General features: G+C 61.4%; 228 protein-coding genes, 7 pseudogenes and 1 CRISPR repeat array (1 of these 236 running past the window's edge). Of the genes and pseudogenes, 146 read left to right on the top strand and 89 right to left on the bottom strand.

Annotation, left to right across the window (positions count from 1 at the left end):
- From bamA to V1289_RS47540, 15 genes and pseudogenes are all read left to right on the top strand, one after another.
- Positions 1-789, top strand: the final stretch of a protein-coding gene (gene bamA / locus V1289_RS47610; protein ID WP_334406653.1) for an outer membrane protein assembly factor BamA. It extends 1791 nt beyond the left edge of the window; the window shows 789 of its 2580 coding nt (coding positions 1792-2580); its start codon lies off the left edge, out of view; the stop codon is at positions 787-789.
- Positions 790-930: 141 nt separating this feature from the next.
- Positions 931-1998 (top strand): UDP-3-O-(3-hydroxymyristoyl)glucosamine N-acyltransferase, encoded by a 1068-nt coding sequence (lpxD, locus tag V1289_RS47605; RefSeq protein WP_334406651.1) that lies wholly within the window; start codon positions 931-933, stop codon positions 1996-1998.
- Entirely contained in the window at positions 1998-2456 is a 459-nt protein-coding gene (gene fabZ, locus V1289_RS47600; protein ID WP_334406649.1) for a 3-hydroxyacyl-ACP dehydratase FabZ, read from the top strand. Before lpxD ends, fabZ begins: the two co-directional genes overlap by 1 nt.
- A gap of 195 nt (positions 2457-2651) precedes the next feature.
- A complete protein-coding gene (locus tag V1289_RS47595; protein ID WP_334406648.1) occupies positions 2652-3005 on the top strand; it encodes a hypothetical protein in 354 nt (117 codons plus the stop codon).
- Between the two features lie 263 nt (positions 3006-3268).
- Positions 3269-4072 carry an acyl-ACP--UDP-N-acetylglucosamine O-acyltransferase gene (gene lpxA / locus V1289_RS47590; RefSeq protein WP_334406647.1) on the top strand — a complete coding sequence of 268 codons (804 nt, stop codon included), beginning with the start codon at positions 3269-3271 and terminating at the stop codon, positions 4070-4072.
- 19 nt (positions 4073-4091) lie between these two features.
- Entirely contained in the window at positions 4092-4949 is an 858-nt protein-coding gene (locus V1289_RS47585; RefSeq protein ID WP_334406646.1) for an LpxI family protein, read from the top strand.
- Positions 4946-6139, top strand: coding sequence for a lipid-A-disaccharide synthase (gene lpxB / locus V1289_RS47580; protein ID WP_334406645.1), 1194 nt, complete (start codon positions 4946-4948; stop codon positions 6137-6139). The genes V1289_RS47585 and lpxB overlap by 4 nt, the downstream gene beginning before the upstream one ends.
- A 360-nt stretch (positions 6140-6499) precedes the next feature.
- Entirely contained in the window at positions 6500-7237 is a 738-nt protein-coding gene (locus V1289_RS47575) for a sulfurtransferase/chromate resistance protein (protein ID WP_334407952.1), read from the top strand.
- Positions 7238-7260: 23 nt separating this feature from the next.
- Positions 7261-7941 (top strand): hypothetical protein, encoded by a 681-nt coding sequence (locus tag V1289_RS47570; RefSeq protein WP_334406644.1) that lies wholly within the window; start codon positions 7261-7263, stop codon positions 7939-7941.
- The gene (locus tag V1289_RS47565) at positions 7941-8531 is read left to right on the top strand and encodes a superoxide dismutase (protein WP_334406643.1); all 591 of its coding nucleotides are present in this window, start codon (positions 7941-7943) and stop codon (positions 8529-8531) included. Before V1289_RS47570 ends, V1289_RS47565 begins: the two co-directional genes overlap by 1 nt.
- Entirely contained in the window at positions 8528-8908 is a 381-nt protein-coding gene (locus V1289_RS47560) for a hypothetical protein (protein WP_334406642.1), read from the top strand. Before V1289_RS47565 ends, V1289_RS47560 begins: the two co-directional genes overlap by 4 nt.
- A gap of 65 nt (positions 8909-8973) precedes the next feature.
- Positions 8974-9864, top strand: coding sequence for a DUF1259 domain-containing protein (locus V1289_RS47555; RefSeq protein ID WP_334406641.1), 891 nt, complete (start codon positions 8974-8976; stop codon positions 9862-9864).
- Between the two features lie 254 nt (positions 9865-10118).
- Positions 10119-10490: a hypothetical protein gene (locus V1289_RS47550; RefSeq protein ID WP_334406639.1), complete on the top strand. Its 372-nt coding sequence runs from the start codon at positions 10119-10121 to the stop codon at positions 10488-10490.
- 112 nt (positions 10491-10602) lie between these two features.
- Positions 10603-11762, top strand: a pseudogene (gene chrA / locus V1289_RS47545) (chromate efflux transporter).
- A gap of 49 nt (positions 11763-11811) precedes the next feature.
- Entirely contained in the window at positions 11812-12354 is a 543-nt protein-coding gene (locus V1289_RS47540) for a hypothetical protein (RefSeq protein ID WP_334406637.1), read from the top strand.
- A gap of 142 nt (positions 12355-12496) precedes the next feature.
- Here the strand turns inward: V1289_RS47540 and V1289_RS47535 are convergent, their stop codons facing one another.
- On the bottom strand, positions 12497-12844 hold the full coding sequence (locus V1289_RS47535; RefSeq protein ID WP_334406635.1) for a hypothetical protein: 348 nt from the start codon (positions 12842-12844) through the stop codon (positions 12497-12499).
- A gap of 602 nt (positions 12845-13446) precedes the next feature.
- Between V1289_RS47535 and V1289_RS47530 the strand changes: the two genes are divergently transcribed.
- Entirely contained in the window at positions 13447-14244 is a 798-nt protein-coding gene (locus tag V1289_RS47530; RefSeq protein ID WP_334406633.1) for a hypothetical protein, read from the top strand.
- Positions 14245-14425: 181 nt separating this feature from the next.
- Here the strand turns inward: V1289_RS47530 and gltA are convergent, their stop codons facing one another.
- Positions 14426-15730, bottom strand: a complete 1305-nt coding sequence (gene gltA / locus V1289_RS47525; protein ID WP_334406631.1) for a citrate synthase — start codon at positions 15728-15730, stop codon at positions 14426-14428.
- A gap of 161 nt (positions 15731-15891) precedes the next feature.
- Entirely contained in the window at positions 15892-17316 is a 1425-nt protein-coding gene (gene gltX / locus V1289_RS47520; protein WP_334406629.1) for a glutamate--tRNA ligase, read from the bottom strand.
- A gap of 170 nt (positions 17317-17486) precedes the next feature.
- Here gltX and V1289_RS47515 point away from each other — a divergent pair, with 170 nt between their 5' ends.
- Both V1289_RS47515 and V1289_RS47510 read left to right on the top strand, forming a co-directional pair.
- Positions 17487-19169 (top strand): glutamine--tRNA ligase/YqeY domain fusion protein, encoded by a 1683-nt coding sequence (locus V1289_RS47515; RefSeq protein WP_334406627.1) that lies wholly within the window; start codon positions 17487-17489, stop codon positions 19167-19169.
- A gap of 8 nt (positions 19170-19177) precedes the next feature.
- Positions 19178-19570 (top strand): YybH family protein, encoded by a 393-nt coding sequence (locus V1289_RS47510; protein ID WP_334406626.1) that lies wholly within the window; start codon positions 19178-19180, stop codon positions 19568-19570.
- Between the two features lie 31 nt (positions 19571-19601).
- Here V1289_RS47510 and glnA read toward each other — a convergent pair whose 3' ends face one another.
- Both glnA and V1289_RS47500 read right to left on the bottom strand, forming a co-directional pair.
- Positions 19602-21032, bottom strand: coding sequence for a type I glutamate--ammonia ligase (gene glnA, locus V1289_RS47505; protein WP_334406625.1), 1431 nt, complete (start codon positions 21030-21032; stop codon positions 19602-19604).
- Positions 21033-21183: 151 nt separating this feature from the next.
- Positions 21184-21366 (bottom strand): hypothetical protein, encoded by a 183-nt coding sequence (locus V1289_RS47500; protein ID WP_334406624.1) that lies wholly within the window; start codon positions 21364-21366, stop codon positions 21184-21186.
- A 211-nt stretch (positions 21367-21577) separates the two neighbouring features.
- Here V1289_RS47500 and V1289_RS47495 point away from each other — a divergent pair, with 211 nt between their 5' ends.
- Positions 21578-21940: an SPW repeat protein gene (locus tag V1289_RS47495; RefSeq protein ID WP_334407950.1), complete on the top strand. Its 363-nt coding sequence runs from the start codon at positions 21578-21580 to the stop codon at positions 21938-21940.
- Between the two features lie 247 nt (positions 21941-22187).
- Here the strand turns inward: V1289_RS47495 and V1289_RS47490 are convergent, their stop codons facing one another.
- Complete coding sequence (locus tag V1289_RS47490; RefSeq protein WP_334406623.1) at positions 22188-23516, bottom strand: MFS transporter; 1329 nt, start codon at positions 23514-23516, stop codon at positions 22188-22190.
- A gap of 399 nt (positions 23517-23915) precedes the next feature.
- Between V1289_RS47490 and V1289_RS47485 the strand changes: the two are divergent.
- The 7 genes and pseudogenes from V1289_RS47485 to V1289_RS47455 all read left to right on the top strand — a co-directional run.
- Positions 23916-24841, top strand: a pseudogene (locus V1289_RS47485) (DUF4131 domain-containing protein); the annotation flags it as partial.
- 150 nt (positions 24842-24991) lie between these two features.
- Positions 24992-26209: a tyrosine-type recombinase/integrase gene (locus tag V1289_RS47480; protein ID WP_334406621.1), complete on the top strand. Its 1218-nt coding sequence runs from the start codon at positions 24992-24994 to the stop codon at positions 26207-26209.
- A 44-nt stretch (positions 26210-26253) separates the two neighbouring features.
- Positions 26254-26817 (top strand): hypothetical protein, encoded by a 564-nt coding sequence (locus tag V1289_RS47475; protein WP_334406618.1) that lies wholly within the window; start codon positions 26254-26256, stop codon positions 26815-26817.
- A gap of 102 nt (positions 26818-26919) precedes the next feature.
- Positions 26920-27162, top strand: a complete 243-nt coding sequence (locus tag V1289_RS47470) for a helix-turn-helix transcriptional regulator (RefSeq protein ID WP_334406617.1) — start codon at positions 26920-26922, stop codon at positions 27160-27162.
- Between the two features lie 152 nt (positions 27163-27314).
- Positions 27315-27596, top strand: a complete 282-nt coding sequence (locus V1289_RS47465) for a transcriptional coactivator p15/PC4 family protein (RefSeq protein WP_334406616.1) — start codon at positions 27315-27317, stop codon at positions 27594-27596.
- Entirely contained in the window at positions 27593-28483 is an 891-nt protein-coding gene (locus tag V1289_RS47460; protein ID WP_334406615.1) for a toprim domain-containing protein, read from the top strand. Before V1289_RS47465 ends, V1289_RS47460 begins: the two co-directional genes overlap by 4 nt.
- Positions 28480-29673 (top strand): AAA family ATPase, encoded by a 1194-nt coding sequence (locus V1289_RS47455; RefSeq protein WP_334406613.1) that lies wholly within the window; start codon positions 28480-28482, stop codon positions 29671-29673. Before V1289_RS47460 ends, V1289_RS47455 begins: the two co-directional genes overlap by 4 nt.
- A gap of 221 nt (positions 29674-29894) precedes the next feature.
- Here V1289_RS47455 and V1289_RS47450 read toward each other — a convergent pair whose 3' ends face one another.
- Positions 29895-30029 (bottom strand): hypothetical protein, encoded by a 135-nt coding sequence (locus V1289_RS47450; protein ID WP_334406611.1) that lies wholly within the window; start codon positions 30027-30029, stop codon positions 29895-29897.
- 349 nt (positions 30030-30378) lie between these two features.
- Here V1289_RS47450 and V1289_RS47445 point away from each other — a divergent pair, with 349 nt between their 5' ends.
- The 13 genes from V1289_RS47445 to V1289_RS47385 all read left to right on the top strand — a co-directional run bounded on the left by V1289_RS47445 (position 30379) and on the right by V1289_RS47385 (position 36102).
- Positions 30379-30597 carry a helix-turn-helix domain-containing protein gene (locus V1289_RS47445; RefSeq protein WP_334406609.1) on the top strand — a complete coding sequence of 73 codons (219 nt, stop codon included), beginning with the start codon at positions 30379-30381 and terminating at the stop codon, positions 30595-30597.
- Positions 30598-30679: 82 nt separating this feature from the next.
- A complete protein-coding gene (locus V1289_RS47440) occupies positions 30680-30832 on the top strand; it encodes a hypothetical protein (RefSeq protein ID WP_334406607.1) in 153 nt (50 codons plus the stop codon).
- A complete protein-coding gene (locus tag V1289_RS47435; RefSeq protein ID WP_334406606.1) occupies positions 30829-31176 on the top strand; it encodes a hypothetical protein in 348 nt (115 codons plus the stop codon). Before V1289_RS47440 ends, V1289_RS47435 begins: the two co-directional genes overlap by 4 nt.
- A gap of 153 nt (positions 31177-31329) precedes the next feature.
- On the top strand, positions 31330-31836 hold the full coding sequence (locus V1289_RS47430; protein WP_334406605.1) for a hypothetical protein: 507 nt from the start codon (positions 31330-31332) through the stop codon (positions 31834-31836).
- Positions 31837-32074: 238 nt separating this feature from the next.
- Complete coding sequence (locus V1289_RS47425; protein ID WP_334406604.1) at positions 32075-32320, top strand: hypothetical protein; 246 nt, start codon at positions 32075-32077, stop codon at positions 32318-32320.
- Between the two features lie 72 nt (positions 32321-32392).
- Complete coding sequence (locus V1289_RS47420) at positions 32393-32695, top strand: hypothetical protein (protein WP_334406603.1); 303 nt, start codon at positions 32393-32395, stop codon at positions 32693-32695.
- Positions 32696-32720: 25 nt separating this feature from the next.
- The gene (locus V1289_RS47415) at positions 32721-32945 is read left to right on the top strand and encodes a hypothetical protein (protein WP_334406602.1); all 225 of its coding nucleotides are present in this window, start codon (positions 32721-32723) and stop codon (positions 32943-32945) included.
- 12 nt (positions 32946-32957) lie between these two features.
- Positions 32958-33197, top strand: coding sequence for a hypothetical protein (locus V1289_RS47410; protein WP_334406601.1), 240 nt, complete (start codon positions 32958-32960; stop codon positions 33195-33197).
- A 71-nt stretch (positions 33198-33268) separates the two neighbouring features.
- Complete coding sequence (locus V1289_RS47405; protein ID WP_334406599.1) at positions 33269-33835, top strand: hypothetical protein; 567 nt, start codon at positions 33269-33271, stop codon at positions 33833-33835.
- On the top strand, positions 33832-34230 hold the full coding sequence (locus V1289_RS47400; protein WP_334406597.1) for a hypothetical protein: 399 nt from the start codon (positions 33832-33834) through the stop codon (positions 34228-34230). Before V1289_RS47405 ends, V1289_RS47400 begins: the two co-directional genes overlap by 4 nt.
- 4 nt (positions 34231-34234) lie before the next feature.
- On the top strand, positions 34235-34426 hold the full coding sequence (locus tag V1289_RS47395) for a hypothetical protein (RefSeq protein WP_334406596.1): 192 nt from the start codon (positions 34235-34237) through the stop codon (positions 34424-34426).
- A gap of 159 nt (positions 34427-34585) precedes the next feature.
- On the top strand, positions 34586-34879 hold the full coding sequence (locus V1289_RS47390; protein ID WP_334406594.1) for a hypothetical protein: 294 nt from the start codon (positions 34586-34588) through the stop codon (positions 34877-34879).
- Positions 34876-36102: a hypothetical protein gene (locus tag V1289_RS47385; RefSeq protein WP_334406592.1), complete on the top strand. Its 1227-nt coding sequence runs from the start codon at positions 34876-34878 to the stop codon at positions 36100-36102. Before V1289_RS47390 ends, V1289_RS47385 begins: the two co-directional genes overlap by 4 nt.
- A gap of 350 nt (positions 36103-36452) precedes the next feature.
- On the opposite strand, the gene V1289_RS47380 is transcribed toward V1289_RS47385, so the two are convergent.
- The 3 genes from V1289_RS47380 to V1289_RS47370 all read right to left on the bottom strand — a co-directional run bounded on the left by V1289_RS47380 (position 36453) and on the right by V1289_RS47370 (position 38541).
- Positions 36453-36752: a hypothetical protein gene (locus V1289_RS47380; protein ID WP_334406591.1), complete on the bottom strand. Its 300-nt coding sequence runs from the start codon at positions 36750-36752 to the stop codon at positions 36453-36455.
- Positions 36753-37245: 493 nt separating this feature from the next.
- Complete coding sequence (locus V1289_RS47375) at positions 37246-37500, bottom strand: hypothetical protein (RefSeq protein WP_334406590.1); 255 nt, start codon at positions 37498-37500, stop codon at positions 37246-37248.
- Between the two features lie 90 nt (positions 37501-37590).
- On the bottom strand, positions 37591-38541 hold the full coding sequence (locus V1289_RS47370; protein ID WP_334406588.1) for a hypothetical protein: 951 nt from the start codon (positions 38539-38541) through the stop codon (positions 37591-37593).
- A 512-nt stretch (positions 38542-39053) separates the two neighbouring features.
- On the opposite strand from V1289_RS47370, the gene V1289_RS47365 reads away from it, so the two are divergent.
- The gene (locus V1289_RS47365) at positions 39054-39503 is read left to right on the top strand and encodes a hypothetical protein (RefSeq protein WP_334406586.1); all 450 of its coding nucleotides are present in this window, start codon (positions 39054-39056) and stop codon (positions 39501-39503) included.
- Entirely contained in the window at positions 39500-40339 is an 840-nt protein-coding gene (locus V1289_RS47360; RefSeq protein WP_334406584.1) for a hypothetical protein, read from the top strand. The genes V1289_RS47365 and V1289_RS47360 overlap by 4 nt, the downstream gene beginning before the upstream one ends.
- 133 nt (positions 40340-40472) lie before the next feature.
- Here V1289_RS47360 and V1289_RS47355 read toward each other — a convergent pair whose 3' ends face one another.
- The 3 genes from V1289_RS47355 to V1289_RS47345 form a co-directional block, all read right to left on the bottom strand.
- Complete coding sequence (locus V1289_RS47355; protein ID WP_334406582.1) at positions 40473-40661, bottom strand: hypothetical protein; 189 nt, start codon at positions 40659-40661, stop codon at positions 40473-40475.
- A 52-nt stretch (positions 40662-40713) separates the two neighbouring features.
- Positions 40714-40848, bottom strand: coding sequence for a hypothetical protein (locus V1289_RS47350; protein WP_334406580.1), 135 nt, complete (start codon positions 40846-40848; stop codon positions 40714-40716).
- A gap of 206 nt (positions 40849-41054) precedes the next feature.
- Complete coding sequence (locus V1289_RS47345) at positions 41055-41201, bottom strand: hypothetical protein (protein ID WP_334406579.1); 147 nt, start codon at positions 41199-41201, stop codon at positions 41055-41057.
- Between the two features lie 173 nt (positions 41202-41374).
- On the opposite strand from V1289_RS47345, the pseudogene V1289_RS47340 reads away from it, so the two are divergent.
- A pseudogene (locus V1289_RS47340) lies at positions 41375-42754 on the top strand (ComEC/Rec2 family competence protein); the annotation flags it as partial.
- An 85-nt stretch (positions 42755-42839) separates the two neighbouring features.
- Here V1289_RS47340 and V1289_RS47335 read toward each other — a convergent pair.
- From V1289_RS47335 to V1289_RS47310, 6 genes are all read right to left on the bottom strand, one after another.
- Positions 42840-43070, bottom strand: coding sequence for a hypothetical protein (locus V1289_RS47335; RefSeq protein ID WP_334406577.1), 231 nt, complete (start codon positions 43068-43070; stop codon positions 42840-42842).
- A 136-nt stretch (positions 43071-43206) separates the two neighbouring features.
- Entirely contained in the window at positions 43207-43635 is a 429-nt protein-coding gene (locus V1289_RS47330) for a hypothetical protein (RefSeq protein ID WP_334406575.1), read from the bottom strand.
- A gap of 221 nt (positions 43636-43856) precedes the next feature.
- A complete protein-coding gene (locus V1289_RS47325) occupies positions 43857-44063 on the bottom strand; it encodes a hypothetical protein (RefSeq protein WP_334406573.1) in 207 nt (68 codons plus the stop codon).
- A 193-nt stretch (positions 44064-44256) separates the two neighbouring features.
- Positions 44257-44967 (bottom strand): transcriptional repressor LexA, encoded by a 711-nt coding sequence (gene lexA / locus V1289_RS47320; protein ID WP_334406571.1) that lies wholly within the window; start codon positions 44965-44967, stop codon positions 44257-44259.
- A gap of 213 nt (positions 44968-45180) precedes the next feature.
- Positions 45181-46407 carry a molybdopterin molybdotransferase MoeA gene (locus V1289_RS47315; RefSeq protein WP_334406570.1) on the bottom strand — a complete coding sequence of 409 codons (1227 nt, stop codon included), beginning with the start codon at positions 46405-46407 and terminating at the stop codon, positions 45181-45183.
- 11 nt (positions 46408-46418) lie between these two features.
- The gene (locus V1289_RS47310; protein WP_334406568.1) at positions 46419-47045 is read right to left on the bottom strand and encodes an HAD family hydrolase; all 627 of its coding nucleotides are present in this window, start codon (positions 47043-47045) and stop codon (positions 46419-46421) included.
- Between the two features lie 170 nt (positions 47046-47215).
- Between V1289_RS47310 and V1289_RS47305 the strand changes: the two genes are divergently transcribed.
- The 8 genes and pseudogenes from V1289_RS47305 to V1289_RS47270 all read left to right on the top strand — a co-directional run bounded on the left by V1289_RS47305 (position 47216) and on the right by V1289_RS47270 (position 53196).
- Positions 47216-47500 carry a hypothetical protein gene (locus tag V1289_RS47305; RefSeq protein ID WP_334406566.1) on the top strand — a complete coding sequence of 95 codons (285 nt, stop codon included), beginning with the start codon at positions 47216-47218 and terminating at the stop codon, positions 47498-47500.
- Between the two features lie 69 nt (positions 47501-47569).
- Positions 47570-48742, top strand: coding sequence for an NADH:flavin oxidoreductase/NADH oxidase (locus V1289_RS47300; protein WP_334406564.1), 1173 nt, complete (start codon positions 47570-47572; stop codon positions 48740-48742).
- Between the two features lie 581 nt (positions 48743-49323).
- Positions 49324-49536 (top strand): hypothetical protein, encoded by a 213-nt coding sequence (locus V1289_RS47295; protein WP_334406562.1) that lies wholly within the window; start codon positions 49324-49326, stop codon positions 49534-49536.
- Positions 49537-49639: 103 nt separating this feature from the next.
- The gene (locus tag V1289_RS47290) at positions 49640-50359 is read left to right on the top strand and encodes a hypothetical protein (RefSeq protein WP_334406560.1); all 720 of its coding nucleotides are present in this window, start codon (positions 49640-49642) and stop codon (positions 50357-50359) included.
- 160 nt (positions 50360-50519) lie between these two features.
- Positions 50520-51459, top strand: a protein-coding gene (locus V1289_RS47285; protein WP_334397836.1) for an IS630 family transposase whose coding sequence is annotated in 2 segments (ribosomal slippage) — positions 50520-50858 and positions 50860-51459 — 939 coding nt in all. Because the reading frame shifts where the segments join, the coding sequence is not laid out codon by codon here.
- Between the two features lie 97 nt (positions 51460-51556).
- A pseudogene (locus tag V1289_RS50115) lies at positions 51557-51946 on the top strand (phytanoyl-CoA dioxygenase family protein); the annotation flags it as partial.
- 109 nt (positions 51947-52055) lie between these two features.
- Positions 52056-52343, top strand: coding sequence for a hypothetical protein (locus tag V1289_RS47275; RefSeq protein WP_334406557.1), 288 nt, complete (start codon positions 52056-52058; stop codon positions 52341-52343).
- Between the two features lie 250 nt (positions 52344-52593).
- Positions 52594-53196 (top strand): hypothetical protein, encoded by a 603-nt coding sequence (locus V1289_RS47270; protein WP_334406556.1) that lies wholly within the window; start codon positions 52594-52596, stop codon positions 53194-53196.
- Between the two features lie 140 nt (positions 53197-53336).
- On the opposite strand, the gene V1289_RS47265 is transcribed toward V1289_RS47270, so the two are convergent.
- The 6 genes from V1289_RS47265 to V1289_RS47240 form a co-directional block, all read right to left on the bottom strand.
- Positions 53337-54059, bottom strand: a complete 723-nt coding sequence (locus V1289_RS47265) for an ABC transporter ATP-binding protein (RefSeq protein ID WP_334406555.1) — start codon at positions 54057-54059, stop codon at positions 53337-53339.
- The gene (locus V1289_RS47260) at positions 54056-54805 is read right to left on the bottom strand and encodes an ABC transporter ATP-binding protein (RefSeq protein ID WP_334406554.1); all 750 of its coding nucleotides are present in this window, start codon (positions 54803-54805) and stop codon (positions 54056-54058) included. Before V1289_RS47260 ends, V1289_RS47265 begins: the two co-directional genes overlap by 4 nt.
- Entirely contained in the window at positions 54802-55755 is a 954-nt protein-coding gene (locus tag V1289_RS47255; protein WP_334406553.1) for a branched-chain amino acid ABC transporter permease, read from the bottom strand. Before V1289_RS47255 ends, V1289_RS47260 begins: the two co-directional genes overlap by 4 nt.
- Complete coding sequence (locus tag V1289_RS47250; protein WP_334406551.1) at positions 55752-56642, bottom strand: branched-chain amino acid ABC transporter permease; 891 nt, start codon at positions 56640-56642, stop codon at positions 55752-55754. Before V1289_RS47250 ends, V1289_RS47255 begins: the two co-directional genes overlap by 4 nt.
- Before the next feature lie 54 nt (positions 56643-56696).
- Positions 56697-57953 (bottom strand): ABC transporter substrate-binding protein, encoded by a 1257-nt coding sequence (locus V1289_RS47245; RefSeq protein ID WP_334406549.1) that lies wholly within the window; start codon positions 57951-57953, stop codon positions 56697-56699.
- 88 nt (positions 57954-58041) lie between these two features.
- A complete protein-coding gene (locus V1289_RS47240; RefSeq protein WP_334406547.1) occupies positions 58042-59295 on the bottom strand; it encodes an ABC transporter substrate-binding protein in 1254 nt (417 codons plus the stop codon).
- 208 nt (positions 59296-59503) lie between these two features.
- On the opposite strand from V1289_RS47240, the gene V1289_RS47235 reads away from it, so the two are divergent.
- Entirely contained in the window at positions 59504-60391 is an 888-nt protein-coding gene (locus tag V1289_RS47235; protein WP_334406545.1) for an NAD-dependent epimerase/dehydratase family protein, read from the top strand.
- Between the two features lie 419 nt (positions 60392-60810).
- Here the strand turns inward: V1289_RS47235 and V1289_RS47230 are convergent, their stop codons facing one another.
- A complete protein-coding gene (locus V1289_RS47230; protein ID WP_309177184.1) occupies positions 60811-61107 on the bottom strand; it encodes an HU family DNA-binding protein in 297 nt (98 codons plus the stop codon).
- Positions 61108-61909: 802 nt separating this feature from the next.
- Positions 61910-62302 (bottom strand): hypothetical protein, encoded by a 393-nt coding sequence (locus tag V1289_RS47225; RefSeq protein ID WP_334406543.1) that lies wholly within the window; start codon positions 62300-62302, stop codon positions 61910-61912.
- A gap of 304 nt (positions 62303-62606) precedes the next feature.
- On the opposite strand from V1289_RS47225, the gene V1289_RS47220 reads away from it, so the two are divergent.
- Positions 62607-62762, top strand: a complete 156-nt coding sequence (locus tag V1289_RS47220) for a hypothetical protein (RefSeq protein ID WP_334406541.1) — start codon at positions 62607-62609, stop codon at positions 62760-62762.
- A 44-nt stretch (positions 62763-62806) separates the two neighbouring features.
- On the opposite strand, the gene V1289_RS47215 is transcribed toward V1289_RS47220, so the two are convergent.
- Together V1289_RS47215 and V1289_RS47210 are read right to left on the bottom strand one after the other, a co-directional pair.
- On the bottom strand, positions 62807-63193 hold the full coding sequence (locus tag V1289_RS47215) for an ABC transporter substrate binding protein (RefSeq protein WP_334406539.1): 387 nt from the start codon (positions 63191-63193) through the stop codon (positions 62807-62809).
- Positions 63194-63210: 17 nt separating this feature from the next.
- Positions 63211-64482, bottom strand: coding sequence for an ATP-binding protein (locus V1289_RS47210; RefSeq protein ID WP_334406537.1), 1272 nt, complete (start codon positions 64480-64482; stop codon positions 63211-63213).
- A gap of 259 nt (positions 64483-64741) precedes the next feature.
- On the opposite strand from V1289_RS47210, the gene V1289_RS47205 reads away from it, so the two are divergent.
- From V1289_RS47205 to V1289_RS47195, 3 genes are all read left to right on the top strand, one after another.
- Positions 64742-65596 carry a hypothetical protein gene (locus V1289_RS47205; protein ID WP_334406535.1) on the top strand — a complete coding sequence of 285 codons (855 nt, stop codon included), beginning with the start codon at positions 64742-64744 and terminating at the stop codon, positions 65594-65596.
- Positions 65597-65768: 172 nt separating this feature from the next.
- Positions 65769-66986, top strand: coding sequence for an IS256 family transposase (locus V1289_RS47200; RefSeq protein ID WP_334407198.1), 1218 nt, complete (start codon positions 65769-65771; stop codon positions 66984-66986).
- A 71-nt stretch (positions 66987-67057) separates the two neighbouring features.
- Positions 67058-67546: a sensor histidine kinase gene (locus V1289_RS47195; RefSeq protein WP_334406533.1), complete on the top strand. Its 489-nt coding sequence runs from the start codon at positions 67058-67060 to the stop codon at positions 67544-67546.
- A 129-nt stretch (positions 67547-67675) separates the two neighbouring features.
- On the opposite strand, the gene V1289_RS47190 is transcribed toward V1289_RS47195, so the two are convergent.
- Positions 67676-67930 (bottom strand): hypothetical protein, encoded by a 255-nt coding sequence (locus V1289_RS47190; RefSeq protein WP_334406531.1) that lies wholly within the window; start codon positions 67928-67930, stop codon positions 67676-67678.
- A gap of 47 nt (positions 67931-67977) precedes the next feature.
- Between V1289_RS47190 and V1289_RS47185 the strand changes: the two genes are divergently transcribed.
- Complete coding sequence (locus V1289_RS47185) at positions 67978-69318, top strand: S41 family peptidase (protein WP_334406529.1); 1341 nt, start codon at positions 67978-67980, stop codon at positions 69316-69318.
- 257 nt (positions 69319-69575) lie between these two features.
- On the opposite strand, the gene V1289_RS47180 is transcribed toward V1289_RS47185, so the two are convergent.
- Positions 69576-72308 (bottom strand): bifunctional diguanylate cyclase/phosphodiesterase, encoded by a 2733-nt coding sequence (locus V1289_RS47180; RefSeq protein WP_334406527.1) that lies wholly within the window; start codon positions 72306-72308, stop codon positions 69576-69578.
- Between the two features lie 132 nt (positions 72309-72440).
- Between V1289_RS47180 and V1289_RS47175 the strand changes: the two genes are divergently transcribed.
- A complete protein-coding gene (locus tag V1289_RS47175) occupies positions 72441-72929 on the top strand; it encodes a CGNR zinc finger domain-containing protein (RefSeq protein ID WP_334407948.1) in 489 nt (162 codons plus the stop codon).
- A 128-nt stretch (positions 72930-73057) separates the two neighbouring features.
- Here the strand turns inward: V1289_RS47175 and V1289_RS47170 are convergent, their stop codons facing one another.
- The 5 genes from V1289_RS47170 to V1289_RS47150 form a co-directional block, all read right to left on the bottom strand.
- Positions 73058-73333: a hypothetical protein gene (locus V1289_RS47170; RefSeq protein WP_334406525.1), complete on the bottom strand. Its 276-nt coding sequence runs from the start codon at positions 73331-73333 to the stop codon at positions 73058-73060.
- A gap of 93 nt (positions 73334-73426) precedes the next feature.
- A complete protein-coding gene (gene moaC / locus V1289_RS47165) occupies positions 73427-73924 on the bottom strand; it encodes a cyclic pyranopterin monophosphate synthase MoaC (RefSeq protein ID WP_309177176.1) in 498 nt (165 codons plus the stop codon).
- A 6-nt stretch (positions 73925-73930) separates the two neighbouring features.
- Complete coding sequence (gene trpC / locus V1289_RS47160) at positions 73931-74752, bottom strand: indole-3-glycerol phosphate synthase TrpC (protein WP_334406523.1); 822 nt, start codon at positions 74750-74752, stop codon at positions 73931-73933.
- A gap of 17 nt (positions 74753-74769) precedes the next feature.
- A complete protein-coding gene (gene trpD, locus V1289_RS47155; RefSeq protein ID WP_334406521.1) occupies positions 74770-75783 on the bottom strand; it encodes an anthranilate phosphoribosyltransferase in 1014 nt (337 codons plus the stop codon).
- Between the two features lie 47 nt (positions 75784-75830).
- Positions 75831-77732, bottom strand: coding sequence for a peptidylprolyl isomerase (locus V1289_RS47150; RefSeq protein WP_334406519.1), 1902 nt, complete (start codon positions 77730-77732; stop codon positions 75831-75833).
- A 243-nt stretch (positions 77733-77975) separates the two neighbouring features.
- Here V1289_RS47150 and tpiA point away from each other — a divergent pair, with 243 nt between their 5' ends.
- The 10 genes from tpiA (at position 77976) to V1289_RS47100 (ending at position 87856) form a co-directional block, all read left to right on the top strand.
- A complete protein-coding gene (gene tpiA, locus V1289_RS47145) occupies positions 77976-78731 on the top strand; it encodes a triose-phosphate isomerase (RefSeq protein ID WP_334406517.1) in 756 nt (251 codons plus the stop codon).
- 187 nt (positions 78732-78918) lie between these two features.
- Positions 78919-79311: a preprotein translocase subunit SecG gene (gene secG / locus V1289_RS47140; protein WP_334406515.1), complete on the top strand. Its 393-nt coding sequence runs from the start codon at positions 78919-78921 to the stop codon at positions 79309-79311.
- Between the two features lie 166 nt (positions 79312-79477).
- The gene (locus V1289_RS47135) at positions 79478-81109 is read left to right on the top strand and encodes a CTP synthase (protein WP_074276578.1); all 1632 of its coding nucleotides are present in this window, start codon (positions 79478-79480) and stop codon (positions 81107-81109) included.
- A 175-nt stretch (positions 81110-81284) separates the two neighbouring features.
- The gene (locus tag V1289_RS47130) at positions 81285-81611 is read left to right on the top strand and encodes an NIPSNAP family protein (protein ID WP_334406513.1); all 327 of its coding nucleotides are present in this window, start codon (positions 81285-81287) and stop codon (positions 81609-81611) included.
- Positions 81612-81794: 183 nt separating this feature from the next.
- Positions 81795-82658 carry a 3-deoxy-8-phosphooctulonate synthase gene (kdsA, locus tag V1289_RS47125; protein WP_334406511.1) on the top strand — a complete coding sequence of 288 codons (864 nt, stop codon included), beginning with the start codon at positions 81795-81797 and terminating at the stop codon, positions 82656-82658.
- Between the two features lie 16 nt (positions 82659-82674).
- Positions 82675-83868 carry an MFS transporter gene (locus V1289_RS47120; RefSeq protein WP_334406510.1) on the top strand — a complete coding sequence of 398 codons (1194 nt, stop codon included), beginning with the start codon at positions 82675-82677 and terminating at the stop codon, positions 83866-83868.
- A 194-nt stretch (positions 83869-84062) separates the two neighbouring features.
- A complete protein-coding gene (locus V1289_RS47115) occupies positions 84063-84323 on the top strand; it encodes a hypothetical protein (RefSeq protein WP_334406508.1) in 261 nt (86 codons plus the stop codon).
- Positions 84320-85792, top strand: coding sequence for a type II and III secretion system protein family protein (locus tag V1289_RS47110; RefSeq protein ID WP_334406506.1), 1473 nt, complete (start codon positions 84320-84322; stop codon positions 85790-85792). Before V1289_RS47115 ends, V1289_RS47110 begins: the two co-directional genes overlap by 4 nt.
- A 40-nt stretch (positions 85793-85832) precedes the next feature.
- Positions 85833-86573 (top strand): CpaD family pilus assembly protein, encoded by a 741-nt coding sequence (locus V1289_RS47105; RefSeq protein WP_334406504.1) that lies wholly within the window; start codon positions 85833-85835, stop codon positions 86571-86573.
- Positions 86570-87856 carry an AAA family ATPase gene (locus V1289_RS47100; RefSeq protein WP_334406502.1) on the top strand — a complete coding sequence of 429 codons (1287 nt, stop codon included), beginning with the start codon at positions 86570-86572 and terminating at the stop codon, positions 87854-87856. Before V1289_RS47105 ends, V1289_RS47100 begins: the two co-directional genes overlap by 4 nt.
- Before the next feature lie 183 nt (positions 87857-88039).
- On the opposite strand, the gene V1289_RS47095 is transcribed toward V1289_RS47100, so the two are convergent.
- Both V1289_RS47095 and V1289_RS47090 read right to left on the bottom strand, forming a co-directional pair.
- Complete coding sequence (locus V1289_RS47095; RefSeq protein ID WP_334406500.1) at positions 88040-88864, bottom strand: tetratricopeptide repeat protein; 825 nt, start codon at positions 88862-88864, stop codon at positions 88040-88042.
- 179 nt (positions 88865-89043) lie between these two features.
- A complete protein-coding gene (locus V1289_RS47090; RefSeq protein WP_074278617.1) occupies positions 89044-89289 on the bottom strand; it encodes a PilZ domain-containing protein in 246 nt (81 codons plus the stop codon).
- Between the two features lie 284 nt (positions 89290-89573).
- Between V1289_RS47090 and V1289_RS47085 the strand changes: the two genes are divergently transcribed.
- From V1289_RS47085 to V1289_RS47075, 3 genes are all read left to right on the top strand, one after another.
- A complete protein-coding gene (locus V1289_RS47085) occupies positions 89574-90395 on the top strand; it encodes a patatin-like phospholipase family protein (protein WP_334406498.1) in 822 nt (273 codons plus the stop codon).
- Positions 90396-90470: 75 nt separating this feature from the next.
- The gene (locus V1289_RS47080; RefSeq protein ID WP_442895986.1) at positions 90471-91898 is read left to right on the top strand and encodes an IS701 family transposase; all 1428 of its coding nucleotides are present in this window, start codon (positions 90471-90473) and stop codon (positions 91896-91898) included.
- Between the two features lie 63 nt (positions 91899-91961).
- Positions 91962-93314, top strand: coding sequence for an IS1182 family transposase (locus tag V1289_RS47075; RefSeq protein ID WP_334406294.1), 1353 nt, complete (start codon positions 91962-91964; stop codon positions 93312-93314).
- A 119-nt stretch (positions 93315-93433) separates the two neighbouring features.
- On the opposite strand, the gene queF is transcribed toward V1289_RS47075, so the two are convergent.
- Positions 93434-93886, bottom strand: coding sequence for a preQ(1) synthase (queF, locus tag V1289_RS47070; protein ID WP_334406496.1), 453 nt, complete (start codon positions 93884-93886; stop codon positions 93434-93436).
- Positions 93887-93979: 93 nt separating this feature from the next.
- Positions 93980-94972 (bottom strand): Vgb family protein, encoded by a 993-nt coding sequence (locus tag V1289_RS47065; RefSeq protein WP_334406495.1) that lies wholly within the window; start codon positions 94970-94972, stop codon positions 93980-93982.
- Positions 94973-95147: 175 nt separating this feature from the next.
- Between V1289_RS47065 and eno the strand changes: the two genes are divergently transcribed.
- The 14 genes from eno (at position 95148) to V1289_RS46995 (ending at position 110391) form a co-directional block, all read left to right on the top strand.
- Positions 95148-96431, top strand: coding sequence for a phosphopyruvate hydratase (gene eno / locus V1289_RS47060; RefSeq protein WP_334406493.1), 1284 nt, complete (start codon positions 95148-95150; stop codon positions 96429-96431).
- A gap of 46 nt (positions 96432-96477) precedes the next feature.
- Positions 96478-97614: a zinc-binding dehydrogenase gene (locus V1289_RS47055; RefSeq protein ID WP_334406491.1), complete on the top strand. Its 1137-nt coding sequence runs from the start codon at positions 96478-96480 to the stop codon at positions 97612-97614.
- Between the two features lie 104 nt (positions 97615-97718).
- The gene (locus tag V1289_RS47050) at positions 97719-98714 is read left to right on the top strand and encodes an MBL fold metallo-hydrolase (RefSeq protein ID WP_334406490.1); all 996 of its coding nucleotides are present in this window, start codon (positions 97719-97721) and stop codon (positions 98712-98714) included.
- Positions 98715-98888: 174 nt separating this feature from the next.
- Positions 98889-99443: an NADPH-dependent FMN reductase gene (locus V1289_RS47045; RefSeq protein WP_334406488.1), complete on the top strand. Its 555-nt coding sequence runs from the start codon at positions 98889-98891 to the stop codon at positions 99441-99443.
- Between the two features lie 54 nt (positions 99444-99497).
- Entirely contained in the window at positions 99498-99815 is a 318-nt protein-coding gene (locus V1289_RS47040; RefSeq protein ID WP_309177149.1) for an FtsB family cell division protein, read from the top strand.
- A gap of 288 nt (positions 99816-100103) precedes the next feature.
- On the top strand, positions 100104-101126 hold the full coding sequence (pdhA, locus tag V1289_RS47035) for a pyruvate dehydrogenase (acetyl-transferring) E1 component subunit alpha (protein ID WP_309177148.1): 1023 nt from the start codon (positions 100104-100106) through the stop codon (positions 101124-101126).
- Positions 101127-101155: 29 nt separating this feature from the next.
- On the top strand, positions 101156-102538 hold the full coding sequence (locus V1289_RS47030) for a pyruvate dehydrogenase complex E1 component subunit beta (protein WP_334406485.1): 1383 nt from the start codon (positions 101156-101158) through the stop codon (positions 102536-102538).
- Between the two features lie 3 nt (positions 102539-102541).
- Positions 102542-102841, top strand: a complete 300-nt coding sequence (locus V1289_RS47025; RefSeq protein ID WP_334406483.1) for a DUF5076 domain-containing protein — start codon at positions 102542-102544, stop codon at positions 102839-102841.
- A 17-nt stretch (positions 102842-102858) separates the two neighbouring features.
- A complete protein-coding gene (locus V1289_RS47020; RefSeq protein WP_334406481.1) occupies positions 102859-103311 on the top strand; it encodes a nucleoside deaminase in 453 nt (150 codons plus the stop codon).
- A 93-nt stretch (positions 103312-103404) separates the two neighbouring features.
- Positions 103405-104730: a pyruvate dehydrogenase complex dihydrolipoamide acetyltransferase gene (locus V1289_RS47015; protein WP_334406479.1), complete on the top strand. Its 1326-nt coding sequence runs from the start codon at positions 103405-103407 to the stop codon at positions 104728-104730.
- A 143-nt stretch (positions 104731-104873) separates the two neighbouring features.
- Positions 104874-106295 carry a dihydrolipoyl dehydrogenase gene (lpdA, locus tag V1289_RS47010; RefSeq protein ID WP_334406478.1) on the top strand — a complete coding sequence of 474 codons (1422 nt, stop codon included), beginning with the start codon at positions 104874-104876 and terminating at the stop codon, positions 106293-106295.
- 176 nt (positions 106296-106471) lie between these two features.
- Complete coding sequence (locus V1289_RS47005; protein ID WP_334406477.1) at positions 106472-107713, top strand: threonine synthase; 1242 nt, start codon at positions 106472-106474, stop codon at positions 107711-107713.
- A gap of 237 nt (positions 107714-107950) precedes the next feature.
- Positions 107951-108922: a tripartite tricarboxylate transporter substrate binding protein BugD gene (locus V1289_RS47000; protein ID WP_334406475.1), complete on the top strand. Its 972-nt coding sequence runs from the start codon at positions 107951-107953 to the stop codon at positions 108920-108922.
- A gap of 209 nt (positions 108923-109131) precedes the next feature.
- The gene (locus tag V1289_RS46995) at positions 109132-110391 is read left to right on the top strand and encodes a cytochrome P450 (RefSeq protein ID WP_334406473.1); all 1260 of its coding nucleotides are present in this window, start codon (positions 109132-109134) and stop codon (positions 110389-110391) included.
- Between the two features lie 126 nt (positions 110392-110517).
- Here the strand turns inward: V1289_RS46995 and V1289_RS46990 are convergent, their stop codons facing one another.
- The 3 genes from V1289_RS46990 to V1289_RS46980 all read right to left on the bottom strand — a co-directional run bounded on the left by V1289_RS46990 (position 110518) and on the right by V1289_RS46980 (position 114662).
- Positions 110518-110943: a hypothetical protein gene (locus V1289_RS46990; RefSeq protein WP_334406472.1), complete on the bottom strand. Its 426-nt coding sequence runs from the start codon at positions 110941-110943 to the stop codon at positions 110518-110520.
- On the bottom strand, positions 110940-112250 hold the full coding sequence (locus tag V1289_RS46985) for an adenylate/guanylate cyclase domain-containing protein (protein WP_334406470.1): 1311 nt from the start codon (positions 112248-112250) through the stop codon (positions 110940-110942). The genes V1289_RS46990 and V1289_RS46985 overlap by 4 nt, the downstream gene beginning before the upstream one ends.
- 216 nt (positions 112251-112466) lie before the next feature.
- Entirely contained in the window at positions 112467-114662 is a 2196-nt protein-coding gene (locus tag V1289_RS46980) for a lytic transglycosylase domain-containing protein (RefSeq protein WP_334406468.1), read from the bottom strand.
- 458 nt (positions 114663-115120) lie between these two features.
- On the opposite strand from V1289_RS46980, the gene V1289_RS46975 reads away from it, so the two are divergent.
- Positions 115121-115408, top strand: a complete 288-nt coding sequence (locus V1289_RS46975) for a hypothetical protein (RefSeq protein WP_334406466.1) — start codon at positions 115121-115123, stop codon at positions 115406-115408.
- Positions 115409-115723: 315 nt separating this feature from the next.
- Here the strand turns inward: V1289_RS46975 and V1289_RS46965 are convergent, their stop codons facing one another.
- The 3 genes from V1289_RS46965 to V1289_RS46955 form a co-directional block, all read right to left on the bottom strand.
- Positions 115724-117355, bottom strand: coding sequence for a GMC family oxidoreductase (locus tag V1289_RS46965; RefSeq protein ID WP_334406465.1), 1632 nt, complete (start codon positions 117353-117355; stop codon positions 115724-115726).
- A gap of 54 nt (positions 117356-117409) precedes the next feature.
- On the bottom strand, positions 117410-118189 hold the full coding sequence (locus tag V1289_RS46960) for a glutathione S-transferase family protein (protein ID WP_334406464.1): 780 nt from the start codon (positions 118187-118189) through the stop codon (positions 117410-117412).
- Positions 118190-118375: 186 nt separating this feature from the next.
- Positions 118376-119257, bottom strand: a complete 882-nt coding sequence (locus V1289_RS46955; RefSeq protein WP_334406463.1) for a LysR family transcriptional regulator — start codon at positions 119255-119257, stop codon at positions 118376-118378.
- A gap of 93 nt (positions 119258-119350) precedes the next feature.
- Between V1289_RS46955 and V1289_RS46950 the strand changes: the two genes are divergently transcribed.
- The 5 genes from V1289_RS46950 to V1289_RS46930 all read left to right on the top strand — a co-directional run bounded on the left by V1289_RS46950 (position 119351) and on the right by V1289_RS46930 (position 126049).
- Positions 119351-120490: a Gfo/Idh/MocA family protein gene (locus tag V1289_RS46950; RefSeq protein WP_334406462.1), complete on the top strand. Its 1140-nt coding sequence runs from the start codon at positions 119351-119353 to the stop codon at positions 120488-120490.
- Between the two features lie 98 nt (positions 120491-120588).
- Positions 120589-121590 (top strand): quinone oxidoreductase family protein, encoded by a 1002-nt coding sequence (locus V1289_RS46945; protein WP_334406460.1) that lies wholly within the window; start codon positions 120589-120591, stop codon positions 121588-121590.
- An 80-nt stretch (positions 121591-121670) separates the two neighbouring features.
- Positions 121671-122288 carry a nitroreductase family protein gene (locus tag V1289_RS46940; RefSeq protein ID WP_334406458.1) on the top strand — a complete coding sequence of 206 codons (618 nt, stop codon included), beginning with the start codon at positions 121671-121673 and terminating at the stop codon, positions 122286-122288.
- A 1165-nt stretch (positions 122289-123453) separates the two neighbouring features.
- Entirely contained in the window at positions 123454-125178 is a 1725-nt protein-coding gene (gene ilvD / locus V1289_RS46935) for a dihydroxy-acid dehydratase (protein ID WP_334406456.1), read from the top strand.
- Positions 125165-126049 (top strand): tetratricopeptide repeat protein, encoded by an 885-nt coding sequence (locus V1289_RS46930; RefSeq protein ID WP_334406454.1) that lies wholly within the window; start codon positions 125165-125167, stop codon positions 126047-126049. The genes ilvD and V1289_RS46930 overlap by 14 nt, the downstream gene beginning before the upstream one ends.
- 17 nt (positions 126050-126066) lie before the next feature.
- Here V1289_RS46930 and xth read toward each other — a convergent pair whose 3' ends face one another.
- The gene (xth, locus tag V1289_RS46925; protein ID WP_334406452.1) at positions 126067-126858 is read right to left on the bottom strand and encodes an exodeoxyribonuclease III; all 792 of its coding nucleotides are present in this window, start codon (positions 126856-126858) and stop codon (positions 126067-126069) included.
- 155 nt (positions 126859-127013) lie between these two features.
- Here xth and V1289_RS46920 point away from each other — a divergent pair, with 155 nt between their 5' ends.
- Positions 127014-128144 carry an efflux RND transporter periplasmic adaptor subunit gene (locus tag V1289_RS46920; RefSeq protein WP_334407946.1) on the top strand — a complete coding sequence of 377 codons (1131 nt, stop codon included), beginning with the start codon at positions 127014-127016 and terminating at the stop codon, positions 128142-128144.
- Between the two features lie 4 nt (positions 128145-128148).
- Positions 128149-131274 carry an efflux RND transporter permease subunit gene (locus V1289_RS46915; RefSeq protein ID WP_334406450.1) on the top strand — a complete coding sequence of 1042 codons (3126 nt, stop codon included), beginning with the start codon at positions 128149-128151 and terminating at the stop codon, positions 131272-131274.
- Between the two features lie 26 nt (positions 131275-131300).
- Here V1289_RS46915 and erpA read toward each other — a convergent pair whose 3' ends face one another.
- Complete coding sequence (gene erpA / locus V1289_RS46910; RefSeq protein WP_074276616.1) at positions 131301-131630, bottom strand: iron-sulfur cluster insertion protein ErpA; 330 nt, start codon at positions 131628-131630, stop codon at positions 131301-131303.
- 106 nt (positions 131631-131736) lie between these two features.
- Between erpA and V1289_RS46905 the strand changes: the two genes are divergently transcribed.
- The 11 genes from V1289_RS46905 (at position 131737) to V1289_RS50110 (ending at position 142815) form a co-directional block, all read left to right on the top strand.
- Positions 131737-132945 carry a deoxyguanosinetriphosphate triphosphohydrolase gene (locus V1289_RS46905; protein ID WP_334406448.1) on the top strand — a complete coding sequence of 403 codons (1209 nt, stop codon included), beginning with the start codon at positions 131737-131739 and terminating at the stop codon, positions 132943-132945.
- Between the two features lie 23 nt (positions 132946-132968).
- Positions 132969-134762: an arginine--tRNA ligase gene (argS, locus tag V1289_RS46900; protein WP_334406446.1), complete on the top strand. Its 1794-nt coding sequence runs from the start codon at positions 132969-132971 to the stop codon at positions 134760-134762.
- A 108-nt stretch (positions 134763-134870) separates the two neighbouring features.
- Positions 134871-136301 carry an SPOR domain-containing protein gene (locus V1289_RS46895; protein WP_334406444.1) on the top strand — a complete coding sequence of 477 codons (1431 nt, stop codon included), beginning with the start codon at positions 134871-134873 and terminating at the stop codon, positions 136299-136301.
- Positions 136302-136347: 46 nt separating this feature from the next.
- Complete coding sequence (gene nagZ / locus V1289_RS46890; RefSeq protein WP_334406442.1) at positions 136348-137370, top strand: beta-N-acetylhexosaminidase; 1023 nt, start codon at positions 136348-136350, stop codon at positions 137368-137370.
- Positions 137367-138194, top strand: a complete 828-nt coding sequence (locus tag V1289_RS46885; RefSeq protein WP_334406440.1) for a segregation and condensation protein A — start codon at positions 137367-137369, stop codon at positions 138192-138194. The genes nagZ and V1289_RS46885 overlap by 4 nt, the downstream gene beginning before the upstream one ends.
- A 21-nt stretch (positions 138195-138215) precedes the next feature.
- On the top strand, positions 138216-138941 hold the full coding sequence (gene scpB, locus V1289_RS46880; RefSeq protein WP_309177118.1) for an SMC-Scp complex subunit ScpB: 726 nt from the start codon (positions 138216-138218) through the stop codon (positions 138939-138941).
- Between the two features lie 263 nt (positions 138942-139204).
- Positions 139205-139441, top strand: a complete 237-nt coding sequence (locus V1289_RS46875; protein ID WP_074276623.1) for a twin-arginine translocase TatA/TatE family subunit — start codon at positions 139205-139207, stop codon at positions 139439-139441.
- Positions 139442-139529: 88 nt separating this feature from the next.
- Positions 139530-140075 carry a Sec-independent protein translocase protein TatB gene (gene tatB, locus V1289_RS46870; protein WP_334406438.1) on the top strand — a complete coding sequence of 182 codons (546 nt, stop codon included), beginning with the start codon at positions 139530-139532 and terminating at the stop codon, positions 140073-140075.
- Complete coding sequence (gene tatC / locus V1289_RS46865) at positions 140072-140878, top strand: twin-arginine translocase subunit TatC (RefSeq protein ID WP_334406436.1); 807 nt, start codon at positions 140072-140074, stop codon at positions 140876-140878. The genes tatB and tatC overlap by 4 nt, the downstream gene beginning before the upstream one ends.
- Positions 140879-140961: 83 nt before the next feature.
- Complete coding sequence (gene serS / locus V1289_RS46860; protein ID WP_334406435.1) at positions 140962-142308, top strand: serine--tRNA ligase; 1347 nt, start codon at positions 140962-140964, stop codon at positions 142306-142308.
- Positions 142309-142320: 12 nt separating this feature from the next.
- Positions 142321-142815, top strand: coding sequence for a hypothetical protein (locus tag V1289_RS50110; RefSeq protein WP_442896153.1), 495 nt, complete (start codon positions 142321-142323; stop codon positions 142813-142815).
- A 234-nt stretch (positions 142816-143049) separates the two neighbouring features.
- Here the strand turns inward: V1289_RS50110 and V1289_RS46850 are convergent, their stop codons facing one another.
- The 9 genes from V1289_RS46850 to V1289_RS46810 form a co-directional block, all read right to left on the bottom strand.
- A complete protein-coding gene (locus V1289_RS46850; RefSeq protein WP_334406433.1) occupies positions 143050-143310 on the bottom strand; it encodes a helix-turn-helix transcriptional regulator in 261 nt (86 codons plus the stop codon).
- Positions 143307-143840 (bottom strand): hypothetical protein, encoded by a 534-nt coding sequence (locus V1289_RS46845; RefSeq protein WP_334406431.1) that lies wholly within the window; start codon positions 143838-143840, stop codon positions 143307-143309. The genes V1289_RS46850 and V1289_RS46845 overlap by 4 nt, the downstream gene beginning before the upstream one ends.
- Positions 143837-144004, bottom strand: coding sequence for a hypothetical protein (locus V1289_RS46840; RefSeq protein WP_334406429.1), 168 nt, complete (start codon positions 144002-144004; stop codon positions 143837-143839). The genes V1289_RS46845 and V1289_RS46840 overlap by 4 nt, the downstream gene beginning before the upstream one ends.
- Positions 144005-144080: 76 nt before the next feature.
- Positions 144081-144932, bottom strand: coding sequence for a DUF3102 domain-containing protein (locus V1289_RS46835; RefSeq protein WP_334406427.1), 852 nt, complete (start codon positions 144930-144932; stop codon positions 144081-144083).
- Positions 144929-145135, bottom strand: coding sequence for a hypothetical protein (locus V1289_RS46830; protein ID WP_334406426.1), 207 nt, complete (start codon positions 145133-145135; stop codon positions 144929-144931). The genes V1289_RS46835 and V1289_RS46830 overlap by 4 nt, the downstream gene beginning before the upstream one ends.
- Positions 145136-145416: 281 nt before the next feature.
- Positions 145417-145992: a hypothetical protein gene (locus V1289_RS46825; RefSeq protein WP_334406425.1), complete on the bottom strand. Its 576-nt coding sequence runs from the start codon at positions 145990-145992 to the stop codon at positions 145417-145419.
- 83 nt (positions 145993-146075) lie between these two features.
- Entirely contained in the window at positions 146076-146336 is a 261-nt protein-coding gene (locus V1289_RS46820) for a hypothetical protein (RefSeq protein WP_334406423.1), read from the bottom strand.
- Between the two features lie 672 nt (positions 146337-147008).
- On the bottom strand, positions 147009-147221 hold the full coding sequence (locus tag V1289_RS46815) for a hypothetical protein (RefSeq protein ID WP_334406421.1): 213 nt from the start codon (positions 147219-147221) through the stop codon (positions 147009-147011).
- Positions 147222-147322: 101 nt separating this feature from the next.
- Positions 147323-147832 carry a hypothetical protein gene (locus V1289_RS46810; RefSeq protein WP_334406419.1) on the bottom strand — a complete coding sequence of 170 codons (510 nt, stop codon included), beginning with the start codon at positions 147830-147832 and terminating at the stop codon, positions 147323-147325.
- 450 nt (positions 147833-148282) lie between these two features.
- Here V1289_RS46810 and V1289_RS46805 point away from each other — a divergent pair, with 450 nt between their 5' ends.
- The 3 genes from V1289_RS46805 to V1289_RS46795 all read left to right on the top strand — a co-directional run bounded on the left by V1289_RS46805 (position 148283) and on the right by V1289_RS46795 (position 151235).
- Positions 148283-148684, top strand: a complete 402-nt coding sequence (locus V1289_RS46805) for a hypothetical protein (RefSeq protein WP_334406417.1) — start codon at positions 148283-148285, stop codon at positions 148682-148684.
- A gap of 200 nt (positions 148685-148884) precedes the next feature.
- On the top strand, positions 148885-149499 hold the full coding sequence (locus tag V1289_RS46800) for a recombinase family protein (RefSeq protein WP_334406415.1): 615 nt from the start codon (positions 148885-148887) through the stop codon (positions 149497-149499).
- Positions 149500-150431: 932 nt separating this feature from the next.
- Entirely contained in the window at positions 150432-151235 is an 804-nt protein-coding gene (locus V1289_RS46795) for a hypothetical protein (protein ID WP_334406413.1), read from the top strand.
- Between the two features lie 490 nt (positions 151236-151725).
- Here V1289_RS46795 and V1289_RS46790 read toward each other — a convergent pair whose 3' ends face one another.
- Together V1289_RS46790 and V1289_RS46785 are read right to left on the bottom strand one after the other, a co-directional pair.
- Positions 151726-152760: a sulfite exporter TauE/SafE family protein gene (locus V1289_RS46790; protein WP_334406410.1), complete on the bottom strand. Its 1035-nt coding sequence runs from the start codon at positions 152758-152760 to the stop codon at positions 151726-151728.
- Positions 152761-153095: 335 nt separating this feature from the next.
- On the bottom strand, positions 153096-153263 hold the full coding sequence (locus V1289_RS46785; protein WP_334406408.1) for a hypothetical protein: 168 nt from the start codon (positions 153261-153263) through the stop codon (positions 153096-153098).
- A 240-nt stretch (positions 153264-153503) separates the two neighbouring features.
- Between V1289_RS46785 and V1289_RS46780 the strand changes: the two genes are divergently transcribed.
- Both V1289_RS46780 and V1289_RS46775 read left to right on the top strand, forming a co-directional pair.
- Positions 153504-153821: a hypothetical protein gene (locus V1289_RS46780; protein WP_334406406.1), complete on the top strand. Its 318-nt coding sequence runs from the start codon at positions 153504-153506 to the stop codon at positions 153819-153821.
- A 388-nt stretch (positions 153822-154209) separates the two neighbouring features.
- Positions 154210-155136 carry an ABC transporter substrate-binding protein gene (locus V1289_RS46775; protein WP_334406404.1) on the top strand — a complete coding sequence of 309 codons (927 nt, stop codon included), beginning with the start codon at positions 154210-154212 and terminating at the stop codon, positions 155134-155136.
- Between the two features lie 569 nt (positions 155137-155705).
- Here V1289_RS46775 and V1289_RS46770 read toward each other — a convergent pair.
- The 3 genes from V1289_RS46770 to V1289_RS46760 all read right to left on the bottom strand — a co-directional run bounded on the left by V1289_RS46770 (position 155706) and on the right by V1289_RS46760 (position 159318).
- The gene (locus V1289_RS46770; RefSeq protein WP_334406402.1) at positions 155706-156770 is read right to left on the bottom strand and encodes an IS110 family transposase; all 1065 of its coding nucleotides are present in this window, start codon (positions 156768-156770) and stop codon (positions 155706-155708) included.
- 104 nt (positions 156771-156874) lie between these two features.
- The gene (locus tag V1289_RS46765; protein ID WP_334406400.1) at positions 156875-157444 is read right to left on the bottom strand and encodes a lipocalin-like domain-containing protein; all 570 of its coding nucleotides are present in this window, start codon (positions 157442-157444) and stop codon (positions 156875-156877) included.
- A 1196-nt stretch (positions 157445-158640) separates the two neighbouring features.
- Positions 158641-159318, bottom strand: coding sequence for a molybdate ABC transporter substrate-binding protein (locus tag V1289_RS46760; RefSeq protein WP_334406398.1), 678 nt, complete (start codon positions 159316-159318; stop codon positions 158641-158643).
- Positions 159319-159931: 613 nt separating this feature from the next.
- Here V1289_RS46760 and V1289_RS46755 point away from each other — a divergent pair.
- The 4 genes from V1289_RS46755 to V1289_RS46740 all read left to right on the top strand — a co-directional run bounded on the left by V1289_RS46755 (position 159932) and on the right by V1289_RS46740 (position 166326).
- Entirely contained in the window at positions 159932-160879 is a 948-nt protein-coding gene (locus tag V1289_RS46755) for a catalase family peroxidase (protein ID WP_154073426.1), read from the top strand.
- Positions 160880-161050: 171 nt separating this feature from the next.
- Complete coding sequence (locus tag V1289_RS46750) at positions 161051-161458, top strand: DUF2237 family protein (protein WP_334406394.1); 408 nt, start codon at positions 161051-161053, stop codon at positions 161456-161458.
- A 647-nt stretch (positions 161459-162105) separates the two neighbouring features.
- On the top strand, positions 162106-164325 hold the full coding sequence (locus V1289_RS46745; RefSeq protein ID WP_334406392.1) for an ABC transporter substrate-binding protein: 2220 nt from the start codon (positions 162106-162108) through the stop codon (positions 164323-164325).
- Between the two features lie 396 nt (positions 164326-164721).
- Positions 164722-166326, top strand: a complete 1605-nt coding sequence (locus V1289_RS46740; RefSeq protein ID WP_334406390.1) for a PAS domain-containing sensor histidine kinase — start codon at positions 164722-164724, stop codon at positions 166324-166326.
- 208 nt (positions 166327-166534) lie between these two features.
- Here V1289_RS46740 and V1289_RS46735 read toward each other — a convergent pair whose 3' ends face one another.
- Positions 166535-166813: a winged helix-turn-helix transcriptional regulator gene (locus V1289_RS46735; RefSeq protein WP_334407944.1), complete on the bottom strand. Its 279-nt coding sequence runs from the start codon at positions 166811-166813 to the stop codon at positions 166535-166537.
- Between the two features lie 229 nt (positions 166814-167042).
- Between V1289_RS46735 and V1289_RS46730 the strand changes: the two genes are divergently transcribed.
- From V1289_RS46730 to V1289_RS46720, 3 genes are all read left to right on the top strand, one after another.
- Positions 167043-167882: an SDR family NAD(P)-dependent oxidoreductase gene (locus V1289_RS46730; protein ID WP_334406388.1), complete on the top strand. Its 840-nt coding sequence runs from the start codon at positions 167043-167045 to the stop codon at positions 167880-167882.
- 201 nt (positions 167883-168083) lie between these two features.
- Positions 168084-168968 (top strand): helix-turn-helix domain-containing protein, encoded by an 885-nt coding sequence (locus V1289_RS46725; RefSeq protein ID WP_334406386.1) that lies wholly within the window; start codon positions 168084-168086, stop codon positions 168966-168968.
- 131 nt (positions 168969-169099) lie between these two features.
- A complete protein-coding gene (locus V1289_RS46720) occupies positions 169100-169534 on the top strand; it encodes a winged helix-turn-helix domain-containing protein (RefSeq protein WP_334406384.1) in 435 nt (144 codons plus the stop codon).
- A 761-nt stretch (positions 169535-170295) separates the two neighbouring features.
- Here V1289_RS46720 and V1289_RS46715 read toward each other — a convergent pair.
- Entirely contained in the window at positions 170296-171531 is a 1236-nt protein-coding gene (locus V1289_RS46715; protein ID WP_334395308.1) for an IS701 family transposase, read from the bottom strand.
- A 100-nt stretch (positions 171532-171631) separates the two neighbouring features.
- Here V1289_RS46715 and V1289_RS46710 point away from each other — a divergent pair, with 100 nt between their 5' ends.
- A complete protein-coding gene (locus V1289_RS46710) occupies positions 171632-173542 on the top strand; it encodes a S9 family peptidase (protein WP_334406382.1) in 1911 nt (636 codons plus the stop codon).
- A 242-nt stretch (positions 173543-173784) separates the two neighbouring features.
- Here the strand turns inward: V1289_RS46710 and V1289_RS46705 are convergent, their stop codons facing one another.
- The gene (locus V1289_RS46705; RefSeq protein ID WP_334406380.1) at positions 173785-174036 is read right to left on the bottom strand and encodes a hypothetical protein; all 252 of its coding nucleotides are present in this window, start codon (positions 174034-174036) and stop codon (positions 173785-173787) included.
- Positions 174037-174112: 76 nt separating this feature from the next.
- Positions 174113-175747, bottom strand: coding sequence for an ABC transporter substrate-binding protein (locus V1289_RS46700; protein WP_334406378.1), 1635 nt, complete (start codon positions 175745-175747; stop codon positions 174113-174115).
- A gap of 826 nt (positions 175748-176573) precedes the next feature.
- On the opposite strand from V1289_RS46700, the gene rclC reads away from it, so the two are divergent.
- Complete coding sequence (gene rclC, locus V1289_RS46690; protein WP_334406376.1) at positions 176574-177200, top strand: reactive chlorine resistance membrane protein RclC; 627 nt, start codon at positions 176574-176576, stop codon at positions 177198-177200.
- Between the two features lie 328 nt (positions 177201-177528).
- Here the strand turns inward: rclC and V1289_RS46685 are convergent, their stop codons facing one another.
- Positions 177529-177966 (bottom strand): PaaI family thioesterase, encoded by a 438-nt coding sequence (locus V1289_RS46685; RefSeq protein ID WP_334407942.1) that lies wholly within the window; start codon positions 177964-177966, stop codon positions 177529-177531.
- 390 nt (positions 177967-178356) lie between these two features.
- Here V1289_RS46685 and V1289_RS46680 point away from each other — a divergent pair, with 390 nt between their 5' ends.
- Positions 178357-178650: a GYD domain-containing protein gene (locus V1289_RS46680; RefSeq protein WP_027548304.1), complete on the top strand. Its 294-nt coding sequence runs from the start codon at positions 178357-178359 to the stop codon at positions 178648-178650.
- 242 nt (positions 178651-178892) lie between these two features.
- Positions 178893-179948, top strand: a complete 1056-nt coding sequence (locus tag V1289_RS46675; protein ID WP_334406374.1) for a class I SAM-dependent methyltransferase — start codon at positions 178893-178895, stop codon at positions 179946-179948.
- Between the two features lie 193 nt (positions 179949-180141).
- On the opposite strand, the gene V1289_RS46670 is transcribed toward V1289_RS46675, so the two are convergent.
- Positions 180142-181074 (bottom strand): ornithine cyclodeaminase family protein, encoded by a 933-nt coding sequence (locus V1289_RS46670; protein ID WP_334406372.1) that lies wholly within the window; start codon positions 181072-181074, stop codon positions 180142-180144.
- A gap of 310 nt (positions 181075-181384) precedes the next feature.
- On the opposite strand from V1289_RS46670, the gene V1289_RS46665 reads away from it, so the two are divergent.
- On the top strand, positions 181385-182227 hold the full coding sequence (locus V1289_RS46665) for a DUF1194 domain-containing protein (protein ID WP_334406370.1): 843 nt from the start codon (positions 181385-181387) through the stop codon (positions 182225-182227).
- Between the two features lie 219 nt (positions 182228-182446).
- Here the strand turns inward: V1289_RS46665 and V1289_RS46660 are convergent.
- Positions 182447-184238: pseudogene (locus V1289_RS46660) on the bottom strand (adenylate/guanylate cyclase domain-containing protein).
- Between the two features lie 622 nt (positions 184239-184860).
- On the opposite strand from V1289_RS46660, the gene V1289_RS46655 reads away from it, so the two are divergent.
- The 11 genes from V1289_RS46655 (at position 184861) to cas2 (ending at position 194228) form a co-directional block, all read left to right on the top strand.
- Positions 184861-185070 (top strand): hypothetical protein, encoded by a 210-nt coding sequence (locus V1289_RS46655; protein ID WP_334406369.1) that lies wholly within the window; start codon positions 184861-184863, stop codon positions 185068-185070.
- A 1-nt stretch (position 185071) separates the two neighbouring features.
- Positions 185072-185431: a hypothetical protein gene (locus V1289_RS46650; RefSeq protein ID WP_334406367.1), complete on the top strand. Its 360-nt coding sequence runs from the start codon at positions 185072-185074 to the stop codon at positions 185429-185431.
- A gap of 86 nt (positions 185432-185517) precedes the next feature.
- Positions 185518-185742, top strand: a complete 225-nt coding sequence (locus V1289_RS46645; RefSeq protein WP_334406365.1) for a hypothetical protein — start codon at positions 185518-185520, stop codon at positions 185740-185742.
- Positions 185743-187179: 1437 nt separating this feature from the next.
- The gene (locus V1289_RS46640; RefSeq protein WP_334406364.1) at positions 187180-187395 is read left to right on the top strand and encodes a hypothetical protein; all 216 of its coding nucleotides are present in this window, start codon (positions 187180-187182) and stop codon (positions 187393-187395) included.
- Positions 187396-187417: 22 nt separating this feature from the next.
- Entirely contained in the window at positions 187418-189391 is a 1974-nt protein-coding gene (gene cas3, locus V1289_RS46635) for a CRISPR-associated helicase Cas3' (protein ID WP_334406362.1), read from the top strand.
- A 114-nt stretch (positions 189392-189505) separates the two neighbouring features.
- The gene (gene cas5c, locus V1289_RS46630) at positions 189506-190195 is read left to right on the top strand and encodes a type I-C CRISPR-associated protein Cas5c (protein ID WP_334406360.1); all 690 of its coding nucleotides are present in this window, start codon (positions 189506-189508) and stop codon (positions 190193-190195) included.
- Positions 190192-191946 carry a type I-C CRISPR-associated protein Cas8c/Csd1 gene (gene cas8c, locus V1289_RS46625; RefSeq protein WP_334406358.1) on the top strand — a complete coding sequence of 585 codons (1755 nt, stop codon included), beginning with the start codon at positions 190192-190194 and terminating at the stop codon, positions 191944-191946. Before cas5c ends, cas8c begins: the two co-directional genes overlap by 4 nt.
- Positions 191946-192899 (top strand): type I-C CRISPR-associated protein Cas7/Csd2, encoded by a 954-nt coding sequence (gene cas7c / locus V1289_RS46620; protein ID WP_334406356.1) that lies wholly within the window; start codon positions 191946-191948, stop codon positions 192897-192899. Before cas8c ends, cas7c begins: the two co-directional genes overlap by 1 nt.
- A 15-nt stretch (positions 192900-192914) precedes the next feature.
- Positions 192915-193406 carry a CRISPR-associated protein Cas4 gene (gene cas4 / locus V1289_RS46615; RefSeq protein ID WP_334406354.1) on the top strand — a complete coding sequence of 164 codons (492 nt, stop codon included), beginning with the start codon at positions 192915-192917 and terminating at the stop codon, positions 193404-193406.
- Positions 193403-193897 (top strand): CRISPR-associated endonuclease Cas1, encoded by a 495-nt coding sequence (cas1, locus tag V1289_RS46610; RefSeq protein ID WP_334407940.1) that lies wholly within the window; start codon positions 193403-193405, stop codon positions 193895-193897. Before cas4 ends, cas1 begins: the two co-directional genes overlap by 4 nt.
- Positions 193898-193937: 40 nt before the next feature.
- Positions 193938-194228, top strand: coding sequence for a CRISPR-associated endonuclease Cas2 (cas2, locus tag V1289_RS46605; protein ID WP_334406352.1), 291 nt, complete (start codon positions 193938-193940; stop codon positions 194226-194228).
- A 189-nt stretch (positions 194229-194417) separates the two neighbouring features.
- Positions 194418-195321: a CRISPR direct-repeat array (repeat unit 32 nt; unit sequence GTCGCCTCCTTCACGGGGGCGTGGATCGAAAC).
- 304 nt (positions 195322-195625) lie between these two features.
- Here cas2 and V1289_RS46600 read toward each other — a convergent pair.
- From V1289_RS46600 to V1289_RS46580, 5 genes and pseudogenes are all read right to left on the bottom strand, one after another.
- A complete protein-coding gene (locus tag V1289_RS46600; protein WP_334406350.1) occupies positions 195626-195919 on the bottom strand; it encodes a hypothetical protein in 294 nt (97 codons plus the stop codon).
- Positions 195919-196542: a hypothetical protein gene (locus V1289_RS46595; RefSeq protein WP_334406348.1), complete on the bottom strand. Its 624-nt coding sequence runs from the start codon at positions 196540-196542 to the stop codon at positions 195919-195921. Before V1289_RS46595 ends, V1289_RS46600 begins: the two co-directional genes overlap by 1 nt.
- Positions 196539-197203, bottom strand: a pseudogene (locus V1289_RS46590) (SOS response-associated peptidase). The gene V1289_RS46595 and the pseudogene V1289_RS46590 overlap by 4 nt, the downstream one beginning before the upstream one ends.
- 1 nt (position 197204) lies before the next feature.
- Positions 197205-197654 (bottom strand): hypothetical protein, encoded by a 450-nt coding sequence (locus V1289_RS46585; RefSeq protein ID WP_334406346.1) that lies wholly within the window; start codon positions 197652-197654, stop codon positions 197205-197207.
- Between the two features lie 46 nt (positions 197655-197700).
- Positions 197701-198447: an SDR family oxidoreductase gene (locus tag V1289_RS46580; RefSeq protein ID WP_334406344.1), complete on the bottom strand. Its 747-nt coding sequence runs from the start codon at positions 198445-198447 to the stop codon at positions 197701-197703.
- 2456 nt (positions 198448-200903) lie between these two features.
- Here V1289_RS46580 and V1289_RS46575 point away from each other — a divergent pair.
- Positions 200904-201107, top strand: a complete 204-nt coding sequence (locus V1289_RS46575; protein ID WP_309176723.1) for a cold-shock protein — start codon at positions 200904-200906, stop codon at positions 201105-201107.
- A gap of 56 nt (positions 201108-201163) precedes the next feature.
- Here the strand turns inward: V1289_RS46575 and V1289_RS46570 are convergent, their stop codons facing one another.
- Together V1289_RS46570 and V1289_RS46565 are read right to left on the bottom strand one after the other, a co-directional pair.
- The gene (locus V1289_RS46570; protein WP_334406341.1) at positions 201164-201415 is read right to left on the bottom strand and encodes a hypothetical protein; all 252 of its coding nucleotides are present in this window, start codon (positions 201413-201415) and stop codon (positions 201164-201166) included.
- A 356-nt stretch (positions 201416-201771) separates the two neighbouring features.
- The gene (locus V1289_RS46565; RefSeq protein WP_334406340.1) at positions 201772-202128 is read right to left on the bottom strand and encodes a hypothetical protein; all 357 of its coding nucleotides are present in this window, start codon (positions 202126-202128) and stop codon (positions 201772-201774) included.
- Positions 202129-202291: 163 nt separating this feature from the next.
- Here V1289_RS46565 and V1289_RS46560 point away from each other — a divergent pair, with 163 nt between their 5' ends.
- The 3 genes from V1289_RS46560 (at position 202292) to V1289_RS46550 (ending at position 204164) form a co-directional block, all read left to right on the top strand.
- Complete coding sequence (locus tag V1289_RS46560) at positions 202292-202522, top strand: hypothetical protein (RefSeq protein WP_334406337.1); 231 nt, start codon at positions 202292-202294, stop codon at positions 202520-202522.
- A 160-nt stretch (positions 202523-202682) separates the two neighbouring features.
- Positions 202683-202895 carry a hypothetical protein gene (locus tag V1289_RS46555; RefSeq protein ID WP_309178530.1) on the top strand — a complete coding sequence of 71 codons (213 nt, stop codon included), beginning with the start codon at positions 202683-202685 and terminating at the stop codon, positions 202893-202895.
- 1074 nt (positions 202896-203969) lie between these two features.
- Positions 203970-204164: a hypothetical protein gene (locus V1289_RS46550; protein WP_334406335.1), complete on the top strand. Its 195-nt coding sequence runs from the start codon at positions 203970-203972 to the stop codon at positions 204162-204164.
- A 130-nt stretch (positions 204165-204294) separates the two neighbouring features.
- On the opposite strand, the gene V1289_RS46545 is transcribed toward V1289_RS46550, so the two are convergent.
- The gene (locus V1289_RS46545) at positions 204295-204462 is read right to left on the bottom strand and encodes a hypothetical protein (protein WP_334406334.1); all 168 of its coding nucleotides are present in this window, start codon (positions 204460-204462) and stop codon (positions 204295-204297) included.
- 327 nt (positions 204463-204789) lie between these two features.
- On the opposite strand from V1289_RS46545, the gene V1289_RS46540 reads away from it, so the two are divergent.
- Complete coding sequence (locus tag V1289_RS46540) at positions 204790-205026, top strand: hypothetical protein (protein WP_334406332.1); 237 nt, start codon at positions 204790-204792, stop codon at positions 205024-205026.
- Positions 205027-205182: 156 nt separating this feature from the next.
- Positions 205183-205386, top strand: coding sequence for a hypothetical protein (locus V1289_RS46535; RefSeq protein ID WP_334406331.1), 204 nt, complete (start codon positions 205183-205185; stop codon positions 205384-205386).
- Positions 205387-205912: 526 nt separating this feature from the next.
- Here the strand turns inward: V1289_RS46535 and V1289_RS46530 are convergent.
- From V1289_RS46530 to V1289_RS46520, 3 genes and pseudogenes are all read right to left on the bottom strand, one after another.
- The gene (locus V1289_RS46530) at positions 205913-206707 is read right to left on the bottom strand and encodes a hypothetical protein (protein ID WP_334406329.1); all 795 of its coding nucleotides are present in this window, start codon (positions 206705-206707) and stop codon (positions 205913-205915) included.
- 545 nt (positions 206708-207252) lie between these two features.
- Positions 207253-207531, bottom strand: a complete 279-nt coding sequence (locus V1289_RS46525) for a hypothetical protein (RefSeq protein WP_334406327.1) — start codon at positions 207529-207531, stop codon at positions 207253-207255.
- Between the two features lie 184 nt (positions 207532-207715).
- A pseudogene (locus tag V1289_RS46520) lies at positions 207716-208557 on the bottom strand (IS5 family transposase).
- 126 nt (positions 208558-208683) lie between these two features.
- Here V1289_RS46520 and V1289_RS46515 point away from each other — a divergent pair.
- Positions 208684-209919: an IS701 family transposase gene (locus V1289_RS46515; RefSeq protein WP_334406325.1), complete on the top strand. Its 1236-nt coding sequence runs from the start codon at positions 208684-208686 to the stop codon at positions 209917-209919.
- Positions 209920-210660: 741 nt separating this feature from the next.
- Here the strand turns inward: V1289_RS46515 and V1289_RS46510 are convergent.
- Both V1289_RS46510 and V1289_RS46505 read right to left on the bottom strand, forming a co-directional pair.
- A complete protein-coding gene (locus V1289_RS46510) occupies positions 210661-210900 on the bottom strand; it encodes a hypothetical protein (protein ID WP_334406324.1) in 240 nt (79 codons plus the stop codon).
- 117 nt (positions 210901-211017) lie between these two features.
- Positions 211018-212382 carry a tyrosine-type recombinase/integrase gene (locus V1289_RS46505; protein WP_334406323.1) on the bottom strand — a complete coding sequence of 455 codons (1365 nt, stop codon included), beginning with the start codon at positions 212380-212382 and terminating at the stop codon, positions 211018-211020.
- A 151-nt stretch (positions 212383-212533) separates the two neighbouring features.
- On the opposite strand from V1289_RS46505, the gene surE reads away from it, so the two are divergent.
- Positions 212534-213307 carry a 5'/3'-nucleotidase SurE gene (gene surE, locus V1289_RS46500; RefSeq protein ID WP_334406322.1) on the top strand — a complete coding sequence of 258 codons (774 nt, stop codon included), beginning with the start codon at positions 212534-212536 and terminating at the stop codon, positions 213305-213307.
- A gap of 153 nt (positions 213308-213460) precedes the next feature.
- Here surE and V1289_RS46495 read toward each other — a convergent pair whose 3' ends face one another.
- The gene (locus tag V1289_RS46495) at positions 213461-213838 is read right to left on the bottom strand and encodes a response regulator (RefSeq protein WP_334406321.1); all 378 of its coding nucleotides are present in this window, start codon (positions 213836-213838) and stop codon (positions 213461-213463) included.
- Positions 213839-214120: 282 nt separating this feature from the next.
- Here V1289_RS46495 and V1289_RS46490 point away from each other — a divergent pair, with 282 nt between their 5' ends.
- A complete protein-coding gene (locus V1289_RS46490; protein WP_334406320.1) occupies positions 214121-214771 on the top strand; it encodes a protein-L-isoaspartate(D-aspartate) O-methyltransferase in 651 nt (216 codons plus the stop codon).
- A gap of 109 nt (positions 214772-214880) precedes the next feature.
- On the top strand, positions 214881-216239 hold the full coding sequence (locus V1289_RS46485; RefSeq protein ID WP_334406318.1) for a peptidoglycan DD-metalloendopeptidase family protein: 1359 nt from the start codon (positions 214881-214883) through the stop codon (positions 216237-216239).
- A 189-nt stretch (positions 216240-216428) separates the two neighbouring features.
- Here V1289_RS46485 and V1289_RS46480 read toward each other — a convergent pair whose 3' ends face one another.
- Positions 216429-217418: an ABC transporter substrate-binding protein gene (locus tag V1289_RS46480; RefSeq protein ID WP_334406316.1), complete on the bottom strand. Its 990-nt coding sequence runs from the start codon at positions 217416-217418 to the stop codon at positions 216429-216431.
- 29 nt (positions 217419-217447) lie between these two features.
- Positions 217448-218419 (bottom strand): ATP-binding protein, encoded by a 972-nt coding sequence (locus tag V1289_RS46475; RefSeq protein WP_334406314.1) that lies wholly within the window; start codon positions 218417-218419, stop codon positions 217448-217450.
- Between the two features lie 180 nt (positions 218420-218599).
- On the opposite strand from V1289_RS46475, the gene yajC reads away from it, so the two are divergent.
- The 5 genes from yajC (at position 218600) to V1289_RS46450 (ending at position 222965) form a co-directional block, all read left to right on the top strand.
- Positions 218600-218965, top strand: coding sequence for a preprotein translocase subunit YajC (yajC, locus tag V1289_RS46470; RefSeq protein ID WP_309177026.1), 366 nt, complete (start codon positions 218600-218602; stop codon positions 218963-218965).
- Between the two features lie 55 nt (positions 218966-219020).
- Positions 219021-220628 carry a protein translocase subunit SecD gene (gene secD, locus V1289_RS46465; protein ID WP_334406312.1) on the top strand — a complete coding sequence of 536 codons (1608 nt, stop codon included), beginning with the start codon at positions 219021-219023 and terminating at the stop codon, positions 220626-220628.
- Between the two features lie 12 nt (positions 220629-220640).
- Positions 220641-221645 (top strand): protein translocase subunit SecF, encoded by a 1005-nt coding sequence (secF, locus tag V1289_RS46460; protein WP_309177024.1) that lies wholly within the window; start codon positions 220641-220643, stop codon positions 221643-221645.
- Between the two features lie 67 nt (positions 221646-221712).
- The gene (locus V1289_RS46455) at positions 221713-222108 is read left to right on the top strand and encodes an Mth938-like domain-containing protein (protein ID WP_334406310.1); all 396 of its coding nucleotides are present in this window, start codon (positions 221713-221715) and stop codon (positions 222106-222108) included.
- Positions 222105-222965, top strand: a complete 861-nt coding sequence (locus V1289_RS46450) for a phytoene/squalene synthase family protein (protein ID WP_334406308.1) — start codon at positions 222105-222107, stop codon at positions 222963-222965. The genes V1289_RS46455 and V1289_RS46450 overlap by 4 nt, the downstream gene beginning before the upstream one ends.
- A gap of 14 nt (positions 222966-222979) precedes the next feature.
- Here V1289_RS46450 and V1289_RS46445 read toward each other — a convergent pair whose 3' ends face one another.
- From V1289_RS46445 to V1289_RS46430, 4 genes are all read right to left on the bottom strand, one after another.
- Entirely contained in the window at positions 222980-223261 is a 282-nt protein-coding gene (locus tag V1289_RS46445) for a DUF1488 family protein (protein ID WP_309177021.1), read from the bottom strand.
- A 163-nt stretch (positions 223262-223424) separates the two neighbouring features.
- Entirely contained in the window at positions 223425-224561 is a 1137-nt protein-coding gene (locus V1289_RS46440) for a serine/threonine protein kinase (protein WP_334406306.1), read from the bottom strand.
- 4 nt (positions 224562-224565) lie between these two features.
- A complete protein-coding gene (trmFO, locus tag V1289_RS46435; RefSeq protein ID WP_334406304.1) occupies positions 224566-225999 on the bottom strand; it encodes a methylenetetrahydrofolate--tRNA-(uracil(54)-C(5))-methyltransferase (FADH(2)-oxidizing) TrmFO in 1434 nt (477 codons plus the stop codon).
- A 199-nt stretch (positions 226000-226198) separates the two neighbouring features.
- Positions 226199-226351 (bottom strand): DUF1127 domain-containing protein, encoded by a 153-nt coding sequence (locus tag V1289_RS46430; RefSeq protein ID WP_074278622.1) that lies wholly within the window; start codon positions 226349-226351, stop codon positions 226199-226201.
- Between the last annotated feature and the right edge of the window lie 750 nt (positions 226352-227101).

The following is a 227101-nucleotide window of genomic DNA, read 5'->3' as shown; positions in this document are numbered from 1 at the left end:
CTGTGGTGCTACAGCGACGGCGAAGCTTCGCTGCCGGTCCGCAAGGAGCTGCAGAGCGGCCAGACGCTGACCTCGTCGCTCGGCTATTCGCTGAACTACAACACGCTCGACAACAACAAGAACCCGACCGATGGCTTGATCGTCGACTGGAAGCAGGATTTCGCGGGCGTCGGCGGCGACGTCAGCTACATCAAGTCCGCCATCGACGCGAAATACTACACGCCGCTGGTTTCCGACATCGTTGGGGTGATTCACGCCCAGGCCGGCATCCTGAACCAGATGGGCAACAACGAACTGCGCATGCTCGACCACTTCCAGATGGGCCCGAACCTGGTGCGCGGCTTTGCGCCGAACGGCATCGGTCCGCGCGACATCAATCCCTACGGCACGGGCGATGCGCTCGGCGGCACCAAGTACTGGGGCGTGTCGGCGGAGTTGCAGATGCCGTTCTGGTTCCTGCCGAAGGAAGTCGGGCTCAAGGGCGCGGTCTATGCCGACGCCGGCGGCCTCTACGATTACAAGGGGCCGACGTCGTGGGCGCAGACGGGCGAAGTCAATCTGCCTGGCTGTATCAAGCCGACGCAGGTCACTGCGACGACCTCGGCCAATCCCGGAACCTGCCTCGGATTGCAGTTCGACGACAGCAAGGTCGTCCGCACCTCGGTAGGTGTCGGCTTGATCTGGGCGTCGCCGTTCGGTCCGCTGCGCTTCGATTATGCGATTCCGCTGACCAAAGGCCAGTTTGACCGCGTCCAGCAGTTCAAGTTTGGCGGCGGAACATCGTTCTAAGGCAATATGATCTAAGCGTTTTCGAGCGAAGTGGGTGCCGGTTCGCGTGAAGAAAACGCGTCAACGCAAAGCAAGGCTCCGGTTCTGATCGATCGGAGCCGAAGCTCTGGTCCGATCACCGGCCGGACTGCGACGGATGGAATGGCGCAGCCGAACTTCTTCAAGCAACCCCCTTCGTCGACGCTGGCCGATATCGCCGCGCTGACGAAGGCAGAGTTGGTCGACCCCGCGCGGGGCGGCCTCAAGATCAGGGGGCTGGCGTCGCTCGACGAAGCCGGCCCCATGCATCTGACGTTTTTCGACAACCTCAAATACGCCGATCAACTCGCGTCGACCAAGGCCGGCGCGTGCCTGGTCAGCCCGCGTTTCGAAGCCAGGGTGCCCGCTCATGTCACCGTGCTGCGGGCGGCCCAGCCGTTCCGCGCCTTCGTCACGCTCGCCCGCGAATGGCACAGCGACGCGCTCCGCCCGCAATCCTGGTGCGACAATGACGGCATCGCGCCGTCGGCGATCATTGACCCAACGGCCCATCTGGAGGACGGCGTGATCGTCGATCCGCTCGCGGTAATCGGCCCGAGGGTCGAAATCGGCGCCGGCACCGTGATCGGCGCCGGTGCCGTGATCGGCGCCGATGTCAGGATTGGCCGCGACTGCAATGTCGGCGCGCGCTGCGCCATCCAGTTTGCCCTGATCGGCAACAACGTGCTGATCCATCCCGGCTGCAGCATCGGGCAGGATGGCTACGGCTTCATTTTCTTCGGGCCCGAAGGCCATCTGAAGGTGCCGCAGACCGGCCGCGTCCTGATCCAGAACAATGTCGAGGTCGGCGCCGGCACCACGATCGACCGCGGCAGCCTGCGCGACACCGTGATCGGCGAGGGCAGCAAAATCGACAATCAGGTCCAGATCGGCCACAATGTCATTATCGGCAGGGACTGCCTGCTCGCGGCCCAGATCGGGCTCGCGGGCAGCCTGACGATCGGCGACAATGTGGCGCTGGGCGCCAAGGTGGGCATCAACAACCATCTCAGGATCGGCGACGGCGCCCAGGTCACGGCGATGAGCGGGGTGAAGGATGACATCCCGCCCAACGGCCGCTGGGGCGGTTTTTTTGCAAAGCCGACCAAGCAATGGTTCAGGGAGATTATTGCAGTGGAGCGTCTGGTGCAGGGCGGTGCGGCCGATCCGAAGGGCGAGGGGCGGGAGTGATGGAGGAGGCACCGGTCAGATTTGAGCTCGTGGATATCAACGAGATCCTCAAGACGCTCCCGCACCGCTATCCGATGCTGTTGATCGACCGGGTGATGAAGATCCGGACCGATTACAGCGGCATCGGCGTCAAGAACGTCACCTTCAACGAGCCGCCGTTTCTCGGGCATTTTCCGGATCGCCCGGTCTATCCCGGCGTGATGATGATCGAAGCCATGGCGCAGACCGCCGGCGTCATCGGCATCAAGTCGGTCGAAGGCACCGAGAAGCCGCGCGCGGTTTACTTTTTGACCATCGACAAATGCAAGTTCCGCAAGCCGGTGATGCCCGGCGACACCATCGAGTACCACATGCGCTCGATCGGCCGCCGCAAGACGATGTGGTGGTTTCACGGCGACGCCAAGGTCAACGGCCAGACCGTCGCCGAAGCCGATGTCGGCGCCATGCTGACGGATTGAGGCGGGACCGGTCGGCAAGATCGGTAATCGAATCTGCCACGTTGATTTCGCCGCGGTTTGGATTGTACCGCTTTGCTCAACGGAGTATTTTGCACGGTCAAGGGATCGCCGTCTGCAGGCGGAACTTCAGCTCGGCTTGCGGTTTGTCAGTCTGGCGTTGACGGCCTTCTCGGCGCTTGCGCGCGAGACCGGTTGATGAGTTTTATCAAGGTGTCGATGGCGGTGATGGCTTTGGCTGCCGTTCTGGCAGGAAACGCAACCGCGCGCGACGATGGCCGGTACTCCGGGTCCCCGTTGAAGCCGTGGTTCGACACGCTGAGGAGCGCAAAGGGATTGTGTTGCTCCGTTGCGGACGGTTTTGTCGTCGCGGATCCGGACTGGGAATCCAAGGATGGGCACTTCCGCGTTCGTCTTGAGGGCGAGTGGATCATGGTTCCGGATGATGCCGTCGTTACGGAGCCAAACCGCGCCGGTCGAACCATGGTGTGGCCCGTCAAGGGCCCGTCCGGGATTTCAATCCGCTGCTTCATGCCCGGCAGCATGACGTGATGTCTGCGGATCCGGGATGTCTGAATACCCGGGCGAACGATCATTCCAATTTCAAGTGCGCCTTTTCCAGCGCCTCATTATCAATGCGCGCTCGCCGCCGGCTGCGAGATATTGCTGCCGGGATGCGGACCCCGATCATGGGTGCAGCGCCGAAATACGCCGTAACGATACGTCACTAGACAGCATCAGCATGTCGCGGTAACCACCGGAAAACCCGACGTTTTAACCTCCCTTCTCGTTAACGAATTAGCGGACCTGTCTGGATGAGCATGATCGATCCCACCGCGCGGATTGAAGACGGCGCGGTGATCGGCGAGGGCACCTCGATCGGTCCCTACTGCATCATCGGCCCCCACGTCGTCATCGGCGACAACTGCAAGCTGATCGCGCATGTCCATATCACCGCGAAAACCACCATAGGCGCCGGCTGCACGATCTATCCGTTCGTCTCGCTCGGCACCCCGCCGCAATCGCTAAGCTATCGCGGCGAACTCACCCGGCTCGAGATCGGCGCGGGCTGCACGATCAGAGAATCCGTCACCATGAACGCCGGTACGGTCGCGGGCGGCGGCGTCACGCGGGTCGGCGAGCGCGGCTATTTCATGAACTGCAGCCATGTCGGGCATGATTGCCGGGTCGGCAATGACGTGATCTTCGCGACCTCGGCAACCCTCGGCGGCCATTGCGAGATCGGCGATTTCGTCTTCATCGGCGGGCTGTCGGCCGTGCACCAGTTCACGCGAATCGGTCCGCAGGTGATGGTCGGCGGGGTGTGCGGCGTGCGCGGCGATGTGATCCCGTTCGGCCTCGTCAACGGCCAGTATGCAAGCCTCGAAGGGTTGAACATCATCGGCATGAAGCGGCGCAAGTTCACCAAGGACCGGCTGGCGACGGTGCGGTCGTTCTATCAAAAGCTGTTTCGCGGACCGGGTATCTTTGCCGAGCGGCTGACCGCGGTGCAGCCGATGGCCGCGCAGGATCCGGCGATTGCGGAAATCCTCGCCTTCATCGGCGACGGCAAGCACCGCGCGCTGTGCCTTCCGGCCGACGACGGCAACAAGCACTGATGACGGGATCGCCGCAACCATGATGTCGGCGGCTTCAGGGATTTCCTCGCCGGTGGGCGTGATTGCAGGTGGCGGCGCCATGCCGTTCGCGGTTGCGGATTCGCTCACCGCACGCGGCATCGCGCCCGTGATCTTCGCGCTTCGAGGCGCCTGCGATCCGGTCGCGGTGGAACGCTTCCGCCATCACTGGATTTCGGTCGGCCAGCTCGGCCGCGCGACAAAGCTGTTTCGCAGCGAAGGCTGCCGCGACCTGATCTTCATCGGCACGCTGCTGCGGCCGGCACTGTCAGAGATCAGGCTGGACTGGGGTACGATCCGCGTGATCGGCAAGGTGATGACGTCGTTTCGCGGCGGCGACGATCATCTGCTGTCGGGGATCGGCCGTATTCTCGAACAGGATGGTTTCCGCATGGTCGGAATCAGGGATGTCGCTCCTGACGTCCTGATGCCCGAGGGGCGCATTGCCCGCGCAGCGCCGGATCCCGCCGCGACCGCCGATATCGCCAGGGGGCAGGAGGTGCTCCGCGCGCTCGGGCCCTTCGATATCGGTCAGGCCGTGGTCGTGATCGACGGTCATGTGGTGGCGGTGGAAGATATCGAGGGCACCGATGGCCTGCTGGCGCGCGTGGCGCGGCTGCGCGCCGATGGCCGCATCCGCGCCATGGCCGGCCGTGGCGTGCTGGTCAAGGCGCCGAAGAGCGGCCAGGATCTGCGCTTCGACCTGCCGACGGTCGGGGCCAAAACCATCGAAGGTGCGGCCAAGGCAGGGCTCGCCGGCATTGCCATCATCGCCGGTCACACCATCGCCGCTGAATCGCAGGCGATGATCGAAGCGGCCGACAAGGCCGGCCTCTTCATCCAGGGCCTGCCCGCGTGACGGCGGCGCGCTCAACCGCCGATCGGGGGCGGAAAATCTTTCTGATCGCGACCGAGGAATCCGGGGACCGGCTCGGCGCCAATCTGATGAAGGTTTTGCGCCAGCGCCTTGGCGACGCGGTGCGGTTCGAAGGCGTCGGTGGCCGCTCGATGGCGCGCGAGGGGCTGGTGTCGCGGTTTCCGATCGAGGAACTGTCGATCATCGGCCTTGCCGCGGTCGTCAAACACCTGCCGAAAATCCTGCGGCTGATCCGGGAAACCGCAGCCGCCGTGACGGAAGCCAAGCCGGATATTCTCGTCATCATCGACAGCCCCGATTTCACCCACCGCGTCGCCAGGCGCGTTCGCGCCGCCGACCCCCAGATCCCGATCGTGGATTATGTCTCGCCCTCGGTCTGGGCGTGGCGCCCGGGCCGGGCGCGCGCGATGCTCTCTTATGTCGATCATGTCCTGGCCCTGCTGCCGTTCGAGCCGGCGGCCTATCAGCGGCTTCGCGGTCCACCCTGCAGCTATGTCGGCCATCCCCTGACCGAGCAGCTCGCCGCGCTGCGGCCCGGCGCCGATGAACAGAAGCGGCGCGATCTGGCGCCGCCGGTGCTGCTGGTGCTGCCGGGAAGCCGCCGCAGCGAAATCCGCCACCACATGGCCGTGTTCGGCCAGGCGCTGGGCCGGCTGCGCGACGACGGTGTGGCGTTCGAACTGGTGTTGCCGACCATGCCGCATCTGCAGGAGGCGATCGCCGAAGCGTTGGCGGGCTGGCCGGTGCAGCCCCGCATCGTGGTCGGCGAGCAGGAGAAGCGGGCGGCGTTCCGGATCGGGCACGCGGCCCTGGCGAAATCCGGCACCGTCACGCTCGAACTCGCGCTCTCGGGCGTGCCGATGGTGACGGCCTACCGGACCGGCTCGGCGGAAGCCTGGATTTTGCGCAAGGCCATCAAGGTCAATTCGGTGATCCTCGCCAACCTCGTGATCGGCGAGAATGTCGTTCCGGAATTTCTGCAGGAAGACTGCACGCCGGAAAAACTGTCGCAGGCGCTGCGCGAGGTGCTCGGCGATTCAGCGCTGCGGCGAAAACAGCTCGAGGCTTTCGCAAAGATCGATCGGATCATGTCGACCGGCAACCAGCCGCCGAGCGCCCGCGCCGCCGACATCGTGCTGGCGACGATGCGGAAGGCGCGAAGGACGAATTAGCGGACGGTTGCAAGGTTCCGGCGTGCCCCAACACAAACTTCACCCGGGAAGGCGCTAACCCGATCCGCACAAATTTGTGATGCGCAGTTCGAGGGGCGCTTGAAGGTGTGAGTTTGTTGCGGAAAACAGACGCGAGTGCTCCGAGAAAGGCGGCTTCAAACGTGCTCGGTAGCAGTTCCTATTGCGTTTGCGATCGGGCCAAATTAATAATCCCGAAGGGGAAGAAGCAGTCTCCCCTTGAGACTCCGGTCCAATGACTGCGCAACACTCGACTTGTCGAGGAGATTTGCGCATGGATCGAAGCAAACACTCAATTTCCCCGAATGACCTTACGCACGGCTCGGCTCCGATGCGGCGCCGATCATCGTTGACGTGCGTCGCGACGCTGACTTTGCCGGGGCCGAAACGCTTGTGGCCGATGCGTTTCATCGCTCTCCGGATCTTGTCGAACAATGGCAAACCGATTTGCCGAGCGGACGCCAAATCGTCACCTACTGCATTCACGGACGCGAAGTCAGCCAGGGCGTGGCCGCTGCGTTGCGCCTCATGGGCGTGGAGGCGAATTTCCTGGAAGGCGGCATTGCTGACTGGACCGAGCAAGGATTGCCGACGCGACGCAACATTGGCCCTACTCCGAGCAAGTGGGTCACGCGAGAACACCCAAAGATCGACCGAATTGCCTGCCCTTGGCTGATCCGCCGCTTCATCGATCCGAATGCGGAGTTCGTCTACGTCCCGAAGGATCAGGTCCTTGCCGTTGCCCAACAAACGGGTGGGATTCCGTACGACATCGATGGCGTGGAATTTACGCATGAGGGTGAACGCTGCTCGTTCGATACCATCCTGCGCATCTACGAGATCAAGGATCCGGCGCTCGATCATCTGGCGACGATTGTCCGGGGCGCCGACACGTCGCGGCACGATCTCAGCCCTCAATGCGGCGGCCTTTTCGCGATCTCGCTTGGCCTCTCCGCCAACTTCCCGGATGACCACGAGATGCTGAAGCACGGCATGGTCATGTATGACGCGCTCTACACCTGGTGCCGCTCTCTGCAAGCCGAGACGCACAATTGGCCGGCGCGGGCGGTGGGAGCCTGAAGGTGAGACCTCGAAGCGAACCTATGTGGAGGCGGGCACGCATTTTTGGCGTGCTTTTGGCTATCGCGTGCGTGACGTGCCCGGAAGTGAGCGTAAGCGCGTCAGACACCGCAACGAAAATCGAGATCGGAAAAAGCGCAATTGGTGCTCCGCCGGCCGAATTCGAATTTTTACCGTTGAGCGAAGCCAAACAAGGATCGTGGACAGTCGTCCGCGACGCAACGGCCAAAGCCGGAATTGCTATCGAGCGGGTCGGCGCACAGTCCGCCCAAGGCCGCCCCCCGCTCGCAATCTACAAGCCTACGTCACTGAAGAATGCGGAGATCAGCCTTCGCCTCAACGCCGCAGGCGGCAAGTTAAATCAGGGCGGCGGGGTCGCGGTCCGCCTTAGCAGTCCACAAGACTACTACCTCGTCCAACTGGATGCGCTGAGGGATACAGTTCTTCTGTCGCTTGTCGAAAATGGCCTATCCAAAGAGATCGTTACCGTCGATGCAGATATCTCTTCGCGTACCTGGCATACGCTGACAGTTCGGGCCAAGGACGACCAATTCATCGTCTCGCTCGACGGGACCTGGGTATTCACCGGCTTCGACAAAACTCTGTCGCAACCAGGCCGCATTGCACTTTGGACCGAAGGCGACAGCATCACGCGATTCGATGGCATCGTAATCACCCCTCTCCCCAAGTCCGAGGAATACTGATGACCTACAAGATGAAGCCGCTGTCATGCGATCCGGTGCGAATCAAGGGAATGTCCGAACGGCTGATTATCAGCCACTATGAAAACAACTACGGCGGGGCCGTGAAGCGGCTCAACCTCATTGGAGAGAAGCTCGCCGAACTCGATTTTGCCAGCGCTCCCGGGTTCCTGATCAACGGCCTCAAACGCGAAGAACTGATCGCGATGAACTCGATGATCCTTCATGAGCATTTCTTTGACAGCCTCGGCGATCGGAGTGAACCCGATGGTGTCCTGCAGGAAGCCTTGGGTCGCGATTTCGGCTCGGTTGACCGATGGCGCGCGGAATTCACAGCGATGGGCAAAGCGCTTGGCGGAGGCTCCGGTTGGGTGCTGTTGTCGTGGTCCCAACGCGACCAGAAGCTCGTCAATCAATGGGCTTCCGATCACTGCCACACCCTTGCCGGCGGCACTCCGATCCTTGCGCTCGATATGTACGAGCACTCCTACCACATCGACTTCGGCGCTAAGGCTGCGGATTACGTCGGCATCTTCATGGCGGCCGTTAATTGGCCGGCAGTGCGCCGCGCCTACGACGGAATTCGGTCATGAACCGCCGAGCGCTACAAATCCTTGCGCTGGCAATCCTGCTGCCCGCGACAACTTGTGGACCGATGGCATACACACAGGAGATGTTCAAATTGCTCGGCGAAAAGGAAATCCGCGCCAGGGTCATTGGCAAAGATATTACCGATAGCACCCACTGGGGGAGCTATCTCCGACCCGACGGCGTGCTCCTCAGCGATGAAATGGGCCGAAAGTGGACCGGGACCTGGAAAATCCAGAACAACAAACTCTGTATGTCGAATCCAAATCTGGAGACACCGGATTGCAACGAAGTCTGGATGTCGGGCGCTAACATCAGGATGCGCGCGAACAAGGATCAAGAAACTTTCGACGCGGTCGTCGAGAAGCATAGAGCGAACTGACTACTAGCATCACGCTGACAAGAGCAAGAACCGGGCGATCAACCCAACCAAGGAGGACCGAACAAATGCGTAAGATGCTTTGGATGATGGTTTCATTTCTCGCAACCGCGTTTGCCGCCAGTGCGAGCGCGCAGGAAATCGACTGGCAAAAGGTTGACGACGCGTTCGGGCGGAAGCCCGCCGTGTCGGGCGACGTGCATCGGTATGGCTTTCCTCGCACCGATCTCGCCGTGACGCTCGATGGTGTCACTATCAAGCCCGCGTTGGCTCTCGGCGGCTGGGTCGCATTTAAGCCGATGCATGGGGAAACCATGATCATGGGCGACCTCGTGCTGCTGGAGAGCGAGATCAATCCAGTGATGCTCAAGTTGATCGAAGGCGGACTTGAGATCACTGCTGTGCACAACCACCTGCTGCGCGCCAGCCCCGCGACGTTCTACATGCATGTCGGCGGGCACGGCGACCCGGCCAAGATGGCGGCCGTAATCCGAGATGCGCTCGGCGCAAGTAAGACCCCACTAGCAACTCCGGTTGCGGCGGCTCCTGCGCCGGCTGTTGACCTGGACACGGTGCAGCTCGATCAAATCATTGGCGTCAAGGGACAGGCGAACGGCGGCGTCTACCAGTTTGCGGTGCCACGGCGCGACCCGGTCACGGAATCCGGAATGCCAATTACGCCTGTCGGACCCATGGGAGTTGCGATCGCCATTGGCTTCCAGCCGACCGGTGGCGGCAAGGCCGCCATCACCGGCGATTTCGTTCTGACCAATGACGAAGTGAATCCCGTGATCAAGGCGTTGCGGTCGAACGGCATCGACGTGACTGCGGTCCACAGCCACATGCTGAACGAACAACCGCGACTCTTCTTCCTGCATTTCTGGGCCAATGACGATGCATTGAAGCTTGCCAAGGGATTGCGCGCCGCACTGGACAAGACGGCGAGCACGAAGAGCTAGGTCTCCCTGTTTTCAAACACCGAAAGGAACTCTCATCATGAAAATCTTTGCGACGGCGTTGCTGATTCTTACTTGCCTTTGTACCGCTAATGAAGCGGCACAGGCTCAATCCAGCTGCAAGGTGTGCAGCGAACAGCAGGCAGCGTGCATGAAGAATTATGCCGGGCCGACCTGCAAGTCCGAGTATAAAATGTGCATGAAATCTTGCGGGAAGAAGTCGTGAACCGCCGATTTGCTTGGGATTTGGCGCAACCATGAAGAAATTGTCTGTATTCGCTGCCGTAACAATAGGCTCGCTCTCGTCCACGATCGGGCCCGTCGCGGCAGAGAACGTACAAAAACTTTCGGGCAATCAAATCCGTGCAAAAATCGCCGGAATGCAATTCACTGACGAAGTGCATTGGCGCGACGTCTACGACCGTGACGGCTCGTTGAGAAGCTATGCAGACGGAAAGAAAAGAGTCGGTAAATGGGTAATCGAGAAGGACGAGCTCTGTTTTTATTTCGAGGAACCGGAAGATGGTTGTTACGAAGTGTCGCTCTCGGGGAATCGCATTGAGATGAAGCCTTCCGGGTTGGGTTTGACCATCGAAGGTATTCTCCAGAAGCCAACTGATCGTAACTGAGTGGAAGTGTAAATGACGATGCAAGACAGCCCGACCAGCATCAGCCGGCCGGTCCTGCGACGATCCGACGGCAAGGGCGAAATTCGGGATATCACAACGGGCGGGGCATGACATGACGACGACTACAACGACAATTCCGAGCGGCCGGATCAGCGAGTTGGTGCGGTACTTCCTGCGCCTCGGCTTTCTCGGCTTCGGCGGTCCGGTCGCGCTCGTCGGTCAAATGGAGCGCGAGCTTGTCGATGAGCGCAAATGGCTCACGAAGGAGCAGATGCGGGAGTCAATCGCGATCTGCCAGTCGCTTCCCGGTCCTCTCGCGATCCAGGTTGGCATCTATGTTTCCTATCTACGTGGCGGATTTTGGGGAGCTTGGGCGGGTGGCTGGGCTTTCATCCTTCCGAACTTTGTCATCGTCGCCGCACTCGGTGCCCTCTATGTCTATCTCGGCGACCTGCAGCCGGTAACCGCCATCTTCTACGGCGTGAGCCCGGCCGTGATCGCGCTGATCCTGCATTCCTGCTACCGGCTGGCCAAGCTTGGCATGGAAGACTGGTTGCAATGGGCGATCGCGGCGGTTTGCCTCGTGGTCACCGTCGTTCTGCAGGCCGAAGTCGCGTTGCTGTTCATCGGCGCAGGCATCGTCGGCATTTTGTATTACGGCAGCCTGTTCAAGAAAACGCCACCAGCGCTGTCGGTGACCGTGGCGCCGGTTCTCGCGCAGCTCGCGCCTACCGCCTCCGGCTCCATCCTCGGCAAGCTTTTGCTGTTCTTCCTCAAGGCGGGCTCGCTCACCTTTGGAAGCGGCCTTGTGATCGTGCCGTTCCTTGAGCAGGGACTGGTTCAGCAATTCGGCTGGCTGGATCAACGTCAGTTCCTGATCGCAGTTGCCATCGGCATGATCAGCCCGGGACCGGTTGTGATCACCGCGACCTTTGTCGGCTATCTCGTCGCGGGATTCTGGGGCTCGGTCGTCTCGACGATCGGCATTTTCCTTCCATCGTTTCTGCTGGTGCTGATAGCAGCGGCAATCCCAACGTGCAGGGATTCGTCAAGGGCGCCTACGCGGCGGCGATCGGAACGATCCTGGGAGCCTGCATCCTCTTGGGACGGATCGCCGTCGGTGATTGGCTGACCGCCTTGATCGGGCCGGTCTCGCTCGCTGTTCTGTTCCGCTGGAAAGTCAGCAACCCACTCCTGATTGCCGCAACGGCAGTCGTCGGCCTGATCGCGTTTCCGTTGCTGCAGCCCACTTGGGTCATGACGAAATTCTAGATGGAAGAAGACGAAATGGGGCGATAACAACCCACCGAAGGAGGTCAAGATGACCCGAAGAAAGATGTTGCTAATGACTGGCGGCGCGACGGTGCTTGGACTAGCCGCCTTGGTAGGCTTCGCCGATCAGAATGCTATCTTTGCAGACGACGATGATGACGAAGGTCAGGAGAGGCTCATCAAACTGTTGGACACTTCGAAGATCAACCTCCAGCAGGGTCTAGCGGCCAGCGAACAGCAGGGCCAGCCGATCTCGGCTAAATTCGAGGTCGACGAGGGCAAGCTCCAGCTTTCGGTCTACGCCGCGAAAGATGGCAAGTTCTCGGAGGTGCTGGTCGACTATACCAATGGCAAAATGATGAAGGCGGAGCCAATCACCGAGGGAGACGACCTCGCAGCGGCCAAATCGCAGAGCGCGGCGATGGCCAAGGCAAAGACCACGTTGAAGGACGCGGTCGATAAGGCCGTCGCCCAGTCAGCCAAAATCCGGGTGGTAAGTGCAGTGCCCAGCCTGAAAGACGGGCGTCCCGTTGTATCGATTGCCTTTCTCGACGGCGAACAAATGAAAACTGTGCAACAGCCCTTGGATTAGGGGGGCTGCGCTGAGCAACGCATCGGCAGAGAGACGCCGTTCGTCCCTCGGGAAGGGTGTGGCGATGTTAAATTCGCTTCGGACAACCTTGATGGTGTTAGCCAGCATTGTGATGCTGGTTAACGCCGCAGCCCCTGCTCAGTCAGCGGATGCAAGCCCGCTTCAGCTCGAGACCAAAATTGTGCTGGGCGACGTGCGTGGCCGCATCGATCACATGGCCATCGACTTGAAGAGGCAACGTCTGTTCGTTGCCGAATTGGGCAATGACACCGTTGGCATCGTCGATCTTCCAAATCGCAAATTGATCCGCAGGATCGCGGGACTGAAGCACCCGCAAGGCGTCGGGTACGAGCCCACGACCGATATGCTTTATGTCGCCAATGCCGGTGACGGCTCGGTGCAATTGTTCGAAGGGAGCGACTACAAGGCCACGGGACGAATCGAGCTTGGCAGCGACGCCGACAATATTCGCATCGACGCGACGGCCCATCGGGTCTTGATCGGGTACGGCAGTGGGGCGCTGGCCGTGATCGATCCCGCAACCTGCAGTCGGGTGGGGGACATTTCACTAAAGGCGCACCCCGAAAGTTTCCAGATCGACCCGGATACCAGCCAGATCTTCGTCAACGTCCCGGAGGCGCGAGGGATCGCGGTCGTGGATCACGGTTCGCAAAAGCAAATCGGAAAATGGCCGCTGGCCAATCGGAGTGCGAATTTTCCGATGGCCCTTGATCCGGTCCGTCGCCATGTCCTCGTGATCTTTCGCTCTTCTGCCGAACTCGGCGTCTTTTCAATGACGGACGGCAAGCCGATCGCGACGACCGAGACCTGCGGCGATGCCGATGACCTCTTTGTTGATGCCAAACGCGCACGCATTTACGTCAGAGCTTCCTGGATATTTTGGAAGCGAAAGAAACGACGTACGCACGGATCGCGCGCATCCCCACGGTTTCCGGCGCCCGAACTTCGCTCTTTGTGCCGGAGATGGATCGTCTGCTGCTTGCCGTCCGGGCGAGTTCCGGAGAGCCCGCAGCCATTTGGATATTCCGGCCAATGCCTTGATTCCGTCGCCATGGCACCGAGGACAAATGCATGTGCGCGAAACGGAAGCGTTCGAAACCGAGACTTTCGAAATGGTTCGCGCCGGGGGCGATCATCGCTGCGTGTTTCGCCGCATGGTCCGGCCCCGCTTGGGCCTATCGGCCGTTCGACGGAACTGATGCCGCGGTAGCCGCGCCGGGAGAACTGGAAATCGAGTTTCAGCCGGCCGGCCGCCTGCGTGACAGCGGAACCACCACTCTGATCGCGCCGGCAACGGTGGTTAATTACGGATTGAGCGAGGGATGGGAAGCCGTGTTCGAGGGGGCGGGCCAAACTCCGCTGTCGCCTACGGGCCCAACCAGCCTGACGGCAGCGGGAGCATTCCTCAAGCATGTGCTGCAGCCCGGCAGTCTGCAGGATAAGAGCGGCCCCAGCATCGCGACTGAATTTGGCGTGCTGCTTCCGGACAGCATGGGGAGTTCAGGCGTCGGCGCAAGCCTGGCCGGCATCGTCTCGCAGCGCTGGGATTGGGGGACGATCCACTTGAACGCGGAGACAGCGCTCACCCGCGACCATCACGCTGATGTTTTTCTTGGCGGCATCGTCGAAGGACCGTCAAAATGGTCGGTCCGGCCGGTTGCGGAGTTCTTTTACGAGAAGGACTTTGGCCAATTCGAAACGATATCCGCGCTCGTCGGTCTGATCTGGCGGGTCCGCGACAATCTCAGTTTCGACGTCGGGGTGCGTCACGCGCTCACGAACGGCCATCCGGTGAACGAAATACGCGCAGGCTTGACGTTCGGCTTCCCGCTACGGATGTTCGGTGAACGCTCACAGCAGTCCAGATGAGTTCGAATGCCTCTAGCGCCGCTCCTGGATCTGGCCACTGCTATCAACGACGAGGGAGACAAAGGGCTCGGGCGCAATGCGTCGCGGGAGCGTGAAGCTGCGTCGAAATTACTCTCAAAATGAAAAAGCCGGACGCGACGAACGCATCCGGCTTTCTAACGTAACGTATGTGCAGCGCCTGTTACGTCCGCTTGGCGATATCGACGTAATCGCGGCGGGCGACGCCGGTGTAGAGCTGGCGCGGACGGCCGATTTTCTGATGCGGGTCCTCGATCATCTCGCTCCACTGGCTGATCCAGCCGACGGTGCGGGCGACGGCGAACAGCACGGTGAACATCGAGGTCGGGAAACCCATCGCCTTCAGCGTGATGCCCGAATAGAAGTCGACGTTCGGATAGAGCTTGCGGTCGATGAAGTAGGGATCGCTGAGCGCGATCTTTTCCAGCTCAAGTGCGACCTTGAGCATCGGATCGTCGCCATGGCCGGTCTCGGCCAGCACCGCGTGACACATCTTCTGCATGATCTTGGCGCGCGGATCGTAGTTCTTGTAGACGCGGTGGCCAAAGCCCATCAGGCGGACTTCGCTGTTCTTGTCCTTCACCCTCGCGATGAAGTCGGGGATCTTGTCGACGGTACCGATGTCGGCCAGCATCGCCAGCGCCGCCTCGTTGGCGCCGCCATGCGCCGGACCCCACAGGCAGGCGATGCCGGCGGCGATACAGGCGAACGGGTTGGCGCCGGAGGAGCCGGCGATACGCACCGTCGAGGTCGAGGCGTTCTGTTCGTGGTCGGCGTGCAGGATGAAGATCTTGTCGAGCGCGTCGGCCAGCACCGGATTGATCTTGTATTCCTCGCAGGGCACCGCGAAGCACATGTTGAGGAAGTTCTCGGCGAAGGTCAGCGAGTTTTTCGGATACACGAAGGGCTGGCCGATGGTGTATTTGAAGGCCATCGCGGCCAGCGTCGGGATCTTCGCGATCATGCGCATCGAGGCGATCATGCGCTGCTGCGGATCGTTGATGTCGGTACTGTCGTGATAGAACGCAGCCAGCGCGCCGACCGACGCCACCATGACGGCCATCGGATGAGCGTCGCGGCGGAAACCCTGGAAGAAGCGGGCCATCTGTTCGTGAACCATGGTGTGATGGATCACGCGATTGTCAAAGTCCTTCTTCTGCGCCGGGGTCGGAAGCTCCCCGTAAAGCAGGAGGTAGCAGGTTTCGAGGAAGTCGCCATGTTCGGCGAGCTGCTCGATCGGGTAGCCGCGGTATTCCAAAATACCGGCGTCGCCGTCGATATAGGTGATCTTGGACTGGCAACTGCCGGTGGAGGTAAAGCCGGGGTCATAGGTGAACATCCCGGCCTGGCCGTAGAGCTTGGCGATGTCGATGACATCAGGCCCGACCGTGCCGCTTAAAATCGGGAAATCATAGGTCTTGTTACCGACGGTGAGGGTAGCTGTTTTGGTGCTGGATTTTGCGTCCATCGTGAAGTCCCCGATGAAATCGTTGCGAAAAGCCGGGCTGACCTTGGTGCCATTCTACAGCAGATGGTGAGGCAGGCCGGGTTGTCTAGAAGGCTGCCTTAAATGGGTAGCTTATTGCCCTGTGCACTGCAAGATGGCCGCCGCGCAGGTGCGATACCACCTTATGCGGAGGCCTGATCGGCCAGCCGGGCCAGGCATTCCTGCCGTCCCAGCACCGCCAGGACGTCGAAGATACCAGGCGAAGTCGTCCGTCCGGTCAGCGCCACCCGCAGCGGCTGGGCGACCGCGCCGAGCTTGAGGTTGTTGGCATCCGCGAAATTCCGCATGGCGGTTTCAGCGGTCTCCGAACGCCAATCGGTGACCGCTTCCAGCGCGGCGCGGAGCTTGCCGATCAGTTCGCGGGTTTCCGGCGTCAGCAAGGCCAGAGCCTTCGGCTCGATCTCGAGCGGCCGGTCGGCAAAGATGAAATAGGAACCCGCGATCAGCTCGATCAGCGTCTTGGCGCGCTCTTTCAGGCTCGGCATCGCCCGCAGCAATTGTGCGCGCGTGGTGTCGTTGAGTTTCGCCTTCAAATCGGCGCCGTCGGGGACGTAATCCAGCACGTTCTCGAACTGGCTCACGAGAAATTGGTCGTCGCTGTGCCGGATATAATGGCCGTTGAGATTTTCCAGTTTTGCGAAGTCGAACCGCGCCGCGGATCGCCCGATCTGTGGCAGGTCGAATGCGTCGATCATCTCCTGGGTCGAAAAGATCTCCTGGTCGCCATGGCTCCAGCCGAGCCGCACCAGATAGTTGCGCAGCGCCGCCGGCAGATATCCCATGGCGCGGTAGGCGTCGACGCCGAGCGCGCCGTGGCGCTTGGAGAGTTTTGAGCCGTCCGGGCCGTGGATCAAGGGGATATGGGACATGTTCGGGAGATCCCACTCCAGCGCGTCGTAGATCTGCTTCTGGCGCGCGGCGTTGATGAGATGATCGTCGCCCCGGATCACATGGGTGATGCCCATGTCGTGGTCGTCGACCACGACCGCCAGCATGTAGGTCGGGTTGCCGTCACCGCGCAAAAGCACGAGGTCGTCGAGGTTCTCGTTCTGCCAGACCACGCGGCCCTGAACCTGGTCCTCGATCACGGTCTCGCCGGTCTGCGGCGCCTTGAGGCGGATGGTCGGTTTCATGCCGGCCAAGGCTTCTGCGGGCTCGCGGTCCCGCCACAGGCCGTTATAGAGCCGCGTGCGGCCCTCGGCGCGCGCCTCCTCGCGCATCGCCGTCAGCTCTTCCGGGGTGGCGTAGCAGCGATAGGCCTTGCCGCTGGCCAGCAATTGCTCCGCCACCTCGCGGTGGCGGGCGGCGCGGGTAAACTGGTAGACGACGTCGCCGTCCCACTCGATCCCGAGCCATTTCAGGCCGTCGAGAATGGCCGCGATCGCGGGTTCGGTCGAGCGCTCGCGATCGGTGTCCTCGATCCGCAGCAGCATTTTGCCGCCGCGCTTCCTGGCGTAGAGCCAGTTGAACAGCGCGGTGCGGCCGCCCCCGATGTGGAGGAAGCCGGTCGGCGAGGGGGCGAAGCGGGTTACGACGGATTCAGTCATTGCGGGGGCAGGGCCTATGCGTGAACGGCCGTGGTGTATAGCAGGAACCGTGCATAACTAAAGCCTTGGCAATTAAGGCCTTGGCCGCGCCCCGAATTCGGCGAACGCCACTTGGCTGGACCGGGCGAATTTGGCAGAAGGTCCGCTTGAACGCCTGCGGGAATCCTTACATGACGACAGAAACGGCGGCGGCAGAGGCGGGGCGCGATTTCATTCGCGACATCGTCCAGGCCGATCTCGACTCCAAAAAGCACAAAGGGATCGTCACCCGATTCCCGCCGGAGCCGAACGGCTATCTGCACATCGGCCACGCCAAGTCGATCGCGCTCAATTTCGGTATCGCGCAGGAGTTTGCCGGCCGCTGCCATCTCAGGTTCGACGACACCAATCCGACCAAGGAAGAGCAGGAATATATCGATTCCATCCAGGCCGACGTGCACTGGCTCGGCTACGACTGGGGAACCGACCTCTATTACGCCTCGGACTATTTCGAGCGGCTGTATGACTGGGCGGAGGGCCTGATCAAGGACGGTCACGCCTATGTCGACGACCAGTCGCAGGAGGAAATCCGGTTTTCGCGCGGCACGCTGACGGAACCCGGCAAGAACTCGCCGTTCCGCGACCGGCCCGTTGACGAAAACCTCGATCTGTTCCGGCGCATGAAGGCCGGCGAGTTTCCAAACGGCGCCCGCGTGCTGCGCGCCAAGATCGACATGGCCGCCGGCAATATCAATTTGCGGGATCCCGTGCTCTATCGGATCCTGCATGCCGAGCACCCGCGCACCGGCACGAAATGGTCGATCTATCCGAGCTACGACTACGCCCACGGCCAGTCGGACGCGATCGAGGGCATCACGCATTCGATCTGCACGCTGGAATTCGAGGACCACCGGCCGCTCTATGAATGGCTGCTGGACAAATTGCCGGTGCCGTCGAAACCGCGCCAGTACGAATTCGCGCGGCTCAATCTGACCTACACGCTGCTGTCGAAGCGCGTGCTGACCCTGCTCGTGCGCGAAGGCCATGTCGCGGGCTGGGACGATCCGCGCATGCCGACGATCGCAGGCCTCAAGCGGCGCGGGGTGCCGCCGGCGGCGGTGCGCGAATTCGTCAAGCGGATCGGCGTGGCGAAGGCCAACAGCGTGGTCGATGTCGGCATGCTCGAGTTCTGTATCCGCGAGGAGCTCAACAGGACGTCGTTGCGGCGCATGGCCGTGCTGCGGCCGTTGAAGGTCGTGATCGAGAATTATCCGGAAGGCCAGGTCGAGCAGCTCGAGGCGATCAACCATCCCGACGATCCCGCAGCCGGCACGCGCAAGATCGCGTTCGGCCGCGAGCTCTATATCGAGCGCGACGATTTTATGGAAAATCCGCCGAAGAAATTCTTCCGCCTCTCGCCGGGCACCGAAGTGCGGCTGCGCTACGCCTATTTCATCAAGTGCACGGGCGTGATTAAGGATGCGGCCGGCGAAATCGTCGAACTCCGCTGCACCTATGATCCCGCAACAAAGGGCGGCAACGCGCCCGACGGCCGCAAGGTGAAAGCCACCATGCACTGGCTGCCGGCGGCGCAGTCACGCCCTGCGGAAATCCGCATCTACAATCAGCTGTTCTCAAAACCCAATCCGGACGCCGGCAATTTCGCCGCCGACATCAACCCTCAGTCGCTGGAAATTCTTGCCGACGCGCGGGTCGAGAACGCGATTGCGGAAACCAATTCCAGCGACGTGATGCAGTTCGAGCGCCAGGGCTATTTTGTGCGGGATGCCGACTCGCGGCCGGACAGGCTGGTGTTCAACCGCACCATTGGGCTCCGCGACACCTTTGCGAAGGAAGTCGGCGGCAAGGGGTGAGGGCGGCGATGCGAAACGCGGCTGAAGACGTCGTAGCAGCGATCATCGAGCGATGGTCGGCCGGATTCAGCAAACTCGACGCCAACGCTCTCGCATCGCTCTACTCGAACAACGCCTTCTTCTTCGGCTCGAACCCGACGCTGTATCGCGGCAACGAGGGCGTCGCCGCCTATTTCAACGGGCTGCCGCGCTGGGCTTCGCCGAGCGTTCAATTCACCGATATCACGACGGCGTCGGTCGGTTCAGACCTGATCAATTTCGCTGGCACGGCGTCATTCTTCATCAACGAAGGCGAACCGCTGCTGTCGGTCAAGATCAGCTGGGTCATCGCGCGCGAGGGCGGTGAGTGGCGCATTGTCAGCCACCACGTCTCCTCCAAGACCCCGCTGATCGAGCGGTAAGCGGGTCGGATGTCAGCTGGCGCGACTGCTGCTAGATGTCGTAATAGAGATGAAACTCGTGGGGATGAGGGCGCAGCCGGATGGCATCGACCTCCTTTTTTCGCTTGTAGTCGAGCCAGGTTTCGATCACGTCGCGGGTGAACACTTCGCCGCGCAGCAGGAATGCGTGATCGCGTTCGAGCGCGTCAAGCGCCTGGTCCAGCGATCCGGGCGTCGACTTCACGTCCTTCGCCTCGGCGGGCGGAAGGTCGTAAAGATTCTTGTCGATCGGCCTGCCCGGGTCGATCCGGTTGTTGATGCCGTCGAGGCCGGCCATCAGCATGGCGGCGAAGGCCAGGTAGGGATTACAGGACGGATCCGGCGAACGAAACTCGACGCGCTTTGCCCGCGGGTTGGGCGAATACATCGGAATGCGGCAGCAGGCTGAGCGATTGCGTTGGGAATAGACCAGGTTGATCGGAGCTTCGTAACCCGGCACCAGCCGCCGATAGGAGTTCGTGGTGGGGGCGCAAAGCCCGCATAACGCCCAGGCGTGGGTCAGCAGCCCACCGATGTAATAGCGGCCGAGCTCGCTCAGCTCGGCGTAGTCCCCCTTGTCGTAGAACAGGTTGGTCTCGCCTTTCCACAGACTCTGATGAACGTGCATTCCCGAGGCGTTGTCCTCGAACAGCGGTTTGGGCATGAACGTCGCGGTCATGCCGTTTTGGCGGGCAGTATTCTTCACCACGTATTTGTAGATCATCAGATTGTCGGCCATGCGGGTGAGCGTGGTGAAGCGCATGTCGATTTCGTTTTGGCCGCCGGTTGCGACCTCATGGTGATGAGCTTCGATCGCGATCCCCAGCTGTTCCATCGTCAGCACCATTTCGGTGCGGAGATCCTGCATGCTGTCAGTCGGAGGAACCGGAAAGTATCCCTCCTTCGGGCGCGGCTTGTGGCCCAAATTCGGCGCTTCCTTCGTGCCAGTGTTCCAGCTGCCCTCGCTGGAATCAATTTCGTGGAAAGCGTAGTTGATACCCTGTCCGTAGCGAACGTCGTTGAATACGAAGAACTCGGCCTCCGGGCCGAAATAGCTCGTATCGGCGCGGCTGCTGCCCTTGAGGTAGATCTCAGCCTTCTGGGCGATATAGCGGGCGTCGCGGCTATAGGATTGACCGGTCACTGGATCTCTGATGTTGCAAATCAGGACCAGGGTCGTTGCCGGGGAAAACGGGTCGCGGAAGGCCGTCGTCGGGTCCGGGACGACCAGCATGTCGCTTTCCTGGATCTCCTGGAAGCCGCGGATCGATGAGCCGTCGAACCCAATGCCGTCGTTGAGAGCATCGACATTCACTGCGCTCGGCGGGACGGAAAAATGCTGCCACACCCCCGGCAAGTCGGTGAACCGGAGATCGACCATCTGGACCTTCTCGTCCTTGATCGTCTTCATGAGATCTTCGGCTGTCGTGCAATTCGGAACCATGGCTTAGCTCCTGTCACCGAGAGGGGGCGCCTCGAAAATCGTGCTGCCGTTCAGCGGCTGCCAAGCTCCCACGCCGCCGCCGCGCCGATTCTCGATCTGGCATGGTGGCGCTCGCATTCAGACACGCCTTGTCACGCGCGAGCCGGCAGCTTCAGCTTTGGTGCGGCCCGCGCATGAGTTTCATGGCGTCTTCGATATGCCGCCAGTCCTTGGCCAGTTCGGACTCGCCCTTTGCTTCAAGGTCGATGGCGTTCTGGGCAGCTTCCGCAATGGCCTTCACGCCGTGTGCTTCCAGTAACTGCCGCGCATAATCATGGATTTCGATTTCTCGCATGGCGTCATGCTCCTCTCGCTCTGCGCGCGGCCATGAACTCCAGCCGGACAGCAGAACCGTAGACGTTGACACCTATCAAGCCCGCACAGTTTCATCCTGGCGCGGGACAGTTGCAAGAGCCTCCTTCCAAATTATGGGCTGCCAAGACGTTGGCCGGATGCATTGTCATCAGTGCATCACCACATACAGGGAAGGAAGGGAGGTGAGCATCATGCGTATTCAACACTGGCAGGACGTTGCCAGCCTGTTGGTGGGGGTGTGGCTGGTCGTGTCACCCTTTGCCCTGGGCTTTGCCGGGGCCGCCGTCTGGCTATCCATCGCACTTGGGTTGGGCGTCATCCTGTTTGCCGTCGAGGCATTTGTCATTCCATCCTATTTGGAGGAATGGGGAGAGATGCTGCTGGGGCTGGCTCTGGTGCTGGTACCTTGGACGGTTGGCTACGAGCAGGTCTCAGCTACGGTAAGCAGCTTGCTGTCGGGCATACTGGTGATCCTGCTCGCTGGCTGGGAGCTGATGACGGATCGTGAATTCACCACCTGGTGGCACGATCGCTGGCACCACCCGGCCGGCTGAGAAGGAGAGTTGGCCGAGCCATTCGTCCGACCGCTATCCGCTGGCGGTCGGAGCGGCGGACGTCGTCTAGCGCATGATCTGGGCCCTAAGGGCCCGCGCAAGGTGGGCACCGGTTTCCGAAGAAATCATGCTGAGGCAAAAGGCCGGAACGGGACGACGTTTTGAAGCAACGTCGTCACACTCCGGCCGGAGGCGGATCGTCACACCCCGCTGCAGGGCCCGACGGCCCTGCAGCAGCGTTATTCCGTCACGATGCGAGTCTCGGCTCAATCGGCTGCCAGATGCTGGTCTTGCGAGTCTCGGGCATCAGGAAGAGGGCGAGCACGAAGCACACCGCGGGCACCGCAATCGGGTAAATCAGCGCGTAGCCGACGCTGCCGGTGGCCGCGAAAGCCGCCGAAGTGATGAACGGCACCAATCCGCCACCCCAGCCGTTGCCGATGTGATACGGCACCGAGACCGACGTGTACCTGATCCTGCCTGGGAAGAATTCCGCCAGGAACGCGCCGACCGGCCCGTACACCATCCCGACATAGCAAACGAGGATGAAGATGATGAAGATCGCGATCGGATAATTGATGTTTCCGGGCTGCGTGACCGTTCCCAGCCACAGATACAGCGGATAGTACGTGATCGCGGCGAGCAGCATGCCGCCCAGGATCACCGGCTTGCGGCCGATATGATCCGACAGCCAGCCGAAGAAGATCAGGCTCGGCGTTGCAATCAGCAACGCAGCCCCCACGATGTAGGCCGAGGTCACAGGGTCCACCTTGGAGACCTGCTGCAGAAAGTACAGCGCCCAAAACTGACCACTGTACCAGACAACTCCCTGTCCGATCAGAACGATGATGGCGATCCCGATGTACTTGATGTTGGCACTCAGGAAAGCTTCCTTCCAGGGGTTCCTGGTCATCTGCCCGCGTGCCTTGATCTCCTGGAAGATCGGCGTCTCCTGCAACTGGAGCCGGATGTAGATGGCGACGGCCACCAGCAGGAACGACAGCAGGAACGGGAGGCGCCATGCCCATTCGTCGAAGGCCTGATTACCGAAATAGGTCCGGGTCAGAACGATCACGGCCAGCGACACCACGATCCCGAGTGTCGGAGAGGTCTGCAGCCAGCCGGTGTAGTAGCCGCGCCTGTCGTCCGGCACATGCTCGGCAACATAGGTGATGGCGCCGCCATATTCGCCACCCAGGCACAGACCCTGGATCATGCGCAAGCCGAACAGAATGAACGCGGCCGCGAGACCGATCGACTGGTAGGTCGGGATCAACCCGATCGCCCCCGTCCCCAGTCCCATTCCGCTGAGCGTAATGAGGAAGGTATATTTGCGGCCGACCCGGTCGCCCATCCATCCAAATAGAAATGCTCCCAGTGGACGGATCAGGAATCCTGCAGTGAACAGCGCGATCGTGCTCAGCAGGGCGGCGACGGGGTGGGATTGCTCGAAGAACTTGACCGACAGAACGGCGGCCAGGCTGCCAAAGATATAGAAGTCATACCATTCGATGACGTTTCCGACCGACGCAGCGACAATCACGCGGCGAAAATCACTCGGTACTTGAATTGCCATGTGCTGCTCCCGTTAATTCAAAGGCTTCTCCTCGCGTTTTTCAGCGCTATTCGCTCGCGGGGTACGCTTGATGCGCGACGCTACAGGCGGGAAATGCGAGTTGCGTCCGCAACGCCTGGTCTCAGGGAAGCCTTGAACTACCTGAGAACGCCAGCGGCCTTCATACCGCGAGCCAACGTTGCCTCTGTCCCGTCTGTCCGAGAGCAGAGGGGCGACAGCAGTTTAATCCTAATGGGACTGCCATCTTATGAGACTTTCGGCTCAATCGGCCTGGGGCCGGCAGAAGAGATCATCGCTGACGTCAGCATTTCCTCCGCATTCTGCATCTGTTCCGCTATCCCGGGGCTAACACCTTCCGGTAGCCTTGGCCCTGCCAAGTGATCGTAAGGTGTAACGTTAGTGTCGGAGCAGGGCGCAACGCCGGGCCAGAGGCGAGGCTACGCCGGGACCTGGCCGCCGCGTGCGGTGGCGCCGGCGGGCGGGTTCGCGCCGGCCGGGCTCAGCGCCTGGCCACCGCTTGTCGAGAAGCTTCGCGCATGGGTTCGGGCGAAGCAGGCGCTGGCCGTTTGTTGCCCTGGGTGCCCATCGCCTTCGGCACCGGCATTGCCTTCTATTTTGCCGCCGACCATGAGCCGGTGTTGTCGGTCGCGGCCATCGTCGCGATCGCGCTGTGCGCTTTGGCGGTTCTGCTGCGGCGGAAAAAGATGTTTCCCGCCGCGGTCATGATCGCCGCGGTCGCGGCGGGCTTTGCGGTTGCGACCTGGAAGACCGCGCGGATCGCGCATGGCGTGCTGGCGCGGCCGATGTTTTCCGTGGCGCTGACGGGCTTTGTCGAAACCCGCGACATCCGCGAACGCACCGACCGTTTTGTCCTGCGCGTCGCGACCATGGAGAGCCCGCGCGGACAGACCAAACTGGAGCGCGTGCGGCTGTCGGTGAAGAAGGGCACCGCGCCTGATGTCGGCAGCTTTGTCGAATTGAAGGCGCGGCTGCAGCCGCCGCTCGCACCCTTGCGGCCCGGCAGTTACGATTTCGGCCGCGACCTGTATTTCCAGGGCATCGGCGCCTCCGGCTTTGTGATGGGCACCATCAAGGCGAAGGAGCCGCCGGCCAGCGGCGGCCTTTTGCTCGGCTACGCCGCGTTCATGCAGGGCTTGCGCGACGCGATCGACGCCCGCATCCGCAACGTCCTGGAGGGCGACAAACGCGCCATCGCCACCGCGCTGCTCACCGGCCGCCGCGACGCGATTTCGGAGCCCGTCAATGATGCGATGTTCATTTCCGGCCTCGGCCATGTGCTGTCGATATCGGGCTATCAGCTAGCTTAGCTGGTCACCAATATTCACTACGCGTCATCATCCACAGTTTTCAACGGCTTAGCGCCAGAAGCGCGTGGCGAACTTTATCACCAGCGGTCACTATTGGTCATCGGTTCGCGTCCCCCGTGCTTCCCAAAATCGCAGGACCTGCTTCCCATGCTCAAGATTTCCGACGATCGCATTCGCTTCACCGACGCCTTCGTGCGCAAGCTGACCGTCCCGGCCGGCAAGACGGATCACATTCAGTGGGATCCGGACTTGCCGGGCTTTGGCGTGCGCCTGCGGCCCGGCAAGGCCTCCTACGTGGTGCAATACCGGGTGGGCACGGAACAGCGCCGCAAGAGCCTCGGGGACGTCAGGAAGGTCACGGTGGAGGACGCCCGCGGCATCGCCCGGAAGCGTTTCGCCCAGGTCGAGCTTGGCATCGATCCGGACGCCGAGGAGGAAAAGCGGCGCGCGGATCAGGCGGCCGACAGCCGTACTTTCGAGAAAATGGCGGAACTTTATTTGGCCGCCCAACAGGCCAGATTGGAACAGGGCACCTTGCGCCGGAATACTTACATTGCCGAGGAGCGCTACCTGCGCCGGCACTGCCAGCCCTTACAGAAGAAGCCGGTCAGCAAGGTCGAGTTTGAGGACATAGCGTCGCTGATCCGGAAGCTGGTTCAGGCTCACGGCACTACATCGGCGGCGCGCGCCCGCGGTGCCCTTTCGTCGCTCTTTGCGTGGTGCATGCGGCAGGGGTTGGGCGTGAAGGCCAACCCCACGATCGGGACGGACAATCCGGTTTACGGGAAAGAGGCCCGCGACCGAGTCCTGACAGATGATGAAATCCGGTGCATCTGGCGGAACTGTCTCGATGATGATTTTGGCAAGATCGTTCGGCTGCTGCTGCTGACCGCATGTCGGCGCGACGAGATCGGCGGTCTGCGCTGGGCCGAGGTCGACCTGACCGCCGGCAAACTGGTTCTGCCGAGGGAGCGGACGAAGAGCAAGCGCGCGCTCGAACTCACGCTGCCGGCCACGGCGCTTGCAATTATTGGAACGGTTCGCCGGCGCAATAGCCGCGATACCCTCTTCGGCGGCGGCGCCAACGGATTCAACGCCTGGAGCTACAACACGCTGGCCCTGAATGGCCGGATTGCTGCGGCCGAAGGCAAGGCCTTGGCGCCGTGGCGGCTTCACGACCTTCGCCGAACGGTGCGCACTCGGATGGGCAAGCTTGGCGTCCTTCCACACGTCGCCGAGCTGGTGCTGAACCATGCCGGCCACAAGTCCGGCATCGGCGGGGTATACGACCACCACGATTATGAGCCGGACATCACCGCCGCGCTCGCGAAGTGGGAGGCGCACCTGCTTGCGATCGTCCGGTGAGGTGGTGGCGACCGCAACGCCGATATCGGAAAATACTGATCGAGGTGCGCGCCCTGCTAAACGGCGGAGATGAAAAAGCTCTCCGCCTGCGCATCGGTGAGGATCGAAAATTCCATCATGCCTGCGGGATTATTCGAGCGCTTCGCCGCGCCGGCCCTGAGTATTTCGATCGGGAAGCGATCCGTAAAACACGCGACGATGCGCGAACTATTATCGATTTGATTGACCGTCTCGACGAGACACTGCGATCTGAGGCTTTAGCCCCAGAGATTCGGCTTCGCCTAGCTTTGGAGAAGGCCCCGGATGCAAATACCGCGAAGGCGCCCGCGGACCGGCTCCTGATCGCTCTCAGCGACGTGCGGGAGCTATGCCGGGCGGGTGAAGAGAATCAACCGTCTGCGGACCAGGTCCGAATTTGGTGTGCACGCATCGCATACAGCCTGTTGGACAGATTTTCCGAGGAGACGCCTGCCAGCGGATCCCCGCGCTCACCATACCGAGTCCTTGCTGCGCTGCTCTATGAAGTTCTCACCGGTGATGCCGACCACGACCTCAAACGGGCGTGTGACGAGCACCTCCGCGGAATGCGAACGCTGCAGCACGAATAATTCGGTACAATTCACAGCCTAAAAATTTGGCGATCTGTGGAAGCCATGCAGGGCCGCTTCTGCGAACACTCCTGACAGTCAACGTCTTTCAGGAGCTTTCCAATGAATTGCCGCCCCGAAGTGACTGGTCGAGCCACCTTGTATCAGGCCGGCATCGATGACGATCGCATGCTGACGTTCGGCGAGTGGTGCCAGCTCAACAGCTTCAGCCCCAGCACGGGACAGCGCTTGATCGCAAGCGGACAGGGCCCCGTATTCGTCCAGCTGTCGGCGCGCCGCAAAGGCGTTACCATCGGTGAAAACCGCCGCTGGCAGGCAGCGCGCCAGATTGAAAGTGCCGCATAGCAGAACGCCGCCGTTCCCCGGCCAGGGAGAACGAGCGGCGTTTTTTGCATTTCCGATTTTTGCGATCACCACCACGAGATCATGACCATGGACATATCCCCACACAGCCCGATTTGCAAGCCAGCGCGCGATGCCCTTGACCGGGTTGTGCCATGAGCACGAAACCCTCGCCGCTCGCCGTTCCGATCACGGTCGCGAGGTGGTGGAAAAACCGCCGGCGCATCGAATCCGTTCACGTCACATTGAGCGAATACGAGGGGCACAACCTCATCAATGTGCGCGTCTACGCCACCGGCACGGACGGGATCGATCGGCCCACGACCAAGGGCATTTCCATGGGCATCGCCAAGCTGCCGGCCTTGACCAAGGCGCTGGTGCTGGCTGAGGCCAGGGCGAGAGAGCTTGGCCTGATCGAGGACGAGGCCAAGCCATGATTGAACACCTCGACCTCGTTCATATCGACGACCTCACCGGTGGCAAATTTGGCTGTCACGATGCCCCTTGCCCGCTGTGCGGACCAACGAAGCGCGCCAGGGTGAACCAGCGCCGCAAGGTGCTGCGCATCTGGCGCCTGAACGAGGGCTTCGCCAGTTATCATTGCGCGCGCTGCGGCGAAAAGGGAACGTCCCGCAGTCGCAGCGCCTTCCCGCCCGATCGCGAGGCCGTACGGCGCGCGCAGGCCGAGGCGGCTGCGCGCGAGGTGGTTGCAGCGGCCGAACGTCTGGAAAAGGCAAACTGGCTGTGGTCGCAGCGGCAACCGATCGCCGGTACCGACGCTGAAACCTATTTGCGTGCCGCCCGCGGCTATGGCGGCCCGCTGCCGGGTACGTTGGGATTTTTACGAGGGCGCGGGGACCATCCGCCGGCAATGATCGCCGCGTTCGGCATACCATCGGAGCCGGAACCGGGCGTTATCAGCATGCCTGCCCACGCCTTGCGTGGCGTGCATATCACGCGGCTCGCACCGCGGGGCCACGGCAAGGCGGGCACCGACCGGGACAAGATCATGATTGGCCGGTCATTGGGCTGGCCGATCGTGCTGGCCCCGCCGAATGACTTGCTCGGCATCGCCATTGCCGAGGGCATCGAGGACGCCCTGAGTGTGCACGAGCCAACCGGGCTTGGCGCATGGGCCGCCGGCGCGGCATCGCGGCTGCCCGCGCTCGTTACCGCGATTCCCTCCTACATCGAAACCGCAACCATCATGGTCGACGGCGATCGCGACGGCCGCCGCTACGCCGGGCAGCTTGCCCGGCTGGTCGAGCAGCGCGGCATCGAGACAAGGCCAATCACGTTGCCCCACGTCGAGGAGGCGGCATGAGCACCGACGCCAACGGCTACGCGCGCAGCAGGGGCCCGGCTGCACTCCGCAAGATCATCGACGAGGCCGCACCGCCGCGCCCGCCCGGGTGGCATTTCCTGTCCGAGCACAAGGTCTCTGCGCCATCGATGCTTATCAAGGGAATTGCCCCTGACCGCGGCATCCTGTTCATCGGCGGACAGTCTGGCGCCGGCAAGACGTTCGTTGCCTGCCACATGGCGAATTCGCTCGCCAGCGGCGCGCCGTTCTTCGAACGAAGGGTCAGGCAGCGGGTTGCGTCCGCCATTGTCAGCAAAGAAGGCACCGAAAACATCGGCAACCGACTGACCGCCGATGCCCAGGCCCGAGGCCTCGACATCAGGCAACTGCCGATCGCGTGGCGCGGGGATCTTCCCGAGATCAAGACGGCCGACGACGTCGACCGCGTCGCGCGGGAATTGCTCGAGCTGGGTGACAAGATCAAAGCCCGGTTTCGCATCCCTCTCGGCGCCTCGTTCTTCGACACCATCGCGGCGAACTTCCACATGGAGGACGAGAACAGTAACTCCGAAATCGCCAAGGTTATCGCCAAGCTGAGGGAGTTCGAGGCCAAGACGAACGGCCTCGTTGTCCCGGTGCACCACTACGGCAAGCAGGACAGTTCCGGCCTGCGCGGCGGCTCGCTATGGCGCGGTGGCGCCGACGTGGTCCTGAGCGTCCTGGCCGACCGCGACGACCGCACCGGCAAGGTCTCCGGACGCGACCTTGCACTTGCGAAGGCCCGGGACGGCCTTGAAGGCCCGATCGCATGTTTCGAACTGAAGGCGCACGAGCTCGGCATCGACGATGATGGGGAACCGTTCTTTTCCATGGTGGTGGTGCCAGGCGAGGCGGGCCAATCGGCGATCCGCGCCAAGCGGGCGAAGGTGGACTCGCGGTCAGTCCTCGCCCTGAGGGAGGCCATCACCGAGGCGCTCGATGCCGGTGGCAAGGATATCCGCGTCCGCGACGATGGCCCCGCGGTGCGCGCGGTGGAAGTGCGCGGCGTGCGTGCCGAGTTCAACCGCCGCTACGTCACCGCCGAGGACGATCCCAAGAAGGCCTCAGCAGCCAAGCAGAAGGCCTTCCGACGCCTACTCGACAAACTACCCCCCGACCTCGCCACGGGCACGCAGGACGACCGCGAATGGCTCTGGAAAGTCTCCGCATGAGGCGCAACCACGCGACAAGGTCGGTCCGGACGGACACCGGACAAGACAGACACACCCTAAAGGGTTGTGTCCTGTCCTGTCCGGTCATCCGTGCCCATCGGACTTGCCAGACATCACCGGACATTGTCCCACTTGTCCGGTATGTCCGCTGTGTCCGGTTGAGGTGGGGAATTGACCTCATCATCGGCCATCGCGTGTTGAGAGCGGAAACCCGGCAATTATCAACCGGTCTGCAATTCAGTACCTGCGATGTTGCCGGCAGGATCAACTATCAACGGCTCTCCGCGCTGCAAATCAATCCCATGCGCTTCCCAGCGTTTACCCGGCGTCTTGGAGTCGGCACCGAAGAGCAGCATTCTCAATGCTTTGCCTCAGCGAGAAGCCCCCACGCCCGATGTTGCGGTCACATCGGAAGGGATTTATGGGCGCAGCGAAGCAACTGTAAGAGAGGGGGATGCGCGCCCAGGCACCCGCGCGAGGGCCCAGGCCGCTGGCGAAACGTGCAAGCCGGCGAAGCTCATGGGAAGGCGCCTGACCACCTTTCGGAATCGAGGGGGGTGGGGGGAAAATCTCGCGCTCGCCCGATACTCGACCTTCTCACCCGCTATAGCGCCGCTCCTTTCCAAACTGGCGCGGCTTTTTTTCCTAAAATCTTGGTCCGTCGTTTTCTGGCGGCGGCCGGCTTTCAAAATCCGGGTTCGGGCCATGACTGAGCGTCTGATCCGGGCATTACGGGCAGAGATCGCGGCGCGCGGCCTGACGCAGTTGCAGGTCGACCACCTGGCCGGCTTGGGGGATGGCCACTGCAGCGCAATCCTCAACGGGAAGAGAATTCCGAAGATCGACACGGTGCAGCGCATTCTCGACGCGCTGGATCTGGATTTGGCTTTCGCGGTGCGCGAGCCGGTCGAGCCGCCCCAATAAAAATTAGCGCGCTGGGTACGTTCGTACTTTGCTGGCGCGCGATATCGCGGCGATGCTCTCCGAAACCATGGGAGAGCCCCGCATGTCGAAATTGGAACAGGTAGCCGTCCGGCTCGATCCCGAATTGCGGGAGAAGCTGCAGCGCGCGGCCGATCAGGATCAGCGCCCGCTCGCCGGCCTGATCCGCAAGGTGCTCCACGACTTCACGAAGCAATCGCCCCAGGTGGCAGCATGAGCGATGTGATGGAAAAGCCCAAAGCCATCCCGCGCACCCCGCCGGCCGCCCGCGCGCCGGGCGTGCTCGCCCAGCGGCCCGCGCTCGAGCGCGAACTGGTGGACCTGAAACTGCGGATCGCCGAGGCGACGCTGGCGGCCTACGAGGGCAAGCCCGACGGCCGGAAAAATCTCGCCGCACTTCATGACGACATCCGCACCGTGGCGGCCCAGCTTGAGGGCAACGCGGCCGCGCATGAACTGGCCCAGCGCCTCGATCGCGCGGCGACCGCCGCGTGGTTTGCTGCTCTCCAGGAAAACCCGAAAGCAGCGGTTGAGGGCATTACCAAGAAAGGAATGCTGTAAGCGCTGTAGTGAGCAGCACGGCTGCACGATCACGGGCGGCCTACAATGCGGCCATCCGGTCAAGGTCGGCACCGTCGGCCCCGCTCTCATGGGCAATCCGAAGGTGCGCGCGGTGTTCACGGCAGCCGCAGAGAAAGTCGGGAGAAAGTACCAATGAGCGATGCAGACATTGCCGCGGCCCTGATCCCGCCGGCCCCGCCGGCGCCTCCGACAACGCCGGCCGAAGCTGCAACGCGGCTCGACCAGCTCCAGGCCGATGCCGGTTGGCGCGACAAATTCTTGTCGGGCAACGGTGCCCATGTGGCGGAATTCCACAGCCTGACCGAGCTCGTCGCGAAGGGCGATCATATTGACGCGGCGTTGGCAGGCCTGCGGCTCGGCGACGGCATGTTCCAGTCGTCCGACCATCTGACGAATATCGGCGTTGCCGAATCGCTTCGCGACATCGGCATCCGTGACGAGATCATCCGCGACGTGCTTGCCGGTACTCACCAGGTCACGAAAGCGGAATACCGCGCCACCGAGATTTGGAAAGCCGACCGGATGGCCGATTCCGAGTGGACCAAAAAATATCTTGCGGGCGACCGCGAGGCAAAGCGGCAAATGACTCTTGCGGACATCATTATCTCGGGCGGCATCCGCGAGGAAAGCGCCGCATAGGTTTGCGTGAAGGCGTTCGGTCCCCGCAAGGGCAAGGCCGGCTTGCGTAACAGCCCCCTGCAAAGGACACGGCTGGTTTGATGGTTGCTCAGCCCCCGCAAGGATACGGCTGCAAAAACGGGCTCCAAAAAGGGCAAGCCCAGAAAGCTGACGAGACGACACGACGGGCAGAAGCGAATTGTCGCTTTTCGCCAACGGACCAACTTGTCCGATTTTCGCGATTTAGGAGAAGATCGAAATGACGACTTCGGCTCAAGAGAGCGCCCACCGCGCCAACGTGCTTGCCGCGGAAGGCGCGCGTCAGGCGGCACTCGGGGCGGCTAAGGCGGCGTACAACAATACACCCGCGGCGTGGCCGGCCTACGATGCTGCAATCAAAGCGGCTGACGCCGCCCACCTGCGCGCGGTGATCGCCAGCGCTGCAGCGAACGGCCTGGACGGTCCACGGCAGAGCCTGCACGATCTCACAGGGTCATGGACGTAGTTGTGAGCGAAGCAATGAAGCGCCGCCCGAACCTGTCGACGCGATCGACGGGCCGAAGCGAAGTGGTCGCTTTTGCCAACGGCCCGACTTGGCCGAATTTATGAAAAAGGTTGCCAGACCATGACCTCAGAGACGTTCATCCGCGATCTTCATCAGCGCTTTGCGCCGGACCTTGTGAAAAATCTCGCGAATGCGCTTGAAGCGATGGACCATGAAGGCGACGACGTTCCTGATGCGAAGGCGCTTTTCTCCGCGATCGAGTGGGTGATTGCGCAACCGGATTCCGTCGAAAATCGCCTTGAGGCGATTGCTCGTTTGCTTGCACTCGGCAAGGTCGAAAATCTGAACATGCGGGAATTTTACAGAGCGCAATGATGGACAACAGCAGGAGCATCTGAGCGTGGACACCAAAACCGAGAACGCCATCGCTCCGCTGGTCAAACTTTGGCAGCAGCGCGAAGCTCAATTCGAGCAGCGGATAATTGAGTGGGCATGCGGCAATCTCTCGCCCGATCAATCGAACGCCTTGATCCAGATGGTTCGGGATTTGCAGTCCTCGATTGACGTTCACAACGAACTTGCGACGTTCGCTGCGATCCTGACGCAGCCGGCAACCACCAACTGAAGGAAAATCAAAATGATCATTCAGAGCGAGAACAAGACCCACCAGACCGCAGCAAACACAGCCGAGATGACGAAGCAAGCTGCTGTGTCGGCCGCGATTGCGGCCGGTGGCGGAAGCGCTGCGGTCGCGGCAGCGATCAAAACTGCAGAAGCGGCATTCTATCGCAGCGTCATCGCGTCTTGCGTCGCGAACAACATCGAAGCCGGCGCTTTCCGAGAAGGTTTGCACAATCTCACCGGAGTCTGGACGTGATGTTTCGTTGAAATTTCAGCGTCCGCCAACGGGACTTCTCGTCCCGAATTCACGATTTTGGAGCTAATGCGGTGGTCGAGAAGCAAAACACGGGGAAGAGCAAGCGGCGCGAACTGGCGCCGCTCGATGCTGTCGACGCGATCGACGGGCCGAAGATGAAGGCCTTGCCGACGGATCGACACCGCGCGTTTGTGCGTGCCCTGTACCAGGTGAAGCCCGGCCACGGTGCCAATTCAAAAGCTGCGCGGCTGGCCGGTTTCGGTACGCCCAATTCCTCGAACCAGTCGATTGCAACGATCGCCAGCCGTTTGGCGCACGACGAGCGCGTGCTTGAGGCTATCGCCGAGGAAGATCAGAAGCGCATCCGCGCCAGCGCGCCGCGGGCCATCAGCGCATTGTCCCGCCTGGTTGAAGATCCCAGCCATCGTGATCACGCGCGAGGAATCGCCATGGTGCTCGATCGCGTGCATCCCGCGGAGACCGTTCACAATGTGAAGGTGCAGCACGACACAACAGAGGAATTCAAGGACACCGCCAAGGTGCTCAAGCGCATCGCCGAACTCGCCGAGAAATTCAGTGTGAAACTGCCGGCGCCGATGGTCATCGACGGCCACGCCAGCGAGGTAACGCGACAATGACCGAAGTCGAAGTCCGCGAATTCTTGCGCGATGCTGCGGCCCCGATGGGTCACAGGTACACTCTCGTCGTAATTTCGATCGCGAAGCGCTATCTTGCATGCGAAATCGACGACTTCTATCGGCTGAAATTTCTTGAATTCCTCGACAAGTGGGCGCGCGATGACAACTGGCTTACGGTCGATATGATCGCAGCGATCGAGCCAGTTTGCGACAACGGATACGAAATCGTCTGCGAAGCCCAAAAGCTTGGCGCGAAAAAATCGCTGGACGTCTATGCAGAGGTGTTTCCGACCTTTGCCGTCCTCAATCCGTCATTGATCACGGCGCTCAAACTGTCGCCCATATATCAGGGCCACGCTGCCTATAGGGCATCACATCCGAATGGAGCTCGGTAGTATCGTGAGCGATAAGACGACATCTGCCATTGTCGGGCTCAAGCGCGAGTTAAAGACGACACGCGAGAAGGTGCGCGAATTGAAAGGACAGAGCGAGCGGTGGCGCAATGTCGCAAGCGCGCTCCGAAAGATCGCCGCTCTCGACGAAGGCCAGTTTGAGAACTTGTTGCGTTCGGAATCTCTACCCTGTGAGTGATCGGGCGGTGCTCGCCCCTTAAGAGCATTTCGGATGGGCCTCCGATATCAGCCCCGCCTTTGAGACATTGGCGAAAAACCGTCTTTCCAGCGGCTTCACTGATTGGAGCCGAGCCCAGTTTCGCCAGCGCGCGGAATGGGCCTTCGGAAAGACGCTCCAATGTTTTCCCACTTCACGCGCTGCGTTGCTGCAGGCATCTGCTTTTGGGCGCTGCCTGCCTTCGCGCAAGACGCTCCCGAGATCACGCTACGCCTCACGCCGGCTCAAGCAGCCGCGATCGTTGACGCGATGGATGCGCGAGGCCGATTGCCGGTCATGGCGCCCCCGGCATGGGGGGAAGTCGAGGGCAAGCTCGGAAAGGCGCTCGACGCCGATCCCAAATTTAGAAGCGCGTATGAGGAGGTTTATCAGCCTCTCTACCGTCGCACGAACGGCTGGAAGGATGGGCAATGACCATGCTCGCCTTGATCCGATCCGCCGCCGTTTTCCTCTCCCTCTTGCCGGCGCTTGCCTTTGCGCAGAGTTCGTCGTTCCCGCAGACCTTGCCTGCGAATTCCGTTGTGGGCCGGCTCGGCATTAATGCTGGACCGACCCAGGCGATCCCGTTCGTCAATTTCGTCACCAACCTGCCGCTTGCGCAGGGCAAAATCCTGATCGGATCGGCGGGCAATTTTGCAACGCCGCAAACCCCGTCCGGCGACTGGACCATCAGCAACGCCGGGCTGGCGACGCTCGCGACAGTCAATGCAAATGTCGGTACCTTCGGCTCGGCGACCCAATGCGTCACCGTCACCAATAACGCCAAGGGCCTGACCACGGCGGTTTCGGCCGCGACCTGCACACCAGCGATCGGCAGCATCACCGGGCTCGGCGCCGGCATCGCGGCCGCGCTGGCCGCCAATACTGGATCGCCCGGCGCGCCTGTTTTGTTCAATGGCAATGGCGGCACGCCGTCGGCGATCGTCCTGACCAACGGCACCGGCACCGCTGCGGGCCTCACTGCGGGCAATGCCACGCTGGCGGCCACGGTCACCACCAACGCCAACCTGACCGGGCCGGTAACGTCGGTTGGCAATGCAACGGCTATCGCGGCCAACCAGATCACCCGCACGATGGAAGCGCAGGGCGTTGCACGCTCGGTCGTCGGCGTCACCGGCAACGCGACCGCCAACGTCGCCGATATTCAGGGCACAGCCAACCAGTTTCTCGGCGTCAACAGCGCGGGCACGGCGCTGGCGTTCAACACCATGTCGCAGGATTGCACGCTAGCAACCGGCGTCATCACCTGCACCGGTATCAACGGCGTCAATCAGAACGCCGCATGGACGATTTACACGCCGACCATCACGTCGCAGGGGGGTACGATAACAGCCGCGACCATAGTAGCGACGGGACGGTATAAGCAAATCGGCAAAACCGTCATCGCGGAAATGGACATCACGTTAACGAATATTGGAACCGGGGCTCCAATAGGTTCATTGCAGGCAACCCTTCCGCTCACGGCGGCGGCATTCCGATACGCGGGGTCTTGCTATGAATACACAGCCACCGGAAAAAGTGGTGCGGGTTTTGTCCCTCCGAGCGGTACCTTCCTATCGACAAGAGACGCAACTGGAACAACGTGGTTTACGAACGGATTCACCGTTGTGTGTGTAGTGACGTACGAAGTACCGTAAAGGAAATTTTTAGTGAGCTACAACCCGACTACCGACTTCCTTGGACTGGTGCGGCAGACAGCCGGCGGTGTAAGTACGGCGCGCATTCCAATTCCAACGGCCAGACACCTAACACCACAACCTTTGATCGATCAAGCCTTGAGAGTGCGTTGCGGCTGATTCCCCGGCCGCCATCATCGCGGCATGACCCTGATCCGCCGCGCCATCCTCGCTGTTGCCTTGATGACCGGGCTTTCCCCCGACGAATGGCATCGTCTCGTTTAATCCCTAGCGACCGCCCATCACGTTCCAGACGATCGCCAGCGCGACGATCAGCAGCATCGCGAATATCGTGCGTCGGCCGATGCGGTTCATTGATCCCGCTTCAGCTTGCGCTTGCCCCAATGTGGATCCTTTCGATCGGGATTGAACTCCCGAACGTGGCCGCGGTTCAATGCCCGCATGACGCCAACCCGAGCGAACATCATCGGGCCGCCGAGATCAGCCACCAGGATCAGCGCCTCGATCGCGGCCTGCCATTCGGGCAGGGCGGCTTCCGTTTTCGGCAGCCCGGTAACGTAGGTCGCAGCGTCACGCAGGCTGACGAGCTGGCGGCCGTTCGGCAATGCGATCGGATCGTCAAACTCGCGCTGCCAGCCCAGCTCGCTCACGCCGCAGCCTCGTCTTCCTTGTCCGCGTTACGCGCAACGGTCTTGAGCGTTTCGATCGGGTAACGGCCGCTGCACGCTTCGGCTTTGTTCACGAATGAGCGCATTATATCGGTCGATCTGGCCGGCAAGTCTCGACCAGCTAGATGAAAGATTTCTCAGAACCTGGGCTTGCGCTTCACTTTGCGCTGAGCTCATTGAGCGAATACATTCGGCCGACTGATCTTGACAATGCTGCGGGCTATCCATGAATTAATTCCTCAAAGTCAATGGTTCAAACAACGACTCTTAGGGGATAATCCCCTCGGGATGGTATATCTTTAGGGCTACCCCTAAATCGCCAGGCGATCGGCTATACGGGGAACGCGCTGCGGCAAATCCGCGGCGAGGTGAAGAACAAAATTTGGGCACCGCGAAATTCAGCTTGGGGCACTTAGGCTTAAAACGCGGACACCATCTGTTCGCGGCAGGAGAACAAATGGGCGCGACCAGGACGCTACCGATACCCCATGCCGCCGACCGGTCCCCTGGCGTTCCAGTTGAAGTTCGGCCGGACGTCGGCGCCACGTTTGCCGCACGCCTTGCATGCGAACCGCGCTTCCAGATCGGATAGCCGGACGTCATCTGGCCATCGGTCTGCGCTGATCGCGCTCGAATGGCTGCAGCGATAGTCCGCGCAATAGATCAGCAGGCCGCGCACGCCTGACGAGCGCATTTCCCCGAGGCTGATTTTCTGCGGGCGGGCGGGCATGCACTATTGAAGCGCGGCGCGGAGCCATTGGCAAATTATCAAGCCCTTGGGCTCGGAAAGGCTTTGGCCTGCAGCGCGTCGTGGTGTGAATTATTTTGCTGCCTCTTTGGCGGACTTTATCAAATCTACCAATTGCGCGAGGGGCGGTTGTGGAGCTTTTCCGAACTCGACGGTTGGGGACAAGGCGGCCGCAACCAAAGCAAAATCCGAGATTGTGATATCTGGCGCAAATAGTCGCAGGGCGTCTGCGCGAGCCACATAGAAGGCTGCAAGACGGATGTTGTAGCGATACATTGAGACTAGGATACTGACAAAGAAGCCTATGACTGCAAGCAATCCAAATCGCGTGACGCTTGTTTGTAGTAGCGAGAGGAAAAGACTGCGTTCGGGGGCAGGTCCTGCCCCTTTGTCCCCCGTAGCAGCAACCTCAGACTGAAGGCGCTCCAACTCGACCTGTTTGTGCAGTTCATCGAGTTGCGCGTCGCGTGCGTTTATTTTGTTGATTTCCGCTATGTTGGCAGCGAGCTCTGGCTTACCAAATTTTTTGCCAGCCATTTGTTTCTTAAATTCCTCAAACCGATCCTTTGGTACAAAGATTCTGAACATGCCGGGCGTGGCATAGGTAGCACATTCGCCTGGATCAACTATGAGGACTTCGTGCTGCTGGACCGCCGCAACAATCTCGTCGCCGCTGACGATGTGGCCGTCCGCAGTCGGATGCAAAATCTGGAACGGGCCAGAATCCGCTAGCTGAAGCCAGCCCTTAAAGGCCGCGACCATCTCATCATTGCAAGCCTTTCGCATCGGCACATTTCTTAGTTCCTTAAGCCTAGCTACGTCTTTGAATTGTGCTTGCTGGATTGCCTCGAACTTCTGATTAGTCACGGCGCCGATGTCGCCGGCGGTGATCGTCGGAGCAAACCAAACCGCCGCAGCACCGGCAACCAATAAAACCAAAACAAAAAAAAGGAAAAACCACGCCTGGGTGGTCAGCCAGAATGCCCGAGTTTCGAAGCGTCTGATGGCGTGCCCAACTAGCATTTGCTTTCCTTCCCTGCGCCAAGGGAATCAACCGCAACGGGTACCGGAAAGCAATTCCCCGAAAGGGGATGGATTTTTAACCAAAACAGTGAAAGCATGTCCGTGAGTGTAGCAACTCGGACTTGGACTATCGCGGCCCTTGGCGGGGCCGCCGAATGCGCGCGGTGGAAACCTTGGCGGGTTTCCTATGGCGCTTAGGAGCGCCTTGGCGGGCGCGCCTCACCTGGCCAATATGCCGGGGGCGGTGCGTCATGTCCAGAGCCGCGAGGCTTAAAAGCGCGCCGAACAGTCGTCCAGGCTGTTTGCTACCCCCCGGCTGCCGGTCTGATACCGGCGCGGCTGTAGCAAGCCATCAAACTGGACCAACCACCATGACCATCGAAAGACCTATGTTTCCGCCCCGATCGGAGTCCGGGGATTCGTTTTCAGCCCAACCCGCTATCGGACAGCGGCAAAACAGAGAACGCATCAGCGAGTCCCGCAAGCCCGCTGAGGGACTATCCCGCCGCTCCATGCTCGGCGCCCTTCTTGTCCTGCCTGCCATGCTGCCGGCCGCGGCCGCGCCTGCCGTTACTGTGTCGGCGCCAAGCGTCAACGCAGATCCCGCCTTCGCGCTGATCCGTGCCAAGAGGCTGGCCGACGTCAAGCATTGCTGGGCGACCGAATTGCAGGCCATCGCCGAAAGCCAATGCGGCAGAGCATCGGACGCCGAGCGGCGGGCGCCAGAGCGGTGCGAGGCGGCTTGCGTTGCTGCCCATGAAGCCGATTGGAAGCTCGCGACGACTCAGCCCACGACGCTGGCCGGGGTGGTCGCGGTGCTCCGGCTCGCGAACCTGATCGAGGATGAGGGAGGCGAATGGCCCAACACCGACGCCATCGGGCCCGAGGGCTGGCACTATCAGCTGCGGGCCACGATGGCCGCAGCGCTCGAGGCCATCATTCGGCGAGAGGTGCGGGCATGAGCAACATCATCGCATTTCCCGGCTCTTCTCCCAAGCGCCCGATCGCGATGGCAGCCGGCACCAGCCGCATGTCACGCGTTGAGCTCGACCAGGAACCGGAGATCCCGGCCCGCGACGAAGCGGAAACCATCACCTTGAGAAACCGGAATCTGCGGGACGCGCGCAAGGATGCTTGGCGGCAAGCCGAAGTTATCCGCGAATACTGGCGCGCGCGCCTGGACATGGAGAGAGCGATTGCGGACGTTCAAAACCACGACTTGCCAGAAGGCAATTACCATCCCCGCCACGACGATCCGAATGAAGATTTGAGGCTGCTCGCAAATTGGCGCCAAGCCCTCGCGCGACAGCTGCTTACGCCAGCACCCTATGCGTCCGCCGTCGCGTGGAAACGAGCGGCGCTGAAATCTGGCCAGCATGAATACACCGACGTCAAGACCGAACGGATTGAACGCGTGATCGCGGCCGACGTCGCTTGGCTCGCCGCGCACCCCGTGCGGCACGACAACCGCGAGGCAATAGCACATCGGCGAGAATTCAAAGCGGCTATGCGGCAGCGCATCAAAGACGTCGCCGCGTCGCGCGATCTTTCCGAAGAAGAGATCAAGCCGGCGTTGACGCTCAAGCATCACGAGATCGCCAAGTTCACCGAGAAGTACGGCGTTAATGTCGAGTGGCTGCTGGAGGGCAAGGGGCGCATCTTCCAGAAGGACCCGATTAGGCTGAGCCCGAACTCGAGCGGCGCAGAGTTTGTGGCGGTGGTAAGGACGCTGCCAGAGGCTCAGCAACGGAAGATCGAGGCCGTGGTTGATCGGTTTCTGGCGGAGCGCGACCAATGAAGCGCCGGCGCCGATCGATCAGGAAGCGTAACCGGCAGCGGCTGGCGGGTCACGCCAGGCGACTGAGGCGGTGAGAACAAAGAGGCGCGGGCTCAGGTCCGCGCCTCAAATCTGTGAATATCCATCATCTTGACTAACCCGCCGACACATCCCGGTGGCAGTAATCGCAAACCGTGGCCTTATCGTTGATGTAGTTTTTGCAATAGGGACACTGGCGCGCCGCTGTCCCTTTTGACTTCGATGCGCTGCGCACGATGACGATCAGTATGATCACCGCGACGATGACGATCAGAAGTACCGGCATGATCAGCGTCCCTTTCATAGCCGCGCCTGGTAACGGCCGAGAACGAAAGAGGCCGCCAACTGAGGCGGCCTCAATTCATCTTGCGCCGGAGCTTCCGAATGATCTCCCGCAAGTCGTTGGCGTACTCCTCAATGATCCGCATCGCCTCCTCCAAGCGGGAGGGCTTGGGCTCCTTCGCTTCGCTCTGTTCGTCAGGCTTCGTCATGACGCCCAAGGGTCCGGGACGGCAGGGCGATGGCCGTTGAGCTAGATCAAAATAACCCACTCATAAATTCAAATTAGGCCACTGAGGGCCGAAACAGGCCGGCCGGGCAGCGCCGCAGACTCGCCCATGCGCTCGCGCCGATCGACTGGCCACATGACAGCCTGCAGCGGCCGGATTCACCAGCGGGCTTCCCAGAGTCACCGCGCCTATGCCAGCCGGCCGTACATCCGTTGCATCAGCAAGGTTTGTTCGCCGGCAAGCTCCTGCAGCCGCGGTAGATCGCCAGCCAACCGTGCCGCCTCAATCTCGCTATCCAGGCGCGCCATCTGGATTGCGTAATAGGTCGGGCTCATCTCGAATTCCTTTCATCGAATCGATACCAGCCAACGGCCAGCATATACCGTTGGCCGATCGGCGCGACGCACAGCGCGGGCCGCTCAACACCATGGGCTTCCCAAGTCCCCGAACTAGGGAAGCAAAATCCGATAAGATGCTGATTTAACTGACATATTAAAATACTTGCTATATCTCGGGCTATCACATGGCCGTCGTCGCCGGTGTGGTGTTCTTTGCGGTCCGCGCGCTGCTGGCGTTGTTCCCCGCGCTCGCCACGGGTTTTCCGATCAAGAAATGGTCGGCGGCGGCAGCATTGGTCGCCGCGGCGTTCTATCTCTTGCTGTCGGGCGCCGAGGTCGCGACGCAACGATCGTTCTTCATGACGGCGGTGGTGTTGATCGCGGTCCTGGTCGACCGACGCGCCATCACCTTCCGCACGCTCGCCGTCGCCGCGATGATCGTGCTGGCGATGGCGCCGGAGGCGCTGGTGCATCCGAGTTTCCAGATGTCGTTTGCGGCGACGCTTGGCCTGGTCGCGCTGATACAGATCGGGATGCCGCGCCTGTTCGCTTCACCCGACAATTCGGCGGCCGCCAAGGTCGCGTTGTGGGGCGGGCGGGAGATCATGACGCTGGTGCTGGCGTCGCTGGTGGCGGGGCTGGCGACGACGCCCTATGCCGCGTTTCACTTTCATCGCGTGACGCCGTATGGCCTGCTGGCCAATCTCGCCGCGATGCCGGTGGTGTCGGCGGTGGTGATGCCGGCGGGGCTGCTCGGCCTGGTTGCGATGCCGTTCGGTTTCGACGGCGTGTTCTGGGCGATCATGGGAGCGGGCATCGACTGGATGATCGTGGTGACGCAATGGGTCGCGGCGCTACCCGGCGCGGTCGGCCGTATGGCCGCGTTCGGCATCGGCCCGCTGATCACGGCGAGTGCTGCGATCATCCTGTTCGGGCTGCTCCGCACGCCGCTGCGCTGGTCGGGGGCAGCTTTGCTGCTGGTCGCGGTCGTGTGGGCCGTCAGGGTGCCGCAGCCGGATATCCTGATTTCCGCCGATGGCCGCAATGTCGGCGTCCGCGGCGCCGATGGGCGGCTGCACCTGATGCGCACGGCCAAGGATGCCTTTTTGGTCAGGGAGTGGCTGGCGGCGGATGCCGACGCGCGCCTCTCGACCGATGCCTCGCTGGCGGAAGGCGCCTCATGCGATGACGCGGGCTGCGTGACCGGGGCGGCCGGCGGCGCGTTGGTCGCACTGGCGCTGCGGCCTGAGGCTTTTGCCGACGATTGCGAGCGCGCAGCGCTGGTGGTGAGCGCGCGGCAGTCGCCCGCTTCGTGCGCCGCTTCGGTCATCGGCCTCGAGCGTCTGCGGCGGCAAGGCGCATTGGCGTTGCGGCGAAGCCGCGACGGATTTACCATCGATGCGGTCAAGCCCAGGGGTCTCGATCGGCCGTGGTCACCGGGGGTGGCCGGCGAGGGCGAGGCCGAGACAACGATTGTCGCGCCGCGCTTGGCTGCAGCGCGCGCCATCGATGCAACACCGGCGGAGGCCGATGTGCAGGCGGATGAGTAGAGTCTCGTTTGACGCGTTTTCTTCGAAAACGACGAGTAGTCTTTGGTTTGACGGGTTTTCTTCGAAAACGCTATGGGGAGCGCTTTTACTGTCTGTCCGGTAAGGGATGCGCCGGCACTTCGAACGCGCCGAGATGAAATTCCTCCATGCCGTCCGCCGCCCCCGCCGGCATCTGGACCAGCGTAAACGTCGCATCCGGAAATTGTTCCCAGATCGCCAGATCCTCTGCCGCGACGTTAAGCCATCCAAACCTGAACATGTATCGGCCGGGCTCGGTGACGTGCCCGGCTTTTTGCCAAGTGATCTTGGTGACCACCGATCACTCCTTTCTTGGCATCTTTCGGCGACGTACAGCTCTTCTTGCGCCCCCGGATTGCGTCCCGGAGGCGCTCCAATACCATTTCACTCACCGCGCGTCGCAACGCTCGCCGGCCGGAACCGGCGGCGAAGGATCAGCCGATCGAGATCGACGTCGCTGGAGGCGTTTCGACGGCCGGCGCCGCGCGCTCGGTGATCGGATGAGTCACCGTCACCGGCAATTGCAGTACGCTGACCCGCTGTCCCTCGCAGAGCTGCGTCACCAGCACAAAGCTTCCGTCCGGAAACTCGACCGCGTCATGGTGACGTTCCCGAACATGCGGATCGATCATGTTGAACTTGCCGACGCGGAAGCCGACGGTCCGGGTCCAGATCCACCGGTTGTCGTATTTGACGTCTTCGGCAAACGCCAGTTCGGTTCCGGGAAGCATGCAGACCGCGACGTTGGGTTCGCTCTCTGATGCAAATCCGCGGGTCGATGTGCCGCGGAATGTCGTGGTGATCAGCGTCTCTCCGACCTTGGCGGGGCGCGTCGCCATAGCGTGCAGACTATAGTCACACATCGGATGCTCCTCATTCGAGATAGCCGACCCGTGCCTCCTGTTGAGGCAACAGGCCCATATCAGAGTAGACACAGCATACGCGCCTTTGTGGGCAATTGTGCGGCTGGCGTAGGCTTGTCAGATCACAAACGCGCTAACACGCGCTCGGTTCGAACCGTGGGAGCGCGGCGCGCAAAAAAAAGCTCCGACTCCGCCGGGGCCTCTTTTCGTGTCCGAGTTGATCAGTGGCCGGCGGGTGCCGAGAAGCCGCTGTAAGCCCAGCCGGACGGCGCGGGGGCGGCGACCGAATTATTGGCGTTGCGGAATTGCTCGCCGGCCACCACGCGGTTCGCCTTGTTGGCGCGGTGCCGTTCGGCCGCTGAAGCGAACTGCGACGTCGATGCGGCAATCAATGCCGAAACCAGAACCGTCAAAATGGTCTTGCGCATGGTTGTCTCCTCGTGTTGCACGCTGTTTTCGACGAAGCGGGTGCGCTTCGTTGCTTGCGTGCCGAGGATCTAGCGCCGGACTGGGCCGCGGATAATCCTTGCGATTGCCGAAGGACCATCCATCAGGGGTGGATAATCCGCCCCTTGCAGGGAATCGAAAGCGGACCAGCGCGTCCGCTCAATACTTCCGGTCTCAATACTTCCGGTAAAGCCCGATCAGCTTGCCCTGAATCCTGACCCGGTTCGGCGGCAGGATGCGGACTTCGTAGGAGGTATTGGCCGGCTCGAGCGCGATCGAGGCGCCGCGGCGGCGGAAGCGTTTCAGCGTGGCTTCCTCCTCGTCGATCAGCGCCACCACGATATCGCCGGTGTCGGCGGAGTCGTTGCGCTGGATCAGCGCCATGTCGCCGTCGAGAATGCCGGCGTCGACCATGGAATCGCCGCGCACTTCGAGCGCGTAGTGCTCGCCGGAGCCGAGCATATCCGGCGGCACGCTGATGGTATGGCTGCGGGTCTGCAGCGCCTCGATCGGCGTACCGGCGGCGATCCGGCCCATCACGGGCACCGCGACCGGGCGGTTGCCGTCGTCCTCGGAAGCACCGGCGCCGGAGCTGCGGACCTTGCCCAGCGTGCCTTCGATGACGCTTGGGGTGAAGCCGCGGCGGCCGTTGCCGTTACCGCTGCCCGACAACTCGGGCAGCTTGATGACCTCGATGGCGCGGGCGCGATTGGGCAGGCGGCGGATGAAGCCGCGCTCTTCCAGCGCGGTGATGAGTCGGTGGATACCGGACTTCGAGCGCAGGTCGAGCGCATCCTTCATCTCGTCGAAGGAGGGCGGTACGCCAGCCTCTTTCAGCCTTTCGTTGATGAAACGCAGAAGTTCATACTGTTTGCGCGTAAGCATCTCGAGCATTCCCCCGGTTGGTCGCGTCTTCGATTCCCTGAGATCGGGAGTCCGATATCGGGAGTCCGATATCGGAAGTCCGAAACTCCCATTCCTAGACACAAGGTCTCGAAACAAATCATGAACGGACACTATATGTTCGATACATGTTCCGCAACCACTTAATTTCCGGTGAACGCGACCCGGTTTTGCCGGAACGTGCCGCCCGGCGCTTCACTCCGGCAAACGCAGGAGTTCGCATGGCGCGCCGGCACCGGCTGCGGGTGCAAACGGCGGACGTATCACAAGTGCCCTTGCCGCAGCGAGATTCCCGAGCAGCGAACTGTCCTGATGGGTGACCGGGGTTGCGATCAGCGCGCCGTCCGCGCGCTCCTCGAGGCGGGCGCGCAAGTAATCCTCGCGCTGGTCGTTGGCGGCGAGATCGCGGCCGAGCAGCGCCGCTTCTCTGGTGTGATGAACGCTGGCGCGGCCCGACAGCGCCCGAATCAACGGCACCAGAAACAGAAAACCGCAGACATAGGAGGAGACGGGATTGCCGGGCAGGCCGATCACCCGCATTGCGCCGAGCCGGCCATGCATCATCGGTTTGCCCGGCCGCATCGCGATCCGCCAAAACGCCATGGTGACGCCCTCCGCCTCCAGCGATTGCTTGACGAGGTCGTGGTCGCCGACCGAGGCGCCGCCGGTGGTGATCAGGATGTCCGCGCCGGATGCGCGGGCCCGGCGGATGCCCTCGGTGGTGGCCGCGACCGTGTCGGCGGCGATGCCGAGGTCGATAGTCTCGGCGCCCTCGGCCCGCGCCAGCGCGCGGAGCGCATACCCGTTGGAATAGACGATCTGGCCGGGGCCGGGGATGGTGCCCGGCATCACCAGTTCGTCGCCGGTCGCCAGCACCGCGACCTTCGGGCGGCGGCGGACGGCGAGTTCCGGATAGTTCATGCCGGCGGCGAGCGAGAGGTCGCGATCGGTGAGGCGGCTTCCCCCGGCAAGCAGCACGTCGCCCTCGCGGAAATCGACGCCGGCGGGGCGGATGTGCCGGCCGGTTTTCGCGGCCTCCGTGATGGTGATGTGGTCGCCGCCGACCGCCGGATCTTCCCGAACCGTGTCTTCCTGGATGATGACGGCATCGGCGCCGTCGGGGATCACGCCGCCGGTGAAAATCCGCACCGCCTCGTTGGCGCCGACCTTTTTCTCGAACGGGCGACCGGCCGCCACCTCGCCGATCACCTTCAGTCGTGCGGTGAGATCGCCGACGTCCGCCGCGCGCACGGCATAGCCGTCCATCGCCGACATCGCCTGCGGCGGCTGGGTGCGCCGTGCGGCAACGTCGCGCGCGAGCACGCGATGATAGGCGGCATCGAGCGCGACCATTTCTTCGGGCAACGGTTCTGCGCCTGCGAGGATCGCGTTGAGAGCATCGGCAACCGGCATCAAGGCCACGGGCAAAACTCCTAAATTCCGAGTGCGGCGAGGGCTTCGGCAACGTCGTCCGGCGATGTCACGTGAACCGCAACCAGGCCGCGCGCCCGGGCGCCTTCGATATTGGCGGCGACGTCGTCGAAGAACACGATGCGTTCGGCGGGCACGCCGATCGCTCTCACCACGTGATCATAGGCTGCCGCATCGGGCTTTCGAAGCCCGATGGTCGATGACAAAAACACTTCGCGGAAATGGCCGAGCACGTCGGCATAGGCTTTCGAGAAATGCTCGACATGCGGCCGGTTGGTGTTGGAGAAGGCGTATAGCGGCAGGTGCGCCGCGGCGCGTTTCAAAAGCGGTGCGATGCCCGGCATTTCGCCGGCGAAGATCGCGTTCCAGCCCTCCAGGAACTGGGCATCGGAAATGCCGATGCCGAGCGCGTCGCGCAGGCTTTGAAAGTAGGCCGCGTCCTCGATCTTGCCGACCTCGTGATCCCGGTAGGATGCTTCGCGGACGAATCGCGCGGCAAGGTCGGCCGGCGCACGGCCGGCATGGCCGGCCCAGCAGGCCAGCGCCTTGCCGAAATCGATATCGAGCACCACGCGGCCGAGATCGAACAGCAACGCGTCGGCGGAGTTGGGGGCGAGGCTTGAGATCATCCCGGTCGTTTACAAAACCGGATCAATTCGGGCAATGGCTGGACGGTATCGGCCGCAGCCTCATCCTGGCCGTTCCATAATTTCGGCTATTCAACGCTGCACGTGAACTTGCCGCGCGCGCTATGATATGCTCTCGTGGAGAGCCTGCGCAGGTCGAGGGAGCAATACGCATGAAAATCTTGGGCGCCGTCGCCGTTATCGCGTTGCTGGCCGGGCCGGCTTATGCCCAGTCGCAGTCGGTTCCCAGATATGGCGACGTCGACAAGGGCAAGTCGCCGCAGGAGATCGAGGCCGACAAGGAGGCTGAGAAGGCCTACAAGAGGTCGCTAAGCAATATTCCGGAACAGAAAAGCGCGGACCCCTGGGGTGCTGTGCGCAGCGACAATGCGCCGAAGGCCGCGGCCAAGACCGCTCCCGCGAAGAAGGCCAAGACCGACAGCGCCGCAAAGCAATAAAATATAATAAAACAACGTCTGTTGGCACCGCGCCGGGGTCATGATGTCCGCGATGCGAGGAAACAAAACATGTCGGGAACCCTGCTGTTTTCACCGATGACGATCCGCGGCGTCGAGTTGCGCAACCGGATCGTGGTGCCGCCGATGCATCAATATTCGGCGATCAAGGGTTTTCCGACCGACTGGCATCTGATGAACGCCGGAAAATTCGCCGCCGGCGGCGCCGGGCTCGTCGTGGTCGAGTCGACCAAGGTCGAGCGGCGCGGCTGCGGCACGGTCGGCGATCTCGGCATCTGGGATGACGCCTTCGTCGAGCCGCTCGGCCGGCTTGCCAAATTCATCAAGCAGCAGAATTCGGTCGCCGGCATTCAGCTCGGCCATTCCGGCCGCAAGGCGCGCGCCACAAGACCGTGGGAAGGCGACCGGCCGCTGCAGCGGACATCAGAGATCGAGGATTGGGACGCCTGGTCTCCGGTGGCGCCGAGCGCGATCGCGCATAGCGAGCGCTGGCCGGTGCCGAAGGCGCTGGCGCGGGGCGAGGTGAAAGATCTGGTGGAGGCCTGGGGCAACGCGGCGCGGCGGGCGCATGAGGCCGGCTTCGACGTTCTGGAGCTGCACGGCGCGCATGGTTACCTCGTGCACCAGTTCCTGTCGGACCGATCCAACGCGCGCACCGACGAATATGGCGGGTCTGAGCTGAACCGGATGCGCTTCATCACCGAGATTACCGAAGCGGTGCGCACGCACTGGCCCGATCACAAGCCGCTGTTCGTCCGCCTGTCGGTGGAGGACAATGCCGGCTGGGGCCCCGAGCAGAGCGCGCGGCTCGCGAAAATCCTGAAGGCAAAAGGCGTTGACGTCATCGACTGCTCGTCCGGCGGCATCACCGAAATGGCGCCGATCCTGGGCAAGGAAATCAAATACAGTTACCAGGTGCCGCTGTCGGAATACGTCAAGCGCCACGCCGATATCATGACCATGGCGGTCGGACTGATTATCCACGGCGATCAGGCCGAACAGATCCTTCGCGACGGGCAGGCCGACCTGATCGCGGTCGGCCGCGAGATCCTCAACAACCCGAACTGGCCGATGGACGCGGCTTTGAAACTCGGCGTCGAAGGCCCGTTCCGCAACGTGCCGCCGCAATTCGGCTACTGGCTGGGAACGCGCGCCAAACGCGGTTTCGGGACCCAGCCGTCGACGTGGCAGAACGGGCTGGGTGAGGCGGGGAAGGGGGTGTGAAGGACCGTGGGGTAGGTCTGGCAAAGGCGCGAGCTGTCGCCGTAACCCCGGTCGAGAAGGCGAGATGCCCTTTTGAATTGTCAAAAAAACAATCGCGAAAAACTCCGCCTCGCTAATCACTTAGACGCATAGCAAGTCCAAACGGTTTGAAAATGGGCTCGCGTCAGATCGAACGTAAAAGATTTTATGAAGATTCTTTGCGAGTGCTACGAGATTTTTCCCAATGCCCGGCGCCCGCGATTCTGTGCACGGATTCAAAAACTTGCTTTCCAATCTCGCAATTGCGGCGCGGCAACACCGGCGAAGACTCGTTCAACTCCGTCGAATCAACGGATTGTCAGAACTCGCGCATAGTGTACTTCTCGAAGCAGGGGGTAGTGAGAATCGTCCCTCGGCCGGATTAGGCAGCCAAATTCACCAAGTTCACTAAGCCGTGCGCAATATCGTTTTGTGCCACGGGAAAGGTATGTCCACGGTTGATGCCCCGAGAATGGTCGGAGGATTATCTGTAGCGCTCACTTAACGCGGGCCGGTTCAAGGCACTTTAAATCTCGGACAGGATCCGGAGATGGAGGTCGGCTGTGTCGGACGAAGAATATTCGGATTTGGTGGAGATCGCAAAACGCAATGGCGAATTCAGGAAGAACTACGGACCTGTCATCGGCGCTTTTCTTTACCTTCGCTCGATCAATGCGGCTCGTCCTCGATCCTTTTGGTGGAGCGGGCTTCTTGTTACTCTTGCGACCGGAGCGGTGGCGCTGCTGCAGAAGTATGGCTTGCCTTGGACCGGTTAGGTCGCTGTGTTGGAATTGAATTATGACCACAGTGCACTAAGTCTAAAGTTCAGCGCCAGTGCTCACTAGCGGTTTTCTGATTGGTGTTCCGAGCGCCAACTGAGTGCACGGCACCGAAATTCAGTCACTAACTGGTGAAGAAATGGGACGATCAGTTTATAAGTTTCTTCATTCGCGCGACGTCGGGTCGATGATGAGCGGCAATGTCGTCATTCGACCTTTGTCGTATTATCGGCGTCTTGAAGAACAAGGCGCCGCGCCTTGGATTGGTGATCGCCTCGAAAACATTTCGGAAGTGTATGTCGACCATGTAAGCGATAAAACGCCCGAGCTGCTAAATCGTATCGGTCCCGAAGGAATGCCCCCTGGTCTTTCCCCGATGGATGGTGCGAAAGATTGGTCAGCCAGCGACGTTACATTCCAATATCAATTCGCCAATGACCCTTGGGTATTCTGCGCGTCCGACGGCGATCTGAAGGAACTCACTAAGGTGATGTGCGGTGGTGATTCCAACTACGACGCTTGCGTTAGGATCAAGGACTTCGGGAAATTCACGGCCCATCTCTACTTTCAAGGGCGCATAAAGCTTAACCCAGTCGCGGATTTTTTTAAGGCCAGCCACGCAGGTCGGGTCAAATATGATCACGTTGCGCTAAAAATTCAGGAAGGTCGTCCACCGGTTCCGGGGCCATTCCTCAAGGATGTCAAATTCTTGTCGCAACAAGAGGGCCGATACGCGCTGTTTCCTTCGAACCCAATTGGCGAAGACATCCTTTTCATCAATTTTTCCTCTGCCTCAGAGCACTTGGTCCAGGAATTCTGAACTGCATTGGAGCTTGGGGGATCAGCCCAAGGCGTGATCCGCCGCGAAAACCGCTACACTAGAGCGGTTTTCGGTTGATGTGAATCGGAACAGTAAGGGGGTTCCCAGAGGCGCGCAAATCAGATTCGAGTTGCTTTGACAGCAACGGCGAGGTCGCGCGATGGCGAAGGGATACTCGAAAGACCTCAGGGCGCGGGCGGTCGCGCTTGTCGAAGACGGCGAGAGCAGACGGGAAGCGGCGCGGGTGCTCGGTCTCGGCGCCTCGACCGCAATCCGCTGGATCGAGCGCTGGGCGACAACGGGCAGTGTAGCGGCATTGCCCGGCACGGGCCACAGCCGCTCGCCGCTCGAGGCGCATCGCCAATGGCTGCTTGATCTGGTCGCAGCGGAGCCGGACTTGACGCTCGAAGAGATTCGCGCGCGGCTCAAGTCCGAGAAGCGGCTGAAAACCGGTACGACCTCGGTCTGGCGCTTCTACGAACGCCACGACATCACGTTCAAAAAAAACTCTGCACGCCGCCGAACAGGATCGTCCTGATGTCGCTGCAGCGCGTGCCGCGCTGAGGGTCGAGCAATCCAAGCTTGATGCGCCGCGCCTCGTCTTCATCGACGAGACGGCGGTTACGACCAAGATGGTCCGGCATCGCGGCCGCTCACCGCGTGGCGAGCGTCTCGTTGCGAGCGTGCCGCACGGCCACTGGAAGACGCTGACGCTCGTTGCCGCGCTGCGCATCAATGGCCTGACGGCGCCTTATGTCATTGACGGCGCGATGGATGGGCCATCGTTCCTCGCTTATGTTGAGCAGATCCTCGCGCCGACGCTGCGCAAAGGCGATATCGTATTCATGGATAACCTGCGCACCCACAAGATCGACGGCGTTCGCCAGGCGGTCGAAGCGGTCGGCGCCAAGGTGCGCTATTTGCCGGCCTACTCGCCCGACCTCAATCCGATCGAAATGGCATTCTCGAAGCTAAAGACAGCGCTGCGCAAGGGGGCCGCTCGCACCGTGACAACGCTGATGAAGCTGATCGGCAGGCTCATCAAGACATTTGCACCCGAGCAGTGCGCGAACTACTTTCGACATGCCGGATACGCGTAGTGACCCATATCAAGTGGAAAGCGCTCTAGTGGTCGCTTCTTGACAGCATCAAACGGCAGAGACACCCTTCGCCAAAACAAGAAGGATTGGAGGACCGGTGCCGAAATTGCTCAGCGAACGCGACGTCGCTGCTTATCGCGACCGCGGCTATCACTTCGCGGTCGATGCGCTCAGCGCCGGCGAAGTGGCCGATTTCCGCCGCAAGCTCGAGGACTATGAAGCCGGCAGCGGCGGCCCGATCAGGGCGGAGATGCGCCATCGCAGCCACGTGCTCTTCAGCTGGATCGACGAGATGATCCGACATCCCAAAATTCTCGATGCGATCGAGGATTTGCTGGGGCCTGACATCCTGTGCTGGAATACCAGCTTCTTCATCAAGGAGGCGCTCGATCCAGGCTTCGTGTCCTGGCATCAGGATGCCACCTATTGGGGTCTCAGTTCATCCGATGTCGCGACCGCCTGGATCGCGATGTCGCCCGCCAACAGGATTTCCGGCTGCATGAAGTTCATTGCCGGTACCCACACGCAGCAAGTCCGGCACGAGGACACGTTCGACCAGAACAATCTGCTGACCCGGGGGCAGGAGATCGCCGTCGATGTCGACGAGGCCAAAGCGGACTATGTGCGGATCGGAGCCAAACCGCTCCGACGACCGCCGCATCGGTCTTGCCGTCCGCTATATCCCGACCCATTTGAAGCAGGCGGTGGGCGCGCGCGATTGGGCGACGCTGGTGCGCGGCAAGGATCGCTACGGCAACTTTCTGCCGGCGCACGTGCCAAAGCGCGACCTCGAGCCCGAGGCGCTGGCTTTTCACAAGGAAGTATCGGAAGAGCAGGTACGCGTGCTTTATCGCGGCACCGGCAAGACCGCTTACCGCGCGTGAGATGGCGTAGCTTACGCATCATGCCCGGCCGTGTGCCCTCCCGCAGACCTCCTCTCGCGTCTAAAGGCGCGCACGATGTGGCGCGGACTTGACCACCTGTTAGCCGCCGTCGTCGGTCACCAGCGGCCTGACTTCCATTTCCATCCGAGATCGTCGCAGAAGGGTTTGACGCTCCTCGTGCCCCCTCGACAATCTGTACGGGCCAAGGCAGCTTCGAGCCATGCGATTAGATACCTTGGGAATCTGCGTGTTGACGTTCGCCGCGGCCTTGATCGCGTGGACAGGGGTCATGGGGCCGACGAGCACCACGACCTTGAAAGATTGGCAAACTTTGATCGCCGCATTCGTTGCGCTCGGCGGTGGCACGATGGCCTATTTCGCCGCCATGGCGAAAGTCTACGCTGACAGGGATCGTGATTTCAGGGAACTCAACCGAAAAAAGCTTGGTCTTTGCCTTCGGCTCCGCCCGGCTCTGGAGAAAATCCAAACGCAGGCGAATGACGTCCAGAACGTGCTAACTGGCTATCGGACGGCGCCGCGTAAATTCCCTCCGTCGGTGATCCGCATTGACCCCCAGGAGGAAGAGCTTCAGGAAGCCTGGAAAAACCTCGAGCTGTTGCCGATCGATGTCAGCTTTGAGTTGGACACCATTCGCGCGGAGTTGGCTAACGCTAAACGGCTGCTAGACACATTTCCAGCTGACACTCCTATCGAACTGAAGGGATACATCGGAGTTTCGTACGGTGACTCTCTTTATCCATATGTCAATAGTAGCCGTAGAATCGGTGAGGCCGCGACCAATGCCCTGCGGATTCTAGACAGCGAGGTCGATCGCATCAAGGCGGCGCTGTGAGCGGGAGCTATTCGGGCCGCGGTCTCACCGCGTCTTGAAGGCGAGCAGTCTGCCGCTCAGTTACCGTACCAAAGATAAGATGTGTCGAACTATCGTCACCGTCTCGTTTTCCGGAGCGCCTCAAACGACCTTCCACAACCTCAACTCAGCGTCCATTCCTCGGCGCTGGCGCCGGCCAGCGCGCGGACGCGGGCTTCGTCGGCGGCGAGTTCGCGCGCGGGTCCTGAATAGACCACGATGCCGTCGTCCAGCACATAGGCCTCGTCGGCGATCTCCAGGCTCATCCGCGCGTTCTGTTCGACCAGCAGAACGGAAATGCCCTCGGCCTTCATCTGCTGGACGATGCGAAACACCTCGCGCACGATCAGCGGCGCCAGGCCCTGCGAAGGCTCGTCGAGAATGAGCAGGCGGGGATTGAGCAGCAGCGCGCGCGCGATCGAGAGCATCTCCTGTTCGCCGCCGGAAAGCTGGCGGCCGCGATTGAGCTTGCGCTCCTCGAGGCGGGGGAACAGCTGGTAGATCCGCTCGATGGTCCACGGGCCGCCGCGCTCGAGCGGGACTTTAAGATTTTCCTCGACGCTGAGATTGGCGAAGATGCGCCGGCCTTCGGGCACATAGCCGACGCCGCTGGCTGCGATCCGGAAGGTCGGCCAGCGCGTGGTATCCGCGCCGAAGACGGCAACCTTGCCTTCGCGCGGCGGCGTCAGGCCCATCAGGCTGCGCAGCGTCGTGGTCTTGCCTGCGCCGTTGCGGCCGAGCAGGGCGGTGATCTTGCCCTCGGCCACTTCGAGGCTGACGCCATGCAGGATGTGGCTCTTGCCGTAATAAGTGTGCAGGCCTTCGGCGATCAATGCGGCGGTCATGCGGCGGTGCCCAGATAAGCGGCCTGAACGGTCTCGTTGGCGGCGATTTCCTGCGGCGTGCCCTGCGCCAGCATCCTGCCCTGATCGAGCACGCAGATGCGGTCGGCAAGATGAAACACTACGCGCATGTCGTGTTCGATCAGCACGATGGTGTAATTGCTTTCGCGGTGCAGGCGGCGGATCAGTTGCGTGATCTGAAACGTTTCCTGATCGCCCATGCCGGCGGTCGGCTCGTCGAGCAGCAAGAGATGCGGCTTCAGCGCCAATGCCATCGCGATTTCGGCGGCGCGCTGGTCGCCATGCGCGAGTTCGCCGACCAGCCTGTCGGTCTTGGTTTCCAGCGACACCAGCTTGAGCGTCTCCTCGACGCGGGCATGGACTTGCGCCTGTTCGGCGCGGTTGATCCACGGCCGCAACCGGTATCCGCTGGCGACCTCAGTGGCGATGCGGACGTTTTCGAACACGGTGAGTTCGGGAAAGATCTCGGTGACCTGGAAGGTTCGCGCCATGCCGCGGGTGACGCGCTCATGCGTCGACAGTTTTGTGATGTCCTGGCCGTCGAAGCTGATGCTGCCGGAAGTCGGTGGAAAAAATCCGGAGATCAGGTTGAAGAAGGTGGTCTTGCCGGCGCCGTTCGGCCCGATGATGGCGCACAACTCGCCCTTGGCCACGTTCAGCGACACATCGCGCACCGCCACGAGATTACCGAATCGCTTGGTGACACCGTTGATTTCGAGGATCTTCATGCCTTGCTCCGCTGCAGGAAGCCGAGCAGGCCGCGCGGGAAGAACAACACCACCAGCACGAACAGAACTCCGACGAACGACATCCAGTTGACGGTGACGCTGGACAGGTAATCCTGCAGCACCACGAACACGGTGGCGCCGAGCAGCGGACCCCAGAAGCTGCGCATGCCGCCCATCACCGCCATCATGACGAAATCGCCGGACTGGCTGTAATGCAGCCCCTTCGGATCGGCGAAATTATTGACCAGGGCATAGAGCGCGCCGGCCAATCCCATGAAGAAGCAGGACAAAGTGAATGCGATCCAGATGTGCCGTTCGACGGGAATGCCGAGAAAACGCGAGCGCCGCTCGTTCTCGCGGATCGCGATCATGGTGCGGCCGAACGGCGAGCGCAGGATAAATCCCATGGCGCCGACGGCAAGCGCGAAACAGAACAGGACGAAGAAGTAGAAATTGTTGGGGCTGGAGAGGATGTCGATCTTGAACAGGCCAAGGTCGAGCGGCTGACGGGAGAAGCCGCGCAGGCCGTCATCGCCGCCGGTCAGCGAACTCCACTGAAACGCGATGTAGTAGAACACCTGACCGAAAGCGATCGTCACCATCGCAAAGTAGACGCCACGCCGCCGCACGATCAGCGTACCCAGGAGGCCGCCGCAAACACCGCCGAGCAGCATTCCGAGCAGCAGCGCCAGCGGCGTGCTCGCCGCCAGAAATTTCAGCGTCAGCCCGGCGCCGTAGGCGCCGAGACCGAAATAGGCGGCGTGGCCGAACGACAGCACGCCGGTAAATCCCAGCAGGAAGTTCAGCGACATCGCGGCGAGGCCCAGCACCAGGACGCGGGTGGCGAGCGCGGTGTATCCGCCGAGCGGCACCATCCAGTACGGGGCAAATATCAAGGCGGCCCAGATCGCCGCGAGGACGATCAGCTTGCGGGTCTGTTCAGCGGTCAAGACATCATTCCTTCTTCGCCCAAGAGTCCGCGCGGGCGTATCAGGAGGACCACCGCCATCATGACATAGATGACCGCCTCACTGGCGGCGGGAAGGAACACTGCGGTTAGTCCCGAGGCCACCCCGATCAGCAGGCCGCCGAGCAGGGTTCCCGGCAGGCTGCCGATGCCGCCGACGATAATGGCGATGAAGCTCGGCATCAAAAGGCCGGTCCCCATGGTCGGTTCAAGCCCCAATTGCCCGGCCGCGAGAACGCCGCTGAGACCAGCCAGGAAAATGCCGACCGCGAAATTGAGCGAGCGCAGCAGTTGCACGTTGATTCCGAGGGCGGCGACGGTCTCGAGATCGAGGGTGCCGGCGCGGATGCGGATGCCCAGCCGCGTATAGCGCAGCAGCACGAACAACAGCGTGACCGCGATCACCACCACGGCCACCATGAACAGGCGATAGCCGGTGATGAAAAAGAAATCATTGCTCAGGGGTTGCGCCAGAAACGGCGGAATGGTGACGGGCTTGCCTTGCGGCCCGAAGATGAAGCGGGTGCCGTCCTCGATGATGAAGGCCAACCCAAACGTGAGCAGCAGGCTGTACAGGGGATCGCGCCCGTATAGCGGCCGGATCAGCACGCGCTCGACCACGAGCCCGATCAAAGCGGTCAAAGGCGGCGCGATCAATAGTGCGCCCCAGAAGCCGATATAGGGCGTGATCGCATAGGCGATGTAGCCGCCGATGACGAGAAATCCGCCATGGGCAAAATTGATTGTGTTGCTGAGGTTGAGAATGAGCGACAGGCCGAGCGCCATCAGTACGTAGAACGCGCCGACGATGAGCCCGTTGGTGATGTTGAACAGCAGAAGCAGGGTCATCGGGCACCGGATAACGGACATGGAATTGATCCGGGAGAAATCGCTCCCGGGGCCGTGGGCATCGCGGACTTCATGTTACGCCGGCCACTGGACTTTGCAGCCTGTCTCTTCAACGGTAGGTGCGGTCTTGTCGCCCGGCACGACTTCGTCGACCCGGTAGAGATCTTCCGGATCGTCCTTGCCTTTCGACTGCGCCTCGCCGACGAAGGCGGACGTCATCAGCTGATGGTCGCCCTTGCGGTAGTAGACCTTGTTCGGCTGCAGCTTGACGTCGTCCGGCAGCTCGAAATTCTCCAGCGCCGCCGCCAGTTTGACTGCGTCGAGCGTCTTTTCCCGGTTGGCCACCAGGGCAAAGGACATCGCCGAGGCGTAGCCGAACCAGTGCCGCGCGGTCGGCACGTTGCCCTTGTTGACCTTGCGAATATCGGCGACGAATTTCTCGACACCCGGCACGCCCGGCTGTTTCCAGTACCATTCGAACATCCAGACGCCGATCCGCGCTTCCGGCGGCAGCGCGGCGAGCGATTCCAGCTCCTGCTGCGTTCCTGCGACGTGGATCTGCTTGTCGAGGCCGAATTGCACCACCTGCTTGAGGCAGTTGATCATGTCGGAGCCCTGCACCAGCAGGATCATGACGTCGGGGTTCGCCGCCCGCGCCTTGATCAGATAGGCCGAGAAATCCGTAGTGCCGAGCGGCGTCAGCTCGTTGCCGGTGACGGTGCCGCCGAGCTTCTTCAGATCGTCGGTGCAGGCGTCATACAGCGTATGGCCGAAGGCATAGTCGGGCGTGATGAAGTGCCATTTCTTGCCGTACTTGCTGTACAATACGCTCGATACCGAATTGGCTTCCATCCGCGTGGTGTTGCAGACCCGGAACACATTCCATTTGCAATCCTTGCCGGTGATCGAGTCGGTGTGGCCGCCGGAGACAATGTGCAGGATCTTCTTTTCGCTGGTGACCTGGGCGATCGCAGCCGCAATGCCGGAATTGACGTCGCCGATCATGAAACTGACCTGGTCGCGCTCGATCAGCTTGCGCGCCTTCTGCACGCCGGTGCCGACGTCGTTGGCGGAATCTTCCACCAGCAATTCGACCTGGCGTCCGAGAATGCCGCCTTTGGCGTTCATCTGCTCGATGGCCAGCTTGGCGCCCATCACCTCATTGCCGGCGGGCGCGGCATAGACGCCGGTGAGGGGATCGACCATGCCGATCCGGACCGCGGTCTCGCCGCGGGCCTGAATGATGAAGGGGGAAGCCACCTGAATGGCGCCGAGCGCGGCGGCGCCCTTGAGAAGCGTGCGGCGTTCGATTCTTGGGGTGAAGGATGTCATGGGCTTGTCCTCGTTGGGAGGTTCAGTTTCTTGTTGCAGAAGTGATTTCGCCCGGTGCGGTCAGGCACCAGGCGAAATCCGTTTCGGTTCAGGCTGGCCACTGAATCTTGCAGCCGGTGTTTTCGACCGGTCCGGCGGCCTTTTCGCCGGACACGGGGGTGCGTATCGTGAACATATTGTCCGGGTCGCCCTTCGGCGGGTGCGCCTCGCCGACAAACACCGTGCTCATCAATTCATGGTCGCCGGCGCGGTACTCCGGCGCTCCTGGTTGCAGGGCGACTTCCGGCGGCAGCTTGAATCCGGCAAGCGCATGCGCCAGCTTGGGTGCGTCGAGTGTTTTTTCCTGGTTCGCAATCAGCGCCAGCGTCTGCACCGACGCATAGCCGAACCAGTTGCGGGCGGTGGCAGAGGCGCCTGTGATCTTCTTGATCGCGGTGTTGAATTCCGCGACATGCGGCACGCCCGGTTGGTCCCACCACCATTCCATCGTCCACCATCCGACGCGCGCGCCATCGGGCACGGCACGGATGCTCTCAAGCTCGAACAAGGCGCCTCCGATGGCCATCTGCTTGTCGAGGCCGAACTGGACGAACTGCTTGAGGCTCGAGACCTGGTCGCCGCCGCCCATGACGTTGATCAGCACCTGCGGACCGTACGACTTGGCCTGAATCAGGTAGGCGGAGTAATCTGCGGTGCCAAGGGGGACGAGGGAGCCGGCGGAGGTGCCACCCGCGGCTTTCAGGACTTTTTCGAAGCCGGCCTGCACCGAATGACCATACGCATAATCCGGCGTCAGGAAGTACCACTTCTTGCCGAACTTCTCTATCAGCGTGGTGGCGATCGCGTTGGCATCCATCGTCGTGGAGTTGCAGACCCTGAACACGTTCCAGGAGCAATTTGCGCCGGTGACGGGATCGGTGTGGCCTCCCGAGACGATATGGAGCACTTTCTTTTCGCTGGTGACCTGCGCCATCGCGATGGCGATACCGGAGTTCACGTCGCCGATGATGAAGCTCACCTGGTCGCGCTCGATCAGCTTGCGGGTTTTCTGCACGCCGGTGCCGACGTCATTGGCGGAGTCTTCGATCAGGAGCTCGACCGGCCGGCCCAGGATGCCGCCCTTCTTGTTGATCTCTTCGGCGGCGAATTTCGCCCCGACCACTTCGTTCTGCGCGATTGCGGCATAGACGCCCGTGAGCGGATCGACCATGCCGATCCGCACCGGCGTTTCGCCGCGGGCCTGGATGATGAAGGGGGAAGTAACCTGCACTGCAGCAATAGCGGCGCTTGTCTTTAGAATAGTCCTGCGATCGACCGACCAGGGCCGTTGCGGCTTATCCATGCGTGTCCTCCCAGACAATATGAACCTGACAGTATGAACATGTCCCGATAGCCGGCATTCTCTCGATGCCTTCGGCTATTGAGCCATCAGCGTAGCCCTTCCGAATTGCTTTTGCCAATGATAACCCGGAGCGGCCGTTGCGACCTTCGGCCTAGCCGTCGGCCAGGCCCGGTTTCGCGGCAGCGGCGGCAACGACAGGGCGAACACCATGCGCATCTTCCTCACCGGCGCGAACGGATTTATCGGCGGCGCGGTCGCTTACGCCCTGATCGCGGATGGTCATAGGGTTCGCGGGCTGGTACGCGACCAGGCCAAGGCCGACGCAGTCGCAGCACACGGCATCGAGGCGGTGATCGGCTCGCTTGACGATACCGCGTTGCTGCGGGCCGAAGCCCGCGCCTCCGACGGCGTCGTCAACGCGGCAAACAGCGGCCACCGTGGCGCGATCGACGCCTTGATCGCCGGGCTTGCGGGCTCGGGCAAGCCCTTGATCCATACCAGCGGCAGCAGCAACGTGGCTGATAGAGCCATGGGCGAGCCATCGGATCGGATTTTTCACGAGGACACGCCGATCGAGCCCGAGCCTGAACGGGTAGCGCGGGTCGCGATCGACCGGCTCGTCGTCGGTACATCAGGCATTCGCTCGGTCGTGCTCTGCAACTCCATGATCTACGGCAACGCGCTGGGCGTGCCCGCGCAAAGCGTGCAAGTTCCCGTGCTGGCGCAACAAGCTCGGGAAAGCGGCGTCGCGCGGTACATCGGCCGCGGCCTGAACCGCTGGTCGAACGTGCATATCGCCGACGTCGCGGCGCTTTATGCGCTCGCCATCGCGAAGGCGCCGGGTGGAAGTTTCATGTATGTCGAAAACGGCGAGGAAGCCCTGGGCGAGGTGGCGCAGGCAATCGCCAAGCGGCTCGGCCTGGGTGTGGCGCAGCCGTGGCCGGCCGAGCAGGCGATCGCGGCGTGGGGCAGGGAGAAGGCGATATTCTCGCTCGGCTCCAACAGCCGCGTGCGCGGCAAACGCGCTGGCGAAATTCTGGGCTGGCGACCGAAGCATCGTTCGATCACGGAGTGGATTGCAAGAGAGTTGGTGTAGCGGCTTGTTGCGGAGACGGTGAGCTTATAGCGCGAAGCCACAAATTTTGAGGTGTTGGCGGATGTCTGCTTTGAAGTACTTACAGAATCAAATCGAACCTCGCGCGAGGAGAAGCGTTCCGGCGTTCTCGCTCGGCTACAGCCCGTGGGGCGGATTTGAGCTCAACGGGTCCGCGCAAGGCGCTGCCCGATGACAGGCTCCGGCGCAATCCGCCGTTTCAGGCCAACCGCCGCGCGGTTATCATCGTTCACGGAAATCGCTGCTCGCCAATCGTCCAGGCGCGACGATAATTCGACGTCAGGCGGAGGATAGCACGGGATACATCGGCGTTGGAGCCTTGAGCGGCGGATTACGCGTTCCGCCTTCGCTCAATCGAGCTATGACGGACGGGGTCGACCAACTAATCCGCCGCACGGGCCTCAAACAGCGTCTTTCACAACCTTCAGCGGTGACGCCTTGACCGACTTGCTGGCCGGCTTGGCCGCGAACTCCATAGGCTCTTTCGTGAAAGGATTTACCCCGCTGCGGGCCTCGGTAGCAGGCTTGTTCACAACGGACATTTTGACGAAGCCGGGAATGACGAACTCGCCGGATTCATTCAGCTCCTTATAGCCTACGGTCGCCATCTGCTCGATGACGGCCTTTACGTCTCCCTTGGAAACCTGGGTTCCCTCTGCAATTGCATCAATCAACTGATTCTTGGTCATCTTGGTCATGATGGATTCCTTTGTGGAGGCTCAGAACGATTTAAAGCGCATGAGATACGCTGGGTGCGTCCCTCGGTCCAAAACGCGGCAAAGCCACGCAGCTCGCTTCTCGTTCATACCTATGGTCATGAAGTCTGCGGGCTTAAAACCTATCGAGGCCCAAAACGCAAGGAACTCCGCGAACGCAGATGGCTGTTCAACGTGGATTTGCAGTGTGGAGGGTTCATGCTCGCCTTAAGTATGGCGTCGGTGTTCAATATTGATCACGGCCCGATGAATGAAATCCGAAATTATACCTAGAACCGGCGCAGTTGCCGCGGGTTCGGTTGTTGCGCCGATTGAGCTGCCTTGAAAAAGGCCGCCAACTGAGGCGGCCTGAAAGGTTCAAATGAAGCTGTCACCGAAAATCAATGAGCACAGGTGCCCGGCCTGCAATGGCACCGGCTTTCCAGCGATAAAGCAACCGGCACAGCCAAATCGGAAAATTTATCCAGTCCAGTGCAAGGCGTGTGCCGGCAAGGGAAGAATTACGGACGCCGCTAACTGAGATGCCTGTCACCGCTCCGCTCTGATGACGTTGCATCAGTAACAACGACGAGGTGCAGCGCCCTCAAAGGCGCGCGTAGCTGCCGCTTGGATCGGCCAGGAGTCCGACGCAGCTGTCAGCCATCGGTAATGCGCAGGATTCACGGGTGTCGCCGTAATTCTCCGTTCCACTACTGGTTCATGTTGTTGATCATCTGTTGCTGCTGTTGCTGAAACATCTGGTCGTTCAGCATCTGCTGATCATTGATCATCTGCTGGTTGTTCATCATCTGCTGAAGGTTGTCCTGATCCTGCTGCCATCGAACCATGTCGTCATAGAGGACGTGTCGATTTGGGGCGTGGGTGACGCCGGTGAATCGTCGCCGGAGACGCGGGCGCGCGCGTTGACCGACGGCGGATCGGGAATGATATGATCGAGCGTCCAGCCGCGCACGAACATGCACGCTCTCATGTTAGGAGCAGCCGCGGCGCTGAACGACCGGCCACTGCGCGAAGCGCCACAGCTGCGGCCGTCGGCGCGCTTGGCCGCCATGCTGCGGTCGTGACCGTTCGGCCGCAGCGTATCCCTGAATACCCAGGTGTCGGCGTGGCCTGCGCGGAGCATGCCGACCAGGAGAAGCGTTGTGCTAAGCACCGTCGCGATCATGGTCCGTTTCATCTGTCATCTCCATCTTGCTAGGGCCTTCGCTGATGGGACGCGATGAAGTCGGCGGGCGGTTCGAACCGCGCCGATTGCAAATTGGACATCCCCCCGGGAAGCCCGGTGCTGGCGAGCGGGCCGACCGAGCCCTGGCCAGCCGCGGCCCGTCGGTTATGCCGGCGGGCTTTCGTCAAATCTTAACCGCGGACAGTTATGTATTTGCCAATCGCGCCCCCAAAGCGTCGCGAGAGTATTGCGTAACGAAAACCCGCCGCCTCAACCCGGCGGGTTTTTCTTCGGGTTTTTCTTGGGAAAGTTCACGATGTCACTGTCCTCAGCAAAGAACTATGCACTTCGAGCCGAGCGATCGCAGGACGCCAAGGAAGCTGCCGACCTCTTGGCGAAAGCGATATGGGAATTGGCCGCGGCAATCGAGGCAACCGACGCCAAAGTAAAGAAGATGAACAAGTCGGGCTAGCCTTATAGTTGTGCGGCTCTCACGCGCTTGACCAACGCGGGGCGTCATTCGATCACGTCGTCGGCACGCGCGAGCAGCGCGGGCGGCACGGTGAGGCCGAGCGCCCTGGCGGTTTTGAGGTTGATGACCAGTTCGAACTTGGTCGGTTGCAGGACGGGTAGTTCGGCGGGCTTGGCGCCGCTGAGGATCCGGCCGACATAGACGCCTGTCTGGCGAGCGGATTCTGTGAAGCTTGTTCCGTAGCTCATCAAGCCCCCATCCACGACAAATTGACGCCAGGCGTAAATGGCGGGAATGCGATGGCGCGCTGCCAGTGCGACGAGTTTGGCCCGACGGATCAAGAAGAAGGGGCTGCCGCCAACAAAGTGCGTTTGCGGGTCTCGTTTGGCGATGGATGCGAAGGCGCCATCCAGATCGGGATCGCTCGTCACATTCACAAAATCAAGTTTTAAGCCGAAGAGTCCTCGTTGTGACCGGCGCTTCGGTCCGGGGCCATTCGTGGCAAGATTATTTGAACGGTAGTACCCGAGCCGAGCTTGCTTTCAAGCCGGAGCTGTCCCCCCAATCGATCCAAAACGATGCTGTGGACGATATGCAGACCAAGACCACTCGCGCCATCATGTCGGCGCGTTGTAAAAAACGGATCGAAGGCCCGCCTCTCGACGTCGGGAGCCATGCCACAGCCGTCGTCGGCGAACAGAACCTCTACATGCTCGTGCCCGGCCGCGCGAACCGAGACGTCGATGTTCCCCTTGCGGCGACCGGAGAAGGCATGCGTCATTGAATTGACAGCGAGATTGGTCAGGGCCTGACCGAATGGCCCGGGGTAGCTGTCCATGGCAAGATTAGGTTCGCATCGGAGGCTGAGCGCAATGTCGCGGTTTTGCAGCTGCCGCGCAAATTGAGAGAGAACCTGGCCTGCCAGTTCGCTTGCGTCGAAGCTTCGCCGATGGGACTTAGTTTGATCGGGCGCTACTTGCTTGAAGGATTGCACGCGCTCGGCGGCCCGACCGAGATTTGATACCAATTGCGCCGAAGCATCGCCGACAAGTTCCACGAACTCGCTCAGAGTTGAACGCCTGAGATCGCCGCGCGCGACTTCGGCAGCGAACAACTCGGCCTTGCGCTGGAGCGTCGAGGCAACAGTCAGGCTGCTACCGAGTGGACTGTTGATCTCGTGAGCGACACCAGCGACCATTCGGCCAAGCGCGGCAAGTTTTTCAGCTTCGATCAGCGAGCCTTGGATGTCGCGCAAATGCCGAAGGGCCGTCTCGGCGGCGTCCCTGGCGCTCCGGATTTCCCGCTCAGCGCGCTTGCGTTCGGTAATCTCCTCGGCAGCCACATTGACCGCAACGATTTCACCATTTGGCGTTCGCAGTGGATGCCAATAGGTCATCCAGGAGCGGTCCTCGACCTGATCTGCACGTTGTCCCGCGACTTCGATGCCGATGACAGGTTCTCCAGTTTCGATGATCGAACGCACGATCTGCTCGACGGAATCCGCCAGCGCGGGCACGCAGTCTCTGACAAAACGCCCGAGATGACCCTCGACAGATATGCCACAAATCTCGGTAAGGCGCTGGTTGATCTGTAGATATCGGCAGTCACGCGACAGGCAGGCAAGGCCGATTGGGGCGGTGTCATAGATCAGTTGCAGAGCGGGCAATTGTGGGAACAGCATCACCTCCGAAGCAGGCGATGATTTCGGTGTGCTCGTCACCAAACTTCCCCGTGGTTGTTGCGTCAGGCGCATGAGATTAGGACGGGTTCAACAGTCGATTGATCTAGATCAACGATACCCATTGGTTCGGTACCGTCCCAGCTCTCAGCGTTCCGCCAAGCGACTACAGGGGTGAGGCCCGCTTTTTCGGATAACGCGCAGAGATACTAGATTGCTAAAGCGGTTAATAATCACTATTTGCGCTTGTGCTTGTCTGTTGCATTCAGGGAGCCTGCATGCGACCGAGCGCAGGGCGGTATTGATCCTTCATTCGGTCGGTCGGGAGTTCAGACCTTGGAACGAATATGCCAAACAAATACGCGCGGAATTGGATAGGCAGTCTCCGTGGCCGCTGGACGTACGGGAGCATTCGGTTGAAAGCGCTCGCTCAGGCGACTCCAATCCAGAGCTACCTTTTGTTCAATATCTGGGAGCCCTTTATGCCGAGCGTGTCCCGGACCTGATTGTAGCCGTCGGCGCACCCGCCGCCGCATTCGTTCGGCGGCACAGACAGCAGCTCTTTCCAAAAGCGCCAGCCCTGTTTACGGCAAACGACCAGCGCCGGCTCCAGTATTCAGATATTGCCCAGAACGATGCCTTGGTCGCCGTTAGACACGACTTCCGCTTTCTCTTCGAGAGGTTTTTGCGGGTATCGCCATCTACAAAGATTGTAGCCGTAGTAAACGGCAACTCGCCCAATGAATTGTTTTGGCGGAACGAAATTCAGAAGGAATTGAGGCCTTTGGAAGGCCGGGTCGATATCAGATGGTATGATAATCTTTCATTTCAGGACATACTAAAACAAACCGCTAATCTTCCGCCACACTCTGCGATCTTCTGGAACACTATGGTCGTCGATGCAGCAGGCGTGCCATATGAAGGCGACCGGGCTCTAACAACTCTCTATGCCACGGCGAATGCGCCGATTTTTACGCATGATGACTCCTTCTTCGGCAAAGAAATTCTTGGTGGGCCCATGCTGTCAGCGCGAGCGTTGAGCAAGGAAGCGGGCTCCGCTGCCATACGCCTGCTTGGTGGAGAAAAGCCAGACAGCATCATCAGAGTTGAGGGAAATAGTTGCCGATATTCGACGCGACGATCAGCGCGCAGCTGATGTTATCCGGCACCTGCGAACCTTGGTGCCGTCGCGGGGTTGGTAGGAATTGAGTGTGGCGTAGTCTCCGGGGTGATCAACCTCGAATCATCCGGCGTTGAAGCGTCGGACTGGAGACCACGCCATGACGAGCACTACCACGAAGCCTGATTCTTTGCAGCCTGCGGCCGATATGGCCGGCGATCTTTTCGACAATTGGTTTGATCCGCTTGAGGCCGAAGTGCGGGCTCGATCGCGTGAGTTCATCGAAGAACTGCTCCGCGGCGAGCTCGAGGCGGCACTTTCGCGGCCACGTTACGGGCGCATCCCGATGTCCGGCAACGAAGGAAGAGCGAGCGTTGCGGGCCACCGCCACGGCAGCCGGACGCGATCGCTGACCGGCACGTTCGGACCGATCGAGATCGCGGTGCCGCGCGCCCGTCTGACCACTGCCGATGGCAAGACGACCGAATGGAAGAGCCAGACGCTGCGGGCCTATCAGCGGCGCACACTGGCCGCCGACGCGCTGATCGCGAGCACGTATCTCGCTGGCACCAACACGCGGCGGGTGCGTCGCGCGCTCGCGGCCTTGTTCGGCGGGACGGTCGGCAAGGACACGGTGAGCCGGACCTGGCGCAAGGTGAAGAGCGACTGGGACGCCTGGCACACCCGCTCGCTGACTGGAGAGCCGATCGTGCGCCTGATCCTCGACGGCACCGTGGTGCGCGTGCGGCTCGACCGCAAGGCGACCTCCATCTCGCTGCTGGTCGTTCTCGGCGTGCGCGAGGACGGCCAGAAGGTGCTGCTCGCGATCAAGAGCATGGGCGGCGAGAGCGCCGAGGCCTGGCGCACTGTCCTTGCTGACCTCATCAATCGCGGGCTGCGGCGTCCGGAATTCCTCATCGTCGATGGCGCGCCGGGGCTCGACAAGGCCATCGCCTCCGTCTGGGACGGCGTGCCGGTCCAGCGCTGCACGGTCCACAAGCACAGGAACCTGTTCGCACATGCCCCAGAGCGGCTGCATGACGAGATCACCGCTGATTACAACGACATGATCTACGCGACGACGCCTGAGGAGATCGAAGCGCGCCGCAAAGCCTTCATCCGCAAATGGAGGCTCAAGCATCGCGCCGTCGCCGACAGCCTGGAGGAGGCAGGAGAACGCTTGTTCACCTTCACGCGCCTGCCGCCGAGCCAATGGCGCAGCGTGCGCACCACCAATGCAATCGAGCGGCTGCACGAAGAGTTCAAGCGAAGAATCAAGACGCAAACCGTGCTGCCGTCAGCAGACACCGCAGCCATGTTGTTCTGGGCGCTGCTCGCCTCTGGACAGATCAACATGCGCAAGGTCGATGGATGGCAGACGCTCGCCGTAAAGCCTGGCAATCAGCCGATTGACCTCGCAGCCTGAAACGATACCCTCATGTTCCCGGAGAATGCGCCACGCCCAATTCCAACCACTTCTCCGACGGCACCCGAACCTTGCTTAGAAAGTCACCTCTTGAACTCAAGGATATCGATCTCAATGATCCAGCGCGCGAGACTGTTCAGTTTTTCTCGGCGCTCGCCGTTGCGCGAAGCGTCGAGTTCAATAGTTCAGTTGCTCCGATTCCATTGCGGGTTAGAGGTAATCGAGTTCAGATTCAACAGGTCATTCTCAATCTCATTGTGAACGCATTGGACGCGATGTCCAAGATACCTGAGGATCAACGCAGGCTCACGGTTGTTAGCGCGCACGTGGACAGGTTTGCGGAAGTGTCCGTTTCCGACACTGGACCGGGCATTCCGCCCGACAAGCTCAAGGAAATCTTTGATCCATTCTTTTCTACCAAGGAGAAGGGCATGGGCATGGGCCTGTCCATTGCGCGAACCATCGTTGAGGCCCACGGCGGGCAGCTAACGGCAGAGAACCGAGCCGGACGCTGCGCGATGTTTCGCATGAGACTACCAATTGCGGCGCTGCGGAAATGACTGGCTCTGGCCCGTGGCGGAAATGCTGGAGGTCCGCTTTCGTTCCGCGCGACCGGCCGTTCCCGGGCAGGGAAATTAAACACAGCTGCCAAATGCCACCGCTGGAATATATCGGACGCCATGCCGATATCATGACCATCGCAGGTGGTCGGCGATCAGGCCGAACCGGCCCTGCGCAATAAACAGGCAGATTTGATCGCGATTGGCCGGAAAATCCTCAATGATCCCAACTAACCGGCCGATCGGGCGGTGAAACTTGCCGGGGTAGGGCGTCGTGACGAGACCGTAATGGTCCAGGTGGGGTTTGGCCTTGATCCGACCAAAAAGCCGTTGTGTGTTTGGCGTCGCCGGGCGAGGCTGCCGATTCATACGGGTCGAAGCCAAGAATGAAGCCAAGAATAGCGAAAAAATAGCGAGAAGGATCGCGAGCGATGCGCAAGAACATTACCTTTCTGCTTGGCACGGTTACGGGCGCCTGTCTGACCCTTTTCGTCGCCGGACCGCAGGGGGCGCATCTGATCGGAGCCGCCACGGCGGCCGCGCGCGCCGACAACAACACCTACTCGCAGCTCAATCTGTTTGGCGACGTGTTCGAGCGCATCCGCACCGACTATGTCGAGAAGCCCGACGACGGCAAGCTGGTCGAGGGCGCCATCAACGGCATGATCTCTTCGCTCGATCCGCATTCGCGCTACATGAATGAAAAGGGCTGGAGCGACATGCAGGAGACCACCCGCGGCGAGTTCGGCGGGCTCGGTATCGAGGTCACCATGGAAGACGGCTTTGTCAAAGTCGTAGCCCCAATCGACGATACGCCGGCCTCCAAGGCGGGCATCATGTCGGGCGACGTGATCACGCAGATCGACGACGAAGCGATCCAGGGCCTCACGCTCGATCAGGCCGTCAACAAGATGAAGGGCGCGCCGAACAGCCAGACCCGGCTGAAGATCATTCGCAAGGATGCCGATAAGCCGATCGACATCGCGATCACCCGTGAAATCATCCGGGTGCGGCCGGTGCGTTACCACACCGAAGGCGGCGATATCGGCTATGTCAGGATCACCTCCTTCAACGAACAGACCACCGACGGCCTGCGCAAGGCGATCACCGATATTTCGAAAGAAATTCCGCCGGAGAAGCTCGCGGGCTATGTCATCGATCTGCGCAACAATCCGGGCGGGTTGCTCGATCAGGCGGTTTCGGTCACCAGCACCCTGATGCCGCGGGGCGAAGTCGTCTCGACGCGCGGCCGCACGCCCGAGGAAACCCAGCGTTTTACAGCGCGGGGTGGCGATCTGACCAAAGGCAAGCCGCTTGTGGTGCTGATCAATGGCGGCTCCGCGTCCGCGTCCGAGATCGTCGCCGGCGCATTGCACGATCACAAGCGCGCGACCGTGATCGGGACGCGCTCGTTCGGCAAGGGCTCGGTGCAGACCATCATTCCGCTCGGCACCGGCAATGGCGCGCTGGCGCTGACCACCGCGCGCTATTTCACGCCATCAGGCCATTCGATCCAGGCGCTCGGCATCAAGCCTGATATCGAAGTGCTCCAGGACGTGCCGGACGAATTCAAGACCCGCTCCGAGCTCAAGGGCGAGGCCTCGATGCGCGGGCATCTATCGGCCGAAGGGGCCGAGCAGACCGGTTCGCAGTCCTATGTTCCGCCGGAGGAGAAGAACGACAAGGCGCTGATCGCAGCCTTCAACCAGCTTCGCGGCGTCACCGTCAACGCGGATGCGCCGGTATCGCCGAAGCGGCCGATTCCGAACTGAGAGGCTGGTGAAGCTATCTCGGACGTCATCCTGAGGAGCGGCGTCTTCGCCGCGTCTCGAAGGATGGCGGCGAGTCCGTTGTTGCGTCCATCCTTCGAGACGCTTGCTTCGCAAGCTCCTCAGGATGAGGTTTGTACTCTCCGTCGTCCTGAGGTGGCGTAGCGTTTTCGAGCGAAGTGGGTGCCGGTTCGCATAGCAATCAAGTTTACGCAGATTGCGTAGACTTATCTGCGGTAGAAAACGCGTAAAAAAATCGATCAGGCCGTCCGGGCAACGGGTTTGCGTTTTTGCGCCGGGATTGGGTGCGTCGCCGCCGGGTTCTGCTGGTGCGTGAACAGTAGCGGCCTGATCTCGGCCGCGGGTTTTGGCGGGCTGAACAGATAGCCCTGCATCTCCGAACAGCCGAGCGCGCGCAGCAAGTCGCGCTGCTGCTCGGTCTCGACGCCTTCGGCCGTCGTGGTCATGCGGCGTTCGGCGGCGATGTTCACCACCGCCTGCACGATGCAGGAGGACCCTTCCGGCTCGGCGAGGTCGGTGACGAAGCAGCGGTCGATCTTGATCTTGTCGAACGGGAAGCGCTGCAGATAGCTCAGCGAGGAATAGCCGGTGCCGAAATCGTCCAGCGCTATCCTGACGCCGATGGCGCGAAGCTGGTGCAGCACGGCCAGCGCCGCGTCGTCGTCGCGGATCAGGACGGCTTCGGTGATCTCAAGCTCCAGCCGGCTTGCGGCGAGCCCCGACGCCGCCAAGGCCGCGATTACCTTCAGCGCCAGCGTGCCGCTCTTGAACTGGACCGGCGAGACGTTGACGGCGAGCCGGATATGTTCCGGCCAACTGGCGGCTTCCGCGCAAGCCGTGGTCAGCACCCACTCGCCGAGCGGATTGATCAGGCCGGTCTCCTCGGAGATCGGCACGAATTCGGCCGGCGAAATCATGCCGCGCTGCGGATGGCGCCAGCGCAGCAGCGCCTCGCAGCCGGTGATCTCGTTGTTCGCAAGGCCAAGGCAGGGCTGATAATAGACCTCGAAGCCGCCATCCAGGATCGCCTGCCGCAGATCCGTCTCCAGGATGCGACGGGCGCGGACCTGGGCGTCCATTTCCGCTTCGAAGAAGCGATGGGTGCGGCGGCCGGCGGCCTTGGCTGCATACATCGCCAGATCCGCATTCTTAAGTATCTGATCGAGATCGGAACCATCCTGCGGCGCCAGCGCGATGCCGACGCTGGCGTCGGTGGTCACCTGATGACCGTGGCATTCGAACGGGGTGCGGATCGCTTCGAAAATGCGGCCGACGAGCGCGGTGACGTCGGCGGTGTCCTTGACCCCGGTCTGTACGATGGCGAATTCGTCGCCGCCGAGCCGGGCGACGAAATCGGTGTCCTGGATGCAGCGGCCGAGGCTGGCCGCCACCGACTTCAGCAACTCATCGCCGATCATGTGGCCGAGCGAGTCGTTGACGCTCTTGAATTCGTCGATGTCGATATAGAGCACGGCCAATTGCCGGTCCGGCGCGACGTGAGGCAGTTCGCGCTTGAGCTGTTCGTGGAACAAGGTGCGGTTCGGCAAATCGGTCAGCGCGTCGTAATGGGCGAGGTGGGTGATGCGTTCCTCGGCGCGGCGGCGCTCGGTGATGTCCTCGTGGGTCGCCACCCATCCGCCGTCCGCCAGCGGTTCGTTGACGACCTGGACCGAACGCCCATCGGGCGTCGTGATGACCATCGAATTCCGCAGCCCGACGTCGCGCAACACACGTCTGGCATAGCGGTCGACGTCGCCGGTAAACGATCCCGTGTCTCTTCGATGGGTGATCACGTCGCGGAAACTGCAGCCCGGTTTCACGACCGCGGCCGACAATCCGTACATCTCGATATAGCGGTTGTTGCAGATGACGAGGCGTTGCGAGGAATCGAACAGCAGCAGGCCCTGCGTCATGTTGTTGACGGCGGTGTCGAGGCGCTGTTTTTCCAGGGTCAGCCGCTGCTGCGACATCCGGTGCTGCTGCGAAAGCTTGCGGACGACGAGAAACAGCAAGGTGGCGATGGCGAGAACGGAAAGGCCAGCCACGCCGATCAGGATGGCGATCTGTTCGCGCCAGTCGGCCAGCGCCGCCTCGGTGGTCGTCGCCGCGACGATCACGATCGGAAATTTGGTCAGCGCGCGCGAGCAGATGACGCGGGCCTTGCCGTCGATCGGGCTGGTCAGGCGCGACGTGGTTTGGGCTTGCTCGAAGACCTGCTGCTGGCTTGCCGGACCGGTCCTGAAACTCTTGCCGATCATCTCGTCGACATGCGGATACCGGGCGAGCAGCGTGCCGTCGCGGTGGTGCATCGCGATCGTAGCCCCGGGCCCGAGCGCGACAGAGGCGAAAAACTTCTCGAAATTGGCCGGTTCGATGCCTCGGCCGATCACGCCCAGGAATTCGCCGTTCGGTCCGGTGATCTTGCGGGCGATTACCGTGGTCCAGACGCCGGTGATGCGGCTGTAGACCGGCTCGATCAACATCTCCGGCGATTTCGGATCCGACTTGAAGGTCCTGAAATAGGCGCGGTCGGCGACGCTGACGGGCGGGACGGGCCAGGCAGCCGAAGCATTGATCAGGGCGCCGTCGGCGCCGAAGACGTTGATGCCGCCGACATACGCCAGCGCATCCATCTTGGACTTGAGCATCAGATGGATTTCCTCGCTGGACATCCGACGCTTGTAGTTTTCAGTCGTGGCGATCCCGCTGGATCGCATGAACGCGATCAGGTCCTTTTGGACGACCTCGAAATCCTCGAGCTGCTGATCGAAATGGCGGGCGAGCAGCAGCACGGTATTTTCCAGCTCGCGTTCGCTGTTATGCAGCGCGCGCTCGCGGAAATTGCCGGCCATCACGGTCGCGCCGATCGCAATCGCCGCGATCAGCAGCGCACCGCCGAAGATCAGCCATCGGATTGGGCCGCCACGGAGGACGGAGGCGATCTTGAACGAAGCGGTACCGGCTGAAAGCATTGAAGGAAATCGCTGCCAGAAATTCACAACCGGAAGCAGATTTCTCACACCCCGGACCCATGCGATGGATACCGCGCCGAGATGGAATTGAAGTTAGCAAGCCTGGTTAACGAAACGTTAGCCAGGTGACGGCTGCGCCCGGCAACGTCCGAACTGAAGAGTGCAAGGGAACTCGGCGCGTGGATGTCGCGGCGCGGGCTATTGTCGACGGGCGCCAAAATCACATCGGCGATGTTCGAGACGGCGCTTGAGCTGCGCGCACTGGTTCGCGACTACCTGCAACGTGATCCGGTCGAACGGAGCAAGGACAGGGACGCCATCCGTTCGCTGAACAAGGCGCTGAAGCTGTTTCCGCTTGTCGTGGAAGCGGGGGGTGACGGTAGCATGCTGCTCAAGGCGGCGCGCGAAGATGCCCTGGCGGGATTGTCGCCGATCGTGGCGCAATTCTACGACGGTTCCAGAAACGGAACCCTGGACCGCCTGAAAATGTGCGCGTCCGAGGAATGCCGCCGCGTGTTCTTCGACCGGTCGAAACCCGCAACCCGGCGATGGTGCGTGTCATCGCTGTGCGGGAACCGGATGAAGACGAGAAGCTATCGGGAACGGCAACGCGCCGGATGATCTTCATCCCCCGGCTTTTGCCGGGCCTCAGCACCAGGTTTGCGACGAAATAATCGAAGGCGGGTCACGATCGTCGATCGGCGATCACTCGCAAATCTACGCCGCGTCGTGTGCGCGAAAGCATGTCGTCACTGCACGCGGACCGCCGATGAATCGGAGCGGTGTATCCGCGATCGCTTTCCGGCGACGCCGACGGTCTGACCGCCGGACCATGTGCGGTTGTTCTGTCCCAGGCGGCTGCGATATTCGAGGCTGTTGGGATTGCCCGGGCCCATGTTCTGGCAATTGGCGTCGGGATAGTACTGCGCACAATAGCCGGGCTCGTAGATGACAGCCTGCGCCATCGCCGGCAGGGCGAGCACCGAAAAAACCGTGGCTGCACCGAGAAGCCTGAATAGCCGCATCGCGTTTCTCCGCATGAAGGTGACAAGAGGATAACACCGCGCGCCGGTGCTTACGTCCGGATCGTCCCGTCACACCCCCGTGATGGGTCTTGCCTAGGCGCGGTAGTGCCCCGACTTGCCGCCCTTTTTCTCGACGAGATGAATGCCCTCGATGCGAACGCCGCGCTCCACCGCCTTGATCATGTCGTAGATGGTCAGGCACGCGACCGACACCGCCGTCAGCGCTTCCATCTCGACGCCGGTCGGGCCGGTGACCTTGACCGTGGCGCGGACCAGGCAGCCGGGCAATTTCCTGTCCGGGGTAATGTCCAGCGTGACCTTCGACAGCGCCAGCGGGTGGCACAGCGGGATCAGATCCGACGTGCGCTTCGCGGCCATGATGCCGGCGATGCGCGCGGCACCCAGCACGTCGCCCTTCTTGGCGTTGCCGGAAACGATCAGTTCGAGCGTCGCCTTGCTCATGACGACACAGCCTTCGGCGACCGCCATTCGTTCGGTCGCGGGTTTGGCCGAGACGTCGACCATCCGCGCTTCGCCGGACGCATCGATATGGGTGAGGGCGGATCCGCCTTTGGACGATTTTCGGGCCATCTTCTTCTAGCGCGTTCCGGTCGCGCGGGGGGTCTCGGCACGGGACAGCAAGGCGCGCGTTGCCGCGGCGACATCGGCCTGACGCATCAGGCTTTCGCCGACCAGGAAGGTCGACATGCCGACGCGCTTGAGCCGCGCGAGATCGGCGGGCGCGAAGATGCCGCTTTCGCCGACCATCAGCCGGTCGCGCGGAATCAGCGGCGCCAGCGCCTCGCTGGTCGCAAGCGAGGTCTCGAAGGTGCGGAGATTGCGGTTGTTGACGCCGATCATCGGCGAGCGAAGTTTCAGCGCCCGATCGAGTTCGGCGCGGTCGTGGATTTCGATCAGCACGTCCATGCCATGCGCAATCGCCGCGTCTTCGAGGTCCTTGGCGGCGGCATCGTCGAGGGCTGCCATGATGATCAGGATGCAGTCGGCGCCGTGGGCGCGCGCCTCGACCACCTGATAGGTGTCGAACATGAAATCCTTGCGCAGCACCGGCAGATTGGTCGCCGCGCGCGCCGCGACCATGAAATCAAGATGGCCCTGGAACGACGGCGTATCCGTCAGCACCGACAAGCACGCCGCCCCGCCGGCCTCATACGCCTTTGCCAGCACCGGCGGATCGAAATCGGCGCGGATCAGCCCCTTCGAGGGCGATGCCTTCTTCACCTCGGCAATCAGCGCGTAGTCGCCGCGCGCGAGTTTTTCACGGATCGCGCGCACGAAACCGCGCGGCGGTGGCGCCGTCTTCGCGAGCGCCTCCAGGTTGGCCAGCGGATGCGCGCGCCTGGCGGCGGCGATCTCTTCGCGCTTGTAGGTCTCGATCTTGCTCAGGATATCGGACATGTCAGCGCTCCCGCGGGTCAGGCGTTGGAAACCGCGATCAGGTGCTTGAGACGCGCCGCAGCCGCACCGCTGTCGAGCGATTTGCCGCCGATCGCAACGCCTTCCTTCAGATCCTTGGCGCGGCCGGCCACGATCAGCGCCGCCGCGGCGTTCAAGAGTGCCACGTCGCGATAGGCGCTCGGCTTGCCATTGAGCACGCTTTGCAGCGCCACCGCGTTGGCATCGGCGTCGCCGCCTTTCAGCGCCTCGCCGCCGACGCGCGTAAGCCCTGCGTCGTCCGGTGTCACCTCGAAGGTGCGAATGTTGCCGTTCTCGAGGCTGGCCACGAAGCTCGGGCCGGTGAGGGTGATCTCGTCGAGCCCGTCGGAACCGTGCACCACCCAGACGGATTCGGAGCCGAGATTCTTCAGCACCTGCGCCAGCGGTTGCACCCAATGCCTGGAAAACACGCCGACCATTTGCCGTTTGACGCCGGCCGGATTGGAGAGCGGCCCGAGCAGATTGAAGATCGTGCGCGTAGCGAGTTCGACCCGGGTCGGGCCGACATTCTTCATGGCGGGATGATGCGTGGGCGCGAACATGAAGCCGATGCCGGCTTCCCGCACGCAGCGGCCGACGTGTCCGGGCGTAAGGTCGATCTTGACGCCGAGTGAAGCCAATACGTCAGCTGCGCCCGAGCGCGACGACAGCGCGCGGTTGCCGTGTTTGGCGACGGGTACGCCGGCGCCCGCGACGATGAAGGAGGCGCAGGTCGACACGTTGACCGAGCCGGAGCCATCGCCGCCGGTGCCGACCACGTCGACCGCCTCGGCGGGTGCTTCGACGCGCAGCATCTTGCCGCGCATCGCCGATACCGCGCCGGTGATCTCGTCGACGGTTTCGCCGCGCACCCGCAGCGCCATCAGCAACCCGCCCATCTGCGAGGGCGTGGCCTCGCCGGACATCATGCTGTCGAAGGCGGACGCCGCCTCCTCGCGCGACAGCGTGGCGCCGGTGGCGACTTTCCCGATGATAGATTTGAGGTCGTCCATCGCGTGCTTTCAGGATTGGGTGGGGGCATGACCCGTTCGGATCATGCTCAGTTGTTCGCGCCCGTCACCTGTGCGAAGGCGGCCTGGTTGATGGTGGTGCCGATCTCGGATTCCAGCTTCGTGACATATTGCGCAAGCTGTTCATCGGTCAGCCCGCGCACCAGCGTTTCCTTCAGCTTCTTCACGTCGTCCGAGGCGGCATCGACCGGCGGTACGCTGATATCGGTGACGCGGAATACGATCCACTCGCTGCCGCCGGCGCCGGGGGTTTGGCCGACGCCGTCCTTGGCCGTGCGAAATGCCGCCGTCACCACGCTTGCGGGGACGCCGGGCAGGGATGCATCGCGCCGGAAACCGGCTGCGGTTTCGACCTTCGACCCCACTGCCGCCGCTTCCTCGGCCAGCGTGCCGCCATGCTCGAGCTTCTCGACCATTTCGGTCGCCTTGGCCCGCAGCTTGGTCGAGATCTGGTCATCGCGCCAGCGCGCCTCGACCTGATCCTTGACCTCGTCGAGCGTGCGCTCGCGCGACTGCGTGATGCCGAGCACGTCGTACCAGACATAGCCGCCGCCGAACTGGATCGGGTCGTTGTCGACGCCGACATCGCTGTTGAAGGCCTGCGAGACCACGTCGAGGCCGCGCGGAATATTGGCCACCAGCTGACCGTTGGGCATACGGCCGGAACGATCGACCGCGTCGATCGTGACGGCGGCCAATCCAAGCTTCTGCGCCGCTTCGACCACGCTGGCGCCACCGCCGCGCTCGTCTTCCATCTTGTTGTGAAGTTCGGCGACCTTCGCGCGCGCGCGTTCGGTCGCGATTTCCTTCTTCAGCTGGGCAGCGAAGCTCTCATAGGTGGGCGTCACGCCGGGCTCGATCTTGCCGATCTTGACCAGCGCCACGCCGAACTGGCCTTGCACCGGCTGGCTCACCTCGCCGGAAGGCAGCGAAAACGCAGCCTCCGCAACGGCAGGATCGATGATCGCGGATTTCGCGATCATGCCGAGGTCGACGTCGGATACGTTGAGGTTGCGCTCCTTGGCCAGATCGTCGAACGACAATCCGGACGTGATGCGTCCGCGCGCCGCCAGCGCTTCCTCGGCGTTGGGAAACACCATTTGCGACACTTCGCGCCGTTCCGGCGTTCCGAGTTTGTCGCGCCGCTGCTCGAACGCCTTCTTGGCATCCTCGTCGGAAACATCGGCCCATTTACCGATCTCTTCCGGGTTGATCACGACGAAGGAAAGCTTGCGGTATTCGGGGGCCCGGAACTGGGTCTTGTGGTCGTCGAAATAGGCCGCGAGCGTCTCGGGAGAGGGCGGATCGATTTGGCCTGCCTGCGCAGTGTCGAGCTTGATATATTCGACCGAGCGCTGTTCGTTCTGGAAGCGCGTCAGCGCATCGATCAGCACCTTCGGCGGTTCGAGGCCGGCCGAAATGGTACCGGCGATCTGACGCCGCAGCGCCACCCTCCGTTGCTCGGCGAGATAACGCTGCTCGGTGTAACCGAACTGCCGGATCATGGACTGGAAGCGGGCCGGTTCGAACGTGCCGTTAAGTCCCTTGAAGTTGGGATCGTTGTAGATCGTCCGCATGACCTCGGCGTCGGACTGACCGAGCCCCATGCGGCGGGCTTCCTCGTCGAGCGCGGCCTCGGCAATGGTTTGTTGCAGCACCTGGCGGTCAAGCCCGAAGGCGCGGGCCTGGTCCATGGTCAGGGGGCGGCCGAACTGGCGGCCCAGCTGCTGCAGCTTGTCGGTATAGATCTGACGGAATTGCTCGGCCGAAATCTCGGTCCGGCCGATCTTGGCCAGCGTCGACTGGCCGAATCCCCGGAAGATGTCGGCGATGCCCCAGACTCCGAAGCTCACGATCAAGACGCCCATCACGGTGGCCATGATGATCTTGCCGAGCCAGTTTGATGAGGCTTTCCGCATTCCTCGAAGCATGGGTCCAACTTGTTTTGCAGGAGGGGAACCGGGTCGTGCCCAAAGGCGGATTCGGGTTCGAATTCCGCAACAGGGCGTCACCGAGTTGATAACGCATCATAAAGTGGCAGCCGCCCGGTCGCAACCTCAGCGGGGTGGCCCAATTGAAGCAGTTAACGACTTGAGGGATCGTATCGCCGGTGTCTGGAACTGATCGCTGCGCTCTGCTAGCGCATGCGGGCCCAATATTCGCGGGAATTTGACATGACCGATACCATCCGGCCGCTGATCGCCGGCAACTGGAAAATGAACGGCCTAACGGCCTCTTTGGCCGAATTCGACGCCATGTGCGCGGGCGCCGCCGCGCTCGAGGGGAAAGCCGATTTGCTGGTCTGTCCCCCGGCGACCCTGATCGCTGCCTTCGCCGCCAAGGCGCGGGGCTCAAAGCTCGCGGTCGGTGCGCAGGATTGCCATCCCAAGGCCTCCGGCGCCCACACCGGCGATCTTTCGGCCGAAATGCTGGCGGATGTCGGGGCCGGCGCCATCATCGTCGGCCATTCCGAGCGGCGGGCCGACCACGGCGAAACCGACGCGCTGGTTCGGCAGAAGGCTGAGGCGGCCTGGCGCGCGGGCCTCACCGCCATCGTCTGCATCGGCGAAACCCGCGCGCAACGCGATGCCGGGCAGACGCTCGATATTTGCGGCGGCCAGCTCAAGGGCTCGCTGCCGGACGCGGCGACCGCGGCCAATCTGGTGGTGGCCTACGAGCCGGTCTGGGCGATCGGCACCGGGCTGACCCCCACGGCCAAAGATGTCGAGCAAGTTCATCGGTTTATCCGGGATGTTCTGGTAGCTCGCTTTAACGACGAGGGGGCTAGGGTCCGGATCCTCTATGGCGGCTCGGTAAAGCCCTCGAACGCGGCCGAATTGATGGGGGTTGCCAACGTCAACGGCGCCCTGGTCGGCGGCGCCAGCCTGAAAGCGGCCGATTTCCTTGCGATCGCAGCTGGCTGCCCTTAGTTACAGCATGATCCGGAAAAGTGGTCGCCGCTTTTCCGAAAGATCATGCTCAAACATAAGGATAGGGCGCGATCGGGGGTGACAATGCCCGGTCCGATCGTGTAACACCGCGCAACTTCAGGAAAACCCGCAAGCCTTCATGTGCAGCCGGAACCGGCGCTCTCGGCTTGCGATGGAAGGTTTTAAGATGCAGACCGTCGTTATCGTCATTCACCTCATGATCGTCGCCGTGCTGATCGGCTCCGTGTTGCTGCAGAAATCCGAAGGCGGCGGCCTCGGCATGGGTGGAGGCGCGGGCTTTATGTCGAGCCGCGGCACGGCCAATCTGTTGAGCCGGACCACCGCCGTCCTGGCGGCAGGCTTCTTTGCGACCAGCTTGTTTTTGGCCTGGATCGCAGGCGGTGATCGCAAGCCGGCCTCGATTCTCGGTAACCCCCCGGCGTCGCAATCCCAGCCGGCCGGCGGCGCGACCCCGATCACGCCACCGACCTCTGGCGGCGTCCTGGATTCGCTGAAGAAGGTGGATGAGCAGCAGGGCCAGCCGGCGCCATCGGGCCCACAGGCCCCGCGTTCGCAATAAAGCAGGGTGGCTATGCAGGATGGCGTCTACCGTCCCGCATCAGAACTTCCCATCAATGCCCTGATATTGCTTTAGATTTCACGTCACCCACAGCCCGACAGAATGTTCGCCGCTGGCTGCGATTCGTTTTGGCGAATCGGCCCAGTGGCCTTAAAGGTTAAGCCCCATGGCGCGGTACATATTCATCACCGGCGGCGTGGTTTCTTCGCTCGGAAAGGGTCTGGCTTCAGCGGCACTTGGTGCCCTGCTGCAGGCCCGCGGGTACAAGGTCCGGCTCCGCAAACTCGATCCCTATCTCAACCTCGATCCCGGAACGATGTCGCCCTACCAGCACGGCGAAGTGTTCGTGACTGACGACGGCGCCGAGACCGATCTCGATCTCGGCCACTACGAGCGCTTTACCGGACGGCCCGCCACCAAGGCCGACAACATCACCACCGGGCGCATTTATCAGGACATCATCACCAAGGAACGCCGCGGCGACTATCTCGGCGCCACCATCCAGGTGGTCCCGCACGTCACCAACGCGATCAAGGAATTCGTGCTCTCCGGCAACGACGACTACGATTTCGTGCTGGTCGAGATCGGCGGCACCGTCGGCGACATCGAGGGCCTGCCGTTCTTCGAGGCGATCCGCCAGCTCAAGAACGATCTGCCGCGCGAGCATGCCATCTACATTCATCTGACGCTGTTGCCGTTCATCCCGAGCGCCGGCGAATTGAAGACAAAGCCGACCCAGCACTCGGTCAAGGAACTGCGCTCGATCGGCATCCAGCCGGATATCCTTTTGTGCCGCACCGACCGCGAGATTCCGAAGGAAGAGCGGCGCAAGCTCGGCCTGTTCTGCAACGTGCGCGAAAGTGCCGTGATCGAGGCCCGCGACGTCGACAACATCTACGCGGTGCCCGAGGCCTACCACGCCGCCGGTCTCGACGACGAGGTGCTGGCCGCGTTCGGCATCACCCCGAAAATTCCGCCGGCGCTGCAGAGTTGGAACGTGATCAACGAGCGGGTGCGCAACCCCGAGGGTGCTGTGACCATCGCCATCGTCGGCAAATACACCGGCATGAAGGACGCCTATAAATCGCTGATCGAGGCGCTGTCGCATGGCGGCATCGCCAACAAGGTGAAGGTCAATCTCGACTGGATCGAGAGCGAGGTGTTCGAGAACGAGGACCCGGCGCCGTTCCTCGAACACGTCAACGGCATTCTGGTGCCCGGCGGCTTTGGCCAGCGTGGCGCCGAAGGCAAGATCCGCGCGGCGCAGTTCGCCCGCGAGCGCGACGTGCCGTATTTCGGCATCTGCTTCGGCATGCAGATGGCGGTCATTGAGGCCGCGCGCAATCTGGTCGGCATCGAGGAAGCCAATTCCACTGAGTTCGGCCCGACGAAAGAGCCGCTGGTCGGCCTGATGACGGAATGGCTGCGCGGCAACGAACTCGAGAAGCGCTCGAGGTCCGGTGATCTCGGCGGCACGATGCGGCTCGGGGCCTATCCGGCCGAGCTCAAGCGCGGCAGCCGGGTGTCGGAAGTCTATGGCGGCGCCACCGAGATTTCCGAGCGCCACCGTCACCGATATGAGGTCAACACCGCCTACAAGGACCGGCTCGAACAGCACGGCCTGCGGTTTTCAGGCCTGTCGCCCGACGGCGTGTTGCCGGAGATCGTCGAATATGAGGACCATCCCTGGTTCATCGGCGTGCAATTCCATCCGGAACTGAAGTCGCGCCCGTTCGAACCGCACCCGCTGTTCGCGTCGTTCATTCAGGCCGCGATGGCGCAAAGCCGGCTGGTGTAAGAGGCTCCCCGAAGCGATCCGTGGCGCGGATCTGCCGCGTCATTTGTCGCGTTGCTCCTCGCAATGACGATGCGGGGCAGTCATGCGCGCCAAGCCGCAGGACGTGCTCGATCCGGCCAAGACAGCCTCCCAACCACCCGCTATAAACGCCGCGCAAGAAAAGGGAGGACCACCAATGATCTACGAAACCCGCGTCTACCGTTGCCTGCCGGGCCGTTTGCCGGCGCTGCTCAAGCGCTTTGAAACCATCACCCTGAAACTTTGGGAAAAGCACGGCATCAAGCAGGCCGGTTTCTTCACCACGCTGGTCGGCGAATCCAATCAGGAATTGACCTATCTTTTGGCATGGGAATCGCTCGCCGATCGCGAGAAGAAGTGGGCTGCGTTCCAAAGCGACCCCGACTGGATCGCGGCGCGCGCCAAGACCGAGGAAGACGGCCAGATCGTCGGCAATATCGTCAATCAATTGCTGGTGCCGACGTCCTTCTCCTCAGTGAAGTGACTGGTAGCGCAACCCTGATATTCGGGGCTTAAACAGAGTTGATCCCAGAGCATTTTCTGACAAGAAAATGCTCCCGGTTTTTGGTTTTGCGCGTATTCTTGTCGCAAAACCGGTGCCCACTTTTGCGGAATACGCGCCAGGCGCGGACCGGCATGGTCCGCGCGAGGCAAGAAGGAAATACCCTTGAACACAAACATCTCTGCGGAACCGGTGGTGACGGCTGGCGCGGTCAAATTCGGCAACGATCTGCCGATTTCGATCATCGCCGGTCCGTGCCAGCTCGAGAGCCGCGCGCATGCGCTGGAAGTTGCGGGTGCGCTGAAGGAGATCGCGGCGCGGCTCGGAATAGGGCTGGTCTACAAGACCTCCTTCGACAAGGCCAACCGCACCAGCGTTTCCGCCGCGCGCGGCATCGGGTTAAAGCAGGCGTTGCCGATTTTTGCGGAGATACGCGGCTCGCTCGGTCTGCCCGTCCTCACCGACGTGCACGAGGCCTCGCAATGCGCCGAGGTGGCGCAGGCGGTGGATGTCCTGCAGATTCCGGCCTTCCTGTGCCGGCAGACCGATTTGCTGCTGGCGGCGGCCGCGACCGGCAAGGTCGTCAACGTCAAGAAGGGGCAGTTTTTGGCGCCGTGGGACATGGCCAATGTCGTCGCCAAGATCACCGGCGCCAACAATCCCAACGTGCTGGTCACCGAGCGCGGCGCGTCGTTCGGCTACAACACGCTGGTCTCGGACATGCGGGCGCTGCCGATCCTGGCGCGAACAACTAATGCGCCGGTCATTTTCGATGCCACCCATTCGGTGCAACAGCCCGGCGGGAAGGGGACCTCATCGGGCGGCGAGCGCGAATTCGTCCCGGTGCTGGCCCGCGCCGCGGTCGCGGTCGGGGTTGCCGGTGTGTTCATCGAAACCCATCCCGATCCCGATTCCGCGCCGTCCGACGGCCCCAACATGGTGCCGCTGCGCGAATTCGAAGGTCTGGTGCGGACCTTGATGGGGTTCGACGCGCTCGCCAAGAACCTTAGCAAGCACGCAGCGCGTTGATGGCGCGGATATTGCCGTGACCGCGTCGAGCCGCCTGCCGCCGGCGCTGAATATCATTACGCTCGCAACCTTTGCCGCCAGCCTGTCGGCCCGCGCGCTCGATCCGGTTTTGCCGCATGTCGCCGACGACTTCGGCGTGACCATCGCGGCCGCCGCAAGCTTCGCCGCCGTGTTCGCCTTCACCTTTGCCATCATCCAGCCGGTGCTCGGCGCCACCGCCGATCTGTTCGGCAAGGCGCGGCTGATGATCGTCTGTCTCGTGCTGCTCGGCCTCGCCAATATCCTGGGCGCGATGGCGACGTCGTTCCCGCTGTTGTTTGCGACCCGTGTTCTCGCCGGCATCGGCTCCGGCGGCGTGTTTCCGATCGCGCTTGGGTTGACCAGCGATCTGGTCGGCCCCGAGAAGCGCCAGATCGCGATCGGGCGCACGCTGATGGGCTCGATGACGGGCAATCTGCTCGGTGCCTCGGCTTCCGGCCTGATCGGCGATTTCCTGGGCTGGCGCGGCGTGCTCGCCGTGCTTGGTGCCCTGGTCATAGTGGCGGCGATTGCCGTGGCCGCCGGGTTTCGAAACGCCGCCATGACGCGTCCGCCCCGCACCAGCCTGTCGGCGCTCAGGCACGGCTACCGCACGATCTTCACCAACCCGAATGCGCGCGTTTGCTACTCGGCGGTCTTCATCGAGGGCTGCTGCGTGCTCGGGCTGTTTCCGTTCTTAGCGGCGTTCCTGTTCGAACTCGGCGAAACCTCGCTCTCGATCGCCGGCATCGTGATCGCCGGATTTGCCATCGGCGGGTTGTTCTACACCTTGACCGTCTCGCGGTTCCTGCCGCGGCTCGGCGTCAAGGGCATGATGTTCGCGGGCGCGACGCTGGTCGCCCTGCAACTCGTCGCCGTGGCGCTCGGTCCGCAATGGAAACTTCAAATGCTGAGCCTACTCTTCATGGGCTGGGGCTTCTACATGATCCATGGCTGCTTGCAGGTGTTTGCCAGCGAGCTGTCGGTGGAGGCGCGCGCGACTGCGCTGTCGCTGCATTCGTTCTTCTTTTTCATGGGCCAGACCGTCGGCCCCATCGCGTATGGTTTCGGCATCCAGCATGCCGGCAAAGGGCCGACCTTGCTTATGGCGGCCGCGGTGATGATCGTGCTGGGATTCGTCTGCGCACGGCTATTGCGGCAGACGCGGCCGGCGGATGCCGCAACGACCTAGTCGGCGCGCCCATTGCCGGGAGTCGGGGCAAACGATAACCGTCCGTTCACCATGCGGGCAAATCCCGGCTTCCCTTTCGGCAATCTCCGGCGCGCCTCAAGCTCCCTTACACTTTTAGCGCCTAGTCCTCGTTAGAGCAGAAGCTGTCATCGCAGCCCGCCGGGGCGCGCGCGTAAGAGTAGTTAGTAAAGCGTATGAGTACCGCACGCATTTTTGTCCTGATGGCCGCGCTCAGCGCCGGCGGCGTCGCGGCCTATCTTGAGCAATCGGAGACGCGCGCGCCCGCGCGCCAAACGAGCACGTCGTCGCTGGCGCTGCGCGGCATTGCCGACGTCAACACGGTTGAGAACGGATCCGACAATCAAACCCCGAAGCGGGGTGGCAGCATCAGCGTGGTTCGCTACGACGTATCAGGCTCGACGACGACACAGAAGTGGCAAGGACGTTCGATATGAAATGCAGGGCAAATCAACAGGTGACGCGAACATTTTGGATCCGTGCCCTGTCGTTTTCGGCCGTCGCCGCACTGGCGCTCAGTCCGGCGCTGTCGCCGGTCATTGCGGCCGATTCCGATATCCATCCGACGGCGTCGGTCGCCGCCGCCAAGACCCGCTTTCTTGCGCTCGGCATCGGCAAATCGGTGATCATCGATCTGCCGCGCGACGTCAAGGACGTGCTGGTCGCCGACCCGAAGATCGCCAACGCGGTCGTCCGCTCGGCACAGCGCGCCTACATCATTGGTGCGGCGGTCGGGCAGACCAACGTCGTGTTCTTCGATGCCGATGGCGGGCAGGTGGCGGCCTATGACATCGCGGTCAAGCGCGATCTCAACGGCGTGCGCACCGCATTGAAGCAAATGCTGCCCGCCGCGGTAATCCAGGCCGAAGGCGTCGGCGACAGCGTCATGCTGACCGGCTCGGTATCCAGCCCGGTCGAGGCCCAGCAGGCGGGCGATCTCGTCGCGCGTCTGGTGGGCGGCGCCGACAAGGTCGTCAACTCCATCGTCGTCCGCGGCCGCGATCAGGTGACGCTCAAGGTCACCGTCGCGGAAGTGCGGCGGGACATCATCAAGCAATTGGGCGTCGATCTCAGCGCCAGCATGAATTACGGCACCGCGGCGGTCGTTTTCAACAATACCAATCCGTTCACCGCAAACAATGCTCCGCTGGTCTCCGGCAACGGGTTGACCGCGGCGGCCCTGAACAAGGCCGGTCTGCCATCGGTCACCGCTACCTTGCGCGCGATGGAGAGCGCGGGCGTGTCCCGGACGCTGGCGGAACCAAATTTGACGGCCATCTCCGGCGAGTCCGCTACATTTATTTCGGGCGGCGAATTTCCAATTCCGACTGGCGTAACCTGCCAGACGACGACCGCGGGCGCGATCGGACAATGCGTCCAGACCGTTGCTTTCAAGAAATTCGGCATCTCGCTCAACTTCACGCCGGTGGTGCTGACCGAGGGACGGATCAGCCTGCGCGTGATGACCGAAGTGTCGGAAGTCTCGACCGAAAACTCTTTGACCGGCGGTGCTAATGGATCGACGATTCCCTCGATCAAGACCCGGCGTGCGGAAACCACGCTGGAAATCCCGTCCGGCGGCTCGATCGCGATGGCCGGCCTGATCCAGGAACAGACCAAGCAGGCCGTCAACGGAATGCCCGGCATCGACTCGTTGCCGATTTTCGGCGCGCTGTTCAGGAGCCAGGACTTCATCAACAACCAGACCGAATTGATGGTGATCGTGACGCCCTATGTGGTGCGGGCGGTTGCCCAGAAGGAGTTGTCACGCCCCGATGACGGGTTTGCGCCCGCGTCGGATTCCCAATCGGCATTGCTGGCCCAGGTCAACCGGATCTACGGCGTTGCCGCCCGCGTCGAGCCCGTTGGGCTCTATCACGGCAACTTTGGCTTCATCATTGACTGAGACGGGGCGGCCTTGGCCGATGCGGGATGGGGAGAGAACAATGACAAACAGAACGCCGGTGGGTCGCTACCGAACGCTGCGCCTGCTGTGTACTCTGGCCGGGCTCTCAGTCGTGCTGGGGGCATGCAACTATACGACCGGTGAAGTCGTCACCGCGAGCGTTCCCAACGATTACCGTCAGCGTCATCCGATCGCGATAACGGAGACCAACCGCTCGGTCGTGATCTTCGTCGGCCAGGCCCGCGGCGGTCTGACCGTGCCGCAACGTTCCGACGTCATGGGGCTGGCACGGACCTGGGTCAGCGAAGGCACCGGTGCGATTGTGGCCGACGTGCCGGTCGACACGGCGAACGCCAGGGCTGCTGCGGCGGCCTTCCGGGAAGCTCAGGGGATCCTTGCGGCTGGCGGCGTGCCGGCGAGCGCGATCAAGTTGCGTCACTACCATCCCGACGACATCAGAACATTGCCGACGATCCGGTTGAGCTATCCAAGGATTGCGGCGGTTGCCGGCCCTTGCGGCCTGTGGCCGGAGGATCTCGGTCCTTCGATCAATGACCCCAGCTACGGTGAAAACAAGGACTATTACAATTTCGGCTGCGCGAACCAGCGCAATCTTGCGGCGATGATCGACAATCCGTCGGACCTCGTGCAGCCGCGATCTGAAACCCCCGCCTATACCCCGCGGCGCGCCGAAGCATTCGAGAAGTACCGCAAGGGCGAAACAACCACGACCACGTATCCCGAAGCCGAAAAGGCCAAACTCAGCGACACAGGCAAATGAGCAGCCGCGCCAGTCAAAACTCCGAAGACCAACTCGACGTCACGCCGCACGCCGACGATTACATCGCGCCGGCGCCCCGCGTATCGGTGCAGGCCTTCTGCACGTCCGATTCGACCGCGGCGGCGGCGCGAGGGGCGTCCGAAGACCGCCGCCTCGCCAAGGCCCATCTGTCGGTCCATATGGGCGGCATCGAAGCCGCGATCGAGACCTATCACAAGGCGCCGACGCCCAACGTCATCATCCTGGAAACCGAGGGCGGCCACGACATCCTTGCCGGCCTCGATGAACTCGCGACCGTCTGCGATCCCGGCACCCGTGTCGTCGTGATCGGCAGCGCCAGCGATGTCGCGCCGTATCGCGAACTGGTGCGCCGCGGCGTCAATGACTACGTCATCGGGCCGGTCGTGGTCCTCGATGTGGTGCGTTCGATCTGCAGCCTGTTCTCGGCGTCCGAGGCGGTCGCGGTCGGCCGGATGATCGCCGTCGTCGGCGCCAAAGGCGGCGTCGGCGCGTCCACCATCGCGCACAATGTGGCTTGGGCGATCGCGCGCGATCTCGCGCTGGATTCCGTCGTCATCGATCTCGACCTCGCGTTCGGCACCGCCAGCCTCGACTACAATCAGGATCCGGTGCAGGGGATTGCGAACGCGGTATTCTCGCCCGATCGGCTCGATACTTCCTATATGGAACGCCTGCTGGCGAAATGCTCCGACCGGCTCAGCCTGCTGTCCGCGCCGGCCACGCTCGATCAGGTCTACGACTTCGGCGCCGACGCCTTCGACTCGATCTTCGACACACTGCGCATGACGACGCCCTGCATCGTGCTCGACGTCCCCCATCAATGGACGGCGTGGACCCGGCGCGCGCTGATCGGCGCGGATGACATCCTGATCGTCGCCGAGCCTGATCTCGCCAATATGCGCAATGCCAAGAACATGATGACCTTGCTGAAGGCGTCGCGGCCCAACGACAAGCCGCCGCTCTATTGTCTCAACCAGGTCGGCATGGCCAAGCGCCCCGAAATCGAGGTGCGCGCCTTCGCCAAGACCATCGAGACCCAGCCCATCGCCGCCATTCCCTTCGATTCGCGACTGTTCGGCACCGCTGCCAACAACGGCCAGATGATCGCGGAAATCGCCGCCAACCACCGCACCACGAAGATGTTCCTGCAGATGGCGCAGCGGATGACGGGCCGCGCAGAGACCAAAAAGCCGCGCAGCTCGCTGCTGTCGCCGATCATGCCGATCCTCAAGAAGATGCGGGGAGGCCGCGGGCGTTCGTAAGGGCATGATCCCGAAAAAGCCTGCCCCGCACTTGATGCGGGGTGGACACCGCTTTTCGGAATAGATCATGCCCAAACAAATATTTGGTTAGAGTCTGATTCAGCGTCGCTGAAACAGACTCCAAGGGCAGGGGCTATTCGGCAGCGCAGGCCGCTGCCGGTCTCCATTGCCATTGCTTCGGGATCAGTCCGCGTGTGCGGCAGCCGCGACCGGTATTTTATCCCCGTCCGCGTGTGCATGCTCTTTCCGGGACAATAATTGCTTCAAGGCCGCGACCCTCGCGGCGGCTTCCTCGGGCGGCAGATCGGCCTTAACGAGGCCTTCGGCCTCGGCAACGCGGCCCTGCAGACCCACCACGAAAGCCAGATTGGTCCGGATCCGCTGATCCGCCCCCGCCTGGCCATGGGCGCGGCGCAAGGTCTCCTCCGCCTTCGGCAGGTCTTTGGAAAGGACGTAGGACAGGCCGAGATTGGACAGCACGGCGGGTTCGTCGGGCACGATGTTCAACGCGCTCGCATAATACTGCCGTGCTTCCTCGTAGCGGCCGAGCTGATCGAGCACGGCGCCCTGAGCCGAGAGGATTCGCCAGTCGGGATCTTCTGGGGAGTGGGCGCGGCCGAGCACGTCGAAAGCCTGCTGGAAATTGCCGTTGTCCGCGAGCGCCCGCCCGTAACCGGCGAGAAGCGCCTTGCTGCCCGGATTGGCGATCGTGGCCTGTTCGAGCACGGCGACCGCCTGGGCGCGCTGTCCGGTGGCGCGGAGCGCCTTGCCATATTCGAGCGCCGCGTCGACGTCCTTGGGGTTGGCGCGAAAGCGATCGCGATAGAAACCCACCTCGCGCCGCGGCTCGGCGGGGCGGCTTGATTCGGTTTGGTCGCCCAGCGACCCCGTGATGTCGGACGGGCCCGCCGTCTGGCAGCTGCAAAGCCCCAGCGCCACGACCGCGGACGATCCTATGAATGTAATGAGCCTCGCGAAGCGAGGCGGCGGGAGCAACTGCCGGAGCATGTAATCTGACCTGTAGTCGGCGACTGGTCAGGAATGCTTACAGCTTAACCCTAAGTTCAGGTTAAGCAGGGGCCTAGCCGCCGGTCACGGAGCCATCCGGGCCCGCCGCCCGGTGCAGGCGGCGGGCCCGCGGGCCAGGCACGTTAGCCGGCCTCAGTGCTCCGACAGGGCTTTTCGCTCTAACCGACGAATTCGGCGCCGAATTCGAAGCCGATCCGCCAACGCAACTTGCATTGGCGGGGATGGCCCGTCGAAAGGATGAGGGTGAATTCAGACGGAATTTCGGGATAATCGGCAATGACCTTGACGCCGCCGTCCGAGATGTCCGTGATCGTGCAGTCGCGCGGCAACGAGCCGGTCCCGAACTGGATTTTCGCGAGCTTTTTGCAAAGCTGACGTTCGCTTCTTCGTCGATTTGCTAACATGTCGATCCTTCGCCGCTGTCCGATCATGCCTCGTCCGGCACTCCAGCCACTTTTACAGAACAACTATTGGCGCCTGTTTAGCGGGACCGCTCGCAATTTAAGCGATGTTTCCGAGTTCTCTTTGAGTCCGTTTAACCGATCTCGATCGGGGACCGTTCCCGGCGCGGTCGACGAGGGATGTCGCCGCGCCGTGAACTCAGACCCGGGTCAGTTCGAGTGGCCGAGCGATTGATTGCTCGTCTCAGAGAAGCGTAACGTTGACTAGCGGGATCGAGGAGGCGGCTATGGAAGCTACTTCGGACCGGAACTCGGCGGGCGGACCTGAGGTGTCCGCGACCCGGCTGGGGCCATTGCAGCCAAGTCCCATCGACCGAATGCTGGGCGATCACAAGTTGGCCTGGTCGCCGGTTTTCTCCCTGATGGGTTTTGTAACGCGCGTGCTTTCGCCCTATGAGTTCAATCCTTCGGACTACAACCCTTTGCGCGACTTGATCGAGCAGTCGATCGATTTCGACGTGCTGAGGCGTCCGGATGCTCCGGTGAAGCTGTTTCTCTCTGCGACCAACGTTCGCACCGGCAAGGTGAAGGTCTTCAGCGGAAAGGAAATCTCGGTATCTGCCGTGATGGCCTCGGCCTGTCTTCCCACGATGTTTCACGCGGTCGAGATCGATGGCGAAGCCTATTGGGACGGCGGCTACATGGGAAACAGGGCGCTGTTCCCGCTGATCTATAACTGCAAAAGCGCGGATATCGTCATCGTTCACATCAATCCGCTGTTCCGCAAGGAGCTGCCGACCGCCGCCGGCGATATTCTGAACCGCATCAACGAGATCAGCTTCAATTCGTCGTTGATGCGCGAGATGCGGGCGGTGAGCTTCATCACCGGGCTGGGCAAGCAAAACCGCATTGTCGACCAGGAGATTAAGCGGATATTGATCCACAGCATCACTGACGACGAATTCATGGGCGAGCTCAGTCCGACGAGCAAGTACAACGCCGATTGGGACTTTCTGGTGTTTCTTCGCGACCAGGGACGAAAATGCGCAGACGATTGGCTCGCAAAAAACTTCGTCAAACTAGTCTTACTGAGTCAGAAAAGGGTCTGATTCAAAAGGTCGCGGGCGAGGTCCTGTGAGAATCAGTTAGCGGTTGAGATTCAGGCATCGGCAACGGGGGCAGATATGGATCTCCGGACATCAGACGGCAGTGAATCGCGATTTTCGGCTTTTGTCGAGGGACTTGTGAGCGTGATCGGACATGCGGACCGGGCCCGGCCGTTGTTTGATTATTGCATCGGCTTAATCATGCCGGGGGAGCGTAAAAGCGTTGAGCCGATGGCAGCGGTGACGGCACCTGATCGGACGGCGGCGCAGCATCAGTCGCTGCTGCACTTCGTCGGCCAATCGCCTTGGTCTGACGAGGGTGTTTTGGCCAAAGTGGGTGAGATGGTACTGCCGGCGATAGAGCGCCATGGACCGATCGAAGCGTGGATCATCGATGACACCGGTTTTCCCAAGAAGGGAGCGCATTCGGTCGGTGTGGCGCGTCAATATTGCGGGCAGCTCGGCAAGCAGGATAACTGCCAAGTCGCGGTGTCCCTGTCGCTTGCCAATCATCACGCCAGTCTGCCGGCGATGTATCGTCTCTATCTGCCGCAGGAATGGGCGGCAGATAAGAAACGTCGGCGCAAAGCGGGCGTGCCCGAGGAGATCAGCTTTAAGACCAAGCCAGAGATCGCGCTTGAGCAGATCGAAGCGACCTGCAGAGCCGGGCTTGCTCGCGGTGTGGTGCTGATGGATGCCGGATATGGCTGCAACACGGACCTGCGGACCAGCATCAGCGCGTTGGGGTTGACCTATGTGGCCGGTATCTTGCCAAACACCACGGTGTGGACATCCGACACGGCGCCGCTGCCGCCGAAAAAATGGTCGGGCAAAGGGCGACCACCAAAGCTGCTGCGCCGCGATCACAAGCATCAACCGATTTCGGTCAAGGAGCTTGCTCTTTGCCTTCCTAAGCGGGTCTGGCGCACGATCAAGTGGCGAGAGGGTGCGGCCGAGCAGCTATCGTCGCGCTTCGCTCGCGCGCGCGTTTGCGTCGCGCATCGAGATTACCAGCTCACCGAAAGCCGACCGGAAGAATGGCTTTTGATCGAATGGCCAGAAGGTGAGGACGAGCCGACCAAATACTGGCTTTCAACGTTGCCGGAAACGATCACTTTCGGAAGGCTAGTCGATCTAACCAAGCTGCGATGGCGCATCGAGCGCGATTATCAGGATCTCAAACAAGAGGTTGGGCTCGGGCATTTCGAAGGGCGAGGTTGGCGTGGCTTCCACCACCACGCTACGCTGTGCATCGCGGCCTACGGATTCCTGGTCTCCGAGAGGGAGACGATTCCCCCCTCGGGATCTCGTTCCACCAGGCCGTTCAAGAAACTTGCGGTTTCCAACGGTTACCGACCCAGAGGCTCCGCCACTGCGACCCGAACGTCACATCCCGAACTCGATTGCGACGATGCGGCGAAGACTGATCGTTGCCATCGCCCGGAACCTCTCACGCTGTCCCTGTTGCATTCGGCAATCGCAGCGTCTTCTTTTGTGACGCAGTAAGACTAGGAGCCTGTCCGAATAGCGGCTGTTCAATTCTGAGCGAGTCTGATTCAACCTTGGGCTATGAGCAAGTATTTTCGCCCCTGGAATATCGATCAGACGCTGCTTCTGCCGCCGAATGTGCAGGACTTCGTGCCGAAAGGCCATGTCTCGCGGTTTATCGTTGAACTGGTGCGGGAGAGCCTCGATCTCAAGGAGATCACGGGCAGCTATGTGAGCGGGCTCGGGCAGCCGCCGTTTGACCCGCGCATGATGGCGGCGCTTCTGCTGCACGGCTATGCGAGTGGGCTGTATTCGTCGCGGCGGATCGCGAAGGCCTGCCGCGAACGGAATGATTTTGTGATGATTGTGGCGCTCGATCCGCCGGATTTTCGCACGATCAGCGACTTCCGCAAGCGGCATTTGAAGGCGCTCGGCGCGCTGTTTCTGCAGGTTCTGAAGTTGTGCGAGACGGCAGGGTTGGTCAAACTCGGCCATGTCGCGCTTGATGGCACGAAGATCAAAGCGAACGCGTCGAAACATAAAGCGATGAGTTATGAGCGCATGAAGAAACGCGAGGCGGAATTGAAAGCCGAGGTCGCTCGCATGCTGGCGGCCGCCGAGGCGGCGGATGCCGAGGAAGACGAGACTTTCGGTAAGGACAAGCGCGGCGACGAGATGCCGGATTGGGCCGGCGACAAGCAGAAACGGCTGGCGAAGATCCAGCAGGCGATGGCGGCGCTGGAGGCGGATGCCAAGCTGGCGGCGGAGGAAGAGCGTCGCATCGAGGTCGAAAAGGAACAGCAGCGCCAAGTCGAAGGCCGCAAGAAGCCGGGCAAACCGGCGGCGCCGCCATCGGACCAACCTGATCCCAAGTCGCAACGCAACTTCACCGATCCGGAAAGCCGCATCATGAAGTCGAAGGATGGCTTCGTTCAGGCCTACAATGCCCAGGCCGCCGTCGACGCAGGCGCCCAGATCATTGTCGCGCACGAACTGACGCAGTGCGGCAACGATAAGGGCCAGCTGGTGCCCCTGATCGTTGCCATCGAGAACAATCTCGGCCGCAAGCCGGAGCAGGCCTCGGCGGACTCCGGCTACTGCAGCGAATCCAATCTCGAAGCGCTCGAAGCACACGGCGTTGACGGCTATGTCGCGCCCGGACGCGCCAAGCACCCGACAGCAGCGAACGGAAAAATCGGCGGACCGCTGACCCAACGGATGCGAAAGAAGATCGACGACGGCGGCTTCGAAACACCCTACCGATTGAGAAAGCAAGTAGTGGAACCGGTGTTCGGACAGATCAAACAGGCGCGCGGCTTCCGCCAGTTCCTGTTGCGGGGCGTAGAGAAAGTGCGGGCCGAATGGGCCATCATCTGCACCACCCACAACCTCCTGAAGCTGTTCACCCTCGCAAACGCAGCCTCAGCCGGCTAACCTGCAACAATGCCCATCGCAACGCCTATCTGGACGGGCTCCTAGGCGTCGAGTCGTCGGTAGACATTGACAATGTATACCTCTGAGCTCTGGCGTTGAGGGCATCGAGATACCCTGGATTACCCCCGGCCGCGATAGGGCGCGACGCCCTGATCGGGGATCCACATGCCCTTGGGCAGTCTGCCGGTCTGCCAGAACACGTCGATCGGGATGCCGCCGCGCGGATACCAGTAGCCGCCGATGCGCAAATATTTCGGCTTGATCTCGTTGGCGATCCGCTTGCCGATCATGACCGTGCAATCCTCGTGGAACGCGCCGTGGTTGCGAAAGCTCGCGACGTAAAGTTTCAGCGACTTGGATTCCAGCAGCCACCGGCCCGGCACATAGTCGATCATCAGATGCGCGAAATCCGGCTGTCCGGTGACCGGGCAGAGCGAGGTGAATTCCGGCGCGGTGAAGCGGACCACATAATTGGTATCGGCCTGCGGGTTGGGCACGCGGTCGAGCGTGGCCTTTTCCGGGCTGTCGGGCCACTCCACGGCGCGGCCGAGCTGCAGGGGTTTTTTGGCCATGATGTTCGTCCTTTGCGGACGCGTCATTGACGCAACAGGATAGGTCCGTCAACCGCCACCGTGAGATCGGGATGTCCGAAAGCCGCGAGGATTTCAGGTAGGCGCGACGGTCCGAATGACCACCAGACGCGCGTTGCCGGATTCGGCGCCCCATACCTCGCCGGCCCGCCCATCCAGTTGGCGAACATTGGCGCCCGCTCTGTCGCTGGCGAACACGTTGAATTCCTCGCTCACGGGATCGAAGCGCACGATGGCATTTGCCGAGAAATCGGTGAGCCAGATCTTGTCCCTGTCATCGACATAAACCGCATAGGCGTGCGGGGCCGCCCCCGGTAGCTTCCAGGCTTTCCAGGAGCCCTCCGCGGGGTCGTGCATCGACACGTTGCCGCTGTTCCATTCGCTGACCCAGAGGCGGCTTCTGGAGTCCGACCAGATCCGCCGGGCGCCTTGTTTCGGCGTGGGTGGTTCGACCACCGTCGCTTGGCCGGTTGTCGGATCGAGTTTGGCAATGTGATTGCCGGCTAGCGAGGCGTACCAGACTTCGCCCTTCGGCGTGACCGTGATGCCGTAGGGACCAACGCCCCGCGGGGCATCGAACACGTTCATGGCGCCCGACTTCGGGTCGAGGCGGCCGTAATAGCCGGATTGGCCGGTGAACCAGTAGATTCCGCCTCTGTCGAACACGCCGGTGTTGAGGTTGGCGTAAGCAACTTTTTCGGGCAGGCGGAACAGCGTCACGCGATGATCCGCTGGGTCGACGCGGGCGATCGCATTCTGTCCGCCCTCGGTTATCCATGGAGCGCCGTCGGGGCCGATCGTGACGCCGTGGGGTGCCGCGCCTTTGCCGAGACCGACCAGTTTGAATGAGCCGTCGCGCGGATCCAGGCGCCCCAGCGTTCCGTTGCCCTGGCCGGTAAACCAGATGGTGCCGTCGCGGGCGGGCGTGACGTCGTGCAGGCCGATGCCCGCGTCAACCGGAAAATATTTGACCCGGAACGGGCTTTCCTGCGCGCCGGCGCCTCGGAACAGGGCGGGCGTGGCAACAATTCCAGTGGCGGCCGAGATGAGAAACTGGCGGCGATTCATTGCGTTACCCCGGCTCTCGGAGAAGGAAGGTTTACACGCGGTGATCGACGTCCAGCCAGCATAACCGCGCCAAATCCACCCGTCAGGAAAAGCCCGCAGGTCAAGCGTTCACATTTGCTTGCGCTCCGTGTATGACGCGGCGCAACCAGCCAGAACCAACCGGGGAAGCATAGACATGACCGCCATCGTCGACATCATCGGCCGCGAAATTCTCGATAGCCGTGGCAATCCCACTGTCGAGGTCGATGTGGTGCTGGAAGACGGCTCGATCGGCCGCGCCGCGGTTCCCTCCGGCGCCTCCACCGGCGCGCATGAGGCGGTCGAACTGCGCGACGGCGACAAGGCGCGCTACCTCGGCAAGGGCGTCCAGAAGGCGGTCGAGGCCATCAACGGCGAAATCTTCGAGGCGCTGAGCGATCAGGCGGTCGAGGAGCAGGTCCAGATCGACCAGATCATGATTGATCTCGACGGCACCCCGAACAAGAGCCGGCTCGGGGCCAACGCCATCTTGGGCGTTTCTCTGGCCTGCGCCAAGGCGGCGGCGGAATCCTTCGATATGCCGCTCTATCGTTACGTCGGCGGCACCTCGGCGCGGACGCTGCCGGTGCCGATGATGAACATCATCAATGGCGGCGTGCATGCCGACAATCCGATCGATTTCCAGGAATTCATGATCATGCCGGTGGGAGCGGCGACCTTCGCCGAGGCGCTGCGCTGCGGCTCGGAAATCTTCCACACGCTGCGGGGCGAACTGAAGAAGGCCGGTCACAACACCAATGTCGGCGACGAGGGCGGTTTTGCGCCCAACCTGCCGTCGGCGGACGCCGCCCTCGAGTTCGTCATGGCCGCGATCGGCAAGGCCGGTTACAAGGCAGGAAGCGACGTGATGCTGGCGCTGGACTGCGCGGCGACCGAGTTCTTCAAGGACGGCAATTACGTCTATGGCGGCGAGAACAAGACCCGCTCGGGTTCCGAGCAGGCCAAATATCTTGCCGACCTCGCGGCGCGCTATCCGATCGTCTCGATCGAGGACGGCATGTCCGAAGACGACATGGCCGGCTGGAAGGAATTGACCGATCTGATCGGCAGCAAATGCCAGCTCGTCGGCGACGACCTGTTCGTCACCAACGTCACGCGCCTTGCGGACGGCATCAAAAACGGCCGCGCCAATTCCATCCTGGTCAAGGTCAACCAGATCGGCACGCTGACGGAGACGCTCTCGGCAGTCGAGATGGCCTACAAGGCCGGCTACACCGCCGTGATGTCGCACCGTTCCGGCGAGACCGAGGATTCCACCATCGCCGATCTGGCCGTGGCCACCAATTGCGGCCAGATCAAAACCGGCTCATTGGCGCGCTCCGACCGCACCGCCAAGTACAACCAGTTGCTGCGCATCGAGCAGCAACTGGGCGCGCAGGCCAAATATGCCGGCAAAGCGGCGCTGAAGGCGCTGGCGTAACGCGCCGGCGTAGCCAGATACAACAAACACAAACGGGAGGATTGCGATGAGTGACGGCAAGACCGGGCTGCAATTGCGTTCGCTGCTGAAAAAGAGCGGCGAACTCGAACTATCGCTGGCGAACATCCCGACACCCGAGCCTGGCCCCGATGAAGTCGTGGTCCGGGTCGAAGGCGCGCCGATCAATCCGTCCGACCTCGGGCTGCTGATCGGGCCGGCCGATATGTCGTCCGCCAAGGCCTCCGGCACCAAGGAGTCTCCGGTGGTCACCGCGAAAGTGCCGGAAGCGGCGATGAAAGCCATGGCGGCGCGGCTCGATGAATCGATGCCGGTCGGCAACGAGGGCGCCGGCGTGGTCATCAAGACCGGTTCGTCGGATGCCGCCAAGGCGCTGATGGGCAAGACGGTGGCGACGATCGGCGGCGCGATGTATGCGCAATACCGCTGCCTCAAGGTGAACGAGTGTCTGCCGCTGCCCGACGGCACCACGGCGGCGGAAGGCGCTTCCTGCTTCGTCAATCCGCTGACTGCGCTCGGCATGACCGAGACCATGCGGCGCGAGGGTCACAAGGCGCTGGTGCACACCGCGGCTGCGTCCAATCTCGGCCAGATGCTCAACAAGATCTGCCTCAAGGACGGCATTGGCCTCGTCAACATCGTCCGCAGCAAGGAGCAGGCCGACATCCTGCACAAGATCGGCGCCAAGCACGTCGTCGATTCCACCGCGCCAACTTTCATGGACGACCTGACCAATGCGCTGGTGGAAACCGGTGCGACGATCGCGTTCGACGCCATCGGCGGCGGCAAGCTCGCAGGCCAAATCCTCACCTGCATGGAAATCGCCGCCAACAAGACCGCAAAAGTCTACAGCCGCTACGGATCGAGCGTGCACAAGCAGGTCTATGTCTATGGCAGCCTCGACCCGCGTCCGATGGAGCTGAACCGCGCCTTCGGCATGGCCTGGGGCATCGGCGGCTGGCTGCTGCTTCCGTTCCTGATGAAAATCGGCCAGGCCGATGGCGCAAAACTGCGCGCACGGGTCATAGCCGAGCTCAAGACCACCTTCGCCAGCCACTACACGCAGGTGGTGTCGCTGCAGGAGGCGCTGCAACTCTCCAACATCGCCATCTATGGCAAGCGCGCCACCGGCGAGAAATTCCTGATCAATCCGAACAAGGGCTGAGGGCTGGCGACTTCCTGACAATCAGGCTTGCGTTCTCCCGGCAACGGGAGAACATTTGCCTCGCAACGAATGCGGAAAACCGCAAAGCAGATGGGGAGGATTCCATGGAGTTGAGCCGCCGTGATCTTTTGGCAGGGGCCGCTGCCGTTGGTGTTGCGACCGCGCTGTCGTCACTGGGAATACCGGCCGCGGACGCCGCGGTACCACCAACCGGAGCGCAGGCGCCCGGGTTCTATCGCTACAAGGTCGGCAACTACGAATGCACCTCGATCAATGACGGTGTGTTTTTGCGTCCGATCGATAACTTCGTCAGCAACGTCGCGAAAGACGAGGCGCAGGCCGCGGCGGACTCAGCCTACATGCCGAAGGGCATGGTCGCGGTGCCGTTCAACCCGCAACTCATCAATACCGGCAGCAAGCTGATCCTGATCGATAGCGGCAACGGCGTTTCCATGTTGGGGCCGAGCAAGGGGCGGGCCGGGCGCACCTTGCAAAATCTCGCCGCCGCCGGCGTCGACCCCAAGAGCATCGATATCGTGCTGATGTCGCATCTGCATCCTGATCACACCAACGGCATTCGTGCGGCCGATGGCTCGATGGCGTTTCCCAATGCCGAGATCATGGTGCCAGCAAAAGACTGGGAATTCTGGATGAGCGACGAGAACGCCGCCAAGGCCCAGTCCAACGAGATGATGAAGAACTACTTTGCCAACGTGAAGAAGATTTACGCCGGCATCGAGTCCAAGGTGACGAAATATGATTGGGGCAAGGAAGTCGCGCCCGGCATCACCTCGATCGCAACGCCGGGCCACACGCCGGGACACACCTCCTTCGCCGTCGCCTCGGGGAGTTCGAAAATCCTGATTCAGTCCGACGTCACCAACATCCCCGAGTTCTTCCTGCGCAACCCGGACTGGCACGTGGTCTACGACGTCGATCCCGAGACGGCGCAGACGACGCGCCACAAATTCTATGACATGGCGGCGGCCGAGAAGGCGACGGTGGTGGGATTCCATTTCCCGTTCCCCTCGATCGGCCATGTCGAGAAGGATGGCGCGAAATACCGCCTGGTCCCGGTTGGCTGGGATCCGGTGATCTGATCGGCATCGCCAGGCCCGACGTAACAGGCCGCCCGGGGGCGGCCTGTTTGTTTTTTGGCGAAATGTTGTCTATGCGAACCCTGCGTTTCCAAAATTGCGCAGTACATGCACTTGCATCCTTCTGCCGATGCGGCTAGGTGAGCGTCACCGGTCCAGCTTAAAAAAGGAAATACCATGGCCACCCACAACGTCGTCGCGATCGTCGGCAGCCTCCGCAAGGAAAGTTTTTCGCTCAAGATCGCCCATGCGCTGGCCAAGCTGGCACCGGCTTCGCTGCAGCTCGAGGTCACGACCTTGCACGGCATTTCCTTCTTCAACCAGGATCTGGAAGCCGCCCCTCCGGCCGATTGGCTCGCGTTCCGCGAAAAACTCCAGAAGTCGAACGGCGTGCTGTTCGTGACCCCCGAATACAACCGCTCGATCCCCGGCGTCTTGAAGAACGCCATCGACGTCGGATCGCGGCCCTACGGCAAGAGCTGGTTCCTCGGCAAACCGGTCGGCATCGTCAGCAATTCCCCGGGTCCGCTCGGCGGCGTCAGCGCGGCCAAACATCTGCAGAACATCCTGCCGGGTATCGCCGGGCCGATCCTGGGCCAGCCCGAAATCTATCTGAATGCCGTCGGCGATGCCTTTGACGACAAGGGCCAGCTCACCAAGGAATCGCTGCAGAAAGTGTTACAGCAGTACATCGATGCGTTTGCGGCTTTCGTCGAGAAGCACAACAAATAGGCGGCGGGCGCCGGGCTTAGGATTCCGTTAACCGGACCGTCGCATGTTGGTGCCATGGTCTCTCGCACCCGACTGAAATCGCTGCTCACCGGGCTCGCCCTCTACACGATGGCGGCGATGATGGTCAGCTATTTCGGCGTCAACGCCTATACCGGCAAATATGGGCTGAACGCGCGCCAGGAGCTCGATCAGGAAATCATCGCCCTGACCTCGGAACTGGCGCGGCTGAAGCGGGAGCGGGCCGAGGGCGAGCAACGCGTCTCGCTCTTGAGGTCGGACCGGGTCGACCCTGATTTGCTGGACGAGCGCGCGCGCTTTCAGCTCGATTACGCCAATCCGCGCGATCTGGTCCGGACCAATAATCCGAACTGATTCCGTCAGATGTGATCTCCGCCGTCGTCCTGAGGTGCGCGCTCTTGCGCGCCTCGAAGGACGGGCCGCAAACTCATCCTTCGAGGCTCGCCAAGAGGCTCGCACCTCAGGATGACGACCGAGCAATTCCGCATATTTCAAAATCACCCGCCAACGATCACAAAAATGTCGCGCTCGGTTGCAGTGCGGCATAGCAATATTCCGTCAAGCGAACGCAATCCTTTCGCGGCGATTTGAGTTGGGTTAGAGAGGGCTTGAGTTCAGTCCCTCTTTGATCTGGAATTGCCCATGGCCTCACCAAAGAAAAGCGTCGCGAAGGAAGCAGGTCAGGACAAGGCACACGGCTCCCCTCCGGAATTCACCCGCGCGCAGGAACTGACCGCGCTGCGCGACATGCTGCTGATCCGGCGCTTTGAGGAAAAGGCCGGTCAACTCTATGGCATGGGGGCGATCGGCGGCTTCTGCCATCTCTATATCGGCCAGGAGGCAGTCGTCGTCGGGATGCAGATGGCCCTGAAGAAGGGCGATCAGGTCATAACCGGATACCGCGACCACGGCCATATGCTGGCTTGCGGGATGGAAGCCAAGGGCGTGATGGCCGAATTGACCGGCCGCCATGGCGGCTATTCCAAGGGCAAGGGCGGCTCCATGCACATGTTCAGCAAGGAGAAGAACTTTTACGGCGGCCACGGCATCGTCGGCGCCCAGGTCTCGCTTGGCACCGGTCTGGCCTTCGCCAACCGCTATCGCGGCAATGATTTCGTCAGCCTGGCCTATTTCGGCGACGGCGCCTCCAACCAGGGCCAGGTCTACGAAAGCTTCAACATGGCGGAGCTGTGGAAACTGCCCGTGATCTACGTGATCGAGAACAACCGTTATGCGATGGGCACCTCGGTGACGCGCTCGTCGGCGCAGACCGATTTCTCCAAGCGCGGTGATTCCTTCAACATTCCGGGCAAGCAGGTCGACGGCATGGACGTCCGTGCGGTGAAGGCGGCCGGCGACGAGGCGGTGGCCTGGTGCCGCGCCGGCAAGGGGCCCTTCATCCTGGAAATGCAGACCTACCGCTACCGCGGCCATTCGATGTCGGATCCGGCGAAGTACCGTACCCGCGAAGAGGTCGAAAAGATCCGCCACGACCAGGATCCGATCGAGCAGGTTCGCAATCGGCTGCTGGCGGCCAAGATGAGCGAGCAGGAATTGAAGGCGATTGACGCCGAGGTGCGCGAGATCGTCAATGCATCGGCGGATTTCGCCCAGCACGATCCCGAACCCGATGCATCCGAGCTTTACACCGACATCTATCGCTGAGCAGGCGCAAGTTTAATTTCGGAGTTCCCATGCCCATTCAAGTGCTGATGCCTGCGCTGTCGCCCACCATGGAAAAGGGCAACCTTGCCAAGTGGCTGAAGAAGGAAGGCGAGACCATCAAGTCGGGCGATGTCATCGCCGAGATCGAAACCGACAAGGCAACGATGGAAGTCGAGGCGACCGATGAGGGTACGCTCGGCAAGATATTGATCCCCGAAGGCACCGCCGACGTCGCGGTCAACACCCCGATCGCGACCATTTTGGCTGACGGCGAGAGTGCGGCGGACCTCGGCAAGGTTAGCGCGCCGCCGAAGCCGGCCGCGCCGCCTGCTGAAGCAAAAGCCGAAGCTCCCCCATCGGAAGAAAAGAAAGCGCCATCCGCGCCGGCAGCCGCCGCCGAGCCCGATCCGGAAATCCCCGCTGGCACCGAGATGGTGACGATGACGATCCGCGACGCGTTGCGCGACGCGATGGCCGAGGAGATGCGGCGCGATCCGGACGTGTTCCTGATGGGCGAAGAGGTCGCGGAATATCAGGGCGCCTACAAAGTCAGTCAGGGATTGCTGCAGGAATTCGGCGCGAAACGCGTGATCGATACGCCGATCACCGAGCATGGCTTCGCCGGCATTGGCGTCGGTGCGGCGATGTCGGGCCTGAAGCCGATCGTCGAGTTCATGACCTTCAATTTCGCGATGCAGGCGATCGACCAGATCATCAACTCCGCAGCCAAGACGCTGTACATGTCCGGCGGACAGATGGGCTGCTCGATCGTGTTCCGCGGACCCAATGGCGCCGCGTCGCGCGTCGCTGCGCAGCACAGCCAGGATTACTCGGCCTGGTACTCGCAGGTTCCCGGCCTCAAGGTGGTCGCGCCGTTCTCGGCCGCCGACTACAAGGGCCTGCTGAAGGCCGCGATCCGCGATCCCAATCCGGTGATCTTCCTCGAAAACGAAATGCTGTACGGCCATACCGGCGAGGTGCCGAAGCTCGACGACTATGTGGTGCCGATCGGCAAGGCCCGGATCGTTCGCTCTGGCGGTCACGTGACGATCATCTCGTGGTCGAACGGCATGAGCTACGCGCTCAAGGCCGCCGATGAACTGGCGAAGGAAGGCATCGAGGCCGAGGTGATCGATCTGCGCACGCTGCGTCCGATGGACACCGACACCATCGTGGCGTCGGTCAAGAAGACCGGCCGCGCGGTGACGGTGGAGGAGGGCTGGCAGCAGAGCGGCGTCGGCGCCGAAGTTGCCGCCCGCATCATGGAGCAGGCCTTCGACTATCTGGACGCGCCGGTTAAGCGCGTCTCGGGCAAGGACGTGCCGATGCCCTATGCCGCGAACCTCGAAAAGCTCGCATTGCCGTCGGTGGCCGAGGTGGTCGAAGCCGCCAAAGCCGTCTCATATCGGTGACGCATGGCGAAGGAGCAGCTATTACCGCCCGACGTCATGGGCCGCGATGATGCCATCGAGGTGCTGCGCGCGTTCGTGGTCGATGGCGGGCTGTCGATCGCCTTCACCCGCGCGTTCGAGGAGCCGGACATGTGGGGCCTGCTTCTGGTCGACATCGCCCGCCATGCCGCGCGCGCCTATGCCCGCGAAAGCGGTTACACCGAGGACGAGGCGCTGACACGCATCGTCGACATGTTCGAAGCCGAAATCGCGCGACCGACCGATTTGGGCGACACCGCGCTCCGCTCGCAGCAGGGTCACTGAGAGAAACAGGCAGTCCTTTGGCAATTGAACAATATCATTTCGACTTCATGGCCGAAGCCATACGCGAGGCCGAGAAGAGCATCGCGCAAGGGGGGCTGCCGATCGGCGCCGTGCTGACGCGCGACAACAAGATCATCGCGCGCGGGCATAATAACCGGGTGCAGGAGAAGAACGTCATCCTGCACGGCGAGATGTCCTGCCTGCGCAATGCCGGACTGATTTCGTTTCATGACACCGTCATGTACACCACGCTGTCGCCGTGCTCGATGTGCGCGGGCGCGGTCGGGCTGTTCAAGCTGTCGCTGCTCGTCATCGGCGAGTCCGTGACGTTTCCCGGCAGCAAAGACATCCTGACCCAGTTCGCGATTCCCTATATCGATCTCGACGACGAGCGGTCGATCAACATGATGAAATCATGGCGGTCGGTTCCGGCCAACGAGCGGCTGTGGCAAGGCGATATCGGCAATTGACGCGCGCAGGTCTTCCATCGGGCCTTTCCGAGGCCCAGACGTTTTGGTTAGCTTCCCGGTCGATGGAAGCATGAATAGGTTTGTGAGGTCGGTATGCCCATCAACATTCTGATGCCTGCGCTGTCGCCCACGATGGAAAAGGGCAACCTTGCCAAGTGGCTCAAGAAAGAGGGCGACAAGGTCAAGTCCGGCGACGTGATCGCGGAAATCGAGACCGACAAGGCGACGATGGAAGTCGAGGCCGTCGACGAGGGAACGATCGCAAAAATCCTGGTGCCGGAAGGTACCCAGGATGTCGCGGTCAATGACGTGATCGCGGTGATGGCCGGCGACGGCGAGGACGTGAAGGCGGCGGGAGCGGCGGCAGCAGCGCCGCCGAAAGCCGCTGCCGCACCGGCGCCCGCACCAGCCGCAGCACCTGCGCCGATGGCTGCGGCACCTGCACCGGCTGCGCCGGCGCCAGCCCCTCAGGCGGTGGCACCGGCCCCGCAGGCCAACGGCCACGCCCGCATCTTCTCCTCGCCGCTCGCCCGCCGTCTCGCCAGGGAAGCCGGCATCGAACTCGGCCGCATCAACGGCTCCGGCCCGCGTGGCCGCATCGTCGCGCGCGACGTCGAAGACGCCAAATCGAGCAAGGGCCTCAAGGCCCCGGCCGCAGCACCCGCGATCGCGCCGTCAATGTCGGACAAGCAGATTCTCGCGCTGTTCGAACCCGGCTCCTACGAGGTGATCCCGCATGACGGCATGCGGCGCACGATCGCCCAGCGCCTCACCGCATCGGTGCAGACCGTTCCGCATTTCTATCTGACGATGGACTGCGACATCGGCAAGCTCCTGGCCGCGCGCGAGGAGATCAACGCCGCGGCGCCAAAGGACAAGGAAAAGAAGCCGCTCTACAAGCTCTCGGTCAACGATTTCGTCATCAAGGCGATGGCGATCGCGTTGCAGCGGATTCCCAATTGCAATGTGAGCTGGACCGAAAGCGGCATGCTCAAGCACAAGCATTCCGACATCGGCGTCGCGGTCGCGATGCCGGGCGGCCTGATCACGCCGATCATCCGCAAGGCCGAAACCAAGTCGCTGTCGACGATCTCGGCCGAAATGAAGGACTTTGCCACCCGCGCGCGGGGGCGAAAACTCAAGCCCGAAGAATACCAGGGCGGTACCACGGCGGTGTCCAACCTCGGCATGTACGGCATCAAGGACTTTACGGCCGTGATCAATCCGCCGCACGCGACGATCCTGGCGGTCGGCACCAGCGAGGAGCGCGCGGTGGTGCGTAACGGCAAGATCGAAGCCGCCCACATCATGAGCGTGACGCTCTCCTGCGATCACCGTGCGGTCGACGGCGCGCTCGGCGCCGAATTGATCGGCGCCTTCAAGATGCTGATCGAAAACCCCGTCATGATGATGGTGTGACCATCGCATGACGTATGCCGTCGTTGCGAGCGCAGCGAAGCAATCCATCTCACCGGCGACAAGGTGGATTGCTTCGTCGCAAGGGCTACTCGCAATGACGAAAAAACCGTGATGGTCGCGCGATGAAAACGAGCGAGTAGCCAATGGCCGATACATCCTTCGACATCATCATCATCGGCTCCGGTCCGGGCGGCTATGTCACCGCGATCCGGGCGGCGCAGCTTGGCTTCAAGACCGCGATCGTCGAAAAATCCTACCTCGGCGGCATCTGCCTGAACTGGGGCTGCATCCCGACCAAGGCGCTCTTACGCTCGGCGGAAATTTTTCACTACATGCAGCACGCCAAGGATTACGGGCTCTCGGCCGAGAAGATCTCCTACGATCCCAAGGCCGTGGTGCAGCGCTCGCGCGGGGTGTCAAAACGCCTCAATGACGGCGTCGGCTTCCTGATGAAGAAGAACAAGGTTTCGATCATCTGGGGTGACGCCTCGATCGACGCGCCCGGCAAGGTCACGGTGAAGAAATCCGCGGTGGAAGCGCCGAAGGGCGCGCTCGGCGAGGGCGCCTATCAGGCCAAGCACATCATCATCGCGACCGGCGCGCGGCCGCGCGTGCTGCCGGGCCTCGAGCCCGACCAGAAACTGGTCTGGACCTATTTCGAGGCGATGGTGCCGGAGAAGATGCCGAAATCGCTGCTGGTGGTCGGGTCAGGTGCGATCGGCGTCGAATTCGCGTCGTTCTTCCACACCATGGGTTCCGACGTGACCGTGGTCGAGGTGCTGCCGCAGATCCTTCCCGTCGAGGACGCGGAGATCGCAGGGTTAGCGCGCAAGCGTTTTGAGAAGCAGGGCATCAAGATTCTCTCCGGCACCAAAGTCACAAAACTCGAGAAGAAGAGCGACAGCGTGGTCGCCACCATCGACGACGGCAAGGGCACGCCGCAGACGGTCGAATTCGAGCGCGTGATTTCGGCGGTCGGCGTCGTCGGCAATATCGAAAATCTCGGGCTGGAGAAGCTCGGCGTCAAGACCGACCGCGGCTGCGTCGTGATCGACGGTTTTGGCAAGACCAATGTCCCCGGCATCTACGCCATCGGCGACGTCGCCGGTCCGCCGATGCTGGCGCACAAGGCCGAGCATGAAGGCGTGGTCTGCGTCGAAGCCATCAAGGGCCTGCATCCGCATGCCACCGACAAGAACCTCATTCCCGGCTGCACCTATTGCAACCCGCAGATCGCTTCAGTGGGCCTCACCGAAGCCAGCGCCAAGGAAGGCGGCCGCGAAATCCGCGTCGGCCGCTTCCCGTTCGTCGGCAACGGCAAGGCGATCGCGCTCGGCGAGGATCAGGGCCTGGTCAAGGTGATCTTCGACAAGAAGACCGGCCAGTTGCTCGGCGCGCACATGATCGGCGCCGAGGTGACGGAATTGATCCAGGGCTATGTGGTCGCGATGAATCTCGAGACTACGGAAGAGGAACTGATGCACACCATCTTCCCGCATCCGACGCTGTCGGAGATGATGAAGGAAGCGGTGCTGGACGCCTATGGCCGCGTGCTGAATATTTAGACCTGCTAATGTTAGGTCGAAGCGACATACTCAAACCTCATCCTGAGGAGCTTGCGAAGCAAGCGTCTCGAAGGATGGGCAACGCAGGGACTCGCGGCCATCCTTCGAGACGCGCGCTAGGGCGCGCTCCTCAGGATGAGGTCGCCATCCCATTCTAACAGCCGAGATCACACCCCGTGAAAGACAATGACAATCTCCGAATCGAACGCCCAACGTTCGTGACCCATCTCGAATGCGCGATGGAAGGCGATCACTATCCCGCCGACCAGGTCCATAATCTCTCCAAGGCCGGCAAGCCGCTGTTGGTGCGCTACGACCTCGCCGGCGTGAAGAAGGCGCTGACCAAGGACGCGCTGGCACAGCGCCCGGCTGACATGTGGCGCTACCGCGAGATGCTGCCGGTGCGCAAGGTCGCCGACATCGTCAGCCTCGGCGAAGTGACGACGCCGCTGATCCGGCTGCCGAAACTGTCGAAGAAGCTTGGCGGCGGCGAGATCATTGTGAAGGATGAAGGCCGGCTGCCGACCGGCTCGTTCAAGGCGCGCGGCCTGGTCATGGCGGTGTCGATGGGCAAGGCGCTCGGCATCAGGCACATGGCGATGCCGACCAACGGCAATGCGGGTGCAGCACTTGCGGCCTATGCGACCTCCTGCGGCATCAAGACCACGATCTTCTGCCCGGCCGATACCCCGGAAGTGAATGTCAGCGAGATCGAACTGCAGGGCGCCACCGTCTATCGCGTCAACGGGCTGATCGACGATTGCGGCAAGATCGTCGGCGAGGGCAAGGCGAAGGCCGGCTGGTTCGATACCTCGACCCTGAAGGAGCCGTACCGGATCGAGGGCAAAAAGACGATGGGGCTGGAACTCGCCGAACAGCTCGGCTGGGAAGTGCCCGACGTGATCTTCTATCCGACCGGCGGCGGCACCGGTCTGATCGGGATGTGGAAGGCGTTCGCCGAACTGGAGGCCATCGGCTTCATCGGCGCCAAGCGCCCGCGCATGGTCGCAGTGCAGGCCTCCGGCTGCGCGCCGATGGTGCGCGCTTTTGAAGCAGGCACCGAGCACGCGCCGCGCTGGGAAGATGCCCACACCATTGCATCCGGCATCCGCGTGCCGCAGGCGGTCGGAGATTTTCTGATCCTGCGCGCGGTCCGCGAGAGCAAGGGTTTTGCGATTGCGGTCGACGACGAGAAGATTTCTGCTGCGCTCAACGAAGTCGCGCGCGAGGAGGGCCTGCTGCTGTGTCCGGAAGGCGCTGCGACCTACGCCGCCTACCAGCAGAGCCTCGCCGACGGCCGGGTGACGAAAAACGATCGCGTGATGCTGTTCAATTGCGCGACAGGGCTTAAGTATCCGTTGCCGCCGGTCACGCGTACGCTCGATCGTTTCCAGCCGATCGACTACGCGAAACTGTAAAATCCTCATCCTGAGGAGCGCGCCTTGCGCGCGTCTCGAAGGATGACGGAGAGTACAAACCTCATCCTGAGGAGCTTGCGAAGCAAGCGTCTCGAAGGATGGACGCAACAATGGACTCGCGGCCATCCTTCGAGACGCGGCGAAGACGCCGCTCCTCAGGATGAGGTCCGAGATAGCTTCACAGCCTCTCAGGATGAGGTCTGTGTTTGTAGCCGCCATGCGGCACAGGAGGGTGTAATGCGAAGAGCAATTCTTGCCGCACTGGCAGCATTGCTGCTTTCGGGCGGCGCCGCCGCCGCGGAGAATTATCCGTCGCATCCGATCACCGTCATCGTGCCGTTCTCGGCGGGTGGTCCATCCGACGCCATGATGCGGATCCTGGCCGAGCGCATGAAGCTCCGGCTCGGCGAGACGATTTTGATCGAGAACGTGACCGGGGCGGGCGGCTCGCTCGGCGTCGGCCGCACCGTCCGTTCGGCCCCCGACGGTTACACCATCGGTTTCGGCCACCTCGGCACCAACGTCGCCAACGGCGCGATCTACAAGCTCGGCTACGATCTCGTGGCCGATCTGGAGCCGGTGGTGCTGTTGCCGAGCAATCCCATGATCATCGTCAGCAAGAATGCGGTGCCTGCGAAATCGCTGAAGGAGCTTTTGGAGTGGCTGAAGTCGCGTCCGGTTCCGGCGGCCGCCGGCACGGCCGGCGCGGGTTCGGGCAGTCATATCGCCGGGCTGTATTTTGAGAACGTAACGGGCATCAAGCTGCAATATGTGCCGTATCGCGGCACGGGTCCGGCGCTGAACGACCTCGTCGCCGGCCAGATCGATATCATTGTCGATCAGCTGTCCAACTCCATCAACCAGGTGCGCGCCGGTACCATCCGCGGTTACGCTGTCACCGACTCCAGGCGAGCGGAGCAGGCCGCGGACATTCCGACCGTCGACGAGGCAGGCCTGCCGGGTTTCCACATGACGCTGTGGTCGGGGCTGTGGGTGCCGAAGGGCACGCCGAAAGAGATCGTGGCAAAACTCAATGCGGCGGCGGTCGAGGCGCTGAGCGACCCGGCGGTGCGCAAGCAGCTCGAGAACCTGGGCTTGCAGATGACGCCGCTCGATCAGCTGTCGCCGGAGGCGCTGGGCAATTGGCAGAAGGCCGAGATCGCCAAATGGTGGCCGATGATCAAGGCCGCCAACGTCAAGGTGGAGTAAGCGGCGCAAGATGCTGGTGACGTCGACGCCGCCCTATGGAACCCGCGGACGCGCGCCACGGGCCTGATCTGGAATTACCAGAACGAACCTCCCATCTTTCTGGTGCCGCCGGTGATCGGCAATCGTCTTGGAAGTGCCGAACGGCGGCGTGCATTCATCTGCGGCTTTGTGGGAACAACGCGCGGCCGCGTGCAACGCGGGTATCGGCCATGACGTTCCAGGCAGATTTCAGCAGTCCGGACTATTATCGCAATCCGGCCGCGGCGATCGAAAAGCTTCGCGCGCAGGGGCCGGTCGTGCAAGTGCGCTTCCCGATCCTCGGCACGGTGTGGGCGACGACGACGGAGGCGCTGGCCGATCGGGTGCTGAAGGACACCACGATTTTCACCATTCGCGAGGAGGACGGCACCGTCGCCGGACTGCAATGGTGGATGCCGCGCATCGTGCGCACGCTTTCCAACAGCATGCTGTCGATGGACGAGCCGGATCACAAGCGGCTGCGCGATATCGTCGACGAGGCGTTCCGCCGCCGCGCCGTGCTCGACATGGAACCGCACATTCGGGTCATCGGTGACCGGCTCGCCGGTGATCTGTTTTCCGAAGGCAGCCCGGCCGACCTCGTCGAGCGCTATGCACGCAAGCTGCCGCTGTCGGTGATCTCTGAGCTGCTCGGGCTGCCGCAGGCCGACCGTTCGAAATTCGCCGCCTGGGCCGGCGGCTTCACCCGCTTCACCGGCACGCTCGGATTCCTCGCCATGGTGCCGAACGCGATGGCCATGAAGCGCTATATCGAGCGGCATCTCGAAACCGTTCGGCAGCAAGGTGGTCAAGGGCTGATCGCCGAGATCGTGCGCGTCGAGAAGGACGGCGGACAGATCAGCCGCGACGAGATCGTGTCGATGGTGTTCCTGTTGCTGTTTGCCGGACATGAAACCACCACCCACCTCATCAGCGGGTCCGTGTACGAGCTGTTGAAGAATCCCGATCTGCGCGACTGGCTCAAGCAGGATTGGAGCCGCGTCGATCTGGCGGTGGAGGAATTTCTGCGTTTCATCACGCCGGTGCAATTCACCAAACCGCGCTACGTGCGCCGGGATGTCGACCTCGGCGGCGTCAGGGTGAAAAAGGGCGAGAAGGTCATGGCCATGCTGGCGGCGGCCAATATGGACCCGCAGGCAAATCCTCATCCGGAGCGGCTCGACCTGCAGCGCAGGCCGAACCGGCATATCGCCTTCGGCACCGGAATCCATTTTTGCCTTGGCCACCAGCTTGCGCGGATCGAAGGCCGGTGCGCGCTGAAGTCGCTGTTCCAGCGCTGGCCGCAATTGACGCTCGCGGTCGATCCGTCCGAGATCACCTGGCGCAAGCGGCCCGGTCTGAAAGCCATCGATCGCCTGCCTGTGGTGGCCGGCCGGACGCAGCCGGATCGAGACGTGGGCTTGCAGATGGCGCCCCTCGATCAGCTTTAGCCGCAGGCGTTGGGCGATTGATTGGCAGAAGGCCGAAATCGCTAAATGGTGGCCGATGATCAAGGCCGCCAACGTCAACGCGGATTGAGGGCGTGGACTAATGAACGCTCAGAGCGGCATCGGCGACTATTTTTCGATATGCCACGACCCGTCCCAGTTTTGGGGCGGCGGGCTTGCTTTGAGGTTCCCGATGCGCTTGAGCAGGGCGATGGACGCTCCGTCGCCGGGTCCGGCCTCGAGGGCCGCGTCAAGCGCCCGAAGCGCATCATCCCATCGCTGTTCGCGATAGGCGGCGAGGGCTTCCAGATACCTGTCCCGTGACGTCAGTTGTTGCGGCGTAAGCTCGCCCTTGCGTCCAAGGATCTCAAAAATGACTTCCGAATGGGTGTGACCTGCTACCATGACCCGATCGATCTCTCGAACTTCGACGGTGTCACCGGCCGCGGCGACCGTGCGCTCGGAAACCAGATTGCGGGTGCCATACTCCTTGTTGGCGCCCTCCAGGCGAGAGGCGAGATTCACCACGTCGCCCATCACGGTATAGCTCATCATGACATCGGAGCCGATACTGCCGACCAGCGCTTCCCCCGTGGCAATGCGATCCTCAAATCGCAGGTCTCCATGGGCGTACCAAGTACGCCCAGCAATTCGGGGATTTCCCGGCGCAAGGTCGCGATACGTTCGATCATTTCCAGGGCGGCGATACATCCAAAGCGGGCATGATCGGCCTCGTCGACGAACGGAGGCCCCCAATAGGCCATGATGCCGTCGCCGATATACTTGTCGATGATCCCCCGGTTGGTCCGGATCGGTTCGGACATGATTGAAAGGTAGCGGTTCATGACCTTGACCAGGCCTTGCGGCGTCATGCCCTCGCTCAGGCTGGTGAAGCCTTTCAGGTCGCAGAACAACACAGTCATCACCCGGCGCTGGCCTTCGGCCGCTGTCAGGTTCGGGCGCTCGATCAACCCTTCCACGACGCGGGGATCGATGTATTTGCCGAAGGTTTCCCTGACCCGCTGGTTATCGCGCAGTTGCAGCACCATCCGGTTGAATGCCGCCGCCAGTTGTCCGATTTCGTCGCCCGTCGTCACACTGATGGATTGATCGAGGTGACCCGCCTCGACCGCCCGCGTACCCTCGAGCAATTGCCGGACGGAGCGAATGATGCCGCCACTGACCAGGTTGGCGAAAATCAATCCCACGAAGGCAGCAAGCAGCGTCACGATCGCCGAGATCAGGACCGCCTGGGTCTGCTGCGACCTGATCGTTGCGGTTGCCCCATAGCTCACCTTCACCATCTCGGTGCGAATGGCGTCGATTTTCTCGTTGAATTCGTCGCGGAGTGCGTCGGCGCCGGCAAGGCTGCGTCTGCCTGCCGCGAAATCCCGCGCATCGAGTTCCGAGAGCAACTGCCCCGATACCTGCTTCAGATGACGGCGGCTATCGTTCACTAGACTGTCGATCCGGCTCTCGACGCGCGCCAGTGCGGCGTTGTCCGAGGGCGTACTCGTGTCGTCGATGATCGCATTGATGAGCTTGCGCGCGGCCTGCGCCTCGCTGTCGACTTCGGCGTCCTTCTCTTCGTACAGCTGCTTGTGAAGCTTGTAGCCCATCTCGTCGGGCGGCTCCTGCATCTTCGCGATCACCATACGGCGGAGCGCCAGAGCCCGTTCGAGCGACAGGATATTGATCCGCGTCAGATGCGCGTTGGCCGGAATATACCTTGCCGTCAGCTCATCGAGCAGATGGCCAACCCGGCCAACCATCACCATCGAGAGGACAGATGTCGCCACCATGAGGACGATCAATCCGACCGCGATGGCGACGATCCGCCGTCTGATCGACCGCTTGATCATCGATCCGGAGAATGTCTTCAGTTTCTGAAGCCTGAGAGTGTTTGAAATGTCTCTGCTCCGCCGGGAAGGTCATCAGATGACATCATCCGGCAGGAACGGTCAACTGACTTGATCCAGGTCAACCCGGACGGGATTTCATTCGCGCCGCGAAAGCGGCGACGAATTCGAGTTGAGCCAATCAGTCTGCGTATGGCACCTCACGGACCTTGCGCAACTTCACTGGCCGGCAGACTCCGCGGCCGGCGGCAGCGGTGCCGCGTTGACCTCGTGCGTGACCACGGGCTGGTCGCTCTTCGCCGCCACCGCTGCGTCGCTGTCAAATCGGACGCGATAGACCAGCAAATTCTCCATCACGCGCTGGACATAGTTGCGCGTCTCGGAGAGCGGAATGCGCTCGACCCAGTCGACCGGATCCACCTTGGGATCGCGGGGATCGCCGTAGGCCTTGATCCAGTCCCGGACCCGGCCGCGGCCGGCATTGTAGCCGGCGAAGGTCATGATGTGGCAGCCCTTGTATTCGCTCAGCAGCGCAGAGAGTTCGGCGGCGCCCATTTGCGTGTTGTAGACGGGATCGGAAACCATCCGGTCCCAGTCATAGCTGACGCCAAAGCGTTTGGCGGTATCGCGTCCGGCTTCCGGCGTCACCTGCATCAGGCCGACTGCATTGGCCGACGACTTGTCGCGCTGGTCGAACGCGCTCTCGGTGCGCGCCACCGAATAGATGATGCTGCGTTCGATTTCGGGAGCGACCTGGCTGTGCCTGGGAATCCCGATGGTCGGGAACGCGTAATGGTCGAGCGCCAGCCCGCGGGAAAGCGCTGATTTTCCGACCTGCAGCATTGCGACTGCATCGTTGCGGCGGCCGGTGAGCTCGCCGAGCGCTTCGAGCACGGAGACGTCAAAACTCTGTTCGCCGAGATCGGTGACGAAATACAGCACGACGTCGCGCTCGCCGATCTCGTAGAGCATATCGGCGGCGCGCACCCGTTCGTGGGTGGCCGGAGCGCCCGCCGACGCGAGAGCGGGCGAGGGCGGACGCAGTTCAATCTGCTCGATGCCAAGCTTGGCGCGCGCGAGCTGTCCGTAATAGGCGGTCGGGTAGCGTGCGGCCGCTTGATAGCTTTCGCGCATCGCAGCTTTTTCGCCGAGCGCTTCGGCGGCGCGCCCGCGCCAGTAATTTGCGCGCGCCAGCACGATCGGATTGGACTGGCCGCCGTCGATTTGCGCGAAATAAGTTGCCGCCGTGGCGGGATCGTCGAGGTAGCGCAACGCGATCCAGCCGCACATGAAGTAGTAGTCGGCCCGGTAGTATTCATTGGCGGGCGCAGCGGCGGGACGGATCACGTCGTAGGCGGTCTGGAACTTGCCCTGATCGAGCAGCTTGCGGGCCAGCGAGCGCCGCTCGCGCCACCATTGATCGGTCTCCTGCTGCGCCATGGTCTCCGGCGCCGCCGCCAGCATCAGCCGCGCCGCGTCGTCAATCTTGTTCTGGGCGAGCATCCACTGGATGCGGCACAGCGTGTAGCCGAGATCGGCTCGCGCCTCGGTCGCGACATCGTCGAGCGCGCTCAGCGCCTTGTCCGATTTTCCCTTGACCGCGGCACAGGCCTTTACGATCGCAAGCTCGTCGCTGCCAAGGTGCTGCGCGGCGCGCCGCGCGCCCGCGAGGTCCTTGGCGCCGATGCGCATGTCCATGCGCGCCCGGTGGTCGTCGCGGGTGAGCAGGTCGCGGAACGTCTCGTACGCTTCGGCTTCGGCGCGCTCCGACAATTCCTCCGACCGCCAGGCGTCGCGAACCAGCCGGCCCGCGCCCTCGCGATCGCCTTCCGCTGATAGCACCCGCGCCAGCGCGAATTTTCCCTTGGCGGTGATCGGCGCGGCGCCGGTAAACCCGCGAACCGTCGCCGCATCGCTGCGCTCCTGCCACAGCCGCGCCTCCGCCCGTCGGCGCAGCAGCCCAGCACTCGGCCAGTCCGGATTGGCGGCGATGAACGCCGCATAGCGGTTGAAATTCGCCGTCGTCTCGGGGTGGCGCAGGATGAACCACTCGACCAGTTTCTGCCCCGCCGGGTCCGTGATCCTGTTTTTGGTGGCGGTCGCCTCGTCGGTCTTGGCCTTGCGCGCGAGATCGATGGCTTCCTTCACCAGCGCAAGATCGCCCGAGAGCGGAGGGGTGGCCTCCTTGCGAGCGGGTTCATCCTTCGATTGCTTGGACTTGCGTGCTGCGTCGGCATGCCGTTCGTGCCGGCGTTTTCCAAGCGCCGCGTGGCGATGGGGGCGAGCCTCCTTCGCTTCGTGCGTTTTCCTGGCGTGTTGCTGCTTATGGCTGGGCCGCGCGGCTGCATCCGTCGAGAACACGGAGAGGGCGGCAAAGGTGAGGAAACAGGATAGCGAACGCAAGCACTGGTTCATTCCATGGTCCCCCTGCAAAGCAGCAGTCACAAACCAATAGATCGCACAACGCGTAGAGCCCAGCCCCATGCGAGAGGTAGCACATCGCCGGTTAAGCAATTGTCGCGTTAGGGCAACACTGCGACAAAAACGGGGAAGCGGATGGAACCCAAATGGAACCCAAGGCCACTCGAACCGGATGCGCCAGCGGGCGCACTCCACCGCCGGGCTTGTCCCGGCCATCCACGTCTTCCCTTCTGCGAGACTGCAAGGACGTCGATGCCCGGCACAAGGCCGGGCATGACGAGGATTGGATCTGAGTAGCCACCGATCGCGCCGATCACCCGGCGATAGATTCGAGCATGGCGGAATAAGCTAACCCACCTGTGACTTGGGGATTGGCGAGACTAAACTTGTCGTTATGCGGGAACGCCAACATCTGGACCCGCGTTCATGCTGGGGCTTGCAGGAGTTTTGACATGAAAAAGCTGTCGGTTATCTGCCTCCTCCTTTGCGTTGGCGCTTCGACCTCGGCGGCGTTCGCGCGCGGCGGTGGCGGCATGGGATCGCATCATTCGTCCGTCACCGGCGGCGCTTTCGGCACCGCGCCCGCCACGCCCGGCACCAATTCGTTGGGCACGGCGCTCTCGTCATCCGGCGTCGGCAACGGCCCCATGAAGGGCCCGCTGCTGGGCACCAATCCCGCGATCGACCGCGAAGAAGCGAAGGTCGACAAGATGATTGGGTCGATCTGCCGGGGATGTTGAAGGTAGTGAGTAGGGCGGATTAGCCAAAGGCGTAATCCGCCATCGCGGACTCGGTCACGCGGAAAGACAATGCGTCGGCTCGCGCAGGATCGCACACAATAGCGGCGGATTATGGCTACGGCTAACTAACTAATCCGCCCTACGAGCTACGGGCTCGGCCTCTGTCGGCGACGGGCTCAACCGCTGGACCGCGCTGCATCGGCTCGATGCCGGCGGCCTTTACCGGCTGGCGCTGGAAAAGGGCGAGGCGGGCGCGAGATACAGGCCGTCACCTCGACCGAAATTGCCGCGAGCTTCCAGGGCTAAGGCGTCCGGTTACTGCGCGGCGGCAACGCGCCCTGTGTAGGTCCCAGTCAGAAGATCGACGCCCTTGTCGGCGACCGCCATGACGGTGGCGTTCGTGTTGGCGCTGATGATCCTGGGCATAATGGAGGCGTCCATGACCCGAAGGCCGTCTATCCCCTTGACCCGCAAGTCGGGCGTGACCACGGTCGTGGGGTCTTCCGCCCTGCCCATTCGGCAGGTGCCGACCGGGTGAAAGTTGCTCTGCGTCGTCGCTTTCATGTATTCGACGAGCTCCGCGTCGTCCGTTATTGCCTGACCCGGCGACAGCTCTTCTTCCACGATGTCAATGAACGGTGCTGTTGCGACGATCGTCCGGAGATACTTTAGCGCCTTCAATAGGCGTCGCGTGTCCTCCGGATCGCTCATCCAATTCGGATCGACCTCAGCGTCATCCTCTGGAAGCGCCGACTTCAAGCGGACGGACCCGTAGGAAAGCGGGCGAACCAAATTGGCCAGAAGCGTAACGGCGTTGCGTGGCTTGACCGTCAGTGTTGGCCACATCAGACCAATGCAATAGATTTGGATATCGGGCGGCCCGGCGGGATCGTCCAAATTGACGAACGCCATCGTCTCGGATCCCGTGGAAGCGATAGGGCCTGTGCCAAAAGCGAAATACTGAATGACGTTCCGGATCAGCTTGATCCCTGCGTCCTCGCCGAAATAACCAAATGGGCCCTTCGTCGAAAGCGACAGAAAGACTTCGTTGTGATCTTGCAGATTCTGGCCGACGCCGGGCAGGTCGGCGACGACTGGGATATCGAACTGGGCCAGGTGATCGGCAGGTCCGATCCCTGAAAGCATCAGGAGCTTGGGCGTGGCGAACGCCCCGGCGGTCAAGACGACTTCATGCGTCGCCTTCGCCTGATGGACCTTCCGGTCTTTGACGTATTCGATCCCGATCGCCCGCTGACCGTCGAACAGCACCCGGTTGGCCCTCGCTTCGGTAACCAGGGTCAACCGCTCGTCGCAGATCACGGGCCTCAAGAACGAGTCCGCCGAGCTGCGGCGTTTTCCTCGAAAGGTCGTCGATTGTTCGTACCCCACGCCGTGCAGCTGACCGCCCGTGAAATCGTCGGTGAAAGGGACTTTCAGTTTTTGCAGCGTCCGGACGAAGATGTTGGCGGCCTCGGAGATGTAGGCCGGATCGGAAACCTTGAGAGGCCCGTCTCCACTGTGCGCGGCGTTCTCCAGCCTGACGTTGCCCTCCTGCTTGCGGAAGTAGGGGACCAGATCGTCCCAGCCCCAGCCCGCATCGCCGGATAACGTGTTCCAACGGTCATAGTCGTCCTTGGAGCCGCGAGCGTAGGTCATGGCGTTGACCGAGCTTCCCCCGCCAACGACGTTCCCTTGCATGATGTCGACGGCTCGCCCCTCGAGCGCGGGCTGGGGCGTCGAAGTGTAGCGCTTGATGTAGGGCGACTTGCCGAACACGATTTTGACGGCGCCAGCGGGCATGTGGATCAGCATATTGTCGTCGAGCGGCCCGGCCTCCAAAAGCAGCACCGTCGCCCCATGGTCTTTGACCAAGCGGCTGGCCACGACGCAGCCGGCGCTGCCTGCTCCCACTACGATGTAGTCGAAGGTATCGGACACTGAGGTCATTTGGATTTTTCCTTCAAATAAAAGCCAGCACTCCACAAACTCCAGGCAATAGACCTAGAAGTCGCGATCGAGGTCGGGGAAGAACTCGGTAAGCAAATTGCCGATGTACTGTGTGAGGTTCGGGAGGCTTCGGGCGTAGTCGGTCAGCCTGGGATGCATCTCGCGGAGCTGATAGACCAGGATGGTCATTCCGAAGACGACCGCGTCAAAAGACGTCGGCCGGTCGGTCCCGAGAAGATACCGATTTTCGCCCAGAATTTCGGCGACGGCCGCGAGGTCCTTGGACGCCTTGTCCACGATTTCGTCGGGCGTATAACGCGCGATGCCCTGCTTGTAGGTGCGGTCTTCCATGTCGTCCCGCAGCCCCTGAAGGCCGGGGCCTATTCCGCCGAAGGCATGCTCGAAGAACCAGTCCGAACCTTCTTGATCATAGAACTCGTAGATCAGCGCGATCCAGTAGAGGTGGTCCTCCAGCGTACGCTGGACGAGGTGGCCGACAGCGCGCTGATGGTCGCTCAAACCGGCGTCGGGATCCGGAAAGGCGGTCTTCAGAAAGCCGATGACCAGGTCGGAATCGGCGACTTTCACGCCATCGACCATGATGAAAGGCACCTTTCCACGCGGCGCATTGCCGACGCCCTGCTCGGCGACGGGTTCGAAGGGGATTCCTTGGAAACGAAGATGAGCTGTCAGCTTCGCAGAAAAAGGCGACAGCGTCGGGACCCTGCGCGCGACGTCGGGATCGAAAATGCCGAAGCGGTGCAGAGTCATGACAGTCGACGGTCCAAAATGGACCTTATCGTACGGGTTCACATAGACGGGGATATTCTTCATCACGGGCGTCCTTCATCTCGATTCACGCTCACTGCCGTGAGCAGACCAGACCGAAGGCAGCGGGTCCGCCCGCCGTTTCTGGTGCACGTGGGATATCGCGCATTGTCGAGACGATGATAATCGGATGAATGTCGACAGGACTTTTCGGGATTTGCGAGCAATGTCGTTAAAGCGGCACCGGAAAGGTCAGTCCGCGACCAGATTCTTCGCCAGGAAATCGATGAACGTTCGCACACGCAGACTGGAGAGGCTGCCTGCGGTGACCGCGTACAGATTGGCGTCGGAAGTCACGAACGTGTCGAGGGCGGTGACAAGTGCGCCAGAGGCAAGCTCCTTGCGGATATCCAAATCGTTTCGCATGACGACGCCGTGGCCGTCGAGCGCCCATTGGCGAAGAACGCCGCCATCGTTGGCAACGCGATTGCCCGCAACACGAACCGTAACCGGTCGTCCCTCAACGGTGAAAGACCACGAAGAAAAGGTCGATCCAGGGCGCGGGTGGACGAGGCAATTGTGCGCGGCCAGGTCATCTGGGTGATTGGGTGCAGCATGGGTTGCCCAATAGGATGGCGCGGCGCACACCACGCGGCGCCCTCGAAGCATCAGTCGAGCCTTGAGAGCCGAATCCGCCAAGGGGCCATTGCGGAGTGCCAGGTCAATGTCCTGCTCCACGAGATCGACGACACCATCGGACAGGTGCAGCGCAATTTGTACGGCGGGGTGTAAGTCGAGGAAGCGATCGATCAGCGGCGCTACTTCGGTCCGGCCAAAATCTTGCGTGGCCGTCATCCGGATTGGGCCGCGCAAAGGCCCATCCTGAACCCCGGCGATGGATGCGTCCCAGTCTGCCAAGAGCTTTCTAGCATCGGCGAGAAAACGTCGCCCTTCGAACGTGAAGCTCAATCTGCGGGTCGATCGCGTGATCAGACTAACACGCGCCTGCTCTTCCAACTGCTGAAGCGCGACCGTCACCGTTGAGGTCGAAACTGACGCTTGGCGGGCGGCGGCTGAAAAGCTGCCGGTCTCAGCTATAGTTACGTACAGGCGGAGGGCTTCCAGGGTGTCCATTTCTCGCAAATCCCGAAAGGTCCAATCGAGAATAGCCTAATTATCAACGAGACAAAAGCAATCGATATTGGCTTCAACAATCAGGAGAAGCCCATGTCCACCTCATCGACGATAGCCGACAGCCGTGCCCCCTCTGCCAACCACACGAACATCCGTGTTGGCCTGATCGGCGTCGGAAACTGGGCTTTGAACGGCCCCGTTCGCGTGCTCAGCCTTATGCCGCAATATGAAATGGCGGCTGTCTACAGCCAGCGTCGCGACGCCGCGCAGTCTGCTGCGGACACCTTCGGTATCAGGCATGTCGTCGGATCGATCGATGAATTGGTTCGCCATCCAGACGTCGACATCGTCCTCGTGCTCACGACAGGCCCGCAGCACGAGGAAGCGGTACGCGCAGCGATCGCTGCGGGGAAGACCGTGTACTGCGAGTGGCCCTTGACGCCGGACTCGAAGACCTCGGCTGAACTGGTCGACCTTGCGGCAAAAGCTGGTGTGCAAACCATTCTCGGCACCCAACGCCGGTTCGCGCCAGGGCTGCGCTATCTGAAGGATATTCTCGGCGATGGCTACGTCGGTCGTGTGCGCTCGGTCAGGATGCATGTGACGGTGAGCAGTTTCGGCAAAAATCGCAGCAAGGCGCTTCGTTGGAGCGCCTTCCCCGAAAATTTCATGGGCGTTACCTCAATTTTCGGCGCGCACTTGATGGACCCGCTCTTCTCGATCGTAGGCCGTCCGACCGAGATCTCGGCCGTGTCTGTCAACCAGTGGCCGGAAATCACAATCGTCGAAACGGGCGAGGAGATCAGCACGAAGGTTCCGGATCAATTGCTGCTGCAAGGCATCCTCGCAAGCGGAGCCGTGTTCGCCGTTCATATCGAGGGCGGCAAGCATCATGGCACCGGCGTTCAGATCGATATCACGGGTGATGATGGTGATTTGCAGATCACCAACACCTCGGCGTTCGGGGACGTGGGTGAAGAATATAATCTATTCGGTGCCCGCGTAGCGGACACCAAGATGGCGCCACTCGTAGTGCCCGCATCGTACAACTGGTTGCCACCCTCTGATCTTCCTAGCGGCGTGCTGGAGCTCGCCGATCTCTTCGAGGTTCATGCCCGCGATCTCGCAAGCGGCTCGCGAACCGTGCCCAGCTTCGAGGACGCCCTCTTCATGCAGCGGCTGCTTGAACAGGCAGCGGTCTCGTCAGCCAGCGGACATCGCATCAAGCTTTAGACGCTGCCGCGACCATGCTCCACCAACTGCCAAGTAACATTCGCGCGCTCTGCGAGCAGGCGAACGATGATCACTGGCGCTTTGAAAGGCGAAATGTCATGCCAACCACTGCGAGAGTCGCCCGTATTCACCAATATGGTCCTCCCGAAGTCCTGAGGTTCGAGGACATCGTCGTGGGTGAGCCGGGCGACGATGAAGCATTGATCCGCAACACCGTCATAGGTCTCAACTTCGTCGACGTTTATTATCGTAGAGGTACTCTTCCGGTCCCTGCCTTTCCAGCGATCATCGGCGACGAGGCCGCCGGGGTAGTCGAAGCTGTTGGCAAAAACGTCAAGAACGTCAGCGTGGGTGACCGCGTCGTCTATGGCGATATCGCATTTGGCGCCTACGCTACGGCCCGCTTGCATCCCGCAGACCGGCTTGTCCGCATTCCGGCAAGTGTTTCTGACGACCAGGCAGCTAGTGCCTTTCTAAAGGGGCTCACCGCTCGCTATCTGCTCAAAGAGGTGCTTGAGCTCCGACCCGGTGACACCGTTCTGTATCATGCTGCAGCGGGCGGTGTAGGCCAGATTTTCGTTCAATGGGCGAAAGCACTTGGCCTAAAGGTGATCGGCACAGTGTCCAGCGACGCTAAGGCGAAGCTTGCACGTCATGCCGGCTGCGACCACGTCATCAATTATTCCTCCGAAAACTTCGTCGCCGAAGCGCTCGCGTTCACCGCAGGCAATGGCGTGGCAGCTGTTTTCGACTCCGTCGGGGCGGACACGTTCCGTGGGTCGCTGGCAGTTCTCAGGCCGCGCGGAACGCTTGTGCAATTCGGGAAGGCGTCTGGGTTTCCGGAACCGGTGGACCCGTTCGAGTTGGCACCACGCGCACTTTATCTGACGTGGCCCATTCTCCCTCGCTATACGTCCACTGCAGAAGATCTGGCGATCGCCGCAGCCGACCTATTCGACGCAATCGCGACGGGAATTCTCAAGGTCGATCCCAGCAATCTTTATCCGTTTGGCCAGCTAATCGAAGCTCACCATGATCTCGAAGAGCGCCGAACCACCGGCGCGGCAGTGCTGCGTGTGACGGCCGCCGATCTCCCTTGATCAAATTTCATGCGCTGCAACGTCCGAAGACGCCCGCGGCCCCGATCCACGAAACAATGCTCAACTAAAGGAATATTGCGATGAATACCTCTGTGATTGAAGCGATCGAGCGCCAGAAAACCACCAACCTTTACGATGCGTCGAAAAGCATTCCCGACGATGAAATTCGTGAGCTGGTGCGCCTGGCGACATTCTCCCCGACCGCGTTCCACCTGCAGAATTGGCGCTTTATAGCGGTGCGGTCGCCGGAAGCCAAAGCAAGGCTGCGGGCGGTTGCGGCTGATCAGCCCAAGGTTACCGAAGCTGCCGTCACTTTCATCATGGTCGGTGAACTGGCCGTGGCTGACGTGATGGCTGATCGACTGGCGGGCTCGGTTGCGGCAGGTTTCATGCCTGTCGAGATGGTGCCGGGCTGGGAAGCTGCAGCAAAATCGCTTTACTTCGAGAAGCCTCAGACCCAGCGGGATGAGGCAATTCGATCGGCGACCTTTGGCGCAAGCGGACTGATTCACGCCGCGCAGGCGATGGGTCTGGGCACTACGCCAATGATCGGGTTTGATCCGGTCGGCGTGTCACGTGAGTTTAGTCTCAGCGATAATGAGGTCCCGGCACTCCTCGTTGCCGTCGGCTATCCGACGGAGGCGAATTGGCCGCAGAAGCCGCGTCGGCCGATTTCGAACGTGCTCGCGTTCGCGTAGGCTCGGTAGAGAACGACTCTATCTGTCGTTCGACCGAGATGTCCCGAATGCGTTTGATGTGGGGGTTTCCCGAGACGCTGTAGAATGCGCAACTGACGCGGCTTTTCGCGATGCACTCGATCACGGCAGCCCGCGCGGCCGCGTCGTCCGAATAGATTTTGAAGACCATGGACAGTGGGAGTCCATTGAAGTCCGCCGAGCTAGTGAAGTTATACCAGCGGTTAGCAGCGCGCTACGCAATACGCGGATGGCGCTGGGATTCCAAGCACGCTCCAAAACACGCTATAAATTCTAATCGTGCGATTAGGCCGTTCACGGGCACTTCTCGATGCGCCTGGAGATTAATTTCCCAAACGATTCCAACGTGATTTGCCCTGTCCAGACCTCGCGTGAAAAATATTCCGCTTCCGTCGTCGGGCAAATCAGTGGTCTCTCTCCGCCCGTCTCACCCAAACGAGGGGCGGGTCGCGATCGTCACGAACGCGGGTTGAGATGCGGTGGACGCGGCAGCGTCGGCGCGAAGCGGCAATTGCAGGGCGGGTTTCCCGTGAGCGATCGGCCGGCGCGTAGACGAACGGCGCTTAAGCGTACGGCAAAAGCGTGTGGTTCCGGCATCCGTTGCTGATGCCAAGTCTGCGGAGGTTTTGCGCGCCCAACCGGGAGGCGCTGGACCGTCAATCCGCAGGCGACGGTGACAAGACGAATTCGTCGCCGAGGAGAGCGCGCTATAAGCCGTAAAGCCATTGCGCAGGGAAGGCCGGATGCTCTCCGCTGAACCTGTATGCTCGTGTGCGCTTTCTTTCGTGCATCTTTGCACACGAGACCGCGGGTGCAGCGCGCACCCGGCTTTCCCTGCGCCCTCCGTTTTCAGGAGGGACAATGTGTGGCTGCAAACCTCGGACGCATCGCGTTGCGAGAGCGCGGGTCTGCGGCTCGGTAAGGGTCAGTAATAGATGGTTGCCGTGTTGCAACGATTGTTGCGTCCTCGCAACACTTCCCTAACATTTAACCGTTCTGGCGGTCCGCTATTGTCTGCGCCGCTTTTTAGCCACACCCCTGCATGAAATCATATCCTTCGTAGGCTGAGGCCACGGCGCTCGCGAAGGCGACGGGAAATTGAGTTTTCCCGGTCGACAAAAGAGATGGCCGGGGAAACGGGTTCGCGATGGACGCCAAGAGCAACATCAAGTCGAGGCTGCCGAGCCGTCATGTGACGGAGGGGCCCGCACGCGCGCCGCACCGCTCGTATCTCTATGCCATGGGTCTGACTACCCAGCAGATTCACCAGCCTTTTGTAGGCGTGGCGTCGTGCTGGAACGAGGCCGCCCCCTGCAATATCTCGCTGATGCGCCAGGCGCAGGCGGTCAAGAAGGGCGTCGCCTCCGCCGGCGGCACCCCGCGCGAATTCTGCACCATCACCGTCACCGACGGCATCGCCATGGGCCATGACGGCATGCGCTCGTCGCTGCCGTCGCGCGAATGCATCGCCGATTCCGTCGAACTGACCATGCGCGGCCATGCGTATGACGCTCTCGTCGGGCTCGCCGGCTGCGACAAGTCGCTGCCGGGCATGATGATGGCGATGGTGCGGCTCAACGTGCCCTCGATCTTCATCTATGGCGGCTCGATCCTGCCCGGCAATTTCCGCGGCCAGCAGGTCACGGTGCAGGACATGTTCGAGGCCGTCGGCAAGCACTCGGTCGGCGAGATGTCGGACGCGGATCTGGACGAAATCGAGCGGGTGGCTTGCCCGTCGGCCGGCGCGTGCGGCGCACAATTCACCGCCAACACCATGGCGACGGTATCCGAGGCCATTGGCCTGGCGCTGCCTTACTCGGCAGGTGCCCCGGCGCCTTACGAGATCCGCGACGCGTTTTGCATGACCGCGGGCGAGAAGGTGATGGAGCTGATCGCGGCCAATATCCGCCCACGCGACATCGTTACCCGCAAATCGCTGGAAAATGCCGCCGCGGTCGTTGCAGCCTCAGGTGGTTCGACCAATGCTGCACTGCACCTGCCGGCGATTGCCCATGAGTGCGGCATCAAATTCGATTTGTTCGACGTCGCCGAAATCTTCAAAAAGACTCCATATGTCGCGGATTTGAAGCCGGGTGGCCGTTATGTTGCCAAAGACATGTATGAAGTTGGCGGCATACCGCTTCTGATGAAGACGCTGCTCGATAATGGCCACCTGCACGGGGATTGCTTAACCGTCACGGGCCGAACGATCGCCGAAAACCTCAAGAGCGTGAAGTGGAATCCGCACCAGGATGTGGTGCGGTCCGCCGACAAGCCGATCACCGTCACGGGCGGTGTCGTGGGCTTGAGGGGGAATCTTGCGCCAGAAGGTGCGATCGTGAAAGTCGCGGGCATGTCGAAGTTGAAATTTACCGGTCCGGCCCGCTGCTTCGATTGCGAAGAAGACGCCTTCGAGTCGGTCCAGAAGAAGACCTACAAAGAGGGCGAAGTGCTCGTGATCCGCTACGAGGGGCCGCGCGGCGGTCCCGGTATGCGGGAGATGCTCTCCACGACGGCAGCCCTGACCGGGCAGGGCATGGGCGGCAAGATTGCCCTCATCACCGACGGCCGGTTCTCGGGCGCCACCCGCGGGTTCTGCATCGGCCATGTCGGGCCGGAAGCCGCGGTGGGCGGGCCGATCGCGCTGTTGCAGGACGGTGACATCATCGAGATCGACGCCGACAACGGCACTCTTAACGTAAAATTGACCGACAAAGAACTCGCCGACCGTAAAACCAAATGGCAGCCCCGAGCGACTAACCACACATCGGGTGCGCTGTGGAAGTATGCCCAACAGGTTGGGCCGGCGGTGGATGGCGCGGTTACCCATCCAGGTGGTGCGTACGAGAAACAGTGTTATGCGGACATCTAGGCGTATCATTCTTGCGTTGATGTTAGGGGCCACGCCGGTGGCGGTCCCGGGATTCGCGTTCGACGGCGCTCCGGCCAATCAGGATGCAGCGCTGCCGGTCGTTTCCCAGCCGGCGGCCTCCGCCGCCCAGGCCTTGAATGCCCAAGCCTTGAATGCCCAAGCCTTGAATGCCCAGGCCTTGAAGAAGGCGGTTCCGGTTGCTTCGACCACGACTACAGTCACCGTGGGTCCCTCGCTGAATTCGCTGCAATATGCCGCCGAAGGCGGCCATCCCGTCGCGCAGTGGAAGCTCGGGCGGATGTATGCCGACGGCGACGGCGTCACCCAGGACGATGTGCGCGCGTTCGAATATTTCAGCCGGATCGCCAACGCGCATGCCGAAGACAGCCCGTCGGCGCCGCAGGCGGCGATCGTCGCCAATGCCTTTGTGGCGCTCGGGCGCTACTATCTGAACGGCATTCCCAATTCCAAGATCAAGCCCGATACCGAGCGGGCGCGGGAGATGTTCTCCTACGCGGCCTCCTATTTCGGCAATGCCGACGCGCAGTACGATCTGGCGCGGCTCTATCTGAAGACCCCGGACGCCTCGCGGGATGATTTCCGCTACGGCGCGCGCTGGCTGGGTCTGGCCGCCCAGAAGGGCCAGCATCAGGCCCAGGCGATGCTCGGCCAGATGCTGTTCAACGGCGACCGGCTGCCGCGCCAGGCGGCACGCGGGCTGATGTGGCTGACCCTGGCGCGCGACAATGCCGCGCCCGATGAGGCCTGGATCAAGGAAAGCTACAACCGGGCGATCGCGAAAGCGTCCGACGACGACCGCGCCATGGCGCTGCAGATGCTCGAGCACTGGGTGCAGGGCCGCCGGGACTGATTGCCGGCCCTGACGGCCTACGCCGCCTCAAAATCGAGATCGGCCCAGACCGGCACGTGGTCCGAGGGCTTTTCCCAGGCCCGCACATAGCTGTCGACCCCGACATCGATCAGCCGGTCGCTGGCCTGCGGCGACAGCAGCAGGTGATCGATTCGCAGGCCCCAGTTCTTCTGCCAGGCGCCGGCCTGATAGTCCCAGAAGGTGTATTGGCCGGGCGCATCGGTGACGGCGCGCAGCGCATCGGTCAGCCCGAGGCCCAGTAACGACTGGAAGGCCTCGCGGGTGGCCGGGCGGAACAGGGCGTCCTCGACCCAGGCAGCCGGATTATGGACGTCCTGGGCGGCCGGAATGACGTTGAAGTCGCCGGCGAGGATCAGCGGCTCTTCCGCCTTAAGCCGCTCCTTCGAGTACTCACGAAGTCGCGACATCCATTTGAGTTTGTATGGATATTTATCGGATCCGACGGGGTTGCCATTGGGCAGATAAAGACAGGCGATTCGCACTACGCCACTTTTCAGCGTGACCACGCCTTCCAGGAACCTGGCGTGGGCGTCCTCGTCGTCGCCGGCGAGGCCGGATTTGGTTTCCTCGAACGGCAGCTTCGAAAGCAGGGCGACGCCGTTGAACGTCTTCTGGCCGTGGGTGACGACGTTGTAGCCCAGCGCCTCGATCTCCAGCCGCGGAAAGGCGTCGTCGACGCATTTGATTTCCTGCAGGCAGACGATGTCCGGCGCGCACTCCTGCAGCCAGCTGACGAGATGCTCGATCCGCTGCCGGACCGAATTGACGTTCCATGTCGCGATGCGCATGAGGGGGGACCCGTCGTAACCACACATTTTCGCTTTGCTGGCATACCATGTGCCGCAAGGCTGTGATAACCGTCTAGAAATAAGGCGCAAAAGTCGCCGTCAAGGGGCAGGAACGAGCCGTCCCGTCCTTTCACGGACGGGCGCGCATGAAAATTATGAAAAAACGTAGTTTGATCCTTTTTGCCGGTGCCGTCGGCATCGCTGCGGTGGCGGCCTTCGTCACCCGCGGGTCATGGATGGGCGGAGGCGCCAGCGCGCTGGGGCCGCAGCGCCCGCGTGTGGTTTCGGTGGAACTGGCCAAGGCGGAGCACAAATCCGTGCCGGTCGACGTCGACTCGATCGGGACGGTGACGCCGATTTCCAGCGTGGCGCTCAAATCGAGGGTCGAGACCACCATCGTCGCGGTGCATTTCGAGGACGGCGCCAGGGTTAGCGAAGGCGACCTGCTGTTCACGCTCGACGCGCGGCAGATCGACGCCCAGATCGAGCAGGCCGAGGGCATGCTGGCCAAGGATCAGGCCCAACTCGAGGGCGCGCAGCGCGATTTGCGGCGTTACACCGATCTCGTTGCCAAGGGCGCGACCACCCAGGTCAACGTCGATAACGCCAAGACCCAGTCCGATATCCTGATCGGCACCATCAAGGCCGATCAGGCGGCGCTGGACAATCTGAAGGTCCAGAAGAGCTACACCCTGATCCGCTCGCCGTTTTCGGGCCGGATCAGCGCGGCCAATGTGAAGGTCGGCAATTTCGTCCGGCCGGCCGACACCGCGCCGCTCGCCGTCATCAACCAGATGGCGCCAGTTTACGTGACCTTCGCGATCCCGCAGAGGGTGCTGGTCGACCTGCGAGAGGCGATGGCGAAGGCGGATTCAAAGGTGATCGCGACCATCCCGGGCCATCAGCGCTCCGAAGACGGCAAGGTTGCGATGGTCGAAAACACGGTGGATTCGACCACCGGCATGGTCACCGTGCGCGGCATCATGAACAACGAGAACGAGACCTTATGGCCGGGGACGCTGGTCAACACCAAGCTCGTGATCCGCGCCGAGGAAGCCGTGACGGTGCCCACGTCAGCCGTACAGCGCAGCCAGAACGGCAATTTCGTCTTCGTCATGAAGGACGGCAGGGCGCATGTGCAACCCGTCAATGTCAGCCGCACGTTCCAGGGAACCTCCGTCCTCGCCACCGGATTGACCGGAGGCGAGGACGTCGTCGTCGACGGACAGTTGCTGTTGTCGGAGGGAACGCCTATCGCGCCGCGCGCTGCCAAGGCGGGGGCTTAACGCGATGACGCTGTCGGAGTTGTGTATCCGTCGCCCGGTCATGACGGTTCTGATGACGGCTTCGATCATCGCGTTCGGTGTTTTCGGCTTCCGGCTGCTGCCGGTCTCCGCGCTCCCGAAAGTCGATTTCCCCACCATCGCGGTGACCGCGACCCTGCCGGGCGCAAGCGCCGACACCATGGCCTCGTCCGTCGCCGGTCCGATCGAGCGTCAGCTTTCAACCATTGCCGGCATATCGTCGATGTCCTCGACCTCATCGCAGGGCACGACGGCGATCGTCATCCAGTTCGACCTCAATCGCAATATCGACGCGGCGGCGCTCGATGTGCAGACCGCGCTGACGATTGCGCAGCGGCGGTTGCCGATCGAGATGGTCATTCCGCCGAGTTTCCGGAAGGTCAATCCGTCGGATTTCGCGATCCTGTTCATCTCGCTGGTTTCCGACACGTTGCCGCTCTCGGCGGTCAACGAATATGGCGACATCACCATCGGACAGGCGCTGTCGCAAATACAGGGGGTCGCCCAGGTCGTCATCTTCGGCAGCCAGAAGTTTGCGATCCGGGTGCAGGCCGATCCGGAAGCCGCGGCGGCGCGCGGCATTTCGCTGGAGGACGTCCGCGCCGCGATCTCGCGCGCCAATTCGTCAACGCCGGTCGGCACGCTGAACGGGCCGAAACAGGACGTCGCGCTGCAGGCGTCCGGCCAGATGGACAAGGCGGCCGACTACAAGCACGTGATCGTCGCCTGGCGCAACGGTTCGCCGGTCCGGCTTGACGAGATCGCCAAGGTGTATGACAGCGTCGAGAACGACAAGATCGCCACCTGGTTCAACGGCACGCGCGCCATCGTTCTGGCGATCTACAAGCAGCCCGACGCCAACACGGTCGCGGTCGTCGATGGCGTGCTGGCAAAATTGCCGTCGCTGCGCGCGCAGATACCGCCGTCCGTGAACATCCAGGTGGCGATGGACCGCTCGGTGTCGATCCGTCAGTCCGTGAGCGACGTCGAAGAGACCCTGCTGATCGCCATCGGCCTCGTCATCATGGTGATCTTCCTGTTCCTGCGTTCGGCATCCGCAACCTTCATTCCGGCGCTGGCGGTGCCGATCTCGCTGTGCGGCACGTTCGCCGTCATGTACGCGTTCGATTTCTCCATCAACAACATGACGCTGCTGGCGCTGACATTGTCGGTCGGCTTCGTGGTCGACGACGCCATCGTCATGCTGGAAAATATCGTCCGCCATATCGAGCACGGCATGCGGCCGTATGAGGCGGCGCTCAAAGGCGCGCGAGAGATCGGATTCACCATCATTTCGATCACCTTCTCGCTGATCGCGGTGTTCATTCCGGTGCTGCTGATGGGGGGCATCGTCGGGCGCGTGTTCCGCGAATTTGCGGTTACCATCGCGGTCGCGATCGTGGTTTCCGGCTTTGTTTCGCTGACGCTGACGCCGATGCTGTGCGCGCGCGTGCTGAACGCGCATGACGCGACCAAAAAGCCGAATGTGGTGCTTCGAATCTTCGAGGCGATGTTCGATTCCTGGCTACGCGGCTACGAATGGGCGCTCGACTGGGTGCTTGCCCGCAAGGCTTTGATGCTGGCGGTGACGCTGGCGACGCTGGCCGGCACGGTGGCGCTCTACGTCGTGGTGCCCAAGGGATTCTTTCCCCAGGAGGATACCGGCTTTCTGTTTGGCACCACCGACGCAGCCACGGATACCTCTTACGAGGCGATGGCGGTGCGCCAGAAGGAGCTGGCCGACATATTGAGCCGCGATCCGGCGGTGGAATACGTCAACAGTACGGTAGGTGCGGGCGGCCCCAACGCGACCACCAACAATGGCCGGCTGTTCATCGCGCTCAAACCAAGGAAAGAGCGGGACTCGGCGACGGTGGTGATGGCGCGCCTGCGCCGGACGGCGAACCAGGTGCCTGGAATGCAGGCGTTCTTCCAGAGCATCCAGAACCTCAATATCGGCGGCCGGCCGTCGAAGAGCCAGTACCAGTACACCTTGCAGAGCGGCGATACGGAATCGCTGTATCGGCTGGCGCCTGAAATGCGCGACAGGATCGCCAATGTGCCGGGCCTGCTCGACGTCACCACGGATCTCTACATCAAGAACCCGCAGATGACGGTCGACATCGACCGCGAAAAGGCCGCGGTCTATGGCATCACGGTCGACCAGGTTCGCAACCAGCTCTACAACGCCTATGGCGCGCGCCAGGTCGGCACCATCTACATGCCGTCCAACGACTACCAGATCATTCTGGAGGCACAGCCGCAGTTTCGCGTCGATCCGTCCGACCTCTCCAAGCTCTATATGAAGACCGCGAACAACCAGACCATTCCGCTCGATGCGGTGGCGAAAATGGTGCCGACGGTGGGGCCGTTGCTGATCAACCACCAGGGGCAGCAGCCGGCAGTGACGATCTCGTTCAACCTCGCGCCGGGTTATTCGCTGGGCTATGCGGTCGACCAGATCACCCTGATCGAACAGAATTCAAATCTGCCGGCGACAATCGCCACCGGCTTCTCCGGCACCGCGCAGGTGTTCCAGGATTCGCTGCGCGGGCAGGGCGTGCTGATCCTGGCGGCCGTATTCGCGGCATTCGTCATCCTCGGCATTCTCTACGAGAGTTTCATCCATCCAATCACTATCATCTCCGGCCTGCCGTCGGCCGGCATCGGCGCGATCCTCACCCTGATGCTGTTCGGCATGGAACTGTCGGTGATCGCGATGATCGGCATCGTGATGCTGGTCGGCATCGTCAAGAAGAACGCCATCATGATGGTCGACTTCGCGCTGGAGCGCCGCCGCGTCGGCCTGAGCGCCGAGCACGCGATCCGCGAGGCCGCGCTGCTTCGCTTCCGCCCGATCATGATGACGACGTTTGCGGCGATCTTCGGCACGCTGCCGATCGCGATCGGCGCGGGGGCCGGGGCCGAACTGCGTCAGCCGCTCGGCATCGCCGTGGTCGGCGGCCTCTGCGTCTCGCAATTGCTGACGCTGTTCATCACACCGGTGATCTACATCTATCTCGACCGCATCGACCGCCGCCTCAAGCGCAAGCTCGAACCACAGCTCGAGGAAAGCGGCGGCGAGCGTCCGCACGTGGTCGCGGCTGAATAGCGGTGGGGGTCAGATTGAGGCGGGTCTTAGATTGAAAAGCTGGTGCCGCAGCCGCAGGAGGCGGTGGCGTTGGGATTGACCACCCGGAACGACGCGCCGATCAGGTCGTCGACGAAATCAACCTCCGAGCCTGCCAGGAACGGCACCGAGGCCGGATCGACCAGCACCACGGCGCCCTCGCGGGCGATCACCAGATCGTCGTCGGCCTGGGCGTGTTCGACGTCGAATTTGTACTGGAAGCCAGAGCAACCGCCGCCTTCGACCGAGATGCGCAGTTTTGCGCCCTCGCCCTCGGCTTTGAGGATTTCGCCGATGCGGCGGGCAGCCCGCTCGCTGACGGTGATGGCTGTGGTCATGGCAGGTCTCCGGTGCCGGCGTCATACCCAATTCATTTGGTATCCCGCACCCGACATAGTTAAGTGCGGAGACGAGCAGAATCAAATGGATAAGGACTAAAAAACCGTGTCGGTCGGAATGGCTGCTCCTCGCGCACTTTATGCCTGCGACCCCGACCGCAGCCGCGGCAGGCTGTTCGCGGAGCCACCGAGCAAGACGCGCAGCCCATTCCGCCGGGATTGCGACCGGGTGATCCATTCCACCGCGTTCCGCCGCCTGAAGCACAAAACCCAGGTTTTCGTGTTCCACGAAGGCGATCATTACCGCACCCGGCTAACCCATTCGCTGGAAGTGGCCCAGATCGCCCGCGCAATGGCCCGGCAGCTCGGCCTGGACGAGGATTTGACCGAAACCCTGGCGCTGGCGCACGACCTCGGCCATCCGCCGTTCGGCCATGCCGGAGAGCGGGCGCTGGACAAATGCCTGCACGCCCATGGCGGTTTCGATCACAACGCCCAGACACTTCGGGTCGTGACCTCGCTGGAGCATCGCTATCCCGGGTTCGACGGGCTCAATTTGACCTGGGAATCGCTGGAAGGCGTCGTCAAGCACAACGGTCCGCTGACCGGGCGGGGCGGGGACCTGGCCGGACGTTACGGCGAAAGCGGCATTCCCGTCGGGATTTCCGATTTCAACCGGAAATACGATCTGGAGCTCTGGAGCTTCGCCTCGCTGGAGGCGCAGGTCGCAGCCTTTGCCGATGATATCGCCTATGACGCACACGACATCGATGACGGGCTGCGGGCCGGTTTGTTTGCGGTCGACGATCTCAAGGTGATGCCGCTCACCGCTGATATCATCGCGGAAATCGGCAAGCATTATCCTGGCCTCGACGACATCAGGCGCGGCGCCGAACTGGTGCGCGAGCTGATTTCATATCTGATCGGGGCCGTGATGTCAGAGGCGGGCAGGCGTCTGGAGGCGGCAAGACCGCAATCGGCCCACGACGTCCGCCATCATAACCAGCCGCTCATCGCGTTTCCGCCTGACGTGGTGCAGGAGGAGGCCGAGATCAAGGCGTTCCTGAAACGCAGGATGTACCGCCACGCCCGCGTGATGCGGGTGATGGGGGATGCGGAACAGATCCTGTTCGATCTGTTCGCGCGCTATCAGCAATCGCCGGGCGATCTGCCGGCCGAATGGGTCGAGGGCACGGAGCGCGAGACCGAAACCGAGCGGGCGCGGCGGATCGGCAATTTCATCGCCGGGATGACCGACCGTTTTGCGCTGATCGAGCATCAAAGGCTTTTTGACTCGACCCCGGATTTGCGTTAGGCGGCGGCCCAGGACTTTAGCAAATGGCCGACAAACCCTCTGCTCCGCATCTTTTTGCCGATGTGCTCGCACACGTGCACGCGATCTGCGCAGCACTTGCGACCGAGGGCAATTGGCCTGACGGCATCGACTTTTCGCGCGCCGTGGTCGAGCCGCCGCGCGATGCCAGCCATGGCGATATGGCCACCAACGCCGCGATGGTGCTGGCCAAGGAGGCGAAGGCAAAACCGCGCGAACTGGCCGAGAAGATCGCCGAGAGGCTGCGCGCCGACGCTCTGGTCGCTTCCGTCGACGTCGCCGGGCCCGGCTTCATCAATCTCACGCTGAAGCCACAGGTCTGGGCGGACGCGCTGCGCTCGGTCGTGCGGGAAGGTGAGGCTTACGGGCGAAGCGCGATCGGCAAGGCCGAGAAGGTCAATGTCGAATATGTCTCGGCCAATCCGACCGGGCCGATGCATGTCGGCCATTGCCGGGGCGCGGTGTTCGGCGATGCGCTGTGCAGCCTGCTCCAGTTCGCGGGCTATGGTGTGACCCGCGAATATTACATCAACGATGCCGGCGCGCAGGTCGATGTGCTCGGACGATCGGCCTATCTGCGCTACCGCGAGGCGCTCGGCGAGGATATCGGCGCGATTCCGGAGGGGCTCTATCCCGGCGACTACCTGGTCCCGGTCGGGCAGGCGCTCGCCGCCGAATATGGCGACAAGCTGAAAGCGATGTCGGAAAACGCCTGGCTTCCGATCGTTCGCAGCAAAGCCATTTCGATGATGATGGAGATGATCAAGGGCGATCTCGCCGCGCTCCACATCAAGCATGATGTGTTCTTCTCGGAACGCTCGCTGATCGACACCGGCAACAACAAGGTCACCGAGACCATCGATTTCCTGCGCGCCAAAGGCGACGTCTACGAAGGCCGTCTGCCGCCGCCGAAAGGCGGGCCGGTCGAGGATTACGAGGATCGCGAACAGACGCTATTCCGGGCGACCAACTACGGCGACGACGTCGACCGTCCGCTGATGAAGTCCGACGGCTCCTACACCTATTTCGCCTCCGACATCGCCAACCACAAGAACAAGTTCGATCGCGGCTTCACCAATCTGATCGACGTGTTCGGCGCCGATCATGGCGGCTACATCAAGCGCATGCAGGCGGCGGTGAAGGCCGTGACCGCGGGCAAGGCCGCGCTGGACGTCAAGATCGTGCAGCTGGTGAAGCTGCTGCGCGACGGCGAGCCGGTAAAAATGTCGAAACGGTCCGGCGAGTTCGTCACCTTGCGCGAAGTCGTCGACGAGGTCGGCTCGGACGCGGTGCGATTCATGATGCTGTTCCGCAAAAACGACGCTGTGCTGGATTTCGACCTCGCCAAGGTGATCGAGCAGTCCAAGGACAACGCGGTGTTCTACGTGCAGTACGGGCACGCCCGCGGCCATTCGATCTTCAAGAACGCCCGGGAGGTGGTCCCCGATCTGCCGGAGGATGCCGCCGCCCGGGCGGTCTACCTCGGGACCGCGGCGGTGGAACGGCTGACCGACCCGACGGAACTCAGCCTGCTCAAGCTATTGGCGCTCTACCCCCGGATGGTCGAGGCGGCTGCGGTCGCACACGAGCCACACCGAATCGCTTTTTATCTGTATGATTTGGCCAGCGAATTTCATGCGCTTTGGACCAGGGGGCGCGATTTGCCCTATTTACGCTTCATTATCAACAATGATGCAGAAATCACGAAGGCGCGATTGGCAATGGTCCAGGGCGTCGTCTCGGTTCTGGCATCGGGCTTAGCCGTTCTCGGCGTCCATGCTCCAACCGAGATGCGGTAGGCAGGGGCGAAGGCCCTCACAAATGGGGATTTGTGAGGGTATCTGGCAGGGGCCAAATTCGTTTGTCATAACGGTTTGGCGCTGCCCCGAAGGGGATGCATCATCACGATGGCTGATCGATATCAGGACCGACCTTTTGCTGCCCACGAAGACGACGACCGCGATTTTGGTCGGGCTGAGAGCGATCCGCTGGCCGAACTGGCACGGCTGATCGGCCAGACCGATCCGTTCGGCGCCGCCCCAAAGACCCCGCATCCGCTGCAGTCGCGGGCCAATGTGCAGCCCCAATACCAGCCTCCCGCAGAGGAAGATGACGGCCGGCCCGCCGGCCCGCCGCCCTGGATGCAACGCGCGAACCGCGCGGTCGCGCCCGAGCCGGAGCCTGAGGAGCCCGAATATCAGCCTAGCCCCGTGCATCCCTTGCATCGCTACGCGGCCCAGCACCACGCTGCGCCCGCGCAGGATTATCAGGAGGAGGCGCCGCAATACGCCGATCCAGAGCCGCAGCCGGATCCGACGCGCTATGACGACGCGCTGTACGGCCAGATCGAATCCGGCGAGCAGGACTTTCAGCGCGATCCGGCCTATCCGGATGATCCCTACGCTTATGAGAGCGGCTATGAGGAAGAGCCCGAGCCGCGCAAGCGCAGCAGTGGCCTCGTAACCGTAGCCGCGGTGCTGGCGCTGGCCGTGGTAGGCACGGGGGCAGCGTTTGCCTACCGCACCTATGTCGGTTCGCCGCGTACCGGGGAGCCGCCGATCATCAAGGCCGACAACAGTCCGACCAAGGTCATGCCGGCGCCCGCTGATACCGGAACTGCCAAGACGCCCGACCGCATGGTGCCGGGCGATGGCGGCGAGAAGATCGTTTCGCGCGAAGAAACTCCGGTCGACGTTAACGCCAAGTCCGGGATGCGCGTCGCGTATCCAGCGTTGAACCAGAATGGCAATCCGCCGCCGGTCGCCAGCGTAGCGCCATCTGCGCCGCCGCCGGCAGCGGCCGCCAACGGCACGCTGTCGAATGGCGAGCCGCGCAAGATCAAGACCCTGTCGGTCAAGGGCGACCCGGCCGAGAATGGCGGGGTGCCTGTTGCGGCGGCCCCGCCAGCGGCTGCGGCCAAACCAGCGCCGGCGGCCCGAACGGCGGCCTCGCACAATCCCTCGTCGGCCAATGCGAGCGCCAACACACCGCTTTCACTGGCTCCCGGCGCCGCGGCGCCCGATCCCGTGCCAGCACCGGCCCGGATGGCGTCGAATAATCCGGCACCGGCAGGTGTGAGCACAGGCAGCGGCTATCTCGTCCAGGTGTCCTCGCAGAAGAACGAGGCCGACGCCCAAGCGTCGTACCGGGCGCTGCAAGGCAAGTATCCGAGCGTGCTCGGTTCACAATCGTCGGTGGTGAAGCGCGTCGATCTCGGCGAAAAGGGAGTGTATTACCGGGCATTTGCCGGTCCGTTCAGCTCCGTGGATCAGGCGACGCAGGTTTGTAGCAATCTCAAGGCGGCCGGCGGGCCGCAGTGCCTCATCCAAAGGAATTAACGGCCGTTTCCTTGACCCCGGAGCTGCGCAGAGGCTAATCGGCCGCATGAGCAGCCGCGCATTCATCACGGGCGTATCCGAAACGGAACTGAGCCGCGCCGAGCGCGAATTCATCCGTGCGGAGCGGCCGTGGGGCTTCATTCTATTCAAGCGTAACATTGAAAATCCAGATCAAGTATCTAATCTTGTGGCTGAATTGCGTAATTTGGTCGGTAACGCGGACGCCCCGGTCCTGATCGACCAGGAAGGTGGCCGAGTGCAGCGGCTTGGTCCGCCGCATTGGCCGGTCTATTCGCCCGGAGCCAGCTTTGGCGCGCTGTACGATATCGACCCCGCGCTCGGCCTGACGGCCGCCCGGCTCAGTTCCCGGTTGATCGCCGCGGACCTGATTGCGCTTGGCATCACCGTCGATTGCCTGCCGCTGGCAGACGTTCCGGTCGAGGGCAGCGACGCCGTGATCGGGAACCGGGCCTATGGAACCGAGCCGGGCAAGGTGGCGGCGATCGCGCGGGCGGTCACGGAAGGACTGGAGCATGGCGGCGTTTTGCCGGTGCTCAAGCACATTCCCGGCCACGGCAGGGCCACAGCGGACAGCCACCATCGGCTGCCCACGGTGGATACATCGAGGAAAGAGCTGGAACGGACCGATTTTGCCGCCTTCCAACCGCTGGCGGACCTGCCGATGGCGATGACCGCACATGTTGTGTTTAGCGCGTTAGACCCCGCCCATCCGGCGACGACTTCTGCGACAATCATCCGGCAAGTGATTCGCGGCGTGATTGGGTTCCAGGGTTTGTTGATGAGTGATGATGTGTCCATGAACGCGTTGGCGGGAACGATCGCCGAGCGGACCCGAGCCATCGTCAACGCCGGCTGCGACATGGTCCTGCATTGCAACGGCAAGCTCGAGGAAATGCGCGACGTCGCGCGCGAGACGCCGGAACTGGCGGGTGAACCGCTGCAGCGCGCCAAACGGGCGCTGGCCTCGCGAAAGGGACCGCTGCCGCTCGATCGGCGGGCGGTACAGGCTGAATTGGATGCGTTGGTTGATCGGGTAGGGACGGCATGACCGCGGAAATTCTATCGTTTGAGACCGGACGGCCCACCGACATCGCAGATGGCGAGCCCGCGCTGGTGGTCGATGTCGAGGGCTATGAGGGTCCGCTCGACCTGCTGCTGACGCTGGCGCGGCAGCAAAAGGTCGATCTTGCCAAGATTTCGATCCTGGCGCTGGCCGACCAGTATTTGATCTTCATCGAGGCGGCACGGAAGATTCGCCTGGAGCTCGCGGCCGACTATCTGGTGATGGCGGCCTGGCTGGCGTTCCTGAAATCCCGCCTGCTGCTGCCCGAACCGGCCACGCCGGACGGTCCGAGCGCCGAGGAGATGGCCACGGCCTTGGCCAACCGGCTGCGCCGGCTCGAGGCGATCCGCGAGGCCGCCAACCGGCTGATGAATCGGCCGCAGTTCCAGCGCGATATCTTCCCGCGCGGCAATCCGGAATCGATTGCGGAAATCCGTCATCCCAAATTCACCGCGACCCTGTTCGACCTGCTCACCGCCTATGCCGCGCAGCGCCAGCAGCGCGTGCTGGCAACGGTGCATCTGGCCAAGCGCACGGTGTGGTCACTGGCGGAGGCCCGCGCGTCGCTGGAACGCCTCGTCGGCATGGCCGACGACTGGAGCTGCCTCGACGAATACCTGCTCAGTTACGTCGTCGATCCCACGCAAAAGGCGACCGTGTTTGCCTCGAGCTTTGCCGCAGCGCTTGAACTGGTGCGGGAAGGCGAGATGGAACTGAACCAGAAAGAGGCGTTCGCGCCGCTGTATTTTCGCAAGCGTCAGCCGCAAGCCGCCGGTGCGATGTCCGCGCCGGATTTGTCGGTCGAGTAAGTGGAACAAGGAGACCTAGCCATGGCAAGTCTGGCGGAAAAACGCATGGAAGATGCCGAGGAAACTCCCGTCGACGCGCAGGCGCGGCCCGAGGAGTTGCGGCTCCTGGAAGCGCTGCTGTTCGCCTCCGCCGAGCCGATCGATCAGGCGGCGCTGGCCAAGCGGATGCCCGATGGTGTCGATATCAAGGTGGCATTGGCGCAGCTGCAGGCGGAATACGCCTCGCGTGGCGTCAATCTGGTTCGGGTCGCCAACAAATGGACGTTCCGCACCGCCGGCGATTTGTCTTGGCTGATGACGCGGGAGAGCACGGAGACGCGGCGGCTGTCGCGCGCGGCGATCGAGGTGCTTGCGATCATCGCCTATCATCAGCCGGTGACCCGCGCCGAGATCGAGGAAATCCGTGGCGTGATCACCTCCAAGGGCACGCTGGACGTGTTGCTGGAGACCGGCTGGATCCGTCCCCGCGGCCGCCGCAAGACCCCGGGCCGTCCGCTCACCTTCGGCACGACCGAAGCGTTCCTGTCGCAGTTCAGCCTGGAGGCGCTCGGCGATCTCCCGGGGCTGGAGGAACTGAAGGGAACGGGACTCCTGGATTCGCGGCTGCCTTCCGGCTTCAGCGTTCCCACGCCCTCGGACGACGTGGCGTTGCGCGAGGACGAGGATCCGCTGGAGATCGGCGATAATCTGGAACTGCTGCTGGCGCCTGCCGCCGACCCGGAGCCCGAGGGCGGCGAGGGAACCTAGAGCGTTTTCGAGCGAAGTGGGCACCGGTTCGCGTAAAGAAAACGCGTCAAAACGTAAAGCTGGAGCCGGATCGGTTCTGATGCAGTCAGAACCGATCCGGCTCCAGCCCCGTCGCCGCAATATTCCCGGTTAACGGTAGCAATATTACGTAGCTGCGACAGCGATTTGCCGCGGCTGAAGTCCTTGTTTTTGACAGCCTGCGGGCCTACCTTCCGGGAAAGCTTGAGCCGGGCCGCTGGCTCGCGTGTTTGGAGGGTTGCAGGATGGGTTCGCTTAGCATTTGGCACTGGATCGTCGTGATCGCAGTGGTCCTGCTGTTGTTCGGCCGCGGCAAGATTTCGGATCTGATGGGCGACGTCGCGCAGGGCATCAAGGCTTTCAAGAAGGGCATGCAGGATGACGACAAGGTGGCGGAAAAGCCTGCCGAGCCCGTAAAGACGATCGACCACAACGCGGCGCCCTCGGCGGCGCGGTCGGATGTCGGCAGCAAGGCTGTCTAATCCAGACGCCGTTGAGAAAAGCCGCTGATAGCGCCAAATCTTGCTAGAAGGATTGGGGCGCGGACATCTCGCGTGAGCGGAAAAATTCATGTTCGATATCGGTGGAGGTGAACTGATCGTCATCGCGGTTGTCGCGCTGATTGCCATCGGCCCGAAAGAGCTGCCGGGTGTGCTGCGCATGGTCGGGCAATGGATGGGCAAGGCGCGCAAGATGGCCGCCGAATTTCAGGGCCAGTTCCAGGAAGCGATGCGCGAGGCCGAAATGGCCGACCTCAAGAAGAGTTTTGACGAGGTCAAGGAAGCCACCACCGGCTTCACCAGCGGCAATATCATGACCTCGCTGCAAAAGGACGTCGGCGACGCCCTGCAAATCGCCGATATCGACAAGTCCGTGGATGCGCAGGTGGCGTCCGCGATCGGCGAGCCGGTCGTGACGCCAAACGATGCGCCAGCGAGCGATGCGTCGGCGACCCCTACCACACCGGCGGCGCCCACTCCCGAAACCTTTGTTGAAGCCGAGGCCCACGCGGCCTCCGAGCTGCTGGCGATCAGCCGCGAGGTCCAGTCTCAGCCCGCGCCGCAGGACGTCGCGCCTTCGGCGCCCGACGTTCTCAAGGACGCCAAAGCGTCATGAGCGCCGAAGACATCGAGGCCAGCAAAGCGCCGCTCATGGATCACCTGATCGAGCTGCGCTCGCGGCTGATCAAGGCGCTGCTCGGCTTCGGCATCGCCTTCATCTTCTGCTTCTTCTTTGCCAAGCAGATCTACAACGTGCTGGTCTGGCCGTTCGTCTGGGTCGCCGGCCCCGAGAATTCGAAATTCATCTACACTGCGCTTTTGGAATATTTCCTGACGCAATTGAAGCTCGCGCTGTTCGGCGCCGGCTTCATTTCCTTTCCCATCGTGGCAACGCAGATCTACAAATTCGTGGCGCCCGGCCTCTACAAGCACGAGCGCGGCGCGTTCCTGCCCTACCTGATCGCGACGCCATTTTTCTTCGTGCTCGGCTCGCTGCTGGTCTATTTCGTGGTGCTGCCGATGCTGGTGCGGTTCTCGCTCGGCATGCAGCAATTGAGCGGGCCCGAGACCGCGCAGATCCAGTTGCTGCCGAAGGTCGGCGAATACCTGTCGCTGATGATGTCGCTGATCTTCGCCTTCGGCATCGCGTTCCAGTTGCCGGTGATCCTGACGCTATTGGGCCGGATCGGCATCATCACCTCGAAGCAGCTGCGCGAGAAGCGCCGCTATTTCATCGTCGTCGCCTTCATCATCGCGGCCGTGCTGACGCCACCGGACGTGCTGAGCCAGGCCTCGCTCGCGATCCCGCTGCTGGCGCTCTATGAAGGCTCGATCATCGCCGTGCGCATAGTGGAAAAGAAGGTCGCCGCCGCGCAGGCCGCCAAGGGGGTCCCCCCGACCGCCAATCCGGCGGAGTAGGGGCCGCCTTCGCTGTTCCAAAACCGGCCTATTCGGGGTACTGGATGCGCGCCTTTGCCGGCACTGTCCAGGAATGACCCGCCATGCACGACATCAAAGCGATCCGCGACAACCCGACAGCCTTCGACGCCGGACTGAAACGGCGCGGACTGGCGCCGCTGTCGCCGTCGCTGCTTGCGATCGATGAACGGCGCCGTGCGGCGATCCTGGCCTCCGAGCAGGCGCAGGCCCGGCGCAATTCCGCATCCAAGGAAATCGGCGACGCCAAGAAGGCCAAGGATGAGGCGCGGGCCGTGAAACTGATGGCCGAGGTCGCCGAGCTCAAGACCACGATGCCGGAGCTTGAGCTAGCGGCAAAGACGGCCGACGAGGAATTGGCCACGGAATTGGCCGCGATTCCCAATCTGCCGCTGGACGAAGTGCCCGATGGCGTCGACGAGCACGGCAATGTGCAGCGTCACGTGTTCGGCAAGAAACGCGAATATGGGTTTGTGCCAAAGCCGCATGACGATCTCGGCGGCGCGCTCGGCTACATGGACTTTGAAGCCGCCGCGAAACTATCCGGGGCGCGCTTTGTGGTGCTGAAAAAAGGCCTGGCACGGCTGGAGCGCGCGATCGGGCAGTTCATGCTCGATCTGCATACCAACGAGCACGGCTACACCGAAATCAATCCGCCGCTCTTGGTGCGCGACGCTGTGATGTTCGGGACCGGGCAGTTGCCGAAATTCGAGGATGACCAGTTCTGGGCCATCAAGGGTGAATTGCTCGCCGCCGCCGATGGCGCGCTATTGAGAAGCGAACGCCTCGGCCTCATTCCGACCGCCGAAGTGTCGCTGACCAACCTGGTTCGTGAATCCATCCTCGATGAAAAAGAGCTGCCGATGCGCATGACCGCGCTGACGCCGTGCTTTCGCGCCGAGGCAGGCGCCGCCGGACGCGACACACGGGGCATGATCCGGCAGCATCAGTTCACGAAGGTTGAGCTGGTTTCGATCACGACGCCCGAGACCAGCAAGGATGAGCACGAACGCATGCTGGCTTGCGCCGAGGAAGTGCTGCGGCAGCTCGATCTGCATTACCGCGTGATGACGCTGTGCGCCGGCGACATGGGCTTTTCCGCACAAAAAACCTACGACATCGAGGTCTGGATGCCAGGACAATTCTCAAGTCAGGGTGACGGCGGCGCCTACCGCGAGATTTCAAGCTGCTCGGTGTGCGGCGATTTCCAGGCGCGGCGGATGGACGCGCGCTATCGCGGGCCGGACGGCAAGCCGCGTTTCGTGCATACGCTGAACGGCTCCGGCACCGCGGTCGGCCGCGCGCTGATTGCGGTGATGGAAACCTACCAGCAGCAGGACGGCTCGATTGCCGTGCCCGACGTCTTGCAACCCTATATGGGTGGCCTCAAAGTGATCGAGCACGACAAATAGCAAAAGTATGCCATGGCGTTGCATCGCGACATCCACTGGATCGGCAGGCAATGGGCTGTCACTGGCCACGGGATGCAACTCATCGACCAGAAGCTGAAAGGCTTCTTCGACATCGAGGCCGCCAGGTTGTGGGACGATGGCCTGATCGAAAGCATGCGCGCCAAGGAATGGCTCAACACCGCGGACTTCGACAAGGGGCTGGCGATCGCGCGGGCGCGCTACCCGCAATCGCCGGGAAACGTGACACCGCCGCCGGAAGAAAAGATCGTTGCGGCGCCGGTCATCGCGCCAGCGGCGGCGCCGGCACAAGCTCTCCAATCCGAAGAGCCCAAAGCTCGAGCGGTTGATCCGATCGCGTCGATCCCGACGATCGCGGAAATCAGGACACCTGAACCGCTCGCGCGCCAACCTGACGAACCGCCGAAAGCGGCGGCTCCAAAATTTCACGTGCAATTCCTCGGCAGCGCCAGGTTCGTGCGTCCCTGGCGCGTCCTGGTTAAGCGATAAGACGCGTCTTTGGCCAAGTTTGCCTCTGCCGCGTGAGCGGGATAAGACGGCGCTCTCAGGCAAAACCCGGCTTCGAATCGAAATAAGGGGCGTTTTGACGGATGCGAATTCTCTGCACCAATGACGTCAAGCTCTCCAACTGATTGATTTCACTGCATTTAATTTTTGGTCGAGCGCGTCGGGCTAACGGTGGGCTAACCTGACGCGAAAAACGTAGAGAAAAGCAGGACCGGCTCACGCCTTCTTTACCTTCACCCGCGCACGCATTGCCTGCGCCACCGCCGAACACGGGTCTTGCAGAGCCTTTTGCCACGCGATCACTTCGTCCTTGAACCACAGCTTGCGGTGCGGGGTAATCGCCTGTCCCTGCGGGAACACTCCGTCCCGCTCCAGCCTGAACAACGTTGTGCGGCTGATCGGAATCTGCGCCAGAACCTGTTCGGCGGTGAGCATCTCACGCAGCTCGTCCTTTTTGATCTCTCCTGCCACGGTCACGTCGTTTCCTCCTCGATCTTGCGCTCGATCTCGCGAGCCTCAGCAGGATAGTTCTTCTGGAACCAATCGATTAGCGCGGCTTCCGACGGGTCGTTGCCTTCGTCGCCGAGCCAATAAATCACGCCGTCGTCGCGCGTCTCGAATTGAGGATGCGCGGCGTATGCCGCGTCAACCAGCGCGCAATAGGTGCGCCGGGCAGGTGTTTTTTCGAATGCGAGATAGCCGATGGCCCAGAGATCGCCTTGGGCCGCCTTGGTGTTAACGGCTTCGTCGAACGTACTTCCGTCAGGAAGTCCCTCGAACATCCTGCGCATTTGTTCTATCTGGGCTACTTCTCTTGTGTGCGGCTCGATATACTCCCGATGCCGCTCATCATTCTCGAACTCCACCACCTCGAATGCACACTGCAACTCTTCAGTGCTAAGGCCGGGGAAGCGCCTCTGGGCATTGGTAATCATGTCGTTTGGCTCGGTCCAAATATGCTCACGCGCAAAGGCTACGAGATCACGTCTTTTGTAATTGTCGCTCATGATGCGCGCTCCGTAACGGTCGGTTTCCTGCGCGGGCCGCCGCCGGTGGCGACCTCGCCGGAGATCGAGATGAAGTCCGCGCCAGCAACTTCCTTCGACCAGGCCGCCAGCCAGAGCTTGCTGCCGGCCGGCAGGTCCTGCTCGATGGTGAGCGTGCCGCGCATGCGAGTGGTGCGCTTGATCCTGCGATGCTGCCGATGGCGGCGCGGGCGACGGCCTGGGGCGCGAACGTGCTGCTGGTCATGATGTGGCTTCCGACGCGCTCGACGCGGAAGTGGAGTCGGCGTGCGATGCGATGGCCAAGAGAAAGTCGCTGACTTCGCGCAGCTCGGACGACGAGAAACTCCCGACAAATCTCCTAACCGTCTTCGTGCGCAAGCCGAGCAGGGCCGTCACGGCATCGGCAAAGGACTCTCTCCCTTCCCACTCCGTATCGGCACCAAACTTTTGCGGTTCGGGTGGTGTGATTGATGGCGGCAGGTCTGGCGGAGCGCCATCAAGAATGGAATCGACCTCCTCAGCGTCGTCCTTGATCTGGGCCTCTTCGGCTTCGTACTCGGCGGCCACCTCCCTGACGAGCAACCGGGCGCTCTCTTCGGTGTCTGGCTCACGCTCCCGAAGCGCGGCCACTGCTTTTTCGTACCAAGCACTGGACTCGCGCAGCTCCACTAGCTGAACAAGAGTTGCGTCAGGGTGATCGCCGAAGCGGGACCGACCGATACCAATCTTGATGACGCGCCTGGCATCGGCCGGTCTCAATGGTGTCTTGGTCGCGCGTTTCGCCAGCTCCTCGATGATTGCGGGCAAGTCCTCCTCGCCCTCGTGGTCGGTCAGCTCATAGAGAGTGGTCGCACCAAGTTTCAAATTCCGCAGCCTGCGGAATTTGGCTGCAAGCTCGGCGACCATCATGTATCGCTCAGCAGAGTCTATCGACCATGTGAACTCGGCATATAGCCAATCGAGCCATTGGCCGTGCTCACACTGGGCTTTGGCTTCCAGCAGGAGATCACCGATATCGATGATGTTCCCGCGCGTAACTCTGTTGATGTTATCGGCAATCGTGTCGAGAGGTCGGACATTCTTCGGTTTCATGTGATTAGCTTTCGTTCATCAGCAGCGACGTATAAGGCCAACGCTTTTGGGTTCAGCCAGGAGCCGACCCACAGCGGCATGTTCAGCGGGGCGATGCACCCAAAGAGACGACCCCGTTCGTATTCCCACGAGTTGATGCGCCAGTCGAACGCCACACCACTCCGCACATCCGCAAGGCCACGCGCGAACTCGGGCGATGCCATGATCCTCTCTGCTGTGGTTATTATTGTGGGGACTTGCGCCCTCATGATGCTGCCTTCGGAATCACGCGCTGTGTGTCTCGTGGCATGGAGAAGTTCCTCGTGGTGACGATCGGCTCGCGCTGCCCATCGGACTTGCCGGTCTTAGCGTCGGCTTCCGCCTCCATCGCCAGCCTGCAGAACCGAACAAGCTCGGCGTTAGGCGATCCGCCAAAGTGGTCGGCCCGCGTCTGTTCCGGGTCAATCGCGTCGTTCTGACCGCGGTCCTGCCGGCGGCCCGCTCCTCAGAACGGCACGTCATCGTTCGCTTGGCGCCGTTCATGAGCGCAGAACGGGCAGTCCTTATGCCGCTCTTCCAACAGCATCCTTTCCTTCTTCTGCAGCCACAGCGATTTGGTTGCCTCCAGGAAAGCATCTTCATTCACATACCAGTGACCGCGCGAAAGCACCCGGCCATCCGGTTGGCGAACGCCGCTGATGTCGATGCGGTTGGGCTCTGATTTGAGATGTTGCACCAGAGCTCTGAGCTGCTGACCGACAGGTTCCAGTTCCCTATCCTGATGATAGTGGTCGCGCACAGCTCGCCAACCGATCACTGGCTGGCGCTCAATCATCGGGCCATCATTAGCGAGGTCAAACTCCACATTGATGATCTCGAACCCTGGAGTGGCGGGGAGCACTTGACCTGACAGGTGATCGCCGGTGAGCGTGGTCTGCGTTCCGTCCGAGTAGGACCAATGGATTTCGTGCTGCCAACGCTTCCTCTGGTCGGGTGAAGTCTCCAAGCGCGAGCGACGCGAGTATTCGTTGACGTTGTAGGCGTCGATCGAGTTTTCGATGCGAGACAGAGACAATTCCATGTTACTCTCCACTGGTCGGGGTTAGATTCGGAGTACGCCGTCTAAATACGCGGAGGCGCTCGGGGTCGGCACGGTGGGTAGGATCACTTGCTCACGCCTGAACTGGTCGCCGTGGCTGTGCTTGTGATCAGCGACCCGGCGCTCGCCGGACGAAATCGGTTCGGATGCCGAAGCTGCCATTCGCGCTGAGCCTCGGCTGCTTGCTCGCGCAGTGCGGCCTTTGATACCGGAGCCTTGAACGGCTTGCGCCACATCGGAGCGCATACCTGCAGAACCTCCTCGTTCGCGGTTGTGCCACGCATGCGGATCATCCGGCTCTTTCGGACTTTGTCCCAATCGATCATTAAACTCTCCTCTCTTGCTCTTCGCGACAGCGGTAACGCTCTCGCGAACTCAGACAGGCTTCGCCCTTTCTCCCGTGGAGATGGCAGAGACCAGAGGACCAACCCGAACCTGATCTTTGCATCCACGTCCCGGCATGAGGGAGACGGCATTGGCGCCGCCGGATACTCAGTGACCTCCGCCTCATCGGCGCGCCGCCTTTTGGGCGGCGTCTCCGTCGCGATTTTTTCGGCCCGCGACCAACGAGCGAGGCATGCCGGTCTCACCCGCTGCGTATTACCGAGCCGGGTACCAACCCGGCGACCGTCGGCCGAGTGACCTTGGTCTCCACGGTCCGGGGCGCAATTGGCACAGCGTTGCCCGGAGTTCATTTTGTTTCCGCTTTTGAGAGAGCGGCTCTCTGCGGTCGTCATCGACGGCATCATCAACATGCCGGGCGGCGGGATCACGGCCGAATCTCCACCTGTCGCCTATTCCAACAACCGTCTCTGAATGCGACGAGAATTGCGGGAGCCGCCGAGCAGACCAATTCCGACGCGAGCAACAGACCGATCACTGGTCTTCGCCACGCGGGGTATTGCAGTTGCGGGGATTGGATTTATGAGAGGAATTGCTTAAGTCGCTCTACCATTCCCAATCTGCCCGTTCGAGCAATTACCTCGCGCTGGCCTTTGTTATGCGGAGACGTTGGGGCCAGCCGCGGGCGAATTCTCGATCAGTTCATCAACGCTGTTGAGATCGACCAGCGTCTTGCCGTCGAGCTTGCGCGCGCGAATGCGGTTCTGGCTGATGAGTTCGTGCAGTTTCGTCGCGCCGATGCGCGCGCGGGTCATGGCCTCCTTGCGAGAGCCCCAGCGATGAACCTTTTCACTATCGTTGTGCTGCAATAGTTGCCTCCGTTCGGATCGACCGGAATGGTCGTGATCGAACGAGATCGTACGTGGGTCGGACGAGCGCTCCAATTGATTTGAAATTTTGAGGTTTAAACTCAAGGGACGTCGCGGTACCGCTTCCGCAGATCGGCCCTCAATTCATCGAGGGTTATGCCCAAGTAGCCGGCTGCGTCTCGCATGTGGCCCAAGCATTCGCGGTCCCACTCGTCCTTTATTGCCTTGGATCGACTGTATCGCTGTTTCGCTGATTGGAGAGTACCGCTGAAAAGTCCCCGCTTGGGTAGGCGCTTCCAGTCGCCCCCGACCTCGTTGAGCGCCGCATCGATCGTATTGAGATACTTGATGGCGCGATCTGGTCGTGAGCGTAGCTTTTCCTCGGCCGATTGCGGCTTTCTCCCGCGCTTGCGTGGTCGCCGACGTATATACCGGTCAGCGATATACTTTCGCGCGCTCTTCGAAAGTGTCCCGCGCTCGCTTTCCAGCTTCTGCGCAATTCGTTCGTCATCGAGCCGATAGCCCGATCGTTCTAAGTGGGTTAACATCTCCCAATTTTCGTAGATCCACCAGTCGGGTGGGGCATTCTCTTCCCGGAACTTGATCTTCATGCTGCGTGCCCTTGTACTGAACCGTGTCTCGCACAGTCGAGAAAGTCTGCCCAAGCCTGCATCATCTCAACCGTTGGGGTCACTGTTCGGCGCGCCATGCTGGCATATCGCATTTTCAGCGAAGCCAGCGGTTAAAAAAGGAAGGACAAAACGCCGGCTTGACGTCCGGCGCCGATGTTAGGGAACTCGGTGCCTGCTCACGGTATCGCCACCTGCCGGCCGTTGTTCGATGCGACGCGATCGTGATAGAAGTGCGGCATGCCAGCATTGCGAAATTTGAAGCATGAAGCCTTCGCTCGAAACCTCGTCGAGATGACCAAGTCCGGCGGAACCCAAGGCAACGCTTACTCCAAAGCAGGATACCGGTGCGAAAACGGCGCAGCCGAAGCCGCCGCATCCCGAATGTTAGCTGATGTTAAAAATGGTGTTGCCGATCGCGTCAGAGAGCTGATGGCAGGCGGCGCAAAGCTGGCCGAGGTGACCATCCAATCCTTGCTCGCCGAATTGGAGCAGGCGCGCGTCGCTGCGCAAGATGACCGGCAATTTTCCGCTGCGGTCCAAGCCATCGCGGGCAAAGCGCGGCTCACCGGTCTCGATAGTCGCGAGAGCGGTGGCGGCAGCGGCGGTCAGTTTGATCGGTGCGAGACTGTCGAGCAGGTCATGGCGATGCTGGTCGCGGAGTGTGGTTCGGCGGCACAGGCACTGGCTGATTTCGACGAGGTGCGCGAGATGATCGAGGCCTATGCCGCGAGCCACGCGACGCCGGTCGAGGCCGCCGAGCCTGCCAGGCCTCGGCCAGACGAAGCCGCGCTGGCGCTTTCGTATCTGCGGCCGAGATATCGCAGGCGATAATCCACCGGGGTTTCGGATACCCCAGTGAAACCGGGTTTGGCGAAAACCCAGTTTCGGAGCCCAGTCCCGTGCGCTCATCATGGTTCAATTAGGGTATACCCCAAGAGACCGGCCAAAAGGCTGGTTCAGTGATGGCGTTTGACAATCCAAAACAGACTCCTATGATGTGAACCATCCTAACCAGACTCAATGGGGTTCACATGCTCGTTCGGCCTTACCTTCGCGCTTCCACTGACGACCAGGACGCCGGCCGCGCCCGCGACCAGCTCAAGGCCTTTGCCGCCGAGCGCGGCCTCAAGGTTGCCGCCTGGTACAACGAGAACGAGAGCGGCACCAAGCTGCAGCGGCCGGAGCTGTTCCGGCTGCTCGCCGATAGCCAGCCCGGCGACGTCATCCTGATCGAGCAGGTCGATCGGCTATCGCGCCTCACGGCTGCTGACTGGGAGAAGCTGAAGGCCGAGATCGCCGCGCGTCACGTCCGCGTCGTGGCGCTCGACCTGCCGACCTCGTGGATGATGGCGACCGCCAACGCCGACCCGTTCACGAGCCGCATGTTCGAGGCGATCAACGGCATGCTGCTCGACATGCTCGCCGCGATCGGCCGGAAAGACTATGACGATCGCCGCCGGCGGCAGGCTCAGGGCCAGGCTAGGGCGAAGGCCGAGGGTGTCTACAGAGGCCGCAAGGAAGACGTCAAGCGCAACGCTGGCATCGTCACCATGCTCGCCGATGGCAAGAGCTGGAGCGCGATCCAGGACGTCACCGGCTGCAGCCGCGCGACGATCGCGAAACTCGCCAAGCGAGCGGCAGCATAGCGCCGCCGACCTGCTTGTTGTCGACCCGGCGAGATCGCCACCACCGCGATCGCCGGCATCTCCATGATCACCGACCGCAGCACTGCTCACAGCAGCGGGCCGATCGCCCCAACCTGGGACGGACCCTGTACTCCACGCCGGACCAGACTGCTTGACGCCGCCGTCATAATGTCCATTCAGGCCTCGCCTCAAACCTCTCCCGCTTTCCCAAATCCGAAACCCATTTTTATATTCCGGGAAATTTTCAGGGGACCCACTCACAGCGCTTTGGTCCCATCCGCGCCGGACAGGCCCGCACCTTCGCGCGCGTGGCGCTACGTGCGTTGACCCGGCTTGTCCGCTGTCTCCGACACCGGCCGGACACCAGAACGCATCAGCGGGCTTCCTGCGGGCTCGCTGGTCGATGTCCGTCGATGTCAGTGAATGTCTTCCTGTGTGATAAGAGGACACCACCCATCTTGCTCGTGCTTGTCTGACGCGATGATTTCCATTCGCGAGCGGTTCTCGCCTTCGAGCTGAGGAATGCCATCCACATAGTGCGGCTCCAAAGCCAATAACGCACAGAACGAAACTTCGACTCGAACGTCCTTCATATCTACGGTCCGCATCGTGAGCACCCAGCCCAAGTTACCAAAGCGGGTTGGTGATCGGACCGGGAGTTCAGCAGTGGCTATTAGGGGCATGGTTCTCTTTCATGATTGGAGATGAAAAGTCGCAATGGTCGCAATGTGATCCTACGCGAAAAGAATTACCGCTGAGTCAGCGGGGAGTTAATTTTGAGTCAGCGGATTTTCCCGATGCAGGCGAATCGCGCCGCGAAAGCGACCGAGGAGACGCACCTTTCCAGTGCATGACGGTGGTTTTGGATTTTGTGTTGCGGACGGATACCCTAAGGTCGGCTGAACGACGTTCCCGCGAAGGGGGGCCTGGATATGAAAACGGACAAGAAAGAGCGGCTCGGCAGAGCAATCCTCCGGGAGCGCCTCTACGGCCGAACAACTCAACCGATAAAGTCATGGTGGCGTCTCAAGATCGAGGAGACAACTGCCGCCGTTCGCGAATGGCTAAAGATCATTATCCCAACGCTCGCCTTGTCTTTTTCAGCGGTAGCTTTGGTGTTCGCGGCGCGAGCTTATTCCACACAATCCGCTGCGCTCCAGGAAACCGCCTTGTCGGCAAACATCGCGCTTGCGAGCCGGCTATCTTCGCAACGGGTCGATGTCGAGAACGCCCAAATCAAGCTCGGTCTGTTGCAGCGATCGTTCGACGAAATGATGCAGCTAAACACATGGGGTTTCATAAAGGGAAAGGAGCTTGATCCGAACGAGCTTACCCGGGCCAGTGATATCATTGCGCAGGTTCGCATGGATCGGGATGCTCTCGAAGCCTCGACCCATGCCTTGCCCTTCGAGGCGTTCAAGGCCGTGCGGAAATATTACATAACGGCTGCGGTATTCGTCGAGCAATTTGCGCGCGATTTGGACAGTCTACCGAAAGACTCGCGCCTCCAGGCAGTGTTGAACCCGGACCCGTCGTTTATCGAGATGCTGAAAAAAGATGGCTACCCGCCGCCGAAACCTTTCCCTCGCTTCGCCGACGCTTACGGCTCAGCGCGTCTCGATACCTTCAAGGATCACTTCGCAGCGGTCAAAGCGCTCATCGACGCAGGAGGGGAAACCGAAAAGCAATGGTCGGAGGTCGAGCGGGCGATCAACGCGAACCCGTCTCCCCCATGACCGGTGACGGCGCTCGCACTTCAACGCCACATGGGACAGTTGCCAAGCGCACCGGCCGCCACGGCAAGAAGCGCAAGCTCCTCGCTTCCTACGCCAAGATGGCCGACGACGACAGCTTGCGCGCTCTCGCCGATCGCATCCAGACAAGGGCGGTTCTCCGATTGGCGCTATATGCGGCGATGCCGGTGTCGATGTCGTCGATGGAGCCGGCCAGGGCGCGTTGGCAGGAGCGACCGCGATCCGGGGTTCTTCCACGATGTCCGCTTCCAGGGGCACAGCGGAAGTTGCGTTTCGGGGCCGGGAGGTCCGAGTCTGACCCACCTCGGACATCTCTCAAGAAAACCTCCTCCCGCCGAGTCGCGTTGGTGCGGATGCCGCCTGACCCTTTGCTGATCGAACGGCAAGCCGAGAAACGATGTGTGCCCGCTGCCTTAACCCATGCGGCCGGTCAACCCCGAAGGGCAACCACGTTTCTTAATTGTGCCGCGCTCTAGGGCAGGCGAATTGGAGGCAAAACTGCAAAGACCAGCATGGCGATAGCAAGGATCGCCACAACGTAACCGAGGTCGGTGTTAAGCCGAGCAAGCGGGTCGTAGGGAGGTTCGGTCATCTCCGAAGCGATGCGATTATCCGGCCCACTCGGAGCGCCGGGCGTAAGCAAAGTTCTTTCCGATCGCCTTGAGGCCGCCCTCCGTGTGAAAAACATGTACAACAAATAGCTGTCGATCAAAAATGTGAGGACCAGGGCAACATAGGCCCAGGGGCTTTGCATCAAATTCAGCTCGATCAATACCCGGGAGAAGCCAAACCCCACGACCCACGCATCAAAGCTCATGCATATCCGACGAAACGTCTCCGCATCCAGATGGCGGATGACATAGGCGCCGAGCGGTACCCCGACCGCAACGCAGGGAACAAACACCCAAAAGATGTTCCCGATTTCAGCCGTAAACAGGCCAAGCTGGTAATAGACGATGGCGGTCACGCTCGACTCGGCCACGCGAACCAATGCGAGACCGGCCCGGAACTCGGTTTTGACCAGACCTTGGTTGTTGAACAGGATCGCCAGGGGCGGTCCCGAGATGGTGGTGACCGAATATAGGATGCCCAGCGCAGTTCCAAAGGGAAGACCGACCCACCATGTCTGCCGAACTGGTCTCCGCAAACCGGCTGCCTGAACAAGGATGAGGGGCAGAATGAGTGCATAGGTCCCGAGTTTGATCCAGCCTGGCTGAACCGACGCGAGAACCAAGGCTCCGATTCCGATGCCGGGTAAGAGCCCGATGATGATTGGAAACACCCTCTTCCATACAGCTGCAACGCCGTTCAGATTGATGAATAGAACGTAGAAGTTGGTGGCCACCTCGACCAGGACGACGGCGGGATTCAGGATGCGGTTTGCATAGAAAACGAGAGCCACCGGCACGGTGAGCGAGGAAAACCCATAGCCGAGCGCGCCATTTACGAAGGCTGCAAGAAAAGCGATGCCAGCGAGAACGATCACCGCAGTATCAAGAGGAGGCATCGTTGGCTCCCCCATACGGGCAATGGTCGCCCGCGAGGCGACCGATCTTTATCCTATCACATCTAGCGGTCTGTTTGCAGGTTGGAACCCTGCCGGGCCCATCAGTGATTTAAGAAAGATTCGTACCCCGGATCACCCCTACGCGCCTCCTCCACCATAGGGCCGACAACCGGCTCCAAAGAGATGCGCCGTCTCTCAGCCCGGCGCCACTACTTCCGCTAATGGCACTTTTCGGACATAGCCGGCCGCGCTGATGATGTCGGCTTGCTGGGGTAAACCGGACATCGCGCCGGCAATGACGGCGAAGGCGTCGGCGTTCGCGAAACCATGAATCACTATGCTGCGCGAGTCCGCCGGGGCTGATCGGTGAGGCCGATTAGATCGTCGGCATTGCGGACCGCGCCTTCCAGCGCCGCGCGGGCGAGGACGAAGAGGTCAGACGACCATGCCAACGTCACCAACGCCGGCAACGCCAGGGGCCGCACCGTCTCGGTGCCGCGCATTGTTACTCGACCTTGCCACGGCCGACCTTGCGCTAGCCGGACCCTGTAACGGACCCTGTACTCCCCGCGTAGGCCAGACTGCTCGGGCCGCCACTTGAAATCGATGCCGATCTCCCCGCAAAGGGACCCATACATCTGGCGCGGCGTTTATCACCGTGCCAGAAATATGGGGGGTCCAATTTTTTTCGGGGAATTTTTTCGCAGAGGGACCCATCGCCTGCGTCCTGGGAGTTTTCGCAAATGATCTATGATCCGGAACACCTGCAGCGCTGGACCTTGCCCGCAAATTACGTCGGCGCGGTCTGGCCGGCGTACTATTCCTCCGGCGTGGGTCAATCCAGGGATAGCGATGCATTGGAGCGCAGCAACTTCGCCTGCATGCTGCGCGAACTGGGCGGCGAGAGCGAGACCGTCATCGTCGTGCGCGAAACCCACTACCTTGTCGGCTGGGTCGAATGGATCGCGATCCATCAGGATGACGAGAAGGCACTTGCCATTGCCGATGAGATCAAGGGCAAGCTCAAGCGGTCGACGTCGAGCAAGAAGAAGCCGACCTAGCTGGAAGAACTGCTACGACCCGAAAGAGGGGATCAAATACTGCGGCAGACGCGGCGCGCGGCCCGCTGGTGAGCCCGGCATGATCTCGTGACTTCGCGACAGCGGCGAGGCGGCCCAACGCATCGGTGGGTTTCCTTAGCCGCGCGGTGGCTTTCGGACCTCATAGGCTTGGCCGATGATGTCCGTTATTGTTGAGGGTGAAGCCGACCTCCGGGTTGAGCATCCGGACTTCTGAGTTTGACCCGACTCCGACATTGCCGCTGACTAATGGTCGCAAAATGGGTATTCTAAGGTGCGATCCTTGGCTCGTTGAGAGGGTCGGATGCAATTCGATCAACTCAAACGCCGCGACTTCATCACGCTTCTCGGCGGCGCGGCGGTATGGCCAATGGCTGCGCGCGCGCAGCAGGCCGGGAAGCTGCCAACCATCGGGTTCTTCAGCCCTCGTTCGGCTGCGGCGGCGAGGCGTTCGGTTGCTGCACTGGTACAGCGGCTGGGCGAACTCGGCTGGATCGAAGGTCGCACCGTCGCGATCCAGTATCGCTGGGCGGACGAACATGACGAGCAGCTCGCTGTGATCGCGGATGAGTTCGCCCGCCTCAAGGTCGATGTCATCGTCACACACGCGACCGCGCCAGTCAGAGCGGCAAAACAGGCGACAGCGGTTATCCCCATCGTGTTCGCATCGGCTGCAGACCCGGTCAGCAACGGACTGGTCGCGAGCCTGTCCCGGCCGGGCGGCAACGTCACCGGAATATCGAGCTTGACAGTGGAGCTTGCCGGGAAGCGTCTCGAACTTCTGCGCGAACTCATCCCCTCTGTTCACCGGCTGGCGATCATGAGCAACGCCGACGGCCCCGGTGCCGTGCGGGAGATGGCCGACGCTCAGGCAGCCGCGCGCACGCTCGGGCTTGAGATCGTCACATCAGAAATTCGACGAGCCGAGGATATCGCGCCTGCATTCGAGGCGCTCAAAGGCCGTGCGGATGCACTTTATGTTGTGACCGACCCGCTGGTAAACACTAATCGAATTCGGATCAACGCCTTGGCGCTTGGCGCGCGACTGCCGACGATGCATGGGTCTCGGGACTACGTGGAAGCCGGAGGCCTGATCTCCTATGGACCGGACGTTCTCAGTATGTACCGGCGCGCCGCCGAATTGGTTGACAAGATTCTGCGCGGTGCGAAGCCAGCCGACATTCCGGTCGAGCAGCCCACTAGGTTTAATCTTGTGGTCAATCTTAAGACTGCCAATGCCCTCGGGCTTGCCATTCCGGAGGCTTTCTTCGCGCGCGCCGACCAGGTGATCGAATAGAGTTTGCTGCGGTGCATGAGTCAGGAATTGGCACGAAACGGACCAGCCCGGCCGGTTTGCTAATGTCCGTTGATCGGGGTGGACCGGAAGTGACCGCCGGACCTCCAAGGCGACGCTTTTGACCCAATGTATGGTCCGGCCGCGCGTTGCAAGAAGATTTCGTCGAATTGGCGGCGGCGGTCTTGCATCAATGTATCCGGCCTCTGATTGGAGCATGTGGTGCTCCGGGCCATCATGGATATCAGCGCGCGTGCGTCCTCATTAACGGACAGGCCTCGATTGGGCCATTTGGGTCACCAGTGTTCGCACGCGCTCGGAAGACCGAACCTCCATCTCGTCTCATCCTCTCGCAGACCTCGGCTGGAAACTGTTGATAGGGTTACGTCATCGCTTGCTCCTCATGTCGCGCAGTTCCTTTGTTCGAGCCAAGGGCCGTTCCTTCGTCCCGGCCCGCAGAACGTCGATCGCGTCGCGCGCAGGGGCGGTCAAGGCCGGCCGTCGCGCTTGGCTTGCGGCGGGCGCCGGCGTTGCCAGGCTGCGCCTTGACCGCGCCGAGCACGGCGCGAGGATCAAGCGGATCGGACGCTTGCATCATCGGTCCTCGTCAGCTCGAAGGCGCGTCCTTTGGCCAGCACCGCCCAGGCGATCCGGGCAAGCTTGTTGGCGAGCGCGATCGCGAGCACGTTGTGGTGCAACCGCCTCTTGGCGGCTTCGATCCAGGATTTGAGCCCGTAACGTTCCCAGTCCTTTATCCTGACCAGCACAACCCATGCCGCCTGCACGAACAGAACGCGCAGGTAGCGATTGCCGCGCCTGGAGATTTTGCCGAGGATCGTGCGGTCTCCCGTCGAGATCTGCTTGGGCACCAGTCCGAGCCAGGCGCCGAAGTCGCGGCCTTTGGAGAATACGTCTCCAGTGCCGATCGCGGCCACCATGGCGCTCGAAATGATCGGCCCGATGCCGGGCACCGTCATCAGGCGCGAACATGCCTGATCCTGACGGGCCAGGGCTTCGATCTCGCCGGATAGGCCATCGATGCGCTGATCCAGCCGGCGCCAGTCGCCTGCCAACTCCTCGATGATACGCAACATGCGGGGCGACAGGGCATCGGTGCGCGTCGCAAGGATGGTGGGCAGTTCCGTGCGCAGGAAGCCGATCCCCTGGCGCACGGCGATCCCGCGTTCCAGCATGAAGGCGCGAATCTGGTTGATGATGCCGGTGCGTTGCGACACCAGCCGCTCGCGCACCCGATGCAGTGCCTGCAGATCCAGTTGCTCCGCGGTCTTGGTCGCCACGAACTTCATCCTCGGGCGCTGCACGGCTTCGGCAATCGCTTCGGCATCATTGAAGTCGTTCTTCTGTCCCTTGCTATAGGGGCGGACATATTTGGCCGGCATCAACCTGGCATCGTGACCAAGCGATGCGAGTTTGCGGCTCAGGTGATGCGCGCCGACGCAGGCTTCCATGCCGACCAGGCAGGGCGGCATATTGGCGAGCCGCGCCTCCACTTGGCCACGCGACCACTTTTGCCGCAGTGCGATGGCGCCGCGCGCATCGTGGCCCACAACGTGGAACGCGTTCTTGCCGATATCGATGCCGATCACGGCGATCGCGGTATTGGGTATCTGAGACATGGCGTGCTCCTTGTCTTTGGCGCCCCTTGCCAGCTTCGCTTGCTGGCGGGGCAGGAGCACGGCCGGACCATCCCATTAGCCGACCTTCTCGCGCGAATGTTGTGCTATTCAATCCGCTCAAATGTGAGGCGATTGACGAGTTGCTCATCAGCGGAAATTTGCATGCTTTCGAGACGATCATGCGCAAGCGACAACCCCGCCTTGTACGAGGGAGTGGTTATAACTAGCTTCGTCCCGTCGAGCGAAATTGACCTTTCGTATTTTCTTCCGACCTCGATTGGCCGCTCACTGCCTTGCACGTTGTGCACCACGCCAGTGCCTGCATCATTGATCGTGTAAGTGCCCCAATAGGCGTAGTAGCCGAAGTAGGCATTCCTGAATTCATCGTACGGAGGCGGACTCGTTGCTGCATTCTGTACGAACGTCGGGCGCGGGTCGGCCATGATTTGCACTGCCATATATCCGTTTGGTTGATAGATAATCAGGCCGGTTGGATGAAGTCCCATCCAGATATTCACGATCTGGCCATCGGGCCGTAGGCTCTCCCATGAAATTATCTTCCATGTTCCAATTATCCTGTCCTTGAGGCTTTGCTGCGCAAACGCAGCGCTTATCGGCAGCGTGAATGTAAGCGACATGACGATAGCAACAGCAAAGATGATGACTTTGCGCATGGTTTCCTCCCTTGCTATGGCGCCAGCAATTCTCCTTCACTAGTAACCTGCTAGTCCCGGTCATCCCACTGTGGCGACGGTAGCCCGTATGAAGGTCTCAGGGAATGTCTCAGTTTGGCACTTTTGAGACATGCCGACCGGCTCTGACGATGTCCGTTCTGCGGGGTGGACCGGAAGTGATCGGTTAGCAGCCAAAACGACGCGATTGACCGTGCGCCCCGAGGGCGCGAACTATCAGTGAGGGAGGGTCTCACCCGGATAATTGTCGATTGGTCCGGAAGCTGGCAGGCGGCACGGCCGGGTAACTGGCTGGGCCGGAGCCCTGCGACAAAGGCGGCCTTGGGCTGCTGAGCGATCCGATGGGCCGTAACAAAGTGAAGCCCGAGCAGGCCTCGAAAGTTCTAATGCGGATGCCGACCCTCCGGTCATTTGGGGAAGGCCGCTCGTGTGCGGAAGTAATCGACACGCGCACCCACGCGATCCGCCGGGGTAGTGGGCACGGCACGTCGGAAGGGTGGTTCGTAGTTACAGGGGGAGACCCGTCAAGGGCGAGGGTAGCGGCCTCAACGTCGCGAAAGGCGGCGGCCATGGCGGGAGTCGGACGGGGCAATAAGACCGTTGATGCCGGGTAATGCCGGTGGAGCAAAGGGCCCCGACTTCTGGTGCGCTTTTGAAGATGGCGAGGTCGTGGTGATTGGCGATGAGCCTGCAAACACCATCAATGACAGGCGCCGCCGGAGATTGCTGTGTCGAGGGGCGAAGGAGAGTTAGTCACCGTGCCGAAGCCGCGTGCGGTTCATTTGCTCTCCGTGTGCCTTGCGGTGAAGCCAGTCGGAAAGCCGGATGCCGGAAATCGGCTCGTCGGTTTGATGAGCGGGGATGGGAAACGGGGCGTTGGCCATAGGCCCCAAGCTACCGCGCCCATCCTCGACTCTACCAGGCCGTGTGAAAACGTCGGTGAGCCGAGAACGCGCAGAATTGTTTTCTCTCTTGGCTTCTTTCGACAGAGAGTGTCGGCACGGTTGGTTTTAAAATCGACAAAATCGAGATGAAACTTCTACGCACAAATTGAAAGTCGGAGTTTTCACACAGCTTGGACCCATTCCGGACCTGCGGCAGTCGTCGTAGTCTCGGACTGTCGGGGTTACCGTGAAGCGGTTCTGTTCTCGTTGACCCCAAGCGAAGCGAGAACGGGTCTAGGCCGGATCCATGCCCTTGGACTTGAGCACGGCAGCGCCGGTCGGACTGGTCAGGAGCTCGATCAGCGATTTGGCCGCTGCCGGATCCTCGCTCATGGATCCGATGCCGACCGCGAAGACTATCGCACTGTTCAGATCACCGGGCAGAGGGCCGACCACCTGAGCCCCCGGAACCGCGGCAATTTCCGAGGCCTGTGCGATCCCCATTTCGACCTCGCCCTTTGCGACGAGTTCGCCCGCTTGGGCACCCGGCACCAAGACGGTCTTGGATTTCACCTGATCGGCGATGCCGAGACGATCGATGACCTTGGCGAAATAGACGCCACTAGCACCGCCCTTCGCTGGATCGGCGTAGGAGATCGATTTGGCGGCGAGAAGCGCACTCTTCAGTTTCTCCGCCGTGCTGATATCCGGCTTGGGCGCACCCGTACGTACCCCGATGGCGACATAAGAGCTCCCCACGTTGACGATGCTGCCCTGGGCAACCTTGCCCTGAGTCTGCAGACCGTCGAGGACAGGGCGCGACAGGATCATCACATCTGCGGTTTCGCCCGCCTCGATCCGCTTCTTCAGATCCGCGATCGTGCTGTAGACGACCATTAGCTTGTTGCCGCTGCTGCTCTCGTACCTCGGTGTGAGCTCGTCGAGTGTAGGGGTGAGCGCGACCGTGCTCATGACCTTGACTTCGGCGGCATGGGCGGCGGGTGCTGCAGCTCCAAGAGCTAACAGGAACGAACACTCTATCACCGCCGCAAGCGTGGCCCGTCGCGAGAAAAATCGTCCCATCATGGCTTTCTTACCTCCCGGTTGGCTTGATCCCAAGCATAACCGAAACGCGGTCGGACTAGTAGGCGTCGGTAGAAAGTGGCGTGCGGACGACTGATCTTGGCCCTGAAGCGACGAAGCGCCAAGTGCGCTGTTACGTCTGGTGTTCGGGTCGGAACGGACCAGTTGTACTCACTATGAGTTCTTCGGCGTTTGACCCTTATGAGACATTGCGAAAGAACCAACACGCCGACGTTCTGTCGTCATTTCGGAAAATATGTATTTCCTGGGGGCTCACGGCCAACCGTCGAGTGGAACGAGACGGACTACGACGTGGTGGGCGAGGGCCCGCCGCTTGGCCGGATATCGACTATGTCGGGAGCGAATTTTAGTTTAGATTGATGGCCGCGGGCGCGATTATTCGGCAGCCTGAAGCGACTCTGTCTGCGCTCCGTGATAGATCAGGAGAACAGTCATGCGATTGTTTCAAAGAGTTGCGGCGAGCGTCGCATTCTCGGCGCTGATGGCGGCAGGCGCGACCTGCGCCGGCGCCGAAGACGAGCCGCTTGGCGTTCGGCTGGTCAATCAAATGAATGCGCTTTACGGCCAGCATGCGGGCGTTCGCGCAAACCACGCCAAGGGCGCCGTGTTTGAAGGCATGTTCACGCCGGCACGAGGCGCCGACACCCTCAGCTCAGCTGTCTTTCTCAAAGGTGCTCCCACGCCGCTGGTCATTCGTTTTTCCAATGCGGGCGGCGTGCCGGACGCGCCCGACACCCACCCTTCGACCGACCGTGTCCGCGGTATGGCAATCAAGTTCCGTCTCCCGGATGGGAGCGAGCAAGACATAGTCTGCATATCGGCAAACGGGTTTCCGGTGGCGACCGGAGAGGACTTTCTGGCTTTGCTCCAGGCGGTCGGCGCAAGCGGTCCCGACGTGCCCAAGCCGACGCTGGTCGAGAAATTCTTATCGACCCACCCGGCCGCATCCGCGTTTGTCACCACGCCGCGGCCTGTGGCGGTCAGTTACGGCACGCAGCCGTTCTTCGGCGTCAACGCGTTCAAGTTCACTAATGCGCAAGGAACAAGCAAGTTCGGCCGCTACCGCATCGTGCCCGAGAGCGGGCCCGCCTACGTGAGCGACGAGGAGGCGGCGAAGCGTCCTCCGAATGCACTAGCCGACAATCTGCGGGTGTCGCTCGAAAAGGGACCGGTCAAGTTCCGCCTCCTGGTGCAGCTTGCCGCCGCCGATGATCCGATCACGGACGCCACGAAAGTTTGGCCGGACAGCCGGCCGACGGTGGAGCTCGGCGAAATCGCGGTCATCAAAGCGTTGGACACGAAGAAAGTCGAGAACGAGCTGCTGTTCTTGCCAACCAACGTGACGAGCGGCATTGACCCCTCGGATGACCCGATCATCAACACGCGCACCGAGGCCTACGCGGAATCGTTCGGCCGCCGTACCAAATAGATCGTCCGCCTGAGACACACGTCCCTTCGTCTCATTCTGGATGGTCAATGGCTGCAGATCGGTGAGCCGAAGCCAGTTGCAAAGCGGATGCTACTCTACCGGGTCGGAAGCGGCAGGTGCGACTCACCAAAGATCAGTAGTCGGTCGACAACACCGCACGCGGAGACGGCAATGCTGAGGGACGACAACGGTAATGGAGGCGGTCGGCCGAGCACACCCCGTAACGTGCTCGGTGAGCGGCTCGAAGTCTGCTCGATAAGCCCAATGACGGGGTTCTTTCGAGACGGCTGCTGCGACACTGGGCGAGAGGATATCGGTAGCCACACGGTCTGCGCCGTCATGACCGCCGCGTTTCTCGAGCTTTCCAAATCCCGCGGCAACGATCTTTCGACACCGATGCCGGAATTCGGCTTTCGCGGCCTGAAACCCGGCGACCGTTGGTGCCTCTGTGCTCCGCGTTGGCAAGAAGCACTCGAGGCGGGCCAGGCGCCCCGCGTGGTCTTGCGCGCCACTCACGAAGGCGCTCTGGGCCACTGCTCGCTCGCCGATCTCAAGCGCCTCGCAGTGGACCTAGCCTGACTCCTGCACTTGCCGACGAGGTGATCGGATAGGCGAGCCGATGTCGCCTCCTGGCACTTTTCAGACCTGTCGGGCCCGGCTGACCATGTCTGGTCTTGAGGGCAAAGCGGACTTCCCACTTGCGCGCCCGGACTTCTGAGTTTGACCCAAACGCGACATTGGCGAGGCAACATCTATCGGATGCAGAACCCCTCCGACACGGGACCACAGCGGACCAATGCTGCCGAGCTGCCGACAGCCTAAGATGTTGCGCTTTCAGCATCCGCTTGCTGACCACGCGATTCGGCGATTAAGCATCCAAAGCGCCCGAGCCACATCGCGCTGTCATTTGCTTCAGTGTGAAGCGGGCAACGGGTAACGAACAGTCCGTCGAGCCAGACTCTGCTTTGAAGTCACTGGCACCTTGCACTCTTAAACGCAGGTCAAAGCGCCGAATGCCCCCCATTCCAGAGCCGGATCATCGATGGACCGCCGAAACATCGCGCGGTCCACCTCGTACTGGTGAAACACACGCTAAGGCAGGTTCCGCCCTTGGCGTGGGAGGGCGGCCCCCGCTTGAAAAACGCTCTCAGCGGCGGCAATCTCGGCCTGACTGAGGCCTCGATCTGGAGAATCTCGGCTTATACCGATCGATGCAAGGATCGACGATGAAGCAGCGGCTTATAATGCGGCTTGCCGTTGTTGCGGGCGTCGTCCTGGTGCTCGCTGTCGCCTGGGCCGCCATCCTCTGGACCCGCCCGGAGCCTATTCGCATCGCGTTCGCCAATTCGCTCTCTGGCCCGTCCGCCCCGGCCGGGACGGAAAGCCTGGTCGCGACGCAGCTTGCAATCGACGAGGTGAACGCCAAGGGTGGCGTCAACGGACGGCCGATCGAACTCGTCCTGTTCGACGACGCGAGCAATCCAACCGTGGCGCGCGCGAATGCGCAGGCGATTGCCGACAGCCCGTGCGTCGCCGTGCTCGGACATTTTCTCAGCTCCACCTCGCTCGCAGCCGCGCCGGCATACAAGGATGCGCGAATCCCGGCGCTGACGGGAAGCGCGGCTGCCGACGATCTAACATCCGGCAATGAATACTATTTTCGCGCGCTGACGCCGATCTCCACGCAGGCGCGCTCGATTGCGGAACATCTGCGCGCTGTGATGAAGGAGCCAAAAGTCCGCCTCTTTCACACCCGCGATGCCTACGGCGAGAGTTTTGTGAGCGGATTTGCGGCGGCCTATCCGTTGGTGCAGTGGCGTGTGTTCGGACTGGACGTCGCCAGGCAGATCGGATCGATGGACGAGGCGCTGGATGCCGCCGCGCAGGAGCCGGGACCCGGCGTCATCGTCATCGGCGCGGCAGCCGATTTTGTCGCTGATATCGTCAAGGCGCTGCGCCGCCGCGGCATCAAGGGGACGATCATCGCATCCCAGGGCGCAGCCCGCGAAAGCTATTTGCAGAATTTCGTCAACGAGCCCGAGGAAAAAGCGCATCCGGGTTTCTTCAGCGAGAATCTGTATGCCGCATCGTCGCTGATTTTCGACAGCGCCGGCGTGGCGGCGCAGGCCTTTGCCGCCGACTACAAGACGAAAGTGGGAACCTCGCCAAGCTGGGTTGCCGGCGGCGCATATGACGCCGCGCGCCTGATGATCGAGGCGCTGAAACGGGCTGACGTCAAGAACAGGTCCGACAGCAAGATTGCAGATCGCGACCGTGTCCGCGTCGCATTCGGTGCGATCGACAGTCCGAAATCGGCGGTCGCTGGGCTGACTGGGCGGCTCTATTTCAACACGAACCGCGACATTCCGCGCCCGATCCGGCTGGGTTTCTTCCGCTACGGCCGGTTCGTCACGGCGCCGCTGCAACTCGTGCGCATCGATCAGCCCAATGGCATCGATCTCGCTGCGGAACGCGAGAAAGGCCATGTCGTGACGTTCAGGGACCGGCATTACTGGATTCAGCGTGTCGTCTATACCGGCATTGACATCAATCGCGTCAGCCGCGTCGACACGAAGCAGAATTCGTTCAGCGTCGACTTCTATCTCTGGATGCGGTTCGCCGGCGACGACGAGGCGCAGACCCATGTCGAATTCCCGGCCTTGCTGGATCGCGGGGCGTTCGATCCGGCCCGGCCAGTGCAGGCCGGACAGGAAGACGGCCTGAGCTATCGGCTCTATCGGATCAACGGCGATTTCAAAGCCCGCTTCGATCTCCACGACTATCCGTTCGATACGCAGCAGTTGCTGCTGCATTTCCAGAACTTGGAACAGCGGCGGGAACTCATCACCTATGTCATCGATCGGTTCGGCTTGCGCCTCGACGACGACGGAAGCTCGCGGGCCGAGGACGGGGCCTATTCCGGCCTCGAGCTCTGGCGTTTTCTCGGGCTGAACTATTTCGTCGAATCCCTGTCCAGCGGATCGACGCTCGGAAAGGCGTCTTTGTTTGGTGCCGAGGCAAGGACGGAATTCGCAGGCTTCGATGCGGCCATCATGCTGCGCCGCAGCTCCGCCATCTACATGCTGAAGAACCTGCTGCCGCTGTTTCTGCTCGTGCTCGTCGTATTCGCGACGCTGTTCTTTCCCGAAACCATGTTTCGTGAGCGCGTGACGATTCCAGTGACCTCGATCCTGGCGAGCGCGGTGCTGCTCGTGGCGGTGAACAGTCAGATCGGCGATGTCGGATACACGGTGGTGGTCGAAGAGATGTTCTACATTTTCTTTGTACTATGCCTGATGACGATATTGGCGGGCTACAGACATGAAAAACTTCGGGACGACGGCCGAAAGCGCGCCGCTGTTGTTTTGGATCACGTAGCGCAGCTGCTTTATGCCGGGACGGTGCTCCTTGTCATCGTCGTGCTCTACCGGCGTTATGCCGTGTGAGGCAAGCGTGGATACCTCGCCGGTCTGCCACACCTTCTTGAAATTCGCAGCGCCGAACTCGTGGAGACTTTGGACCTACCACGCGCAAGTTTGGATGCCGGGAGACGCAGCCAATTCGGCGTGCGGTTCGCAGAAGGTCGGCATTTCTACTGACGGACGAGCGCCCCGAAACAGTCTGGAAAGTCCGCAAACGCCAGCGGCATTTGCAAAACGACGAATGTCCGCTATTGGCACTTTTGAGACATGCCGACCGGCTCTGACGATGTCCGTTCCCCGGAGTAGACCGGAAGTCATCGGCGGACGGTCAAAACGACGCGATTGACCCGCAGCGGACATCTGCCCGCCCTACAGGCGGGAAATATGTTATGTTCCGACCATCGGCATTGGGACAGCGTAATGAAGCGGCGCGACCCACGCACGAGGTTGGTGGGACATCATATGGTGGATTGGTTATTTCTTGACAAACCAGCCGTGAACAACATGGTAGAATACGAGGCGCGCCTCAAGGCGAGTGAACGCGATCTGCGCTCGATCATCCTCACGATCCCAACGATGGTATGGTCGGCTGCTCCGGACGGCTCTGTCGACTTCTTCAACCCGCGTTGGCTCGATTATACGGGCCTCTCTCCGGATCAGTCGCGGGATTGGAGATGGAGTGCAGCAATTCACCCTGACGACTTGAGCCGGCTCACAGATGCCTGGCAATCGATTCTCGTTAGTGGAGAATCAGGAGAGACTGAAGCACGCCTTCGTCATTTTGACGGCGCATATCGCTGGTTCCTGTTTCGTGCCAACCCGTTGCGAGACGAATCGGGGAACATCGTCAAGTGGTACGGAATCAATCTCGACATCGAGGACCGAAAACGGGCGGAGGAGGCCCTCCGAAGAAGTGAATCGTACTTGGCGGAAGCGCAGAGGCTGAGCCAAACCGGCAGTTGGGCATGGAGTCCAGACCAGGATATCAGGTACTGGTCGGAGGAATGCTACCGTGTTCTGAGTTTCGATCCACAGGACGGTTTGCCCCGATTCGAAGAATTCTTTCAACGGATTCATCCCGACGACCAACCCAGCTTCAGGGAAATAATCCAGACGGCTATCCGCGAGAAGGCAGAGTGGGAGGTGGACTACCGCATCGTGCATCCGGATGGCCCCGTCAGGGACATTCACGTCGTAGGTCATCCTGTTCTGAGCACGTCCGGCCATCTCGTTGAATTTGTGGGCACTGTGATCGACGTCACTGAGCGTAGGCGAGCTGAGCAAGAACGTGCAAGGCTCCGTCAGCTAGAGGCCGATCTGGCACATATCAGTCGTGTGAGCACGGTGGGGGAAATGGCAGCCTCGCTGGCACACGAAGTTAAGCAGCCGATGGCCGCAGCACACACATACGCCGCTGCTGCACTGCGGTTTTTAGACAAAAGTCCACCCGATGTGGCGGAGGTGAGGGAGGCGCTCACCTGCATTGTGAACGAAACCGATCGAGCCAGCAGCGTCGTCGACCAGATCGGGTCTCTCATCAAAAAAGCGCCACCCCTGAAGGAGGTCGTCGACCTCAATGCGGCGATCCTGGAGGTGACCGCCCTAACCCGCAGCGAAGCGGTCAGGACCGGCGTCACGGTGGGCACGCAACTGGCGGGCGAGTTGCCACGCATCCAAGGCGATCGGGTGCAACTGCAACAAGTGACGTTGAACTTGATCGTCAATGCCATCCAGTCGATGAGGAGCGTTGAGGACGGCAACCGCGAATTACACATCAGCACCGTGAGTATCGAGCCGAAGGGCGTGTGCGTCGCGGTGCGGGATACCGGCCATGGGCTGCGCCCGGAGAGCCTGCCGCGTCTCTTTGAACCCTTCTGCACGACCAAGCCCGACGGCATGGGCATGGGCCTCTCGATCTGCCGCTCGATTATCGAAGCCCATGGTGGGCGGCTGTGGGCGACCAGGTGCGAGCCGCGGGGCGCTCTCTTTCAGTTTACGATCCCCGCTGAGAGCCGCCATCCGTGATTGATGTCGCTTATTGGCACCGAACGGACATGCCGACCCTGTTGAGCGATGTCCGTTGTTAGAGGCAAAGCAGAATACATCTGCTCTCAGCGAGTATTTCGCATTTTGACCCTTGTCGGACCTCGATGGCGATATCTTGTTTGCAGGTATGGCGGTTACGGCCATGGCCTATTGGGTGCCAGTTTGACGATGCCCACCGTTGGCGGATTCAAAGGCGATTTCGCTTCCGTGACGCTGCCCACAACTTAAGTGCAACCAGCGCCGGGCGCAGGGCCAATCCTTCCGCTGTCAGCGCATACTCCACCTTGGGAGGCATTTCAGGGTAAACCTTGCGGACAACGACGCCGTTCCGTTCCAGATCGCGGAGTTGCTGGATCAGCATCTTTTGAGAGACGTCGGGAATTGCGCGGCGCAGTTCCGAAAACCGGAGCACCGGCGCGCGAAAAAGATGGAATATGATGAGTGCTTTCCATCGGCCTTCAAGCACCTTCAAGGCGTCCTCCAGCTCCGCTGTGGAACATATCTGCGAGGAGGTTTGGGAAGTTTTGGCCATAGTTACCTAAAGGGGTGTATTGCACTTTTTGGTGCGTTCTTGCGCTTTGAATACCACGTCCTCTATCCTCCGCGGAAGCAGTTCGGCCTTCATGGCCGGGCATTTGGACACGAAAACTGGTGCCTGCCGTCAGGCTTGCGCCGAAACATCGCGAGGATGGATCATGAATATGGTGGCCGTAGTTACGGGAGGCAGCCGGGGAGCGGGCAAGGGCATCGCCATCGCACTTGGACAGTCCGGCGCGACCGTATATGTGACTGGACGCAGCCAGATGCCCGATGACTCGCCCTATGGCGGCACGGTGGCGGAGACGGCGGCGCTTGTCAGCGAAGCCGGCGGCAAGGGCATCCCGATCTGCATCGATCATTCCAATGACGAGGCCGTAGCAGAGCTGTTCGCTCGGGTGGGACGCGATCATGGCCGCCTCGACGTGCTGGTCAACAACGCGGTGAAGGTCGGCATGACACTGCCCGGCGGGTTCTGGGAGAAGCCGTTGGAGGCGGCCGATCTGATAACGATCGGGCTGCGATCGCATTTCGTGGCCAGCTTCTATGCTGCACCCTTGTTGATCGCGAATGGCCGTGGGCTGATCGTCAATACGGGGCATTATGGGGCGGTCGCCTATTATCACAGCCCCGTCTATGGTGCGCAGAAGGCGGGCGCCGACAAGATGGCGGCGGACATGGCGAAGGAGTTGCGTCCCCACAACGTCGCCGCCGTCTCGATCTGGATGGGTGGACTCGATACCGAACGCGTCCGTGCGTACATCGCCAGCTTGCCGCCCGAAGCGAGACCGACGGCCAAGCGGGAATCGCCGCAGTTCACGGGCCGGGTAATCGCAGCCCTCTACGCGTCCGGCGATCTCATGCACTATTCGGGCAGGGCCTTGATCGGTGCCGAGCTGGGCGCGCAGTTCGGCGTCACCGACATCGACGGCAGCACTCCGCTCTCGCTGCGATACAGGTTGGGCGGGCCGCCGGAACTCCACGCCAGCCTCCGGTGACGTTAGGGCCAAGTGCCATTGCAGACCTCCGCGGAGTCATGCGCACCTACGTGAGTATATAGAAGACCCAACTACCCCCAAGTTGACAATGATGCGCAAGCCCATGAGAGGTAGCGGTACTACGATAGGTAGCGGTCTCACCGGTGTAGCGGCTTCAAGAGTGATCGCCAACTAGCCATAGACTGGTCGCGGAGGAACTGCGTGCAAAAAGTGCAAGATCAGCGATACGACATGCTGCAGTCGTCGTCCGAGTTGGGTTGGTCGAATCTTTTCGCCGAGGTCCGTTCCTATGGTCGCGGAGAAGGGGCGCACCCCGCTGAGCCGGAGACCAAAATCACAATCGTGCTTGATGGATCGGAAGGCACCTCCGGCTGCAGAATCGGTGGAAGCTGGCGGTTGTCGGAGCACATACCGGGCCTCGTCTGGGTCAAACCAAGAGGCGGCAAGTATGATGAGGGCTACACCATCACTGCCAAAACGATTCGAGTTTTGAACTTACACTTGACCGCCAGCGTCTTTACGCAACTTGGCGATTACTACGGTCTTCCTGCAGCGCTCGATCGGTCTGTTCGCTACGTGTGCGGCGAGCAGGACGAAGTCGTCAATCAGATTGGCTTGTCGGTGTTATCAGAGATGATGACCCCTACCGCTGCTGGACGCTTGTTCGTGGAAACGGCCTCTCTGCTGCTTGCTGCAAGATTGCTACACGCGCATTGGGATGCTGGTTCCGTCCGCTTGCCGATTGAACGACGTCGCCGGCTCGATGAGCGACGCCTGAGGCGTGTTCTTGACTATGTCGAGAAGCATCTTGCTGACGATATCGCGGTTGCCGATCTCGCCAACGTCGCGTCTCTCAGCATCTTTTACTTCACGCGCGCGTTTTCTGCCGCAGTAGGCATGCCTCCGCATCGCTACGTCAGCCAAAGGCGGCTGGAGTGGGCAAAGACAATGATCGCGGCGGGGGGCACATCGATGGCAGAGATGGCCTTCATGTGCGGATTTTCCTCGCAATCGAGCTTTACCCGCGCGTTCCGGCGGGCCACGGGTTTGACTCCCGCGATGTATCGCCGTGAGTTCGGCTCGTAGCTGTCAGCCCAAGTCAAGAGGGTTGAGCAAAAAGGGTCTAAACAACAGCAAACACGGTGCATACGGCGCAATTACTTGACACTAAAGTGCGCCGTAGACGATGCAAGTTGCGATGCCGGGTTGCTCTAGCCATGATGCATAAAACGTTGAGATTTGGTCCGTTTGAGCTTTCGGGTAGCAAGAGGGTGCTATGGTGCAACGGTGTCACGCTTCCCCTTGGTAGTCGGGCGCTTGATATTTTGGTCTATCTCGCCGAACGTCCAGGCGAGGTCATCGGAAAGAACCAGCTCATTGATCATGTCTGGCCGAACGTCACCGTGGAGGAGGGCAGCCTCCGGGTCCACGTGGCCGCCATCCGCAAGGCACTCAGGGATGGCCAGTTCGGCAACAGATATATCGCCAACGTTAAAGGAAGAGGCTACTCGTTCGTAGGATCGGTCGTTCGTCTCGAAGACAGCACGGAACACGTCAGCGACTGGCACATGAAAGCTAGACTGCGCGGTGCGCCTGTTTCGCCGAACACCCATCGACGGTCGTCAAAGCTTCGGAGCGTGCGTTTGCGCTGAACCCACCATCAGCACAAGGTCGCCTTCTGGCACGAAACGGCCATGCCGGGTTGGCCGGACGATGTCTGCTCTTGAGGGTAGAACGGACATGCCGTTCAAGCGGGGCCACTTCCGTTTTTGACCCATTAAGCGACATCTGCCACTTGCGTAACTACCGCTTCGTCTTGGCAGCCGACATTGACAGTAGTTAAGTTAAAAACAGCGCGGCCGGTGCCTTTTGCCATCAAAAGCGAATATCCTATGGCAGCGTTGGTCGGCGCGTTAGGACGGCGTGTTCACTCATGCACTCATTCCTTACTTCGAGGATTGGTCCGGGGTCGGGCAACTCGGCGTCCGTGGCGGGAGCGAAGGCGCAAGAGCGTTTGATATTGCAGGTTTGTGGCTCGCGCTGAGGGCGGGATAGCATGACGTGCGGCCGCTCGGGGCAACGTCACTGTCGCTTCTCGCCTCTCCAGCATGGCGGCGCCAGCAGAGGCGCTGATCAGCCGCGTTGGCCGCTGCAGGCTGCAATCCCGCGGGGCTGCAGACGCGCCAACTCGACTTGAAAGATCGAACGGCGCCGATCACGGCCTATGTAATCGGTCGTCATTCAGCCCGTCTTGCGGCCTAGCATTACAGTTGTCGTTTTTTGAAGTGGGCCCGTTGGGCGGCGGCCTGGTGAGCTCTGCGCCAGAGTGACCATGCGATGATGTGTGCGGGTTGGATCCGCTTTCGGGCGAGCCTGATGGCGATGCGGCGGACTTCCTGGATTGACCAACGGATCAATGACGGATTGGTGATATTTTGAGTTTTGCCGTGGTTCGGCGTTTCGTTTTTTTGGGCGGCGGCGAATTGGCGCGATGGCGGATCACCGCCATCATGGCGAAGGCGAGCATCACCAGGGAAACGTGGCGATGCCACCCATGCCAGGATCTGCTCTCGTTGTGATCGAGCCCGAACTCGTTTTTCGCGGTCTCAAAGCTGTCCTCGATCGCCCACCGATGGCCTTCGACCGCCACCAGCGTTTCGATGGATGTTCCCGCTGGACACCAGGTGGTGAAGAAGGCGAGATCGCCATCGGCGATACGACGACGGATCAGCAGACCTCGTGTCCAAAGACCATGATTTGCGCTGTAAAATTCTTCGACCTCGAGATCGGCCAATTCGAGATAGCACCAATCGTGCAGCCGCGGTCCTTTGGTTCCGGCCCCTGCCGACAGGCGTTTCCAATCGGACGCGCGCCGCGTCCGAGCGATGTCCGCGGCCTTGCCGGCGACCGATCGCCGCTTGCCCCAGGATTGAAATACATGAGCGCTGCTGACCCCGAGCACGTAGCCTTTGCCTGCCCGGCGTAATTGCTGTTCGATATCGCCAACACCGTAGACAGTATCACCGGCAACCCACTTGAATGGTACAGACGCGGCTATGGCGCGTGCGATCATGCTCGTTGCAAGCTTTGGCTTGGTCGCAAAGCCGGCACCGGGAGGCACATATGCGGCTTCCAGACGATCTGGATCGTCGGTCCATTCCTTCGGAAGATACAGCGCGCGATCGATGAACGCATGACCGTGGCGCGACACGTAGGCGGCGAAGACGCCGATCTGGCAGTTCGTGATCTTGCCGGCGGAACCAGTGTATTGCCGCGCCACCCCGCACGACGCCTTGCCTTGCTTGAGAAAGCCGGTCTCGTCGATCACGAGCACCGCATCGTCATCCGCCAAATGCTCGATGACATAATCGCGGACGATATCGCGCAGACCATCAGCATCCCAATCCCTGCGACCCAGGATCGCCTGTTGCCGCCAAGGACCGGGATCGCCAGCTGCCTCCGCGCGCATCCAACCGGTCTTGCGTTGCTCATCTCCGAGCAGGCTTTCCAGAAACAAGCCTGCATTCCTCGCAACACGCTCTTGATTGAACAACGGACGTATCCGTTGCTTGATCTCACGAAGCGACGCCGCCCACAGCGCAAGCGTCTCTTCAATCGACGCTGGCCGCGTCCACGATCTTCGAATCATGGTTGCCCATGGATTCAGAAAACTGCATAAAAGGCAACTGTAGTGCTAGGGCGCGCGAGTATTCGGGTGTTCTTGAACCCAACTGCGACGGAGAAGATTTATGGTGAGTCAGCAGACCGGGAATTTCGGATCATGGATCTCCCCCATCACAGCCGACGCGGCCGTGGCCGAAACCGGGTCACTCTCGGAGCCGCGGATTGACGGCGACAATATCTACTGGATCGAGGGGAGACCCCTCGAGAAGGGCCGCAACGTCGTGGTGGCCAGAGCCGCCGACGGCACGATCAGAGACATTACGCCGTCCCCCTTCAACGTGAGATCGCAGGTCTATAGTTACGGTGGGGGCGCCTATGCCGTCAGCAACAACGTCGTGTATTTCGTCAATTTCGGCGACAATCAAATCTACCAACAGGTCGCGGGCGGCGCGCCGACGAAAATCACGTCTAGTGCGAAAAGCTTGTTTGCAGATATTTGCGTCGACGCCGCACGAAATCGACTGATCGCAATAAGGGAGGAGCATCCGAACGGCGACGTCATCAAAGCGATCCATACGCTGGTCGCCATCGACATCGCTACGGGCCGCGAAGCAACGCTCGATAGCGGATGTGACTTCTACTCGTCGCCGACGCTCAACGTGGATGGGTCAAGACTTGCGTGGCTGAGCTGGCAACATCCAAACATGCCGTGGACTTCCACTTATCTGAATGTAGCAGGTCTCGATCAGGCGGGCACGCTGACAGACAAACAGATCGTCCAAGGCGGTTCCGAATCGTTATTTCAACCCCAATGGTCGCCAGACGGGAGGCTTTACTTCATTTCCGACCGCACGGATTTCTGGAACCTATACCGTTGGAACGCCTCCGGCGTGGAGCGGGTCCTAGCTCGAGACGCGGAATTCGGTGTCCCTCAGTGGCAACTCGGTCTTTCAACCTACGCGTTTACGTCACCAGACATTCTGATCTACTCGTTTGTCCAAAACGGTACATGGCGCCTGGGCTGGTTAGAAATACCGACACTGAACGCTCACGACTATCCGATGGAATTTTCCTCCTTGTCGGGTGTGCATGCGTCGGCAACAACCATAGTGCTGCGTTGTGCCACAATGACCTCGCCGCCGGCAATCGCGACCGTCGATGTGAACACGGGAGCGGTTTCGCCGATCAAGCTTTTGGTTCCATCAGACAGCTTGCAAAAATTCCAAAACTACTTTTCGACGCCGCAACCGATCGAATTTCCGACTAGCAACGGCGACATCGCCCACGCCTTTTATTATCGTCCGTACAATCCGGACTGGCAGGCGCCAGCTTCGGAAAGACCTCCCTTGCTCGTGAAGAGCCATGGCGGGCCGACCACCGCGACCGATTCGGCGCTCAATTTTTCGGTACAATTCTGGACCAGTCGGGGATTCGGTGTTCTTGACGTGAATTATCGCGGAAGCACCGGGTATGGAAGGAAATACCGGGAAAGGCTTTACGGTCAGTGGGGTGTTATTGACGTCGCGGATTGCATTTCGGGCGCGAAATTCCTTGCCGCTCGTGGCGATGTCGACGGCGGAAGGTTGGCGGTCACGGGCGGCAGCGCTGGCGGCTATACGACGTTGTGCGGGCTCACTTTTCATACCGAATTTGCCGTCGGTGCGAGCTACTACGGAATCAGTGATCTGATCGCACTCGCCACCGAGACTCATAAATTCGAGCTGCATTACACCGACTGGCTTATCGAGCCGTTTAGGCCGAACAGCGCACTTTACTACGACCGTTCGCCGATCAATTTCACCGATAGGCTGTCCGCTCCAGTGATATTCCTCCACGGTAAGGACGATCAGGTCGTGCCGATCAATCAGGCTCAAAGGATGTATTCGGCGCTTCGACGCCGAAATATCCCGACCTGTCTGCTTATATTCCAGGACGAGAAGCACGGATTTCGTCAGTCGGCACATCTTCGCCAGGCGCTTGAAGCGGAGCTTCTGTTCTATTCCATGAACCTGACACGGGCTCCGCTTACATCGTGATGTCGCGGCGGACATACCGCCGTGGTCGCTCTATGTCCGTTGTTGGGGGCAGAGCGGAAAACATATGCTCCCATTGAGCTTTTCAGCTTTTGACCCTGGCTGTGTGAAAACGTGAAATCTTGCGAACGCTGGAGAATCTACTTCTCAGATCACGCGGCACTGGAGCGCAGTATGCTCTCCGTAGTCTCAGAAGCGGCGTCAGAAGGAATGCTTTTCTCTGCAATTTGCGCGCCGTCGCGTTTTCACACAGCCAAGACCCTTACCGGAAATTGGCGAGCGGTATTCGATGACCTCGTCGGCGCGAGCGAGAGGAGCGTGGGCGGCACAGCGAGGCCGAGCGCCTTGGCGGTCCTGAAATTGAAGGCAAGCTCGAAATGGGTCGGCATCTCGATCGGAAGATCGCCGGCCCTCGCGCCCTGGAAGAAGCGGGCGAGATAGCGAGCGAGAGGACGGGCGAAGGACGCGACGGCGCGATCGATCGCGCCCGCAATCACGTACGCTGACCGGGCTCACCGCCACCTCGGCAGGATTGGCTGGATTAGCGCCGGCGTTATTTGTGAGCGGATCCATCTACTTGTCGAGCCAGACATCCTCCATGCGCCAGCTGTTGAAGGTGCTGTTCACCATAATCGTCAGGCCCTTGACATAGGGGCGCTCGCAGGTGCCGCCGCGGCGGTAGAAAATGATCGGCCGCACATTATCGTTGGCCAGTTTGCGCTCGATCGTCCATAGGATCTGCTTGCGCTTGGCCGCGTCACCCTCGCGTGATTGCGCCTCGATCATCTTGTCCATCTCGGGATTGCAATAGTTGTCCCAGTTGAGGTTCGAGCCGCAGCCGTAGAACTGCTGTACAATCGGGTCGGGATCAGGCCCCGCCGTCTGTACGTTGAGCGCGACCGAGTATTCCTTGCGCTGGATCTTCGGGAAGTACTGCGCCGTGTCGACGAGGTCGAGTACGCCGTCGATGTAGATCTGCCTCAGCTGATCGATCAGCAGCACCGCCGGGTCGCGATACATCGACCAGTCACGCGTCGTCACTTTGATCTTGAGCCGGTTGTCGGGGCCGTAGCCGAGTTTTCGCACCAGGGTGAGCGCCTCTTCTCGGTTCTTCTGCACATCGAGGCCGTACCCCGGCAGGTCGGCGATCTGTTCCGGAGGCATGCCCCACAACCCAGCCGGAGGTGGCTGCAAAATGCCGCCGATCTCGCCTTCGCCCTGGCCGAGCGTATCGACATAAGCCTTGCGATCGATCGTCAGCGCCATCGCCTGCCGCAGATCGGGATTATCGAACGGCGGCTGGGCACGGTTGATCAGCAAGTGGGTGCTAAGAGTGCCGGGCGACAGCTCGCACACCGCGGTCGGCACCCGCTCGCGCATGTTGTTGTAGCGGGCAACTGAGAGTTCAAACGGGAATGTCATATCGAACTTCCCGGAAACAAACGCCAGGTCCGCAGTCGAGGGCTCTTGGATGATGGTGTATTCGATCCCGTCGAGATACGGCCGGTTCTTTTTCCAGTAATCCGGGTTGCGGGTGACTTTTATGCTGTCATTGGGCTTGAACTCGACAAATTTGAATGGGCCGGTGCCTATCGGATGCTGGCGCATCTGCGTCGCTGTCATGTGGCACGGATAGATCGCGGCGAATCCGCCGGCAAGCAGCATCGGGAAAGCTGGCTGCGGCCGTTTTAGTTTGAAAGTGACCTCGTAATCACCGTTGGTCGTTACGTCGGCTAGGTTCTCATATGCGGCCTTGCCCGGGTTGAGCCGCAGCTTGTCGGGCACCTTGTCGAGCCGCAGGTCCCAGGTGCACTTGACATCGGCGGCGGTGAGCGGCTTGCCGTCATGCCATTTGACGTCCTGACGCAGCTGGAAGGTCAGCGCGGTGTCGTCCTTGTTCCACCACCAGTTTGTCGCCAGATCGGGGACTATCGTGTCGAGGCTGACCTGCGGCTTGTGCTGGTCGAACACGATGAGATTGTTGAACACGCCCATCATCGGCATCTCGGCAACGATGGTCGCCGTCTCGAGGATCGACATGTTGGCGGGGCTGGCCGGGCTCGCGAGCCGCAGGATGCCGCCGCGCTTCTGCGCCCAGGCTGGATGGCCGGCAGAAAGCGCCAACAGCAGTGAGCCAGCTGCAAGGCAACTCAAATACTGCTTCACCGGACTACTCGCCGATAGATGCAAGCGGCGTGAAAATTTCATGACGGTACCCAAGCGTGGCCGCGCAATTGAGTACGTGCAGTTGTGAAGAATAAAGCTACGACGCCTGCCGACAGCACCAGCGCTGCCTCTTGCAATTCCCAGGGATTTCGGCACGTCCCGGTGGCAGCTCTTGAACAAAAGAATACATCGATTGCCGGAATGCTTACAAGGGGCGCGATGTCTCCTGTTGGCACCTAACGGACATCAGTCCGGCAATGGTCGATGTCCGTTGTCGGAGGCAAAGCGGACCTAGCCCGGTCGCCGGCCGACGTCGCCTTTTGACCCAACAGCGACATTGGCTGTGCGCTGCGGCCAAGGCTTTGGTCGGAGTGAATGGTCTCGCCAGATAAGGCGCCCCACGGCCGCCGACCTGATCGAGCAACCCTCCTCTGATGAATGAAGCCCCGCCCAGGCAAGGAATTCTTCGTTCCTCGGTCACCCACTTTCAGTACAAATGCTTTCCCGCTCGGACGCCCGCACCGAAGTGTTTTCTAAATTTAAAATTAATGGCGCCGGCGGACTGACGAACCTACCTCGGCTTCACGCATTCGGCGTTCTCGTGAACATAGTGGAACTTCCTCATGTCGAACACCTCTGTAAAAGTCGCTTTCGCATTGGCGATCTTCTCTCAAGATCAATCGCCAGGAGTCGTGCAATGAATATTGATCTTGAAATGAATACCGAAGGCCTTCTACGACGGCAACAAGCATAAGCCGGAGACGACCTTCGGCAACGTCAACGCCGACGTGCTCGCGGATATTCCACCCGTGCGCTCGACGCATTCGACGCCGCCGCCGAAATCAACTCCAACACCTGAGGAGAACTCATGATCGGCTATCTTCGTCTGCCGCTTTCCTGGATCGCTCATTCCGATCGGGTCGGCATCCCGCTGATGCGCGTCGCCATCGCGATCGTCTTCTTGTGGATCGGCGCGCTCAAATTCGCGCCCTATGAAGCCGACAGCATCACGCCCTTCGTCGCCAACAGCCCGTTTATGTCGTTCTTCTACGAGCATCCAACCGAGTACAAGGCGCACCTCACGCGCGAGGGCGAGTTGAAGCCGGCCGAGCGGGCCTGGCAGACCGCCAATAATACCTACGGCTTTTCCGACGGGCTCGGAACCATGGAGATAATGATCGGCCTGCTGACGCTGCTGGGCGTGTTCTCGCGCCGATGGGGCATCGTGGGCGCGACGCTCTCGTTCCTGACGCCGTTCGTGACGTTGTCGTTCCTGATCACGACGCCAGACGCGTGGGTCTCTGCGCTTGGCGGTGCGCAGCACGGCTTCCCTTATCTGTCAGGCGGCGGGCGGCTCGTGCTGAAGGATGTCATGCTGCTGGCCGGCGGCCTGCTGATCATGGCTGACAGCGCCCGCGCCTGCCTTGAGGCGCGCCCTTTCGCCAAACTTCAGACGATGACCGCCAGCAAGACCTCCATTGCCCCGGCCGAGTGAACGCAGCCAACGCGAACCCCTCGCGCAAGCGCATCGCGGCGGACCAGAGCTAGGCCCGGCCGTTCATGGTGCCCGGGATGTTCCACTGCTCCGGCGGGCGCGGGGCACTGTTCGAGTGCTACGCCAGCGGAGCCCGTGGCGTTCGGTCCTGACGTACTGTTGCTCAAAGCACCCCGCTGTTGCGGCCGCCTGCCTGACCTTCGTGATGGGGCAGAGTCCTTCCGATGTCCGAGTCTGGCCCCGAGCCGACCAACTTCATCGCCTGCTGCTCGTCCGGTATTGAGGGCAGTCCAGACTTCGCTTCAGCATGCCTTGGACCGCTTAACGGCTAACGGGGATGAGTGTCACCCTCATGCTTCGGCACCACGCGAAACGTGGCGTTCGCCCGAGCGATTACACTGACATCGGCCTTGATTAAGCTTTGCGCGAAGCAGATCGTTCTGCCGGTTTTGATCACCTCACTGTCCACGGTGAGCCATTGCCCGATCTGCGCGATGCCGGTGAAGTCGACCACAAGAGTGATCGTCGCCAGCGACGATGCCCAGCCAATCGCCTGTGCGCAGCTATAGCCCATCGCGTTGTCAGCAAGCGCGGAGATCAGCCCGCCATGAACGTTGCCACGCGCATTGGTGTGCGGCTTGGCCAGCCGTAGTCCGATGATCACGGCTTTGTCCGTCCGCTTCGAATAGAGCGGTTCCCAAGGATCGGTGAAAGGGCTCTTACGGAAGTGCGGTTCGAAACCTTCGGGGATACCGATGCTGTTCATGGTCATGCGCGACCTCCGTTCTTGGCGAAAACCTGTGCCATTCGCTGACGATCCGCAAGAAACAATCGCACCCATGGTTCGGCATCCAAGTGCCGCCCAAGAGAGAGGTGGTTTCCACTGCCGACGAGGTGATCAGACTAAGACGTAGCTCGCTGCGGTGCATAAGCCGGAATTGGCCCATCAGCGAAATGGCCGTGCGCCTCGTCGAGGTACGGACTCGGGGCTATAGCGGACTAGATTTGCTCACACTGAGTTCTCCGCAATTTTGACCCCTAGCCGCTTCGAGCCGCCCTGAGGGGATCTTGGTGGTTGGGCGGGGTCAGGCAGTGTGGCATAATCCACGACGTGGACCCGTTAAGTCCATTGCTTCTTTGTCAAAGGAGAACCGCCATGTCCACGTACATGCTTCTCTGCAATTTCACCGAGCAAGGTGTTCGGACCATCAAGGAAATGCCGCAGCGTCGAGCGGCCGCCAGGGAGTTGGGCAAAAAGTTTGGCGTTGACATCAAGGCCGGCTATCTCGCCATGGGAACATATGACCTCATCATCCACACCGAGGCCACCGACGATGAGGCCATGGCCAAGTTTCTCTTGTCGCTGGCCGCCATCGGGAACGTACGGACGACTTCGGTCAAGGTGTTCCCGGAAGCGGACGTTGACAAGATCATCGCGGGACTTGCGTAAGCTAGCGCAAATCAAAACCAAGGTCCGTTGTTGGCCCTTCGCGATCTATTGCATCGCCACACGTCCCCGGTCGCGAATGGGGGTATGGCGGAAATCGACAGGCCGCCGTCTATCGCAGAGGGCGACGCTCGTAACCGGAAGATGGCAGCGTTTGACGTTCAGCGGAACAGGAGTAATCTCGCCCTGCCTGGTGCTTGGCAATTCATTTTCCGTGCTTCGTAGTCGTTGCTCTGGAGATGGCCATGGATAAGACGAGGGTCAGGGCATTTGCCGATAAGGTTTACGCTGACATGGCCGGAACGATGGCGGTCGGCATGGCCTACGTGGGCGTCAAACGCGGCTTGTTTCGCGCGATGGCCGGTAAGGGGCCAATGACCGCTGTACAAGTGGCCCAAGTTTCCCGGCTGCAGCCCCGGTATGTGGAGGAGTGGCTCAAGGGAATGGCTTGCGCAGGGTATCTTGCCTATGACCCGGCGGCCGAGACCTTTGAATTGGTCGATGAGAGGGCCTTTCTGCTTGCCTCTGAAGGCACGGATCACTTCATGGGTGGGCTATTTCTTATTGCGCCGGCGCTGCTGCGTGTTGCCCCTATGGTCGCGGAGGCGTTCGAGAAGGGTGGAGGCGTCGCATTCGACGAGATAGGGAGCGATGGAATTGAAGCGCTCGACTGGCTTAATTGCGGTCAATATGAGCACCGCCTCATCAGCCAATGGCTTGACATGCTTCCCGACGTGGTCGATCGCCTCAAACTGGGTGGTCGCGTGCTCGACGTTGGCTGTGGAGTTGGCCGGGTCAGCATCGCGATCGCCAAGGCATTCCCCGACTGCCAAGTCGTGGGTGTTGATCCAAACGAGCAATCGATCGCACGGGCACGCGCGGCCGCCGCAGCAGAACGTATCGGTCCGCGCCTGCAGTTTCACGCTCAGTCCACCCGCGAACTTGATGCGAGCGGCGGTTTCGACCTGATCACGGCCTGCGACTGCGTCCATGACTTCGCAGCCCCTCACACCACATTGCGCGAGATGCGCTCGCTGCTGAAACCAAACGGTGTCGTGTTCACCATGGAGCCCAAGGCTGCCGACAGGCTCGAGGACAATATCAACGCGCTTGGCACCGTCTATTATGGATTCAGCGTGTTCCACTGCATGACGCAATCGCTGGCGCAAGGAGGGCCTGGACTTGGGACCTGCATGGGGCCAGCGCGCACGGAAAAGCTCTTTCGCGAAGCGGGTTTCACGCGCTTCCAGCAGCTCGACATCAAGAACCAGACTAATGTGTTCTTCGCCGCGCGCCCCTAAAGCGCTGCTTCCGTTTTCACGCTGACGGATTGATGAGTCTGCAATTGGCACATAGCGTCGGTTGTTGCGGTGCAGCGCCATGTCCGGAGTTGGGTGCAAACCGGAAGTGACCGGCATACAGCAAAAGTGCCGCGATTGACCCCCAACCCGAAATAGGAAGCACTTTCAGAATGGAGCTGGAAAGGGCCTGCTTCTACCATGGGCTCTCAGTCACAGCCTCCCGCGCTGAGCTACCCTCAATGGCATCATAGACGAGCCGCGCAGTGGCGATATCCTCGATGGCGATTCCCACTGACTTGAAGATGGTCGTGTCTGACCGCTGCAATTTCTTCGAGCCGGCAAAGAGCTCTCCTGCTTCTGCAGAGATAGCAGCTTTAGACAATATTACGTCGCCGGATTCTTTGAGCACGGCTTCACGGGAATCCACAACCAACGTGTTATGCATGGCTGCATCGTCGAGTTCTCGCCAGGTCGGGCGGGGAGAGCCGACCGCGTTCACGTGTGCACCTTGCTTCAGCCACTCGCCCTTCAAGAAGGGTTCTACAGCGTTTGTTGCGGTCACCAGGACATCTGCACCTCGCACAGCCGGTTCGAGGTCCATCGCTATTGCATTGTGTAGTTCGGCAAAGCGCCGCGCATGATCCATTGTACGGCTCCATACTCTCACTTCTTCAAAATTACCTATGTGCCGTAGGGCCTGCAGATGTGCGTGCGCCTGAACTCCGCTTCCGAGCAATGTTAGAACCTTACTGCCATCAGGAGCGAGATATCTTGTCACTGCTGCCGAGACTGCCGCTGTTCGCATTTCGGTAATGAGCCGTCCATCCAAAAAAGCCAACGGCTTCCCTGTTTCTGGCTCAAACAACATGATCATGGCCAGATGTGTCGGCACATTCGTACCAGCGTTCTTCGGAAAGAAGCAGACTAACTTGGCGCCCATCCCATCCTCCGACACCGCTGGCATGATGCCTAAAAAGCGCTTTCCTTCCTCGATTGTGAGCATGTTGCGCACTGGCTGAATGACGCTCCCGCCTGAAAACGCTGACAGCGCTTTTTCCATTGCAGGTATAAGCTGCTCGTATTTCAAAACCCTGGCAATTGCTGCTTCGGATAAGGTGAGCGCCATCGGAACCTCCCCTCGCTGACGCACTCAAGGCGAAAAGGCATTTTCCGGAAGTCTATGTTTGATCCTAGCACCAAACGAGTGAGGACAATGTCCGAATCTGGCCCCAATGCAAAGTCCGGACGGGCTCCGAAAATGTCTGCTTATCGGGGCAGACCGGAAGTGCTCGGCGCACCGTCAAAGCAACGCTTTTGACCCGGAACGAAACGTCTGCCGCCTCGATTGCTGCGAACGTGGACGACAATTGCGTGTTTCCGCTTTTCGGGGCGCGTTTTGGGTGTCACCATGCTCGCGAAAGGACGGGAGGGCCGCCATGCGCTGGTGTGTCTCGGTCGGGGCGGTGCTTGTTGCGGGGACGATAGTCGGAGGTGACGTTGCTGGCATTGCCGCGCCGAGCCCGAAATCTCGATTCGCCGATACCAAACACAATGGATCATCCGTCAATGTCGAGCTCGTTATCGCCGTCGACGTCTCCTATTCGATGGATATGGACGAACTTGCCATTCAGCGCGAGGGCTATGCACAGGCCCTCGTGTCGAAAGACTTCCTTCAGGCGCTGAGGGCCGTTCCGGGCAGCAAGGTGGCCGTGACCTATTTCGAGTGGTCGATGTCGGGCGACGAGAAGATCATCATTCCTTGGCGCGTGATCGACGGCCCGGAATCGGCGGATGCCGTGGCCGCCGAGATCATGAAAACGCCGGTCCGCCGAGGTTCGAGTACCTCGATTTCCGGCGCGATTAATTTCGCACTGCAGCTGTTCGAAGAGAATCCGTATCGCGGGTTGCGGCGCGTCATCGACATTTCCGGCGATGGGCCGAACAACGACGGAGCCCCCGTAACCGGTGCGCGCGACGCTGCCCTGGAGAAGGGCATCATCATCAACGGCCTGCCGATCATGGTGAAGGAGCCATCCCTTTCGACGATCGATATCGAGAACCTCGATCTCTATTACGAGGACTGCGTGATCGGAGGGCCGGGCGCCTTCATCATAACGATCAAAGATCGCGAAAAATTCCAGGAAGCGATCCGGACCAAGCTTGTTCTCGAAGTTGCGGGCCTCACGCCGGAGAGCGGGATCGTCCCAGCCGCCGAGAAGGAGCCCCGGGTGCCCTGTCTGATCGGCGAAAAAAAATCGCAGGAGCGCGGGCGGCGGTGAGTGTCGAGACAATCATTCGAAGCCGCCGGACGAACAAACTTTAGACAACAGTTTATCATGGTCGCAGCCAGCGCCCACGCGCCGGGGCATTGGAGGTGCTAACGTCCGTTCGTGGCACGTTTGAGACATGCCGACCGGCTCTGATGATGTCCGTTTCCGGGGGAGGATCGGAAGTGGTCCGCCGACGGCTAAGATGACGCGAATGACCCGGAGCGGACATTAGCCCTCGGGTATTCCGGCCAAGCGCATGCCCTCATAGAAGCGTTCGCGTCTGGTTAAGTAAGTCGGATTGTGGCTCGGTTGCTGGCGTTGGAAGCGGCGGATGGTGAACCCTGGATCGAGTGCAAGCCCTACCTGCGCGGCGGCCCGTGCCTCGTCCAGCGACCCAAGCAGCGCCAGCGCGACGGCGAGATGGAAATGCGCGAGGGGGAAATTGCGGTTGGCCTCGATGCTCCGGCGCAGCCAGACGACCGCCTCGGCGTCGGCATTGAGCTGCACGTTGGCGCAGCCGACAAACAGCATCCACCGGTAGGCCCAGATATCCCGGGGAGAGAGGCGCAGCGCCTCATGGACATGGGCCTCGGTCTCCTCGGCGCGAGCAAGAAAATACTTGGCAAGACCAATCCAGCCATGGGCGTTAGCTAAATTCCGATCCAGCGACAACGCGTGCTCACATTCGGCGATACCTTGGCCCGCGCGGGCCGTAAAAATATGCACAGCGCCGAGATACATGTGGGCCGGGGCGTATTGCGGAGCCAGGGACAAAGCCTTGATTAAGGCCCCCTCGGCCGCCGCGAGCAGCGCAGCTCGGTCGTCAATAGAAAAGTTAGCGCCCCTATTAAAGTCAACTATTGCGGTGCCAACCAGTGCTTCGACACAGCCGGGATCGAGCGCCAAGGCACGTTCGAAAAAGCCACGCGCTTGCGCCAAGTGTTCGTTGGTTAACCCTTCGTGTAAGCAAGCGATGCCCTGAAAATACAAGTCCATCGCGTCAGGATGCGGCGAACGTTGCGCTAACCGTGCCTCGGCCGCGATGAGCTGGGCATCGAGAGTGTTAGCGAGCCGCGAAACGATTTCGTCCTGCATATCGAAAAGGTCGGCGACAGGCTTGTCGAAGCGTTCGGCCCAAAGGTGATTGCCGGTTTTCGCGTCGATCAGCTGCACATTCACCCGAAGTCGGTTGCCGCCCCGCTGCACCGAGCCTTCGAGCACGTAGCGGACGTTCAACTCGCGCCCGACCTTCTTCACGTCGACGGCTTTGCCCTTAAACGTCAACGCAGTGGTGCTGGCGATCACGAATGAGTCCCTGATGCGCGATAGGTCCGTGGTCAGGCTCTCGGTCACGCCATCGGCGAAATAGTCTTGCTCGGGATCGCCGCCGATGTTCGCGAACGGCAGCACCACGATGGACAGATGTGACGGGGGAGGTGTGCTCGGCATCGCACCCTCAGTCGTTGTGCCCCGAATAAATCCACCCCAGACCACGGCATAGGCTCGGACTGGGCGGGCAATATTCTTGAGGCTCTGCTCGCCCAGATCGGCGAACTCGACCGCGACCTTGCCGCGAACCTGATCGTAGGCGGAGGAGGATAGGCAGATGCCGCCTGGTTCGGCGATCCCTTCAAGCCGTGCCGCTATGTTGACGCCGTCTCCAAAGATGTCATGCGGCTCGACAATTACGTCGCCGATATTGATGCCAACACGGAATGCAATGCGCCTGTCTTCCACCTCACCGATTGTAAGTTCCTTGATGCGGGTCTGGACCTGCATGGCAGCTCGAACCGCTTCGACTGCGCTCGGAAACTCCGCCAAGAACCCGTCGCCGGTGTTCTTCACAATGCGGCCGCCGTGTTCGGCGATTGCTGGCTCGACAGTTTCCGCGAGGAGCGCCCTCAGCTTGGCATGGGTAGCCTCTTCGTCATTGTGCATGAGGTCGCGAATAGCCAGCCACGTCGGCGGCCACTATCGCCGACAACCTGCGTCCGACCCGGTTTGCCTGCTCTTGCACCATGGCGCGCAATCCAGAGCACACCGTACGACGGATCGGACGGCAGTGCCAAATGCGTTTTGACGGGATGCCCGCCCAAGCTGATGTCGGTTAATGGCACTTTTCGGACATGCCGCCGTGGTCGCTCTATGTCCGTTGTTGGGGGCAGAGCGGAAAAGATATGCTCCCATTGAGCTTTTCCGGTTTTGACCCGTTGCGGAAGTCGTCGGCTTTAACGGCGAGCCCCATAAACCTTCGTATGGGTTCCGTTACTCCTTTACATGCCGGGCGATTACCTACGTTCAATTGAGCCGCTGAAGCGATCGTCTTAGGCTGCATGCGTTGGAAAAGCGCACAGGCTTATGAAGTGCGACGGTGAAAAAAGGACGATCGACGAACAGCGAGGATAGTACCAAGAGGAGACTCCAATGCCCGACTGCTCCAAAAGTCTTAGATCTGGCAGTGCCGCGCGATGCGGAGTTTGTGATGGCAAGTTTGGTCTCGTCCGGCACTACTCGTGGCGAACCCCGCTTTGTTCCAAGAAGTGCGTCGATCGCTTCAGAACTCGCAGGGAAACTGACCGCCATTGGATGGGCTGGCTCCAAGTCGCCTTCGACCAGCTGCCCGAGACCCGCGCGAGCGCTTTATGACGGTCCAGATCTCACAACGAGGCAAGGAATATTTAGAGACGGCACAGACTTTGCTCCGCGCTGCCAAAACCATGACCGACTCAGCGATTGCGGGTCAGCTTAAGGCCCTTGCCGACGACTACCACGGCGAGCTGAGAAAGCTTCGCATGTTGATGCGGGTGGATGAATTTCCTGACTGCACAGAGAGATTCCGGGATTGGGTGTGAGATGAACAATCACTTTTGGCATGCAACGCTTGTTCTATTCACCGTCATGCTGTCGATTTCTACAATCGGTCACGCTCGCGCCCACGATCATCAACACCCTGCGTTGAACAGTTGGTATGAGAGCTTGTACAGTGGCAAAGGGCCCTGCTGCGATGGCAGTGATGCGGAGCGCGTTGATGACGCCGATTGGGAAACTAAGGACGGTCACTATCGCGTGCGCATTGATGGCGAGTGGGTTGATGTTCCGAACGACGCTGTCGTGGATGGACCGAACCGCGCTGGCCGCACGATGGTCTGGCCCTACTATCTGAACGGCGCTTTGGTTGGCGTCAGATGCTTCCTGCCGGGAAGCATGGGCTGATCGCGAGCGCAAGGCGATCAGCAGCTCCCGCCCACTAGCTCCAGCTCGTTCGATGCCGTGTATTGCTTCGCATAAGGAGGCACCAAATGACAACTGGAAGATGGAATAGCCGCAACAGGATCACCAAAGAAACTCGCGAGCAAATCCTGTATGCTTATCTAGGCGATCCCATCAAAGGAACCGAACTTGCGATGAGCAACGGACTATCGGCCGCATACGCCTACAAGCTTGCTTATGAGCGCGGGTTATTGCCGAGCCGCGATGAGAAGCTGCTTGGGCGCAGCCATTCAGCGAGATTGGCATCAACATGATTGTCCTCACTCAAAAAAACAAAGGCAATGCCTTGAGGCCGTCAGAGCCGAGTGTGGTTCGGGAATGTCCCAACGCTACGCAGGCTGGCGGATCGTCTTTCAGTGAAGGCGATTACCACGGTTTCAGCGCAGCCTACATAAGCTGGGGCAGCGCGGAGCTATCCGCCGCGTGCCAGGATTGAGCGGCGGAATTCAAAGTGACCTCCACCGCAACGGATTTTCGCGCATACATGGCTTAGTGGAGCCGTTCACGGGTTGCACAATGCCGTTTCTCGACCTATGCCACTTCCGCATATGGCACGTTTGAGACATGCCGACCGCCACGATGAATGTCCGCTTCCGGTGGAAGACCGGAAAACATCTGCTCTGGTTGAGTATTTCGCATTTTGACCCAACTGAGACATTCCGATTTGGCGCTCAATAGATGATCCACGCCGCTGATGGGCTGGAAGAAATAGAGCTGCATCGGCTCGGACACGCCCTGAGAGGAGAACGCTAATGCGAGAGCCGCAATGGACCAGACCGTGTCAATGCGCGTGACATCAGGCTTGCACTTGAGCGGGCTGCGGCGGAGACCAAACCATGATCACAGCTTCGAATTGAGGAGCCGTCTTCGGGCGGCTTTTCCTTGGAAAACTTCGCGACGAAAATATTTCAGGGAAAAGGGAATTTTTAGCCGGTAACAGGGATCACCTTATCAGGCCTCAAAGCAAGATTGCTGATTCCGTCCCGGTCCGGCGGCGGGCGTCAACTGTACGTTCGCCAATCCGAGCGCGCCGTGCGAGCGACACAACGAGGGGCAAGATGAGGATAGTTTTGGCATTAGCCGTTCTTGCAGCGTCGTCATCAGCATTTGCAGAACAATCGCCGCTAACGGGAGAGCCTTACAGACTGCCTTTGCTGTGCAATAAATCTGGAGAGAAAATCTCGGGACTAACCAAGATTTGCTACTATAGCTGCGCAAAATCGGAAGGTGCCATGATGGCGATGATGTACGAGGCTTGCCCGCGTTGGACCGCACGCTGGAAGTTGAACCGAAACGCGCAATTCGGCCCAAAGGAAAATTCACGGTAGTTGAGCACGCGATTGCTAACTCCACTCAAGACCGCCAAGGCACTCGGCATCGATATCCCGGCGACGTTCCTTAGCCGCGCCGACGAAGTGATCGAATAGAGATGCTGTTTGCTGCGGTGCATAAGTCTCTTGTTGGCACTTTTCGGACATAGCCGGCCGCGCTGGTGATGTCGGCTTGCTGGGGTAAACCGGACATCGCACAGGCAATGATGACATCGTTGGCGACGACGGTGATCACCCGATTCCGAAGCATGTCCGGCGTGTTAACCAACACTTTCCGAGTGTCTTAATTAACCGCGCTAGGACGCATAGCCCTGATAAAGTGGAAATAAATCTGCTCGGAACGGAAACGCGGAGATAGCCTTGCACTATGCGCACTCGACGGCGACTGCTGACGGTTCCAATTGGCAACCCTTGGCGGGTCATCTCCAGCAGACCGCGCTGCGAGCCAAAATATTCGGCAGCAAGTTCGGTGCAGCCAAGGCAGCCGCGCTGGCCGGCTGGCTGCATGATCTCGGGAAATATTCGGAAGCCTATCAGGCTTACATCGGCGGGCGCGCAGGAGCTGCTGAAGCTTGAACTGAAAGGCCGCGACAAGGGGATGGCTGAACTGATCGCCTATGCCATTGCTGGCCATCACGCTGGTCTGCCGGATATGTCCGGCGAAACCAGCGGGCTGGCCGATCGGCTCAAAAAGATTGTCCCGCCGCTCGACACCATCTGGCGGAACGAAGTCGAATTGGATCCGACAGGACTGGCTCCCGCGAACCTCAAACCAAGGGCGAAAATTGGCGGGTTCCAGATCGCGTTCCTGGGGCGAATGATTTTCTCCTGTTTGGTGGATGCCGACTTTCTCGATACGGAAGCCTTCTATGCGTCAGTGGACGGCCGCCAGGTCGAACGCGGCTGGCCAGTACTGTCGGATGAAATCGAGCGGATGATCGCCCGCTTCCATGCCCACATGTTGGCAAAGCGCCGGGAGGCCGCCGATACCGCATTGAACCGTTTGCGTGACGAGATTCTGCGCCACGCGCGCCAGAAATCCGGGCTGCCTCGCGGCGTCTTTACGCTCAATGTGCCGACAGGCGGCGGCAAGACATTGGCTTCGCTCGGCTTCGCGCTCGATCACGCCAGACAATGGAAAATGGACCGGATCATCTACGCGATCCCCTTCACCTCGATCATTGATCAGACTGCCTCGATCTTTCGCGGCATCCTCGGAGAAGATGTCATTCTCGAACATCACTCATCGATAGAGCAGGAGACGGCGAGGAAGGAGGAAGCATTCCGGACCGAGCGATCCGACGCCAAGCTGCGGCTGGCGATGGAGAACTGGCAGGCACCGGTAATCGTCACCACCAATGTGCAATTGTTCGAAAGCCTGTTCGCCAACCGCACCTCACGATGCCGCAAGCTGCACAATCTCGCCAACGCCGTCATCATTCTCGACGAAGCGCAAACGATCCCGCATCATGTATTGAGACCCTGCGTCGCTGCGCTTGGCGAACTGGCACGCAATTACGATTGCACGATCGTATTGTGTACGGCGACCCAGCCCGCGTTGCAGGAACCTCGATTCCCCGGAGGATTTGAGATCGGCCCGGAACGCGAACTGGCGCCCGATCCGGCAAGGCTGCATCGCGAACTCAAGCGCACGACCGAGCGCCTCGCCGGCGCGATGGCGGACGACGATCTTGTTGCCGAGATGTCCACCGTCGATCAGGCACTCACGATCGTCAACAGCCGCCGGCATGCCTTGACGCTCTATCAGCGAGCCAAGTCGGCGGGCATCGACGGCCTGATCCATCTCACGACCCGGCAGACAGCTTCCGATCGGCGAAGTATTCTCAAGAACGTGCGCGAACGACTCGAACAGCGGACGCCTTGCGTTGTCATCGCGACTTCGCTGGTTGAAGCCGGCGTGGATGTCGACTTTCCAAGGGTCTGGCGGGCCGAGGCTGGCCTCGACCAGTTGACGCAGGCCGCGGGCCGCTGCAATCGCGAAGGCCGCCGACCTGTCGAGGACAGCGTCGTCACAATCTTCAAGCCGACGCAGGCCAGGCCACCCGCCGAAATCAAAGGGCTGATCGGCGACATGCTGCGAATCCTCGGGGAACATCGTGGCGATCTGTTTTCCCCGCGGACGATCGAGGCCTATTTCCAAGAGGTCTACTGGCGGAAAAGCGGCCAAGGGCTGGACAAGTATGCGGTGATGGAAAAATTCCTTCTCGAGTCCGGCGGAACCGACTTCGCCTATCGCAGCGTCGCGGAACAATTTCGCCTCATCGAAAGCGGCATGGAGCCCGTGATCGTGGCGATCGACGAGGAACCGCAGGCCATCTTGCGCGCGCTCAGGGGAGGGATACCGCCGGGCCTCGCCGCCCGCAAGCTGCAGAATTACATCGTCCAAGTGCCCCCTAAAGATCGCCGCAAGCTGATCGAAAACGGGCACGTCCGGTTTGTCGAAGAGTTTGGCGACCAATTCGCCGTGCTGTGGACAGCCAATTTCTATTCGAGAGAGACGGGATTGGTTTGGGAACAAGCCGATGAATTGGGTTTCGACGGCATCGTGTAATTCGAGTTGGGACAAGAAACTCGGGAAAGTGCAGGTTCCGAATTTCTTGATTTGTTCTAAGCGTCGTGCAACGCTCGATTGTGATTGCTTGCACTGGTATATTCGGGGCTGGGAATGTCATATGGAATCCGTCTCCTCGTTTTGGGGAAATGGGCGCTGTTTACGCGCCCGGAAATGAAGGTTGAGCGTGTCTCCTACGACGTCATGACGCCCTCGGCCGCGCGCGGCATCCTCGAAGCGATCCATTGGAAGCCCTCCATCAAATGGATCGTCGAGGAAATCCACGTCCTCAAGCCGATCCGGTTCCAGTCAATCCGGCGCAACGAAGTCGGCGCCAAGGCTTCGACGCGCGCGATCGGCACTGCGATGAAGACCGGAGACATCGGCAATCTCACCCTCGTCGTCGAGGACAACCGACAGCAGCGCGCCTCGACGGTGCTGACCGACGTGGCCTATGTTATCTGCGCGCGGTTCGCGCTGACGCCCAAGGCCGGCGCCGACGACAACGAGGGCAAGCATCTCGACACTTTCAATCGCCGTGCCCGCAAGGGCCAGTGCTTTCACCAGCCCTGCCTTGGCAGCCGCGAATTTCCCGCACAATTCGAGCTGATCGAGCCCGAAGCGACGGCTCCAAAGCCGGCGGACGAAATATCAGAGCTTGGCTTCGGCTCGCCGCGCGATCTCGGCTTCATGCTCTACGACATCGATCATGGCGGCGACCGAAGCTCGCTGTTCTTCAGGGCAACGCTCGACAGGGGCGTGATGCGGGTGCCGTCACCCGATTCGCCGGAGATTCGCCGATGAGCGCGCTTGCTTCTCTCGTCCGCGCCTATGACCGCATGGCCGAACGCGGCGAAGTGCCTGCTTACGGCTATTCGCAGGAGAAGATCAGCTTTGTCATTCCACTTAATCCGGATGGAACGGTGGCGCACGCGCCGATCGACCTGCGGGAAGGGGAGGGAAAGAAGAAAACGGCCCGTCTGACGGCCGTGCCGCAACCGACAAAGCGTACCTCTGGCGTTGAGCCCAACTTTCTCTGGGACAAGACCGCCTATGCCCTGGGTATTACGGCGGGTGAGGGAAAGCGCACGTCCCGAGAGCATGACGCTTTCATTATCCGGCATCGCGAATGGCTCGCCTCGTCGTCGGACGAAGGATTACAAGCCATCCTGCGTTTTCTTGATAGATGGAATGCCGATCAATTTGCGGGGCTCGGCTGGCCCGATGACATGAAAGACCAGAATATTGTCTTCGCGCTGGAAAGCGAGCGGCTTGCGAATGTCATGATCCACGATCGTCCGGCCGCGCGCGACCTCTGGACACGGCTGACCGCCACGGGCGACAAGACGTCCGCTGCTTGCCTCATTACCGGCGATCACGCCCCGGTGGCGCGATTGCATCCGGCCATCAAGGGTGTATGGGGAGCGCAATCGTCTGGCGCCTCGATTGTATCCTTCAATCTCGACGCCTTCACCTCCTATGGTCATCAGCAGGGTGACAACGCACCCATCTCGGAAGCTGCCGCCTTCGCCTACACATCTGCGCTTAACCATTTTCTTGAGCGCAACAGTGGCCATCGTATCCAGGTAGGAGATGCCTCGACCGTCTTCTGGGCCGATTCGTCGGAGGCGCAGCCGGCGTTGGAAGCGGAGAGCCTTTTCCTCGGATTCCTCGATGAAAAGGAGGCGGGAGCCGTCGGATTAAAGAAGCTCGAAAGTATTCTCGCAAAACTCCGCGCCGGCCGCCCGATCGAGGAATTCAAACCCGATCTTCCGCAAGGCGTCCGTTTCTTCGTTCTCGCGCTGGCGCCGAACGCGGCGCGGCTGTCCGTGCGCTTCTACATCGAGGATGATTTCGGTGTGATCGCCGAGCGATACCTGCGGCATCTCGAACGATTACGTGTCGAGCCGCCGCCGAAGGAAGAAGCGCCTTCGATGTGGCGGATGCTGGTCGAAACCGCGGTGCTGCGCAAATCGGAAAACATTCAGCCCAACCTCGCCGGCGAATGGATGCGGGCGATCCTGACGGATACGCCGTATCCGCTGACCCTGCTCTCGACACTGATCATGCGGCTGCGCGCGGACCACGATGTCAACGGCCTGCGGATTGCCATTCTCAAGTCCATTCTCATCAAGAATTTCAACATGGAGGTGCCGGTGTCGCTCGATCCGGAATGCAGGGAGCCCGGCTATCTGCTGGGACGTTTGTTTGCGGTCTACGCGCAAATCCAGACCGCCGCGCTCGGCCGCAATGTCAATGCGACCATCAAGGACAAGTTCTATGGCGCGGCGTCCGCGCAGCCCCGCAAGGTCTTCCGAATGCTGGAAGCCGGCTCGGCCAACCACCTGTCGAAGATCGGCAAGCAAAAGCCCGGCCTCAAGGTCAATCTTGAAAAGGCAGTTGGCGCGATCATGGAGGCGATGTCGCCGGAAGGTGATCCGTTTCCGGCCAGTCTTCCGGACAAGAGCCAGGCCCTGTTCGGGCTCGGCTACTACCACCAGCGCAACGAGTTCTTCAAGAAATCCGAGAAATCCGCACCGGAGGAGGCTGCCTGATGACCGCGCTCGCCAACCGCTTCGACATCGTTTTCCTGTTCGACGTCACCAACGGCAATCCGAACGGCGATCCCGACGCCGGCAACATGCCGCGAATGGACCCCGAGACCAACAAGGGGTTGGTCAGCGATGTTTCGCTGAAGCGCAAGATACGAAATTACACCGAGCTTACGAAAGGCGACCAGCCAGGCTATCGCATTTATGTACAGGAAGGCTCCATACTCAACGAGAAGCATCGCGAGGCCTATAAAGCGATCCGCGGCGATACAGATAAGGTTGGGAAAGACAGCAAGCTGAATCCGCAGAACGACGATGAGTCCAGGGCGCTGACCAAATTCATGTGCGACAACTTCTTCGATGTGCGCGCCTTTGGCGCGGTCATGAGCACCGGTATTAATGCCGGTCAGGTGCGCGGCCCGGTGCAGGTCACGTTTGCCAGTTCGATTGAAACGATTCTGCCGCTTGAAATCTCGATCACGCGCATGGCGGCCACCAACGAGAAGGAAAAAGCCGAACGTCAGCAGGGCGACGACAGCGACGAGCGGACCGAAAATCGCACCATGGGCCGAAAGCACATCGTGCCCTATGGGCTCTATCGCGCTCACATCTTCGTCAACGCAAAGCTGGCGGAGCGAACGGGCTTTGGCGGGGCCGATCTCGCCCATCTTTTTGAAAGTCTGGGTTCAATGTTCGAGCACGACCGTTCGGCGGCCCGGGGCGAGATGTCCTCGCGCCGCGGCATCGCGTTCAAGCACGCCTCGGCGCTCGGCAATGCCCATGCCCATGCCTTGTTCGATCGCGTGAAGGTGAATCGCAAGATTGGCGATGAGCTTTTCGAACCGGGGAGCGATCGTCTCAGCAACTATCCGCCGGCCAGGCGGTTCTCTGACTACGAAGTCACGGTGAACCGTGACGGTCTTCCGGAAGCGGTCGAGGTGGTCGAGTTGTTCTGAACAAGGAGGCCGGGGATGCAGGAACTCGACAATCCGATTCCGCTCTCCGCGCTGCAGCATGCGGTCTATTGCCTCCGCCAGGCCGCGCTGATCCATATCGAGCGGCAATGGGAAGAGAACCGCTTCACGTCCGAGGGCCGCGTCCTGCACGACGTCGCCCACGACCCTGCCGAGCGGAAGCGCGGCAACATCCGCCGGGTGTTGGCGCTGCCGCTCGCCTGTCGGCGGCTCAATCTGGCCGGCGTCGCCGATCTCGTCGAGTTCCGCGTCGGCGCGGATGGCGAGATCGCCTATCCGGTCGAATACAAGCGCGGCAAAGCCAAGCTGCATCGCGCCGACGAAGTGCAATTGTGCGCGCAGGGGCTTTGCCTGGAAGAGATGACCGGCAACCCAGTGCCCGAGGGGGCGCTGTTCTATGCCGAGACCCGGCGCCGCGTCGCCGTGCCGTTCGACGCCCAACTGCGGGCGAGGCCGCGCACACCTATTTCTCCGTCTTTGGCGATCTGATCCGGTCGCCAGATTCCAAGATCCGGTTTTCCGGGCGCAGCCGGCGTCCGCCGCTCGATCCGGTGAACGCCTTGCTGTCGTTCCTCTATACCCTGCTTACCCATGATTGCCGCAGCGCGGCTGAAGGAGTGGGCCTCGACCCCGCCGTCGGTTTCCTGCATCGGGACCGGCCAGGACGTCCCAGCCTTGCGCTCGACCTGATGGAGGAATTGCGCCCCATTCTCGCGGACCGTCTGGCGCTGTCGCTCTTTAACCGCCGCCAGCTGCGAGCGCGCGACTTCGAGACGCGCGATGGCGGCGCGGTGCTGCTCTCCGACGACGGACGCCGCACCGTCCTGACGGCGTGGCAGGAGCGCAAGAAGGAGGAACGGCGTCACCCGTTTCTGGAAGAAGCGGCGCCGTTTGGCCTCGTTCCCCATCTGCAGGCGCAGCTTCTCGCGCGACACCTGCGGGGCGATCTGGATGCTTATCCACCCTGGATCTGGAAGTGAGACTCGATGTGACCGAGCCCAGCCCGATGGAGGTTTCGCCTTGATGGTTCTCGTGACCTATGATGTCAGCACCACCGAACCCGGAGGGGTCACTCGGTTACGGCGCGTTGCCAAGGCATGTCGCGATTACGGCCAGCGCGTGCAATATTCCGTATTCGAGATCGAGGTTGATCCCGCGCAATGGACCAGCCTGAAAGCGAGGCTCGAACGCCTGATCAATCCAGCGCATGACAGCCTTCGCTACTACTTCCTCGGCGCCAATTGGCAGCGGCGCGTCGAGCATGTCGGCGCCAAGCCGGCCGTCGATCTTGGCGGGCCGCTGATCGTTTGATGTCGGCGCGAGGCGCGAACCTCAAGCACGCCCGGTTTTCCCGGCCAGTTCGCGCTTCGTTTAAGCCATTCAGATCATTCGATAATCCTAACGGTGCAGCAACGGTTCATGTCGCTACTTCAAACGAATCAACGATATCGCGCGCACGGACCAGATTTCTTTGAAAGCAGAATGAGCTATTGGTAGACGGTCGCCTCCTTCACGGGGGCGTGGATCGAAACAATTCATTAAACCACCGATGCGCGCCGTGGCCTGTCGCCTCCTTCACGGGGGCGTGGATCGAAACAGTACGAAGAGTGTCCGAAAGACAACAAGCGGGGAGTCGCCTCCTTCACGGGGGCGTGGATCGAAACAAATCCTGGACCTGCCTGTAAACGAACGTCGGCCGCGTCGCCTCCTTCACGGGGGCGTGGATCGAAACTATTGGTTGTTGCCGGTGTCCTCTTTATGTACTTGTCGCCTCCTTCACGGGGGCGTGGATCGAAACATCAGCGGTCGAGAATGATGTACCCCAAGCCATAGTCGCCTCCTTCACGGGGGCGTGGATCGAAACCTTGCTCATGCGCGCACCGTATGCACGCACGTGAAGTGTCGCCTCCTTCACGGGGGCGTGGATCGAAACACCTGGGCGCACATCGATGAGTCTGGCGTGTTCCGCGTCGCCTCCTTCACGGGGGCGTGGATCGAAACGGTCTTGCCGCCGCGGTTGTTCGCCATCAACAGCCGTCGCCTCCTTCACGGGGGCGTGGATCGAAATATTGTCCTGGTGCTGAACGAGCTGGCGAAACGGCTGTCGCCTCCTTCACGGGGGCGTGGATCGAAACAACTATCGACTCGCGGGAGCCCACCACCCTAGCGAGTCGCCTCCTTCACGGGGGCGTGGATCGAAACATCTCCGGCATGATCGGGTTCATCCCCGGTGGTGCGTCGCCTCCTTCACGGGGGCGTGGATCGAAACCTTTGCGCTTCGTGCGCGGCGTCATTCACTGAGTTGTCGCCCCCTTCACGGGGGCGTGGATCGAAACTCGCATTTCAGCGCGAGGATCAGGTACTCGCGCCGGGTCGCCTCCTTCACGGGGGCGTGGATCGAAACCCTCGCCAAAAAGACGGGTTGAAACTTGTTTTGTTGTCGCCTCCTTCACGGGGCGTGGATCGAAACACGCCAAGCCATGTCGAGGCGCTGTCGCGCGACGTCGCCTCCTTCACGGGGGCGTGGATCTTGCTTTGGCCGACGCCGCGCGCGAGTGGCGCGCCGCCCGCATGCTTGATGCGGGCGCCCTTGGGGCCGCGATCTCCGGCTGGAAATAGTATGGCATCGTCAATCGAACGGTGATCACAACGCCGACCCGAGCTTAAGCGGGCGGCCTTCTTTTCCATATTGGACAAGCCGCCAAATTTCATTTGATGACGCGATAAGCCTTGGCCCGCCCGCGTCGGACCGGTGTCGCCGGGTCTGGCTTGCCATGGTTCAATGCCTGCATCATCGCGATCCGCGCCAGCATGACGATGCCGCCGCGATCGGCGGCGTCGATCAACATCTGCATCGCGAGTTGCCAGTGTTCTTGCGCGGACGTCTTCGCCGGCAAAGCCACGATGTAGCCGGCGGCATCATTCAGGGTGACGAACTGGTGTCCGCGCGGCAGCGGGATCGGATCGTCGAAACGCCGCTGCCAGCCTCTACTCTCCGGCATCAAGCCGTACTTTGCGGCTGGGCAAAGGAGACGGACACTTGGCCACCACCATCCGCGAGGGCACAAACAATATGATTGTTTCCTATTAGACCGATCCTATGCTGGTTGATCAGATTGACGATTTTTTGGCCCCAATGCACGGCGCGCTCGATAGTGCATTCTGCCGAACTCTGACCTTTTGCGAGCCGACGTAACGAGCCTTTGTGGAGAATATCGCCAGTGATGCCCACCAGCTTCCCGAACTCGTCCTGGCGGAGATAATTCTCGTTTGGAAACTCTTCGAGGTGCCAGTGCCCGGGGCTGGGATTGGTGAAGACCACCGGCTTGGGGTAGAAGGTTGGGTTCAGACGCTCCAATCTCCTCACGATTTCATCGGCGGCCCATATTTTATTTAGGGTTCTGGTTTTCTCGATTTCACCGTGAGCCACCAGACATCCCAAGGCTGTCAGTTCGCAGAGCATACGTATTTGTAAGTAGCAGAACTCTGCAGCCGCTCTCTCAGCGAGGCCAGTCGCGCCGCCAAGCATGACATTGATTGCATCGACGCGAGTTCTCGCCTCTTCCATTATTGAACGGTACAGCTCCAGTTGCTGCTGGCGAAATGCATCGGAGGAGGTTATCACGCCGCTGCCCTATCTTCCTTGTCAGCACCGCGCGCCACAATCTTCAGCGCGTCATCCGGCAACGGCCGCTGCAGCGCCTTTGCCTCGTCCCATGGCGCGCGCATCCAGACGTCGCGCTCCTCGTCCGTCGTCAAGATCACCGGCATTGCCTTCGGGTGGATCGGCTCGACCACGGCGTTCGGCGTTGTCGTCAGGAAGCCATAGACCAGGTGAGGGCCGGGGACCGGCTTGGACTTGGTGCCTCGGTCGCCCTTGAACTCGGTCCAAATGCCGGCGAAGGCAGCCAGCGGCCGGTCGTCACTGTGCGCGAACCAGACGACGTCCTTCTTCTTGGTCTCCGGGTTCGGCTCTGGCGCATACTCAGCGAAGCTGTTGAACGGGACCAGGCACCGGTTCTCAGGCTTCAGCCAACCTCGCCAGTGCGGCGACGACGTGTTGCGGATGTTGGTGACTGGCGGGCCGCCTGAACGCGGCGGCGACGGCATGCCCCAGCGAGCGCATCATGATCAGTTCGCGTTCGTCGCCGGCATTGCGGATGACCGGCGCGGGGTAGTCACGGAACACGCCCGGCATCGACGCTAGATTGCCGACGTATCGATTGATCACGCGGAACGACGCGATGATCGGCCTGGTTGGTGGTGATCGAGTAGAGATTGCACATGTCAGTCTTCCGAACGGGGATGCCGCGGCTGCCAAGCTAATTGTAGCAAGGTCGCTGCGGGACGTCGGCCCGCTTTGACGCATTTGCGGCAGCGCAGCCGACTGGAGAGATCATGCACGAAAGTGGTCGGCGGGTGCTTCATCGCCGCGAGGTCGACGTCGCTTGCCGTCTTGCATCGTGCGCACTGGATCTCCAGCCAGGGAAAGCCGCCGTTGACGGCCTGGTCGATCGTTGGTGACGGATCGATCGGCTCGCCGTCGTTCCACATCCGCTCGCTCCAGCTTTCGCAGAACAGCTTGTCGGCCTGCTGGATCATCGCTTCGCCCTTTGCCCGCATCTCGGCCGACTGCGTGGCCAGGATGCGGGTCATGGCGCGCGCCTTGCCGAACTCCTTGTTCAAAGCCTTCCGGTCGCCGCCCGAAAGGGGCGTGGGATGATATTTCGGGGCCATCCGGACATCCAAGCGCAGTGAAGTCGCATCGGCAGCCCTGAGCGACCTAGAGGTCGATCAAACCGCCGTCGACGAACAGTTCGGCGCCGGTGGTGTAGGTCGCATCGGCGGCGAGGTAGAGGGCCGCGGCGGCGACTTCGGCGACGGTGCCGGTGCGGCCGAGCGGAATGCGGGTCTTGGCCCCCTCGATAAAGTTGTCCTTCTGAGCCGCCGTGAGGCCGCCTTTGTCGAGGATCGGGGTGACGATCGGACCGGGGCTGATGGTGTTGACCCGGATGCCGCGCGGCGTCAGTTCCTTGGCGATAGTGCGGCCGAACGAACGCAGTGCCGCCTTGGTCGAACCATAGACCGTGCTGCCCCCTAAGCCGCCGTTCGCGCCGGCCACCGAAGCGGTCAGGATGATCGCGCCGCCGTCCGGGATGACAGGGATGGCGTGCTTGACCAGGAAGAATGCGCCCTTGACGTTGATGTTGAACTGGCTGTCGTAAAAGGCCTCGTCGACCTGCGCGATCGGCGCGAACTTGGCGATGCCGGCGTTGACGAACAGGACGTCGATGCGGCCGTGTTTGCCCTTGACCTGGTCGACCAGGGCCTTGGTAGCGGCCACGTTGCCCGCGTCCGAGACCAGCACCTCGATCCCGGGGAGTGCCGCCTTGGCGGCTTCCACCGAGCGCTCGCTGGAGCCGGTAACGACCACCGTCGCACCTTCGGATTGAAAGAGTTTGGCGGTCTCCGCACCGATACCGCTGGTGCCTCCGCTGATGAGAGCGATCTTGCCGTCGAGCTTGGCCATCAAAGTTTCCTGACTGGAGTGGGTTGCTGTGCCCGAGAGAGATGGGGGCCCCTATGGCGCGAACAATGGCGCCGGCGGCCGACTTTTGCCGAGCACTACTCCTCGAAACCCGGCCAGCACCCGTCATCTTCGTGTCTTCTCCTGGTTCGTGGTGATGGAGTAGAGATTGCACATGGTTTGGCGTCCAACGCTCACGGCAGAGTGATTGTGCTGAGCGGATGGCGCGCCAGCCCGGGGTTATGGCATCGTCGACTATGACGGATTGTTAGAGCAGTGCCCGAGCATCTTTAGGCACGGCGAGCGGGTGGAATCGAGATCGAAGCTCCGCCGGTTTGCGCCGGCGGGTTTTCCTTGTGGTGCTAGCGCCAGTAATACCGATAGGGCGGCGCGCATACCGATGCTGAGCCGAAGCGGTACGGCAGGGGATCATAGCCAATTGTTAAGTACGCTGTTCTGACACTCCGATAGCGCCTGTGATGAATAATGCGGGTCGGGCCACGCCATGTGCACGCGCACCGTTGCCGGGAGCTGATCTCGGATGCCAAACTTTCATGCGGCTTCAGCTGATCAGCAGATGCTCGATCCGCGAGGATGCAGAGCGCACTAAAGGCGAGAATCGACAAGAGGCGAAACATGGACAAATCTTTCCGGGGCCCCGACTGAAAACTGCGCAAAGATGGGTAAGTTCCTGGGGATCGCACTCGCCAACGGCCCGCCGGCTCACCCCGGCGGTACGGCCTATGATGACAAGTTTCCGCCCGTGTGTATCCTTTCCACGCGCGGAGCCTGATTCGTCATGCTGGAAGCCATTCTTCTATTGATGGGAATTGGAGCCGCAGCCCTGCTGCTGATTGCGTTCTGGGGCTTCCACAAGTCAGGTGCCAGACACCCAAAAAGCTAAGCTGTGCATATGCGGAGCAATTGTCTCCCCGCCCGCGTGTCACCGAACGCGCGTCGCGCCGTGCTGACGACTAGCCGTTCCGATAGGCATCCAACGCGTGAGCGGCCAAGAGGGCAAGACCGATCAGCCCTAGGACTATTGCGAAGGCCTCAATCATCATTACGCCTCCTGTTGCGCCATCTTGCGAGTAGCTAACGCGTGACGGCTTCCAATCAGATCGAAGATGAATTTGTCTCGGAAAGACACGCCACCGGGATCAAAATAGGCCGCCCGGCGGCGCTTATTCCTGAACTGGGACACTGAAATCCCCAGCCTCCCTAGTACTGCAACGCGCATACCAAGCGGTCATGACACGGCCGTGCCCATGCGCGCTGGCTCAAATAGCGGCCTGATATCGGCGCCGCGGTGGCCGCAAGCCTGGGTAGTGGGTCAATTTGATTGTGGCGGGTTTCAGGGCTGGAAAACGGGCCGGGTGGGGCTCATATTCGACGGATGGAAAAAACTATCGCTTTGTCCATCATTGCGGCGTTTGTCGTTTTTGTCGCGGTCTATGGGATGATGGCATGGAAGAGACCCGGCAAATGACCCCATAGCCAAAGGCACGACCCTGATATCCAGGCCCGCGAAAGTCGAACCTGATCGGGCCAGCGAGCGGCATCGATGACGACAGAATGCGTGCATTTGTAATCGCCGCAGAAGACGATGAGCCGGGTAGGGCCGGATTCCCGCATTTCCCCGAGAGTGATTTTCAGTTCGCGTGGCATGGGTGCAATTTTGCCAAGAATCGCCCGCACTTTGAATTAGCCATTCCAGGGGGAAGCCCACGGGTTGGTAGGCCCGGCGTATGTCGTCCGGCAACGTCGTGCGTCGGGCCACTCAAATGCGCAATGCCGCCGGAGCGTAATATATTCGCCCAGCGGCATCGGCATTTCCTTGGTCGGGCCCTGAAATCCCGGCAGCATCAATTATGCACGCTGCATGCCAAGCCCAGATGAAGAACCGCCCCCAGCAACGGGCAGACCGTTCCTAAGGTTGGCGTTTGATTGCTCACAAAATCAAAGCCCGCCGGTTCACGCTGGCGGGCTGGTTTCCTTGTCACATGACCGTAACATATAGATTGCTACGTTTGGCTGCTGGGGACTTGAGTGCCCGGCCGAGGAAATACCAGTGGGACCGAGCGATCATACTCCGCTTGGTGGCAGCTGTTTTGGGAATGCTTTAGTCCTGACCTCCAACCGCGGTGCATCACTCACATGCCTGAATCGTATACTCGTGCCGAGCCGTCTCAACTTCCGATCAAGCAGCATCGTTGCCCCAGGTGTCACAACAACATGGTGCTGGCACGTATCGAATATCCCAACGGTTCCAACGTCCGAATGTCTGCGGTGCGATCATGTGCAAAGAATGTTGGTCGAGTACGTGATGTGAGTGGACGCCGGGTGTGGGTGCATCCGGACGAGAGGCGAGGGCGCCGGTTCACGCCAGCGGGTTTTCCTTGCGGTGTACTGCATTAGCGACCTAGGCTGTCGCCCTTGCTTCAAAAGGGAGAGCGGACGTGGCGACAGGTATTGTAAAGTGGTTCAACGCGACTAAGGGGTTTGGTTTTATTCAACCCGACAGCGGCGGCAAAGACGTATTCGTGCACATCTCGGCGGTGGAAAAAGCCGGTCTGAGCAGTCTCAATGAGGGCGCCAAGGTGAGCTACGAAGAAATGAGCAGCCGGGGCAAAACGTCTGCGGAAAATCTGAGAGTCGGATAAATTCAAGCCCGCCGGTTCACGCCCGGCGGGTTTTTCCTTGATCCTTCTATCCTTCTTTACTCGGCGTCCATTTCCCTTAGTCGCCGCCTTGCCATGTCCATTTGAAGCTGCCTCCAGCTATCCTCGTTTTGTTGTCGCAGACCATCATTATCGGGCAGCTGCTGTGGCGCGGCAGGGTCGGCGCTGTAGATGTGCTCGCTGTAAGGAGTAATGATCCTGATCCCGCGTTCCGGAGACGATTGTTGGGCGTTGGCCGGTGCGGTCATGGCGACGATCGCAGCCGCGATCAGGGTTATTCGGAACGGCATTGCGGGGCCTCATTGATAAAAATCGGGACGCACCTAGCCGATATTTCGGCTAGGTCCAAGAGAAGCCCACTGCGTGGGGGCTAAGCGGGGGGCCGAAGTTGTACCCGGAGGGAGGAGACCTAGCACCGTTCCGATGTAGCCGCGCAATCCGTCGTCACCAATTAAATTCGGGTTTAGAGAGGCTCGAGCCTTCGCTCGGCGCTTTGGACGGGCGCGACAGTCAACTGTTTTCGTGGATGGGAGACAGCCGACCGCGAGGCCGACCCCGCTGAGTCCGGCATCGCTGACCTTGACGGGTTGCTCGAGCAGGTCGGAACGCAGGATTGGCAGCAAGGAGGGCTGGCGTGATGACAAATTCATTTCTCAGGATCGTTGCGGGCCTCGATGTCCCGCTGCAAGCAGCATCGAATCCGACGGCCGCGCCGGCGCCTCACCAGCCGACGCGCAAGCGGAAGGTGCGGGCCCCCTACAAAGAGCGGCAACCGATTGAGTATCAGGATGGATTGCCGATCATCGACCGGACGGGCGAGCAGGACGAGATTTTCCGCTTCATCGCTCAGCACCGAGAGGCGGCGGCGCATTACGACCGCTGCGTCACCGTCGAGCAGGAGGCCGAAGGCAAGGTTTCTGACAGCGAATTTTTCTATCTCAAGAACAATACGAGCAACGCCTTTGAACAGATGATGCTCTTCGCGCGCTGCGTCATTCTGCAACGGCCGACCACCCGCCGTGGCCGATGGCGTTCCTGCAGAGCCTTGCCGCAGGGCTGCGGAAGATGGGCGGCGAGCTCGATCCCCAGGACGAGGGGGAACGGGCATGAACAACGTGGTCGAATTTCCAGGCGCCGAGCCGGTTGAAATCGAATGGACGCAATCCATGATCGATGAAGTTCACGGGCGAGCTTTCCGTGATCTTGAAAAAAGCATCTTCGATTGCGCAACCATGTCGGTGATCGCATTGCAGCTGGCCGAGCGTGCAATCGAGGGAAGAGAGCCCAAGGCCGACCAGGCGATGTTCGCGGTGTTCCATGTCGCGGACATGCTGAAGAAGCTGAAGACCGACTATGAAGCCGCCTTCTACTGTGAGAAACAGGCGGACGCATCATGAAGCGCCGGCGCCGATCGATGAGAAAGCGTAACCGGCAGCGGCTGGTCTCACACGCGAGACGGCTGCGGCGGTAGCTTTATCCACAACTCGGCGGCGCTGGTGTCTTGTTTCGGCGCCGCCGGGGTTCAGGATCAGAATCATCAGAACAATAGGAGCCAACATGGGAAACGAGAAGCCCGCGAGTTTGAGCCCCAAAGTCGAGAGGCGGATCGCAGAGATTGAAGGGATGAACCTTGATGAGGTTCAAGCGCTCACAGCCCGCATGATGTCCGAAATCGTCAAGGGAGACATAACCACGAGAGAGGCGCGTGCGATCGACCGCGCTGTCGGCCGAAGATTGAAGGCGATCGAGCAAGAACTGTTGGGCGCATGAGCCCGAAAACCGGCAGCGGCTGGCCGCTCATTCAAGACGGCTCAAGCGGTAACGCTAACGAGGGGCGCGGGTTCAGGTCCGCGCTCGCGAGCCCGCCGGTTCCACGCCGGCGGGTTTTTGCTTTTGTCGGGCGTGGTGACCCGTTGATGCTGCTGCTGTCCTTCAAGGCGATGCTCTTTGGCCGGGCCGGAAAATCTGGCCGCCCACCGCCGCTCGAACCTTCTCTCAAGGTCCAGAGGGATATCGCACATAACCAAAGCTCCGGGTTTGCTGTCGCCCCCGGGTCAAAGGCCTCAACGCGCGCGGGCCTTTAAAGGTCCATCCAAAATGGCGTCTCGAGGAATCAGCGCTGGCGCCCCGGCGCGACAGCCCGCAAACCGAACCCGCACCAGCGGCCCTCTTAAGCCGGTGGTGGGGCCGGGTGATCCGTTAACGGGCCGTCGCGCGCTTCTGCCTTGGGGGCTCTGTTGGCTGAACTGCAGGAGCCTGCTGAGTACTCGCGAACGATTGTTGTAGGACCTCGATTTTGGCGCTCAGCGCTGTGACGTCGTCGGACAACCGCTTCATCTCGGCCCGATCGGATGAGACCGTTTGTTGAAGGGCCCCCAGTTGACCGACGGCCTGCTGTAGGGACGCCTGCAGGTCATGGATCGCCTGAGCAGTCGGATCTGGTGGTGGTGCGGTCGCTTTGTGCTGCTTCACAGGAATAGTTTCGTAAACGCCCAAAGGTACGATTAAGGCGACGGCTAGCAACGTGAGGACGAAGATACGCCCGCTCCGAGAGTGGCGATTAGGTCCTGGTGGACGCTCGAATCTCGATTGATCGCCCATGAAACAAAAATCCTGGTTTGCAGGGTTCTGACATTTGCGCGGCCCGGCTCAGCTTAAACGATTCCCCGGCCGCGCCAGCGTGGCGCGCCGAGCGATTGCCGGGGAAAGCCCGGCAAATTCCAGCCCGCAAAAGCCGGACTCACCAGCGACTCTCTCAAGCCCGGCGAACGGCCTTCGCAAGCTCTGGTAGTTGTGGCAGACTTACTGACTGGAAAACGTGCGAGCCGGGCGCATATTGGGGGCATGGATCAAATTCTGCCCCCAGAGCTAAATGATTTGGAATTTGAGGTCCTGCGGCAGCTCGCCGCGCATCCGATCACCCATCACATTCCGTCCCGCATTCAATCCCGGCTCAAGGATATCGGCTACGCGAAGGAAGTCCTGGGCGGCATCGTCCTGACTAAGGACGGCCTACAGCGGATTTCGGAAGGCAAATGACACAAGCATCCCCCAAATCCCGGACTCACCAGCGGGCTTCCAAGAGTCGCCGCGGTGCTTCGGTCCCGCGCCCCCGCAAAAATGAAAGAGACCGCCTGAGTTGGCGGCCTCTTAGGGTGCTGGGTCGATGTTACCGGCCGTGGGACCTAACGACGCCCTGGGCTTGGGCCTGGGCTACCATGGCAAACGCCGTGTCCGTGTTATCCATCGAGCCGCCGCTCACTTGATCCAGCTGTTCACCCGTCAATTCGAACTCGCTGATTTCGCGATTGTTCAACTCATTTTTCTGCGCAGTCATCGGTCAGTCTCCTGTCGTGAGACGAAGGGACCATCCGCATCGTCAGCCTGAAGACTACGTGAGAGCCGGACAGGGCGCCGTGATGCATATCACGGTTCAAAAGCGCGGCCCCACGCGCGCTGGCGCCGATCGACCGGCACCCCTGACAGCCTGCAGCCGGCCACCGCACCAGCGGGCTTCCTAGAGTCGCCGCGGGGCTCCGGTCCTGCGCCTGTCCGGTAACCGCGGATTAACCGTTCGGGTTCACCGTCGTGATGACCTGGATGGTCACGCGTATTGAGTAGAGCCGTCGCTGCGCCCAGCGGCGGCTTTTTCGCAGGAGCCTCGATGGACTATCAGGCTTTCACGAACGGCAGCCTCACCCTGATGTACGAGGCCGTGCGCGGTGCGCTAGCTTCCGACGATGCGCAGGAGCAGGGAGGCGAGGATCCAAGGTTTCGCGTTCGCGAGACGCTGGCGTGGAAGAAGCACGCGGCCGACATCGAGGCCGAGATGCTCAAGCGCGGGATGCTTTTCAGCGTGATCGAATGGCACGAAGGCCAGGAGAAGCTGCCGTTCGGATGATGCCCGACGCTCACGGCGCATGGATGCACGCTGAGGACAAAAGCCCGCGCTCAAGAACCATGATGGAAAGGGAGTCCAGATAGTCGGCGAGGCGCGCCCGGCGCGGTGGAGGCTTAGCGGCATGGTATAATTCGCGTTCGAATCAGGGGCCTGACCATGACTAAACCTGCAATCGACTATACCGAGCGCAACAACAAGATTTTGGCCCTTTTGGCCGAAGGACTTTCGAAAACGGCCATTGGCGAAATGGTTGGAATAAGCCGCACTCGCGTAGCCAGCATCAAGAACGAGCACGAGCGCGAACAACGCATCGTTGAAGCGCGCAAGCGCGTTGGCGCCAAGCTTCGTGCCGATTTTTGAAAAATATGCGAAGGGAAAGCCCGTCGCTCCATGACGGGGCTCCCTCGCTGGCGATGGACTTGTCAATCAGCCTTTGGCTTTTTGCCCGTACCCTTACAGACGGGACATTCGACGTAGAGGATTTTCCGCCGTGGATATGGGGAGCGCATTGAACTGTCCTGCTTCGTATCGAAACAGGCTGGGCAGTCGTCTTCTTTGCGGGAGGTCGTGTCCATGGTCTTGCTCCGTTTGGCCCGGGAATCGGGCCTGCCGGGAGTTGGGCAGAATTCCGGTTCGCTAGCGACACACCGCATCTGGGCTGGCGAGTCCAGACCGGCTGGTACTGGCCGAAATAGGCCACTTGCAAATGCAAAGCAGGCCACCGAACAGCGCAACACCAATGTCGCAAGCCGGACAGACGGGGCCGGAATTGGGGTTTAGCCAGAGGGCGCGGATGGCTTCCTGGTTCGTAGTGATCGAATAGAGATTGCACATACTTCCGAACTGTCCGGGTGGGTGAAACATGAAGCATCGCCCAGGTGCGGTGTCATCGAGTGATCGAGACCTGAAAGTCGCCCGGCGAGAACACGGGGAAATCAGGCGCGCGGGCGTCAAGGTATATCGTGCGGTCTTGCGCGGCGATACCGGCCACGGCGAAGGACTGGCTGAACGACGCGAAGTAGAGCATGTGTCCTTGTTCGGCCGGGGCGTACGAATACTGAAACTGATCTCCTACGCTCTTCGCCCCCTGTTGGAGCGTCAACGGCTCGGGCAGCATTGCGAATAGGCTGTCTGGCATTTGGCCGTTCAGCGCCTGGACGTTCGAAAACCACATTACCTGCACGCCGCCACCAGCAGGCACCCAGGCCCCTGTTACTTCATAGTGTAGGGCAAAGCCCAGTTTCGCCCCAAAGGTCTGAATGTGCCTTGTCAGGAGCGGCCCGTCAGCCCGCAACGGATGGGCGTCGTCAGGAATGCTGCGCTGCTTCCGCGCGAGCTTCTCTCCGGCTCGTCCTACGTACATCTCGGGCAGAATTGCAGGAACATTGTTGGCTACGGCGCGGAGGATTTTCGCAATGTCTCTCTTACTTGTCGCGGTGTCGGCATTCGGCCAGAGACGGGCCAGCATTGCCGCGACCAAATCCGAGTGACTGGTGCCGTTGTTGCATTCTGCACAAGCAGGGAACTCCAACCCTTTCGGACGGTGCTTGCCCTCGAAGATCGATTTTGGCGGCATATGCTCGACAGTCGTGGCGGTGTTGGCTCCTGCGCAATAGATGCAGCCCTTCGCGTTGGCGAGCATGTCGGTGAGGGTTTGTCGCTTTCGTTTGGATTCACCCATCGAGGTGACAGTTCCCTTTATCAATCCGCTGATTCGGATCACCTCACGATCTTATAGGCCTTCGCTCGTCTGGGTCACTTTCGCCGTCTTCGGAGATCAATACCCAAAGGGCCGTTAACAGTGCCAGCGGAGCGTCGAGAGTAAAGTGCGGGTCAGCGTGATCACGCGTTTCAATTGACAGGAAAAACCCGAGTTGCGGAGTTCATTCGTATTCGCCCCTTTCGTTCACCATCAACCGGACCAGAACGGACGAGCATCCCGGTCATGCCAGTTAGGCACGATGTTAACAGCACCGGGCGCGCCGCACTCCGTGCAGAGCAGGTTGGGGCCGACCCGCGACCACGGCTGATCCTGGGGCAGGGTGTCCAACCTGACATCCGCCTGATGCTTGCAGTCGCCGTTGAGGCACTGGATCGAACAGGTGACGTGGCCCTCGGCGAGCCATTCCGCAGGGCTGCGCGGCGGGTAATGATGACCACCGTCTGGGCTTCTTGCGCGTGCGCACAGCGCCCCCGCCTGTCCTCCGGATCACGGAACCAAGGGGATCATTTCAGAACCCGGTAAGCCTTGGCCCGCTTGCTGCGCGGCGTGTTCGCAGGGTCCGGCCTGCCATGGATCAAGGCTCGCAGGACATCGATCAGCATCTGCATCGCGAGTTGCCAGTGTTCTTGCGCGGACGTCTTCGCTGGCAAAGCCAAGATGTAGTCGGCGGCATCCGTGAGCGTGACGAGCTGGCGACCGCCGGGCAGGGGGATCGGGTCGTCAAACCGGCGTGGCCAGTCTGGAAAACGACAGTAAAGCCTCGGTGATGGCGGGCGCGTCAACCGGCGAGCTTACGGCTCGATGGTGGTCGCCCGGGCAATCCTGGGCGCGTTGCTCTGCGCCCGGTAGGGCTGCCCAGTCCGGCGACGTTCCGTTCCTGAAACGGGCTTTGGTGCCGATTTGTTCTTATAGGCTCGCGGGTAATGGCCTGTTTTAACCCTTAGTGGCCTAAGAGTCTGTCCGGGATCATGCTGTTTTTTGACAGAGCTTTCTGAGCATGAGGCGGATTGAGGCAAGGCGCAAGAACGCCAAGGCCTTTCGGTTGAGGCACTCCCAATCCTTGGCCAAGCGGCGACAGCGATTGAGCCAGGCGATGGTGCGCTCGACGATCCATCGCTTGGGCAAGACCGCAAAGCCCTTTGCTGTATCGGAACGCTTGACGATTTCCACGTCGATTTGCCGGAGGATTTTGCGAACGGCGGACTGAAAGATCGGCCCCTGATAGCCGCCGTCGGCATAGAGCTTCAGCAGGAATGGATGCAGGCCAAACAGTGTGGCCATCACCAGCACCCCGCCGTCACGATCCTGGATGTCCGCCGAATGTACAAGGGCGTGGAGCAATAAGCCCTGGGTATCGACTAGGATGTGGCGCTTCTTGCCCTTGATCTTCTTTCCCGCATCGTAGCCATGCGGGTCAATCCACGCCCCCCTTTTTCCGCGCTCTTGACGCTTTGACTGTCGATGATGGCGGCGCTCGGGCTGGGTTCTCGGTTGGCCAACTCCCGACATTGTACATAGAGCGCGTGATGGATGCGATCGAGCGTGCCGTCCCAAGTCCACAAGTCAAAATAACCGTGCACCGTGCTGCGCGGCGGCAGATCCTTCGGGATCGCTCGCCATTGGCAACCGCTGCTCAGCACATACATCAGACCATTGACCACCTCACGCACATCCACCGTGCGCTTGTTTCCGCCTCGCTTGGCTGACGCAATCAGCGGCTCCACCAACGCCCATTCCTCATCGGTCAAATCGCTGGGATAGCGTAGCCGGCTGCGGTCGTAACGACCGCGGTTCTCTTTCGTCCACATCGGCGCTCCTTCAGATTCGGACCGCCTCCCTTGAATCACAAATGATTCCGATGATTCAACATGTTTTCGGACAGACACTAACACTACAGTTGCCTTTTATGCAGTTTTCTGAATCCATGGGCAACCATGATTCGAAGATCGTGGACGCGGCCAGCGTCGATTGAAGAGACGCTTGCGCTGTGGGCGGCGTCGCTTCGTGAGATCAAGCAACGGATACGTCCGTTGTTCAATCAAGATCGTGTTGCGAGGAATGCAGGCTTGTTTCTGGAAAGCCTGCTCGGAGATGAGCAACGCAAGACCGGTTGGATGCGCGCGGAGGCAGCTGGCGATCCCGGTCCTTGGCGGCAACAGGCGATCCTGGGTCGCAGGGATTGGGACGCTGATGCCCTGCGCGACATCGTCCGGGACTATGTCATTGAGCACCTGGCGGATGACGATGCGGTGCTCGTGATCGACGAGACCGGCTTTCTCAAGCAGGGCAAGGCATCGTGCGGAGTGGCGCGGCAATACACTGGTTCCGCCGGCAAGATCATGAACTGCCAGATCGGCGTCTTCGCCGCCTACGTGTCGCGCCACGGTCATGCGTTCATCGATCGCGCGCTGTATCTTCCGAAGGAATGGACCGACGATCCAGATCGTCTGGAAGCCGCATATGTGCCTCCCGGTGCCGGCTTTGCGACCAAGCCAAAGCTTGCAACGAGCATGATCGCACGCGCCATAGCCGCGTCTGTACCATTCAAGTGGGTTGCCGGTGATACCGTCTACGGTGTCGGCGATATCGAACAGCAATTACGCCGGGCAGGCAAAGGCTACGTGCTCGGGGTCAGCAGCGCTCATGTATTTCAATCCTGGGGCAAGCGGCGATCGGTCGCCGGCAAGGCCGCGGACATCGCTCGGACGCGGCGCGCGTCCGATTGGAAACGCCTGTCGGCAGGGGCCGGAACCAAAGGACCGCGGCTGCACGATTGGTGCTATCTCGAATTGGCCGATCTCGAGGTCGAAGAATTTTACAGCGCAAATCATGGTCTTTGGACACGAGGTCTGCTGATCCGTCGTCGCATCGCCGATGATGACCTCGCCTTCTTCACCACCTGGTGTCCAGCGGGAACATCCATCGAAACGCTGGTGGCGGTCGAAGGCCATCGATGGGCGATCGAGGACAGCTTTGAAACCGCGAAAAACGAGTTCGGGCTCGATCACAACGAGAGCAGATCCTGGCATGGCTGGCACCGTCACGTGTCCCTGGTGATGCTCGCCTTCGCCATGATGGCCGCGATCCGACATCGCGCTAACCCGCCACCGCCCAAAAAAACGAAACGGCGCCCCCCGGCAAAAGCCAAAACATATCCACGCCGCCACTGATCCGTTGGTCAATCCAGGAAATCCGCCGCATTGCCATCAGACTCGCTCGAAAACGGATTCAACCCGCACACATCATCGCATGGTCTTTCTGGCGCAGAGCTCACCAGGCCGCCGCTCAACGCGCCCACTTCAAATCAACAAAGCAACTGTAATGCTAAGTTGAATTTTGTAGTGGCCTAATTTGGCTATCAACTCGCCCTGAAGTTGCCGCACCACGTTCATGCCCATTGGGATTATACCTTTGGGTAGTGTCTCGCACCTTTGTGCTTGCGGGGTCGACCAAGTACAGACGCCGCTCAGTCGGGCTTTCGCTTTCGTCGGAGCGGTCAACTGAGGCGGCCTTTATTTTTGGACGACGAGGCGGCCTCGGTCGCGCACGAGCGCGTTGTATCGGTCGATTTGGCCGACGAGTCTCGTCCAGCTACAAGAGAGGTTTTTCAGAACCTCGGCTTCAGCTTCGCTCTGCGTTAATTTCATCAAGCGAAGACATTCTGCCGACTGATCTTGGCAATGCTGTGGGCTATCCATGAGTTGAATGATTCCGCAAGTAATTCACAAGCACAACTGTGCCGGGCGAACGCTAGTATACTCAATAGAAGGAAAGTGAAGCTTTGACGCAATGCCAAACAGCCGTCTATCCGGAGCAATACCGTCAGCTTATCTGACAGAAAAGGCCGCCTCAGTTGGCGGCCTCTTTCATTTTAAAATTCCCGTCATGGATATGCGGCCAGCACCATGCATTCACCGCCGGCCCGGCACCCTCGCGTCGTTAAACTCCGGCCGGACGTCGCCGCCGCGATGGCCGCAGACCTTGCAGGTGAAGCGTGGCTCCAGATCGGAAAGCCGGACGTCGTCGGTCCACCGATCACTGCTGATCGCGGTCCAATGGCTGCAGCGGTAGTCTGAGCAATAGATCAGGAGACCGCGAACGCCAGCGGCGCGCAGCTCGGCGAAGGTGATCTTCTGGCGGGCTTCGGGCATGCCGCCATTGAAGCGTGAACAAACCGTCCGGGCAAGCTCGCGTGGCCGCCTTGGCGCGCGCGGCACCCGTCTTGGCCGTCTTCGGCCGGGTAGGGGCGCGGAGTCTTGTCCGTCAGGTCAGGCGGCGGTCAGAAGTCGCGGCGGTGCAGGCAGCTCCTTCGTGCTACCGAGCGGCAGACCGAGTATCTCGCGCAGCGCGTCGTCGAGATCGTCAAGCGCCTTGATGCGCGGGTCCACGGGGCGCGCGATGATCGGGACGGGGACGAGGTAGTGCTCGCGGGTGACCGGCGCAGCATCCTTGTCGGCGCTCTTGTGGGTCATCACCTTGCCGATGACCCCATCGGAATAGCCAAGCTGTTCCAAAACGCAGGCCCCGGTGCGCCGCAGATCGTGCGGCGTGACATCGACCAGGCCGAGATACTCGCAGATGCCGGTCTGGCCAGTTTTGTCCATCGAGGTACGCGCCAACATACGGCCCAGCGTGTGCTGGGTCATATGCTTGTCCTTTCGATTTCCGGTGCCAGGGAATGCATATTGCCGGTCCGGATCGCCGATCGAGAAAACCTCGCCCAGGATTTCCCGCGCCAGACTGTTCAATGGCTGCACCACGTCGCGCGCCTTCTTGGAGCGGCGACCCTTCGCGACCCTTAGTGGAATAGTGACGGCGGAGGGGGTGACCCTGGTGCGCTCGACGCACACGCATTCGCCTGTGCGCAGCAGGGTAACCAGCGATAGCTTCAGCGCTAGCTTGCTGAGGCGGTCGCCGGGAGAATTCGGGTCATCGAGGCCGAACCAGAACGTGCGAAGTTCGTCGGCCGTCAGTACGCGCCCGTCCTCGATGTCCGCGCGCTCGACCGCCTTGTCGTCTTCGAGGAGCTTCGGACAGGGATTGACGGTGACGTACTTGCGTTTGGAGTCCAGGGCCCAATTGAACATGGTGTGCAATTGACCCCGGACGTTGTTCGCCTGCGCCGGATGACCCTCGTCGGTAAAGCTCTCATACAGCTCCATGGTGTCGTTAGCGGTGATCTCGTTGGCGACTCTCTTGCTCCACCACTCCAGTGGACGCTTGAAAGCGTACCCGATATTTCGCCAAGTTTCCTTTCTCGGCACCTTGCCCCAGCGCCGTTCAACCGGCTGCTTGCAGTAGTCGATGTACTCGTCATGCAGCTGCTGAAAGGTGACGCCTTCGGCGCGGTTCCGCGCGACCTTCTGCTGACGGAGTTGCCGGATGTCCTTGTCGCTCTCGACCAGCCCAGCGAGGCGGGTGGCCTCGCTGCGCGCCCGCTCCGGCGTCCACGTCGGATAGGTGCCGATCACGTCCCAGTCGCGCTTGCCGGTCTTCTTGTTGAGGTGCTGGTAGTAGAACGTGAACACGCCGTTCGGCGTGGTGCGCAGGGCAAAGCCCAGTTGCTTGTTGTCGCTGTAGGTCTTGCGGGTGGTGCTGGCCTTGAGGTGCTTGTCGGTGATGAAGACGGGCATGCTAGTTCCCCCTAACAATTCGCATTTGGATGGTTAGCCTCGGCTAATCGGACGTTCAGAAACGCCGAGACGGCGGTTGAAAAGTGAGACCTGAGCATGTACGACAGAGCCTCATTTTGTAAGGCTTTCCCGTTTTTCTCTAACGGTCTCAATGTCCTATCGTATACTCTGCACCAATGATGACGGCATCCATGCCCCCGGCTTGAAGGTCGTCGAGGAGATTGCGCGCGCGCTGTCCGACGATGTCTGGATCGTGGCGCCGGAACTCGATCAGTCCGGCGTCTCGCATTCGCTGTCGCTGAACGATCCCTTGCGCTTGCGCGAAGTCGGCCCGCGCCATTTTGCGGTCCAGGGCACGCCGACCGATTGCGTGATCATGGGCGCGCGCCACATCCTCGGTGAGAAGCTGCCGGATCTCGTGTTGTCCGGCGTCAACAAGGGCCGCAACGTCGCCGAAGATGTGGTCTATTCCGGCACCATCGCCGGCGCCCTCGAAGGCACGATCCTTGGCATTCCCTCGTTCGCGCTGTCGCAGGAATTTTCGATAGAGACGCGTCACGCGCCGCTGTGGGATACGGCGCTCAAATTCGGACCGGATATCCTGCGCAAGGTGATCGATGCCGGCATCCCCAAGAACACCGTGATCAACGTCAACTTTCCCGCCTGCACACCCGATTTGGTCAAGGGCATCCGCGTTACGCGGCAAGGCAAGCGCAATCTCGGTTTTCTCAAAGTCGACAAGCGCCATGACGGCCGCGGCAATCCCTATTTCTGGATCGGCTTTGAGCGCGCGGCGATGATGGACACACCCGCGGAAGGCACCGATCTCGCGGCATTGGCCGCGCGCTACGTCTCGGTGACGCCTTTGCGGCTCGACCGCACCGACGAGGCATTTTCGGACGCGCTGACGACGACGCTGAAGTAGGGGGCGCACCGTGCCGCCTCGCGCTCAACTGTCATACCCGCGAAGGCCGGTATCCAGTACGCCACGGCTTCTCGATTCAATCGACGGTCTCTGGAATACTGGATCATCCGCTTTCGCGGATGATGACGGGTAGGGTGAGCGGATAGAATTGCGCTAAACCGCAGCACTCTTCAGCGTGCTGTTGATCATCTGGGCCAGCGTCTCCAGCTGGAACGGCTTCTGCAGCGCCGGGCGATCGCGATAATCCTCGGGCAGGCCGGAGGAGCCGTAGCCGGTCGCGAAAATAAACGGGAGATTGCGCGCCTTGATCAATTCGGCGACCGGCGTAATCACCTTGCCGTTGACGTTGACGTCGAGAATGGCGAGATCGAACACGGTCGATTGGGCTAGCCTGACGGCCTCCGAGATTTCGCCGGCCTCGGCGGCGACGCTGTAGCCCAATTCTTCCAGCATGTCGGCGACCATCATCCGGATCATGACCTCGTCTTCAACGAGAAACACAGAACAGCCCTCAGGCCGCGTCGCTGTCATGATGGAATCCTTGCCCGTCCCATGACTCAAATTCGCAAATTACGCCCGCTGGTGCAATGAAATCATTAGGAAATATGCAGCCAGCCGGGCCGGGACCGCGCGGCGCTGCCGGTCATCTGGGGAAGTCCGACACCCCGCGCTTAACGCCAAAGCAAGGCCCCGGTTCCATGGTGGGAACGGGGAAGAGACGGAAAATTTCTTTAGACCGGCAGTTCAGATGGCACCCAGCCGTCTGGCCGGTTGCGCGCTAGAATGCCCCAGCCAAGGCCTGACGAGAACGATATGGTGTCAACTCCAGATCCGCCCGAAAAGATGATGTTTCAGCTTAGCCTGCGGCGGCGCGGGATCAGCGATCAGACCATCCTGCGCACCATGGAAGAGGTGCCGCGCGAGGTTTTCGTGACGGCGGCCGATCGCGGTCACGCCTACCGGGACAGCGCGCTCGGCATCGCCTGCGGGCAGACCATCAGCCAGCCCTTCGTGGTGGCCTACATGACCGAGCAATTGCAGCTGCAAAAGCATCATAATGTGCTCGAGATCGGCACCGGCTCGGGCTATCAGGCCGCGATCCTGTCGCGGCTATGCAAGCATGTGCTGACCATCGAGCGCTACCGGACGCTGGCCGACAGCGCCCGCGCCCGGCTCGAAAAGCTCGGTTACGACAATATCGAGGTGTTGTTCGGCGACGGCTTCGATATCCCGCGCGGCGCCGGGGATTTCGACCGCATCATCGTGACCGCGGCTATGGAGCAGATTCCGGACAACCTGCTCGGGCGGCTCAAGCCCGGCGGCGTCCTGATCGCGCCGGTCGGCCCGCATCAGGGCACCCAGACGCTGGTTCGGGTCACCCGGTCCGATACCGGCTTCGACCGCAAGGATCTGGTCGACGTGCGCTTCGTGCCGGCGCTGCCCGGGATCGCCCGCGAACTGTAGAATCCCGGATTGGCGGTTCCCGCCAACATCTTATTCGGAGGGTTAAGCGCTTATTTACTCCCGACGTGTTTACTCAAAACAGTATTTTGTTGCGTACGAGTGAGTAACCATGTCCCGTGTCGCCGAGTTGCTTCGCTCGCGTCGCGTGCCGCAGGTAGCGGTACTGGCGCTGATGTCCGTCGGTTTTGCCGGCTGCAGCGCCGATATGTCGACGCGCTTTTCGCAAAACACGCTCTCCAATCCCTTTAACTATCAGCCCGAAGCGACCGGCTCGGTGCCGCCGGCCCAGGTCGAGCGTCGCGAGTTGCCGCAATATGCGCGGCCGCAATCCCAATCGCAGTACCAGTCCTCCGCCTTGCCGCCGCCGGCCGTTGCTGCGCCGCAATCCTATCCAGCCGCCAGCAACGGCGTGTCGGGCGGAGGCCGCGGGCTTGCGTCCTATGCGCCGCCGCCGGCGCAGCCGAGGCTTGAGACCACCGGCACGGTGGCGCCGCGTTCGGTTGCCGCCGCCCACAGCGCGGCTCCAGCCGGCACCACGATCATCGTCGGCACCAGCGACACGCTCGATATCCTGGCCAAACGCTACAATGTTTCGTCGGCTGCGATCCTGCAGGCCAATGGCTACAAGGGCCCGCGCGCATTGTCGCCCGGTCAGCAACTGATCATTCCGCGCCAGTCCACCGTCGTTGCGACGCCTGCGCCGGCCGTCGCGCCGCCGGTCAGCAAGCCCGTGGCCGCCGTGACCGCACCGCCGACCGTCCATGTCGTCAATCACGGCGACACTTTGCTCAGCATCGCGCATCGCAACCATGTATCGGTGGCCGAACTCGCCAAGGCCAATAATCTCGACCAGTCCGCCAAGCTCAGCCTCGGCATGAAGCTCAACGTACCCGGCGCGAAGACCGCGGCTGCAGCATCTGCCGCGCCGGCGGTTGCGACCGTTCCTGCCGCTGTGGCCCCGCCCGCCGGCAAAATGGCCGCCGCGGCGCCGCAGCAAAGCGTCCGGATGGCGCAGGCGACGGGTAATGTGGAAGAACCGGCCGCTGTGGAAGCTCCGGCAGTCAAGCCCAGCGAAGCCACCGGCGCGCTGCCGACCTTCCGCTGGCCGGTGCGCGGCAAAGTGATCACGACCTACGGCGCCAAGACCAACGGCAAGTCGAATGACGGCATCAATCTGGCGGTGCCGGAGGGGACGCCGGTGAAGGCGGCGGAAGATGGCGTCGTGGCGTATTCCGGCAACGAGCTCAAGGGTTACGGCAATCTGGTTCTGGTTCGGCACGCCAACGGTTACGTCACCGCATATGCCCATGCGAGTGAACTGCTGGTGAAGCGCGGCGACACCATCAAGCGCGGTCAGATCATTGCCAAGTCGGGTCAATCGGGTGAGGTGGGGTCGCCGCAACTCCACTTCGAGATCCGCAAGGGATCTTCCCCGGTTGACCCGCTTCAATTCCTCAACGGGGCGTGAGCGTCGCGACCTAAGCGGCAAGCTGCTTCCAAACCACGACTGTCATCGCCCGGCTTGACCGGGCGAACTGGTATTCCAGAGACGTTCGCGTTTAAGCCGAGAGACGTTCGCGTTTAAGCCGAGAGGCCGCGGCGTACTGGGTCCCCGCTTTCGCGGGGATGACGATCAACCGTGTTTTCTATAACTGCTTCACTCAATCACCTCGTCGGCCGTTGCGAGCAGCGCGGTCGCGATGGTGATGTCGCTTGCTTTCGCGGTCTTGAGATTGATCACAAGCTCGAACTTGTTGGGCTGCTGGACCGGCAGGTCGCGGGGACTGGCGCCTTTCAGGACGCGATCGAGATAGACGGCCGCGTGCAGGAACAGCTCGGGATAGTCGATGCCGTACGATATCAATCCGCCTGCCAATGCAAACGAGCGCGCGAAGTAGATCGCGGGCAGGCGGTGCAGCGCGGCGGCGCGAAGGATGACGTCGCGATGCACGATGTTGAAGAGGTCGGTCAGCACCAGCAGCCCGCCGCCTCCATCGTGCGCAAGCTCCGCCGCCATGGCTTCGATCTCGGCCTCGTCACGGCATGGCGCTGCGCGTACCGCGACGGCGAAAGAGGGGGCGGCGTCCTCGATGGCGCGCATCATCTCGCCGGCATAGGGCGCGGTCGCGGGATTATATAGCACCGCGACCCGCGCGACCGGCGGCGTCATCTGCGTCAGGATCTCCAGCCATTTGCCGGCCACCAGCGGATTGAAGTCGCTAAAGCCGGTGACGTTGCCGCCGGGATGCGCCAGGCTCTCGACAAAATTCTGGCCGATCGGATCGGAGACCATCGTGAACACGATCGGGATCGTGCTGGTTTTTCGCCGGAGGGCCACGACGGATGGGCTGCCCTGCGCCAGCAGTACGTCCGGACCCAATGCCACCAGCTCCGCGGCGTCGCGGTCGAACAGCGCGGGGTCGCCGCCGGTCCAGCGCCAGTCGATCCGCAGATTGCCGCCCTCGCGCCAATCGAGCGCATGAAGGCCTTTGGTCAGTGCTGCGATATAGGCTTTGACGACGGAATCGCCGGCGCGATTTGCCATCAGCACGCCGAGGCGGCGCATGCCATCGCGCGGCTGCGCGGCGAGCGGACGCGATGCGAGCGTTCCGGCAATTCCCGCAAGGACTGCTCGGCGCCTGATCATGGATTACCTCAATCAAAGCCGAAAAGGGTCTAGTTCGCCTTCAGCCGCAAACCCAGGCGTCCCGCCAGTTCCTGCGTAAACTGCCAGGCGACGCGGCCGGAGCGCGACCCGCGCGTGGTCGACCATTCCAGCGCCTCGCGTTCCAGATCGTCGTCGGCGAGCTTGATGTCGAAATGCGCGCAATAGCCCCTGACCATCGCCAGATATTCATCCTGGCTGCAGCGGTGGAAGCCGAGCCACAGGCCGAAGCGATCCGACAGCGACACCTTCTCCTCGACCGCTTCGCCGGGATTGATCGCAGTCGAGCGTTCGTTCTCGATCATCTCGCGCGCCAGGAGATGCCGACGGTTCGAGGTCGCGTACAGGATCACATTGTCCGGGCGTCCCTCGATGCCGCCCTCCAGCACCGCCTTCAGCGATTTGTAGGAGGCGTCGTTGCCGTCGAAGGAAAGGTCGTCGCAGAACACGATGAAGCGGAAATCGGATGCGCGAAGCAGGTCCATCAGGCCGGGCAGGCTCTCGATGTCCTCGCGGTGGATCTCGATCAGCTTGAGCCGGTCGGCCGGCTTGCGGTTGACGTTGATATTGGCATGCGTGGCCTTGACCAGCGACGACTTGCCCATGCCGCGCGCGCCCCACAGCAGCGCATTATTGGCGGGTAGGCCATCGGCGAAACGTTCGGTGTTTTCGATCAGGATATCGCGCATCCGGTCGATGCCCTTGAGCAGCCCGAGGTCGACGCGGCTGACGCGCGGGACCGGTGCCAGCCGCCCATCCGGGTGCCAGACGAAGGCGTCGGCGGTGGCAAACGACTCTGGGCCCTCGGCTGCCGAGGAGGCGGCGGAAAGGTGGCCGGCGATGGCCTCCAGCGCCTGTGCGATTCGCTCCGCGGTCGCGTCTCTGGGCGGGCTGGACGGGCGTTTTGTCGCGGCTTTTGCCGTGCTTTGCTTGGCCGCCTTGGGCGTGGCGCGAGACGTTGTTTTCTTGGCTTTTTTCGACATTTTCGCAGTTCCTGACCGCGCAGCCTTATCGGGCCTTGGAAGGTCCCGCAAGCGCCCTAAATGAGGGGGCTGGCGGCGTTGCAATTGGGACCGCGGCCGCTATAGTCCGCGCGAATTTGCCCGGACCGGCCAGACGCCCATGCGCTGCCGGTTTTCTCCCGTCTCACGAGGATTGTTCGAATGCTGATTACCCCTGCGTACGCCCAGGCTGCAGCCGGTGGCGATGCCAACAGCATGTTGATGTCGTTGCTGCCGTTCGCGCTGATCTTCGTCATCATGTATTTCCTGATTCTGCGCCCGCAGCAGAAGAAGGTGAAGGATCACGCCGAACTGGTCAAAAACATCCGCCGCGGCGATACCGTGGTCACGACCGGCGGGCTGGTCGGCAAGGTGACCAAGGTCGTGGACGACGACCAGATCGAGTTCGAGATTTCGGACGGCGTCCGGGTGCGGCAGATGCGGCAGATGATTTCGGGCGTTCGCGCCAAGGGCGAGCCGGCCAAGGAAAAGAGTGAGCCCGCCAAGGACGAGACGTCCGCGAGCTGATTTTCCGTGGCCCGCACGCGAGGGCCCATTTTCCTGAATCTGACGGGTCAACTCGATGTTGTATTTCACGCGGTGGAAGGCGCTGGCGATCATCCTGACGGCGCTGGTGGTGTGCCTTTGCGCCGTTCCGAATTTCTTCCCCGAGGCGAAGGTAAAGACCTGGCCGGTCTGGGCACAGCGCCATATCGTGCTCGGCCTCGATCTGCAGGGCGGTTCATCGCTGCTGCTGGAAGTCGACTCCAATTACGTCAGGAAAGAAAAGCTCGACCAGATCCGCGACGACGCCCGCCGCGTGCTTCGTGACGCAAGGATCGGCTTTACCGGGGGGATCACTATCCGCGGCGACGGCGTAGAGGCCCGGATCACAAAGGATACGGACGTGTCGGCCGCGCTCGCCAAATTGCGCGAGCTGTCGCAGCCGCTCGGCGGCCTTCTTGGGTCCAGCGGCCAGCGCAGTCTTGACGTTGCAGACGGCGGTGGTGGGTTGATCCGGCTGACAGTCCCTCCGGCAGCGATCACCGACCGCATCCGGCAATCGGTTGAACAGTCGATCCAGATCGTCGAGCGTCGCGTCAACGAACTCGGAACGGTGGAGCCCCTGATCCAGCGTCAGGGTGACGATCGCATCCTGGTGCAGGTGCCGGGCCTGCAAGATCCAACCCGGCTGAAGGAATTGCTTGGCAAGACCGCCAAGATGGAATTCCGGATGGTCGATCTCACGGTGCCGCCGGATCAGGCGCAACGGGGCGGCGTGCCGCCGGATTCGGAGTTGCTGCCCAGCGCTGACCCGTCGAACCCCCAGCCCTATGTGATCAAGAAACAGGTGCTGGTCTCGGGCGGCGACTTGATCGATGCCCAGCCGGGCTTCGACCAGCGCACCAACCAGCCGATCGTTTCATTCAAGTTCAATAGCTCGGGATCACGGAAGTTCGCGGCGGCGACAACCGAACACGTCAAGGAACCGTTCGCCATCGTGCTGGATGGCAAGGTGATCTCGGCGCCGGTGATCCAGGAACCGATCACCGCCGGCTCCGGACAGATATCCGGCAGCTTTACCGTGCAGCAAGCCAACGATCTGGCGATTCTGTTGCGCGCCGGTGCGCTGCCGGCCCCGCTGACCATCATCGAGGAGCGCACGGTCGGTCCGGGCCTCGGCCAGGATTCGATCGAAAAGGGTGAACTGGCGGCCTATGTCGGCTCGATCATGGTCATCGTGTTCATGCTGGTGACCTACCGGCTGTTCGGCGTGTTCGCCAACGTCGCGGTCGCCATCAACGTCGCCATGATCTTCGGTATGTTGTCGCTGCTGAACGCGACGCTGACGCTGCCGGGCATCGCCGGCATCGTGCTGACGGTCGGTATCGCGGTCGATTCCAACGTGCTGATCTACGAGCGCATCCGCGAGGAACTGCGCGGCGGACGCAACGCGATTTCGGCGATCGACGCCGGCTTCAAGCGCGCGCTGTCGACGATTCTGGACTCCAACATCACCACCTTCATCGCCGCCGCGGTGCTGTTCTATATCGGCACCGGTCCGGTGCGCGGTTTTGCCGTCACGCTCGGCATCGGCATCATCACCACGGTTTTCACCGCCTTTACACTCACCCGGTTGATCGTCGCGTGGTGGGTGCGGTGGAAGCGGCCGCAAAGCGTGCCGATCTAAGGGAATGCGGCTTTGACTCATTTCGTTCTTATCTCGCTGGGCATCCTGATTGCCGTGCTGACCGTGGTCAGCGCGCTCGGCCTGCTGCCGTCGCTGCGGATCGTCCCCGACAACACCCATTTCGATTTCACGCGCTTTCGCCGCATCAGCTTTCCGATCTCGGCGCTGTTGTCGATCTTCGCGATCACGCTGTTCTTCACCCACGGGCTGAATTTCGGCATCGACTTCAAGGGCGGCACGCTCCTGGAAGTGCAGGCCAAGTCCGGCACCGCCGACATTGCCTCGATGCGGGCGACGCTGAGCACGCTTGGGCTGGGCGACGTCCAGTTGCAGCAGTTCGGCGGGCCAGCCGACGTGCTGATCCGGGTTGCCGAACAGCCCGGCGGCGACGCCGCGCAGCAGGAAGCCGTGCAGAAGGTCCGTGGCGCGCTTGGCGAGGCCGTGGATTATCGCCGCGTCGAAGTGGTGGGGCCGCGCGTCTCCGGTGAATTGCTGGCCTACGGCATGCTCGGGCTGATGCTCGCGATCTTCGCGATCCTGATCTATCTCTGGTTCCGGTTCGAATGGCAGTTCGCGCTGGGCGCCATGATCGCCAACGTCCACGATATCGTGCTGACGATCGGCTTCATGTCGATCTCACAGGTCGATTTCGACCTCACCAGCATCGCGGCGCTGCTGACCATCCTCGGCTACTCCCTCAACGATACGGTCGTGATCTATGACCGAATCCGCGAAATGCTGCGGCGCTACAAGAAAATGCCGATGCCCCAATTGCTCAACGAATCCATCAATTCGACGTTGTCGCGCTCCATCATCACCCACGTCACGGTGACGCTGGCCTTGCTGGCGCTATTGCTGTTCGGCGGCCATGCGATCCACAGCTTCACCGCGGTGATGATGTTCGGCGTGGTGCTGGTCGGTACCTACACCTCGATCTTCATCGCGGCGCCGATTCTGATCTATCTCGGCGTCGGCACGCATCGCGAAGCGCCGGAACCACCGCCGAAGAAGAAGTAACGCGGGCACGATCCCGACCCGACGGGCCGCGTTAGCGCAAAGTGGGAACCGGTTTTCGGACAAGATCATGCCCAAGCAAACAACAAATCCCTCGGACGCTCCGCATCTTCCGAGATCGGCGCCGATCGAGGCCTACGGCAAGGGCGGCTTTGTCTTCGCCGACATGTCGCATCGGGGCTCGCTGCTGTGCCTGCCGGATGCAATCTGGGCATGGCCGGTGACGAAGCCGGAGGAGATCGACGAGGTTTCGTTGGCGCGCGTATTCAAGGCGGCCAACAGCATCGACACCCTGATCGTCGGCACTGGAACGGAAGTCTGGATCCCGCCCCGAGGCCTTCGCGAGGCGTTGCGCGCGGTAAAAGTGGTGCTGGACCCGATGCAGACCGGACCCGCGATCCGCACCTACAACATCATGATGGGCGAGCGCCGGCGTGTCGCGGCGGCGCTGATTGCGGTGCCATGAGCGGCACCGAGGCGCATGCGGATTCCGCCGGTTTCTGCGCCGATCTGGTACGTACCTACGATTTCGTCCGCTACGCATCGACGCTGTTCGCCCCGGCGGCCCAACGCCGCGCGCTGCTTGCGATCTACGCCTTCAATGCAGAGATTTCCCGGGTGCGGGACCATGTCAGCCAGCCGCTGCCGGGTGAAATGCGGCTGCAATGGTGGACCGACATGCTGGCGGGCGCCGGCCATGGCGGTGTCGAGGGTAATCCGGTCGCGGCCGAACTGCTGCTGGCGATCCGCGATTTCGGACTGCCGGTCGAGCCGCTGTCCCGGCTGATCGACGAACATCAGTTCGATCTCTACAACGATCCGATGCCGTCAATGGCGGCGCTGGAGGGGTACGTCAACGACACCTCGTCGGCGCTGCTTGCGCTGGCCGCGTGCGTCGCCGCCCGGCCGTCGGAGGAGATCGAGCATCTCGCGCGTCATGCGGGTCTCGCGCAGGGCATCGCGCAGGTGATCGCGGCGCTGCCGCTGGATGCCGCGCGGCGCCAGTTGTTCGTGCCGCTGCAATTGCTGGAAAGCCACGGCAGCGGTATGGAGCAAGTGTTTTCCGGCAGGCAGACGCCGCCCGTACGCGCGGCGATCGATCAATTGATCGGCGAGGCGCGGGGCCATGTCGATACGGCGTTTGAATTGCTCGCCGGCGTGCCACCGGAGGTGAGGCCGATTTTCCTGCCGCTGGCGCTGGTCAGGCGCGACCTGAAACGGATGTCGCGCGCCGACAACGATCCGTTCGTGCCATACGGTACCTCGCGGTTCCGCACGCTGTGGACCTTGTGGCGCGCGTCGCGCTCACCGGAGTTTTCGTAAGGCCAGCGAACGCCTCAAGTCTGTTTTTGGATATGCTTGGTGAATATCCTGATCACGGAGCCTTTGACGGTCGGGCCGGCGTCGAACAAATCGGATGCGATGCGCTCGACGGAATCCCGCAGGGCCAGGAATTGCGCCTGCCGCGCGATGCTCGGCGTTCCCCTTTCGCCCGCAAGCTCGTCCATCGCCGCGTCGCTGATCTGACATTGGACGGTGTCGTCGCCGTTTTGCATCGTAAATCCGAACGCCAGGCGTTCGGTGTCATATCCGACAATTTTGCCACGCGTCAGCGGCATCGAAAGCTCCCGTTGGCGCCGCCTCGAATCGTCCTTCGTCATGGCAGCATTGTCGAGACGGAACGGTGGCGTTGAGCCTCAGTGAAGGCCGTCGTGCTCCGAAAGCGAGTGTCCGGTATGCCGCGCCCTCTCGATCCAGCCCCAACGGCTCCGCAATGATGGATCACCCGCCTTCGCGGGTAATGACATCCGGAACGTGCGAAGACGGCGTATCCATGTCCGCCGTCTCGAAATTGAACCGGTCCCGCAGATTTTTTCGCTGTTCCAGAATATCCTTCAGGAATTCACGGTCGGCATCGCTGCGCATCATCGGCTCGATCAGGTCGATCTGGTTCATCGCCACCAGTTGCAGGATCTCGGTGCGGGGTTTGCCGGCGCTGTCGCGCGGCAAGGCGTGCACCACCTGGATATGTTCCGGCGGCTTGACGCCCTTGGCCGACGACAACTCGCTGCGCAACTGCTTTTCGAGAGAGGCCTGGTCGGCTTCCACGAACGCATACAACCCGACGCCGACGCGCCGGTCGGCGAAAGCGACAATGGCGGTATCGCGTACATCCGGGTTTTTCCGGATCAGGTCGATCAGGACCGGCGCGTCGTTGACCAGCCGCCGGCCGCCGCCTTCGCGGTCGGTGAAGTTGAACAGGCCGCGAGTGACCGCCTGGTAGATTTTCTTGCCGGTCTTGAGCCAGACGCTGGCGACCGCCGACTTTTTCGCAAGAACCTTGCGCTCGCTCGGCGTCAGTGCTTCCGGCGCGTAGCTGCGCTTGTGTTTCAGGAGATGCCGAAGATCCTCGTAGGCCGCGATCCGAAACAGCCGGCTGCGGCTCTTGAAGCAGGCGGCGAGTTGGAAATCGGTGACATAGGCGCGGCCATCGGTGCCGCGCAGCCAGTTCTGTTCCTTGGCCAGATCGTTATGGCAGATGCCGGCGCGGTGCAGCCGGCGCAGCGCCGCTTTGGCGGAGCGGAAATAGGCGACGTCGCCGTGCGGTTTGGCCAAATGAAGAGCGACGCCGTCGATGAAGCCGCGCACCAGCGCGCGCTTTCCCGCCCATAGCAGCCTTGGACCGACATCGAGGTCGCGCGCCAGCGCCAGCGCGCGGCGTTCGCGCGCAAACAGGTGAAGCGCCAGCGCAAAGGACCATGGCGGCACCTGATCGAGCCGGCGCAGAACCGCATCGACTTCGCCGTCACCATCGCGAAAACGGCCGCGCTCGACGGTCGAAAACACGTCGCGCTTCAGCAATACGCCTTCGGTCCATCGCGCCGACAATACCGCGGCGTCATCCCGGGGTAAGCTCATGATGTTACGCCGCCGCCGCCACGCGTAAGTGATCGGCGATCCAGCGATCGAGATCGGCAAGCGCGCGGGCGCTCATCGCCTGCTTCTTGGCGACCGTCTTCTCGTTGCCCCGCAGCCGCGTGCCGTCGGGCTTTTTGGTCGGAGGCGTGGCGAGCGGCGGAAACAGGCCGAAATTGATGTTCATCGGCTGGAACGAGCGCGGCCCGGCGTCGACGGTCTCGATGTGGCCGCCGGTGATGTGGCCGAGCAGCGAGCCCAATGCCGTGGTCGATGGCGGCGGTGCAAGTTGCTGCGCACGGGCGTTGGCGGCGGCGTAGAGGCCGGCGATCAATCCAATGCTGGCGGATTCCACATAGCCTTCGCAGCCGGTCATCTGTCCGGCAAAGCGCAGCCGCGGCTGGGCGCGAAGGCGCAATTGCTGATCTAAAAGCTTCGGCGAATTAAGAAAAGTGTTGCGATGCAGGCCGCCGAGCCGGGCGAATTCGGCGTGCTCGAGGCCTGGAATGGTACGGAATACGCGCTGCTGCGCGCCGTGCTTCAGCTTGGTCTGGAAGCCGACGATATTGTAGAGCGTGCCGAGCTTGTTATCCTGGCGCAGCTGCACGATGGCGTAGGGCTTTACGGTCGGATCCCTGGGGTTGGTCAGCCCGACCGGCTTCATCGGTCCATGCCGTAGCGTCTCGCGCCCGCGTTCGGCCATCACCTCGACCGGCAGGCAGCCGTCGAAATAGGGCGTACTGGTCTCCCAGTCCTTGAAATCGACCTTCTCGCCGGCCAGCAGCGCGTCGACGAAAGCGTCGTACTGCTCTTTCGTCATCGGACAGTTGATGTAATCGGCGCCGGAACCGCCGGGCCCAACCTTGTCGTAGCGCGACTGAAACCACGCCACCGACATGTCGATGGATTCCTTGTGCACGATCGGCGCGATCGCATCGAAGAACGCCAGCGCGTTCTCGTCGGTGAGTTGGCGGACCGCGTCCGCCAGTGGCGCTGAGGTGAGGGGGCCGGTGGCTACGATGACATTGTCCCATTCGGCGGGCGGCAGGCCGGCGATTTCGGCGCGGTCGATCTCGATCAGGGGATGATCCCCGAGCGCCTTGGTGACGGCGGCGGAAAAACCGTCGCGGTCGACCGCCAGCGCCCCGCCGGCCGGCACCTGGTTGGCGTCGGCGGCGCGCATGATCAGCGAGCCCAGCCGGCGCATTTCGGCGTGCAGCAGGCCGACCGCATTGTTGGCGGCGTCATCGGAGCGGAACGAATTGGAGCAGACGAGTTCGGCAAGGCCCTCGGTGCGATGCGCCTCGGTCATCCGGTGCGGACGCATCTCATGCAGGACCACGGCAATGCCGGCATTGGCGATCTGCCAGGCGGCTTCCGAGCCGGCGAGGCCGGCGCCGATCACGTGCAGGGTTTGGGTTGGGGATTTTTGAGCGGTCATGGGCGGAGGGTTAGCGCGTTTTCTCGCCAAGTGCACCTGCGCCAACCGCAGCGAAGCTTATTCTGACGCGTTTTCTTTACGCGAACCGGTGCTCACCCGGATCAAGCCGGGGCAGGCTTTCGCTCGAAAACGCCGCCCTGGATACGACAACGCCCGCAGCGAGGCGGGCGTTATCCGTCAACAGGCAGCTGACGAGCGATCAGCCGTTATAGTTCCCGGCTGCAACGCGCGGAATGTCCGAGCGATCAAGGCCGATATCGGCCAGTTCGCGATCGCTGAGCTGGGACAATTCGCTGACATTGCGCTGATAGTCCCGGAACGCCTGGATCATGCGGATGAGCGAGAGCAACATGGTAGTCTCCTTGTAGTTTCGATTCAGCCTTTGGAGGAAAGCCTCATCGTTGAAATGAATATAGGGCGGCATACCGCATTGCAGAAGTTCCAATGTTGCGGTGCAGCTAAGTCCAAAACGCATAGCGTCGGTAAGGATCGATTAACCTTTCGGCATAGCTGCCCGATTGATCGGCCGAGGGCCCGATCTCAATCCCAATAAGACGGAAAAGGCCCGTATAATCGCGGTATCGTTGCAATCGCGACTACAACGATTACCGAACGAATAAGTGATTATTCGATAGCCGAAAATCAAGTTCGCGCCAGCCGGATGCCCATGCACCGTCTCGCTGGTCAGGGGATTTGATGAAAACTGCATGCGTGATTCGCATGCAGTTTTTGCTATAATAATGAATATAAAATCATTTCTTTCCAGCCGACTGCGCCCTAGGTTCCGCGAGTATTCCTCCAGGTGTTTTTCATCCCATCGAGTCAATCCGGAACCGGACCATCGTAACTGCAGAAATATTTCCACGGTGCATCGTCCTCGCTGATGATTGGGTTGGAGCGCCGGCGGCGATGGCGTTCGCAGCAAATCGATCTCCGCGGGTCGGCGCCGCGCCGCGCGTGACGTGCTGATAATTTTTTGTGTGCGCTTACGAAGCGCATGAACAGCGCGCGCTCTGCAAGGGGGGCCGATCTATCAGTGCGTGCGATCGACTCGCGACGCCCGCGATTCCTTACCAACGCGTAATGAAAAAGCGCCGTTGCG

The sequence above is a fragment of the Bradyrhizobium sp. AZCC 2289 genome (assembly GCF_036924615.1).
In the GTDB taxonomy this organism is placed as follows: Bacteria; Pseudomonadota; Alphaproteobacteria; order Rhizobiales; family Xanthobacteraceae; genus Bradyrhizobium.
The sequence above is the reverse complement of the archived record's forward strand: the minus strand, read 5'-3'. Positions and strand labels throughout refer to the sequence as shown.

What these genes read in the sequence shown, in the direction of transcription:
- lpxD (WP_334406651.1), top strand. Translation starts at nt 931, where the DNA reads ATGGCGCAGCCGAACTTCTTCAAGCAACCCCCTTCGTCGACGCTGGCC.
- fabZ (WP_334406649.1), top strand. Translation starts at nt 1,998, where the DNA reads ATGGAGGAGGCACCGGTCAGATTTGAGCTCGTGGATATCAACGAGATC.
- V1289_RS47595 (WP_334406648.1), top strand. Translation starts at nt 2,652, where the DNA reads ATGAGTTTTATCAAGGTGTCGATGGCGGTGATGGCTTTGGCTGCCGTT.
- lpxA (WP_334406647.1), top strand. Translation starts at nt 3,269, where the DNA reads ATGAGCATGATCGATCCCACCGCGCGGATTGAAGACGGCGCGGTGATC.
- V1289_RS47585 (WP_334406646.1), top strand. Translation starts at nt 4,092, where the DNA reads ATGATGTCGGCGGCTTCAGGGATTTCCTCGCCGGTGGGCGTGATTGCA.
- V1289_RS47570 (WP_334406644.1), top strand. Translation starts at nt 7,261, where the DNA reads ATGTGGAGGCGGGCACGCATTTTTGGCGTGCTTTTGGCTATCGCGTGC.
- V1289_RS47565 (WP_334406643.1), top strand. Translation starts at nt 7,941, where the DNA reads ATGACCTACAAGATGAAGCCGCTGTCATGCGATCCGGTGCGAATCAAG.
- V1289_RS47560 (WP_334406642.1), top strand. Translation starts at nt 8,528, where the DNA reads ATGAACCGCCGAGCGCTACAAATCCTTGCGCTGGCAATCCTGCTGCCC.
- V1289_RS47555 (WP_334406641.1), top strand. Translation starts at nt 8,974, where the DNA reads ATGCGTAAGATGCTTTGGATGATGGTTTCATTTCTCGCAACCGCGTTT.
- V1289_RS47550 (WP_334406639.1), top strand. Translation starts at nt 10,119, where the DNA reads ATGAAGAAATTGTCTGTATTCGCTGCCGTAACAATAGGCTCGCTCTCG.
- V1289_RS47540 (WP_334406637.1), top strand. Translation starts at nt 11,812, where the DNA reads ATGACCCGAAGAAAGATGTTGCTAATGACTGGCGGCGCGACGGTGCTT.
- V1289_RS47535 (WP_334406635.1), bottom strand. Translation starts at nt 12,844, where the DNA reads ATGGGCCGTCGCGTCGATGCGAATATTGTCGGCGTCGCTGCCAAGCTC.
- V1289_RS47530 (WP_334406633.1), top strand. Translation starts at nt 13,447, where the DNA reads ATGTGCGCGAAACGGAAGCGTTCGAAACCGAGACTTTCGAAATGGTTC.
- gltA (WP_334406631.1), bottom strand. Translation starts at nt 15,730, where the DNA reads ATGGACGCAAAATCCAGCACCAAAACAGCTACCCTCACCGTCGGTAAC.
- gltX (WP_334406629.1), bottom strand. Translation starts at nt 17,316, where the DNA reads ATGACTGAATCCGTCGTAACCCGCTTCGCCCCCTCGCCGACCGGCTTC.
- V1289_RS47515 (WP_334406627.1), top strand. Translation starts at nt 17,487, where the DNA reads ATGACGACAGAAACGGCGGCGGCAGAGGCGGGGCGCGATTTCATTCGC.
- V1289_RS47510 (WP_334406626.1), top strand. Translation starts at nt 19,178, where the DNA reads ATGCGAAACGCGGCTGAAGACGTCGTAGCAGCGATCATCGAGCGATGG.
- glnA (WP_334406625.1), bottom strand. Translation starts at nt 21,032, where the DNA reads ATGGTTCCGAATTGCACGACAGCCGAAGATCTCATGAAGACGATCAAG.
- V1289_RS47500 (WP_334406624.1), bottom strand. Translation starts at nt 21,366, where the DNA reads ATGCGAGAAATCGAAATCCATGATTATGCGCGGCAGTTACTGGAAGCA.
- V1289_RS47495 (WP_334407950.1), top strand. Translation starts at nt 21,578, where the DNA reads ATGCGTATTCAACACTGGCAGGACGTTGCCAGCCTGTTGGTGGGGGTG.
- V1289_RS47490 (WP_334406623.1), bottom strand. Translation starts at nt 23,516, where the DNA reads ATGGCAATTCAAGTACCGAGTGATTTTCGCCGCGTGATTGTCGCTGCG.
- V1289_RS47480 (WP_334406621.1), top strand. Translation starts at nt 24,992, where the DNA reads ATGCTCAAGATTTCCGACGATCGCATTCGCTTCACCGACGCCTTCGTG.
- V1289_RS47470 (WP_334406617.1), top strand. Translation starts at nt 26,920, where the DNA reads ATGAATTGCCGCCCCGAAGTGACTGGTCGAGCCACCTTGTATCAGGCC.
- V1289_RS47465 (WP_334406616.1), top strand. Translation starts at nt 27,315, where the DNA reads ATGAGCACGAAACCCTCGCCGCTCGCCGTTCCGATCACGGTCGCGAGG.
- V1289_RS47460 (WP_334406615.1), top strand. Translation starts at nt 27,593, where the DNA reads ATGATTGAACACCTCGACCTCGTTCATATCGACGACCTCACCGGTGGC.
- V1289_RS47455 (WP_334406613.1), top strand. Translation starts at nt 28,480, where the DNA reads ATGAGCACCGACGCCAACGGCTACGCGCGCAGCAGGGGCCCGGCTGCA.
- V1289_RS47450 (WP_334406611.1), bottom strand. Translation starts at nt 30,029, where the DNA reads ATGCTGCTCTTCGGTGCCGACTCCAAGACGCCGGGTAAACGCTGGGAA.
- V1289_RS47445 (WP_334406609.1), top strand. Translation starts at nt 30,379, where the DNA reads ATGACTGAGCGTCTGATCCGGGCATTACGGGCAGAGATCGCGGCGCGC.
- V1289_RS47440 (WP_334406607.1), top strand. Translation starts at nt 30,680, where the DNA reads ATGTCGAAATTGGAACAGGTAGCCGTCCGGCTCGATCCCGAATTGCGG.
- V1289_RS47435 (WP_334406606.1), top strand. Translation starts at nt 30,829, where the DNA reads ATGAGCGATGTGATGGAAAAGCCCAAAGCCATCCCGCGCACCCCGCCG.
- V1289_RS47430 (WP_334406605.1), top strand. Translation starts at nt 31,330, where the DNA reads ATGAGCGATGCAGACATTGCCGCGGCCCTGATCCCGCCGGCCCCGCCG.
- V1289_RS47425 (WP_334406604.1), top strand. Translation starts at nt 32,075, where the DNA reads ATGACGACTTCGGCTCAAGAGAGCGCCCACCGCGCCAACGTGCTTGCC.
- V1289_RS47410 (WP_334406601.1), top strand. Translation starts at nt 32,958, where the DNA reads ATGATCATTCAGAGCGAGAACAAGACCCACCAGACCGCAGCAAACACA.
- V1289_RS47400 (WP_334406597.1), top strand. Translation starts at nt 33,832, where the DNA reads ATGACCGAAGTCGAAGTCCGCGAATTCTTGCGCGATGCTGCGGCCCCG.
- V1289_RS47390 (WP_334406594.1), top strand. Translation starts at nt 34,586, where the DNA reads ATGTTTTCCCACTTCACGCGCTGCGTTGCTGCAGGCATCTGCTTTTGG.
- V1289_RS47385 (WP_334406592.1), top strand. Translation starts at nt 34,876, where the DNA reads ATGACCATGCTCGCCTTGATCCGATCCGCCGCCGTTTTCCTCTCCCTC.
- V1289_RS47375 (WP_334406590.1), bottom strand. Translation starts at nt 37,500, where the DNA reads ATGCCCGCCCGCCCGCAGAAAATCAGCCTCGGGGAAATGCGCTCGTCA.
- V1289_RS47370 (WP_334406588.1), bottom strand. Translation starts at nt 38,541, where the DNA reads ATGCTAGTTGGGCACGCCATCAGACGCTTCGAAACTCGGGCATTCTGG.
- V1289_RS47365 (WP_334406586.1), top strand. Translation starts at nt 39,054, where the DNA reads ATGCTCGGCGCCCTTCTTGTCCTGCCTGCCATGCTGCCGGCCGCGGCC.
- V1289_RS47360 (WP_334406584.1), top strand. Translation starts at nt 39,500, where the DNA reads ATGAGCAACATCATCGCATTTCCCGGCTCTTCTCCCAAGCGCCCGATC.
- V1289_RS47355 (WP_334406582.1), bottom strand. Translation starts at nt 40,661, where the DNA reads ATGAAAGGGACGCTGATCATGCCGGTACTTCTGATCGTCATCGTCGCG.
- V1289_RS47350 (WP_334406580.1), bottom strand. Translation starts at nt 40,848, where the DNA reads ATGACGAAGCCTGACGAACAGAGCGAAGCGAAGGAGCCCAAGCCCTCC.
- V1289_RS47345 (WP_334406579.1), bottom strand. Translation starts at nt 41,201, where the DNA reads ATGAGCCCGACCTATTACGCAATCCAGATGGCGCGCCTGGATAGCGAG.
- V1289_RS47330 (WP_334406575.1), bottom strand. Translation starts at nt 43,635, where the DNA reads ATGTGTGACTATAGTCTGCACGCTATGGCGACGCGCCCCGCCAAGGTC.
- V1289_RS47325 (WP_334406573.1), bottom strand. Translation starts at nt 44,063, where the DNA reads ATGCGCAAGACCATTTTGACGGTTCTGGTTTCGGCATTGATTGCCGCA.
- lexA (WP_334406571.1), bottom strand. Translation starts at nt 44,967, where the DNA reads ATGCTTACGCGCAAACAGTATGAACTTCTGCGTTTCATCAACGAAAGG.
- V1289_RS47310 (WP_334406568.1), bottom strand. Translation starts at nt 47,045, where the DNA reads ATGATCTCAAGCCTCGCCCCCAACTCCGCCGACGCGTTGCTGTTCGAT.
- V1289_RS47305 (WP_334406566.1), top strand. Translation starts at nt 47,216, where the DNA reads ATGAAAATCTTGGGCGCCGTCGCCGTTATCGCGTTGCTGGCCGGGCCG.
- V1289_RS47300 (WP_334406564.1), top strand. Translation starts at nt 47,570, where the DNA reads ATGTCGGGAACCCTGCTGTTTTCACCGATGACGATCCGCGGCGTCGAG.
- V1289_RS47275 (WP_334406557.1), top strand. Translation starts at nt 52,056, where the DNA reads ATGTCGACGAGGCCAAAGCGGACTATGTGCGGATCGGAGCCAAACCGC.
- V1289_RS47265 (WP_334406555.1), bottom strand. Translation starts at nt 54,059, where the DNA reads ATGACCGCCGCATTGATCGCCGAAGGCCTGCACACTTATTACGGCAAG.
- V1289_RS47260 (WP_334406554.1), bottom strand. Translation starts at nt 54,805, where the DNA reads ATGAAGATCCTCGAAATCAACGGTGTCACCAAGCGATTCGGTAATCTC.
- V1289_RS47250 (WP_334406551.1), bottom strand. Translation starts at nt 56,642, where the DNA reads ATGTCCGTTATCCGGTGCCCGATGACCCTGCTTCTGCTGTTCAACATC.
- V1289_RS47245 (WP_334406549.1), bottom strand. Translation starts at nt 57,953, where the DNA reads ATGACATCCTTCACCCCAAGAATCGAACGCCGCACGCTTCTCAAGGGC.
- V1289_RS47240 (WP_334406547.1), bottom strand. Translation starts at nt 59,295, where the DNA reads ATGGATAAGCCGCAACGGCCCTGGTCGGTCGATCGCAGGACTATTCTA.
- V1289_RS47235 (WP_334406545.1), top strand. Translation starts at nt 59,504, where the DNA reads ATGCGCATCTTCCTCACCGGCGCGAACGGATTTATCGGCGGCGCGGTC.
- V1289_RS47230 (WP_309177184.1), bottom strand. Translation starts at nt 61,107, where the DNA reads ATGACCAAGATGACCAAGAATCAGTTGATTGATGCAATTGCAGAGGGA.
- V1289_RS47225 (WP_334406543.1), bottom strand. Translation starts at nt 62,302, where the DNA reads ATGAAACGGACCATGATCGCGACGGTGCTTAGCACAACGCTTCTCCTG.
- V1289_RS47220 (WP_334406541.1), top strand. Translation starts at nt 62,607, where the DNA reads ATGTCACTGTCCTCAGCAAAGAACTATGCACTTCGAGCCGAGCGATCG.
- V1289_RS47200 (WP_334407198.1), top strand. Translation starts at nt 65,769, where the DNA reads ATGGCCGGCGATCTTTTCGACAATTGGTTTGATCCGCTTGAGGCCGAA.
- V1289_RS47185 (WP_334406529.1), top strand. Translation starts at nt 67,978, where the DNA reads ATGCGCAAGAACATTACCTTTCTGCTTGGCACGGTTACGGGCGCCTGT.
- V1289_RS47180 (WP_334406527.1), bottom strand. Translation starts at nt 72,308, where the DNA reads ATGCTTTCAGCCGGTACCGCTTCGTTCAAGATCGCCTCCGTCCTCCGT.
- V1289_RS47170 (WP_334406525.1), bottom strand. Translation starts at nt 73,333, where the DNA reads ATGCGGCTATTCAGGCTTCTCGGTGCAGCCACGGTTTTTTCGGTGCTC.
- moaC (WP_309177176.1), bottom strand. Translation starts at nt 73,924, where the DNA reads ATGGCCCGAAAATCGTCCAAAGGCGGATCCGCCCTCACCCATATCGAT.
- trpC (WP_334406523.1), bottom strand. Translation starts at nt 74,752, where the DNA reads ATGTCCGATATCCTGAGCAAGATCGAGACCTACAAGCGCGAAGAGATC.
- trpD (WP_334406521.1), bottom strand. Translation starts at nt 75,783, where the DNA reads ATGGACGACCTCAAATCTATCATCGGGAAAGTCGCCACCGGCGCCACG.
- V1289_RS47150 (WP_334406519.1), bottom strand. Translation starts at nt 77,732, where the DNA reads ATGCTTCGAGGAATGCGGAAAGCCTCATCAAACTGGCTCGGCAAGATC.
- tpiA (WP_334406517.1), top strand. Translation starts at nt 77,976, where the DNA reads ATGACCGATACCATCCGGCCGCTGATCGCCGGCAACTGGAAAATGAAC.
- secG (WP_334406515.1), top strand. Translation starts at nt 78,919, where the DNA reads ATGCAGACCGTCGTTATCGTCATTCACCTCATGATCGTCGCCGTGCTG.
- V1289_RS47135 (WP_074276578.1), top strand. Translation starts at nt 79,478, where the DNA reads ATGGCGCGGTACATATTCATCACCGGCGGCGTGGTTTCTTCGCTCGGA.
- V1289_RS47130 (WP_334406513.1), top strand. Translation starts at nt 81,285, where the DNA reads ATGATCTACGAAACCCGCGTCTACCGTTGCCTGCCGGGCCGTTTGCCG.
- V1289_RS47115 (WP_334406508.1), top strand. Translation starts at nt 84,063, where the DNA reads ATGAGTACCGCACGCATTTTTGTCCTGATGGCCGCGCTCAGCGCCGGC.
- V1289_RS47110 (WP_334406506.1), top strand. Translation starts at nt 84,320, where the DNA reads ATGAAATGCAGGGCAAATCAACAGGTGACGCGAACATTTTGGATCCGT.
- V1289_RS47105 (WP_334406504.1), top strand. Translation starts at nt 85,833, where the DNA reads ATGACAAACAGAACGCCGGTGGGTCGCTACCGAACGCTGCGCCTGCTG.
- V1289_RS47100 (WP_334406502.1), top strand. Translation starts at nt 86,570, where the DNA reads ATGAGCAGCCGCGCCAGTCAAAACTCCGAAGACCAACTCGACGTCACG.
- V1289_RS47095 (WP_334406500.1), bottom strand. Translation starts at nt 88,864, where the DNA reads ATGCTCCGGCAGTTGCTCCCGCCGCCTCGCTTCGCGAGGCTCATTACA.
- V1289_RS47090 (WP_074278617.1), bottom strand. Translation starts at nt 89,289, where the DNA reads ATGTTAGCAAATCGACGAAGAAGCGAACGTCAGCTTTGCAAAAAGCTC.
- V1289_RS47085 (WP_334406498.1), top strand. Translation starts at nt 89,574, where the DNA reads ATGGAAGCTACTTCGGACCGGAACTCGGCGGGCGGACCTGAGGTGTCC.
- V1289_RS47080 (WP_442895986.1), top strand. Translation starts at nt 90,471, where the DNA reads ATGGATCTCCGGACATCAGACGGCAGTGAATCGCGATTTTCGGCTTTT.
- V1289_RS47075 (WP_334406294.1), top strand. Translation starts at nt 91,962, where the DNA reads ATGAGCAAGTATTTTCGCCCCTGGAATATCGATCAGACGCTGCTTCTG.
- queF (WP_334406496.1), bottom strand. Translation starts at nt 93,886, where the DNA reads ATGGCCAAAAAACCCCTGCAGCTCGGCCGCGCCGTGGAGTGGCCCGAC.
- V1289_RS47065 (WP_334406495.1), bottom strand. Translation starts at nt 94,972, where the DNA reads ATGAATCGCCGCCAGTTTCTCATCTCGGCCGCCACTGGAATTGTTGCC.
- eno (WP_334406493.1), top strand. Translation starts at nt 95,148, where the DNA reads ATGACCGCCATCGTCGACATCATCGGCCGCGAAATTCTCGATAGCCGT.
- V1289_RS47055 (WP_334406491.1), top strand. Translation starts at nt 96,478, where the DNA reads ATGAGTGACGGCAAGACCGGGCTGCAATTGCGTTCGCTGCTGAAAAAG.
- V1289_RS47050 (WP_334406490.1), top strand. Translation starts at nt 97,719, where the DNA reads ATGGAGTTGAGCCGCCGTGATCTTTTGGCAGGGGCCGCTGCCGTTGGT.
- V1289_RS47045 (WP_334406488.1), top strand. Translation starts at nt 98,889, where the DNA reads ATGGCCACCCACAACGTCGTCGCGATCGTCGGCAGCCTCCGCAAGGAA.
- V1289_RS47040 (WP_309177149.1), top strand. Translation starts at nt 99,498, where the DNA reads ATGGTCTCTCGCACCCGACTGAAATCGCTGCTCACCGGGCTCGCCCTC.
- pdhA (WP_309177148.1), top strand. Translation starts at nt 100,104, where the DNA reads ATGGCCTCACCAAAGAAAAGCGTCGCGAAGGAAGCAGGTCAGGACAAG.
- V1289_RS47030 (WP_334406485.1), top strand. Translation starts at nt 101,156, where the DNA reads ATGCCCATTCAAGTGCTGATGCCTGCGCTGTCGCCCACCATGGAAAAG.
- V1289_RS47025 (WP_334406483.1), top strand. Translation starts at nt 102,542, where the DNA reads ATGGCGAAGGAGCAGCTATTACCGCCCGACGTCATGGGCCGCGATGAT.
- V1289_RS47015 (WP_334406479.1), top strand. Translation starts at nt 103,405, where the DNA reads ATGCCCATCAACATTCTGATGCCTGCGCTGTCGCCCACGATGGAAAAG.
- lpdA (WP_334406478.1), top strand. Translation starts at nt 104,874, where the DNA reads ATGGCCGATACATCCTTCGACATCATCATCATCGGCTCCGGTCCGGGC.
- V1289_RS47000 (WP_334406475.1), top strand. Translation starts at nt 107,951, where the DNA reads ATGCGAAGAGCAATTCTTGCCGCACTGGCAGCATTGCTGCTTTCGGGC.
- V1289_RS46995 (WP_334406473.1), top strand. Translation starts at nt 109,132, where the DNA reads ATGACGTTCCAGGCAGATTTCAGCAGTCCGGACTATTATCGCAATCCG.
- V1289_RS46990 (WP_334406472.1), bottom strand. Translation starts at nt 110,943, where the DNA reads ATGATGAGCTATACCGTGATGGGCGACGTGGTGAATCTCGCCTCTCGC.
- V1289_RS46985 (WP_334406470.1), bottom strand. Translation starts at nt 112,250, where the DNA reads ATGATCAAGCGGTCGATCAGACGGCGGATCGTCGCCATCGCGGTCGGA.
- V1289_RS46980 (WP_334406468.1), bottom strand. Translation starts at nt 114,662, where the DNA reads ATGAACCAGTGCTTGCGTTCGCTATCCTGTTTCCTCACCTTTGCCGCC.
- V1289_RS46975 (WP_334406466.1), top strand. Translation starts at nt 115,121, where the DNA reads ATGAAAAAGCTGTCGGTTATCTGCCTCCTCCTTTGCGTTGGCGCTTCG.
- V1289_RS46965 (WP_334406465.1), bottom strand. Translation starts at nt 117,355, where the DNA reads ATGACCTCAGTGTCCGATACCTTCGACTACATCGTAGTGGGAGCAGGC.
- V1289_RS46960 (WP_334406464.1), bottom strand. Translation starts at nt 118,189, where the DNA reads ATGAAGAATATCCCCGTCTATGTGAACCCGTACGATAAGGTCCATTTT.
- V1289_RS46955 (WP_334406463.1), bottom strand. Translation starts at nt 119,257, where the DNA reads ATGGACACCCTGGAAGCCCTCCGCCTGTACGTAACTATAGCTGAGACC.
- V1289_RS46950 (WP_334406462.1), top strand. Translation starts at nt 119,351, where the DNA reads ATGTCCACCTCATCGACGATAGCCGACAGCCGTGCCCCCTCTGCCAAC.
- V1289_RS46945 (WP_334406460.1), top strand. Translation starts at nt 120,589, where the DNA reads ATGCCAACCACTGCGAGAGTCGCCCGTATTCACCAATATGGTCCTCCC.
- V1289_RS46940 (WP_334406458.1), top strand. Translation starts at nt 121,671, where the DNA reads ATGAATACCTCTGTGATTGAAGCGATCGAGCGCCAGAAAACCACCAAC.
- ilvD (WP_334406456.1), top strand. Translation starts at nt 123,454, where the DNA reads ATGGACGCCAAGAGCAACATCAAGTCGAGGCTGCCGAGCCGTCATGTG.
- V1289_RS46930 (WP_334406454.1), top strand. Translation starts at nt 125,165, where the DNA reads ATGCGGACATCTAGGCGTATCATTCTTGCGTTGATGTTAGGGGCCACG.
- xth (WP_334406452.1), bottom strand. Translation starts at nt 126,858, where the DNA reads ATGCGCATCGCGACATGGAACGTCAATTCGGTCCGGCAGCGGATCGAG.
- V1289_RS46920 (WP_334407946.1), top strand. Translation starts at nt 127,014, where the DNA reads ATGAAAAAACGTAGTTTGATCCTTTTTGCCGGTGCCGTCGGCATCGCT.
- V1289_RS46915 (WP_334406450.1), top strand. Translation starts at nt 128,149, where the DNA reads ATGACGCTGTCGGAGTTGTGTATCCGTCGCCCGGTCATGACGGTTCTG.
- erpA (WP_074276616.1), bottom strand. Translation starts at nt 131,630, where the DNA reads ATGACCACAGCCATCACCGTCAGCGAGCGGGCTGCCCGCCGCATCGGC.
- argS (WP_334406446.1), top strand. Translation starts at nt 132,969, where the DNA reads ATGGCCGACAAACCCTCTGCTCCGCATCTTTTTGCCGATGTGCTCGCA.
- V1289_RS46895 (WP_334406444.1), top strand. Translation starts at nt 134,871, where the DNA reads ATGGCTGATCGATATCAGGACCGACCTTTTGCTGCCCACGAAGACGAC.
- nagZ (WP_334406442.1), top strand. Translation starts at nt 136,348, where the DNA reads ATGAGCAGCCGCGCATTCATCACGGGCGTATCCGAAACGGAACTGAGC.
- V1289_RS46885 (WP_334406440.1), top strand. Translation starts at nt 137,367, where the DNA reads ATGACCGCGGAAATTCTATCGTTTGAGACCGGACGGCCCACCGACATC.
- scpB (WP_309177118.1), top strand. Translation starts at nt 138,216, where the DNA reads ATGGCAAGTCTGGCGGAAAAACGCATGGAAGATGCCGAGGAAACTCCC.
- V1289_RS46875 (WP_074276623.1), top strand. Translation starts at nt 139,205, where the DNA reads ATGGGTTCGCTTAGCATTTGGCACTGGATCGTCGTGATCGCAGTGGTC.
- tatB (WP_334406438.1), top strand. Translation starts at nt 139,530, where the DNA reads ATGTTCGATATCGGTGGAGGTGAACTGATCGTCATCGCGGTTGTCGCG.
- tatC (WP_334406436.1), top strand. Translation starts at nt 140,072, where the DNA reads ATGAGCGCCGAAGACATCGAGGCCAGCAAAGCGCCGCTCATGGATCAC.
- serS (WP_334406435.1), top strand. Translation starts at nt 140,962, where the DNA reads ATGCACGACATCAAAGCGATCCGCGACAACCCGACAGCCTTCGACGCC.
- V1289_RS50110 (WP_442896153.1), top strand. Translation starts at nt 142,321, where the DNA reads ATGGCGTTGCATCGCGACATCCACTGGATCGGCAGGCAATGGGCTGTC.
- V1289_RS46845 (WP_334406431.1), bottom strand. Translation starts at nt 143,840, where the DNA reads ATGAGCGACAATTACAAAAGACGTGATCTCGTAGCCTTTGCGCGTGAG.
- V1289_RS46840 (WP_334406429.1), bottom strand. Translation starts at nt 144,004, where the DNA reads ATGCGCGGCACGCTCACCATCGAGCAGGACCTGCCGGCCGGCAGCAAG.
- V1289_RS46835 (WP_334406427.1), bottom strand. Translation starts at nt 144,932, where the DNA reads ATGAAACCGAAGAATGTCCGACCTCTCGACACGATTGCCGATAACATC.
- V1289_RS46830 (WP_334406426.1), bottom strand. Translation starts at nt 145,135, where the DNA reads ATGGCATCGCCCGAGTTCGCGCGTGGCCTTGCGGATGTGCGGAGTGGT.
- V1289_RS46825 (WP_334406425.1), bottom strand. Translation starts at nt 145,992, where the DNA reads ATGGAATTGTCTCTGTCTCGCATCGAAAACTCGATCGACGCCTACAAC.
- V1289_RS46820 (WP_334406423.1), bottom strand. Translation starts at nt 146,336, where the DNA reads ATGATCGATTGGGACAAAGTCCGAAAGAGCCGGATGATCCGCATGCGT.
- V1289_RS46810 (WP_334406419.1), bottom strand. Translation starts at nt 147,832, where the DNA reads ATGAAGATCAAGTTCCGGGAAGAGAATGCCCCACCCGACTGGTGGATC.
- V1289_RS46805 (WP_334406417.1), top strand. Translation starts at nt 148,283, where the DNA reads ATGGCAGGCGGCGCAAAGCTGGCCGAGGTGACCATCCAATCCTTGCTC.
- V1289_RS46800 (WP_334406415.1), top strand. Translation starts at nt 148,885, where the DNA reads ATGCTCGTTCGGCCTTACCTTCGCGCTTCCACTGACGACCAGGACGCC.
- V1289_RS46795 (WP_334406413.1), top strand. Translation starts at nt 150,432, where the DNA reads ATGAAAACGGACAAGAAAGAGCGGCTCGGCAGAGCAATCCTCCGGGAG.
- V1289_RS46790 (WP_334406410.1), bottom strand. Translation starts at nt 152,760, where the DNA reads ATGCCTCCTCTTGATACTGCGGTGATCGTTCTCGCTGGCATCGCTTTT.
- V1289_RS46785 (WP_334406408.1), bottom strand. Translation starts at nt 153,263, where the DNA reads ATGCGCGGCACCGAGACGGTGCGGCCCCTGGCGTTGCCGGCGTTGGTG.
- V1289_RS46780 (WP_334406406.1), top strand. Translation starts at nt 153,504, where the DNA reads ATGATCTATGATCCGGAACACCTGCAGCGCTGGACCTTGCCCGCAAAT.
- V1289_RS46775 (WP_334406404.1), top strand. Translation starts at nt 154,210, where the DNA reads ATGGCTGCGCGCGCGCAGCAGGCCGGGAAGCTGCCAACCATCGGGTTC.
- V1289_RS46770 (WP_334406402.1), bottom strand. Translation starts at nt 156,770, where the DNA reads ATGTCTCAGATACCCAATACCGCGATCGCCGTGATCGGCATCGATATC.
- V1289_RS46765 (WP_334406400.1), bottom strand. Translation starts at nt 157,444, where the DNA reads ATGCGCAAAGTCATCATCTTTGCTGTTGCTATCGTCATGTCGCTTACA.
- V1289_RS46760 (WP_334406398.1), bottom strand. Translation starts at nt 159,318, where the DNA reads ATGAGCACGGTCGCGCTCACCCCTACACTCGACGAGCTCACACCGAGG.
- V1289_RS46755 (WP_154073426.1), top strand. Translation starts at nt 159,932, where the DNA reads ATGGCGGCAGGCGCGACCTGCGCCGGCGCCGAAGACGAGCCGCTTGGC.
- V1289_RS46750 (WP_334406394.1), top strand. Translation starts at nt 161,051, where the DNA reads ATGCTGAGGGACGACAACGGTAATGGAGGCGGTCGGCCGAGCACACCC.
- V1289_RS46745 (WP_334406392.1), top strand. Translation starts at nt 162,106, where the DNA reads ATGAAGCAGCGGCTTATAATGCGGCTTGCCGTTGTTGCGGGCGTCGTC.
- V1289_RS46740 (WP_334406390.1), top strand. Translation starts at nt 164,722, where the DNA reads ATGAAGCGGCGCGACCCACGCACGAGGTTGGTGGGACATCATATGGTG.
- V1289_RS46730 (WP_334406388.1), top strand. Translation starts at nt 167,043, where the DNA reads ATGAATATGGTGGCCGTAGTTACGGGAGGCAGCCGGGGAGCGGGCAAG.
- V1289_RS46720 (WP_334406384.1), top strand. Translation starts at nt 169,100, where the DNA reads ATGATGCATAAAACGTTGAGATTTGGTCCGTTTGAGCTTTCGGGTAGC.
- V1289_RS46715 (WP_334395308.1), bottom strand. Translation starts at nt 171,531, where the DNA reads ATGATTCGAAGATCGTGGACGCGGCCAGCGTCGATTGAAGAGACGCTT.
- V1289_RS46710 (WP_334406382.1), top strand. Translation starts at nt 171,632, where the DNA reads ATGGTGAGTCAGCAGACCGGGAATTTCGGATCATGGATCTCCCCCATC.
- V1289_RS46700 (WP_334406378.1), bottom strand. Translation starts at nt 175,747, where the DNA reads ATGAAATTTTCACGCCGCTTGCATCTATCGGCGAGTAGTCCGGTGAAG.
- rclC (WP_334406376.1), top strand. Translation starts at nt 176,574, where the DNA reads ATGATCGGCTATCTTCGTCTGCCGCTTTCCTGGATCGCTCATTCCGAT.
- V1289_RS46685 (WP_334407942.1), bottom strand. Translation starts at nt 177,966, where the DNA reads ATGAACAGCATCGGTATCCCCGAAGGTTTCGAACCGCACTTCCGTAAG.
- V1289_RS46680 (WP_027548304.1), top strand. Translation starts at nt 178,357, where the DNA reads ATGTCCACGTACATGCTTCTCTGCAATTTCACCGAGCAAGGTGTTCGG.
- V1289_RS46675 (WP_334406374.1), top strand. Translation starts at nt 178,893, where the DNA reads ATGGATAAGACGAGGGTCAGGGCATTTGCCGATAAGGTTTACGCTGAC.
- V1289_RS46670 (WP_334406372.1), bottom strand. Translation starts at nt 181,074, where the DNA reads ATGGCGCTCACCTTATCCGAAGCAGCAATTGCCAGGGTTTTGAAATAC.
- V1289_RS46665 (WP_334406370.1), top strand. Translation starts at nt 181,385, where the DNA reads ATGCGCTGGTGTGTCTCGGTCGGGGCGGTGCTTGTTGCGGGGACGATA.
- V1289_RS46655 (WP_334406369.1), top strand. Translation starts at nt 184,861, where the DNA reads ATGACGGTCCAGATCTCACAACGAGGCAAGGAATATTTAGAGACGGCA.
- V1289_RS46650 (WP_334406367.1), top strand. Translation starts at nt 185,072, where the DNA reads ATGAACAATCACTTTTGGCATGCAACGCTTGTTCTATTCACCGTCATG.
- V1289_RS46645 (WP_334406365.1), top strand. Translation starts at nt 185,518, where the DNA reads ATGACAACTGGAAGATGGAATAGCCGCAACAGGATCACCAAAGAAACT.
- cas3 (WP_334406362.1), top strand. Translation starts at nt 187,418, where the DNA reads ATGGCTGAACTGATCGCCTATGCCATTGCTGGCCATCACGCTGGTCTG.
- cas5c (WP_334406360.1), top strand. Translation starts at nt 189,506, where the DNA reads ATGTCATATGGAATCCGTCTCCTCGTTTTGGGGAAATGGGCGCTGTTT.
- cas8c (WP_334406358.1), top strand. Translation starts at nt 190,192, where the DNA reads ATGAGCGCGCTTGCTTCTCTCGTCCGCGCCTATGACCGCATGGCCGAA.
- cas7c (WP_334406356.1), top strand. Translation starts at nt 191,946, where the DNA reads ATGACCGCGCTCGCCAACCGCTTCGACATCGTTTTCCTGTTCGACGTC.
- cas4 (WP_334406354.1), top strand. Translation starts at nt 192,915, where the DNA reads ATGCAGGAACTCGACAATCCGATTCCGCTCTCCGCGCTGCAGCATGCG.
- V1289_RS46600 (WP_334406350.1), bottom strand. Translation starts at nt 195,919, where the DNA reads ATGCCGGAGAGTAGAGGCTGGCAGCGGCGTTTCGACGATCCGATCCCG.
- V1289_RS46585 (WP_334406346.1), bottom strand. Translation starts at nt 197,654, where the DNA reads ATGGCCCCGAAATATCATCCCACGCCCCTTTCGGGCGGCGACCGGAAG.
- V1289_RS46580 (WP_334406344.1), bottom strand. Translation starts at nt 198,447, where the DNA reads ATGGCCAAGCTCGACGGCAAGATCGCTCTCATCAGCGGAGGCACCAGC.
- V1289_RS46570 (WP_334406341.1), bottom strand. Translation starts at nt 201,415, where the DNA reads ATGCCGTTCCGAATAACCCTGATCGCGGCTGCGATCGTCGCCATGACC.
- V1289_RS46560 (WP_334406337.1), top strand. Translation starts at nt 202,292, where the DNA reads ATGATCGATGAAGTTCACGGGCGAGCTTTCCGTGATCTTGAAAAAAGC.
- V1289_RS46555 (WP_309178530.1), top strand. Translation starts at nt 202,683, where the DNA reads ATGGGAAACGAGAAGCCCGCGAGTTTGAGCCCCAAAGTCGAGAGGCGG.
- V1289_RS46550 (WP_334406335.1), top strand. Translation starts at nt 203,970, where the DNA reads ATGGATCAAATTCTGCCCCCAGAGCTAAATGATTTGGAATTTGAGGTC.
- V1289_RS46545 (WP_334406334.1), bottom strand. Translation starts at nt 204,462, where the DNA reads ATGACTGCGCAGAAAAATGAGTTGAACAATCGCGAAATCAGCGAGTTC.
- V1289_RS46540 (WP_334406332.1), top strand. Translation starts at nt 204,790, where the DNA reads ATGGACTATCAGGCTTTCACGAACGGCAGCCTCACCCTGATGTACGAG.
- V1289_RS46535 (WP_334406331.1), top strand. Translation starts at nt 205,183, where the DNA reads ATGACTAAACCTGCAATCGACTATACCGAGCGCAACAACAAGATTTTG.
- V1289_RS46530 (WP_334406329.1), bottom strand. Translation starts at nt 206,707, where the DNA reads ATGGGTGAATCCAAACGAAAGCGACAAACCCTCACCGACATGCTCGCC.
- V1289_RS46515 (WP_334406325.1), top strand. Translation starts at nt 208,684, where the DNA reads ATGATTCGAAGATCGTGGACGCGGCCAGCGTCGATTGAAGAGACGCTT.
- V1289_RS46510 (WP_334406324.1), bottom strand. Translation starts at nt 210,900, where the DNA reads ATGCCCGAAGCCCGCCAGAAGATCACCTTCGCCGAGCTGCGCGCCGCT.
- V1289_RS46505 (WP_334406323.1), bottom strand. Translation starts at nt 212,382, where the DNA reads ATGCCCGTCTTCATCACCGACAAGCACCTCAAGGCCAGCACCACCCGC.
- surE (WP_334406322.1), top strand. Translation starts at nt 212,534, where the DNA reads ATGTCCTATCGTATACTCTGCACCAATGATGACGGCATCCATGCCCCC.
- V1289_RS46495 (WP_334406321.1), bottom strand. Translation starts at nt 213,838, where the DNA reads ATGACAGCGACGCGGCCTGAGGGCTGTTCTGTGTTTCTCGTTGAAGAC.
- V1289_RS46490 (WP_334406320.1), top strand. Translation starts at nt 214,121, where the DNA reads ATGGTGTCAACTCCAGATCCGCCCGAAAAGATGATGTTTCAGCTTAGC.
- V1289_RS46485 (WP_334406318.1), top strand. Translation starts at nt 214,881, where the DNA reads ATGTCCCGTGTCGCCGAGTTGCTTCGCTCGCGTCGCGTGCCGCAGGTA.
- V1289_RS46480 (WP_334406316.1), bottom strand. Translation starts at nt 217,418, where the DNA reads ATGATCAGGCGCCGAGCAGTCCTTGCGGGAATTGCCGGAACGCTCGCA.
- V1289_RS46475 (WP_334406314.1), bottom strand. Translation starts at nt 218,419, where the DNA reads ATGTCGAAAAAAGCCAAGAAAACAACGTCTCGCGCCACGCCCAAGGCG.
- yajC (WP_309177026.1), top strand. Translation starts at nt 218,600, where the DNA reads ATGCTGATTACCCCTGCGTACGCCCAGGCTGCAGCCGGTGGCGATGCC.
- secD (WP_334406312.1), top strand. Translation starts at nt 219,021, where the DNA reads ATGTTGTATTTCACGCGGTGGAAGGCGCTGGCGATCATCCTGACGGCG.
- V1289_RS46455 (WP_334406310.1), top strand. Translation starts at nt 221,713, where the DNA reads ATGCCCAAGCAAACAACAAATCCCTCGGACGCTCCGCATCTTCCGAGA.
- V1289_RS46450 (WP_334406308.1), top strand. Translation starts at nt 222,105, where the DNA reads ATGAGCGGCACCGAGGCGCATGCGGATTCCGCCGGTTTCTGCGCCGAT.
- V1289_RS46445 (WP_309177021.1), bottom strand. Translation starts at nt 223,261, where the DNA reads ATGCCGCTGACGCGTGGCAAAATTGTCGGATATGACACCGAACGCCTG.
- V1289_RS46440 (WP_334406306.1), bottom strand. Translation starts at nt 224,561, where the DNA reads ATGAGCTTACCCCGGGATGACGCCGCGGTATTGTCGGCGCGATGGACC.
- trmFO (WP_334406304.1), bottom strand. Translation starts at nt 225,999, where the DNA reads ATGACCGCTCAAAAATCCCCAACCCAAACCCTGCACGTGATCGGCGCC.
- V1289_RS46430 (WP_074278622.1), bottom strand. Translation starts at nt 226,351, where the DNA reads ATGTTGCTCTCGCTCATCCGCATGATCCAGGCGTTCCGGGACTATCAG.